This window comes from Meishania litoralis (assembly GCF_042611095.1).
Classification (GTDB): Bacteria; Bacteroidota; Bacteroidia; order Flavobacteriales; family Flavobacteriaceae; genus Meishania; species Meishania litoralis.
Genome location: NZ_JBHFPV010000006.1, coordinates 1 through 170,506, shown reverse-complemented (window position 1 = coordinate 170,506; position 170,506 = coordinate 1). Strand labels below are relative to the sequence as shown.

133 protein-coding genes and 1 pseudogene are annotated in these 170,506 nt (G+C 42.3%); 41 read left to right on the top strand and 93 right to left on the bottom strand.

The features are described from left to right. Window positions 1-233: 233 nt before the first annotated feature. From ACEZ3G_RS16410 to ACEZ3G_RS16285, 26 genes are all read right to left on the bottom strand, one after another. Complete coding sequence (locus ACEZ3G_RS16410) at window positions 234-1,352, bottom strand: tyrosine-type recombinase/integrase (protein WP_432426610.1); 1,119 nt, start codon at window positions 1,350-1,352, stop codon at window positions 234-236. Further along, window positions 1,349-2,446 carry an amidohydrolase family protein gene (locus ACEZ3G_RS16405; protein ID WP_432426609.1) on the bottom strand — a complete coding sequence of 366 codons (1,098 nt, stop codon included), beginning with the start codon at window positions 2,444-2,446 and terminating at the stop codon, window positions 1,349-1,351. The genes ACEZ3G_RS16410 and ACEZ3G_RS16405 overlap by 4 nt, the downstream gene beginning before the upstream one ends. Before the next feature lie 73 nt (window positions 2,447-2,519). Further along, a complete protein-coding gene (locus ACEZ3G_RS16400; RefSeq protein ID WP_432426608.1) occupies window positions 2,520-4,547 on the bottom strand; it encodes a DUF349 domain-containing protein in 2,028 nt (675 codons plus the stop codon). A 444-nt stretch (window positions 4,548-4,991) separates the two neighbouring features. Then, window positions 4,992-5,735, bottom strand: a complete 744-nt coding sequence (locus ACEZ3G_RS16395) for a shikimate dehydrogenase family protein (RefSeq protein WP_432426607.1) — start codon at window positions 5,733-5,735, stop codon at window positions 4,992-4,994. A gap of 220 nt (window positions 5,736-5,955) precedes the next feature. Beyond that, window positions 5,956-6,981, bottom strand: coding sequence for a DUF368 domain-containing protein (locus tag ACEZ3G_RS16390; protein WP_432426606.1), 1,026 nt, complete (start codon window positions 6,979-6,981; stop codon window positions 5,956-5,958). An 11-nt stretch (window positions 6,982-6,992) separates the two neighbouring features. Further along, window positions 6,993-7,907 (bottom strand): DUF368 domain-containing protein, encoded by a 915-nt coding sequence (locus ACEZ3G_RS16385; protein WP_432426605.1) that lies wholly within the window; start codon window positions 7,905-7,907, stop codon window positions 6,993-6,995. 69 nt (window positions 7,908-7,976) lie between these two features. Beyond that, a complete protein-coding gene (locus ACEZ3G_RS16380) occupies window positions 7,977-9,377 on the bottom strand; it encodes a tetratricopeptide repeat protein (protein WP_432426604.1) in 1,401 nt (466 codons plus the stop codon). A 97-nt stretch (window positions 9,378-9,474) separates the two neighbouring features. Next, window positions 9,475-10,656 (bottom strand): aspartate aminotransferase family protein, encoded by a 1,182-nt coding sequence (locus ACEZ3G_RS16375; protein ID WP_432426603.1) that lies wholly within the window; start codon window positions 10,654-10,656, stop codon window positions 9,475-9,477. Further along, on the bottom strand, window positions 10,646-12,364 hold the full coding sequence (locus tag ACEZ3G_RS16370) for an OstA-like protein (RefSeq protein WP_432426602.1): 1,719 nt from the start codon (window positions 12,362-12,364) through the stop codon (window positions 10,646-10,648). The genes ACEZ3G_RS16375 and ACEZ3G_RS16370 overlap by 11 nt, the downstream gene beginning before the upstream one ends. A gap of 165 nt (window positions 12,365-12,529) precedes the next feature. Next, window positions 12,530-13,738: a DUF2911 domain-containing protein gene (locus tag ACEZ3G_RS16365; protein WP_432426601.1), complete on the bottom strand. Its 1,209-nt coding sequence runs from the start codon at window positions 13,736-13,738 to the stop codon at window positions 12,530-12,532. 20 nt (window positions 13,739-13,758) lie between these two features. Continuing rightward, entirely contained in the window at window positions 13,759-15,144 is a 1,386-nt protein-coding gene (locus ACEZ3G_RS16360) for a DinB family protein (RefSeq protein WP_432426600.1), read from the bottom strand. Window positions 15,145-15,220: 76 nt separating this feature from the next. Continuing rightward, entirely contained in the window at window positions 15,221-15,625 is a 405-nt protein-coding gene (locus ACEZ3G_RS16355) for a nuclear transport factor 2 family protein (RefSeq protein WP_432426599.1), read from the bottom strand. Window positions 15,626-15,659: 34 nt separating this feature from the next. Next, window positions 15,660-16,262 (bottom strand): DinB family protein, encoded by a 603-nt coding sequence (locus tag ACEZ3G_RS16350; protein ID WP_432426598.1) that lies wholly within the window; start codon window positions 16,260-16,262, stop codon window positions 15,660-15,662. A gap of 50 nt (window positions 16,263-16,312) precedes the next feature. Continuing rightward, complete coding sequence (locus ACEZ3G_RS16345; protein ID WP_432426597.1) at window positions 16,313-16,759, bottom strand: ester cyclase; 447 nt, start codon at window positions 16,757-16,759, stop codon at window positions 16,313-16,315. A gap of 98 nt (window positions 16,760-16,857) precedes the next feature. Beyond that, window positions 16,858-17,700, bottom strand: coding sequence for a DUF6597 domain-containing transcriptional factor (locus tag ACEZ3G_RS16340; protein WP_432426596.1), 843 nt, complete (start codon window positions 17,698-17,700; stop codon window positions 16,858-16,860). A gap of 135 nt (window positions 17,701-17,835) precedes the next feature. Beyond that, window positions 17,836-19,602, bottom strand: a complete 1,767-nt coding sequence (locus ACEZ3G_RS16335; RefSeq protein WP_432426595.1) for an SGNH/GDSL hydrolase family protein — start codon at window positions 19,600-19,602, stop codon at window positions 17,836-17,838. A gap of 54 nt (window positions 19,603-19,656) precedes the next feature. Continuing rightward, window positions 19,657-20,496, bottom strand: a complete 840-nt coding sequence (locus ACEZ3G_RS16330; RefSeq protein WP_432426594.1) for a sugar phosphate isomerase/epimerase family protein — start codon at window positions 20,494-20,496, stop codon at window positions 19,657-19,659. A 35-nt stretch (window positions 20,497-20,531) separates the two neighbouring features. Continuing rightward, window positions 20,532-21,947, bottom strand: coding sequence for a Gfo/Idh/MocA family protein (locus ACEZ3G_RS16325; RefSeq protein WP_432426593.1), 1,416 nt, complete (start codon window positions 21,945-21,947; stop codon window positions 20,532-20,534). Between the two features lie 11 nt (window positions 21,948-21,958). Then, the gene (locus ACEZ3G_RS16320; protein WP_432426592.1) at window positions 21,959-22,768 is read right to left on the bottom strand and encodes a 3-keto-disaccharide hydrolase; all 810 of its coding nucleotides are present in this window, start codon (window positions 22,766-22,768) and stop codon (window positions 21,959-21,961) included. A 61-nt stretch (window positions 22,769-22,829) separates the two neighbouring features. Further along, window positions 22,830-24,230 carry a Gfo/Idh/MocA family protein gene (locus ACEZ3G_RS16315; protein ID WP_432426591.1) on the bottom strand — a complete coding sequence of 467 codons (1,401 nt, stop codon included), beginning with the start codon at window positions 24,228-24,230 and terminating at the stop codon, window positions 22,830-22,832. Window positions 24,231-24,244: 14 nt separating this feature from the next. Further along, window positions 24,245-26,251, bottom strand: coding sequence for a sialate O-acetylesterase (locus ACEZ3G_RS16310; protein ID WP_432426590.1), 2,007 nt, complete (start codon window positions 26,249-26,251; stop codon window positions 24,245-24,247). A 132-nt stretch (window positions 26,252-26,383) separates the two neighbouring features. After that, entirely contained in the window at window positions 26,384-27,655 is a 1,272-nt protein-coding gene (locus ACEZ3G_RS16305; RefSeq protein WP_432426589.1) for an adenylosuccinate synthase, read from the bottom strand. A gap of 28 nt (window positions 27,656-27,683) precedes the next feature. After that, window positions 27,684-28,148, bottom strand: a complete 465-nt coding sequence (locus ACEZ3G_RS16300) for a Fur family transcriptional regulator (RefSeq protein WP_432426588.1) — start codon at window positions 28,146-28,148, stop codon at window positions 27,684-27,686. A gap of 44 nt (window positions 28,149-28,192) precedes the next feature. Further along, complete coding sequence (locus tag ACEZ3G_RS16295; protein ID WP_432426587.1) at window positions 28,193-30,397, bottom strand: RelA/SpoT family protein; 2,205 nt, start codon at window positions 30,395-30,397, stop codon at window positions 28,193-28,195. Window positions 30,398-30,441: 44 nt separating this feature from the next. After that, window positions 30,442-31,668: a M48 family metallopeptidase gene (locus tag ACEZ3G_RS16290; protein ID WP_432426586.1), complete on the bottom strand. Its 1,227-nt coding sequence runs from the start codon at window positions 31,666-31,668 to the stop codon at window positions 30,442-30,444. A 30-nt stretch (window positions 31,669-31,698) separates the two neighbouring features. Next, window positions 31,699-32,526, bottom strand: coding sequence for a TrmH family RNA methyltransferase (locus tag ACEZ3G_RS16285; protein ID WP_432426585.1), 828 nt, complete (start codon window positions 32,524-32,526; stop codon window positions 31,699-31,701). 189 nt (window positions 32,527-32,715) lie between these two features. On the opposite strand from ACEZ3G_RS16285, the gene ACEZ3G_RS16280 reads away from it, so the two are divergent. From ACEZ3G_RS16280 to ACEZ3G_RS16245, 8 genes are all read left to right on the top strand, one after another. Next, window positions 32,716-32,958 carry a MoaD/ThiS family protein gene (locus tag ACEZ3G_RS16280; protein ID WP_432426584.1) on the top strand — a complete coding sequence of 81 codons (243 nt, stop codon included), beginning with the start codon at window positions 32,716-32,718 and terminating at the stop codon, window positions 32,956-32,958. Continuing rightward, window positions 32,958-33,377, top strand: coding sequence for a molybdenum cofactor biosynthesis protein MoaE (locus ACEZ3G_RS16275; protein WP_432426583.1), 420 nt, complete (start codon window positions 32,958-32,960; stop codon window positions 33,375-33,377). Before ACEZ3G_RS16280 ends, ACEZ3G_RS16275 begins: the two co-directional genes overlap by 1 nt. 21 nt (window positions 33,378-33,398) lie before the next feature. Beyond that, complete coding sequence (moaA, locus tag ACEZ3G_RS16270) at window positions 33,399-34,382, top strand: GTP 3',8-cyclase MoaA (RefSeq protein ID WP_432426582.1); 984 nt, start codon at window positions 33,399-33,401, stop codon at window positions 34,380-34,382. A gap of 136 nt (window positions 34,383-34,518) precedes the next feature. Then, the gene (moaC, locus tag ACEZ3G_RS16265; protein ID WP_432426612.1) at window positions 34,519-34,947 is read left to right on the top strand and encodes a cyclic pyranopterin monophosphate synthase MoaC; all 429 of its coding nucleotides are present in this window, start codon (window positions 34,519-34,521) and stop codon (window positions 34,945-34,947) included. After that, window positions 34,931-35,524 (top strand): NTP transferase domain-containing protein, encoded by a 594-nt coding sequence (locus ACEZ3G_RS16260; RefSeq protein WP_432426581.1) that lies wholly within the window; start codon window positions 34,931-34,933, stop codon window positions 35,522-35,524. Before moaC ends, ACEZ3G_RS16260 begins: the two co-directional genes overlap by 17 nt. Then, window positions 35,521-36,594: a molybdopterin-synthase adenylyltransferase MoeB gene (gene moeB / locus ACEZ3G_RS16255; protein WP_432426580.1), complete on the top strand. Its 1,074-nt coding sequence runs from the start codon at window positions 35,521-35,523 to the stop codon at window positions 36,592-36,594. Before ACEZ3G_RS16260 ends, moeB begins: the two co-directional genes overlap by 4 nt. Then, window positions 36,578-37,354, top strand: a complete 777-nt coding sequence (locus ACEZ3G_RS16250) for a sulfite exporter TauE/SafE family protein (protein WP_432426579.1) — start codon at window positions 36,578-36,580, stop codon at window positions 37,352-37,354. The genes moeB and ACEZ3G_RS16250 overlap by 17 nt, the downstream gene beginning before the upstream one ends. Before the next feature lie 29 nt (window positions 37,355-37,383). Then, window positions 37,384-38,571, top strand: a complete 1,188-nt coding sequence (locus ACEZ3G_RS16245; RefSeq protein ID WP_432426578.1) for a molybdopterin molybdotransferase MoeA — start codon at window positions 37,384-37,386, stop codon at window positions 38,569-38,571. A gap of 203 nt (window positions 38,572-38,774) precedes the next feature. Here ACEZ3G_RS16245 and ACEZ3G_RS16240 read toward each other — a convergent pair whose 3' ends face one another. From ACEZ3G_RS16240 to ACEZ3G_RS16230, 3 genes are all read right to left on the bottom strand, one after another. After that, a complete protein-coding gene (locus ACEZ3G_RS16240) occupies window positions 38,775-40,067 on the bottom strand; it encodes an amidohydrolase family protein (protein WP_432426577.1) in 1,293 nt (430 codons plus the stop codon). A 32-nt stretch (window positions 40,068-40,099) separates the two neighbouring features. Continuing rightward, the gene (locus tag ACEZ3G_RS16235; RefSeq protein ID WP_432426576.1) at window positions 40,100-43,054 is read right to left on the bottom strand and encodes an amidohydrolase family protein; all 2,955 of its coding nucleotides are present in this window, start codon (window positions 43,052-43,054) and stop codon (window positions 40,100-40,102) included. 125 nt (window positions 43,055-43,179) lie between these two features. Beyond that, window positions 43,180-44,247: a DUF3810 domain-containing protein gene (locus tag ACEZ3G_RS16230; protein WP_432426575.1), complete on the bottom strand. Its 1,068-nt coding sequence runs from the start codon at window positions 44,245-44,247 to the stop codon at window positions 43,180-43,182. A 61-nt stretch (window positions 44,248-44,308) separates the two neighbouring features. Here ACEZ3G_RS16230 and ACEZ3G_RS16225 point away from each other — a divergent pair, with 61 nt between their 5' ends. Beyond that, entirely contained in the window at window positions 44,309-45,769 is a 1,461-nt protein-coding gene (locus ACEZ3G_RS16225) for an aminoacyl-histidine dipeptidase (protein ID WP_432426574.1), read from the top strand. A gap of 60 nt (window positions 45,770-45,829) precedes the next feature. Here ACEZ3G_RS16225 and ACEZ3G_RS16220 read toward each other — a convergent pair whose 3' ends face one another. From ACEZ3G_RS16220 to ACEZ3G_RS16210, 3 genes are read right to left on the bottom strand one after another with little or no spacing between them, the layout of a single operon-like run. Continuing rightward, entirely contained in the window at window positions 45,830-46,987 is a 1,158-nt protein-coding gene (locus tag ACEZ3G_RS16220; RefSeq protein ID WP_432426573.1) for a peptidylprolyl isomerase, read from the bottom strand. 11 nt (window positions 46,988-46,998) lie between these two features. Further along, complete coding sequence (gene gldI, locus ACEZ3G_RS16215; RefSeq protein ID WP_432426572.1) at window positions 46,999-47,553, bottom strand: gliding motility-associated peptidyl-prolyl isomerase GldI; 555 nt, start codon at window positions 47,551-47,553, stop codon at window positions 46,999-47,001. Continuing rightward, complete coding sequence (locus ACEZ3G_RS16210) at window positions 47,550-48,566, bottom strand: DHH family phosphoesterase (protein WP_432426571.1); 1,017 nt, start codon at window positions 48,564-48,566, stop codon at window positions 47,550-47,552. Before ACEZ3G_RS16210 ends, gldI begins: the two co-directional genes overlap by 4 nt. A 63-nt stretch (window positions 48,567-48,629) precedes the next feature. On the opposite strand from ACEZ3G_RS16210, the gene ACEZ3G_RS16205 reads away from it, so the two are divergent. Together ACEZ3G_RS16205 and ACEZ3G_RS16200 are read left to right on the top strand one after the other, a co-directional pair. Continuing rightward, window positions 48,630-49,664: an alkaline phosphatase D family protein gene (locus ACEZ3G_RS16205; RefSeq protein ID WP_432426570.1), complete on the top strand. Its 1,035-nt coding sequence runs from the start codon at window positions 48,630-48,632 to the stop codon at window positions 49,662-49,664. Between the two features lie 48 nt (window positions 49,665-49,712). Further along, a complete protein-coding gene (locus ACEZ3G_RS16200; RefSeq protein WP_432426569.1) occupies window positions 49,713-50,132 on the top strand; it encodes a nucleoside-diphosphate kinase in 420 nt (139 codons plus the stop codon). An 88-nt stretch (window positions 50,133-50,220) separates the two neighbouring features. Here the strand turns inward: ACEZ3G_RS16200 and ACEZ3G_RS16195 are convergent, their stop codons facing one another. The 3 genes from ACEZ3G_RS16195 to recF are packed head-to-tail and all read right to left on the bottom strand — an operon-like array spanning window position 50,221 to window position 52,017. Continuing rightward, complete coding sequence (locus tag ACEZ3G_RS16195; RefSeq protein ID WP_432426568.1) at window positions 50,221-50,517, bottom strand: DUF721 domain-containing protein; 297 nt, start codon at window positions 50,515-50,517, stop codon at window positions 50,221-50,223. Then, on the bottom strand, window positions 50,517-50,936 hold the full coding sequence (locus tag ACEZ3G_RS16190; protein WP_432426567.1) for a hypothetical protein: 420 nt from the start codon (window positions 50,934-50,936) through the stop codon (window positions 50,517-50,519). The genes ACEZ3G_RS16195 and ACEZ3G_RS16190 overlap by 1 nt, the downstream gene beginning before the upstream one ends. A 1-nt stretch (window position 50,937) precedes the next feature. After that, window positions 50,938-52,017 (bottom strand): DNA replication/repair protein RecF, encoded by a 1,080-nt coding sequence (recF, locus tag ACEZ3G_RS16185; protein ID WP_432426566.1) that lies wholly within the window; start codon window positions 52,015-52,017, stop codon window positions 50,938-50,940. Window positions 52,018-52,142: 125 nt separating this feature from the next. Here recF and ACEZ3G_RS16180 point away from each other — a divergent pair, with 125 nt between their 5' ends. The 7 genes from ACEZ3G_RS16180 to ACEZ3G_RS16150 all read left to right on the top strand — a co-directional run bounded on the left by ACEZ3G_RS16180 (window position 52,143) and on the right by ACEZ3G_RS16150 (window position 58,339). Next, entirely contained in the window at window positions 52,143-52,910 is a 768-nt protein-coding gene (locus ACEZ3G_RS16180; RefSeq protein WP_432426565.1) for a YfgM family protein, read from the top strand. Next, a complete protein-coding gene (gene ribH, locus ACEZ3G_RS16175) occupies window positions 52,910-53,386 on the top strand; it encodes a 6,7-dimethyl-8-ribityllumazine synthase (protein ID WP_432426564.1) in 477 nt (158 codons plus the stop codon). The genes ACEZ3G_RS16180 and ribH overlap by 1 nt, the downstream gene beginning before the upstream one ends. A 133-nt stretch (window positions 53,387-53,519) precedes the next feature. Further along, window positions 53,520-53,819 (top strand): riboflavin synthase subunit beta, encoded by a 300-nt coding sequence (locus ACEZ3G_RS16170; RefSeq protein ID WP_432426563.1) that lies wholly within the window; start codon window positions 53,520-53,522, stop codon window positions 53,817-53,819. Continuing rightward, complete coding sequence (gene mutL, locus ACEZ3G_RS16165; protein WP_432426562.1) at window positions 53,819-55,666, top strand: DNA mismatch repair endonuclease MutL; 1,848 nt, start codon at window positions 53,819-53,821, stop codon at window positions 55,664-55,666. The genes ACEZ3G_RS16170 and mutL overlap by 1 nt, the downstream gene beginning before the upstream one ends. Further along, window positions 55,667-56,413 (top strand): rhomboid family intramembrane serine protease, encoded by a 747-nt coding sequence (locus ACEZ3G_RS16160; RefSeq protein WP_432426561.1) that lies wholly within the window; start codon window positions 55,667-55,669, stop codon window positions 56,411-56,413. Beyond that, complete coding sequence (locus ACEZ3G_RS16155) at window positions 56,410-57,303, top strand: rhomboid family intramembrane serine protease (RefSeq protein ID WP_432426611.1); 894 nt, start codon at window positions 56,410-56,412, stop codon at window positions 57,301-57,303. The genes ACEZ3G_RS16160 and ACEZ3G_RS16155 overlap by 4 nt, the downstream gene beginning before the upstream one ends. Window positions 57,304-57,307: 4 nt before the next feature. Beyond that, window positions 57,308-58,339, top strand: a complete 1,032-nt coding sequence (locus tag ACEZ3G_RS16150; RefSeq protein ID WP_432426560.1) for an endonuclease/exonuclease/phosphatase family protein — start codon at window positions 57,308-57,310, stop codon at window positions 58,337-58,339. Here ACEZ3G_RS16150 and ACEZ3G_RS16145 read toward each other — a convergent pair. The 9 genes from ACEZ3G_RS16145 to udk form a co-directional block, all read right to left on the bottom strand. Next, window positions 58,316-58,642, bottom strand: coding sequence for a DUF6122 family protein (locus ACEZ3G_RS16145; RefSeq protein ID WP_432426559.1), 327 nt, complete (start codon window positions 58,640-58,642; stop codon window positions 58,316-58,318). The genes ACEZ3G_RS16150 and ACEZ3G_RS16145 overlap by 24 nt on opposite strands. Then, on the bottom strand, window positions 58,635-59,267 hold the full coding sequence (locus tag ACEZ3G_RS16140) for a WbqC family protein (RefSeq protein WP_432426558.1): 633 nt from the start codon (window positions 59,265-59,267) through the stop codon (window positions 58,635-58,637). The genes ACEZ3G_RS16145 and ACEZ3G_RS16140 overlap by 8 nt, the downstream gene beginning before the upstream one ends. 47 nt (window positions 59,268-59,314) lie before the next feature. Continuing rightward, window positions 59,315-61,045, bottom strand: coding sequence for a signal peptidase I (gene lepB / locus ACEZ3G_RS16135; protein WP_432426557.1), 1,731 nt, complete (start codon window positions 61,043-61,045; stop codon window positions 59,315-59,317). Between the two features lie 153 nt (window positions 61,046-61,198). Then, entirely contained in the window at window positions 61,199-61,900 is a 702-nt protein-coding gene (gene dapB / locus ACEZ3G_RS16130) for a 4-hydroxy-tetrahydrodipicolinate reductase (protein ID WP_432426556.1), read from the bottom strand. Window positions 61,901-61,903: 3 nt separating this feature from the next. Further along, window positions 61,904-62,584 carry a DUF5683 domain-containing protein gene (locus ACEZ3G_RS16125; RefSeq protein ID WP_432426555.1) on the bottom strand — a complete coding sequence of 227 codons (681 nt, stop codon included), beginning with the start codon at window positions 62,582-62,584 and terminating at the stop codon, window positions 61,904-61,906. Next, the gene (locus ACEZ3G_RS16120; protein WP_432426554.1) at window positions 62,577-63,476 is read right to left on the bottom strand and encodes a ParB/RepB/Spo0J family partition protein; all 900 of its coding nucleotides are present in this window, start codon (window positions 63,474-63,476) and stop codon (window positions 62,577-62,579) included. The genes ACEZ3G_RS16125 and ACEZ3G_RS16120 overlap by 8 nt, the downstream gene beginning before the upstream one ends. Then, window positions 63,477-64,250, bottom strand: a complete 774-nt coding sequence (locus ACEZ3G_RS16115) for a ParA family protein (RefSeq protein ID WP_432426553.1) — start codon at window positions 64,248-64,250, stop codon at window positions 63,477-63,479. A gap of 173 nt (window positions 64,251-64,423) precedes the next feature. Next, the gene (locus ACEZ3G_RS16110; protein WP_432426552.1) at window positions 64,424-64,756 is read right to left on the bottom strand and encodes an FtsB family cell division protein; all 333 of its coding nucleotides are present in this window, start codon (window positions 64,754-64,756) and stop codon (window positions 64,424-64,426) included. Window positions 64,757-64,762: 6 nt separating this feature from the next. Continuing rightward, window positions 64,763-65,371, bottom strand: coding sequence for a uridine kinase (gene udk, locus ACEZ3G_RS16105; RefSeq protein ID WP_432426551.1), 609 nt, complete (start codon window positions 65,369-65,371; stop codon window positions 64,763-64,765). A 214-nt stretch (window positions 65,372-65,585) separates the two neighbouring features. Between udk and ACEZ3G_RS16100 the strand changes: the two genes are divergently transcribed. Beyond that, window positions 65,586-66,803: a multidrug effflux MFS transporter gene (locus ACEZ3G_RS16100; RefSeq protein ID WP_432426550.1), complete on the top strand. Its 1,218-nt coding sequence runs from the start codon at window positions 65,586-65,588 to the stop codon at window positions 66,801-66,803. Between the two features lie 101 nt (window positions 66,804-66,904). Here ACEZ3G_RS16100 and acs read toward each other — a convergent pair whose 3' ends face one another. The 8 genes from acs to nagB all read right to left on the bottom strand — a co-directional run bounded on the left by acs (window position 66,905) and on the right by nagB (window position 78,351). Beyond that, window positions 66,905-68,812: an acetate--CoA ligase gene (gene acs / locus ACEZ3G_RS16095; protein ID WP_432426549.1), complete on the bottom strand. Its 1,908-nt coding sequence runs from the start codon at window positions 68,810-68,812 to the stop codon at window positions 66,905-66,907. A 95-nt stretch (window positions 68,813-68,907) separates the two neighbouring features. Further along, window positions 68,908-70,620, bottom strand: a complete 1,713-nt coding sequence (locus ACEZ3G_RS16090; protein WP_432426548.1) for a sodium:solute symporter family protein — start codon at window positions 70,618-70,620, stop codon at window positions 68,908-68,910. A 23-nt stretch (window positions 70,621-70,643) separates the two neighbouring features. Further along, a complete protein-coding gene (locus tag ACEZ3G_RS16085) occupies window positions 70,644-70,904 on the bottom strand; it encodes a DUF4212 domain-containing protein (protein WP_432426547.1) in 261 nt (86 codons plus the stop codon). Window positions 70,905-70,956: 52 nt separating this feature from the next. Then, window positions 70,957-72,033, bottom strand: coding sequence for an anhydro-N-acetylmuramic acid kinase (locus ACEZ3G_RS16080; RefSeq protein WP_432426546.1), 1,077 nt, complete (start codon window positions 72,031-72,033; stop codon window positions 70,957-70,959). Beyond that, a complete protein-coding gene (locus ACEZ3G_RS16075; protein ID WP_432426545.1) occupies window positions 72,030-73,586 on the bottom strand; it encodes a glycoside hydrolase family 3 protein in 1,557 nt (518 codons plus the stop codon). Before ACEZ3G_RS16075 ends, ACEZ3G_RS16080 begins: the two co-directional genes overlap by 4 nt. Continuing rightward, window positions 73,576-74,850, bottom strand: coding sequence for an MFS transporter (locus tag ACEZ3G_RS16070; protein ID WP_432426544.1), 1,275 nt, complete (start codon window positions 74,848-74,850; stop codon window positions 73,576-73,578). The genes ACEZ3G_RS16075 and ACEZ3G_RS16070 overlap by 11 nt, the downstream gene beginning before the upstream one ends. A 1-nt stretch (window position 74,851) precedes the next feature. Further along, window positions 74,852-76,360 (bottom strand): glycoside hydrolase family 10 protein, encoded by a 1,509-nt coding sequence (locus tag ACEZ3G_RS16065; RefSeq protein WP_432426543.1) that lies wholly within the window; start codon window positions 76,358-76,360, stop codon window positions 74,852-74,854. A gap of 62 nt (window positions 76,361-76,422) precedes the next feature. After that, window positions 76,423-78,351, bottom strand: a complete 1,929-nt coding sequence (nagB, locus tag ACEZ3G_RS16060) for a glucosamine-6-phosphate deaminase (RefSeq protein WP_432426542.1) — start codon at window positions 78,349-78,351, stop codon at window positions 76,423-76,425. A gap of 195 nt (window positions 78,352-78,546) precedes the next feature. On the opposite strand from nagB, the gene ACEZ3G_RS16055 reads away from it, so the two are divergent. Both ACEZ3G_RS16055 and murQ read left to right on the top strand, forming a co-directional pair. Then, a complete protein-coding gene (locus ACEZ3G_RS16055; RefSeq protein ID WP_432426541.1) occupies window positions 78,547-79,296 on the top strand; it encodes a DeoR/GlpR family DNA-binding transcription regulator in 750 nt (249 codons plus the stop codon). Window positions 79,297-79,303: 7 nt separating this feature from the next. Then, the gene (gene murQ, locus ACEZ3G_RS16050; RefSeq protein ID WP_432426540.1) at window positions 79,304-80,119 is read left to right on the top strand and encodes an N-acetylmuramic acid 6-phosphate etherase; all 816 of its coding nucleotides are present in this window, start codon (window positions 79,304-79,306) and stop codon (window positions 80,117-80,119) included. Window positions 80,120-80,122: 3 nt separating this feature from the next. Here the strand turns inward: murQ and ACEZ3G_RS16045 are convergent, their stop codons facing one another. From ACEZ3G_RS16045 to ACEZ3G_RS16035, 3 genes are all read right to left on the bottom strand, one after another. Next, window positions 80,123-80,524, bottom strand: coding sequence for a c-type cytochrome (locus ACEZ3G_RS16045; protein WP_432426539.1), 402 nt, complete (start codon window positions 80,522-80,524; stop codon window positions 80,123-80,125). Between the two features lie 211 nt (window positions 80,525-80,735). Then, on the bottom strand, window positions 80,736-80,882 hold the full coding sequence (locus ACEZ3G_RS16040) for a GIY-YIG nuclease family protein (RefSeq protein WP_432426538.1): 147 nt from the start codon (window positions 80,880-80,882) through the stop codon (window positions 80,736-80,738). 40 nt (window positions 80,883-80,922) lie between these two features. Then, on the bottom strand, window positions 80,923-82,044 hold the full coding sequence (locus ACEZ3G_RS16035) for a PQQ-dependent sugar dehydrogenase (protein WP_432426537.1): 1,122 nt from the start codon (window positions 82,042-82,044) through the stop codon (window positions 80,923-80,925). Between the two features lie 138 nt (window positions 82,045-82,182). On the opposite strand from ACEZ3G_RS16035, the gene ACEZ3G_RS16030 reads away from it, so the two are divergent. The 3 genes from ACEZ3G_RS16030 to ACEZ3G_RS16020 all read left to right on the top strand — a co-directional run bounded on the left by ACEZ3G_RS16030 (window position 82,183) and on the right by ACEZ3G_RS16020 (window position 93,400). Next, window positions 82,183-90,993: a T9SS type B sorting domain-containing protein gene (locus tag ACEZ3G_RS16030; protein ID WP_432426536.1), complete on the top strand. Its 8,811-nt coding sequence runs from the start codon at window positions 82,183-82,185 to the stop codon at window positions 90,991-90,993. Between the two features lie 149 nt (window positions 90,994-91,142). After that, the gene (locus ACEZ3G_RS16025) at window positions 91,143-91,862 is read left to right on the top strand and encodes a carboxylesterase family protein (protein ID WP_432426535.1); all 720 of its coding nucleotides are present in this window, start codon (window positions 91,143-91,145) and stop codon (window positions 91,860-91,862) included. 35 nt (window positions 91,863-91,897) lie between these two features. Then, entirely contained in the window at window positions 91,898-93,400 is a 1,503-nt protein-coding gene (locus ACEZ3G_RS16020) for a sulfatase family protein (RefSeq protein WP_432426534.1), read from the top strand. 4 nt (window positions 93,401-93,404) lie between these two features. On the opposite strand, the gene ACEZ3G_RS16015 is transcribed toward ACEZ3G_RS16020, so the two are convergent. The 9 genes from ACEZ3G_RS16015 to tsaD form a co-directional block, all read right to left on the bottom strand. After that, entirely contained in the window at window positions 93,405-96,971 is a 3,567-nt protein-coding gene (locus ACEZ3G_RS16015) for a VCBS repeat-containing protein (RefSeq protein WP_432426533.1), read from the bottom strand. Window positions 96,972-97,080: 109 nt separating this feature from the next. Beyond that, a complete protein-coding gene (locus ACEZ3G_RS16010; RefSeq protein ID WP_432426532.1) occupies window positions 97,081-98,826 on the bottom strand; it encodes a RagB/SusD family nutrient uptake outer membrane protein in 1,746 nt (581 codons plus the stop codon). 68 nt (window positions 98,827-98,894) lie between these two features. Further along, complete coding sequence (locus ACEZ3G_RS16005; protein ID WP_432426531.1) at window positions 98,895-102,206, bottom strand: SusC/RagA family TonB-linked outer membrane protein; 3,312 nt, start codon at window positions 102,204-102,206, stop codon at window positions 98,895-98,897. Between the two features lie 401 nt (window positions 102,207-102,607). After that, the gene (locus ACEZ3G_RS16000; protein ID WP_432426530.1) at window positions 102,608-103,720 is read right to left on the bottom strand and encodes a THUMP-like domain-containing protein; all 1,113 of its coding nucleotides are present in this window, start codon (window positions 103,718-103,720) and stop codon (window positions 102,608-102,610) included. Between the two features lie 73 nt (window positions 103,721-103,793). Next, on the bottom strand, window positions 103,794-104,882 hold the full coding sequence (locus ACEZ3G_RS15995) for an AI-2E family transporter (protein WP_432426529.1): 1,089 nt from the start codon (window positions 104,880-104,882) through the stop codon (window positions 103,794-103,796). A 3-nt stretch (window positions 104,883-104,885) separates the two neighbouring features. Then, entirely contained in the window at window positions 104,886-105,536 is a 651-nt protein-coding gene (locus ACEZ3G_RS15990; RefSeq protein ID WP_432426528.1) for a DUF4159 domain-containing protein, read from the bottom strand. Between the two features lie 12 nt (window positions 105,537-105,548). Next, window positions 105,549-106,256 carry a 16S rRNA (uracil(1498)-N(3))-methyltransferase gene (locus ACEZ3G_RS15985; RefSeq protein WP_432426527.1) on the bottom strand — a complete coding sequence of 236 codons (708 nt, stop codon included), beginning with the start codon at window positions 106,254-106,256 and terminating at the stop codon, window positions 105,549-105,551. 102 nt (window positions 106,257-106,358) lie between these two features. Beyond that, on the bottom strand, window positions 106,359-107,099 hold the full coding sequence (locus ACEZ3G_RS15980) for a class I SAM-dependent methyltransferase (protein ID WP_432426526.1): 741 nt from the start codon (window positions 107,097-107,099) through the stop codon (window positions 106,359-106,361). 99 nt (window positions 107,100-107,198) lie between these two features. Further along, entirely contained in the window at window positions 107,199-108,224 is a 1,026-nt protein-coding gene (gene tsaD / locus ACEZ3G_RS15975; RefSeq protein WP_432426525.1) for a tRNA (adenosine(37)-N6)-threonylcarbamoyltransferase complex transferase subunit TsaD, read from the bottom strand. An 80-nt stretch (window positions 108,225-108,304) separates the two neighbouring features. On the opposite strand from tsaD, the gene ACEZ3G_RS15970 reads away from it, so the two are divergent. The 4 genes from ACEZ3G_RS15970 to ACEZ3G_RS15955 all read left to right on the top strand — a co-directional run bounded on the left by ACEZ3G_RS15970 (window position 108,305) and on the right by ACEZ3G_RS15955 (window position 115,855). Continuing rightward, window positions 108,305-112,732 (top strand): translocation/assembly module TamB domain-containing protein, encoded by a 4,428-nt coding sequence (locus ACEZ3G_RS15970; RefSeq protein ID WP_432426524.1) that lies wholly within the window; start codon window positions 108,305-108,307, stop codon window positions 112,730-112,732. Between the two features lie 170 nt (window positions 112,733-112,902). Then, window positions 112,903-113,889 carry a 6-phosphofructokinase gene (gene pfkA, locus ACEZ3G_RS15965; protein ID WP_432426523.1) on the top strand — a complete coding sequence of 329 codons (987 nt, stop codon included), beginning with the start codon at window positions 112,903-112,905 and terminating at the stop codon, window positions 113,887-113,889. Window positions 113,890-113,913: 24 nt separating this feature from the next. Beyond that, window positions 113,914-114,915, top strand: coding sequence for a type I glyceraldehyde-3-phosphate dehydrogenase (gene gap, locus ACEZ3G_RS15960; RefSeq protein ID WP_432426522.1), 1,002 nt, complete (start codon window positions 113,914-113,916; stop codon window positions 114,913-114,915). Window positions 114,916-115,003: 88 nt separating this feature from the next. Then, the gene (locus tag ACEZ3G_RS15955) at window positions 115,004-115,855 is read left to right on the top strand and encodes an N-acetylglucosamine kinase (RefSeq protein ID WP_432426521.1); all 852 of its coding nucleotides are present in this window, start codon (window positions 115,004-115,006) and stop codon (window positions 115,853-115,855) included. On the opposite strand, the gene ACEZ3G_RS15950 is transcribed toward ACEZ3G_RS15955, so the two are convergent. Beyond that, the gene (locus ACEZ3G_RS15950; RefSeq protein WP_432426520.1) at window positions 115,848-116,228 is read right to left on the bottom strand and encodes a RidA family protein; all 381 of its coding nucleotides are present in this window, start codon (window positions 116,226-116,228) and stop codon (window positions 115,848-115,850) included. The two genes, ACEZ3G_RS15955 and ACEZ3G_RS15950, sit on opposite strands and share 8 nt — an antisense overlap. A gap of 75 nt (window positions 116,229-116,303) precedes the next feature. Next, window positions 116,304-119,027 (bottom strand): putative LPS assembly protein LptD, encoded by a 2,724-nt coding sequence (locus tag ACEZ3G_RS15945; protein ID WP_432426519.1) that lies wholly within the window; start codon window positions 119,025-119,027, stop codon window positions 116,304-116,306. A 154-nt stretch (window positions 119,028-119,181) separates the two neighbouring features. On the opposite strand from ACEZ3G_RS15945, the pseudogene ACEZ3G_RS15940 reads away from it, so the two are divergent. The 9 genes and pseudogenes from ACEZ3G_RS15940 to ACEZ3G_RS15900 form a co-directional block, all read left to right on the top strand. Continuing rightward, window positions 119,182-119,955 (top strand): annotated as a pseudogene (locus ACEZ3G_RS15940) (N-acetylmuramoyl-L-alanine amidase family protein); the annotation flags it as partial. A gap of 863 nt (window positions 119,956-120,818) precedes the next feature. Next, on the top strand, window positions 120,819-121,787 hold the full coding sequence (locus ACEZ3G_RS15935) for an MlaD family protein (RefSeq protein WP_432426518.1): 969 nt from the start codon (window positions 120,819-120,821) through the stop codon (window positions 121,785-121,787). After that, entirely contained in the window at window positions 121,788-123,110 is a 1,323-nt protein-coding gene (locus ACEZ3G_RS15930) for a 4Fe-4S dicluster domain-containing protein (protein WP_432426517.1), read from the top strand. A gap of 14 nt (window positions 123,111-123,124) precedes the next feature. Continuing rightward, on the top strand, window positions 123,125-123,916 hold the full coding sequence (locus ACEZ3G_RS15925; protein ID WP_432426516.1) for a (Fe-S)-binding protein: 792 nt from the start codon (window positions 123,125-123,127) through the stop codon (window positions 123,914-123,916). A gap of 36 nt (window positions 123,917-123,952) precedes the next feature. Then, window positions 123,953-124,435 carry an ABC transporter ATPase gene (locus ACEZ3G_RS15920; RefSeq protein WP_432426515.1) on the top strand — a complete coding sequence of 161 codons (483 nt, stop codon included), beginning with the start codon at window positions 123,953-123,955 and terminating at the stop codon, window positions 124,433-124,435. A 105-nt stretch (window positions 124,436-124,540) separates the two neighbouring features. Continuing rightward, entirely contained in the window at window positions 124,541-127,447 is a 2,907-nt protein-coding gene (locus ACEZ3G_RS15915) for a glycoside hydrolase family 3 N-terminal domain-containing protein (RefSeq protein ID WP_432426514.1), read from the top strand. 94 nt (window positions 127,448-127,541) lie between these two features. After that, entirely contained in the window at window positions 127,542-128,687 is a 1,146-nt protein-coding gene (gene bshA, locus ACEZ3G_RS15910) for an N-acetyl-alpha-D-glucosaminyl L-malate synthase BshA (protein WP_432426513.1), read from the top strand. Window positions 128,688-128,694: 7 nt separating this feature from the next. Then, window positions 128,695-129,144, top strand: coding sequence for a hypothetical protein (locus ACEZ3G_RS15905; protein WP_432426512.1), 450 nt, complete (start codon window positions 128,695-128,697; stop codon window positions 129,142-129,144). A 120-nt stretch (window positions 129,145-129,264) separates the two neighbouring features. Beyond that, window positions 129,265-130,440, top strand: coding sequence for an OmpA family protein (locus tag ACEZ3G_RS15900; protein ID WP_432426511.1), 1,176 nt, complete (start codon window positions 129,265-129,267; stop codon window positions 130,438-130,440). 132 nt (window positions 130,441-130,572) lie between these two features. Here ACEZ3G_RS15900 and ACEZ3G_RS15895 read toward each other — a convergent pair whose 3' ends face one another. The 7 genes from ACEZ3G_RS15895 to ACEZ3G_RS15865 form a co-directional block, all read right to left on the bottom strand. After that, window positions 130,573-131,940: a sugar transferase gene (locus tag ACEZ3G_RS15895; RefSeq protein WP_432426510.1), complete on the bottom strand. Its 1,368-nt coding sequence runs from the start codon at window positions 131,938-131,940 to the stop codon at window positions 130,573-130,575. Between the two features lie 150 nt (window positions 131,941-132,090). Next, window positions 132,091-133,326, bottom strand: coding sequence for a glycosyltransferase family 4 protein (locus ACEZ3G_RS15890; protein WP_432426509.1), 1,236 nt, complete (start codon window positions 133,324-133,326; stop codon window positions 132,091-132,093). Continuing rightward, a complete protein-coding gene (gene lhgO, locus ACEZ3G_RS15885) occupies window positions 133,327-134,523 on the bottom strand; it encodes an L-2-hydroxyglutarate oxidase (RefSeq protein WP_432426508.1) in 1,197 nt (398 codons plus the stop codon). After that, a complete protein-coding gene (locus tag ACEZ3G_RS15880; RefSeq protein ID WP_432426507.1) occupies window positions 134,520-135,629 on the bottom strand; it encodes a DegT/DnrJ/EryC1/StrS family aminotransferase in 1,110 nt (369 codons plus the stop codon). Before ACEZ3G_RS15880 ends, lhgO begins: the two co-directional genes overlap by 4 nt. Beyond that, the gene (locus ACEZ3G_RS15875) at window positions 135,626-136,081 is read right to left on the bottom strand and encodes an acyltransferase (protein WP_432426506.1); all 456 of its coding nucleotides are present in this window, start codon (window positions 136,079-136,081) and stop codon (window positions 135,626-135,628) included. Before ACEZ3G_RS15875 ends, ACEZ3G_RS15880 begins: the two co-directional genes overlap by 4 nt. Further along, on the bottom strand, window positions 136,074-137,102 hold the full coding sequence (locus ACEZ3G_RS15870) for a Gfo/Idh/MocA family protein (RefSeq protein WP_432426505.1): 1,029 nt from the start codon (window positions 137,100-137,102) through the stop codon (window positions 136,074-136,076). Before ACEZ3G_RS15870 ends, ACEZ3G_RS15875 begins: the two co-directional genes overlap by 8 nt. A gap of 366 nt (window positions 137,103-137,468) precedes the next feature. Further along, complete coding sequence (locus ACEZ3G_RS15865) at window positions 137,469-137,657, bottom strand: hypothetical protein (RefSeq protein WP_432426504.1); 189 nt, start codon at window positions 137,655-137,657, stop codon at window positions 137,469-137,471. Between the two features lie 78 nt (window positions 137,658-137,735). Between ACEZ3G_RS15865 and ACEZ3G_RS15860 the strand changes: the two genes are divergently transcribed. Next, a complete protein-coding gene (locus ACEZ3G_RS15860) occupies window positions 137,736-138,668 on the top strand; it encodes a glycosyltransferase (protein WP_432426503.1) in 933 nt (310 codons plus the stop codon). After that, complete coding sequence (locus ACEZ3G_RS15855) at window positions 138,665-139,957, top strand: N,N-dimethylformamidase beta subunit family domain-containing protein (RefSeq protein ID WP_432426502.1); 1,293 nt, start codon at window positions 138,665-138,667, stop codon at window positions 139,955-139,957. Before ACEZ3G_RS15860 ends, ACEZ3G_RS15855 begins: the two co-directional genes overlap by 4 nt. Before the next feature lie 8 nt (window positions 139,958-139,965). Here the strand turns inward: ACEZ3G_RS15855 and ACEZ3G_RS15850 are convergent, their stop codons facing one another. The 9 genes from ACEZ3G_RS15850 to ACEZ3G_RS15810 all read right to left on the bottom strand — a co-directional run bounded on the left by ACEZ3G_RS15850 (window position 139,966) and on the right by ACEZ3G_RS15810 (window position 152,160). Beyond that, a complete protein-coding gene (locus ACEZ3G_RS15850; RefSeq protein ID WP_432426501.1) occupies window positions 139,966-141,186 on the bottom strand; it encodes an O-antigen ligase family protein in 1,221 nt (406 codons plus the stop codon). An 18-nt stretch (window positions 141,187-141,204) separates the two neighbouring features. Continuing rightward, window positions 141,205-141,798: an acyltransferase gene (locus ACEZ3G_RS15845; protein WP_432426500.1), complete on the bottom strand. Its 594-nt coding sequence runs from the start codon at window positions 141,796-141,798 to the stop codon at window positions 141,205-141,207. Between the two features lie 14 nt (window positions 141,799-141,812). Further along, window positions 141,813-143,078: a glycosyltransferase family 4 protein gene (locus ACEZ3G_RS15840; RefSeq protein WP_432426499.1), complete on the bottom strand. Its 1,266-nt coding sequence runs from the start codon at window positions 143,076-143,078 to the stop codon at window positions 141,813-141,815. Continuing rightward, window positions 143,078-144,013: a glycosyltransferase gene (locus tag ACEZ3G_RS15835; RefSeq protein WP_432426498.1), complete on the bottom strand. Its 936-nt coding sequence runs from the start codon at window positions 144,011-144,013 to the stop codon at window positions 143,078-143,080. The genes ACEZ3G_RS15840 and ACEZ3G_RS15835 overlap by 1 nt, the downstream gene beginning before the upstream one ends. A 207-nt stretch (window positions 144,014-144,220) precedes the next feature. Then, complete coding sequence (locus ACEZ3G_RS15830; protein ID WP_432426497.1) at window positions 144,221-145,657, bottom strand: lipopolysaccharide biosynthesis protein; 1,437 nt, start codon at window positions 145,655-145,657, stop codon at window positions 144,221-144,223. 63 nt (window positions 145,658-145,720) lie between these two features. Beyond that, window positions 145,721-146,818, bottom strand: a complete 1,098-nt coding sequence (locus ACEZ3G_RS15825; RefSeq protein WP_432426496.1) for a GDP-L-fucose synthase family protein — start codon at window positions 146,816-146,818, stop codon at window positions 145,721-145,723. A gap of 3 nt (window positions 146,819-146,821) precedes the next feature. Next, window positions 146,822-147,937: a GDP-mannose 4,6-dehydratase gene (gmd, locus tag ACEZ3G_RS15820; RefSeq protein ID WP_432426495.1), complete on the bottom strand. Its 1,116-nt coding sequence runs from the start codon at window positions 147,935-147,937 to the stop codon at window positions 146,822-146,824. Window positions 147,938-148,127: 190 nt separating this feature from the next. Next, the gene (locus ACEZ3G_RS15815; protein WP_432426494.1) at window positions 148,128-149,813 is read right to left on the bottom strand and encodes a N,N-dimethylformamidase beta subunit family domain-containing protein; all 1,686 of its coding nucleotides are present in this window, start codon (window positions 149,811-149,813) and stop codon (window positions 148,128-148,130) included. 124 nt (window positions 149,814-149,937) lie between these two features. After that, a complete protein-coding gene (locus ACEZ3G_RS15810; RefSeq protein ID WP_432426493.1) occupies window positions 149,938-152,160 on the bottom strand; it encodes a choice-of-anchor Q domain-containing protein in 2,223 nt (740 codons plus the stop codon). A 484-nt stretch (window positions 152,161-152,644) separates the two neighbouring features. Between ACEZ3G_RS15810 and ACEZ3G_RS15805 the strand changes: the two genes are divergently transcribed. Then, on the top strand, window positions 152,645-153,499 hold the full coding sequence (locus ACEZ3G_RS15805) for a ChbG/HpnK family deacetylase (protein WP_432426492.1): 855 nt from the start codon (window positions 152,645-152,647) through the stop codon (window positions 153,497-153,499). A 4-nt stretch (window positions 153,500-153,503) separates the two neighbouring features. On the opposite strand, the gene ACEZ3G_RS15800 is transcribed toward ACEZ3G_RS15805, so the two are convergent. The 5 genes from ACEZ3G_RS15800 to ACEZ3G_RS15780 all read right to left on the bottom strand — a co-directional run bounded on the left by ACEZ3G_RS15800 (window position 153,504) and on the right by ACEZ3G_RS15780 (window position 158,657). Continuing rightward, window positions 153,504-154,508, bottom strand: coding sequence for a peptidoglycan bridge formation glycyltransferase FemA/FemB family protein (locus ACEZ3G_RS15800; RefSeq protein ID WP_432426491.1), 1,005 nt, complete (start codon window positions 154,506-154,508; stop codon window positions 153,504-153,506). A 31-nt stretch (window positions 154,509-154,539) separates the two neighbouring features. Next, on the bottom strand, window positions 154,540-155,145 hold the full coding sequence (locus ACEZ3G_RS15795) for a sugar transferase (protein WP_432426490.1): 606 nt from the start codon (window positions 155,143-155,145) through the stop codon (window positions 154,540-154,542). 13 nt (window positions 155,146-155,158) lie between these two features. Next, window positions 155,159-156,280, bottom strand: a complete 1,122-nt coding sequence (locus ACEZ3G_RS15790; RefSeq protein WP_432426489.1) for a glycosyltransferase family 4 protein — start codon at window positions 156,278-156,280, stop codon at window positions 155,159-155,161. Between the two features lie 201 nt (window positions 156,281-156,481). Next, a complete protein-coding gene (locus ACEZ3G_RS15785; RefSeq protein ID WP_432426488.1) occupies window positions 156,482-157,702 on the bottom strand; it encodes a glycosyltransferase family 4 protein in 1,221 nt (406 codons plus the stop codon). An 85-nt stretch (window positions 157,703-157,787) separates the two neighbouring features. Next, on the bottom strand, window positions 157,788-158,657 hold the full coding sequence (locus ACEZ3G_RS15780) for a glycosyltransferase family 2 protein (RefSeq protein WP_432426487.1): 870 nt from the start codon (window positions 158,655-158,657) through the stop codon (window positions 157,788-157,790). Window positions 158,658-159,201: 544 nt separating this feature from the next. On the opposite strand from ACEZ3G_RS15780, the gene ACEZ3G_RS15775 reads away from it, so the two are divergent. Beyond that, window positions 159,202-160,086 (top strand): glycosyltransferase family 2 protein, encoded by an 885-nt coding sequence (locus ACEZ3G_RS15775; RefSeq protein WP_432426486.1) that lies wholly within the window; start codon window positions 159,202-159,204, stop codon window positions 160,084-160,086. A gap of 20 nt (window positions 160,087-160,106) precedes the next feature. On the opposite strand, the gene ACEZ3G_RS15770 is transcribed toward ACEZ3G_RS15775, so the two are convergent. The 6 genes from ACEZ3G_RS15770 to ACEZ3G_RS15745 form a co-directional block, all read right to left on the bottom strand. Next, window positions 160,107-161,579, bottom strand: a complete 1,473-nt coding sequence (locus ACEZ3G_RS15770) for an Ig-like domain-containing protein (RefSeq protein ID WP_432426485.1) — start codon at window positions 161,577-161,579, stop codon at window positions 160,107-160,109. 450 nt (window positions 161,580-162,029) lie between these two features. After that, window positions 162,030-163,313, bottom strand: coding sequence for a nucleotide sugar dehydrogenase (locus tag ACEZ3G_RS15765; RefSeq protein ID WP_432426484.1), 1,284 nt, complete (start codon window positions 163,311-163,313; stop codon window positions 162,030-162,032). A gap of 11 nt (window positions 163,314-163,324) precedes the next feature. Further along, window positions 163,325-164,653, bottom strand: coding sequence for a UDP-glucose dehydrogenase family protein (locus tag ACEZ3G_RS15760; RefSeq protein WP_432426483.1), 1,329 nt, complete (start codon window positions 164,651-164,653; stop codon window positions 163,325-163,327). Between the two features lie 8 nt (window positions 164,654-164,661). Beyond that, window positions 164,662-165,660 carry an SDR family oxidoreductase gene (locus ACEZ3G_RS15755; RefSeq protein ID WP_432426482.1) on the bottom strand — a complete coding sequence of 333 codons (999 nt, stop codon included), beginning with the start codon at window positions 165,658-165,660 and terminating at the stop codon, window positions 164,662-164,664. A gap of 122 nt (window positions 165,661-165,782) precedes the next feature. After that, complete coding sequence (locus ACEZ3G_RS15750; protein WP_432426481.1) at window positions 165,783-166,799, bottom strand: NAD-dependent epimerase; 1,017 nt, start codon at window positions 166,797-166,799, stop codon at window positions 165,783-165,785. A gap of 123 nt (window positions 166,800-166,922) precedes the next feature. Continuing rightward, the coding region (locus tag ACEZ3G_RS15745) for a LamG-like jellyroll fold domain-containing protein (protein ID WP_432426480.1) at window positions 166,923-170,506 on the bottom strand (3,584 nt) is incomplete at its 5' end.

Sequence of the window (170,506 nt, the reverse complement as noted above, 5' to 3'; positions counted from 1 at the left end):
CGAGCGAAACCGAGTGCATATCAATAAAAAATTTTAGCGCAGCGAGACAGAAATTTTTTAGATATGCCGAGGTTGAGGTATTGCCGACATCTTGTTTATATGTGGTGGGTTTTCGCCACTTTTATTCCAATATGGCTGGCTAAGAGTGTATTTCGATAAAAAAACAAATTCTTAGTAATCTTAAATATCGGGGCCATAATGGTCTTTGTCATACGTTAAAATTAAGAAATAGCCTACAATTCGTCAAAAGGATTCTTTATACGTCGCAAACTACCGGTTGAAACGTGCGTATAGATCATCGTGGTCTTTGGACTGTTATGGCCGAGCAATTCTTGAATGTATCTGAGGTCGGTACCATTTTCCAATAAATGTGTGGCAAAACTGTGGCGCAGGGTATGAAGCGTTGCAGGCTTTCGAATACCGGCCTTTCTCAGGTTTCGCTTTAAGACCTGCCGCATACTTACTGCTGAATATTGGGGCGCTCCTTGGCCGACAAAAAGATAGTCTTGCGGTTTGTAGGCGTCCATGTAGTCTCTCAAGAGCATAGCGAATTTTTTCGATAATAGACTATATCTGTCTTTTTTGCCCTTGCCGCCCTTGATATGGACCAGCCCCCTTTCAAAATCGATATCGACCACTTTCAATGCCAACGCTTCGCCTACTCTGAGACCCGCCGAGTACATTAGGCTCAAAAAGGTTTTATGCTTTAGGTTTTCTGTAACCTGCAACAGTTTTTTGATTTCCTCGAAATCAAGTACCAAAGGCAGCTTTTTCGGTTTTCGGGGTCTTTGAATGTCATAATCCTCTAGATTCTTATTGTGGAATTCAAAATATTTTTTGATGCCATTGATGCACTGGTTTTGATAGCTGATCGATTTTTTGGACCGAACAATGAAGTCGTAATTGAACCGTTCTATCGATTTCGACGAAAACATATTTAAGTTTTTCGCCAAGATATATCGAATGTAAAAAGCGGTTACTTCTGCATAGGTGTTGACCGTGTTATCGCTAAGACGCTTTTGTTGCATCCATCTTCTGAACCGCGCCAGGTCATCTTCGAATTTTGGGGGCACGTGTTTGTGCGTATTTTTTTTGTTTTTGGCGATGGTCGGGTCGGCGTCCTGGTCCGTTAGGGCACTATAATCGATGAACCAGTCTTTTTGGCGAAGATGGTTGTAGATTGTCCGTTTGTTTTCGGTACTATAGGGCAGATAAAAAACCTTTTGGGTCTGGCTCCATTTGATCTGGTCGAGCAGCCTTAAATGCTTTCTGATCTCGTCGTCATAACCAAAGTTAACGGCGATCTGGTCTTGCCCACGGTGTAAAATTTTTGACAGCTTGATCTTTTTCATGGCTGCCCCACCTTCAGAAAGTCGGCCATGTTCTGATAATAGACCTTGCGCAATATAGCTTCTGAAAGGTTGAGGCCGGCCGATCTTTGATTTCGGATCTCCACGGTATCGGTACCGCTCAAGTACTTCCATCGCAACCTATAATCTTCATCGAGTTCGGCCCGCTCTTCTTGTAGTGCCGTGGTGCTCAATGAATCTTGGGGCGTATTGTTGCCAAAATCGGTGCCGAACATGATACGGTCTTGGTACTTCTCATAAAAGGCCCTTACTTTCTTAGGGTTCTGGCTTACGAGATCCCCGAACCGTGCGGCAGGCTCCACGTACATGTTTTGAAATTTGTCGAGCCGCTCGGCGATCATATCGACATCATGCGACATGCTGCCCATATGCGCGCAGAGAATTTTAAGATCGGCATTTTTTGCGATCCAATTGTCTCGTGCCGCAATGATCGTTTCATAGGGGGGTATTTCAGGATGCTGGTACGCATGGTACTGTGGATGCTGTGTGTAATAGCCATAGTGCGGATTGTTCGGGTCGTCCAAAGGGCGCCAAGCCTGTATCGGTTCTCCGATATGGGCCATGACCGGAATGTTTTTTTCTGCCAGAAAATCCCAGATGGGCTGTAACCGCTCATCGTCTATTTGTATGTACTTGCCGCTCGCATCTTTGGTCACCATGCCGAAGTTCTTCCATACTTTGACCATCTTGGCCCCTTGTTCGATCTCTTTCGTCAAACGTGCGATTTCCTTTTCGGCAAAATCGGGGGCGTCGATACCCACGCCTATCAACGAGCTGCACAACCAGAACATTCCGGGCCGGGCCTCGGCCAGCGCTACATAGTCGTCCCAACTTCTTCTTATATCGGTAGAATCTTGCAGGGCCACATCGACCAGTACCCCTTGCATGTTCCAAGCCTTGAAAAATTCGGGCAGATAATCGCGGTCATAATGAAAATGGGCATGTACGTCGATTTTCTTGATGGTCTCCATAGCGACGGAGGCCTTATCGGGTTCAAGCTCTTGTTCTTGTTTTGGTTTTTCATTACATGAAATGACAAAAGCAAAAAGGATCAAAAAACGGATTGTATTTTTCATATTTCAGGAATAGGGTTTGTTGTTTTTGATATTATTTTCGATTCATTTCCACGATTTTGGTCGACCGCCTAACTCATTCCTCCTCCGAAGTCGAAACCGCACCGTTATCGTTTTCATCTTCACCTTCTTCTTTGTTCAGTCGGTTCTCCATGATATTCAATCTCTTGAGCTTGGCCTTCCATTCCGTAAGGGCCTCTTTGTGCGCATCGATATTCTTGATCACATCTTGCACGATAGGGCTGTCTTCAGAGGCATTCGAAAAGAATTGCAGGTTGGTTTCCAACTGTCGTATCTCGTTCTTGCTTTCGTCTATTTTTCTGCGGATGAACGTTCGCTCTTTCTGGATCGCGCCCGAATCTTCTGCCTTGGCCAAGCGTTTGATCTTGTTGCCGTATTTCAACAACTCCGATTCTTGGCGGCTGACATTGAGTTTGCGCAAGAGGGCATCGATGATCTTATTGAATTTTTGGTTGATTCCCTTTTTGTTGAAGGGTACGTGGCCATAACTTTTCCATTCCGTTATAAAGGCCTTTAACGTTTCGAGGTCGTTTTCACGATCGTCGGATATCTTAAAGTCTTTCAACCTTTCGATGCAGTCGTTCTTTTTTTCAAGGTTTTCGACCTCTTCTTTATGGGCGTCGTTTTTAAGCGCGTGCAAGCGGTCAAAGTAGTGGTTGCAGGCCGCCTTGAACTCATTCCATATTTTATCCGAGAATTTGCGCGGCACATGGCCTATTTTTTTCCATTCGCTCTGGATCCTTTTCATCTCTTGGGTGGTGGTGTCCCAATCTTCACTGTCCTTCAGCGAGTTCGCCAAGTGCAAAAGCGACCGTTTTTTGTCGAGGTTTTTCTGTTGCTCCCCTTTCATGTTCTTGTAAAAGGCATTCTTCGACCGATTGAAGCCGCGAACCGCCTCCTTGAACGCGGCCCAGGTCTGTTCGTTTACCTTTTGGGGTACCTTGCCGGCTTTGAAAAAGGCATCGCGGTGGGCTTCTATCTGCTTTATTTGTTGTTGCAATGCCCTGTGGTTATTGGCAATGTTCGCCGTTAACTTAGCGATATCTGCAATGATTTCATGTTTCTTTTCAAGGTTCGCTTCATAGGTCTTTTCAAGGGCCTTGTAATGGTTTTGTCGCCGTTGGTGCAATACTTTTGTGGCATTGCTGAAACGTTCCCAGATGGCCTCGCGGTGTTCTTGGCCTACGGGGCCTAGGTCTTCTTTCCAGACCTTATGAAGGGTCTGCAGCTCGCGAAAGGCCTTGTTGAGGTCGGGTTCTTCGGCCAACGCCTCGGCGCGTTCGGCGATCTTGGTCTTTTCTTCAAGATTGTTTTTGAAGTCGAGGTCGCGAAGCTCACGGTTCAGGTGCAGAAAATCATAGAAAATCTCGACATGGTGGTGATAGGTTCTCCAGACGTCGTTATAGTGCGTGCGCGGAACGGGCCCCGCATTGCGCCACCGCTCCTGCACATCCTTGAAGCTTTTGTAGGTCGTATTGATATCTTCTTCAACGTTGACCAGTCCCTTTAGTTCTTCGATGATAGCCTGGCGCTCCGTTAGATTTTCCTTGTGGCTTTTCTCAAGGTTCTTGTAATATTGGTTGCGCCGTTCACGGTAATCCTTATAAAGTTCGTTGAACTGCCTTTTCGTTACCGAGTTGTACCTAAAATCGATTTCATTGCCGCCGTTGTTGACAAAATCTTCTTTTTTTTGCTCGATGAACTCTTGAAACTTTAGGTTGAATTCGTGCTTGATGCCATCGACATGCCTTTTGATGGCCTGCACTTTTTCCGTCCGCAAAAGGCGTTGAAATTCGCCCACCAAATTTTCCATCGACATCGAGTGGTAATCCAAGAGCGGAATGTGGTGCCGCTGTTGGTTGTCAGAATCCTCGGCGTCTTCGGCGTTCTCTTCGTCGATTTCGCCCACGGCATCGGGTTCGCCCTGATCGTTAGTGTCCGAATCGGTTACGGGCGTATCTTTCTTCTCTTCTTCGTTCGGTACTTCAGAGGTTTTCTCCGATTCTTGCTTTGTTTCGGCAGTTTCTGAATGTTGTGTTCCTTCCACCGTTTCCGGCAGCTTTTGTTCTTTCTCTTCCAGCATTATATCAAAATTTATTCACTATCGGCCAAAGCCTATTGTAAGATAGTAACATCGGTGCGAACGGCAAAAATAATGTCGTTTCTTTTTATTTGGGCGCAACCCCGCTGGGGCGCGGTCGGGCTTTTCGCTACAATGCGTCGCCATGGGTATGGCACCGCGATTTTCGCTGCAATCCCTTGCGCAGGGGTGCTTTGTCGTTGGGTAAGGGGTATTACATGACCACCGGAAAAGTTTTTGATCGAAGGGAGTGCCCAGATGCCCTGTGTCGGGGTACCTATGACATGTCATTCCCGCGAAGGCGGAAATCTAAATAACACAATTTCGGTTCCCGATGCGTATCGGAATGTAACCGTCGAAACCTGCCTGCCCGTAGGCAGGTACCTCTACGGCTATGCCTCGAGAATAGTTCGTTTCAAGAAATTCTTTATAGCGGGGTTTGGTTCGTTACCTGTTCCAGATCTGCCAAGCCTTTTCGGCCTGCAGCTCGAGCATTTTGAGCCCATTGAGTATCGTGGTGCCACGTAGTTCGCCCTCTTCGAGAAAACGGGTTTTTTCGGGGTTGTAGATCAGGTCGAACAAGAGATGTTGGCGGCCCAAAAAGTGATAGGGTATTGCGGGCAGGTCTTCTATGTTGGGGTAGGTGCCCAAAGGGGTACAATTGACTATTATTGGGTGTGTTTCAATGGTTTTTTGGTCGAGGCTTGCATAGGTCATCCGATCGGCACTCCCATTTCTTGACACGAAGCGATATTCGATATTCATTTCGTCGAATACAAAGGCGACCGCCTTAGAGGCCCCGCCGGTACCCAGTATCAGTGCCTTTTGGTGATGGCTTTTCAAAAAAGGTTCGATCGAGTTTTGAAAACCATAGATGTCGGTATTGTAGCCCTTGAGTCCGTTTTTAGTGAATTTAATGGTGTTCACCGCCCCAATTTTTTTGGCTTTGACACTTAGTTCATCCAAAAACGGAATGATGGCTTGCTTATAGGGAATGGTCACGTTCAGCCCTTTTAGGTCTTTGTTGTTCGCGATCAGCTCATGAAACTCTTCGATTGCCGAAAGGTCGAAATTTTCGTAAGAGTGGCCGTTCAGCCCCAGTTTTTCGAATTTACGGGCAAAATATCCTTCCGAGAAAGAATACGAAATATTCCTTCCTATCAAACCGAACCTATTTTTTTTATTTTTCATATCCAACATCCAACATCCAACATCCAACAACTATCAACCCTCAACTCTCAACCCTCAACTATCGACCCTCAACCCTCAACTCTCAACTCTCAACCCTTAACCCTTAACCCTTAACCCTCAACCCTTAACCCTTAACCCTTAACCCTCAACTCTCAACCCTCAACTATTCGACCCTTAACCCTTAACCCTTAACCCTCAACCCTTAACCCTCAACTAACAACTAGCGACCGACCCTCCTGCGCCTATTTTTGCCGTACCAGTCCAAAACCAGCAGCACCAGGATCCCGACGACGATAAAGAACAGGGCCCACCAGTTCTCCGAGCTTGCCAAGTCAGGAAAATACCGTTCATAGTTTGCGATGATTTCCTTTCCGTTGGTATCCAATAAGACGCTACCGTCTGCATGGGTTCTGAAAATGGTTCTTTTCCAAGGCCAGACCACACCCAATGAACCGGTGATGAAACCGATGATGACGGCAGTGGTGATGTGTCTGAAATGTTTCAATACATATGAGAGTATGTGCGAAAGCGTAACGAGACCTGCCGCCGAGCCTAAAGTGAATACCGCCAATATTTTTAGGGTGTGCAGTCTTTCATCATTTTCAACAAAACTAAAATCGCCCCTAAAAACCTCGCCGAACGTTTCGTAGAGGGCATTGACCGAGTCGACGAGCAAGAGCACATAATTGCCCAATAGAATGAGTATGAAAGAACCCGAAAGCCCGGGTAATGTCATGCCCGAGACACTGATCATTCCGCATAAAAAGATGAACAACAGGTTATCGTTTTCCCTGGCCGGACTCAAAAAACTGATCGATACGCCCACTACTAGGCCTATTATACCAGCTATAATGGTTTTTTTGTTCCAATGTTCGAAATCTTTCGAAATGTAGTAGATAGAACCCAAGATCATTCCAAAAAAAGCGGCCCAGACATAGAGCTCCTTTCTTTCGAGAAAATAGTCGAGCAGTTGCGAAACGCTGAAATAGCTAATAAGAATGCCCGAGATCAGCAATATCAAAAAAGTGGCGTTCACATAGCGATAAAAACTTTTAAAACGCCCGTTGAACAACAATTTTAAGGCCTTGAGGTTTATTTTTTGCAGCGAATAGATAAACTCTTCGTAGAACCCGCCGACAAAGGCCACGATGCCGCCCGAGACCCCGGGCACCTTATTGGCGGCGCCCATGCAGAGTCCTTTGATGACCAAAAAGAACTTGTCTGTTAAAGACCGGGGTTTGTGCATGCTTGCGGTACTTATTTTTTCGAGGCCGTTTTCTCAAGCATAAAAATAAGGGAAAAACCAAAAATGGCCGCTATAATGGCATACATCAATTGGTGGTCGCCTTCAAATGCGAAAGGCGATACGTTCTCATCGATGATGATTGTCTTTTTGCCGATGGTCTTTGTTTCCAAAATACGTTTCCAAGGCCATATTTTATTCAATGAACCCAAAATGAATCCGGTCAAAATCGCCAAGGTAATGTTCTTGTAATGGTCGAACATCCACTTTAAGAGCCTTGCGAAGCTCAGGATCCCGAAAATGATGCCAAGTGCCATGGTTATAAGGATCTTGAAATCTTTCTCATCAATGGCGTCGATTACCGTTTTATATGAACCGAGCAGCACCAAGATAAATGACCCCGAGATTCCGGGCAATACCATGGCGCAGATCGCCAACGCCCCCGAAAAAAAGATATAGGGTAGGCTGGCCGAATTTGTAGAGGGAGGTAGCGAGGTTATGAAATATGCAAAAATCGCACCGACCAAGAGCAAACCGATGACGGGTACGGTCCATTTTTTTATGTTCTTCGCCACAACGGCCACACTGGCCAAAACCAGCCCGAAAAAGAAAGACCATAGCGCAATCGGTTCATTTTCTAGAAGCCATTTGATCAAACGTGTGAATGAAAGAATACTGATGGCCATACCCAAGAGCAGTACCACAAGAAAATTACCGTTCAAAGCGTTCCAAAAACTTTTGAATCCTTCTTCGCGCCATACCTGTAATGTTTTTAGGTTCACATTGTTGATCGTACCAATGAATTCTTCATAAATGCCGGCAACGAACGCAATTGTTCCCCCTGATACGCCGGGCACCAGTTCGGCAATGCCCATGGCCATGCCTTTCAATAGAATGTAAAAATGTTGAAGCAGGTTTCGTCTTTCCATATCAAAATATAGTGAAACTATCGACCGTCATCGATTGCGGCGGTCAAAAAGAAATCAAAAATAAGGTTTTTATCTCGAAGCTTTTTTCGCCGATGCGATTATATCAAGAGCCCATTCAGATTGCGAAAATTGTTCGAATTTTTCCTGAAAAAGATAAAATTTATCGCTATCCTTTTTCAAGGCCTGGGTAAGCACAAGGCGTGCATTTACCCTATCGTGGTTCAAAAGATGGTATCCTGCCCTTAGATACAGTAGCTCGGCACTTTCTGGGTGAAACTCCGTTCCTCGCCCCAAAATGGCGATGGCATCTTCTAAATCGTTGTTCGATTCGGCGGCCTCTGCCCATTTCAACCAAGTATCCAATTCATTATCACCCAATTCAATGGCCTGCCCATAGGCATAATCGGCTTGGTCAAAACATTTTAAACAGGAGTTTATATGGGCGCATCTTTTCCAATAATCAGAATTTTCACCATCGATGTTCAATGCTTTGTTGATATAGTAAAGGGCTTTCTTATAGTTCTTTTTTTGAATATAGAAATTGGTGATGGCCAACCAGCCCTTGTCGAGCAAGGGATCCTCATGAACGGTCTGGTAATAATAATATTTGGCCATGTCGTCATTGCCCAGTTTTTCATAACATTTGCCGATTCGAAGGTAGGCGTGTGAGGTAGGGTCCTCGATCTTAATGGTAGTCTCGTAGTTTTCTATGGCCTCTTCATACCTGCCCATTTTTTCAAGCACCTTGCCTTTTTCAAAATAGGCCCCGATAAACGAATCGTCGGATATTATGGCAAAGTCATAGGCCGTAAGTGCCTCGCTGAACATTTTTTTTGAGAAATACTGTTTGCCCAACTGGTGCCATGCGACCTCGCAATACGGATTGCCGTCGAGATAATCGTTCAGATATTGTATGGCACCTTCATGATCCTCCAAAAATTCGAAACAATAAATGACATTGTACAGCGACGAATAATCGTGCTGGTCATGGCTGACACAGCGCATAAAGTTTTCTTTGGCCTTTTTGAAATCGTCCATGAAAAGGTATTCCATGCCCAGCAACGAATAGATATCAAAACTGTCCTCGGCAAGATCCAATGCTTTTTGGAGTAGATTTACCGCGGCCTCATGGTTGTCTTTTTTAGAAAGTATGTTGGCCCTTTGAATATAGATTTCCTCGTTTGAACCATCCAACAGCTGAAGTTCGTCCAACATCAGTTCGGCAACGTCCAAATTGTTCTCGAAGACCAAAACCTCGACATTCAACAACTTTAGTTCAATGGAAACAGGATGCTGCTGCAATCCTATCTTAATCGCTTTCTTGGCCAAAGCTATCTTTCCGTGATTCAAATAGTGGTGAATAATGTCCTCAAAATCCTCAGCGTCAAAGAAGTAGACGTCATCGGTTTTCAACATACTTTCAAACTTGGCTATGGGTTGGCTCGGTCTTTCGCTAGATTCTAACGCCATAGGAACGTTTTGGTTAAACTATGGATTTAAAAGTACTTCTTTGAAGTAACCTAATCTTCAGGATTTGGGCTTTATTATTAACAAATTAGTTAACAAATTATTGTTCGAGCTCCATAAAAACCGATAGTATAATGGCGCATCCTTTTTCGATTTCATCGAGAGAAATGGTCAAAGGCGGGGTAATTCTAACGGCCCGGGGCTCAAAGAGCAACCAGAACAGGATCAGGCCCTTTTTAGCGCAGGCCAATATCACTTGATCGGCAATATCCTTATTTTCAAAAAGCAGGGCCAGCATCAATCCCTTACCGCGTATTTCCTTTATGAGCGGATGACGTAACAATTCGCGGAACATCATTTCTTTTTTGGCGGCTTCTTCAATCAGGTTCGATTCGGTAATTTCCCGTAGGGTCGCCAAACAGGCCGAAGCGATTACGGCATTGCCCCCAAAAGTGGTTATATGCCCTAATTTCGGACGTTCTTGAAGTGTGGCCATCATTTCATGCGACGCCGTAAAGGCACCGACAGGTAGCCCTGCAGCCATACCTTTTCCCATCACAAGGATGTCGGGCGTACAGTCATAATGCTCGAACGCAAAAAGTTTGCCGGTTCGTCCGAAACCGGGTTGAATTTCGTCAAGGATCAATAGGGCACCCTTAGCGGTACAGCGTCGGCGCACCTTTTCAAGATATCCGTCGGTCGGTTCAATGAACCCGGCGCCACCCTGAATGGTCTCCAAGACAACGGCGGCCGTTCTCTCGGTAATTTTCTCAAGGTCGTCCTCCGTATTATAGTCGATAAAGGTTACATCGGGAATCAATGGCCGAAAAGCACTTTTTCTTTCCTCGAGGCCCATAAGGCTCAAACTGCCCATCGTATTGCCGTGATAGGCATGTTTTGCCGCAATGATTTCTGAACGCCCCGTAAACCTTCGGGCCAATTTCATAGCCCCCTCGATAGCTTCGGTACCTGAATTGACCAGATAAGTGGTCTGCAGCGAAGAGGGTAGTAACGAGGCCAATAATTTGGTGTAGGCGACGGCAGGTCGTTGAATATATTCCCCATAGACCATAACGTGCATGTACTTTTCGCTTTGCTCTTGTATTGCCGCGATGATCTTTGGGTGGCAATGACCGAGGCTACAGGCCGATACACCGGCCACAAAATCGAGATGGGCCTTGCCATCGGTGTCGTAAATATAGCTGCCATTGGCATGGGAAACCTGCAAGGCAAGCGGATTCGGAGTGGTTTGTGCCTGATATCTCAGAAAATCATTTTTCATCGGATTGTGGCGACTTGGTTTTTTGTGTTGTAGCCTCTTCGGTCGGGTCACGGGCCTTATCGTTCGCCGGTTCGATTCCGTTTACGGGATCCCCCGGGTTTTTGGACTTTTCATCTTCTTCGGCGTCGATGTCGATAGGATTTTCAATACCACGAATGATCACCAATTCGATATTGTTGTCATCTTCATCGAAGATATCATCCTTGGTCATCAGGCGTTCATCACCGCGCCATATAAACCCATTCAGTTTTCGGCTTTCCTCGGGTAATTCGCTTTCCGGGAATATGTCCCCATCAGGATTCGTAATAAATGTAAGGTCTTCAACATCATTGTTGGCGAACGTAATACGGATAGCGCTGCAGATAGTCTTATCGATGCCGATTAGTTCTTGGTCATCATTGTACATATAATAGATGACTTCGGTATTCTTTACCAAATCGACGATCTTCAATTCATTGTCGATGAATTTTCCGTACAGGTCTACGCCCTTGGCCTGATTGTACCCTGTTTTTCCGATGCTGTCGAGCGAGACCACAAAAGCATTCTCAAGTACTTTCAGTGAATCTAGTTTTTCGGTCTTGACATCACTGAGAATATGAATGCTGTCACCGGTCATCTGGTTTTCACCGTTCCACAAGACGGGGTTTCGTACCAATTGTGTCAAACCCGTCCGTTGTTCAAAATGGATGGAATCACATTTGCCGCTCATGTCGGTCTTGAACATTTTGGCATTACGAAAGGCTCTTAAAATACGTTGGTCGGATTTTCCGGTAACCATTAATGTATCACCGTGCATATAAAGCGAATCTTGCTCGACAAGCGATATGGAAACCGCCCTTTTTGTCGCAAAAACGGAATCTTTCGCCTTGTGCACCTCGGCATAGTGTGCACGAATAACCCCTTTGTTAATGGTATCGGTGACCTTAATATTGTTCGTGGCCGAGGCAAATTCGGTGGCTTTGTCAAAATATACGCTGTCTCCCTCGATGATACGGTTGTTGTAATCGATACGCGTATTCTTGATTCCGTAGCCACTTTCGATCTTGGTATCGTAAAACCCCCGTTCGCAATATATTTTATAGGTTTCGCCGGTAATGGTCGATGGCCCGTACATATAGGCATTTTTTGAAGTGGTGTAATAATCTAGCTGTTCAGAATCCAAAATGTATTGCGGATTGTCGATATGAACACTGTCCAAGAACTGGAATTTTTTCAATTCCATAAAATAGCGGCCGATCTCACTGGTCAAGGTGTTGGCCGAATCGACCACTGTGCCAAAGTCTTGGTAATAGGCCTGTTGGTTTTCACGGTCCCAGCGTAAGGTGTCGGTTTGCAAGGTCATACTGGTGTTCGTCAAAACCACATTTTCATAAGCCTTGGCCAGTTTTATATTGCCATCGTAATTGACCTTGCCACTGGTCATGGTCACAGAATCGCCTTGTTGAACGCGAACATTGCCAATGGCCCTCAGGCGATTTTCTTTTTGAAAATGAATGGCGATATCGCACCAGAGGTCGGCGCCTTCGTGTTCGAATTGAACCTGTTTGTCGTCTTTACTGAAAATAAAGGCCCCGGGAAACCGCTCCTCGTCCTTGGTGAAATTGGCGCCGTGCACGATATTGATCTGTTTGACTTCGGTAGAATCTTCTTGAGCCCAGCCAAAGAAAAATCCGGTAATAAAAAAGAATATGAGAATACGTCGCAACAAGCCCGGTTATTTTGCCCAAAAATATAACTTTTTGATGCAGCCGCTCAAAAGATTAAGAGGGTTTTGGCAAATTTGTCCGCAAAAACCGTGATTAAAAAAATAGAACAATGGTCTGGTCGTATATTCAATAGAAACTTTGGCAAAGATAATCGGCGCAGGTAATTCCTAATTATTTAGGGTAAAACTTATTTCGGAAATGGTATTTTCCCATGAAAGCCTTAGCATCCCTTTCTTGCCCATTTCTATAACTTCGATAGTAAACTTGTCGGATTTTTTTGACGTTTTGCTCAATTTCATGGATACCCTCGCCACGTCAAATTCTGGAAGATGTACACTTCCCCATGCATCGAGGTTTGAATTAAGAATCAGGGTAAAGGTATCTTCAGTGGGCAAACTGTAAACGTTGTATTTTCCTGCCTTGACTTTTTGGTCTCCAAATACAATGTCCTTATCAAATGATATGGTGGTCGCCGCCCCGGCCCCTGTTCGCCATATTTCTCCATAGGGTATGATATTCCCGAATATTTTTCTACCCCGTATAGAGGGTCGGCCATAGTCGATTTCGATGGCTGCTCCCGCAATGGTTGCCGAGATTGTTTCATAAGGGGAGGGATCGCCGATGGTAGGCCTGTCTTTAAATCTGTCGGTGTAGTGCTCAATATCAACTGGATCGACTCGGTGAATGTTAAGATTCCAAACCGATCCGATGCCATCGATGTTTTCGATTCTACCGTCATCGTTTAAATAAAGTTCAATTGATTCGGAGATATTGCTCCAAAAACGGATATGTTTTTTGTTGATTCGCTCTAACTGCAGGTCGTACAATCCAACATAGGCATTGATGAATTTCAAACCTCCTATTTTTTCTTTGTCTTGTTCAAGGAACCAACTGACCAACCATTCGAATTGCGCAATAATTGGTATCCAGTCCCCATTGAAATGATAGCCATCTGTTTGATGTACGATTCTGGTAAGACCCGAATCATTTTCTTTGCTACCTTTTTGCAGACTTTTGAAATCCAATAGTCCATCATTTAGCTTTGCGTAAAACCGATAGGGAAGAAACCCTGTTTTTGAATCGATGGACAACGAAGTGTTCGCTACATCGTTGTATAGAAAGTTCAGTTCGCGAATGGAGCCATTTACGGTATCATATTTAATATCAAAATGACGTACATAATTTTCAGGGAAACCGTGCACCGCTTTACCGTAGATTTGATTTTTGTACAATGTAAAGGTTTCAATCCCTATGGTGTCTTTATTGCCCCATTCCATGATATAACTGGCCGTGTAGGGTTCTTTATTTTGCCCGACCAGAAGGTCGCAACATAAGATTAATGCCAATAAGAAATAGGCGTTTCCAAAAGTTCTCATATGAAGACTTAGACTATTGGTTATTTACCCTTTAGGGTATTGTTTTTAGGAAAATCGGTATGTGCTTTGATGCGCTCGATTTGTCGAAGATGTCTGTCAGTATGGCCATAGTGTACAACCAGAAAGCCATGCACGCTTCGAAAGCCTTTGGGTTCATTTTTTCTGGGCATGAAATGCGCTTTCAAATCTTTGTCCGTAGTACTTACTAGTTCTTCCAACAGACCTCTTCCATAAACGAAATAATCCAGATTGTCCTTGCCCCTAATATAGCCTGATGGTTCGGCATGTCTTGGAGCTGTATGAGGCTGTTTCTCGGCCATCCATTCCAAATAGACTTTGTCTCCTAATATTTGATTGGCAAGTTCAGGTCTTGGGTCGGTATTCTGCAATGTCGCGCGACCTTCTTGTAGGTACAATCGTTCGTAAATACCCATATGTTCCACTACTTGGGCAATGTTCCATGAGTCCTTGTCCGGTTTAAAATGCCATTGTTCGTTCGTAAGGTTTTCGGTAGCGGCGATCATTTCGTTTTTGGTACGCTGCAATTCGCTTATAAGTGTTTTTCGGTCGTCGGCCGTCCACATTTTTATTTTGTATTCAATCGGTTCAAGTCTTTCAAATTGCTCATCGATAAGATAGTTGTCATAAGTATCTGAGTTTAGATAGCCTTTTTGATGGTATTGATTTTCTGAAACATTCCAATCAAAACGTGGTTGACTATCAACCATGCTTTGGTCTTCCCATGACCAACAACGTACTGTTTCTTGATATTTCCCTTCGCTATCAAATGAATAGGTGCCAAAAGTAATGCCATCGACTACTTTTTTATCCCTGTCGAAAAAGGTGCCTATGAAAAAATTCGGGCTTATGATTTTGATAACACGGCCATATTTCTCCCTAATCTTCTCAATAGTGAATATTTCCTTTCCATAGGTTGCTTCCACCAAATCCCAAACCCCTTGGGGAGACTTTTGATTTTTATAGACCCAGTTCAGTTTGTCAAGACGCTCATGAACCGCATAATATGGGTATTTGAACTTATCGGTATTTAAATGACCTTCTTGTATTAGTTTGCCGTCTTGTACCTTCATTTTGAATATCTGATGATTGCCAACTGCCGATGGGTCCCAGGTAAAATATTCAACGGTTTCCACATAGTTGCCATCTTTCCATTCATAGGTTCCCCCTCCTGTGCCAGCAAATTTTTGTGTTTTTGGCCAATAGAAAATTGATGCCCAACGTGTTTTTGTAATGAATTTCACCATTTCGCAGTCGGCAAACTGTTTCGTGTTCTCGTTCCAAGAACTGGCAACGACCCGCCAAACACCGGTAATGTCTTTCGTCTGTTCTGTTTGGCCCCAAGTCAAAATTGGACATAGCAGGGCCATTAAAATGAGTTTTTTCATTTTTTGTGGTTTTGTAGTTTAGTAGTGAAATGTGTTGAAGGCCTACTTGGCTTTCGGTTGTTGTGAGGTGTTCTCTTTAAGACCGCCAACCAGGGCTCGTAATATCCCTTGGATCAAAGAAATTCTTTTGGTCGGTTATTTTTCCATCTTTGTCGACGCTAAACCGGTCAACGATTCGAAGCGTACAGGCAGGATCCTTGATATGGCATAAGAACTCTGCGGTCACTTTTGACAGATTTTCATTGGTGTAGGTTTCCAATAGGTCGGTGCCCGCAACAAGGTCAGGCAGGGGCGCCCACCAATTTTCTTTGATAAAGTCACGACCGTTCATGGGCTGTTGCGAACCCATTGGGTGAATCGGTGCGCGTAATATAATGTCGTCATGGTATGGAATGGTATCGAAGTTTCCGGCCCCCAGTCCATTTATAACATAGTTTTTTGCCAGTTCATGTAACTGCTGCTTTCTTTCTGAATTTTTCATGTCTATAGTTCTTTATATATGGTTAATCAATGTGCTATTTTGGAAAATTGGCATCCTGCATTACTTCTTCCATTTGTTGTACATGACGTTCGGTGTGCCCTGACATGAACCAAAGTATTTGGTACCCATCTATGGTGCCAAAAGGCAACTCTCCATAGAGGTTCCTTAAATCGTCATTGGTACTTTTCATATATGCAATGTGAGCTTTTCGCTGTTTGTTGAAAGCCTTTAAACTTTGCTTATGTGATTTATATTTGCCAGTCGGTTCGAAAACCTCTGATGTTTTTACTTTATTGCCACGATCGGTAATGACGGCCATTAATTGCTCATCGCTCATCTTTACCTCGGAACGCCTCGAAGGGTCCGCCGGTTTTTCTAATGCGGCCTTCAACATTTGGTTAAAAACTTTTTCGGAGATCGTGAGATGTTCTAAACATTCACCTACTGACCAGGAGTCGGAGTTCGCCTTGAAATCAAGTTGGGCCTTGTTCAGTCCTTTAATGACGTTGGCAACGCGCTGTTGGGTTTCGAGCATGCTCTCGATTGCATTCTTTCTTTCTTCATCGGTTATGGTGCCCGGTGCATTGTCAAAGCTGGTCAAAAGCAATATCAGACCTGCGACAAAAATATTTTTCATCGTATTTAATTTTGTAATTAATAATGTCTTGTGGTTTTACTCGTCGCGTGTCAGCTTAGTTGCTTGACAAAGTTGCTATGGTTCCAGTTTATGGTCAAATCATCGATAAATCCGTCAGAATCTATCTTAAAAATAAAGATGTGGTCTTCTTCAAATGATTTGCCACGGGTTGGCAACCCGCCAAAATCTTTTTCTTGTTTCCCGCGAATGGTCACATCACATTTTACCTTGCCGTTTTCGGTTACGACTGAATTTATAGTATTGTCAATAGTAGGAAAGCTATCGATTAAGGCTGTCCAAATGGCTTTTCCGGTTTCATGTATTTTTCCTTTTCCATCCTCACCAAGAGGCAAAAAAGAGATTGTTCCTTTCTTTGAACAGTTGTCAAGCATTTTTTGCACATTTTGGTCTTGATAGGCTTTCATAAAATCGACACTTCGATTTTTCCATGAAATAGACAGGGGCTGCTCTTGAGGATTGTCTTTTAAGGCTTCCATAAATATTATTTTTTTAATGATGGAATAAAAGTAATTCGTACAAAAACCAAAAAATTGTAAAAATGCGCCAAACTTGACATTGCGTCTAAGTACTTTCATTAAATACCTTCCTGCAAACGCCTTTCCACTAACGATATGCGATCGACATAGTTGGCCAATTCAACATTTGTCTTGGCATATTTGCGTGGCGTTCTGCCGGAAAAGTATTTAAAATCCTTTATAAAATGACTTTGATCGTAATAACCGCCTTTATAAAGTACATCCATCAGGTTAATGTCACGGTTGCCGGCCATCAGCGAACAGGTATACCCAAATCGACGAATTTTCGCGTAAGTCTTGGGGCTTACCCCGACCTCTTCTAAAAATCTGCGTTCAAAGTTACGGCGACTCATAGGCACCTTATCAAGTAGCTCGGTAACATTGATTTTACCTTTGGTGTAAAAGATTTCGTTGGCGGCATCGATTATTGCCGGATCGCCGTACCCCGTTTTTTTTATAAGCTCTAACAAATAGGTTTCAAGTATTTTTATCCTTTCGGGATGGCTCTTTGCCATATTTGTCCAACTTTCAACTTCGCTGTCAGGGTTTGATTGTACCGTTGAAAAACAGATGCGCTCATCGGTAAGCTCATACATGGAAAGCTTGTAAAAATTATAGATCGCGGCGGGCTTAAAGGCAATTCCCATAACGCTGATCTTGCCATTGATGTGCAAGGTATAATTGCTCAGGGCCTGACCGGTCATGAAACAATTGGGAACTTTTCTTTTTTCATACTTATGGTTAGAGACATGGTAAGTGTCCTGAAAATTGAACACCAATGAGCATAGTCCGTTTGGTGGGCTTTCGATTCGCAATGGTTTATCTGATTCGACCTCCCACACGAAATAACACTCCACAAATTTTTCCAATAATTTGGCAGGTCTATATTTTCTATAATCCATTTTTTGGCTAGTATCCTGAAAGCGGAGGTGTTGTGATCTTACAATTTAGCAAATTGAATCATAGAATCACAATCCTAGTCCAAAAAAGCAATAGACTTCGGTATATACAGACTATTACAAATCAGATTCAGGAAATCACAGGGAGATTATTGGAAGCAGGGCAGACCTCATTTTCAAATAGCCTTTTTTATTGGGATGCAATCCATCAGAGAACAACGATTCGTCGATTTTTTCGTCGCTTTTTAGAAAGACGTCACCAACATAAGCATAGTTTATGCCCAATTCTTTGGCCAAGCGCTCGATCTTTTGATTTAAGGTTTTGACGCGTTCTTCTTGATCCCTTCTGGGTAGAATTCCCATTAAAACGATTTCGGCATCGGGTTGTCGTATTTCAACGGCTTGCATCAACAGTTTTAGACCGGTTGTGATTTCTTCATCGGTATTCAAATGCAGATTGTTGGTACCGATCATGACCAAGACCTGCTCCGCTTTAAAGCCGTCCAATTCACCGTGATATACACGCCAGAGCACATTTTCGATGCGGTCCCAGCCATAGGCATAATTGCGAGCGCCCAAGGGAGTCAGGTATTTTTCCCAAGTGGTTTCTTCACGGACCAGTTTCGATCTTGGCAGCCCTCCCCAGAAGTGCACGATCGAGTTGGCCAAGATCACTTTTTTAGGGGGATTGTTTTTGTTCATTTCCAAAATCTCGTTGTGCCGCTTTTCCCAATCGTAATTATTCGGTTCGCGATATTGCGTTACGGGTAGGGTGGTGGAGGTGTTTCCCGTGGGTTCGTTCAAAATTTCACGAAGTTTTGTTTCATAAGCTTCGGCATAATGGATCATTCCAAGATCGTTCGGATGCGTACCGTCGACTGTATCATCGATCCGTAAGCCAAGTTCTTCATATGACAGGTAATGTAAACCTGTAATACCTTCACTTTGTAATTTTTTATATGTTGCCCTTTGAATGCGGTTGACGCGTGAAAACGCGTCTTTTCTTTCATCACGAATAAAGCCGTCGGTATAACCGGCATGGTCGACCAATAAAATTGGGGTCTCGGGCCGTTCTTTTCGTAGCTGTCTGACCGAATACACGATTCTTTTTTCCAATTCGGCATCATCGTAGGTTTCCTCGCGCCACAGATTGGGCAGGCAATCAAGTATATAGATCTTCGCATCGATTTCGTCCACTAGGTCGATCAGCTCTTTCTCCAAACGTCCGTTGCCCGAAAAGGCAAGGTTGATCAACGGGCGATCCATTTTACGGCTCAGTATGTTCGTCCATGCCATGCCCGGCCGACTTGCACAGGCCCCGTGGGCAATCGAAGTGCCATAGACGACAATGGGTTTTTCCTTTCGAACGGGCAAAGGTTCAAAATGGGCACTCTCGGGAATTCCGATTTCCATCCATTCCACAGTATTGTAAAGTGGCAGGTTCAGGCGGTATTCCCTTCCCAGATCATGGTACTTGTCATTGGAGCGCAAGCCATTAAATTTGAAGGTAATGGTGTCTGAAAAAGTACGTCCGCCATTGCACCACAACCATTCCCCATCACTGTCCTTGGCGTAAAGGTCGACTCCGCTGACCCCGGTGGCCGGCATGTGATCCATCGCTTTTCGAAGTCCCACACCATATCGAACAATGATTTCCTCGGCATTTGATCTGAACCTGATTTTCAGACCTGAAGCATGCTTTGAAAGATTCCAGACAGGTTCGCGAACGTTTTCTTTTGCCCTTTTCGGCAATCGGTCATAGAAATCTTCAACTTCGGCGGGCCATACTTGTCCTTCCAATACATTAAATGCACTTTCCTGAGGATTCCACCATTTTACGGCCACTTCTTGGGAACACCCCTTTATGACAATAAGACAACATATAAGGAGTAACTTTTGCTTCATTTGCAGACGGTTTATATTTCGGGGAAAGTTCTAGACATACGCTTTTATATAGAATTAGAGCATACTTAAAATTCCCCTTACGTAACCAATCGATTCCGAAAGTCCTGAAATGGCCTGATTCCCATCTTTTTCATATTCAATGCCCAAAATACCGGAGTACTTTATTTCTTTCAAGGCTCTCATAATATTGGCAATATCCATTTTGCCGCGTCCGATCTCAACATTCTTTCCTTCGGGAATCTGCTCGTCGATATCCTTGATATGTACATCGTACAATCGGTCTTTATACTTTTTGATCTCGGCTGCCGGATCAAGGTTCAGGCGAAAGGTATGCCCGGTGTCGATACAAAGGCCTATGCGTTCATCAAGATCTGCGATTTTATCATACACACTTTTGGGGGACGGAAAAATATCGTCCTCCGGGCCATGGTTGTGGATCGCCAATTTGATATTGGTTTCCTTTACCTTTTTTTCGATGGCTGGCAACAATTCATGGTTCGGGGCACCGATGATCATTTTCAGACCTGCCGTTTTTGCATAGTTGAAATATGTTTCTACATCGTCCGCACTTTTGAAGTAGATGACGCCGCCCCCATACAGGTTAAGGCCCCTCGCCTTGACCTTATCACGGATATACCGCAGTTCTTCATCGGTCGATTCATAAGGTAGATGAAAACTTTTGAAGGCAACATCCTTGATATCCAGTCGCTGTACGATCTCAATAAGTTCGTCAAGACTATATTTTCGAAGGGTGTACGAGGCAAGGCCGACTGTCAGTTGGTGGTCGTTCAATTTCTTTTCTGGCAATTCTTTTGTACTTGAAAAAGATGAAGTGCCCAAGCCAACGGTCGCCAGACCGACAGTTTTGATAAAACCTTTTCTAGATAAATTCATAATACCAAATTTTCCCGTACACGAAACGGACCTGCTCAAAACTCGCGATAGCTTCCTTCCAGATATTGGTTGGCTTCTTCTTCTGAGAACCTGGCCGAAGAACTGTCCCAATGCAAGGTCTGGTTCGGAAAACGCCCGGCAATTACGCCCAACAAAATGGTTTCGGTCAGCCTCGATGCATACGAAAAAGGCGCGGTCGTTTCGCCATTGCCCAGACAGGCGTCAACGAACTGATGGTAGTGTTTGGGCCCTTCCGATTCATAGTTGCGAACAGGTTCGCCGATACCCATAGCCTCGATTTCTTTGGAGATATCAACATATTCACCGTCCACTATTTTTGAGGGCAATTGCATGAAATGCGGTAGTAATAGGCGCCCGTTTTCACCCACAAACATGGCCCCCTGTTCGGGCAACTCACCTTTGGCGGCCGTTTTGGCATCCAAAGACATTTTATCCTCCATGCTTTGTTCACCCTTTTTATCGTTCTTCGACGAACTGGCTCCTGGTAGTATGAGGTCTTCATGGTCTTCAGGGGCACCGGGACCGTCGTACCAAATCCACTTCAAGGTATCTGCCGTATATTCGGTGGCCGGAAACTCATAGGTCACAATATTCTTTTCAGGATAACCAAACCCACTTGGTGCACGGCATTCGTTTCTAATGGTCTTCGGCACATCAAGATTCAGCGCATTATATGGCGTATCGAAGATATGGACCCCCATATCACCCAATGTTCCGCAGCCATAATCCATCAATTTTCGCCAGTTACCCGGGTGATAAACACCTTCTTTATAAGCTGTTTTTGCCGATGTGCCTAGCCAGAGATTCCAATCTAAGCTTTCAGGTACGGGGTCACTGCCCTCAGGCTTCGGGCCATCATACCCCCAATTCTTGGGAGACCATGCATGTACGGTATGTACTTTTCCGATAATTCCCGATTGAATAAGAAGGGTAGCTAGTTTGTAATCGTAAAAGGAATGAACTTGAATGCCCATTTGCGTGACCAAGTTTTTTTTGGATGCCAATTTTTTCATGGCCCTGGCTTCGGAGACATAATGTGTCAATGGTTTTTGACAGTAGACCGGTTTGTTCATGTTCATGGCCATCATCGATGCCGGTGCGTGGGTATGATCGGGTGTCGATACGATAACTGCATCAATTTCATTGGCCAATTCTTTTAGCATGACCCTGTAATCTGAATATGTTTTTGCGTTTGGATGCAGTTTTTTTGCGGCAGCAAGATTCTTGGCATCAACATCGCAAAGTGCCGTAACGTCAACTAGTTTATGGGAAGATATTGCCTGTAGATCGGCCGCGCCCATATTGCCCACACCGATGTGTGCAGTTCGCAGGCGTCCATGGGGTCCGGTTTTACCCATTACCAAAGACGGTGCGAGGGCAACCCCTACGGCACCAAGACTACTTTTTTTGAGAAAATCCCTTTTATTCATTTTATAATATTTTATAGTTTTTTGATTTTTATATTTCTGAACCAGATGGGACTTGCATGATCTTGCAAACCGATGAATCCGGATTCGTATTTACCGTAGTCTTCAGAATTTTTCCACTTATCGGAGTTTTTCTTTTCTTGCCAATCGTCATCCCATGGAACAAAGGAAAAGAGCATTTCACCATTGAGCCAATGTTCGACTTTTTCAGGGGTGAAAACGATTTTCGACGAGTTCCATTCACCGATAGGGTGCAACGTTTTATTTGCCGGTGCCGGATGCATTGCGTAATCGGCGCCGGTTTGCTGTAGCGGCTTCAATTCTTCGGGTTTTTCGGTGTACCCCAGACTTTTATTGTATTCGGTCAAGCTCTTCTCATGCATTTTCGCATAATTCTCGTCGTCGATCAATTGGTATTCTGGCGAAACCTCTGGTGGACCGTTATAGCCCTCCTTTAAATGATAGAAAATGCCGCTATTGCCACCCTCTGGTAATTTCCATTCAAGGTATAATTCAAAATTATCGAACTCTTCGGCGGCATAGATGATGTCCTTTCCACCTTCGTAGGCCTCTTCACTATCCAGTTTTTCAAGTCCTAAATCAGTCTTGAATGTCAGTACGCTGTCTTCGATCACCCAACCTGGGGGCATCGTTTTTCCGTTATAACCGCGCCAGCCTTCAAGACTTGAGCCGTCAAAAAGATAGATCCAGTCATCTGCTTTGACTTCGGTGTCGGCCACGGGTTCTGATTTTTCAGTTTTTTTTTCGGTCTTGCAGGATAGTACGGCTATGGAAAACACAGCCAATAAAATTGATTTTTGCATTGAAATTGTTTTTGGTCGCTCCTGCAAAAAACAGGAATCGTACGATTTATTCGAATAGGTTTTAACTAATAATTTTCAAAGGTTCTGTGCTGGTCCAATTACCACGGGTGAAATCTGGGAAAGCCTGTGGCATGCCGCCATTGGCCACCGAAGCTTCGCTCAATGGACTGACCGCACTCCAAAAGGCACCTTCATATACATTTTGGTCGAGTGGGAGCCCCTTTTGCAGACATTCGACGATACGGTACATCATAATACCGTCCATGCCACCATGACCACTTCCTTTAGCGGCTTGGTTCAACCTTTTGTAGAGCGGATGATCATACTTCTCATATATTGCCGCCAATTGTTCTCCTTGGGCCCATTGATGATGGTTTTCGGTCGCACCTTCAACACCGCCTTCTAGGGCTATACGCGTCGGGAAACCTGCCAGGATTCCTTTTGTGCCTTGAATCAAATTGTGGCGCGAATAAGGGCGCGGACTGGTCTCGTCCCATTGGATCATGATGGTACGCCCCAAATGTGTCTTAACGATCGAAGTGTTTAAATCTCCACCCTTGAAGTCGAGCTTGTTCCAATTGTGGTCTGCGGGATAATTCTTTTCGGCATATGATTTTCGGCCCCGCGCGGGAGTGGAATAAGATACCAAGGTGCCAAAATTGTCCTCGGTACGTGCCAAGTTCATATATTGTGCAACAGGCCCCAAACCGTGTGTGGGGTAGAGATTTCCGTTGCGATGGGCATAATGCGGCGTACGCCACGACCCTGTAAACCGATCTTGTTCCTCCATCTGAAAACGCAGTTCATGGATATAGGCAGCCTCGGCATGCAAAGGTTCGCCGATCACTCCTTGTCGGCACATGTTCAGGTACATCAGTTCTTCTCTGGCATAATTGACATTTTCCATCATCATACAATGCTTTCCGGTCGCTTCAGAGGTGTCCACAATATCCCACGTCTCATCGATCGTCAATGCCATCGGAACTTCCGTAAAGGCATGTGCGCCTTTTTTCATGGACTCGATTACCATGGGGGCGTGATTGGCCCAATTGGTGATGACAAATACGACATCGGGTTTTACCTCGTCCAACATGGTACGCCATTTGTTCTCGCCGCCGTAATAGAGCTTGATATTTTGATGCTGTTTTCCATTGCCTATTTTCTTGGCTTCATCGCCCCACTTTTTGGCAAGGTCTTCATAGAGGTCGCAAATTGCGACAACTTCGGTACCCGGTAGACCGGCAAAGAATTTCAAATGTGAAGGCCCCCTATTTCCGACCCCGATAAAGGCCGCTCTCACGGTTTCGAGTTTAGGCGCGGCAAATCCGCCCATGTATTTGTGCATAAAGGGGCGTTCTGAATATTCGACCGTGGTTTGAGACATCAAAGGCCCCATTGATAAGGCTGCGCCCGCAAGCGATGTCTTGCGAATAAAATTTCTTCTGTTCAAGTTGTTACTCATTGGTATCGTATTAATTATTCTTCAGTTGTAAAAGAGGATGCCGGTAGGCCTTCCGTATTAAACAGGGAACCTGCAATATAATCTTTCCAGCCATACCGTACATATTTCGGAGCGTTTACCGATGGTGACGAGACTTCTACCTTGTCTCCCTCAATCTTTGCTACGGCAGGATGAAATATTCTATCTTCTCCAGCGATTTCGAATCCTGATGGATTTGGGTTTTGAGCCACTAATCCGCTTTCTGCATATTCGAATGCCAATGCTATTTTATTTCCTGAAATGGTTTGGGATTTGTAGAGTGGGCCAGAAGCGACAATATCCTTACCGTAATCATTTACCAAGGCCAGTCGCGCCAGCCGATCTCCCACATCTTGTTTATTGCCTGGGTGAATGTTGTTCGATACACCGATATCCATAGTGACGGCCATGCCCGTTTTTGGGGTTTTAAGGCTTTTTCTCTGGGCATCTCGAAGGGCAGGTGATAGTCCATTGCCATATTCGAAAGGCGCAATTTGAACAAAGTAGAACGAAAAATCACCGTTCCAACGCTCGCGCCAGTCTTGGATCATGCCTGGGAAGAGCTTTAAGTATTGATCATGGCGACCTACGTTACTTTCTCCTTGATACCATATGGCCCCTTTGACCGAATACGGGATCAAAGGCTTGATCATACCATTGTACAAGGTCGATGGGGTGTGGGCATCCAATTTGAACGACTCCAGACCTTTGGGAGGATTTTCAAGGGCACCTTGGTTCTTATGTAGCAACAAAAAGTCGGATACTTGTATGCCCGCTATTTGTTGATAGCTCCATCCTTCAAGAATATCGACTGCCGTATCGGTATCGTTTTTGGTCAATGTGACATCACCAATAAAGCCACCACCGCCCCCGGTATCGATAACGCGAACTGCCAAGGTGTTTTCTCCTTCTTTCAATAAGCCTTTGCGTATGGCATAATTTCTAGGGGTATTATGGCCGAAGGTGCTACCGATTTTCTCACCGTTCACATAGGTAATGTCAGAATCGTCTATACCACCCGTTACCTTGAAAGTATAATTCGAGGTCTGATCTTCGATCATCACTTTTTTTCGAAACCAATAGACCCCATCTTTATTAATGACCTTAAGATTTTCCACTACGACAGGTAAGGCCGTGGTGTTCCATTTTGAATCATCGAAGTCACTATTTGCGTAAGCGGCGTCATCAAGGTTTAGATTTTGCCATTCCTCTTCTGATACAGGAATTTTTTTAGTCGGGAATTTTGAATACCAATCCTCGAAAACTTTAATATTTTCCGGTTTTATCGCTTCGAGCTCTTTTTCGAATTCCCCAAGGGAAATTATTTTTTCCTTGCTCATCCACGATTCCACGGGTGTGCCGCCCCAATTGCTTGTAATAATTCCAACCGGCACATCCAATTCCTGATGCAATTTTCGGGCAAAGAAATAGGCCGTTGCACTGAAATCGGAAGCCGTCTCAGGATTCAAAGGCTTCCATTGACCTTCGAATTCTTTTTCAGGAAGCGGGGCGATCGTTCTTGGAACGTCGATATAGCGTATTTGAGGAAAATTAGCATTGGCGATTTCTTCTTCTGAATCGTCGATGGGGTCGTTCGGTAGAAAGCCTTTTAAGGGCATCTCCATATTCGATTGCCCAGAGGCCAACCAGACTTCGCCGATAAGAATATCTTTCAATGTAATGGTACTGTCTTTTGCAGTGATCGTCACGGTAAAAGGTCCACCGGCCCTTGGCGTTTTCAATCGGGCGGTCCATTGGCCCATACCATCGGTTGAAACCGAGGTTTTTTCCCCCCAGCTTGCAACAATAGATAGTTCTTGGGCCGGGGTATATTTTCCCCAAAATGCAACATCGTCGTTTTGCTGTAAGACCATATGGTCCGAGAAAAGGGAATTGAGCGATAAATCTATTTTATCTTCCTCTTTCTGGGAATGCTCACATGCGAATAAAGCCGAAACAAGGATCATAAAAAGAAACCCTTTCAAGGTGTAGATTCTTAGCATCCCGTAATTTAATGAAATTGTGGGATATCATAGGTACTTTTTTATCCGAACTACATCGACCTGTAGCTGAACAACAATTTTGATCCGATCGTGAAAAATCGTAACATCGAAAGGGTAGTAAACAACTTTGAACTACCTATGTATCGTCTGCGTGCGGTCAGGGCCCACCGAGACTATCTTAATGGGAACTTCCAAGGCGGTCTCGAGAAAATCGATGTAGGCATTCAGATTTTTGGGCAGTTCGTCGGCCGAGGTCATTTTTGTAAGGTCTTGTTTCCAACCTTCCATTTCGGTATAGATTGGAGTTACGTTCTCTACCTCGATATTATAGGGTAGATGCGATATTGTTTCACCTTTGTAATTATAGGCCGTGCATACCTTGATTTTTTTGAATCCGCTGAGTACGTCTCCCTTCATCATCATGAGTACGGTGACCCCATTGATTTGAACTGCATATTTTAGGGCCACGAGATCCAGCCAGCCACATCGCCTTGGGCGGCCCGTCGTGGCGCCAAATTCATTGCCCACACGGCCCATGGTTTCTCCGTCTTCGTCAAAAAGCTCTGTCGGAAAAGGACCGCTGCCGACCCTTGTCGTATAGGCTTTGAAAATGCCCTTCACATCGCCGATCTGATTTGGCGCAACACCGAGACCCGTGCAGGCGCCCGCTGCCGTGGTATTGCTTGAAGTTACAAACGGGTAGGTGCCGAAATCGATATCGAGCAATGAACCTTGTGCACCTTCGGCCAATATTTTCTTGCCTTTCTTTTGGGCCTGGTACAAATACTCTTCGCTGTCGATAAAGGTCAATTTCTTCAACTCTTCGACCGCTTCGCAAAAATCGGACTCAAGATCTTTTAGGTCGTATTGAATATCAACATCGTAGAAATCGATCATGGCCTCGTGCTTATTGGCGAGCGCACGATATTTGTCTTTCCAGTCATCAAGTTCCAGATCACCAATGCGCATACCGTTGCGGCCGGTCTTATCCATATAGGTAGGGCCGATGCCCTTTAAAGTAGAACCGATCTTGGCTTTTCCTTTTGAAGCTTCCGAAGCGGCGTCCAATAGTCTGTGCGTGGGTAGAATGAGATGGGCTTTTCTTGAAATCAGCAATTTCGATTTGATATCGATATCGAACTTCTTTAGATTGTCCAATTCTTTTTTGAAAATTACAGGGTCTATAACCACACCGTTACCGACCACATTGATGGCATTTTTATGGAAAATACCGGATGGAATGGTATGCAGTACATGTTTTATGCCGTCAAATTCCAAAGTATGCCCTGCGTTCGGCCCACCCTGAAAACGAGCGATGATGTCGTAATCTTTAGTCAGTACGTCGACTATTTTTCCTTTTCCTTCATCTCCCCATTGCAGGCCTAACAATAAATCTACCGCCATGTATTCTTTCTTGGTTAGTTTGTTGTTTTTACTCTGTTCCCGGCATTTTTTCGGCCGATTTGTTCTTGGTGCCGTAGAAATAAAGTGAATGGTTGTTTATTTTGATGTCGAACACTTCTTCTATGGTTTTTTTTATCGATTGGATCCGGGGGTCGCAGAACTCCATTACTTCGCCCGTATCGGTCAAGATGACATGATCGTGCTGCCGATCGAAATACGATTTTTCGTATTGCGCCTGGTTCTTGCCAAATTGATGTTTTCTAACAAGTTTGCAGTCTAGCAAAAGCTCGATGGTATTGTATAGGGTAGCACGGCTGACCCTATATTTTTTGTTCTTCATATTGATATAAAGCGACTCTATATCAAAATGCTCGTCACTATTGTATATTTCTTGAAGTATGGCGTAACGTTCCGGTGTTTTTCGATGTCCGTTCTCTTCTAAAAAGGCCGTGAAAACACTTTTTACAATCTCTTGATCCTTATTGGAAGCCATAATTTTTCAGCAGCAATAATAAGCTACAAATGTACATTTAAATTTTAAACCCGCGTGACTTTGTCAATGCCGTTTATCTGCTTCAGATTAGTAATCAATTTCTTGAGGATACCGTTGTTTTTGACGACCACTGTAATTCGGCCAGTGAAGGTGCCTCCGTCGGTGCTGAAATTGAGATTGCGCATGTTTACGTGCATGTTGTTGGATATAACCTCGGTAATCTCGCTGACAAGGCCCAAATTGTCTATGCCTGTCAAATGAATTTCAGATTTGAACTCTTCTTGGGTCGAATCTATCCATTTGGCGCTGATAATGCGGTAGGCATAATTTGACTGCAAAGAAATGGCATTTGGGCAGTTTTTTTTATGGACTTTAATGCCATCATTTACACTTATAAAACCGAATACCTCATCACCCGGTATGGGGTTGCAGCATTGTGATAGTTTATAGTCCAGTTTTTCCTCTTCCTTTCCAAAGACGAGCATATCGTATTTTGAAGTAATCTCGTCTTTGTCAATATCTTCGGGTACGGGAGTACGGCGTATCTTATTTTTGAAGAAGCTAATGAATGCGTTACTGTAAGAAGATGCAAAATCCTTGATCCTTTGATTGTCTATCGAGCCGATACCGACTCGATAGAAAAGATCTAAACTGGTCTTCAATTTAAAATAGACGACCATTTTGTTGACAACATCTTCGTTAAGGGTGATCTTTTGCGATTTTAGCTTTCTTCGCAGCACTTCTTTGCCTTCTTCGGCCACACTTTTTTTCTCTTCGCGCAACGACGACTTTATTTTGGCCCTTGCCCTTGCCGTGGTCGCATAATCGAGCCAATTCTGATTCGGTTTGGCCTGTTCGGAAGTAATGATTTCCACTTGGTCCCCACTGTTCAATGTTGTGTTCAAGGGCACCAATTTACCATTGACCTTGGCCCCGCGGGTACGCATGCCGACCTCGGTATGGATGTTAAATGCGAAGTCTAGGGGTGTGGCCCCTTTTGGCAATGATTTTAGATCGCCCTGCGGTGTAAAGACGAAAATTTCTTTGGAGTAGAGATTCAATTTGAATTCTTCAACAAAATCAACGGCGTTGGTATTCGCGTTTTCCAGTGCTTCCTGTAGGCGGTTCAGCCAAACGTCGATTCCCTGCTCTTTTTGGTCCCCATGTTTGTACTTGAAATGTGCCGCATAGCCTTTTTCGGCTATTTCGTGCATGCGCTCGCTGCGGATCTGTACTTCCACCCATTTTCCTTCTGGGCCCATTACGGTTATATGCAACGCTTCATAACCTGTTGATTTTGGAGAAGATATCCAGTCACGCAATCTTACTGGGTTCGGAGTGAAGTGGTCGGTTACAATGGAATATATTTTCCAGGCCAAAAACTTCTCGTTCTCTCTTTCTGATGCGTAAATAATACGAATGGCGAACTTGTCGTAGATTTCATCAAAAGTCACGTTTTGCGCCTTCATTTTTCTGCGCATCGAATAAATGGACTTCATACGACCTTTAATGATGTACTTGAGCCCCTCCTTATCCAAAGATTTTTCGATAATGCCCGTAAAGGCATCGATATAGGCCTGTTGTTCTTCTTTAGAGCCTTCGATTTTCTTCTTAATGTCATCATAGACGTTCGGCTCGGTATATTTAAGGCTGAGGTCCTCCAATTCGGTCTTGATATTATAAAGACCGATCCTATGGGCCAGGGGAGCATAGATATATAAGGTTTCGGATGCCATCTGTACCTGTTTATGTTCGGGCATCGAATCCAATGTGAGCATATTGTGATAACGGTCGGCAATCTTGATAATGATCACCCTCACATCATCATGAAGGGTCAATAACATTTTTCTGAAATTCTCCGCCTGTTGCGAGATATTCATATCTTTTTTCAGGTGGGCGATTTTGGTAAGTCCATCAACGATCCGTGCGACCGTTTCACCGAACATACGATCGATATCGTCCAAAGTATATTCTGAGTCTTCTACTACATCGTGCAATAGGGCAGAAGCAATGGAGACGGCGTCGAGTCCGATTTCGAAAGCCACGATCTTTGCCACTGCAATAGGATGAAAGATATAGGCCTCCCCTGATTTTCGGCGTTGGTCCTTATGCGCGTCAACGGCAATTTCAAAAGCGGAACGTATCAGTTTTTTATCATCATCTGATAAAGTCTGATAGCTAATACGCAACAGTTCTTTGTACTGTTTTGCTATTTCCTTGTTTTCTTTTTCTATTACAGCTTGGGTCATGGAATATTAAAAATACGCTGATCTTTTCTACCAAGCAACAAAAATTATGCCCTAAGATTCTTGATCCTATCGATTAGTGTCGGGTGTGAATAATGCATGAATACATAGGCAGGGTGGGGGGTGAGGTTGCTCAGGTTATTACTGGAAAGTTTTTTTAACGAACTAATAAGAGGTGATGGGGCAAATGTATTTTTTGCATAGTCATCGGCCTCATACTCGAATTTGCGTGAGAAATAGTTCATAATTAGCCCGGTAACTTCTGAAATGGGGCTGTACAGTATTCCGAAGCCGATCAGGGCGGCATGAAAACTAGGGCGTGTAACCCCTATGGCCTTGGAAATTTCAGGATTGTTGATAAAAAGGGAGAGAATGAACAAAGTCAATCCGGTCAATAATATAGTTGTGGCAAGGTTGATAATTATATGTCTTCGTTTATAATGCCCGACCTCATGTGCAAGAACCGCTACGATCTCATCTTCATCGAGATCCTTGACAAGTGTATCGTATAAGGTAATACGTTTTTCTTTTCCAAATCCTGAAAAGTAGGCATTTGCTTTTGTCGATCGTTTTGAACCGTCGATTACGAATATGTTCTTGAGCTCAAAACCGACTTTTTTGGCATAGTCTTCAATCTTGGTCTTAAGACTGCCAGGTTCCAAAGGTGACTGTTTGTTGAACAAAGGCACGATCAAGCGACTATAAAAAAGATTCATGAAAAGTGTAAAAAATGCGACAATGGCCCAAGCATAGACCCAGAAATAGTTGCCGGCCCATTGATAAAACCAGATGATGGCCGCCAAAATTCCGCCCCCAAGTATTCCCGACACCAGCCATCCTTTCAATTTGTCCATAAAGAAGAGGCCGGATGTTGTTTTGTTGAACCCGAATTTTTCCTCGATGACGAAAGTCGAATAGTATGAAAAGGGGGTAGTAACTATATCACTTCCGATCATTATGATTCCGAAGAAAAATAACGCCATTAAAATAGGGTTGTCGGTAATATCTCTAACGATACCATCTACCCATTCGAACCCGCCGAAAATCAAGAATGCCAAGGTCAGCAATAATGAAAATGTAGCGCTTACGAGCCCAAATCGGTAACGGATCCTCTTGTATTCCTGTGATTTTTGATATTCGGCAATATCAAAGACATCGTTCAATTCTTCCGGTACCGGATCATTATAGTGCCGGGCATTGAGAACATCCAAACAAGTCTCGACTATAAATTGAAAAACTAAAATCGCAATGATAATATAAAAAAGGAAACTCATCTAGGTTCGGTTTGTATCGACAAGGTAATGCTAAATTGCGTTCGGAGTTGAAAAATCCCGTTGTCTCTTTGCCTCAAAGATAAGTATTGCGGCGGAAACCGATACGTTCATCGAATCGATTTCGCCTTGCATGGGTATTACGATATTCTGGTCGGAATTCTCAAGCCAATCGTATGTTAGGCCCGTCGATTCGGTGCCAACAACTATTGCACTTCCCTTGGTATAATCGATATTGGTGTAATTTTTTGAAGCAGTCAAGGCCGCACAGAAAATAGAAATATCATGTTCTTTCAAATAGGATATGATATCGGATGTAGAACCCATAGCAATACTATTAGTAAAAATACAGCCGACGCTCGAACGAATGATATTCGGATTATAAATATCGCCTTTGGCATTGGCGATAAACACCGCATCTAGATTTGCGGCATCTGCCGTACGTAGCAATGCGCCGATATTTCCCGGTTTTTCAGGGGCTTCCGCTACCAAGATTAAGGGGTTGCGGTTTTTTAAGGCCAGATTTGTCAACGAATGGTCTTTTGTTTTTGATACGGCAATTAACCCTTCGGTAGTCGCACGGTAGGCGAGTTTTTGATAGACTTTCGGCGATAGTTCGATCAACGTCGTTCCATCGTTCAAAATTCGTTTCATTTCAAGTATGTCTTTTGCAGGCATAATCTCTGGACAATACAGAAGGGTAACGACCTCGTAACCGCCTTTTAGCGCGAGTTGTAATTCACGTCTGCCTTCGAGAACGAACAAACCTTTCTTTCTGCGCTCCCGTGATTTTTCCTTTAAAACAAGAATCTCCCTGACCAAGGTGTTCTGAAGGCTGGTTATTTGTTTTATTTCACTCATAACGAAAGAATTTTCCCTTTGGCAAATGTAATTCTTTAATGGCTATGGGGCCTACCTGTCGGATCAATGAGCAAAGTGGGATGTCGAAAACCTATAGGTTTGGTATAAGACCTGATAAATGCCAAAGTGTTCACAAAGCCGTAGGGAATCCTGTTTTTTTGAGTAAATTGTGCTTTTGAAAGTTTAATTATGGAATTATTGTTGTTTGGCATTGCGAAAGACATTGTTGGCAGATCTTCGATAGACTTGCCTTCGAAGGGTGTTCAGCCCAGATCGGTCGCGGAATTGAAGGAGTTGTTGATCGCCGACTATCCCGATTTTTCTAAGCTGTCCTCTTTTGCCGTAGCGGTGAACAGTGAATACGCGGGCGACGATGTTACTTTGGGGCAAGACGATGAAATAGCGATTATTCCACCTGTAAGCGGAGGTTGATGGAAGAACCTATTTTAGAGATAGTTGAAGAATTGGATGTCTCGGGAGTTTATAAAGAACTTTCGCATCCGGCAAGCGGCGGTATCTGTGTTTTTATCGGCGCCGTTCGCGAATTCACGAACAATGAGGAGGTCGTTGCATTGGAGTTTGAGACTTACAAGGCTATGGCCTTGAAAGAAATGCGAAAGACTGTGACACAGGCCTCTGAAAAATGGCCTGTGAACAAAGTTGTCGTCCGCCATGTCGTAGGGACCAAAAAAGTGGAAGACCCTGTGGTCGTAGTGGGGGTTTCATCCGCGCATCGTGATGCATGTTTTCCGGCCTGTCGATATATCATCGATACCCTGAAGCAAACTGTCCCCATTTGGAAAAAGGAAATTTTCAGGAACAAAGAAGTATGGGTGTCCGCGCATCCCTGAATAAAATGCGGTAAAAAGAATATGTTGGTAGACAACCATAATCGAAAAATCAATTACCTGCGTTTGGCGGTGACCGACCGGTGCAACCTGCGCTGCAATTATTGCATGCCTTCGGAAGGAATCGATTTTGTAAAGAACGACAAATTGCTAACCATCGAGGAACTTTCGACGCTAAGCGAGATTTTGGTCGGCCAGGGTATTGATAAGATCAGGATTACGGGCGGGGAACCTTTTGTTCGTAAAGATTTGATGGTGTTATTGCGCAATCTTTCAAAAATGAGAGGATTGCAGGATATTTCGGTTACGACGAACGCCACTTTGATCGGACCGCATATTGACGAACTAAAGACTTTGGGCATCAGAAATGTGAATATTAGTCTGGACGCCATTAACAAGGCTACCTTTGAGCGCATTACCAGACGCGATCAATATGAGGTTGTACATGACAATTTGATGCGGCTGATCACCGAAGGATTTAATGTGCGTACCAATTTCGTAGTGTTGTCGGGCCAAAACACCGATGACATTTTGCCCATGCTCGAATTGACCAAGAATTTTGATGTTTCCGTTCGTTTTTTAGAGGAAATGCCTTTTAACGGTGGGTCAAGGAATTTCGATTCCATAGAGTGGGATTTCAAAAAGATTTTGGCATTTATTAGGAAGAACCACCCCGATTACTATAAATTGGAATCGCCAACGACCTCTACATCAATCAATTATAAGATTCCGGGGTATGTAGGTAGTTTTGGAGTCATTCCATCCTTTAGTAGAACATTTTGCGGGTCATGCAATCGATTGCGCATTTCGGCCGTTGGCGATGTGATTACCTGTTTGTATGCCAAACCCTGCATGAACCTTCGTAGTGTCATGAGATCCGCCAATACCACAGAAAATGTGCAGAAACTAATTTTGGACGCGGTAGGTAGTCGTGCCAAGACCGGTTTTGAGGCACAACAAAAATATGAGGGTGTTTTCAGCAATTCAATGACGTCGATAGGAGGTTGAATGAAGTAGGAAATACGAAATTAAAAGTTCAAAGTGTTGATATGAACTAGGTCAAAGTACCTTTCAGAGCGTTTAAAGGGAATAAAAATTGTCGCAGAATAAGCTATCACATATAGACATTGAAGGCAAGGCCAATATGGTCGATGTTTCAGAAAAGGAAACGACCAAGCGTATGGCAATAGCTACCGGAAAAGTATTCTTTCCGAAAGAAGTTTTCTCCACATTGGCCGAAAAGGACTTTTTAGGGGCTAAAGGAAGCATTGTTCAAACCGCAATCATTGCAGGGATCCAAGGAGTGAAAAAAACTTCGGAACTCATTCCGCTTTGCCACCAACTGAATCTTTCAAAAGTACAGATCGACATAACTCCATCAGATAATACGCTTGAAATAAAGTGTAAAGTAAGTTGCACCGAAAGAACCGGGGTCGAAATGGAGGCTTTGACAGGGGTTTCGATAAGCGCATTGACAATTTACGATATGTGCAAGGCACTGTCGCACGATATCAAAATAGGCGAAATTCAATTGGAATATAAAACGGGAGGGAAGCATGAATACAGCCGCTAAGCTATACGGATTGGTGTTGTCAGGAGGCAAGAGTACCCGAATGGGAAGTGACAAAGGCCTGATAGCATATCACGGTATTCCGCAACGTGAGTATCTGTACCAATTATTGGGAGAAGTTTGCGAACGTACCTATATCAGTCTGCGGAAAGAGCAAGAGGCCCAAGTACCTTTTGGTTACGCCACACTTACCGACAAAGATAGGTTTAGAGGGCCTTTTAACGGAATACTGTCCGCTCACGAACGCCACCCTGAGGCGGCTTGGCTAGTACTGGCCTGTGATCTGCCGTTGATCGATTTGCCGTCTTTAGAACAATTGGTTCAGGAACGTGACTCAGGCAAATTCGCTACTGCATTTGCCAATAAAGAGAACCCGTTGCCCGAACCCCTCTGTGCGATTTGGGAGCCCGAAGGCCTTAAGACTGCGGTGGCCTATCTCGAGGCTGGCAATGGCACTTGCCCGAGAAAGTTTTTGATAAATAATGAAACGAAATTGGTCTTTCCCAATAATGAGAACGTCATCCTCAATGCCAATTCGCAAGAGGATTATCAAGAAGCGCTGTCAAAACTGACTACATGAATTCCGAACGATACAACAGACAGGTTATTTTAAAGGACTTTGGCCCCGAAGCACAGCAAAAATTGGCCGATGCCAAAGTATTGGTGGTCGGAGCGGGAGGACTTGGCATACCTGTTTTGACTTACTTGAACGCGACTGGTGTCGGAACTTTGGGCATTGTTGACAATGATACCGTGGCTATATCGAACCTGCACAGGCAGGTTTTATATGGTGAGAACGATGTCGGGCAAGCCAAAGTTCAGGTCATCGTAAAAAAATTACAACGGCAAAATTCGACTACCAACTTGATTCCGCACACGGATTTCTTGAATAGGGAAAATGCACTTCAGATTATAGCAGAATATGATTTAGTCGTCGATGCCACAGATAATTTCCCCTCTCGTTATTTGATCAATGATGCCTGTGTCGTTCAGGGCAAACCTTTTGTATATGGGGCTTTGCACGGCTATGAAGGGCAGGTGAGCGTATTCAATTTCGAAGCAGGGCCGACCTACCGCTGTCTTTACCCAGATATGCCGAAAGAAGATGAGGTTCCGAATTGCAATGAACATGGGGTATTGGGGATCATACCAGGAATCATTGGAAATTTTCAGGCCCTTGAAACCATAAAAATCATTACGGGAATCGGAGAGCCCCTATCCGGAAGATTGTTGTTATACGATGGACTCTCGCAGCGCATTCAAAAGATAAAATTCAATAAAGTAGAAGCCAACCTGAAAATTTCAGAACTGGCCAATAGTTATGAATTTGCTTGTGATGAAAAAATGCACTCGATCGAAGCAATAGGTTTGATGCCCTTGTTGTCAGATAATGAAATTGAGTTAATCGATGTGCGTACAGATGAAGAATATAGTCTTGCCAATCTCAAAATGGCCAAGCACATTCCATTGTCAGAATTGAAAGAACGCCAAGAAGAAATCGATTTGAGCAAACCTGTTTATCTGCTCTGTCAATCAGGTATCAGAAGCAGAAAGGCACTAGCCCTCTTACAGGAATGGTATCCACAAAAAACTTTCGTAAACGTAAATGGCGGAATGAGTAAATTGCACACTTATGCTGATCTCGGGTGAGCACCTTGTTCTTTTGTGCCTCGGTTTTTTTGTGGTGGCGACGTTATATTCTTCCGTAGGGTTCGGAGGTGGATCCAGTTATTTGGCTTTGTTGGCCATTTTTTTTGTCTCCTTCTTTCCGATTCGATCTATTGCCTTGATCTGCAATTTGGTCGTGGTATCGGGCAGTACTTTTTTGTATTTCAAACACGGACATGCCAAACTAAAGGATTTTTTACCTTTCGTAATCAGTAGTGTTCCCTTGGCCTACTTAGGGGCTACATTTCGGTTGAGCGAAAAAGTATTCTTCATTATATTGGGGTGTTCGCTGATCGTTTCGTCATTGGCGTTGGCTTACCAGACTTTTTCGGCGAATGTTGGTTCGGAACGAACGAAAACATATCCCAAGGGGTTCAGTTTTTTGATTGGTGGTGCAATAGGATTGTTGTCGGGGCTCGTTGGTATTGGCGGTGGTATTTTCCTTGCACCGATTCTAAATCATTTACAGTGGGGAAGGGCTTTGAAAATTGCCGCCTTGGCCAGTTTTTTCATTTTGGTCAATTCGATTTCCGGATTGATAGGATTGATATCCGCAGGAACTTTAGAGCTTCCTTTGAAGGAAACCCTGATTTTGGCGGCTTGTGTCTTCTTTGGTGGACAATTGGGTATTCGTTTGAGCCTAAAAAGATTATCCCCCAATGGCATTAAGCGCGTGACCGCCCTTTTGGTATTCATTGTTGGGATCCGTGTTTTATTGATCAATGGGCTGGGGGTTTGGTAAAGGTACTTGTACAAAAAATATGAAAATCAATGATTTTATTTCAGGAAGCTTATAAAAAAGTACTCGACAACACTTTCGATTTTGGCGATGAGCAAGTTGCTATTCTTGAAAGTATGGGCCGGGTACTTGCCGAAAATATTCTTGCCGATCGTGATTTTCCGCCTTTCGACCGCGCTACAAAAGATGGCATTGCCATCAATTATTTCGCTATCGAAGACGGATGTACCCGATTTAAGATCGAGGGAGTGGCCGCCGCCGGAACTCCCCAACAAAGATTAAGTAATGTCAATAATTGTCTGGAAATAATGACAGGGGCCGTAGTGCCCGAAAATGCCGATTCTGTAATCATGTACGAGCATCTGACAATTCAAGAGGGATGGGCCACCGTGACCAAACTGCCAAACAAGGGACAAGACATTCATTATCAGGGCAGTGATAGTCCCAAGGGAGCTGTTCTATTGGAACCCGGCAAACAAATTTCGGCAGGAGCCATCAATGTATTGGCTTCCGTAGGAAAATCAGAGGTTTTGGTCAAAAAACTGCCCAAAGTGACGGTAATTTCAACAGGTAATGAGCTTGTCGAGGTTCATGAAAGACCATTGCCGCATCAAATACGAAAGTCGAATTCACTTTCCTTGAAAGCTGCTTTACAAAAGCAAGGAATTAACGCCGCCCTGATACATTTGACCGATGAGAAAGAAATGATTTCGAAGGCCATTCGAAAAGTAATGGAAACATCCGATGTATTGATGCTCAGTGGTGGTGTTTCCAAAGGGAAATTTGATTTTGTTCCCGAAGTATTGGAAGAATTGGGTGTCGAAAAAGTTTTTCATCGTGTGGCCCAACGCCCTGGCAAACCCTTTTGGTTCGGTTTGCATCAAGAAAGCCGAACAACGATTTTTTCGTTTCCCGGTAATCCCGTTTCGACTTTTGCGAATTACCATATTTATTTCCTCCCATGGTTGTACAAAGCATTGCGTGTCGATTATCCAGAGAGAAAGGTGGTTCTTGCTGAGCCTATCCAAAATAAAACCGACCTAACACTTTTCAAACAAGTTAGGACGTTCTGGAAAAACGGAAGTCTTCATGCCCATTTGATTGTCGAGAACGGCTCCGGCGATTTGACCAGTTTGGCCAACTTGAACGGATTTATCCGTTTGGAGCCTCGAGATGGAATTTACGATAAGGGTGAGTTGGTGCCATTTATCAAAACTTGAGTTTTGAATTCAAAGAAACTTACAACTTGTTGAAATCCAGATACCGACAGGAATTACCATAGCTTCGCCCCAGAAATAATTTCGGACCATTGCCGATTGTTCCAAGTTGTATAGAAATCCCTTGGGTTTTTTGATTCTGTGCTAATAATGATAAAGAATGAAAGGTATTAAGAATGGTTTTTCCTCAGCTTTTATCGCACTTATTATTCCCCTTCATATTTTCCCATATAGCGCTTCCACAGTTCGGTCTGATGTGTTTCAAGGGAAACATCCCTACCATCGATAAACGCATGGGTCAGTTGATTGCCGCGCATATCGAGGGCATCGCCTTCAGAAACGAACAGGGTTGCGCTCTTGCCTACGTCAAGTGATCCGTACGAATCGTCGATTCCTAGAATTTGGGCAGCGTTCGAGGTAATCATCTGCAGGGCTTTTTCAGGATCCAATCCTTGCCCGGCCACCTGACCAACATAAAAAGGTAGATTACGGGCCTGAAAAATTTCGCTCCTTGTTTGAAGGGCAACCAGCAATCCGGCATCGGCCAATAGTTTGGGAAGTTTATAGGGAAAATCATAGTCATCATCATCAAAAGCAGGAAGGTTATGGGGGGCACGCACGACCACGGCCACGTTGTTTTGTTTTAGAAAGTCGGTCACTTTGTGGGCATGATACCCGCCAACAATGACAACAGTCTTGACCCCATTGTTTTTGGCATGGCTTACGGCGTCGACAATTTCCTTTTCACTATCGGCATGTACGTATAATTTCTTCGATCCATCAAATAGGCCATGCATTGCCGCGTAGGCTTGGTTTTTTTTGCCGTTTAAATCTTTGCCATGGGCCAATGAATTCTTGATAAAAGAAGTCACTTCATCGATTTGTTTTTTGTAGTCTTTGTTCGGTTGGTAACCTCGAGGCTCGCCAGCCCACCAACGCCCTCTTCGAAAGGCACTTGGCCAATTAAGGTGAATGCCATCATCGACCTTGATGGCGGCGTCTTCCCAATTCCAGGCGTCGAATTGCATTACAGATGAACTGCCCGAAATACGCCCCCCGTTCGGGGTAATCTGCCCCAACAAGACGCCATTGGGCCGCATGCTTTCTACAACTTTCGATTCGGCATTATAGGCGATCTGACTGCGAATATGAGGTAGAAAATCGCCTATTTCATCTTGATCGTCACTGGCTCTCACGGCATCGACCTCCACAAGGCCCAATGCAGATGACATGGCAATGAATCCGGGATAGACATGTTTTCCCTTGCCTTTGATGATTTTGCCCTTGCGAGCGATTTTGGCATTGGCGCTACCAACAAAGGTCAATTTGCCGTTCTCGAACATGATAAGGGAATTTTCGATGACCTGGCCATTGCCCAAATGGGCCGTTGCACCATCAATGGAAATAGCCTCTTTTTGAACAGGACCCGGAGTTTGCTGTGCCCGGCCGGTAACTGCCAGTAATACCAGAAGAATTATCAGATTGGTTGCTTTTTTCATTTTTTTCGTGATTAGCTTTTAATAACCGACCATTACATGGTCTCGCATGTCATTTGTTGTTTTTTGCTCTGTTTTGGCGTGCGCGTTTTGGCACCCCCTTCCTTTTCCCTGAGCATCATACCGATCAACTTGTTACGTTCTTGCTTGATGGCTTCACGTTGCAGTTCGTCGTTTTTGAGATCAAAGTAGACCACACCATCGATCATCGTCTTTTCGGCCTTGGTGTAGATAGATAATGGGTGGCCCGACCACAGCACTAAATCGGCGTCTTTACCTTCTTTGATGCTGCCTACGCGATTGTCGATGTGCAATAGCTTTGCAGGATTTATCGTAATCATTTTCCAAGCTTCCAGTTCGTCCATACCACCATACTTGACGGTTTTTGCCGCTTCTTGGTTCAGACGCCGTGACATCTCACCATCATCGCTGTTGATCGCCACGGTCACTCCTTGGCTGTGCATAATGGCGGCATTGTAGGGTATGGCGTCGTTCACTTCGAACTTATAGGCCCACCAGTCGCTGAAAGTAGAACCTCCGACGCCGTGTTCGGCCATTTTATCGGCTACTTTGTACCCCTCTAGGATATGCGTGAAGGTGTTGACCTTGAAATCGAATTTCTCCGCGACTTTCATCAACATATTGATTTCGCTCTGCACATAAGAATGGCAACTGATAAACCGTTCTCCATTAAGGATTTCGGCCAAAGTCTCCATCTCTTCGTCATACCGATAGGGCTTTCCACTTTTCTTATTGGCATCATATTCCTTTGCCCTTTGAAAATAGTTCACGAACAATTGTTCGACGCCCATTCTCGTCTGCGGAAAACGGGCAAAACTCTGCCAGTTACTTTGCTTTACATTTTCGCCGAGTGCGAATTTTATGAACTTGGGCGAATTGTCGTATACCATTTCGTCGGCACTTTCGCCCCACTTTAATTTTAAAATTGCCGAACGCCCCCCAATAGGGTTGGCAGAACCGTGAAGCAATTGAATGGTGGTCACTCCGCCGGCAAGGTCATGGTAGATACCCATATCTTCAGGGTCGACGACATCTTCCATTTTTACCTCGGCCGAAGAGTTGTGCCCACCTTCATTGATGGCAAGGGCCGCTATATGGCTATGTTCATCGATAATGCCCGAAGTTAGATGTTTGCCCGTGGCATCAACGATCTTTGCCCTTCCGGCATTCAAGTTGTTGCCGATTTTGGCAATTTTTCCGTCTTTGACGAGAACATCCGTATTTTCAAGAATGCCCGTTGCTTCACTTGTCCATACAGTGGCATTTTTAAAGAGAATGTCCTCCGCTTTAGGTTTCGTCTTGTAACCATAACCGACCATGGGATAACTAACCTGCACTAATTCGGGTGTTTTCTTTTCGCCGTCGTCTTCCTGCTCTTTTTCCGAAAAAGCCTCCATTTTTTTGGCGCTGAAGGTCGCTTCATCGCCATTGGGCAAGACCAATTTGCCATTGAGGTCTTGCGAGTCCATTTCGGCGAGCGCTGTCAAACGATAGTTTTTCTCACCTTCATGCGTGGCAAAAGAAAGGTTCAGCCAATTGTCTTCGAAGCTCAATTTGGAACCAAGCTTTACGGTATCTTGCGTTACCTCGACCTTGGGTTTATTGATTTCACCGGTTATGGATATCTTATAGGTACTACCCGCCGCCTCAAGATGGTATTTTCCCCTTATATCCTTTAGATCCATCGAAGTGATGGTGTTTTTTGTTCCTTGGACCCAATTTTCATAGAGTGTCGTACCCTTGTCAAAAATATTTCCTGAGGCAATCAAGAAGTTTGCATAGGCACCGGTATGCAGTGACCCAATCTTGTTCGATTGGCCCAGGATTTGGGCAGGAACAGTGGTCAATGCTTCCAAGGCCTTGGTTTCAGAAAGTCCGTATTCGATTGCTTTTAGCACTTTTTCCTTAAGATTGGCAGGCGACTTTAAATCATGCAAGGTGAACGAGAATGACACGCCATTATCTGCCAATACCTTCGGATTGGTCGGTGCGAGGTTCCAATGGCGCATGTCTTTCAACGAAACGTATTCAGCATGATATGGATTTGAAACATCAAATGCATCCGGAAAATTTAAGGGAAGTATCAGTTTGGCGCCCGTTTTTTTGATGTCTTCCACATTTTGGTATTCGTCACCACCGCCTAAAATGGCGTATTGAATTCCGAATGCATCGCCGATCTTATCGGCGCGAACCACATTGCCCTTGTCTTTGGCCTCGAAAATCTGGGCTAGCGACCGGTTACTGTTCAAGGCCTCAAGAGATCGATCTTTGGTATCGATGTTTCCTTTCGCATACCATTCTGCGTCATGGTACATTTGACGCAATAGTGCCATGGCTCCCATCAATGATCCGGGATAAGATTGTCTTTTCGCCACACTTTTTGAGAACGATAGGTATTGGCCCGATTTATCATCGATTATGCGATCCCCATCGTTTCCTTCTTCGTTCAAGGTGACCAAAACCCCCGTGCCGCGGACGATTCCGTCTTGAATATGCGTGTTTACCGTACCGAACCCGGCTTCGCGCAATTCCTTGGCTTTTTTATCGTCAAACTTGAATTTTGAGATGGCATTGTTTTCGGGCATAACATGGTCGTTCCAATAAAAACCCTCGCGCTCGGGTGCATACTGCGGCGAACGCCCGCTTCCCGGTGCTTGCTTTGGTTTCTCTAACCCAAAATCGGAATAGATGTCGATAAAGGATGGATAAACATGTTTTCCATTTAAATCGATAGTAATGGTATTCTTTGGCAGCGTGACCGTTCTGCCAACTTCGACCACCTTTCCATCTTGGATCAAAAGGGTGCCGTTATCGACAATTTGGGTGGGAGTGACATAAATTTTTGCATTGGTGAATGCCGTATAGTTGTTATTTCTTGATTTGACACCGTCGTTTTTCGGAAAGTATTCTTGGGCAAGTAAAGAACATCCGCACCAAAAAACGGCGAGGAAGAGTAGTCTCATTTTCATAGGGTCTTACATTAGTTGATTAGCCACTCTAAAAATAAGGCAAGTACGACGAAATCAGGTCGTGTTTTCTATTTTTTTATACCAAAGGCAAAAACCATTTCAAGTTTCTGGGCTTCCTTTTATAACTAAAGCGGATTTTTCTTGTAATAGTTGACAAATAGCGAAACCACATAGTTGTAGCTCATGATGCCGTCGGCCTGATTATTGGCCTTGAGAAAAGTACTGTACGCCGATTTGAAAATAGGTTCTAGGGGGTTCTCATAAGATGCCCAGAAGTCGTTCGCCTCTTTGTAGTTGTTCTGGGTACCGATATTGAGTTTGTCGTACAGCTCGTTGAAAAGTTTGTCATCGATACGTTGAACTTCGCCCAGGCAATAGGCCAGTGCATAGGCATAGGCCACATATTTGAAATAAATATCGTCATTGTTCACGGTAACCAGGTAGCCGATAAAATTGGTCTCGTTTTCGGCAGAATATCCCAGTTGATGGCCGACTTCATGCCCTGCGACCACCGGAAACCTGAACGGAAGCAATTTGGCATTGACCTGGGCTTCTGCCGTAAAAGGATTTAGATAACCGCCATAGCCCATATAGGTAAGGGGTAGACTGAACATCGATTTTTTCAAACTGGGCCGCGAATAATCCAAAAAAGGTATCTGTTCGGCCAATGTTCCATAACCTTCGAAAGTCTTCTGAAAAATTTCTTTTTTCGAATAGGGCACTTTTACGGCTTGACTGCTATCGGAAGTTATTTGAAATTGAATTTGATTCGTTTTCACTATCAAGTTTTCGGTGAACGAAACCAGTTCTTCTTTCGTATAGGTTGGGCCAAGATCGAATTTCTGATAAATAGGTTGTCGGTAATAGTTCATTCCCCATAGTAAATGAAAAGTAAAATAGGCTACAGAAATTACCATACCTATATTGATGAGAAAGGCAAGGGGCCTTTTGCGAACAGCCCTTCTGTAATTTATTAGATATCGAACGGCCAATACCACCAATATAAAATAGGCGATGTCACCGAACGAGAAGGGAATCCACCCGAAAAGAGATCTGAAAAATTTTGAAATGATAGGGTATAACCCATTACTATAATACTTTTCAACGAAATCGGGATGACTGCCCATCCATTTGACGAGAAGTACCTGGGGAAGTATTGAAAGGGCGATGGCAATTCTTAACCTATTCTTCATTCGTTCAAAAATAGCGTTTTACTTTTTCTATCCTTACTTTTGAAATCCTAAAAAAATGATAATGGACAAGGATATCGGCCAATTGCGACCCAAAGCCGTTTGGAAGAATTTTGCCAACCTGAACAAGGTGCCAAGGCCTTCGAAGAAAGAAGAAAGGGTCATAACATTTATGATGGATTTTGGTAGGTCTTTGAACCTTGAAACCATTAAGGACAAGGTAGGAAACGTAGTAATTTGCAAGCCTGCCACTAAGGGAATGGAAGGGCGAAAGACCACGGTATTGCAATCACATCTCGATATGGTGCACCAAAAGAATTCTGATACCGATTTCGATTTTGAAACCCAAGGCATTCAGATGCGTGTCGAAGGTGATTGGGTCAAAGCCGAGGGTACTACCTTGGGGGCCGATAACGGTCTTGGGGTAGCCGCGATCATGGCCTTGTTGGAGAGCGATGACATACCCCATCCGGCCATAGAGGCTTTGTTCACCATTGACGAGGAAACAGGAATGACAGGGGCGATGGGACTGCAGGGTGATGTCTTAAAAGGTGAAATATTGCTCAACCTTGATACCGAGGAAGATGACGAGGTCGATATCGGTTGTGCTGGAGGGTTGGATATAACTGCTGTTAAACCATACAATGAAAAACCTGTTCCTAGGGGCATAAAGGCATATTGGGTGAATGTCAAGGGCCTTCACGGAGGGCATAGCGGTATTGATATTCACCGTGGTTTTGGCAATGCGAATAAGATCATGAACCGTCTGCTCTATCTTGCATCGAACGAATTCAATGCTCGAATAGCGGAAATTGACGGAGGTAGTCTTCGAAATGCCATTCCCCGCGAAAGTGTTGCACATATTGTTGTCGACAAGTCCCGGACAACTGAATTTGAAGAACAACTGAGTATTTGGGCGAACGTGGTTAAGGAAGAATTGTCGGTAACGGAACCTGATCTGGAAATTCAATTGACGCAAGCACCCGTTCCGAAAAAGGTTATCGGTTTGGGCACACAGGAAAAACTCTTAAAATCGCTTTATGCCGCCCACAATGGAGTGTACGCAATGAGTGCCTCGATTACTGATCTTGTGGAAACATCGAACAACATAGCACGGGTTCTGGTCAAGGACGGAACTATTACAGTTGGATGCCTAACGCGTTCTTCGGTAGATTCTGCAAAGCTGGATTTGGCCCATTCGCTGCGTTCGATATTCGAACTTGCAGGTATGGATGTTACATTTTCAGGAAATTACCCGGGTTGGAACCCCGATCCGAATTCGCCCATATTGGAAGTTTTAAAAGCGAAGTACAAAAGTCTTTTTCATGAATCACCTAAAGTGGTGGCCTGTCATGCAGGTTTGGAATGTGGGATTTTGGGACAGAACTATCCTAAAATGGACATGATCAGTTTCGGACCCACTATTAAAGGGGCGCATTCACCTGATGAACGCGTAAGTATTTCATCGGTACAAAAATTCTGGAAATTTCTTTTGGCCGTTCTTGAAGATATTCCCGAAAAATAAAAAGGCTGAACCCCTGATTTGTTAATTTAGGTTTCAGCCTCTTTGGAATAGTGTCTTTGGTTACTGCGCGATTCCGACTATCTCAAGATCAAAAATAGTGTCCGAGTTCGGGGGAATGGGTCCCGCACCCTGTGCGCCCCATCCCAAATGTGGGGGCAAGAACAACCGGAACTTGTCGCCTACCTTCATGGTAAGCAGGGCTTCCTTAAAGCCGGCAACCAATCTGGAATCAGGTGAGTAGTCCATGACCGAGGCCTCGTATGCGCCTTGCATCTTACTTTGCTCGTTGAACTTTCCGAATTTTTGGGCAACTTCTTCGTAGTTACTATCGAACAAGGTGCCATCGGGCAAATAGCCTGCGTAGAATACGTTTACTTTTTGTCCGACTTTCGGTTTTTCACCTTCCCCTTCGGTGATCTTAAGAATTTTGAGACCAGAGGGTAGTTCTTCGGCCTTCTCTTTATCAGAGTTCAATTCGGCAACGAATTCGGCTTTTAGTTTTTCTTCGGCGTCCAGCTTGGCTTGTTCCTCGGCAAAATAATCCGTCATTATTTGAATGGCGTCGAACTTTTTAGCTTCTTTTCCATTTCTGATGATACTGATCGTTTCCATGGTTATTGCTTCAAGTGGTTTGTTCTGGTCATTCACTTGGACGTTCGCAATCGAATCAACGACCGCCAAGCCTTCAACAACCTCACCAAAAACCGTATGGCAACCAACCCTTGGGTTTTCACAGGGTTTGAGAAAACCATTTTCATCATAACCATCGAGCCATGGTGTGGCCTTGTGGGTAATAAAGAATTGACTTCCGTTCGTTGTAAGACCGCCAGAGTTGGCCATTGATAATATTCCAGATTTGTCGTGTCGTAACGAGTCTATTAATTCACTTTTAAATTTATAGCCAGGACCACCCATGCCGGTACCCATAGGATCGCCACCCTGTATCATGAAGTCTTTCATCACCCTATGAAAGGTAAGGCCGTCGTAGAATTTTTTACCCTTGTGTTCTTCACTTACAAAGGGACTTGTGCCCTCGGCCAACGAAACAAAATTGGCTACCGTAATCGGAGTCTTGTCGTGTTCTAGCCGCACGATGATTTCGCCTTTGTTCGTTTTTATATCTGCGAACAGGCCATCGCCAAGATCGGCTCGCTGACTTGATTTGCACGCCGACAGGCCCAAGGCCACGGCTGTAAATAACAAATAAACTTTTCTCATTATCTTAAAATTTAATTTTGAATAATTTCTTCTTGTTTTTCGATTTCTAGAATTGTAATTGTTGACCTTATGGGCAAATTGACGCCAATACGATCACCGTCGCCTTGATAACCAAAAGCTAAGGAAGATGGATATAAAAATGTGGCGGTCTCACCTTCTTTCAATATTTTGACACTATGACGAATACCCTGAAAAAGTTCCTGCTTGTCAACTTTATATTTTATTACGCCGATTTCTTCCTGCGAATAGATCGTATCGTTGTCGAAGCCCATGATGTTATAGGTCATCGTCACCAAATCATCCGGTTGTGGGGTATAGTCAGAACTTTCATTGGTCTTGTGGTAAAAATACCATGACCCGCTTGCACTCGGTTCATAAAGGTGCAACGAATCTTTTGCAATGTAATCTTTGATCAATTTTTCTTCGGCGGCCAAAAGTTTTTTGTTACGCTCGATATCGCCCCCAAAATAGGTGCTCGATTTTACTTTGACAGGTCTTCGCGGTTCAGGCCCTCCACAATTTACGATCAGGCAAAAAATCAATAATGCTTTAAAAAAGTGTCTCATGATGCCCGCAATTCTTTATACGTTTTTAGCAATGACTCAAATTTTTGGGTTGTTTCGGCCAATGACAGTTCGCTTTTCCCTCCTGATGCGTTATCGTGCCCTCCGCCATCAAAATGTTTTCTGGCAAAATCATTAACCGAAAAATCGCCCACCGAACGCAAAGATATTTTAATGATTCCTTCTTCTTTGTTCTCAATAAAAATCGCCGCGAAGATAATACCTTCCAAAGTAAGGCCATAGTTCACGAAACCTTCGGTATCTCCCTTTTGAAACTGGTGATTATCCAACTCTTCTTGGCTCAGGGTGATGTAGGCTGTTTTATGATCGTTGATTATGACCATATTTTTAAGTGCGCAGCCCAAAAGATGCAATCTGCCAGGGGAGTTTGTATCATAAACATTGTGGTGCACTGCGGTATTATTGGCTCCCTTATCGATCAGGTCGGCAACGACCCGATGTGTTCTGCTGGTCGTCGATGCGAATTTGAAAGAACCGGTATCGGTCATTATTCCGGTGTAAATACAATTGGCGATTTCGGCGGTAATTTTATCCGTATTGCCCAAGAATTCGATGAAATTATAGACCATTTCACAAGTTGAACTCATATGAACATCGGAATACGTTACCTTGGCGTAGTCATCGGGGGCTTGATGATGATCGATCATAATGAACGTAGCGTTTGAGTGCTCCAAAAAAGATTGCATTTGGCCAATTCGCCCCAAATGATTGAAATCTAGTGTAATGATCAATGTTGCATTTTCGATTTTATCCCTTGCCTGGGTATTTTCTTTTTCGAAATTCAGAATTCTATCGTTACCAGGCATCCATTTGAGGAATTTGGGATAATCGTTCGGGGAAATGACCGTAGCTTCTTGACCCATGTCGTTAAGAAAATGCCATAATGCCAAAGTAGAACCGATGGCGTCGCCATCAGGATTTTTATGGGGAACGATCACAATTTTTTGCGGTACCGACAGTAGTTTCTTGACGGTTTGAATATCCTCAAAATTCATGAGGGCAAAGATACGATTTAAAAAACTTTAAAGGCTATTTTTGTCGTGGCCTAACAATATGGGATGAAGAGAATAATGTTTATAGCGGCACTTTCCATTTTTATGCTCGCATGCCAATTGCAGCGTAATGTCGGCGAGGTAGTAAATGAGACCAAAAACGACAATTTTGTCATTGCCTTTGGTTCTTGCAATAAAACCGATATCGAAAATCGTTTATGGGATGATGTTTTGGCTGCCGAACCCAACATATGGATATGGGGCGGAGATAATATTTATGCAGATACTGAAGATATGCAACTACTGCGGAAAATGTATGTCGGTCAAAACCAAGTTCCCGCCTATGCCGCGTTGCGCGGAAAAATACCAATTATCGGTACATGGGACGACCATGACTATGGATTGAACGATGGGGGCGTTGAGTTCGGTGCGAAAGACGAAAGTCAGCAAGAATTTCTTGATTTCATGGGTGTTTCTAAAGAAAGTCCGAGAAGATTTCGGAAAGGAGTGTATGCCTCGCATGATTACAAAACCAAAAAAGGAACGATAAAGGTATTGGTTTTGGATACCCGTTATTTTAGAACGGCCCTGACCCCTGACAATGAAACCAAAAAGCGTACAAAGCCGAACTTATATGGAGAAGGAACTGTATTAGGTGAAGAACAATGGCAATGGCTAGAGAACCAATTGACCGGCTCGAAAGCCGATTTCAACATAATTGTCAGTAGTATTCAGGTATTGTCGAACGAGCATGGTTTCGAGTGCTGGGGCAATTTTCCCCATGAAGTCGATAGGCTTAAGCAAGTGATAGCCTACTCACGGGCAAATGGGGTCATTGTTCTTTCCGGGGATCGTCATATCTCTGAATTTTCCAGAACCACCATAAAAAATTTACCATACCCACTTATCGATTTTACCAGTAGCGGATTAACGCACGCGTACAAAGACTTCAGCGGAGAACCCAATCCGTTTCGGGTAGGAGAGGTGGTCTTTACCGAAAGCTTTGGGTTGCTTCATTTTGATTTTGAATCGAAGGAAGTACAATTTCAAATTGTCGGTGATAACGGTAGAATCTTGCAACAAATCCAACAATCGTATTAATTGTTGCCGATTCTCAAATAAACCGTACTTTTGCGCAAAATTTTTAACATGCGAACAGACAGAACGTTTACGATGATCAAGCCCGACGCGGTTGAAAATGGCCATATTGGGGCCATATTGGAAAAAATTACCTCCGCCGGTTTTAAGATCGTTGCCATGAAATATACCCAATTGAGCAGGAGGGATGCCCAAGAGTTTTACGCAATCCACAAAGAACGCCCATTTTTTGGTGAACTGGTCGATTTCATGACCCGCGGCCCGATCGTCTCGGCTATTTTGGAAAAAGATAATGCCGTTGAAGATTTCCGCGCCCTTATCGGGGCCACCAACCCTGCCGAAGCGGCTGAAGGTACGATCAGAAAACTATATGCCAAAGATATTGGCGAGAATGCGGTACACGGTTCAGATAGTGATGCCAATGCCGCTATCGAGGGTGCCTTTCATTTTTCAGGAAGGGAGATCTACTAGACTGATCGACCCATGCGATGATAAAAAAACGGCCCGGTAAATTCAAAATTTGCCGGGCCGTTTTGCTGGGTCTAGCCAAGAATACGGTCTATCTGAGTACCAATTTTTTTATCAGTTCCTTGCCGAGCTCTTCATTGAGCATCTGAACGATCTTCGTTTTTCCATGGCCGAGTTCTTCACGGAGTACCGAAGATGAAAGTGATACGAAAAGCGTTTCATTGCGCAGTTCGATGGCGGTAGTATAATTGTTTACCCCGTTTCCCATCAATTTGGCCCAGGCTTCACGCGCATTTACTTTGTCAATGCCTTTTTCGAGCTTATTGGTCTTTATGAATTCTTTTAGGCCTTCGCTCAAGGGTATTCCTGAATTTCTACGTTTGGCCATTATCTTTTTACGTTTATAAGTTCGAATCTACGATATTGATAGCGCATACCCTCTTCATTTTGAACGGAAAAGCTATTTTCATTGAGTTCAACGATTTCTTCGATCCATTCGCTCATAGCATTTTTATAATGGATAGCAAGCCCGTTTTTCGTTTCGATTATTGCGAAGGGTTCGGCATCATCAGAGGTTTCGAAAGTTCCATTTAGTTTGGGCTGCACTTTTTTACGGAAACCGGCTTCCCCATCAAGCACGAAATAATCGATGTTCGTATTTACATTATATGTTTTCTTGTTGCCATCAGGAAAGGTAACCTGTACTATTTCCCAATAACCGGCCAGCATATCCATGTCTTTCTTATGGATCTCTTTTTTACATCCGGTGATTAGCAAAAACAGTCCTAGATAAACAAATATCCGCATACTACAATTTAAAGATTTTATAGGATTGGTGAATTTTTTTGACCACATTTTCGGTTCGTTCAGCATGGGTATCGCTGATGAACAACTGTCCGAAGTTTTCGTTATCGACTAGGGCTATGATGTGGCCTACCCTGTCTTCGTCCAACTTATCGAAAATGTCGTCGAGGAGTAGGATCGGGGTGGTCTTCGACAATTCTTTGATAAAATGGAATTGTGCGAACTTCAGCGCGATCAAGAAAGATTTTTGTTGACCCTGGCTCCCGAATTTTTTAATAGGATGGCCTGCTATTTCAAAACTAAGGTCGTCTTTGTGGATACCGGTACCGGTATACTGCAATGCCCTATCTTTTTCGAGATTGGTTTCCAATAACTTATAGAGGTTTTCCGAAGACAGTTTGCTCTCATAGGTCAGGGTAACCTCTTCGTTGCCTCCCGATATTATCCGGTATTGCTCTTTGAAAATTTCAATAAAAGGTTTCATGAACGCCACCCTTTTTTCGTAAATCGGTGTACCGTACCGGGCAAGTTGTTCATTGTACACCGCCAATGTTTCCATATTAAAAGTGTGGTTGGCCGCAAAAAACTTCAGCAGCGCATTGCGCTGAGATAAAATCTTGTTGTATTTGATCAGGGTTTGCAGGTAGCTTTTATCGGATTGTGAAATAACACCATCGATAAACTTTCGTCGCGTCTCACTACCCTCGATGATAAGATCGCGATCGGCAGGTGAAATGATCACCAAGGGCAGAAAACCGATATGGTCTGAAAGTCTGTCGTAGGTTTTTCCATTGCGTTTTATGACTTTTTGCATGCCCTTTTTGAGGCTGCATATTATCTTTTCGCTTCGTTCGTTCTTTGTAAAATCACCTTCGACGACAAAAAAATCGGTACCATGTTTTATGTTCTGGGTAGCAACCGGATTAAAATAACTCTTGCCAAAAGAAAGGTGGTAAATAGCATCGAGCACATTGGTTTTTCCCACTCCGTTCGAACCTACGAAGCAATTGATCTTTGTGTCAAAATCGAAAGTTTGGGAACCAAAATTTTTGTAGTTTATTAAGGCCAAGTGGTTTAAAAACATTCCAAAAGCTCAAATTTAAATGTGGTCGAAAGCCAAAATGGCCGCAAAATATCCAAAAATAACGAATAATTATCCCTCACGATTTCAATAAAAACTTTATTTTTGCGCGATCAATAAAAACAGCAATGGCTACGTATAAAAAAAGAGGTCACAAACCCAAGAGCAAAGCGGAACAACAGCAATTTGATGAGCATGAAAGCACCACAGCGGAAGTTTTTAGCACATTGGATGAGAGCGCTTCGAGAACCGAGGCATGGGTCGCCAACAACCAAAATTATATCTTGGGCGTGATAGGGGTAATCGCGGTCGGTGTATTGGGATATTTGGCCTATGTTCAATTCGTTCAAAAGCCAAAAGATGCCGAAGCAACGAACGAATTGCTTTATCCCCAACAGTATTTTGAGCAGGCATTGGCCAACACTGCGGCCAAGGATTCTTTGTACAATCTTGCCTTGGAAGGAGCAGAGGGCAAATATGGGTTTTTGGATATTATTGATGAATACCCGGGTACTAAGGCATCTAATTTGGCCAGCTATTCGGCCGGAATGGCTTACTTGAACATGAACAAATACCAGGAAGCGATCGACCATTTAGAGGATTTTTCTTCCGACGATGATATATTGGGTCCCTTGGCGAAAGGGGGAATCGGCGATGCCTTTATGCAGTTGGGACAACCTGAAGATGCTTTGGGTTATTATGAAAGTGCCATTGCACTTAGTACCAATGATTATACCACCCCTAAATTTTTGTACAAAGCAGGGGTAACCGCTTTGGAACTGGGACAAAGGGATAAGGCCCTGAAGCATTTTCAAAAAATCAAGGATGGATTTTCTTCTTCAGATGAGGCCCGTTCGATAGATGCTTTTATCGGAATGGCCGAAAACACGAACTAATGGCCACGGCGAACACAAATTTATCGGCCTACGATAAGGCAACGATCCCAAACGCGAGGAATTTTCGGTTTGGGATCGTTGTTTCTGAATGGAACCAAGAAATAACCGAGGCTTTGTACAATGGGGCTCATGAGACCCTTTTGGATTGTGGGGCGGTTGATGAAAACATACTTCGTTGGAACGTCCCCGGAAGTTTCGAGCTTACATTTGGATCCAAAAAAATGGCAGAAACGCATGACGTTGATGCCATAATCGCCATTGGAAGCGTGATACAGGGTGAAACAAAACATTTCGACTTCGTTTGCAATGCCGCTGCCCAAGGCATTAAAGACCTCAATATTCATTTGAGTATTCCGGTTATCTTTTGTGTATTGACCGATAATACGATCCAACAGGCCAAGGATCGTAGCGGGGGCAAACATGGCAATAAGGGTGCCGAGGCGGCCATTGCTGCGATAAAAATGGCCTCGCTCTGAAAATAGGTGCCCTGGGTTCAAATTCCTGAACCGTTCTCATTTCGCACTTCTAACTTCGTACTCCTGATACCTGTTAACAAATTTTGGCTTTCCTGACACGGCATATTTTTTGATTTTGAGTAACTTTGAATCAATGGGTATGCTGAATAAATTTACGAGGCTTAGAGGCAATAAAAAATACAATTATCAACCCCGCTATTTTGATGATAAGGGTGAGGGCAATCCATACAAGCTAGAACATAAGTTTGATAAATTCCGCAGTACGGTAGATGCACCTAGAGGGTTAAAAGGTAAGTTTGGCAATGCCATGTCAGATATGCGCCGAGAAGGCGACCGCAACCTTAAACTTCGCATGGTGGTTATACTCGCTGTCCTGATTGTCATTTTTCTATACATCATAGATTTTGATCTATCCATCTTCTTCGGTAAATAATGGCAGACATCATTAAACTTTTGCCAGATCATGTTGCCAATCAGATTGCGGCTGGTGAGGTCGTACAGCGCCCTGCATCGGTGGTCAAAGAGTTGCTTGAAAATGCTATCGACGCCAAAAGTTCGACAATCAAGTTGATAATCAAAGAAGGCGGAAAAAACCTCATTCAAGTTATCGACAATGGTGTCGGTATGAGCGAAACTGACGCACGTTTGAGTTTTGAACGTCATGCAACATCAAAAATACGTCAGGCCGAAGACCTTTTCAAACTGCACACCAAAGGTTTCAGGGGCGAGGCGTTGGCATCGATAGCCGCCATTGCACATGTAGATATGCATACCAGACCTGAAGACAAAGAACTGGGTACGCATTTAAAGATAGAGGGGAGCAAGACCATCTTTCAAGAAGTTGCGGTAACACCCAAAGGAACTTCGATTTCGGTAAAGAATTTGTTTTTTAATATTCCTGCGAGACGAAATTTTTTGAAGTCTACACCGGTCGAGCTTAGACACATAATCGATGAATTTCATCGGGTGGCCTTGGCCCACCCTAATATATCCTTCCATTTGTACAATAATGGAAATGAACTTTTCAATTTGCCGCAGAGCAATCATAGGCAACGTATCGTTCATGTTTTTGGCAATAAGACCAATGTAAAATTGGTTCCTGTTGAAGAAGATACGCAAGTGGTCAAAATCTCGGGTTTTATCGCTAAACCTGAATTTGCAAAGAAAACTAGGGGTGAACAGTTTTTTTTCGTGAACGATCGCTTTATCAAAAGTCCATATCTGCACCATGCCGTGGTCGCGGCATTTGAAGGTTTGATCAAATCTGACACGCACCCCGGTTACTTTCTCTACCTAACGGTAGCCCCTTCATCTATCGACATCAACATTCATCCAACCAAGACCGAGGTGAAATTCGATGATGAACATACACTTTATGCCATTTTAAGGTCGACGGTAAAACATAGCTTAGGGCAGTTCAATATGATGCCGTCACTTGATTTCGAATCGGATCAGAACCTCGAAACCCCTTATTCGTATAAAGATAAGAGCGCAATCGTACCGAAGGTAACCGTAGATGCACGATTCAATCCTTTCAAAGATGAAAATAGGCCGGGTACTGCTTTTAAACAATTCCGCAAGGAAAAGGCCCAAAGTTGGGAAAGCATGTATGTTGGCCTAGAAACCAAGGTCGAAGATGATACGTTCAGTAGTGTTCATTTTGAATCGGATGCCAATACCGGTTCTATATTCGAAGGGCAACATGGAAGTTTGGAAGCGGTCGCAACGACCTTTCAATTGCGAAGAAAGTATATCGTTACCACTATAAAATCGGGTATGGTAGTTATTGACCAAAGCAGGGCGCACCAACGTATTCTATATGAAAAATTCTTGCGCAACGGTACCGTGAAAGACACGGTCAGCCAACAACTATTGTTTCCCTTATCACTGACCTTCTCGAAAAATGACATGACCTTTCTTAAGGAAATGAAGGATAGCCTTGGTACACTTGGCTTTATGTTCGGCTCCATGAACGACGATTCGCTTCAAGTAACCGGCTTACCGGTTTTGGTACCTGAAAGCGAGGTGGATATGGTTTTGGACCAGTTGATCAGCGATCATCAGATGGGGGTCGATGGCAACAGTTTTTCGCAGATCGATATTATATCGAAAACCTTGGCAAAATCATTATCGGTGAAGACGGGAGAGTTATTGGACAATGATTCGCAATTGGCCCTGGTCAATGACCTGTTTGCGTGTAAGGAGCCAAATATCAGCCCTTTTAACAAACCGATATACGTAACGATAACAGAAAATGATATTGACAAAAAATTTATTTAGATGGGAAGACTGACGGAGGCCATTAAACATTTGCTGATTATCAACACACTATTTTTTGTCGCCACTTCACTTTATGGAGACCAAATGTACGAGTGGTTCGCTTTGCATTTTCCAAAGAATGACAATTTTCAACTTTGGCAGATTGTAACGCATATGTTTATGCACGGTAACTTGATGCATATTGGGTTCAATATGTTCGCGCTCTGGATGTTCGGGACACCGGTGGAGCAGAGCTTGGGTAAAAATCGCTTTTTGTTTTTATATTTTTCGGCAGGACTTGGAGCGGTACTTTTTCAATTGGGGTATTATTATTTCAATTTCTTACCTCCGTTTTCTGAATTGATCGACTCAGGATTGAGCAATGATCAAATCTTGCAAATGTTGGCGACGAATCAAACCGTCGGCGACCTATCAAATGCCCAACTTATGAATTTAAGGGAGGTTTTTCCAATTTACAACGCCTCAATGGTGGGTGCCTCAGGGTGTATCATGGGAGTAATGGCCGCCTTCGGAATGATGAATCCGGATGCAAAATTGATGATGATTTTCCTGCCCATACCTATAAAGGCAAAGTATTTCATTCCGGGAATTATCTTATTGGACCTAGTTTCGGCCATTTCGGGCCAATCGTTCTTTAGCCCTAGCAATACAGCTTATATGGCGCATGTCGGGGGTGCGGTAATCGGTTTTGTTGTTATGTGGTACTGGAAAAAAAACAGTTTTAACAATAGAAGATGGGATCGATGACCAGCGGAAACCTTAGATATCAATTTGCCCGTTTGAGCATAGCCGAAAAACTCATCGCTATTAACGTGCTTGTTTTTATCATCAATGCACTGGTGCCTTTTCTTTTCGGACTTTCGAAAACGGCCATTGACCAATGGTTTCACTTGCCCAAGGACTTTCTTGATTTTGTTGGCCAACCCTGGTCTTTGGTGACTTATTCTTTTTTCCATGGTGGTTTGGGACATATCTTTTGGAACATGCTTTTGCTCTATTTTGCAGGAAGGATATTTTTGAACCTTTTCGGCCCCAAGCGTTTTACCAATGTCTATTTTTTGGGTGTTATTTTTGGGGGATTGATTTTTCTTTTGAGTTATAATGTATTTCCAGGTCTGTTGGGAAATAATACGGCGCTCATTGGGGCGTCCGCAGGGGTCACGGCTATTCTTATTTTTGTTTGCGCCTATATTCCCAATCAAGAGGTAAGGGTCATATTTTTCAATGTCAAGTTGTGGCAGGTCGGTGTTTTTGTGGTTTTGATAGACCTTGTTCAGATACCTATGGGCAACGCTGGTGGCCACTTGGCCCACTTGGGTGGGGCCGCTTTGGGCTATTTTTATGCGCGACAATTGCTTGATGGTAGAGATATAGGGGAGGGCTTTTCTAAATTTTTGGACAGTATCTCCAATCTTTTCAAAAAAAGGGATAGGTCTTCACGAGAGCGTGTAAAGAAAGCTCCGATGCATACCGTGCACCGTAAGCAAAAAGTCGATGTGAATTCAAAATTGGATTATAATAAAGCGGGCCACCAAAGAAAAATAGATTCAATATTGGACAAAATAAGCAAGTCTGGCTATGAGAGCCTTTCGAAGGCCGAAAAGGATTTTTTGTTCAAGGCCGGTAAAGAGGATTGATTTCATGAAGAAGCTATCGGTATTCAATAAAATCGTTCTTACGGTCAATATTATAGTGGCATCGCTCCTTTTTTTGGCTTGTTTCACACCATATATTTCGGTAAAGAGTTTTCCAGTACTTTCCTTTTTAGGTCTTGCAGTACCGATATTCGTGGCAATCAATATCCTTTTCTTTTTGTATTGGCTGATTAGTGGAAGGCGATTGTGGCTATTGTCCTTTGCAGCTTTGGTGGTTGGCTATCTGGCACTGGGCAATTTCATTAAATTGACCTATGGAGACGAAGTGGTCTTTTCCGAGGATGACTTAAAGATTATGAGCTTCAATGTTCGGGGGTTCAATAAGAATAGGAATATCGAAAGTGAAACGATTTTTGAGGATATTAAGACATTCATAGACAAAGAAGAGCCAGATATAATCTGTTTTCAGGAGGTAGGTTATCTAAGAAGAAAGGAATATGTCGATTATCCATTCATGCATTTGGAGTATATTGGTAATCCAGGAAAGGTTTTATTGGGGATTTTTTCGAAGTATCCTATTCTAAAGTCCGAACTTATAAATTTTAAATGGACAAGAAATAATGCGGCCTATGCCGATATATTGTATGAAAATGACACGATAAGAGTCTATAATTTACACTTGCAGTCATTAGGGATAACCCCCGGTAGGGGAGTTATAAGAAATAGCTCTTCTGAAAAATTATGTAAACAACTATCGACACATTTTCAAAAACAAGAAGAACAGGCAAAGTTTGTCGTTGAACATGGTAATGGGGTGAACTATAAAAAAATCATATGTGGGGACTTTAACAACTCACAATTTTCGCGAACCTACAATATCTTGTCCAAGAACAAAATCGATGCTTTTAAAGCCAAGGGCACAGGTTATGGGCGAACTTTTAGTTTCCATGGCCTGCCTGTTCGTATCGATTTTATTTTGGCAGACCCTGAATTTGAAATCACTGCCCATAAGACTTATGACGTTGAATATTCAGATCATTTTCCGATAATGGCGTCATTCAAAATGACTGGCGAGTAGCCAGCAATCGGTAAGGTCGGCGACAATATGAATAATGAGCGCTATGCCAAGTAATCTTGTTTTTTTGAACAAAAGCAAGATAGTGTAAATCGCAATGGCCCAATAACTGTGCAAAGGGTGGAAATCAATACTGCAGCGCTGTGAATCGAAAATCGGATTGGCCAACAGGTGATCTAAGTCGATGAGGATACCTGACATAAAGATCAAAACGACAATCAATCTTTTCTCCTTTGAAAAGAATAAGAATCCTATGAGAATGGGAACCAATAAATGGATCCCGTAATGGATTAGAAACCTAGACATCCAAAAATTTTAGGTCTTGTTGTTTCAAATAAGTCAGTGCATTGGTGCCCTCGTTGAATAAAAGATCCAAAATGCTGGCATTCTGCACAAACCCATGGCGATCACCGAAAACCTGCGAATAAGGCCGTTGCTTTGGTCTAGTTTCGTTTTTCGCATTCACCAAAAACCTTAAATCTTTATAAATATCATATTGCGGAACAAACGATTCCGTTTTCAACTGCGGTGTTTCAATTTGCAGGCAATCGCAAATAGTTGCGATTGTTTTCAAGTTGAAATCCAAAAGAAAATTTGGATTGCTTTCGAAAAGTGGAGCAATATCGTCTTCGTAATATTCGAAAAAAGGAGAGGTTCGATAGGCTGTCTGTAAGGTACGCCAATGGGTACGTTGCCAAGTATAGCGGTTATCGACCCTTACATCTTTGTACTTTTGACGGCCTTGATCGCCACCGACATGTCTTATGGGAATATTGAGCAAATGTTTTCCGCGATCATTGCAGATATAGGTACGGTTGCGATAGGTCTGCTTTTGATAATTGTCCTCGACCTCCCAAATGATTTCTTTTTGAACGACTACCGCAAAAGTGCCGATACTTGGAAAGTAGGTAGGGTGAATTAAGGTTCTCAAAATTATAGTTCAGATTCAAAAATCAAATATATTCTATCTCCAAAACGCTACGTATTCGAACCACCTCTTTTCCTTCTCTTCCAAAAGTAATCCCCGACAAAATAAAGTGCTAGCGCAATTAGAAAATATTTGAAATATGATACGGGTTCTCCGCTGCCGTGCACTGTCGTAAAAATACGGTCCCATCGGGGTTTCCATTTCCACGGCGGGTTCACGTTCAGTCCTTTGGCATCCTTAAAATTGTCAAAACTCAACCAAATGAATATGGGGGTTCCCACTATGTGGTTTTCCGGAACATAGCCCCAAGCCCGACTGTCTTCCGAATGGTCGCGATTGTCGCCCATCATCCAATAATAGTCTTGTTTGAAGGTATAACTGTCAACGACTTCACCGTTTACGGTAACCTGATTTCCCTTTACGCCGACAGTGTTGCCTTCATACTCGCGGATAATCTTTTTGTACAATGGCAGCACCTTCAGATTCAAAGGTACGGTAGCTCCTGCCTTTGGGATATAAATTGGCCCCAACTGATCATAATTCCAAGGGTAATCCGGATTTTGCGGAAAAAGGTTGATGCCTCTCTTGCCAACTGGTTCAACTACTCGTATTACGGAATCTATTTCGTTACTGTTTTTAAGTTGGCTTACCATTTCATTCGTTAAGGTGGCCTGTCTGGCACGGCCGGTCTCCTCAGTCAGGGCGATACCATATTTTCTAACGACTTCTATCGGTATTCCCATATTCTTGGTAATCAATTCAAACTTGCCATCTGCCCGTTTGTTGAATCCTAGAATATATTGGTTGATGACATTGGCCTGCTCTTGATTGAGACCGCCAACGATGAAAGTACGGTTAAATTCCTCAACACCTACCTGTTGCAATAATTTGGTCGACACTCCTTTGTTCGAATATACCATATAGTCATATTGGGGCTTTGCCCTGTCGGGAAGCTCCAATTGTCTACCGTTGATAAAAACATATCCGTCCCGTACTTCTAACGAATCACCAGGAAGTCCTACGCACCGTTTTACATAATTCGATTTTTTGTCGATAGGCTTTTTCACGCCCTCTTCCCGTTTGAAAAAAATACGTACTGTATCAGCGGGCCAACTAAAAACCACGATTTCGTTACGCTTGATCTTCTTGAATCCGGGCAGTCGAAAATAGGGTATTTGGGGCTTGTTGAGGTACGAACGTGTTCCCAGTATCGGCAACGTGTCATGCACCATGGGGGCCGCGACCGCCGTCATGGGCGTACGTGCGCCATAATGGAATTTGCTAACGAACAAAAGATCTCCGATCCTAAGGGTTCTCTCCAAAGACCCTGTTGGTATGACATAGGGTTGAATGAAATAGGTGTGTACCAAGGTGGCCGCGACTATGGCAAAAACAATCGAACTTACCCATTCACCGGCCACCGACCTAGGGTGGAGGCTTCGATTTTCTACATATTTAACGTCGAGCATATAATTGACGTAATAGATGTAGAAACCCAAGGTCAAGATGACCAACCACGTTTCCAAAAGACTATGCCTGCCAAAACTGCGAATGGTCTCTACCCATATCACAGGGAACATCAGCAAATTGATTATGGGAATAAACAATAAGATTACCCACCACTTGGGCCGGTTTATAATCTGCATCAAGACAATGGCGTTGTATATAGGCACGGCTGCTTCCCATGCTTTTCTACCGGCCTTGATATATAATTTCCAAGTACCCAAAAAATGGATTACCTGTATGATCAAAATAAAAAGTATCCAACCTGTTGTGTCCATATTGGCTTATGGTTTGTCGTTTTTTTTCTATCCTTCGATATGGTGAATCAAGGTTTCAAACGATGTTGATCCGCTATTTGTATTGTCCGTAAATGGATTTACTTTAAAAACCTTTCGCAATTAAATGTTTTTATACGTCATATATTGTGTGTGTTAACCAAGGTTTAACACATCCTTCATAGTGAATACGCCCTTTTTTCCGACTATCCACTCGGCCGCGGTAACCGCTCCCAAGGCAAATCCTTGCCTATTGTGGGCCGTGTGTTTTATTTCAATACTATCCACTGCGCTGTTGTATGCCACAGTATGGGTTCCGGGTACCGATTCGATTCTTTTGGATGTAATTCCGATTTCCTTGCCATCGCCCTGGCCTAATTTCCAAGTATCATAATTTGAATTCTTTATGATTCCCTCGGCCAACGTAATGGCGGTACCGCTTGGGGCATCCAATTTTTGGGTGTGGTGTATTTCTTCCATTGCCACATCGTACTGGTCAAGGTTTTTCATCATCTTGGCAAGATAGGCGTTCAGTTCAAAAAATATGTTCACACCAAGGCTAAAATTAGAGGCATAAATAAACGCTCCTTCTTTTTCGCGACAAAGTGTAACGGCTTTGTCAAAATCCTTTAACCATCCCGTTGTCCCCGAGATTACCGGAATTCCATGTTCGAAACAATTGCTGATATTTGCGAACGCTGCGTCGGGCATACTAAAATCAATGGCGACATCCATATTCGAAAAATCGATTTTTGGGGTATCGACATCAATACGGGCTACGATGTCATGACCTCTTTCCGAAGCGATCTTTTCTATCATTTTTCCCATTTTTCCGTATCCGAACAATGCTATTCTCATATTCTAAAATTTGATGACGAAGGCCATTCCGTAAGTGGGATTATTACTTATCGGGTCGAGGTCAAGATAGGGTTTCATGTCAAAACTCAGGTCATCATCGACATTGAACTGCTTGAGATGCGCATCGACGTTGGCATCTACGATATTCAGCGCATACATTGCAATTGTAATCAAAAGTGATAGATCACGATCTCGTTGGTAGCGTTCCTGTCCGTCTTCGAGTGCGGTCGTCGATAGATCGGGCTCTGCGGGGATAATACCGTCATCGGGATTTCTTCTATCCCAAAATTCATCATCAGTGAAACCGGCCTGTCGCCTTTTGAACGCGGTACGAAACCGATCATATAGATCATCATTGTACAGATAGGCATAAACACCCGTTCCGATGACCGCGTAGACGATCGGAACTTTCCAATAGCGTTTGTTGTAGACTTGACCGAGCCCGGGAAGTACGGCGGAATAAAATGCCGCCTTGCTAGGGGCCAACGGGTTGATCGCTTTGCGTTCTACAAATATAGAGTCTTGAACCACGACACCTTTTTCCCGCAGGTCGGTCCGTAGCGAATCGACTTCCTGGTTTTCGATTGTTTTTTCGGGTTCCTGAACATCTTCTTTCTTGTCTTGAGCATTCAATGCCATGGCAAAAAAGAGAATGACGGAGAATATGGATAGGCGCTTACCCACCTATGATCATTTTTTTGATACGTTGAAATTCTTCAGGGGAATTGAACGGAATGGCAATTTTTCCTTTTCCATTTTCGGAAGCATTAACGGCAACCTTCACATCGAGATGCTCTTTCAACTCCTTCATCCCTATTTTGACGAACTCAGGGGTAGACTTGACCTTGTCATTTTTTATGGCGGCGCCCTTATTTTGATATAGGCGAACGGCCTGCTCGGTGTCACGAACGGAAAGATTGTCACCGACTATTTTCTCATAGAGTTTGATCTGGTCTTCCTTTGAATCTACATTGACCAAGGCACGGCCATGGCCCATGCTCACAAAACCATCTCGAATTCCGGTCTGAATGATCGGATCCAATTTCAACAGACGCATATAGTTGGCTATCGTTGAGCGCTTTTTGCCCACACGGTCGCTCAGTTTTTCTTGGGTAAGCTCTATTTCGTCGATCAAGCGTTGATACGATAGCGCAATTTCTATTGGATCAAGGTCTTGGCGTTGTATGTTTTCCACCAAGGCCATTTCCAACGATTCTTGATCATTGGCTATGCGAATGTAGGAGGGAATCGTTTTAAGTGCGACCAACTTAGAGGCCCTGTACCTTCTTTCCCCCGATACCAATTGATATTTGTTGAAATCGAGCTTGCGTACCGTTATGGGTTGAATGACCCCCAATTCCCGGATCGAGGTCGCCAATTCTTGAAGTGCCTCGTCATTGAAATTGGAGCGCGGTTGAAACGGATTAACTTCGATAGAATCGATATCGAGTTCTACAATATTACCGACTACCTTATCGGCATTTTTGTCTGAAGCTGTCTTAATATCGTTTTCGGGATCTTTTAGGAGTGCTGAAAGTCCCCTTCCCAGAGCTTGTTTTCGTACTGCCTTCGCCATCTATACTGCCTGTTTGTTTTTCTGCACCACTTCATTGGCCATGTTCAGATAATTGGCCGCCCCTTTGCTGCTCGCGTCATATTTGATTATTGTCTCGCCGTAACTGGGAGCTTCGCTCAGACGCACGTTTCGCTGTATGATCGTATCGAAGACCATATCGCCGAAATGTTTACGCACTTCTTGAACGACCTGGTTCGAAAGACGTAACCTCGAATCGTACATAGTGAGCAACATGCCTTCGATGTCTAGATCAGGGTTGTGTATTTTTTGTACGCTTTTTATGGTGTTCAATAGTTTGCCAAGGCCTTCCAGGGCAAAATACTCACATTGTATGGGTATGATGACCGAATCTGCCGCCGTAAGGGCATTCAAAGTCAATAATCCCAGCGAAGGGGCGCAATCGATAAGGATATAATCATAGGCATCCCTTAATTCGGCGATGGCCTTTTTCAACATATATTCCCGCTCGTCTTTATCGACCAATTCGATTTCTATGGCGACCAGATCAATATGTGAGGGAATCAAATCTACGTTCGGCGAATCTGTCTTTAAAATCGTTTCAGTTGCATTTTTTGAATGTTCGACCAATTGGTAAGTACCAACTTCGATGCTTTCGACATCGATTCCCAAACCTGATGTAGCATTGGCCTGTGGGTCGGCATCTATCAATAGAACCTTTTTTTCCAACACACCTAGAGCAGCTGCCAAGTTTACCGTAGTTGTGGTTTTTCCTACTCCGCCCTTTTGATTTGCTATAGCAATGATCTTGCCCATTCCTGTCGTAAGTTAAGGGGTAAAAATACGATTATTTGTGATGCAAGGGAAACCATTTTGTTAACACAAGGTGAATAACTTAAGGTTATGGCGTTAAATAAAGTTAAAGTTGACGGTCACTACGTAAGTTCGTTCTAGCGTTAATTTTTGAATAGCACTTAATTTATTCAACATCAATCTTTATTTTCAAGATCTAGACTATCCTCGTATTCGATCAGGTATATTTCTTCGTTCTTCTTTTTGAGGTAATATTCCTCACGACCGAATTTTTCCAATTCTTTTTCATCCGATAGTTTCTCGATTATTTTCTTGTCCTTGGCGATTTCATTGCGCAGAAATTCCTGCTGTTTTTCCAAGGTCTTGATTTGCTTTCTAAGTTCTAGGTGAATAAGCAGTGAATTGGTGTCGAAAAAGACCATCCATATGACAAAAGCGGTCAATACCAACATGTAAACATTGGTCACAAGGCCGAACCACTTTTTCTTCTTTAAATCGTTCAACGCCATATTCGCTCAAGTCAATTTATCGGTGATAATGGTACGTACGATATCAACAGCTACGGTATTATATTTATTGTTCGGAATGATGACATCGGCATACTCTTTTGTAGGCTCTATGAACTGTTCGTGCATGGGTTTGATATTCTTTTGATAACTTTCAAGGGTTTCGTTCAAGTCCCAACCGCGCTCGTTTATGTCCCTCCTAAGCCTGCGGATAAGCCGCTCATCAGAATCTGCATGCACGAAGATTTTTATATCGAACATATCACGGATCCTGGCATTTGCCAAGATCAGAATACCTTCGACGATCATCACTTTGGCCGGATGGGTGGGAATCGTTTTTTCGGTTCGGTTACATTCTAAAAACGAATAAACGGGCTGTTCTATGGATTGCCCCTTGCGCAAAATGCCCAGATGTTCTTCCAATAATTTAAAATCGATCGATTGTGGGTGGTCAAAATTGGTCTTTCTGCGTTCTTCCAAAGAAAGGTGAGAGAGATCGTTGTAATAAGAATCTTGTGAAATGACGATGACCTCGCCAATCGGGAGTTCATCGATGATCTGGTTTACCACGGTTGTTTTTCCGCAGCCTGTACCTCCCGCAATTCCTATAATCAGCATCCTCCAAAGTTTTATCAAAAATACATATTTACCAAAAGAAATAAGACCGCTTGCCCAATAGAGTCAAGATTTATTTTCTAATGTTTGAAATCACAATTTACGATTTAGCCTTGATTCTTGAGTCTTGTTTCTTAAAGTGTCGCGAAGATCTAGAGGTTACAATTTATCCATCTATTTCGTTTCGGTTACCGATCGCTATAACTACTTTTGCCGGATGCAGAACGAAAACGCGAAGCCCAATTTTGAATTCGTTGCCTTAATGGCGGCTTTAATGTCGATCGTGGCATTGGCCATCGATGCCATTTTACCGGCGATTTCGCATATCGGAATTTCGATAAACAGCCTTGATCCGACCGATAATCAATTATTGATTACCATGATTTTTTTGGGCCTCGGTGTCGGCCAACTTTTTTTTGGCCCCTTGTCTGACAGCTTCGGGCGCAAGCCTATTGTCTACTCAGGTTTCATTCTCTTTACCCTAGCGAGTGTAATATGTTTGCTTGCACCTTCGCTCGAGGTCATGATTATCGGCCGCGTTTTGCAAGGTATTGGCCTCTCTGCGCCCCGAACGATGGCGATTTCGATTATCCGCGACACCTATAAAGGTGATTATATGGCACGTGTGATGTCTTTCGTCACTGCATTTTTCATCTTGATACCTGTGGTGGCTCCTGCTATCGGGAAATGGATCATGGATGGCTTTGGATGGGAAGGAATTTTTTACATGCAGTTGTTTTTCGCACTTTTGGTCGGTATTTGGTTTTGGAAAAGGCAGGAAGAAACGCTCAAGGCGGAATATAAGATTCCGTTTTCGGGAAGTGTTTTTGTCAGCGGACTGATCGAATTTTTGAAATATAGGGAAACAATCGCCTTTACCTTTATTTCCGGATTTGTTACCGGTGCTTTTTTGGTCTATCTGAGTGCCTCACAGCACGTGTTTGAAGATCAATACGGATTGCCGGAGCAGTTTCCCTACATTTTTGCGGGCCTGGCGATTTCAATCGGCCTTTCGACTTTTTTGAACGGCACATTGGTACTACGGTTCGGAATGCGAAAATTGTCTTTTATGGCTCTTTCTGCCTTTTGCTTGATCGCCCTGCTTTATGTGGTTCTCTTTTGGGGAAAACCAAACCCGAGCGTACCGGTCTTGGTCTCGTTTTTGTCCGTTCAATTTTTTTGTTTGGGATTTCTATGGGGCAACTTTCGTTCGATAGCCATGGAGCCTATCGGACATATTGCGGGCATAGGGGCGGCCATCAACGGTTTTGTCTCTACCGTACTTGCCGTACCCATCGCCAATTACATCGGAAGCTTTGTTCAAGATACGGTATGGCCCTTGTTCGTTGGGCTTGCCATCTGCGGCCTGATCTCGTTACTGATATTCATGGCATTTAGCAAGCGCCCTTTGTTGGCCAGAAGAGTATTGCGATGAGGTTGTGCAAATAACAACCATGGTCGCGACTTTTTTTCAACGATTCAATGACAAAGGCATCACGCTCAAACAAAATACCAATTCGACTAGACCAATGTTTTCTAGAGCGCATTGTCCATAATTTCCTTGACGACTTCAGGATTCAGCAGTGTACTGGTGTCTCCTAGATTTGATGTGTCCTTCGAGGCTATTTTTCTCAAAATACGGCGCATAATCTTTCCACTTCGTGTTTTAGGAAGTCCGGGTACAAATTGTATTTTATCGAGCTTTGCGATGGGGCCGATCTGCTCGGTTATCTGCTGGTTGATTTCCTTGCGCAGATTTTCGCGATCTCGACTTTCACCTGTTTCCTTTAAGATAACATAGCCGTACAAAGCATTTCCTTTAACATCATGCGGAAAGCCTACAATGGCACTCTCGGCTACCGCTGGATGTTCGTTGATGGAATCCTCTATTGGTGCCGTACCCAAATTATGCCCTGAGACTATTATGACATCATCGACTCGGCCCGTTATTCTATAATAACCCACGGCATCCCTTAGCGCACCGTCGCCGGTAAAATACATATCCTTGTAGGCCGAGAAATAGGTGTCTCGATAACGGTCATGGTCGCCCCAGATCGTACGGGCAATCGATGGCCATGGGAATTTGATGCACAATCGGCCCGAGACTTGATTGCCTTTTATCTCTTTGCCTTCATCGTCCATTAAAGCGGGTTGCACCCCAATAAATGGCAAAGTCGCGTAGGTAGGGGTCGTCGGCGTCACATACGGAATGGGCGTAATCATCATTCCACCGGTTTCGGTCTGCCACCAGGTATCAATTATCGGACTATGTTTTTTGCCGATATTGTTGTTGTACCAATGCCAAGCTTCCTCATTGATTGGTTCACCTACCGAACCAAGTACTTTTAAGCTCGACAGATCGTATTTTTCCACGAAATCCAGATTTTCCTTGGCTAGGGCACGGATGGCCGTCGGGGCGGTATAGAACTGGTTCACCTTATGTTTTTCGACAACTTCCCAAAAACGCCCATAATCAGGGTAAGAGGGCACGCCTTCGAACATTATCGTGGTGGCCCCATTGGCCAAAGGTCCGTAAACGATATATGAATGCCCGGTAATCCACCCGATGTCGGCGGTACACCAATAGACGTCGTTTTCTCGGTATTGAAAGGCATTTTTAAAGGTATATGCGGTGTACACCATATAGCCTGCCGTGGTGTGGACCATACCTTTGGGCTTTCCGGTCGATCCAGAGGTATATAGAATGAATAAAGGGTCTTCGGCATCCATTATTTCGGCAACACAATCGGCATAGGCGTCATTCAATAAAGGTTGTACCCATTGATCCCTGCCTTCCTTCATTTCGATGTCACTGTTGGTGCGCTTTACGACCAAAACGCTTTCCACACCCGGACAGTCTTCCAAGGCCTTATCGACGATACCCTTTAAATCGATGGATTTTCCGCCACGGTACGAACCATCAGAGGTCAGGACCAATTTACAATCGGAATCATTGATCCGGGTGGCAAGCGCATTTGCCGAGAATCCGGCGAACACTACCGAATGTATCGCTCCGATTCGGGCACAGGCCAATAACGAAATTGCCAGTTCGGGAATCATGGGGAGGTAAATACAAACACGGTCCCCTTTTTTGATACCCTGTTCTTTCAGCACATTGGCCATTCGGCACACGCGTTCGTGCAATTGACGATACGTAATATGCTGTGCTTCTTCATTCGGGTCATTGGGCTCGAAAAGAATAGCGGTCTTTTCGCCCCGGGTAGGCAAGTGCCGGTCAATGCAGTTCTCTGTAATATTGAGTTTCGCCCCTTCGAACCATTTGATCTCGGGTTTTGAGAAATCCCAACTTAACACATTATCCCATTTTTTTCGCCATACGAAATGTTCTTCGGCGATTTCTTCCCAAAAGCCTTCAGGGTTTCGAACCGACTTGCGATAAACTTGATAGTACTCTTCTAAATGTTTAATGTGATAATTACTCATGAAACTATGTTGCTTGAAGTTGGGTTAATTCCTAAGTACGCGTACTTTATTGCAGTTTTAAATTTAGTGAAAATCATTGTATTGGGAAACAATGGTCAATGGTCCGAAGCTTCTCCCGCTCCGCTGGGAATACGTATGTCCTCGACTATTTCTTGAACTTCTTCCGGTGGCGGGGGGGTAAACTGCATAATCACGATAGATACAATAAAATTGATCAACATGGCCACACTTCCGAAGCCTTCCGGAGATATGCCGAACCACCAATCTTTTTCTAAACCGGCTACGGCCTCCTTGCCACCATCGAAAATACCGAATTTGAACTTGAGCATATAGAACAGCATCAATGAAATACCTACGACCATACCCGCAATCGCACCTTCTTTATTCATTTTTTTATAAAAGATGCCTAAAACAATAGCGGGAAAGAACGATGCGGCAGCCAACCCGAAGGCCAAGGCTACTACGGCGGCGACAAAGCCAGGGGGATTGATGCCGAAATATCCTGCGATGATTACCGCAACCGTTGCGGCACCTCTAGCCGCCCATAGTTCCCCTTTATCCGAGATATTCGGAATAAACACTTTTTTGATCAAATCATGTGATACCGAAGAAGAAATGACCAATAGTAGTCCGGCTGCGGTCGAGAGTGCCGCGGCCAGTCCACCCGCGGCAACCAGGGCGATGACCCATGCCGGAAGATCTGCGATTTCGGGATTGGCCAATACCATAATGTCCCTATCGACAATAAGTTCGTTTTTTGCCGTATCGGCAACGTACTGGATCTTGCCATCGCCATTTTTATCATTAAACGTCAACAAACCTGTTGTTTCCCAGTTCTTGAACCAATCGGGCATCGAAGCGTATTCTTGATCGCTTACCGTATTGATCATATTGGTCCGTGCAAAGACCGCAACTGCAGGGGCGGTGGTATAGAGTATGGCGATAAGCAATAAGGCGAGACCGGCCGATTTTCGGGCATCCTTGACCCTTTTGACCGTAAAGAACCGTACAATGACATGGGGCAGGCCTGCCGTACCTACCATGAGTGCCAATGTAATCATGAATACATCGGTCATCGACTTCTTTCCATCGGTATATTCGGCAAAGCCCAGTTCGGTGGAGAGTCCGTTAAGTTTATCCAAAAGGTATACTCCCGAACCGTCGTTCAACTGAGATCCCATGCCCAATTGCGGAATCGGGTTTCCGGTCATTTGAATGGAAATAAAAATAGCCGGTACCATAAAGGCGAAGATCAATACGCAATATTGGGCGACCTGGGTATAGGTAATACCTTTCATTCCACCTAGTACGGCATAAAAAAGCACGATGACCATCCCGATGATAACACCGGTATCGATATCGACCTCCAAGAACCTTGAGAATACTACACCTACCCCTCGCATCTGACCGGCTACATAGGTAAACGAAACGATCAAAGCACAAATCACCGCGACGATCCGGGCCGTTTTCGAATAGTAGCGATCCCCGATAAAATCGGGTACCGTAAATTTTCCGAATTTACGAAGATAGGGGGCAAGTAGAAGTGCCAAAAGCACATAACCGCCAGTCCATCCCATTAAATAAACGGAACCGTCATACCCTGCAAAGGCAATGATTCCTGCCATTGAGATAAACGATGCGGCTGACATCCAATCGGCGGCGGTCGCCATACCGTTCGCCAAAGGAGACACCCCACCACCGGCCACATAAAATTCTTTGGTAGAGGCGGCCCGTGACCAAATGGCGATTCCGATATAAATGGCGAAGGTGATTCCGACTAAAAGGTACGTCCAAGCTTGTACGGTCATTGGTTTTGGTTTGTTGGGTTGGTTTATTCGTTGTATCCGTATTTATTGTCAAGTTTGTTCATCAAACGAACATAGACGAAGATCAAAATGACAAATACGTAGATCGAACCTTGTTGGGCGAACCAGAACCCGAGTTCAAACCCACCGATCTTGATTTCGTTCAGGGCATCTTTGAACAATATTCCGGCACCATAGGAAACTGCAAACCAAATAGTCAAAAGAATGAACAGGTAACGAACGTTTTCTTTCCAGTAAGCACTGGCTTTTTTTTGTTTTTCCGACATTTCTTGGTTTTAAGAACTTGAATGTACTAATATAACAATTTGGTTCAAATTTTTAACTCGGCATATAGATCACACCACTCGAGGAATCGCTTTTTGCCCCGGTGACAGAACTTAGCACATTGGTCTTGTTTTCTAATCGGAGTACGCCCATCAATGCAAAAACGGTTGCCTCTTTGAACTCGATCAACTGCTTCTCGGTTACGGCCACTACTACGTTATCGCCTAGTTTTACTTTTAAAGTTTCGATCAGGAAATCATTCAAAGCACCACCCCCTGTTACGAACAACGTATTTTTTGGCTTTTTGCAATGTGATTTGATTTGGAAGGCCACTTGATCGCAGATATGGTAAATGCCCGTACACAATAAATTTTCCATGGAATCTTTTGTGCTTTCGATTATTGGAACCACTTCTTCGACAAACCATTCGTAACCGATAGATTTCGGTATGGGCAGCTTATAGTATTCAAGCGCGTTCAATTTCTCAAGCATTTCGGAATTTATGTTTCCGCTTCGGGCCAATTGGCCGCCTTCATCATAATCCAATCCGTTTTTTCGGGTAATATGGTTCAGGATCATATTGGCCAACCCGATATCGTAGGCGATTCGTTTTTCGTTTTGTTCAAAGGAAACGTTACTGATCCCGCCGAGGTTCAGGCAGAAATCATAGTTGCCGAAAAACAACCGATCCCCTATGGGAACAAGGGGGGCCCCTTGTCCGCCCAATGCCACGTCGTTCGTTCGAAAATCACAAATAACTTTTTGTCCGCTTGCATTCGCCAAGTGCTGGCCGGAACCAATTTGAAAAGTCAGTCCGTTTTTAGGTTGGTGGTGGGTCGTATGACCGTGGCTGGCGATGGCATCTATGGTGAGCTCGTTCTCTTCGATGAAAATTTTTGATTGTTCGCCCAGCCATGTGCCATAGGTATTGTGAAAAATCAAGAGTTCATCTGCGGGAAGGAAAATGGAATTTTTTAATTTTTCCTGCATTTCTATGGTATACGAAATGCTTTTGGTCTTTTTGATGTCGAACCCCCAAGATCCTTTCTCGTGCCAAATATGGCAATAGGCGAGATCCAACCCGTCTAAAGAGGTGCCCGACATTAAGCCGATGATTTTGTACTTTTTCATTGGATGGTTACTGGTAATTTTCCTTTGGCCGCAATACTTCCCAAAAAATGTTGTGCCGCTACCTCTTGAAATTCCTTGAAGTCTTGATACGCAATGACGACTGCCTTGGCGTTTTTAATATTGAAATGTTTCAAGGCATACGGATTCCCAAATAAATAAAGCACTACATTTTTGGTATTCAAGACCGTGTTTATCGCACTGATTTCGGAATCGGAAAACCCAAAATTATCCGTTGGCTTCACCTGTGGTGGGAAAAGCGCAAGGAGAATATTGTCCGGTTTCCGAACATCGTTCGAAACAACTTGAAAAAATGGGTTATCAGGCTTTCCGCCGAATTGCAGTTTGGTGAAACCTTCCGTTCTAAAACCACGGATTATTTCCTTGCTTCCTTTAAACAAGGTCAAACTATTTTCCGCTAATTTTTGGTTTAATTCATGTGGTTCCTCCAATTTAAGAGCGGTTTTCGACGGTGTTGGAAACGCATCATTTGTAATTGCTTTTTCCTTCAATTTCCAAACTCTTTCAAAACTTTCTTCTATCTGCTCTAAGGAAGCATTTTTCAGAATAGTTTCAATGCCTTCCGATATATGTTCCGCAAAACAGAGTATATCGTTTCCGGCATCGAAGGCAAGCCATTCCAATTCTCCTTTGGTCGGATAATTTTTTGAGACAGCGTACATGTTCAGGGCATCGGAAATGACCACACCGCCAAATCTCATTTCGTCGCGTAAAACATCTTTGATGATAACTTTTGAAATGCTTGAAGGCGTATATTTTCCATTGGCCAAGGCCGGAACGGACAAATGCCCGACCATGACGGAATCGACCCCTTCGTCAATCAGCTTTTGAAAGGGATTGAGTTCATTTTCCGTCAATTCTTGTTTCGATTTATCGATAAGCGGAAGCGCTAAATGCGAATCGGTAGCCGTATCGCCGTGCCCCGGAAAATGTTTAATACTTGATAATATACCTTCGCTTTGCATGCCCTTGACAAATGCAGTCGCCTTTTCGATAACATTGTTCTTGTCTTCGCCGAAAGAGCGGTAGCCGATTACCGGATTATCAGGATTATTATTGATATCGACCACGGGAGATAGGTTGAAATGAATGCCCGCCGTTTTACAATCCTTGGCGATATTCTTGCCGACTTCGAAAATCAGGCCGGTATTATTTTGTATTGCCCCAAGAGTTATCGCATAGGGGTATTGCGGGGTATTTTCGATACGCATGGCCAGACCCCATTCCGCATCGATGGCAATCAATAAAGGGTATTTGGCGACCGATTGATAACGCTGAATGCGTGTTCTAAGCGTGGTGAAACTGTCCTTGTTATAGACCACCTCTTTTTTGCCTTCGTAATTGGTCGCGGCGCTTGCACGTGAATGAAAAAAGCATATTCCGCCGATAGCTTTTTCAATGATCAAGTTTTCAAGTTGCTTTATTTCTTCCTCTGTATCGTTGATGAAAGCCGCTGGCATAAAAAGCTGTCCGACTTTTTCATTTAGGGGCAGCTGCTCTTTAGCCTTTAGGTAGCTGATAGGTCTATTGTTCATGAGTTTTTTTTGACATGCCGAAATCGGCGGGGTATTTAATATATCTCAATAAAAAGAATGCCGGTAATGCCGCCAATACAACCCAAATAAAGAACCCGTTGTAGCCCAACCATTCTTGCATAAAGCCACTTATCAAACCAGGTAGCATCATTCCTAGGGCCATAAAACCTGTGGCGATTGCATAGTGCGATGTTTTTGACTTTCCTTCGGCAACGTAGATCAAATAGACCATAAAACCTGCAATGCCGAAGCCGTAGCCGAACTGTTCTACAATGACGGTTCCCGTTACGGCCCATGCCGCGGTAGTCTTCGTTATGGCCAACAATGCATAAAGCGCATTGGGGGCGTTCAGAGCGATGAGCATGGGCAACATCCATTTTTTTAGTCCGTGTTTGGAAATCAAAATGCCTCCCAAAATACCTCCAATGGTCAAAAAGATGACCCCGATGGTTCCATAAATCGTACCGACTTCTGAAGTGGTATACCCCAATCCGCCAACCGAGGTAGGGTCTAATAGGAACGGGGAGGCCATTTTCACCAATTGTGATTCGCCAAGGCGAAAGAAAAGTATGAATGCGATTGCCAGGCCCATTCCGGGTTTTTTAAAGAATGATCGAAAGACTTCAAAAAAACCTTTTGGTTTTTGGAGCGTAATGCCCTCAGCACCTTCAAATTTTGGCGTAACGAAAAAGTTGCTGACCGTGAGAAGCAACATTAGTATTCCGGCACATATCATGGTGTATGACCACGCTTTCGTATTGTCGCCAAAATGGTTTTCCAAAAACCCTGCTAAAATCACCAATAGGCCTTGTCCGGTAACGTTGGCGAGCTTGTAGAAAACACTGCGCATACCGACGAAAAATGATTGCCTGTCTTCCGTGAGGCCGATCATATAGTAGCCGTCTATGGCAATATCGTTGGTGGCCGAGGCGAAGGCGACCATCCAGAAGCAGGCCAAGGTGGTGACGAAAAAAATGTTCGTAGGGAGCGTAAAGCCTATGGCCAAAAGTGCCGCTGAGGCCAGTAATTGCATCCATAAAAACCAGTTGCGTTTGGTGCTCTTAAGATCCACAAACGGGCTCCATAGCGGTTTTATGACCCATGGAATATACAACCAGCTAGTATAAAGGCCGATATCTGCGTTGCTGATGCCCAATTTCTTGTACATGATGACCGACACCGTCACGACTAGGGCGTAGGGCAATCCTTGGGCAAAATAGAGTGTCGGAACCCAGGCCCACGCCCATTTGTTTTTCTTGATCATATCAATCGGTTTGATTTAAAAGTATGATTTTAGGCTCACTTTTTAGACCAAATCTGTCGATAAGAACGATTGCAACACGTTTTTTTCTGCCTACCAATGCCTTATCGACACTAATTTGATTTTTATCATTTATAGGTACCCGCGCCAATAAGCTTTTTATAGGATAGTGTTCTTTGGCTTTTTTTCCTGTTGGATGGATCAAAGCGTACCGATGACCGTCTAAATCGGAAAAATTCAACTCGATACGATTATCTCGAATGGTTGCCGATTTAAAATCGGGGTCGCGTTTTACCCCCTTCATTGCATATGAAGAAATAGGGGGAAGGGCAGGTTGTCTGTAATATTTCCGTTTGATGTATTTGACAATGTCGCCATTATTATCCATCAAGCTTTTGGCACTGAAAAAAACGTTGCCTTGAACTTCTTGGGTATTGCGGGAAAGGATCAATTGATTGGGAAGTTCTTTTTTGTCGTCCCAGGCTTTGTCACTATTGTTTCTGATTTTATAGGGGCCGTTGCCGATGTAAAGATTCGTGTTTACCGTATTATTGGCCCACCAATCCACTATTTTTCGATGTGAGGCGACGGGAAGATCCATACTCCAGTAAACTTGCGGTACAAGATAATCGAGCCATCCTTTTTCCATCCAAAGCATGGGGTCGGCATAGAGGTTTTCATAAGTGGTCTGTCCCGCTTGGGTATCGGAACCTCTGGGGTCGGTGGATCTGTTTTTCCAAACGCCGAACGGACTCACCCCGAACTGCACCCAGGGTTTTCTTGATTTAATGGTCTCGAAACTATTCTTTATCAATGAATCCATATTGCTTCGCCGCCAATCTTCAAGTGACTGATCAGACCGGCCATAGTATGAATAGGTCAACGAATCTTGAAAAACTTCGCCTTTAATGGTATACGGATAGAAATAATCATCAAAATGAACGGCATCGATGTCATAACCCGCAACAATTTCGTCTATAATGGAGATCATTCGTTTTCGTACTTCCGGCAATCCCGGATTATAATAGTATTTTTTGCCGTACTTCAGCATCCATTCCGGGTGCAGGTTAAAATCATGTGTTGGATCTAGTACTTCGGTTTTCAGGTCGAAAGTGGCCCGATAGGGGTTGAGCCAGGCATGAAATTCCATTCCGCGTTTATGGGCTTCATCGATCATCCATTTTAAGATACTTTCCTCGGTATCGGGTGCTTTGCCTTCTTCCCCGGTCAAAAATCTTGACCATGGGGCGAAATCGGAACCGTAAAAAGCGTCACCTGCCGTTCGGATCTGGACAATGGCAGCATTGAAATTCAAATCTTTGTAAAAATCGAGTATTTTAAGGTAATCGGCCTTTTGTTTTTCGATCGCGTCATTTCCGTTTTTGGGCCAGTCGATATTGACGACGGTCGCCACCCAAAAACCACGAAATTCTCTTTCGGGTTGCGGAATCGAGTCGAAAACACTACAAGATACAAGCGTTAGACTTAAGAGTAAAAAAAGCTTTTTGGGCATATTACATTAAAAAAGGCCTATTCGAGAATAAAAATAGGCCTTTAAAAATTGTGTTCTTGATATTAATCGAATTTATACCTTACAAATGCCTCCATCGCTGCATAGTCCGATAGGCCAAGCGCACGGTAGCGTTGAGCCGTATTTTTGTTGCGCTCTTCGGCCCTCATCCAGAATTCCCTTGAATCTTCACCTTGGAACATAACACCATCTTTTTGTGATTGATGACAAAAGATGGCATTCCTTTTTTTGAGCACTTGATCAGGGTTCATGGGTACCGCCATCTCGATTTCATTGATATCCCATTCATGCCAAGCACCGCGATACAACCATAGCCAGCAATCTTCCATGAAAGGTTCTGACTGTAGGCGCTTCATTGATTCGAAAACGGCATCCAAACACACTTTATGCGTTCCATGGGGGTCGGCAAGGTCTCCCGCAGCAAAGATTTGATGGGGTTTCACCTCTTTTATAATGTTCATCATTATTTTGATGTCATCTTCCGACAAGTTATTCTTCTTTATAGTGCCTGTCTCATAAAAAGGTAAATCTAGAAAATGCACGTTCGAGTCATCGAGCCCTAAATACCTTGTAGCGGCATAAGATTCGCCTCTTCTGATATTACCTTTTAATTTTCTTACCTCGATGGAATCGGAACTACTTTCCTTTTTTGCTTTTAAGGAATCTATTATGATCTGCGCTTCTATTGAAGGGTGTATGTCTTTTGAAATTTCTGCGTACCTAAGGGCATCCTTGTCTGAAACTGCAATGTTACCAGAGGTTTGATAGGCAATATGAACATCATGACCCTGTTCTACGAGCCTGTCAAAAGTGCCGCCCATTGAAATTACGTCATCGTCGGGGTGGGGACTAAAAATAATGACCCTCTTTTTCGCAGGCAATGCCCTTTCGGGGCGATTTGTGTCGTCAGCATTGGGTTTGCCGCCTGGCCAACCTGTAATCGTATGCTGTAACCTGTTGAACATTTTGATGTTTAGGTCATATGAGTCCTCAAGACTTAGTAGGCCCGACATTCCGTTGTCGTTATAATCTTTGTCGGTAAGGCTCAATATCGATTTTCCGGTCACGCCGCAGAGCCAAACCATCGCCTTGGCGGTCAAATTTTCGTTCCATTCCAAGGATTCATCGACCAACCATGGGGTTTTGTTACGGGTCAATTCGCTCCCTGCCCCGTCATCTAATACAAAGGTGCAGTTCTTATGCCCCTGAAGATAGGTCGCCGGCACCTGCGAGGAAATCTCTCCCTCGACGGTTTTTTTGATGATATCGGCTTTGTTCTGCCCCCAGCCGAGCAATACGACCCGCTTGGCGTTCATCACCGTTGAAATCCCCATGGTAATAGCTTTTCTTGGCACGTTGTCGATACCAAGAAAGGCCGGGGCCGCATCGACGCGTGTTATGTGGTCCAATGTAATTACCCTGGTTCCTGAGTTGCGGTGAGAGCCGGGCTCATTGAAACCGATATGGCCCGTTCGGCCGATGCCCAAAAGTTGAAAATCAAGTCCGCCGAACTTTTTTATGGCTTCTTCATAGCCAAGGCAGTACTCACGAACATATTCGTTGGATAAAGTACCATCAGGTATATGAATGTTTTCCGATGGAATATCGATATGGTTGAACAAATGCTCATGCATAAAATGCCAATAGCTCTGACGATTGTCTTTCTCCATAGGTAAGTATTCGTCAAGGTTAAAGGTCACAACATTGTTGAAGCTGAGCCCTTCTTCCTTGTGCATCCTTACCAATTCCTCATAAACACGAATTGGAGAGGAACCGGTAGCCAAGCCGAGTATGCAGTTTTTGCCTGCCCCTTGTTTTTTACGAATCAAAGCGGCAATCTCTTGGGCCACTATGATCGATGCTTCGTTTGAATCTGAAAAGATTACATTATGGATTTTTTCGAAGCGGGTCTCTTCAAATTGCCCCGCCGGCTTGTAGCTAATGTCCCTCATTTCTCTTTCGGTTGTTTTCATTTATGTGCAAGTAGTTGTTTCGACAAAATTAAAATCATGCAAATGTAGGCAACATTTTTTGATTATTGCTGTTTTTTGCGCTTTATTTTGCCGCTTTTTGCTTTTTTTATAATTTTACAGGATAAAAACAGTATAAAACGGCAATTTGGAAATATTCCCTATCTTTGCTTTTTATTAAGGAATATGGTTTAACTCATGTTGAAAGAAGAAAGACAACAGACCATTTTAAGTGAAGTCGAACTGCATAACAGAGTCTTGCTGACCGATATTGCAGAAACATTGGATGTGTCTATAGATACGATTCGTAGGGATGTTAAGGAGCTTGATGCCGACAATAAGCTGCGAAAAGTGCATGGTGGGGCTATTTCGCTCGGTTTTACCGCCAATAGCACTAGAAATAACAATATTTACAAGTTAGAGGAAAAAAGTAGGATAGCAGGGAAAGCCGTCACCTTGCTTAAGAACGGTTCGGTCATTTTTATTGATGGAGGCACAACATGTTTGGAGTTGGCCCGATCGATTCCCCTGAATCTTGGTCTGACATGTTTTACGCATAGCATACCAGTTGCAATGGAGCTGTTAAATAAACCTAATGTAACCGTTATTTTGGTCGGCGGACAGGTTTCGAAGGAGTCTCAAATTGCTTATGGGGCAAATGCCATACATAATCTTTCGGAGATCAAAGTGGATTATAGCTTTATTGGTACGGGATATGTTGATTCGCATTATGGGCTTACCGAGTTTGATTGGGACATCGTTCAGGTAAAAAAAGCCGTCATAAAATGTTCGAAGAAAACGGTACTTTTGTCAATCTCTGAAAAATTGAACTCCCAGCACCGGTACAAGACCTGTGATATCAATGCCATAAACACAATGATTACGGAATTGGAACCGGAAGACGATTTGCTCAGATCTTTTAAAAACCACGACATTCGAATTTTGTAACTAATATATGGACTACACAAAAATAACGGAAACCCCATCAAACCACGATAATTTGGAGCGCATGGAAACTTCAACGATTCTCCATAAAATGAACGGTGAAGACCAAAAAGTTGCCCATGCAGTTGCATTGGCGATCCCACAGATTACACGATTGGTTGATGCTTTGGCCGAACGATTTATAAAAGGAGGCCGCTTATTCTATATCGGCGCAGGTACAAGTGGTAGATTGGGTATTTTGGATGCTTCCGAAATTCCGCCGACCTACGGCCTTCCCCATGAAAGAGTGGTTGGGCTGATCGCCGGCGGCGATGTGGCCATTCGCAAATCTGTGGAACATGCCGAGGACGATGAAGCTCAGGCTTGGAAGGACTTGATCGAACATGAAATTACCGATTTGGATGTGGTTGTCGGAATTGCCGCATCAGGTACGACTCCCTATGTTTTGGGCGGGGTCGCCAAGGCCAAGAAAAATGGCTTGCTCACCGCTGGAATCACAAACAACCCAGGTTCCCCTTTGGCAAAGGCGGTCGATATACCTATCGAAATAAATGTAGGTCCAGAATTCGTTACGGGAAGTACACGTATGAAAAGCGGCACTTCCCAAAAATTGGCGCTCAACATGATTTCTACCGCTCTGATGATAAAAATCGGGCGCGTAAAGGGCAATAAGATGGTAAATATGCAATTGAGCAACAATAAGTTGGTCGATAGGGGGGTACGCTATGTTTCAGAAGGATTAGGTATTGAATACGTCGAAGCCGAAGAATTGCTTAAAAAGCATGGTTCGGTCAAAAAAGCACTTGACGCCGGGGCGGGTAATTAGCCCTTAATTCAGAATACTCTCAACTTCTTCAAGTGTGACTATTTTATCCGTACTATTACCCCAAGAGTTAAGAATGTAGTTCATTACATCGACAACCTCTTCATCTTCCAGTCCGGGATCTGGCATTGCACTGTTGTAAGTGACCCCATTGACAACGATTTCGATTTGCTGGCCGAATTTGACGCCCCTTATACTGGCTTCGCGGTGGTTCATCAAATAGTCCGAATTTGCCAAAGGGGGAAAGGTGTGCGGTACTCCTTCTCCCTTTTCCAAATGGCAGGTCACACAAAAATCGGTGTAGATTTCACTACCGCGTTTCATGCTTTCTTCAAGTGCCGGGTCTTGGGAGAAAAAGAGGGTCAGACCTAATACGGTCAAAAGATATGTTAGAAGTAATATTTTCATTTGTTTAGTTTTTGTCCGGTCGAGCGCAGTCGAGACCTCCCTCCCCGGTAGTTGGTTTAATTTTAGAATGCCTATAATTTCTACACAGCTAAAATTCGAAGCAAATCAACCTCTCCATTTGCAAGCGCTAATTTTTTCTTCCCACTCCATTTCTTAATCTTCTTCTAGAAATAAATAGCTTGATGCACATTATTGAACTCTTGATGGAAAATTAATTTAACAGGTCTTCATTGAAGGTAAAACAGGATTTGTCTCGTTCTAGTTGGTGTTCACTATATCGTCTTGAAAGATTATTTGTAAAACCCGTATGGGTTAGACCTTCGGAACATAAGAGTATATAAACGTAATAGAATTTCATTCCATTACATAGGAGGTCTCGACTGCGCTCGACCGGACATCTAGTTTTTAGGCACTAGTTTATAAATCCCCTTTCCTTCAATAGCTACATATATGAATCCGTCAGGGCCTTGTCGTACATCACGAACCCGTCCTAAGTTGTCCAATAATTTTTCACGTTTGACCACTTTGTTTCCGTCGAGTACCAGGCGTTCTAAATATTGAAATGCCAACGAACCTACCAAAAGACTCCCTTGGTAGCCATCATACCTGTCAGATGTTATAAAGGCCATACCGCTTGGAGCAATGCTGGGCACCCAATAGTGAATCGGTTGCTCCATACCCTCCATTTCGGTTTTGTCGGTAATGGGCGTACCACTATAATTGATACCGTAGGTAATCACGGGCCATCCGTAGTTGGCCCCTTTTTCAATGATGTTGATTTCATCACCCCCTCTTGGCCCATGTTCATTGTCCCAAATTGCTCCTGTTTCCGGATGTTTGGCCAAACCTTGCGGATTTCGGTGTCCATAACTATAAATAGCGGTTTTGGCACCTTCGGTTCCGACAAATGGATTGTCTTGTGGTATGCTTCCATCATCATTGAGTCTATAAATTTTACCGCCATCACGCGTAATATCCTGCGGATTTTCATCGCGAGCTCCTCTTTCGCCAATGGAAAAATAAAGATAACCGTCATCGCCGAATACAATACGCGACCCAAAATGCTGTCCTTTTGTAGTGTTTGGTGAACCTTTGTACAATAATTCATTGTCAACCAGCTCATTACCTTTTAATTTAGCACGCATCAAAGCTGTATGCCCGCCTTTTTCTTCACCTTCTGACGAAGCATAGGTAATATAGAGCCATCCGTTGCTCGTATAATCGGGATGCGGCACGATATCCAGCAATCCACCCTGTCCCCTTTGGTATACTTGTGGAACATTCGATATTTTTTTGCGAATACCATCTTTAAAATGAATCAATTCACCTGATTTTTCGGTTACTAGAATGGCACCATCGGGCAAGAACGCCATACCCCATGGAATCTGTAGCCCATCGATTAAAAGTTCAGCGGAAAAAGGAATATTCTTGGGTATATCTACTTGGTTTTCAGATTCCTGTCCGCAAGAAAAATTGAGCGTTACAACGAATAATAGAAAGAGGATGATACTTTTTTTCATAATTTGACGTTAGAAGTAAATATAATTAAGGTAACAAGTACGTGCTTAAAGATAAATAGAAAATTATAAGTTAAACTATTACCCCAAAGAATATACTGATCCCCAAATCTACATATTCTTGCAAATTCGACTTAACCTATGCTCCCAAAACAACCGAGGCATCTATTGTATGCCGTGCTATTGATAGCTTTATCAATAGTCTGCAGTTCTGCCATAGCGAATATTCGAGTTTACGATTTTCTTGCGGAAATAACAGAGGTGCTTGACAGGAAAATCGAAAATAACGACAAGTCGACTTCTACGAGTACTTATGATAAGGCTGATAATACCGCATCGAACAAAAGCCTAAATACAAAAATGGGCGCTAGTGCCCCGATGTTTTCCACAATCATACAGAACTATGACGACCTGACTACTTGTGCCAACGATGGCCGAACAATAGCACGTTTCATACTTTGTGGCGATTCTGACAACAGAACAATAACGGTAGCAGGAAATACTTCATATACCTTGTACCAACTTACTGGCAGTACACCAGACACGAATTTAGCCTGTCCCGATCTCAATTTGTCGAATTATACCGCAATCTATACCGGAACCAATTATAATCTTTTGGCCACAAGTGTTCCTGCATCTACGGGAGCCGAATATTATCTGGAAGCGGGTGGTACAAGATATTATTTTGAAGTAATTAAAAGTACGATAACCCAGACCCATACCAAACAGGATTATGTCTGTAACAATCCAGGTCGAATCGAGATAACCGGCCTACCTAACAGCTACCAATTTCAGATTCAAAAAGATGGCGGAGGTTTCGGGCCTTATCAATCTTCTTCGATTTTTAACAATCTTGACCCCGGTATTTATGTGGTACGGGCCCGATTGAACATTTCGGGTCAAGTGTGTGAGTACCTCTACAATCCCATTGAGATCGAGCAAATCGATATTCAGATTGATGTAACATTTACGAATCCTGTTTGTAGTGGGGAAACGGGGAGCATCACCGCAACGGTCAACGCCGCGGTACCCGGTCCGTACGAGTTTACTTTGCTTGATGAGTTTGGTGCCGAGGTAGCATTTACGGCTCCCATTTCAAACAACACTTTTACTTTTGCCGATGTTAGCGAAGGCACTTATGCGATAAAGGTCGAAACACCACAATGCTTTGAGGATATCCCCAATGGCATTCCTGCGCCAATCCAATATAATGATACGGGCGGGAATCCAATAACGGTAGGTACCGGATTGTCCCCTATCACTATTACCACGACCACCAACGGCATGAGTTTCGGGTGTTCTACCATTCCAAGTGTGGACATCGACGTAACCCCTTCGGGCGGATCTGGAACGTACAGCTATACGGTCAGCGACGGTGGGAATTCGGGAGGAACATTCTCTGGAACAAGTAGTTATACGGTAACTTCACCAGGCACATATACCTTCTATATAACAGATGATCAAGGTTGTACTGCCGAAAAGTCGGAATATGTGGCTCAGCTAGACCCACCTGATGTTATTGCCGGCCCCATAGTGGGTACTTGTACCAATGGGGGAGGAAAAGTTGATTTTACCATCATTGACCCAATGGGTTTCAATCTTGAATTTCGGGCCACGAACAATGCGGGAGATCCTTTTACGACTTCACCAACGATACCCGTACCGGATGGAACGTACAATATTGTAGAAGTTCAGTATTCTCAAGGAGCGTTTTCCTGTGTTTTGGCATTACCACCCGTCACGGTCACTTCAACGGGAGGGCTTAATGGAAGCGCAAGCTACGCCAACGACTATACATGTCCGGCCGGGGGAACCATTAATTTCACGCCGACCAGTGGTGGCTCAGGATCAGGCTATGAATACAGCGTGTTAACTGGAGTTTGGCAGTCGGGCACCAGCTTTACGGGTCTTGCGCCCGGAACATATATTCCACAGGTTAGGGATGATGCAGGGTGCGTACAAGATTTGGCCCCGATAACAATACCAGACCCGGTTCCTCCGACTTCAATTGATTTTGTGCAGGATCAACTCGATTGCGCCACAGGTACAAGTAGGGTGACCGTAAATATTACCCCTGGCGGATATCCTGTTACGCAATTTGAGATCGTTGCCTCGAATCCGGTTACTGCTTTACCGCCTCCGAACGCAACAGGAATTTTTCCTGGACTTGCTTTGGACACTTCGTATCAGTTTGAAATTACCAACGACCAAGGCTGTGTATATCCTGCTAGTTTTACGACGGGTGGCGTTAGTACGATTCGCGCACAAGTTAAATCGGGAGGAGATAGAAAGGTCTGTCCAGGGGCTTCCGATGGTTCCGGGGCATTCTTGATCGATGGTTTTGCGACCGATTATGATTATACCATAACCTTTACACCTCTGGTCGGTGCCCCCGCAACACATTCATCGGGCTCGGGTGTCAATAACTTTGAAATAGCGATTTCAGGGCTTGCCGCGGGAAATTATGAAATTGCCGTGACGGACAACGATACTAATTGTATTTCCACGGCATCTTTTGACGTGGTCGAACCCGCTACTCCTTTGAACGTCACCGCCAACGTTACCGATATGAGCTGTCAGAACGGCAATATCGGAAGAATACAAGCGAATGGAAGTGGCGGCTTTGGAGGTTATAAATATCAACTGGAATGGCCTTCGGGAACCATTCAAGGGCCTAAAACCGGAACCGTTTTTGGAGGTCTTACAGAACCTGGGGACTACTATCTTACGATTATCGACTCCGAAAACTGTAGCTATCAGACGACGGCCATAACACTGACCGAAAAAATAGCACCTACCATTTCACTTGGAACGGTCGATTATTGCTATTCGGCGACCAACAATGCTGAAATCACGGTGAATTCGGTTGCCGGTACGGCGGCTTTGGCTACCCATCAGTTCAGGATTAATGGAGGGCCGCTACAGGCAGGACCGGCCGGAACTTATACATTTAGCAACCTTGTGCCGGGCAACTATAATATTGAAGTTGTAGATGGTGATAATTGTTCGGCGTCATTGACTACGGTAACCATACCACCCCAGCTACAGGTTACGTTGGATGTTAACAGTGAAATTCCCTGCGGTGGGGATGGGGAGATGGAAATTACGGTTACCGGAGGTGATATTTCCAATTTGGCCGCCACATCCTATACCATTGAATATGAATCCGCAACACCACCGGCCCCTTTTACTCCGGTTCCTGGACACAATGCCGTTCCATTGCCATCAGGTACTTTTCAATATACCGTACCTTTCGGAAATGATGGTAGCTATAGGGTTTCGGTAACCGATAGTAATGGTTGTACGACCATTTCCGAGCCCATTAGATTTGTAGAGCCCACGAATATCGCGGCGACACACCAGATTACGGGGCCCAGCTGTGGGGATCCGAATAGCGGTTTTGTAGAGATTATCCCCACGGTCTCATCGGGGGTTCCGCCTTTTGAGGTCGTATTCGCTCCTGCGGGTACTTTGGTCGCAGACCCCAACACCCCGGATCCGACGCTTACCTATTCGTTTTCACCGCAAACCATTTATTCGGGATTGGCGGCCGGAAATTATGAGTATGTGGTAAAAGATTCAAGAAATTGTATTACCGCTGTGGTGCCGGTAACGGTATCGGCAGATCCAATCCCGGCAGTTGATGCGGACATCACTCCCATAGACGCGACTTGTACTGCAGGGGATTTGTCTGGTGGAGTGACTATCAACCCCATGTTATCTCCTGGTGTGCCAGATTATACGATTATTGTAGAGGACAACTTTGGTAATCCGTTTGTAACCCTCAATAATGTTACGCCCGGGGATTTGCCCTTAAATATTACGGATCCGGCTTTGATTCCCGGAAATTATCAGGTCATTGTTCTCGATTCTAGGGGATGTATCGATATAGAGCCTTTGGTAATCAATAGTTTGGGATTGGACATAGTTCCTGATTTTTCTACCGTTCCCGCTATATGTACCCCTGGTGGATTTACAGTCTGCGTCGATATTGTAAATGGTACAGGTCCGTTTTTGATCAGGGTCAACGAAGATCCCGCAAGTCCATGGAACAATATTGCAGACCAACCTTCGAATCCGCCAAGAAGACATTGTTTAGGTGCCGTACAGTTCGGTGTTTCTTACAATGTTGAAGTATTGGATACCGCAACGGGTTGTACCTATAACGAGATAATAACCGTACCTGATGGGTCTGGACCCGATGTGACCTTGACCATTGATAACGCCAATTGTTATAATGGTGATGTAGGATTGGAATATGACATTACCTCAGGTACCGGCCCCTATGATATTATAATAACGAATTTTGATACAGGTGCGATAGTACATAACGTAACAGGGACCACCGTTACAAATACGACCATTCCTGTTCCGGCCGGACATTATGGTATATCGGTCATGGACACCGCTACCGATTGTTCTGATGGCGCGGAGACCGAGGCGATTCTCATTACGCCCCGAGTTGACATAATTGACAACCAAAATGCGAATTGTAATGAATTAGGGCAGTTGACGGTTAGGGGTAGTGGGGGTACACCATATCCTACCGGTAGTCCTTATTTATATGCCTTTGTGCCAGCTGGTACTCCAGTCGATGATGATGGTACTTTGACACCGGCGGATCCGTCGGATGACTTTACCGACGCCTCGACGGTTGCGCTGCCCGGCTCTTTGATAGGGATCGATTATGACATTTGGGTAAAAGATTTCAATGACTGTGCCTATAGAATTTCGGCTACGGTCATTCAATTAGATCCTGACCTACCGGCACCGTCAATAAGTGTAAACAACCAATGTGATGTTACCCCGCCAGTGGGAGGTTTTACGATTACGGTAGAAATGCCAGGCACTATCGATACGCCTTCTTTCACTTTAAATGGGGTGACACAGACACCACCATATACGCCGGGTGTACCGACCCAGGCCGTATTTAACGTAGGGAGTGTTGGTAGTTATCCGGTATATGTAATCGACGCGAACGGTTGCGATGTGGATGATGTTGCCGAAGTATATCAAGTTTTATCTGCCTCTGGGGATTTCAGCACCGAACCCAATTGTGAAAATTCCGATGGCGTGGTTACTATTAATGCCAATGGTGGTAGCGGTGATTTCTCCTATGTACTTTCCGGAAATGACTTTTTGGGGAATCCTATTTCCATAAATCTTCCGAATCAGGGTGCTACGGTCGATTTTACCAATATCCCTCCAGGGGATTATCAGGTTGTTGTTACCGATAATCAGGTGACAAACGGTGTGAGTAATTGTACTTTCCTGATAGATGATATTTTTAGGGAAACACCGACGCAGCCTGTCATAGACGATACCGGTGAAACCGACATAAGTTGTTTTGCAGCGGGTGATGGTAGTATTTCGGCTTCGCTACAGTCTGGAAGCGATATTGATGGCATCCAAGAATATAACCTTTACTCGAGCACTTTGGGTGCAATGCCCCCGACACTTGATGTAACGGGTCGTATCGCTACGAATATTTCAGGTTCATTCCTTAATCTGGCCCCGGGTACTTATGTCGTTGAGGTGGTGACCGACAGAAATTGTTTTGACCGAGAAGAAGTGACCATTGTTGAACCACCGACCTTCGAAATCGATGCGGTGGCCGGTACTTTGACGTGTAACCCGAATTCTAATCAATTTAGTACGACTACCGTTAGTGCGGTTATCGTAAACCCCAATATTGGTAACGGTGCACCGTATGGTTATAAGATCAACCCTACCGACAGTTATCAGTCCAGTCCCGATTTCTTGATCGTGGACAATGGCTCGGACCAAACGATTACAATATATGCCATTGACTCCAATGGTTGTGAGTTCAGCGATTCGGTTACCGTTTTGGCTCCTAACAATGTTACTGCAACCATTACGCAGGTTTCTGCAATGGACTGTGAAAATCCCGAACGAATCCGTATCGAGGTAACAGGCAGTACAAACTTTATTGTAGAAGATCAAGGTTCGTCGGTTGCAACGGTTTCGAGTCAAACGGTCAATGGACCAACTTTTATCGAGTTCGATTTACCACATGTTTCAGGGGAATATAGACTGCAGATCAATGACGTAGGAGGTTGTACCTATCCGATCGAACCCTATACGGTGATTGAGCCGGTGGTGCCGACCGTTAGTATAAGCGAAGCTGAACCTGTGGGTTGTTTTGGCGATACCGATGGCGCCCTTACTATAAATGTTGCCAATTTTGACCCGACGGGTGCTTATGAATATTGGGTCTATGACGCGAGTGACCCCGGTTTTTCCGGAGGTGCTTTTGGAACTCCTGTTGCCGGAAATTCAAATGGAACCATAGATATGGTAGCCGATGGAAACCCCGCCATAATCGCAGGTCTTCCAGGGGGTAACTTCCGTGTAGTCATTCGCGAAGTCGGTAAAACGGTCGTTGCATGTAACGTCTTTAGTAACGTTGCGACCATTCGAACTCCGAACGAGCAATTACAGATAGATACTTTTACCATTATTGCTCCTCCAGGGTGTAGTGATGATTTGGGAGAGTTGACCGTGACTGCCATTGGTGGTTGGGGTAGTTCACCGTATGAGTTTATGTTGGAATATGAAAACCCGACAGCAAGCGGATTTAGCCCTCATCCGGTTTATGGAGATTTCATTACCAATGGAAACAATGACAGGTTTACAGATTTGGCCAGCGGTAATTACCGTGTTACGGTTCGGGATATTGAAGGATGTACCAATACAATGGAGCGCTTTCTTGATGCCACTCCCCCTATTCAAGCCGACGCAATTATCACTCGCGAGTTGGAATGTCCGACAGGAAACGATGCCATTATCGTGGCGGTCGAACCCGGTACGACCACACCCGGGGCGATCGGAGGTGTTACAGGTGCCGGTTATCAGTATCGTTTGGTTAAACTTGACCCGAACAACCTCGACCCAACCAATCCGGCCAATATAATTTCGAGTACAGGTCTGCAAAGCAATCCTGATTTTGTCGGTAACGCAGGAACTGGTGTAATTTCGGGAGGATGGTATGCTATCGAAGTGGTTTCGACCCTGAACTGTCAAATGTTTACCGCTCCGGTCGAAGTTATTCCACCGCCACCGATAAGTCCCAAATTAATTCAGACTTCGGTTCCTGCCTGCGGCAATATTGCGACTATGAAGATTAAGGTGAACAACCCGCAAGGAGGCACTTATGAGTACAGTGTTTATGGTTCGGGTGGTCCATGGTTGCCCATTAATGAAATAGATCCTATGGACGGAAATCCTGTTATCACCGGAATTCCAGGAACTATAGGGTCATCATATCGCTACGACGTTCGAAAAGTTGGGTCTTTGAGTTCTTGCTTGGCACGTAGCACCAACGGCATAACCATTACCGACGCGGATCCGTTGTCTTTGGATCCCGCTTCGCCGACCTTCGACATTTCCTGTGCCTATGAGGTAGACGGAAGGATCGAGGCCGTTGCCAATGGCGGTACTGGCATTTATGAATTCCGTATTTATGATACTGATCCGGGAAATGATGCTTTTGTGGCGGAATCTCTTCCCACCTACAATGGTTTGCCAATGCAAGATTTCGGAACCTTCGAAAACTTGGAAGAAGGATCGTATTGGATTTCGGTTATCAGCCGACAAAATTGTGGGGTAGTACAGGGACCTTTCGTTATCGATGCTCCAGAACCTGTAGCCTTGTCCTACGCTTCCACACCGGTAACATGTCCGACAAATGTTGATGGTACCATTACCATGAATGTAACGACCCCAGGGGCAGGTTTGGTAAAATTTGCGATTGAACCGAATCTGAGTGAATTTTTTACGGATCCCGATAACCCTGAGACGTATACTTTTACCGATCTTGAAGGTAATAGAACCTATACGGTATTGGCCCAAGATGCCCAAGGTTGTCCGCAGACCTTTGATATTTATGTGGGTACACCGACTGAGCTTCAAATTACCGATATTCAAACAACACCTGAGACATGTTTAGGTTTTGAGGATGGTACGGCGCAATTGACCGTAACCGGGGGTACGCCTTTCATCGATGGCACGACTTCGGTACAATATTACGAGACCAAAATAGTCGGTCCAGGTTCTGACGGAAGCGAGGTTTTCGTACGCAACGATAATCTGTTCTTTCCAGATTTGGTCGGGGGAAATAGCTATATCGTATTTGTACGTGATGCCAATGGTTGTGAAACCTTTGTCGATTTCCCGATAGCAATAGGTGTTGATCTTGCCGCCGAGCCATTGATTCAGTATGGCTGCGATGGAATTTTTCCAAATAGTACGGTAACCATTGAAATGTTGGACACAAGTCTTTTACCGGACCTTCTTTTTGCCTTGGATCCCATAGACCCTACGGATGCCGTTACGGCAATGGCCGATGCCCAATATACTTGGGGTGATTTGCCCGCAGGCGACCATACGGTTTATATCTATCATCTTAATGGATGTACCAATTCGGTAACGTTTACCATAGAAAGTTACGATCCATTGACCTTGACGGCAGAGAAAACCGGTCCGAATGAAGTTACCGCCCTAGCTGAGGGAGGTTACGGTGGTTACGAGTATTTCTTCCAAGGAGAATCTACCGGTAGCGAAACGGTTTATACCACGAATGAAAGTGGGAATGTAACCGTACAGGTTGTCGATGCCAATGGCTGTGTGGCGGTAGTCACGATTCCGTTCGAGTTTACCGGAATGCTTGAAATACCAAATTTCTTTTCGCCGAACGGTGATGGGGAAAACGACCTGTGGTACCCTGAAAACAGGGAATTTTTCCCAGATATAGAAGTCAAGATCTATGACCGTTATGGGAGGATGGTCTATAGGTTGGACAATGTCAAAAAATGGAACGGCACCTATGAAGGTAATGATGAGCCGCTGCCGACCGGTGATTACTGGTACGTTGTCAACGCCAATGATAAGAGCGAACAACGCTATGTTGGCCATTTCACGCTTTACCGTTAGCATTCTGTCAATAACGTAGAAGAACGGGCGGCCTTTTATGGGCCGCCCGTTCTTTTATTGAATGGCACAATGGCAACCTTTTTGTGTTTTTGGCAAATTCATTGGTAAGGTTTCTATCGGTTTTCATTATCTTGAACTATTAATAGGATATGAAAAACCGACTTGTTTATATTGTTTTTTTGTTTCTTTTTCAGAATTGCGCTTCTCAGGCAACGCCGAACCTTATTGATGATGAATACAAGGCGGTAACCACCGAGGTTTTTAATTATTATTTGTACTTTCCTGATGATTATGAGGTCCGAAATGATGAAGATTTTCCATTGTTACTGTTTCTTCATGGGGGTGGTGAGTCGGGCGATAGCCTCGTTACGATCAAAAAAAATGGACCGCCAAAACTGATTGCCCAAGGGAAAAAGTTTCCGTTTTTGATTTTGGCACCCCAAAATCCGCATAAAAAGAAATGGTGGAATACCGAGGCTTTGATCCAACTACTAGATACCATAGTTGATAATAATAGAGTGGACAGAAAAAGAATTTATCTTACAGGATTAAGTAGGGGAGGAGGCGCTGCCTGGGAGCTCGCAGTGCAATATCCCAAAAAGTTTGCAGCTCTGGCCGTGGTCTGCGGAATGGCCCCTGTACCTTATGCTTCTTGGATCGATAAAGATTTGCCGATATGGGTCTTTCACGGGGAGGAGGATGAATCGATTCCGGTTTCAGAATCGGAGAACATGGTAGCACGTCTCAAATCAATGGGTTATAATGTACTTTTTACAAAATATCCGGGTATAGGGCACAACTCATGGGAGCGAGCCTATAATACCGATGAACTGTACGACTGGTTTGTCAAACAACGAAAAGCGGAATAAAAATAGTCGACCATACTTGCTTAAAACTTGAAATTATGAACGCATTTAAAATTTTTACCATTATCGGAATATCCTTCTTTATGGTGGGCGGCATAAACGCAAACTCAGGATTAAATGAAGAAACCGGGCCAGCGGTCCAGAAAAAAAAGCCCCGTAACGTTATTTTCATACTTACCGATGACCATAGATACGATTACATGGGTTTTACAGGAAAAGTGCCTTGGTTGGAAACACCCAATATGGATAAATTGGCAAGTGAAGGAGCTTATCTACCGAATGCCTTTGTGACCACTTCGTTGTGCTCGCCAAGCCGTGCTTCGATTTTGACCGGCCAATTTTCGCATTCGCACACGATCGTAGACAATCAGGCGCCCGATCCAGGTAACTTGACATACTTTCCAGAGTATTTACAAAAGGCAGGGTATCAGACAGGTTTTTTTGGTAAGTGGCATATGGGCGACCATGGTGACGAGCCACAACCTGGATTTACCCATTGGGAAAGTTTTCCTGGCCAGGGAGTATATTACAATCCCACGCTGAACATCAATGGTAAGCGCATCGCCTATAAAGATTCTACATATATCACGGATCTATTGACCGAACATGCAGTGGATTGGATGAAAAACAGGGACAAGAAGAAGCCTTTTTTTCTTTATTTATCGCATAAAGCAGTACATGCCGGGTTTCAACCCGCTAGGCGTCATAAAGGAAGATACAAGGGAAAAAGAATAGCGTTGCCGGCGACCTATGATCAAACCAAAACTGGGAAATATCGCGAACTCAAATGGCCGCAATGGGTCGCCGACCAACGTATCAGCTGGCATGGGGTAGATTATATGTACCATGAAAACAGGGATATTCACGAAATGGTAGTCGATTACTGTGAGACCCTTTTAGGGGTCGATGAAAGCGTGGGTACGGTAATGGAATATCTTAAAGAAGAAGGTCTCGATGAATCGACATTGGTCATTTATATGGGTGACAATGGCTTCAGTTGGGGCGAACATGGCCTGATAGATAAACGTCATTTTTATGAAGAATCCGTTAAAGTTCCTTTGTTGGTCCGTTGCCCAGAATTGTTCGAAGGCGGGAAAACACCCAAACAGATGGTACAGAATATCGATATCGGCCCAACGGTACTTGCCGAAGCAGGGGTGAAGCAACCTGAACATATGCCAGGGGTTTCATTTATTCCTATTTTGACGGGAGATGCCACTGCGCCTTCGCGAAAAGAAGTGTTCTACGAGTATTTTTGGGAATATGACTTTCCGATGACCCCAACGGTATTCGGTATGCGGACCGACAAGTACAAGTACATGAAATATCAGGGTATTTGGGATAGAAATGAACTTTATGACCTTGAAAATGACCCCGAGGAAATGTACAACCTTATTGCAGACCCCGATAAGCAAGATGTTGCCAAATCGATGTCAGCTGCAATTTACGATTGGCTCGAAAGAACGAACGGAATGAACATTCCGTTAAAACGAACGGTCAAATACCGTTATGGGGACTTTAAGCATAAGAACGAACATTAAAAGATTAAAAAGTAATTGTTCGCGTTTGTTTTCCGAAATTGTCATAGAAACTAATTTCTTTGGCATCTCCTATGATTTTCAACCTCCGACTTGATTGGGAATGGAATGTACTTCCCCAATAAAATTCGTGGATGCTATTGCTGCCATTCGCATACACTATCTTGGCCTTTACTTCATTTGGCTTTGGCTCGACTATATTCTTCCAATTTTTTTGTCGCTGCTTATAAACCTTAATACTGTCATTGTTCTGGGTAGCAATAATTAATGACTCTTGATCTGAAGTTATAAGATTCACCAATCCCTTGGCGTTACCGGGAACAAAAAAATTACTTTTTTCAAGTGAAATCTCCTTAAAATTGCCCTGCCCGTCATTTTTAAGGGCGACACCTATCAAAGCGTCAGCCGGGCCTTGTTGCACTTCCATGCCGAAATCGTTGCCTACCAAAAGAAGATCCATGAAACTATCTTCGTTGATATGTGCTGGTAATACTCCAAAAACGGGCGCAACCTGAGCTTCTATGGGCAAGGCGTGTAATTTGAATTTACCCTCTCCTAGGTTCTCTACCCATGAGGTTTGCATATGATTCATTGAATAGGTCAGCGCATCGTTTAGAAGCCCATCGGAAAACATTTCGGGCAATGTCGATTCGCCAAAATCCCCGAACGAATTGAATTTTTTCCTGATCCCAACATATTGCTTGGTTACATCTTGCCACGGGTGGTATAGGTATTCTTTTCGAACACCGACACTATCCCTTAAATAATAAGACAGTAAAGGATCGACCGTTCCATTTTGGTCAAGGTCCTTGGCATATATTCTAAGAGGTTCTTCAGGGGTGCCCTTAAAATTAATGTTACTGCCATAGTTCCCGGCCACATAATCGGTGTCTCCATCATTGTCAAGGTCAGCTGCAGCGAGGCTGTTCCACCAACCTGTTTGATTTGAAAGTCCACTGTATTCAGTGACTTCAATCAATTTTCCATTAACATTTTTAAAAAACCTCAGGGGCATCCATTCGGCGGCCAGTATAAGATCGGGCCAAAAATCATTGTTGAAATCGGTCCATAGGGCGTCACTTATTAATCCTGGGAACATCAATTCGTCGGACACCTCCTCTGTTACATCAACAAACTTTGGGTTACCTGGCTTGCTGTCATTTCTGAGGATAAAGGAACGATCTGCCTTAGGGTATGAAAAGGGAAGTACCCGACTGCCGACAAAAAGGTCCAAGTCACCGTCACGATCAAAATCGGCCGCTTTTATTGCCGAGGAATTCGATCTGTTGTCAGGAAGTGCATTTTCAGTCTTTTTAAAATTTCCATGGCCATCGTTGATCAGCAATACGTCGCGATAATACTCATGACCTGAAGGATATTGTGCACAGCCTCGAGCAATATATAGATCTAGGTCTTGGTCGCCATCAACATCGAACAATAAAGTTCCTGCATCTTCCTCCAATCTTTGCTCATCGTTTTTATAGTTCGCTTCCTGTTGCACAAAAGTCCCATCCTCTTTTTGCGTAAACCACATTTCAGGATAACTGCGACTTCCACTTATAAACATATCTTCCAAGCCATCAGCATTGATATCACCTACGGCTATTGAAGGTCCGTATTGCGAAAATTTGTGAGGTATCGTCGTTTGAAAGTTAAAATCGATAAAATCGATATCACGTGCCAAATACATCAGATTACGTTGGTTGGCTACCTCCTCAAAAAGACCATCGTTTGGTAAATCGACATTTTTTAAAGGAAAAGAAGTATTTTCAGAATAACTGACGTTCAATAAGGTATCGATAGTAATCTTAGTCAACTTTTGGGTCGCTCCTCCAGGCCAAGTGATTTTTAGGCTATCGATTTTTTTCTCGTTGCCTATGCCAAAATGAATGATACTTTCGGGTTTGGATAGATATCCGCGGCCTGACAGAAGTGATTGCCTCTGCTTTTTACCGTTAACATAAATTTCAGCAACTGATCCAATTGCCTCTTTATTCCCTGTTTTCCCTTTCAGCTTAACCCTTAAATAATGATTGCCTTCATCGATTTGAGAGGTTTTGTTTTCGAGCAACAAGGCATTGTCATTAATGTTGTTGACAATAATATCAAGGTCTCCGTCCATATCAAGGTCGCCATAGGCCGCTCCATTCGAAAAAGTTCTGAAATTCAGCCCCCAATCTTTCGTAACGTCTGTAAAGGTCAAATCGCCATTGTTCTTGTACATGAAATTCGGAATCTTGATTTCCGGAATGGCGGCAATCAGTACTTCTTTGGAGACCAATCGGCTGGCAGTGGCCCTAAAGTCACCAAAATCACGATCGGTCACATCTTTTGGAAAACCATTGGTAATGTATAGGTCTTGCCAACCATCATTATCGTAATCGGCAAAGAGGGGCGCCCAGCTCCAATCTGTTTCTTGTATACCGGCGTACATACCCAATTCAGCATAGATCGGTACTTTGGTCTCTGGGTTGATGCCTTTGTTCATCTGTAACGTGTTGCGGGTATATTGCTGTTCGTATTCGTATTTCTTTGTGAAGATCTCTTTTTGATAATTGCTAGGCCCTTGAAACAATTTTTTTCTTTTGTTATAGTACGGTTGCATTTCTGTCGTATATAGATCAAGCTTACCATCGTTATCGACATCGGCAATATCACTACCCATTGAAGAAAAACTAAAGTGCTTAAAAAGATCACCTGCTTTATTGGTAAATGTGCCGTCTTGATTGTTCATGTAGACAAGGTCATTACTTAAAAAATCATTCGCGACATAGATGTCCATCCAACCATCATTATTAAAATCGTTTATTAAAGTACTATGGCTATAACCGTGATATCGGATGCCCGCCGAATCGGAAACATTGACAAATACAGGTCTCTTTAAACTATCGTTCCAATCGTTTCTATACAAACGGTCTTTACTTTGCGATGTGCCATCGTCATTCAAAGGACTGAACTCATTGGGATTAATGCCTTCAATTCGGTTGACCCCGATAAAAAGATCAAGGTCGCCATCGTTGTCAAAGTCGAAAAACTGGGCGTGGGAAGAATACGTGTCATCTGCTATATTATATTCCTCCGCCATTTCTTTAAAAAAAGGAATTCCAGATTCATCGTTTCCTTGATTTATATAAAGTAGGTTCTTCCTTTTTAGAGAATCCTTATAGAAAGTGTTGCAAACATAGATGTCAAGTTTTCCGTCCAAATTCAAATCGACCAACGAAATTCCTGAAGACCAAAAAAGGGAGTCTGTTTTTTCTATTTCGGCCTCTTTCGAAATGTCTTTGAATTTTAACCCTCCAAGATTAATAAAGAGCTTGTTGTCAACCTGATTTCCTGCAAAAAAAATGTCGTCGAGCCCATCGCCGTTAAGATCACCTAGAGCTACACCAGCACCATTATAGACGAATTCATTGTCTATTATATTAATGGAATCGTTCTCGGTAAGGGCATTATTGAATTTGAGCCCTGATAGATCGGAATCAACGGCCACGAACCTTGTGGTCGGAGTATTGTCCTTGCAAGAAGCAAGGATGACCGTAAAGAACAAAGCGTAAAGAATACTATATTTCATCTTAATCGACGATAAAATTATTGGGTATGCAAAGATGCATGAAGAGAAGTAAAGAAACAAAAAACCCCAACTTTAAAGTCAGGGTTTTTGAAATCAAAATAAATTAAATCTAATAGTTAGGATTCTGAACTAAAACATCAGGACCTTGAATATCGATTTGAGATTGTGGTATCGGGTAGACCTCGTTTTTACCGCCGGTAAAACTAGCTCCCCCAAACTTGGTGACCAACAAGGTAGATTCATAAGCTAAATAGTCATTCAACTCTTCAGCTGCAACACCCCATCGAACCAAATCAAAGAAACGGTGACCTTCACCAGAAAGTTCCAGTTTTCGCTCGAAACGAACGGCTTCCCGCGCAGACTCTTGGGTAGCGAATTGAGAAGCGGGATACTCGGTAATCACATAGTTAGCCGCTGGTGTGGCCCCTCCGTCATTGGAAACCCAGTATGCTGGGTCTGCAGCTCTCGCCCTTACCATATTGGTATATGTTCTTGCCTGCTCCAAAGAACCAGCCTCGATTTCAGCTTCTGCGGCCATTAGCAACACATCGGCGTATCGAATAATCGTGTAGTTCATTGTGGCGTAACCTCTTGTCCATGAACTACCATCGGTAAATGAATTCTCCTGAGATTTATAATACACATACTTTTTCGGAGAATACGGCCCGGCATAAGGCTGACTACGGATCCAAGCTTTACCTGGGTGAGGAATCCAATCAAGATACTGAATTCCCCTACGCCCAATAGACCAATCGATACGTGGGTCTAACTCACCTGCATCTGGAGTAAAAGGCTCATCTGATTCAACGTTGTAATCATTCGCCAAGGCATTACCGGCATCGTTGTATGATTTGTCCAACAAGGGCAATCCTCCCGAAGTACGGAACGAGTTCGCCAATTCAAAGCTTGGCTGAAAGAACCCACAACAGTTGCCGGGGCCGTCTGGGCCAGTATTATAGGGGTAGTTCAAATCATCAAAGTAATTGGCGTTTGCTGTACTACCTGTATTGTTGGCCGATTCAACGTCCATAACAACTTCGGCATGGTTATCGTTCTCTGCGTTATAGATTTGTGCATAATCATCCAACAGTGCATATTTCAAACCGTTAGACGTAACACCATTGGCGATAACATCATCGAACCAAGTCTTGGCCTCGGCAAATTTACCTTGATACAATTTGGCCTTGCCCATATAAGCGGCGGCGGCCCACTTGTTGACTCGACCGGCACCGTTCTCAGCGGGTAGGTTATCATAGGCAAACTGAAAATCGGCCTCGATTTGTGCCCAAGCATCTCCATTATTCGGTACAAGGACTACCTCAGGAGCGGCAAGGGTTTCATCAAAAACCGGAATGTTGCCGAAATGCTTTTTCAGATCAAAATAGAAATGACCTCTCAACATTCGGGCCTCTCCTGCGATGCGAGAAGCCACAGCGGGTTGAATTTCCGTAGAATTGGCCAGAGTGGCCAAAACGGCGTTGGCCCTACTAACTCCTTCATAACGTCCGCGCCATAAAAAATTAATGTCACCACTGGTAGGATCTATTTCATATCGTTGTACCGGGTTGATGGCCGAATAGTCGCCTGCATCGGTACCTTTATTGGCTTCACCACCCATAACTGAACCTGTAACCCAGTGGTTGGGTCCTTCAAATCGGTTTCCAAAAACCCCGTTCAAGGCGGCATAAGTTCCAATTAGCAAGCCTTCGATACCGGGTTGGGTACTTACCTGGGCGTCGGCCAAGGAATCGGTTGGAGCCACCTCTAGGAACTCATCGCTACACGAAACCCCTAATAACAGGAGCCCTGAGAGGATGGCAGATGACCATTTTTTTAACTTTTTTGTTGTTTTCATAGTTTTATTTTTCTATAAATATATTAAATATTTTGTTTTCAAATATCACGGTTTGTTCACAGCGACATTTAGATTCCGATTTCCAAGCTGATAACATAACTTGGTGTCACAGGGAAGTTACCCACATCGATACCAAAGTTCGTGTCAGGACCAGCAACCTGAGGGTCAAGACCGCTGTAGTTGGTAATGGTCCAGATGTTATTGGCGGCAAGCCCCAAGTTCAGTTTGCTGAGCCCGAACCTATCGGTCAATTCATTGCTGAAGTTGTAACCGACCCGCAATTGAACCAATCGCACATAAGAACCGTCTTCAACATACCATGAATTCGATGCACCACTTGTACTTAGGTTGGATGCACTTTCCCAAATAGGGGCACCAGCATTGTTCCCTAATTCTGGAGTCCAAGAATTGAACGCGGCAACACCTTTTGCCGAACCTTCGAACGTTCCAAAGAAATCTCTAAACCATTTAGATTGGTTAAAAATATCGTTGCCAAAAGAGCCATACCAGTAGCTCTGGAACTCAAAATTCTTATAACGTAGAATGATGTCCAAACCTCCTGTATAATCAGGTACCGCACTACCGATAACGGTACGGTCATCAGGGGTAATCGCCCCATCACCATCGACATCTTCATATCTAAACCGCCCAATTCCCTTACCATCTTGCGCGGGTGAGCTATCAACTTCGGCCTGACTGTTGAAATAACCGATAACATTGTACCCAAAGAAGGTCGAAATCGACTGACCCACAGAGTTTCTGATAGGGAAAATGCCACGATAACCAATATTGTCACCAAAGAAATCGATTCCTGGTGCCAAGGCCGTAATTTCGTTCTTAAGAATCGAGTTGGTACTATGGATTTCAAACGAAAGGTCTTCGGTTATGTTACCTCGACCAACAATTTCGAAATCGACACCTGAATTGCTCATTCCACCTATGTTTACGGATGGAGCGGACGCATAATTTCCGGAAACACCTGCTAAAGGTACTTGGTATAAAAGTTCTTTGGTGTCCTTTTTCCACCAGTCCAAAATGAATTCCAATTTATCGTTCAAGAAGGAAGCATCAAAACCGATATTGGTGGTAACCGAGGTTTCCCATTTTGCATCGGGGTTGCCGATACGACTTTGGGCAAAACCTTCGTTTGCACCACTGTTTTGACCATCTATCGGATAAAAGGTATTTCCTCTATCGGAAGCGAACAACGAATATTGGTTGTTAGGAGCTACGTTCGAATCACTACCCATTTCACCCCAGCCACCACGAATCTTTAAATCGGTGATAAAATCCTGGTTCTGCATGAAAGGTTCAGCGATTACACGCCATGCAGCCGAAACAGCGGGGAAGGTTCCGTATCTGTTATTTCCACCAAATCTAGAAGACCCATCACGACGGATAACACCGGTGAGGTAGTACTTTTCGTCAAAGTTATAATCTAGCTTTCCAAAGGTCGAGAAATAAGTAGAACCTTTAAATTGATTACTATTTACATTTGGACTTTGTACAACGCTTAGGCTTTGAAAATCCAAATCGGTCGAGAATGGGTTGATACCATTACCTGATATATTTCTACCCCTACCGTCGTTTAGCGCCTCGATACCACCGAATAATTTTACCCTATGTTTGCCAAATAGCTTATCGTAGCTGAACGTGTTGGTGAACGTCCAAGAAAATCCATAACCACTACCTTCGCTGAAAGAGTTACTGGCCTCAGGTTCTGAATCTCCCAAATAACGATAATTGTAATTCACAAAATGGTAATTACCATATGAGCCACCAATACTAGATCTTAGGGTTAATGCATCCCATGGTTTCACCAAGAGATAGACATTTCCAAATCCACCTATGCTATAGCTTTTGTCATCTCCATTATTGAGTACCAATCTTCTGACCGGATTTCGAGGGTTGTTGAACCCTGCCGCCCGAGTACTGGCGTAGCTGCCAAATTCATCATACACCGGCAAAATTGTGGGCATACGATAAGCAGACAATACTTCTGATTCGTCATCTGCTACCTCGACACCACCATTACCCCCGAAAATACCTCTTGTTGACCTGTAGGTGACCTGAAAGTTTTCGCCAACGCTAAGCCATGGGGTGATATCCCACTCAGAATTGAAACGAGCCGTATAACGGGCGAATTCTTGAGACAAAACGATACCATCTTGGTTTTGCGCCGAAATACCCATATAGTAACGACCATTTTCATTACCCCCGTCAAAGCCAAGTGTAACCCTGTTTTGAGGGGCTATTCGTGTAATTTCCTTGTACCAGTTGGTACCCGCTAAATTGGGGCGGATCAAGAATACGTTATCAGGATCAGCCGCATAGTTGGCTTGTATTTGGGCCAAATCGATAGCTCCCGCACTGACCCCGTTCTGCCCATCTGCATGTAAATAGTCAGGGAAGGTCGGAGTTGCGTTGCTGCCGTACTGCGGATGTGAATATTGTACCGCTGTACCGTTCGCGGCAGCATTGTTCTCGTAAGCTATATGCGTGTATCTGGCCATATCCTGAGGGTTCAACATTTCTGGAGAACCGCCAACATTGGGATCTGCAACACCACTATTGATATTCAAGGTCATCGTCGTCTTTCTTTTGCTTCTAGAACCTTGCTTTGTGGTATAAACGATTACACCGTTTGCAGCCCTTGCACCGTAAATGGAGGCGGCAGCGGCATCTTTAAGTACGGTCGCTGTCTGCACGTCCTCTGGGTTGATGAAATCGACATTTCGGGTCGGTACCCCGTCAACCACATAAAGTGGAGCGTTGTTTCCAAAAGAGTTGAAACCACGTACCCTAATCTGGCTGGTCGTACCAGGCTGACCATTGGTAAGTACGGTTACACCTGCAACCCTACCCTGTAATTGCTGTTCAATGTTGCCTGAAGGTACGGCGGCCAAATCTTCAGCTGCTACCACCGATACGGCAGCCGTGGTCTCACGTTTTGTTTCAACCTGATAACCTGTAACAACAACTTCTTCCAAAGCCGCGGCATCTTCGATAAGTGTAACATTGACTGTTGATTGCCCGCCAACAGAAACCTCTTGGGTTTGAAAGCCCAAATAACTAAAAACTAAAACGGCATCACTATCTACATTTAAGGTATAGTTGCCGTCAAAATCGGTCTGAGTACCATCGGTGGTGCCCTTAACTACGACGTTGGCCCCTGGCAAAGGCGCCCCTGTTTCATCGGTAACGGTACCCGAAACCGTTGATTGTGGCTGAATGCCCGACTCAACGCCATCAAAATTAGTTTCAAAATTCGCCAAGGTCAACTGCGAGCCCAGACAAACCATCATCGAGAAAAGCCCCAGCTTGAGCAACGAGTGCTTCCCCCAAGACTTTAACGAATTGTAATCATGTTTTTGATTCATAATCCTTGTTGTTTGTTAGTTTAAATTAATCTTGAATTAGTTCCAGTTTTTCTTACATCTAAAGGGTGTTCAAAGCACCCTAAATGTTAATAAAAAACCAAATTTGACATAATGATAACAAAAATATATGAATCATGGGGATATAAGCACCTATATTTTGTCAAATATTGGTACTCAATTTAAACGCTAGATTCTGTGCTGATGTCTTGAAAAGCTTCAATCTATGGCCAAGAGGACATCTAGCAAAGGAGCGATTCGCTTTGATGTTGGTTTTGAAATTTAACAAAATCGGAAGCGTTCATTGTAATTTCCGCACAACAATGCCGTATGGGTAATTTAAATTATTGTAGGATTTCTTTTTGATAATTCAGGGCCGTAACTAAGCTCGATACTGCAAAAATTTATACTTTACTGCATTTAAGCGTGCTCCATTTCCCGTTTGCGGTCTTACAAAAAAACAAATATGTGTCCCCGCCATCCTTGATTTTGTACTTTGCCCTTAAACGTGCGACCGTTTCGGGGAAGTTTCTTACACTTATATTGGCCTTTTTGACCTTCATACTTTTGATCGACTTCGAACTGTATGGAATAAATCTTTCAATTTTGAATATACGCCCGGGAAATTCGATTAATCGGTCAGCGGTGTAAAGATGTGTATGTCGATGTAGTTTGAATATATTATAGGTACTTGTCAAAGACTTAAACGCACCAGATTTCATTATTGCAGCGTTTGGTTCGTACAAAAAGGCCAGAGGCATCGAAAGTTTCGATTCGCTTGATTTTTCAGTGGATTGTAAGAATGCAAACTGTTGAACTTTTGATTCTTGAAAGTTGATGGTCTTTATCAATGGCTCTTTGCGAAAATCTTTTTCAATGACCCACAGAAGCTCCTTTACTTCATTCTTAACAGCCACTATATGTATTTCCCTAACAAACCCAAGCTGGTCGTTTCCGATTTTAAGATCTAGTAAGGGTGAGGTTTTTAGTAGAATTTTATTCGATTTTCGCAGGAGCAATTCCAAATTAGACGGAATATTGGGCGAGTAATCCTCAAGATTGACCACTTTTCCCTTTGTGAGGTTTCTTCGTGAGGGGTCGGCATAAATCCAATCCCATTTTTCATCGCTTTGTTCAAGGTAATCCAGACCATCCGTTGAAATCGTTTGAACGTTCGTAGCGCCCAAAACCTTAAAATTATGTCGAGCTATTTCTGAAAGTTCTGGATCGAGTTCGCAATGGACGACCGAGTCGACTTTTTGACTAAAAAAATAGCTATCGACGCCAAAGCCTCCCGTCAGGTCGCAAAGTGATTTTCCATTTACGATTTCCGATTTATATCTTGCGGTAACCTCAGAAGACGTTTGTTCGATACTCAATGGTTTTGGAAAGTAAATTTTTTCTTTGTTAAACCATATGGGGAGTTTTTTTTCACACTTTTTTTTTGATTGGAGCTGCTCGGCGATCTCTTTGTTGGTCACATGGCCGAAAAGTGGTTTTTTTAGTAGTACCGACACAATGTCAGTATTCAAATTTTCATTTATAAAATCTTGAACACCAGTATTTAAAATTGAATTGTTCAAACTTAAACTATAAGTTTTTGGTCAGGGATTTTACCGTCTTGTTTTCTGCTAAAAATTCCTTTAAAATCACTTTTATGGCGGTATATCCGGGTACTGCAACGATCATACCGACCACTCCGAAAAGTAACCCTGCAATGATGATGATCAGAAAGATTTCCAACGGATGTGATTTAACGCTGTTCGAAAATATGAAGGGTTGGGAAAAGAAATTATCGACCAACTGACCGACCATCAATCCTATTAGAACATAGCCGGTCTTCGGAAGTATGACCGTGCTAAAATCCGCTCCCAAATTACTGGTCATTGTGAGCACGACCATTAGTCCGCCGCCGATAATCGGGCCGACATAGGGAATAATGTTGAAAAGGGCACATAAAAATGCGATTACAATTGCGTTTTCAATGCCTACAATAAACAATACAATTGTATATATTACAAATAATATCAATATTTGAAGAAGAAGACCCACAAAATACCTTGATAGAAGATTGTTGATCTTTTCAATCGACTTTACCGTTCTGTTTTCGTTGCGATCTGGTACAAAGGCCAAAATACCGCTTTGGAAAAGTTTCCGGTCTTTCAAAAAGAAGAATGAAATAAAGAGGACTGAAAAAAGACCAATACTTAGGTCGCCCAAGGTTCCCAAGAGCGAGTTAAGAAAGTTGGGGATAAACCGAAAGTCCAAATTTGAAAAAATCTTTGATTCTTTGATACTTTGTTCAATGTCATTCGGACTTAGTCCCAAAAAACCGGTTATTTCGCGATATAAATTTTCTACCTTATACTGTAGGTCATCGATATCGAGCAAAGAAAGATTTCTGCCCTGTTCGGTGATTACCGGTACAAATAGAGCTATGATCCCCACAAAAACCCCGACCATGAGCGATATGGTAAGTACTACGGCCAATGTGTTCGGAAACTTCAGCTTTCTTCTTAAAAAAAGTACTATAGGCCTGCCGATTAATGCCACCACGGCCGCAATGGTCAAATAGGCCAAAACGGATCGGATCTTATAAAAAAAGAAGAGCAGTAACGCTATTCCCACAACGATACCTAATGCCCGTAATATACCTCTTGAAATGGTCTTCTCTGTCATTGATTAATTCTTGAAAACATAAGAAATGATGTTAGCACCCATTTTAAGGGCCTTTTCACGCACCTCTACGGGGTCGTTATGTACCATTGGGTCTTCCCAGCCATCTCCTAAGTCTGCTTCAAAAGTAAATAAAAGAACCAATCGATTTTGATGAAAAATACCCAATGCCTGCGGGCGTTTTCCATCGTGTTCATGTATTTTGGGCAGACCTTGGGCAAAATTATATTCCTGTCTAAAAATGGGGTGATCTGCCCCCAATTCCACTAGTTCTGTATTTGGAAAGACCTTGCCAAGTTCTTTACGTAGGTAAGGTTCCATGCCATAATTATCGTCAATATGCAAGAATCCACCAGCCATTAAGTAGGTACGCAGGTTTTGCGCCTCTTCATCGGAGAACACGACATTGCCATGCCCCGTCATATGTAAAAACGGATATTGAAATATGTCAATGGCACCAACTTCAACAGTACCCGGCTTATCGCTGAGTTTGGTCCCGATATTGTCATTGCAAAAGCGTATCAGGTTGGGAAGGGCTGTCGGGTTGGAGTACCAATCGCCACCTCCATTATATTTTAAGATTGCAATTTCTTGAGAAATAGTAGGCGTTGCCATGTGCAATAGCAACCAGCACGCAATGAATTTGAAACATTTCATAAGGCCAACATTTTATCTGCTGTTTATCATTGATACTATCGTGCAGGCAACAAGAGCAGCTGTTTCAGTACGTAACCTGTTTTCTCCCAAAGAAATAGGCTTAAAACCCTTCGAGTAGGCCTTTTCGATTTCGGCGCGGGAAAAATCCCCTTCGGGTCCAATTAGTATTGTGATATCGGTATCTGGCGCAACCCGTCTTTTAAGTTCCGATTTCTCACCCTCCTCACAATGGGCTATAAAAAGAAGACCGGTAGGCTCGTTCTCCAAAAAAGTATCATATGAAACCGGTGGGTTTACCTTTGGCAAATAGGTCTGCAGGGATTGCTTCATTGCAGCTTGCACCACTTTTTGCATGCGTTCATATTTAACCACCTTGCGTTCAGATCTTTCACATATAACAGGGGTAATCTCGTTAACTCCTATTTCTGTAGCCTTCTCTAAAAACCATTCAAACCGATCCATGTTTTTGGTCGGTGCCACGGCCATGTGGAACCAATACATATTACGGTGTTTTTTTTGGGTATCGGTTATTTGCGCCTTACATTTTTTCGGATGGGCGATTAAGATTCGGGCCTCATAGAGATACCCTTTGCCATTGGTGATATAAAGACTGTCACCCTCTTTTTTTCGTAGCACTTTGACAATATGATTGCTCTCCACGGTGTCAAAAACGAACTGGGCTACGCTATTGTCCAAAGTTGGGTTGTAAAAAAGTTGCATGTCGTTCAAAAATAGGAATTAATTCTTCCTCGAAGCTATAGAAATGTAACTTTAAAGAGATCACTACTTCTACTTGACCCTGCTGGCAGCCTTTAACTTGGGCTATTTTCGGCAAGCAATATAAAGTGCTCCTTTGTTGCCTCCTTTGGCAATTTTATGACCGTTTTCGACTTCCAGAATTTCAAAGCCAATCTTTTCTAACTTTTGAAGTATGTCTTTTCGCCTTACCCAATAAACGCTTGGCTGGTTTTTGCCGAAAAGCTTCCAGTTGAACTGAGTATCGTTCAACTTCAGCCAGGGCAAATGATATTTTGATACTTTCTCGCCCCGAATTTTGCGCAAGGTGTTCGCAATAGTGCTTAGCAACGGGTTGTAAAACCTGGATTCATAATCTAGAAAGGTGAAGAGTGTGATGCTCCCTTTTTTTGCAATTCGATAGGTTTCTTCCAATGACCTATTAAAGAGTTCCGACGGAACGAAGCAAAGTACTTGTTGAATATAGACCAAATAGTCAAAGGTTTCATTTTCGAATACGTGAAGGTCAGAGGCATCGCCGGTCATAAACTTAACGCTCGATCCCTTCTCGTTCGACCGCCTTTGCGCGAATTCCATCATTTCAGGAACGATATCGAAGCCGATGACATCGGTAAACCCCAGCTGTTCTATAAAAAAAGTCAGTCTGCCCCCGCCAGCGCCCGCTTCCACCACAGATCCAGAAGAATCGGTAAGATATTTACGCAGCATTAACTTCTCTTCGGGCCACACATCTTCGCGGTAGATGGTGCTGTCCATCATGTGTTCGGCGTAGAAATCCTTATTCAAATTGACAATCTTATCCTTCATTCGAACCTTGGTCTTTTTTGTCAAAATATTGATTGAAATTGAAGCTAGTGCACTGTAAGTAACGAAGATTAAATTGAATTAGTCTTTCCATACATTGAATTAAATGGAGTATCGGGCCTTTGCCAAAATGGAAGGCTCCGCGAAAACCCCGTCTTTATATTTCAGATACCCTACGATACCTATCATTGCGGCATTGTCGGTGCAATATTCGAACTTTGGGATAAAGGTATTCCATCCATAATCTTTTTCGCTGGATTTCAGTGCCCGTCTGATTCCCGAATTTGCGGAAACCCCGCCACCTATGGCGATTGTTTTTATCCCTGTTTGTTTCGCCGCTTTTTTCAATTTGCCTATCAATATCTCAACAATGGTAAATTGAATAGAGGCACATATATCGTTAAGGTTTTCCGTTATGAAGTTGGGATTGTTTTTAACCTCTTTTTGTATAAAATAAAGAATGCTGGTCTTCAATCCGCTAAAGCTAAAGTTCAGGCCATCGACCTTGGGTTTCGGAAACTTGAATTTTCTTGGGTCACCGAGTTGCGCGTACTTATCGACCAATGGACCTCCTGGATATGGAAGCCCCAACAATTTGGCGCTCTTATCGAACGCTTCTCCAACGGCATCGTCTAGCGTCTCTCCCAAAATCTCCATATTGAAATAATCTTTTACCAGTACGATCTGTGTATGGCCTCCGCTGATGGTCATGGCCAGAAATGGAAATTGGGGAATCTCGGCATTTTCCTCATTGATAAAATGGGCCAAAATATGTGCTTGCATATGATTGACCTCGATCAAAGGAATATTCAAACCGAGCGCCAAGGATTTGGAAAAAGAAGTGCCTACCAGTAACGATCCCATTAGCCCTGGCCCTCTTGTAAATGCTATGGCGGATAATTGTTTTTTGTCGATATTTGCCCTTGTCAATGCTCGGTGAACGACAGGAACGATATTTTGTTGGTGTGCCCGCGAGGCAAGTTCGGGCACAACACCCCCATATTCCTCGTGTATTTTTTGAGTTGCGACAACGTTGCTGAGCACTTTGTCATTGCATAGTATAGCGGCCGAAGTGTCATCACATGATGATTCTATGGCAAGTATGTAAATAGGTTCTGAATCTATCATGTTTGGAACAAAAATTGGAGTACAAAGGTAAAACATAAAGCCCTATCAAAAAACTCAGAAAAATACTGGTCAGAACGCTTTTGGTGTTTTTGTTGCTCTGTGTTTTGGGTACATTGATTCTTTCGCTCCCCGTCGTTCAAACAAGATTTGCCAAGTATGCCACAAATCGAATCAATGCAGAGTTCGGTACGAACATCAATATCGACAGGTTAAGGGTTTCCCTTATTTCTTGGGACACCGATATAGGGGGTATTTATGTTGCCGACTACCATCAAGACACACTTTTTCATATCGATCGGTTGACGACCTCTATTTTGAACCTAAAAAATTTGAAGGAAGGAAAATTGGAGTTCGGAACGATAGAAATCGAAAGACTATTGTTTAATCTAAAAGATTATGAAGATAGTTTAAGTACCAACCTTGAAGTTTTCATCGATAAATTGGATGATGGCAAGCCTAGGGAACCGGGCACCCCCCCCTTCTTTTTTTCTTCATCCGACATTGAAATTACGAACAGCGTTTTCAGGTACACTGATGAAAATTTGACCAATCCTAAAATTTTGGATTTTAACGAACTTTCCATATCAGCGGCAGATTTTCAAATAGTTGGTCCTGATGTAAATGTCGATATTGAGGAAATGGCGTTCAAAAGTCAGCGAGATATCGAGGTTCAACACTTGACCACCCGTTTCAAGTATACCAAAGAACAAATGCGCTTCGATTCTTTGGGTGTCAAAACCCGAGAATCTGATTTAAAGGGAAGTTTGGTTTTTGATTACGACCGTGAAGATTTCAGGGATTTTTTGAACAAGGTCAAAGTAACCGCTTATTTTGAAGAATCAACGGTCGCCCTTGATGAGGTAAATTTACTTTACGATGAATTTGGAAAGGGCAAGAAAGTGGCTTTTTCAACGCAAACAGAAGGCGTTTTGAACGATCTGAGTACCAACGACCTTTTTTTGCTTTCAGATAACACGGGTATTCGGGGCGATTTCAATTTCAAGAACCTCTTTTCAAAAAAAGATCCATTTGTAATGGAGGCCCAAATGAAGAACGTGACCTCAAGTTATTATGAGTTGCGTTCGCTGATGCCCAATATTCTGGGAAAAGCCTTACCAACGACGTTTCAGAAATTGGGCCAATTCACCATAAGGGGCGATGCTGTCGTTTCTGAAACCTCGGTCGATGCAAGGGCAAATTTGAATACCGCACTTGGCAATAGTTATTTTGACCTGAACATTTCGAATTTCAATCATATTGATGATGCGGAATACAAAGGTTTTCTATCCTTGATAGACTTTGATTTGGGCAGTTTGGTAGAGAACAGAAGATTAGGAAGGACAACCTTGGATTTTAACGTTGAAGGTAAGGGATTTGTTCAAAAAAGCCTGAACACAGAGGTAATCGGTGAAGTCTATTCCGTGAATTTCAATAATTATGAATATAAAGATGTCAAAGTATCAGGAATACTCAAGGAACAACTGTTCGATGGTACTTTGGTCAGTAATGATGAAAATCTGAAATTCACGTTTAAGGGGTTGGCAGATTTTGCACGAGACCGTAACGATTTCAATTTTATAGCATCGGTCGATTATGCGGACCTTAAAAGATTGAACTTTGTAAATGATAGTGTTTCTATCTTTAAGGGGAATGTCAACATGGACATATCGGGAAATACCCTTGACAATTTGGCCGGTGATATAAAGTTCACGAAAACCGTTTTTGAGAACAAGAACGACACCTATTACTTCGAAGATTTTCAGGTGTCGTCAACGTTCGAAAATGATTCGATTCGAACCATAGATATTAATTCTCCTGATATTATTACCGGTTACATGAAGGGTAATTTCAAGGTTAAAGAATTGGGCAAGCTCGTCCAGAATTCACTGGGCAGTATTTATACGAACTACAGACCGTTTGAAATTTCCGAAGGTCAGACACTTGCTTTTAATTTTAAGATTTATAACAAGATTGTCGATGTATTTTTTCCAGAAGTAAAGTTTGACCCCAATACATTCATCAGAGGTAACATCATCGCCGATGAAGGTGATTTCAAATTAAATTTTAGGTCACCCAGTATAGAGGCATTTGGCAATTCGGCCGATAGTATCGAGCTACGGATCGATAACAAAAACCCGCTTTATAACACCTTCGTTTCGGTTGGTGATATGAAGACCAAATACTATGACGTAAAGGATTTTCAATTGATAAACACAACCTTGAAGGATACGTTATTCTTTAGAACGGAATTCAAAGGCGGTAGTACGCTTAACGACAGCTATAACATCAATTTTTATCACACTTTTAATTCCGAGAACAAGTCGGTGATTGGACTTAAGAAATCGGACGTAAGTTTTAAGGGAAATACATGGGTGCTCAATAAAGACGGCAATAATCTTAACAAAGTGATCGTAAACCGAACCCTCGACAGCATTAAGATCGAGGAAATTGTCATGAACAACAACGTTCAAGAACAGATTCGTTTGAACGGGCAGTTGGCCGATTCCACTTTTAAAGACCTTCAATTACAGTTTAAGATAGTTTCGTTGAATAAGATTACGCCGGCAATCGATAGTTTGAAATTGCAGGGAGAAGTCAACGGAACCCTTAATATTTTCCAAAAAGACGGTGTATATCTTCCCTCCTCGAATTTGGCTGTCGAAGATTTTTCCATAAACGATATGCGAATGGGTGATTTGACGATCGGTATTGCTGGAAATCGCGACCTAACAGAGTTTATCGTGAATGCCCAGATTACCGAAGGAGGAAAAGAAAAATTCGGGGTTGCCGGCAAAATATTAAACCATGGAGAAGAGCCTGAGGCCGATCTTTTGGCAAATTTCGCTGATTTTGACCTAGAACCGTTCAGTCCCTTGGGTGAAGGGGTAATATCAAATATTCGTGGAGACCTCAACGGAAACGCAAGGTTACGGGGCAATATAAAAAACCCAGATTTTAGCGGTATTCTGACACTTGACAACGCAGGTCTGGGTGTGCCGTATCTTAATGTAGACTATAGTTTTGCGCCAAATTCAAGGGTCAATCTAAGAAATCAATCCTTTGAGTTTGTCAATATTGATTTCACCGATGTCGTTTATAACACCAAAGCAAATTTAGACGGCACGATTACCCATTCTTTTTTTGAAGATTGGACCTTGAACTTGAATATTGACACGAATGCGAACCGATTATTGATTTTGAACACTGAGTTTGATGAAGAAGAATTATACTACGGCACCGGCTTCCTAAGAGGAAAGGGAAGAATATTTGGCTCGACCAAGGCATTGAATATCGTGGTCGATGGTGAAACTGCGCGCGGCACTTCGTTAAAAATTCCGTTAAGCGATGTGGCTACGGTGGGGGACTATTCTTTTATAAATTTCATTGAAAAAAATGATGTCAAGACCATTGAAGAACAGCGTACACTTGACGATGTAGAAGGTCTTGAACTTGAGTTCAACCTTGATATTACGCCAGAAGCAGAGGTGCAGATCGTAACCGATAGAAAAACGGGAAGTAATTTAAAAGGCACGGGCATCGGTTTGATGAACATGCGGATCAACACCAGGGATCGATTTGAAATGAACGGCGAATTTGCCGTGGTAACGGGAGAGTTCAATTATAAGTTCGGCAATATCATCAATAAAACATTCACCGTAGAGCCGGGAGGGAGTATTTTTTGGTTAGGTGACCCCTTGAAAGCCCAATTGAACATGAAGGCTGTGTATTCTTTGAACGCGAACCCAGCTCCTTTGCTTGAAAATACAGGGTACAACAGAAGAATTGCCACAGATGTCGTCATTAACTTGACCAATGAACTTGAAAACCCCGATATTCAATTTGATATTGAGTTTCCCGGTACGAACTCCATCGTACAGACCGAACTTGAGTATCGACTTCAAGACCCCGAAATTGTTGAAAAAAATGCGATTTTCTTATTGGCGCAAGGTTCATTCGTAAATGATCAAAACGGTTTAAATGCGCAAGCGGTAACGGGTAATTTGATCCAATCGGCATCTAGTATATTGAACCAGGTCTTGGGCGGTAACAATGATAAGTTCAATCTAGGTATCTCTTATGAGCAGGGAAGTAATTACTTGGCCGATTTCGAGACCGATGACAGGCTTGGAGTGACGGTTTCAACACAGATAAGCGACCGAATTCTATTGAATGGAAAGGTAGGTGTCCCCGTTGGAGGGGCAAGCGAAACTGTGATAGCCGGTGACTTTGAGGTTCAGGTCTTGTTAAATGAAGAAGGTACCCTTAGTATGAAGTTCTTTAGTAGGGAAAGTGAGATTCAAGAATATTTGGCCGACCGACAGGGCTCTACCCAAGGGGCAGGACTTTCCTACGATGTCGACTTCAATAGCTTTAAGGAATTATGGAACAAGGTTTTCGGCAAAAAGAATGTAGAAAAAGACGAATTGTCCTTGCCGCAAAGTGACCCATCTTCCGTTATGCACAATGACAGTCTCTACCGTTTTCGTGAAAAGACCAAGGGACTTTAGTTTTTTGGAACGAAAAACGATCATTTTGTTATGATTTTTTGCACTTCCTCTTAAAATGGCCAACGAAATCGTTTGAGCCTGTACATTGTTGACGTCATGATGTCAATATATGTTTTCTACAGTTCAATTATTCGATTAAGTTTGTTAATTTTGCTAGCTTAAAATTTTCGATGGCCTCAAAGATTAAGAAAATTGGAGTTTTTACATCAGGTGGTGACTCACCTGGCATGAATGCCGCAATACGCTCGGTAGTTCGAACCTGCGCTTATTTGAAGGTAGATTGCGTTGGTATATTCAGAGGGTATCAAGGCATGATAGAGGGTGATTTCAAGCCAATGGATGCCAGAAGTGTGAACAATATCATCAATAAAGGCGGTACTATTTTAAAATCTGCCCGCTGTGATGATTTTAGAACCCCGGAAGGAAGAAAAATAGCGTATGAACAGCTCAAGGCCGAAGGAATAGATGCCTTTGTAGTGATCGGGGGCGATGGTAGTTTCACCGGAGCGATGATTTTCAATAAGGAATATGATTTTCCTGTCATAGGAATTCCTGGTACTATCGATAACGATATTTTCGGCACTTCTTTTACTTTGGGTTTCGATACGGCACTGAACACCGTTGTCGATTGTATCGATAAAATACGGGATACTGCCAGTTCCCACAATAGACTTTTCTTTGTTGAGGTCATGGGCCGAGATGTAGGCCATATCGCCTTGAACGCAGGTGTTGGCGCGGGAGCCGAGGAAATACTAATACCCGAAGAGAATAGGGGTCTCGACCGTCTTCTTGAGTCGTTGAAAAGAAGCAAGCAGTCAGGAAAATCTTCAAGTATCGTTATTGTGGCCGAAGGCGACAAAACGGGCAAAAATGTATTCGAACTTAAGGAATATGTAGAAGAACATCTGCCCATCTATGATGTACGGGTCTCCGTGCTGGGCCACATGCAACGCGGCGGTGCCCCCTCTTGCTACGATAGGGTATTGGCCAGTAGAATGGGGGTCAAGGCCGTTGAAGCATTATTGGAAGGCAGAACGAATCTCATGGTCGGTGTTCGTGACAATAAACTTATTTTGACACCTATCGAGAAGGCGATCAAGGGTACCTCTAAATTGGATAAAGAGCTCATTAGAGTCTCTGAAATAATGACTACATAATTTTTTTAATTTAAAAATATAACAATGGCAAACTTGAAAATAGGTATTAACGGATTTGGAAGAATAGGAAGACTGGTTTTTAGAACGTCCGTCAAAAGGGATGACATAGATGTGGTGGCCATTAATGACCTGCTCGATGTTGAACATCTGGCTTATCTGCTAAAATATGATTCGGTTCACGGTAAGTTCGACGGAACGATCGAGGTGGAAGACGGTAATCTGATCGTAAACGGGAAGACGGTTCGAATAACGGCCGAGCGAGACCCTAAAAACATCAAATGGGATGCTGTCGGAGCTGAAATCGTTGCAGAATGTACCGGAATTTTCACCACCTTGGAAACTGCACAATACCATATCGACGGGGGTGCCAAAAAAGTAGTGATATCGGCCCCTTCGAAAGATGCGCCGATGTTCGTGATGGGCGTTAACCATAAGAATGTAAAAAGTTCTGACACCATTGTTTCGAATGCTTCATGTACCACAAATTGTTTGGCGCCAATGGCGAAGGTTTTGCATGATAATTTTGGTATTGAAGAAGCATTGATGACAACGGTGCACGCCACAACGGCGACTCAGATGACCGTTGATGGGCCTAGCAAGAAAGATTGGCGAGGTGGTCGAAGTGCATTGCTCAATATCATTCCCGCTTCTACGGGTGCTGCCAAAGCGGTCACAAAGGTTATTCCCGAATTGGAAGGAAAACTTACGGGAATGGCCTTCAGGGTACCTACCGCTGATGTATCGGTCGTCGATTTGACCGTTCGTTTGAAAAAGGAAACGTCTTACGAAGAAATTAAAAAAGCCTTTAAATCAGCTTCTGAAGGAGAATTAAAGGGGATTCTGGGCTATACGGAAGAGGCCGTGGTATCGCAAGACTTTGTCAGCGACCCCCGCACAAGTATTTTCGATGCAGGAGCAGGAATCGAACTCAACCCTCAGTTTTTCAAGTTGATCAACTGGTATGACAATGAGTCCGGTTTTTCGAACAAGATGGTCGATTTGATCCAACACGTGGCAAGCGTATAAAATTCAAAATGCAATAATAGTTCTTCTCAAGGCCTGTCATGTATCCTTTATGGTGGTGGCATAGGAAAAACTTTTTAAGTATGGGCTTATGATATTGATCGTTGATAGCGGGGCTACCAAAGCGGATTGGATTGCTTTGGACAATAAAGGAAATCAATTGTTCTTGACACAAACCCTCGGCCTTAGTCCCGAGGTATTGACCAAAGAGGTCATTGAAGACCGGTTGGCCAATAATTTCGAACTTTCCAAGAATAGGGATAAAGTCACCCAGCTTTTTTTCTATGGTGCGGGATGTGGTACGGAGCGTATGCGCAAGTTCCTGAAAAAAATATTTAAGGATTTTTTTCCGAAGGCAAAGGCGATCGTTAGGGAAGATACCTATGCTGCAATTTATTCGACGACCAAAGTCGGCCATCAAGGCATCGTGTGTATTTTGGGCACTGGCTCCAATTGTAGTTATTATGACGGACATCAACTTTTTCAAAAGGTAATCTCACTGGGATACATACCCATGGATGACGGAAGCGGGAACTTTTTTGGAAGAAAATTGATCAGGGACTATTATTACCATAAAATGCCACAAGATTTGGCGATCAAGTTCGCGAAAGAGTACAATCTTGACCCCGACGTTATTAAGGAGAATTTATACAAGCAGCCTAACCCGAATACCTATTTGGCGACTTTCGCGCGATTTTTAATAGAGAACAAGAATCATCCGTATTGCAAAGGTGTAATAGATAAGGGGCTTCAACAGTTCATCAATAACCATGTAATGCAATTTGAATTGGCGACCAAGGTGCCAATTCATTTTGTTGGTAGTATTGCGTATTTTTTACGGGAAGAATTGGCGGCCGTGCTTGAGCGCAATGATCTTGTTGCCGGAGTTATCCGCCAGCGCCCGATCGACGGTCTAGTCGAATTTCACAGAGAAACTATCTGATAGCGATCATCGAGATTTCGACGTTCACGAACTTGGGTAGGTTCGAAACCTCGACAGTTTCACGAGCTGGTGCGGTGTCGGCATCAAAATATGTGGCATAAACTTCATTGACTTGTGAAAACTGGTTCATATCGTTCAGAAATATTGATGTTTTGACCACATTTTCAAAGGTCATCCCCGCTTCGGTCAAGATGGCTTTTAGGTTTTCCATAGACTGCTGGGTTTCCTTCTTAATGTCATTTTCCACAAGATCACCTGTTTTTGGGTCGATGGGTATCTGACCTGAAATATAGAGGGTGTTCCCAAACAAAACAGCCTGATTGTAAGGGCCGATAGGGGCAGGGGCGTTTGGCGTATTGATTATTTTCTTCATTTTCGATTGTTTAAGGTTGTCTTTTTTTATAGAACCCGCTTGTGCTTCGTTATTTCCAATTGGGATGGTATTATTTTATCTTCTGGCCGGTTGACTCCTATTTTCCCATTTAAGATCTTTAAGGATCGAGCTTTTGATCCCTATAAAGAAGTACCAGCGCTCGTACCGCCCGAAGGGCGACCAAGTGAATCTCATGTTAAAACTTTTAAGATCGCGTTCAAAGCGAAGTTGGGTCAGGGTAAAGCCCTTGTTCTTGAAATCATAACCTGAAGACCCGCCCACCTTCCATCTGGGGGATAGTTCAATATCGCCGGAAAACATGAGCGAGTGGCTGCTAAATTCATTTTGGCGGGCCGTATTCGAATAACTTGCCGAATAGGCGAGGCGAAAATTCCACGGTATTTTGGTGCCCCACGCCGGATTTTCGACATCATCGGAATTTCTGGAGCGATCTTCGTTACTTCGGGTGTCATAAAAATCATCGGCCTTGCCAAAAAGATCATCGTCCCGACCCCCGCTTTGCGCCACATAGTCGAATTCACCGGATTCTTCCTCTTCCTCTTCCTTCTTTTTTCCGAAAGTCTTGCTATCTATCGAATACCCTACATTGAAGTTGGCCCTTGTGAGCCGCAACCAACTTCCCCCATTATCGATATTGAAGGTATTTATGCGCCGGCCGTTGTTGTCTATGGCATAGGGGTCTAGACCGGCGGAAAAATTTATCGACATTTTTTTATTGAGTATGCTCGTGCCTCCGTTAACACTTAATGGGCTTATTTTTAAAGAGTCGGCCTCGAAATTATAGCCCGTAGAAATATTGAAGTTGTTGAGAATCGATATTTTTTTCGCTTCGGTTGCCGTAGAATCTTTGTCCCTAACCTTGGCTTCAAGGGTATTTGCCAAAGAAAAGCCTATACTATTTGATTTGCCCAAACTAGGCTGTCCGTTAAGTGTTCCCTCAAATCTGCTGTATTGAACGACATTGCCGTTGGCGTCGAGATATTCATCATAGAATTGTTCGAATGAAGGGGTATAACCATAGCTCAGGCTTGGCCTCATTACATGTCTGAGGGCTTGTATTTTTTTATCTTCCCCAAAATTAAACGTACCGTATACTGTCGTTCCAATACTTGCGCTGAAACCATACTTATTGAATCGATCGAAGCCTTTGATGGTATCCCTTACGACCTCACCGTTCTCGCCGGCGGTGGCATCAAATCTCTTTTTGTAGGTTTCGAGTGTCCATATATCTTCATAGTTGCCCCCTACGCTTACACTAAAGAACTTTGCGACCTTAAAATTCGTGGTCAAGGGTATTCGATGTCTTGCGCCTATTCTTGCCCCATCGAACATGCGGCCGGTCAAAAAGTCTTCGTCATTGGTTTTCAGCCGGTTTTGGGCGTTTACATCATATTGAAAGTTGATATTCTGGATAATACCTTTCTTGATTCCGTCTTTTTTAGCAAAGGGATAAATTCGTTCTAAACTTGCCTGAAAGGTGGGCAAGGTCATATCTATATTGTCTTCAGGGGCATTGGCACTTGTATTCTGGCTGTGGGTCATCGTTAGGCTCATATTCACCGAAGGATAGGCCGGAAAGGTTTTTGAGTACGAGATAGACGAACTTAGGGTGTTGTTTTGGGTATTCGGTAGGTTTTGCTGCAACAATGAATTTTGATAATACGAACTGCTTCCGAGGTTGACGGAGGCAGAAAAACGCGAATTCGGACTGGCCTTTGTATCTTGTGAATGCGACATTTGAAGATTCCAAATGGTACTTCGGCTATAGTCACTGAATCCCTTTTGACTAGCTACCAGGTTTTCATACCTGAAATTTACATTGCCACGGTATCTGTAGCGTTTGACATAGACCGATTGGGTACGAAAGCCATAACTTCCATTGGTATAGAAATCTCCGGTAAGGGTAAGGTCGGCATAGTCACCGATAGGTATATAATATCCGCCTTGTTGCAAAAAATAACCACGATCGGGATCGTTACCGAACGTAGGCATAATCAGTCCTGCGGTTCTTCCCACCGAAAGCGGAAAATAGGCAAATGGCAGTCCGATCGGTGTAGGTACGTCTGCAATGTAAAGATTACTCAGCCCGGCGATCACCTTCTTTTTTGGCACAAATTTGGCCTTTCTCACCCTAATATAATAGTCGGGGTTTATCGTATCGGTCGAGGTAGTCAACTTGCCTTCGCTTAGAAAGTAGACCGAATCATTTTCCTTTTTTGTGATTTCGGCATATACTTTCATGTTGTCACCGCCCAAAGACCCTAGACCTGCCTGCTGCTCGGTTCGAGAATTCCAAATCAACGCTTTTTGGGTATCGAAATTGAAGCGTATCGAATCAGGGATCACTTCGTTGTCGCCCTGCTTGAAAAAGGGAAGTTGTGAATAATTGCCAAGAGAGTCCTTGAGGCGACCGGCATATACTTCGTTCTTTATATAATCGAGAATGATTATACCCGCCTTTAGCTCTGTATCTTGATAGTATATTTCGGCTTCGTTATACAGGTATATCTTTTGGTCTTTTTGGCTCAATTTCACATAATCTTTTGCTTTGTACTTTATCTTTCCCAAAAGCAACGATGGTTTTCTTTTTACTGAATCCGATATGATGGAATCGGCTTGAACCGTATCGATTACGCTCGCCGGGAACAATGGGGCCGTAATGGAATCTTTTTGGACTTTTATAGGGAGGGAGATGATTTTGTCTTCTTGTGCAGACGTCGAAAGTACACTAAAAGCAAGCAGAAATAGGAAAAGTAAAAGATGTTTGTTTGATTGCAAAGCTAGATATCCTATTTTTGTGAAGGTTTGGCTTTCTTGTCGATACTGATACTTATCGCTATTTAGGCAGTCAAACTTACATATATTTTTTGTTCCCGTAATAGGGTATTACAATAAATTTAACCTTGGTGAGCTTCCCCAAAAAAATGCCATAATGAAGAGGAAACCTTCTTTTTTCATGTCAATTTTAGTAGTAATCCATTTTCTTTTGCATACCCCAAGTAGCTATGCCTATCAAGAAAATGATGATAAATTCGTGGTCGTTTTAGATGCCGGTCATGGCGGGCATGATCCGGGGAATCTGGGCAACGGATACCTCGAAAAGAACATCGCATTGAACATCGTACTAAGGGTCGGCTCGATCCTTGAACAAAATTCGGACATAAAAGTAATCTACACCCGTAATGACGATACTTTTGTTGACCTATATGTAAGGGGAGAGATAGCGAACAAGGCCAATGCGGATCTTTTCGTGTCGGTACATTGCGATTCCCATACCTCGGATGCCTATGGGGCGGGTACCTTTGTTTTGGGCCTTCATGCCAACAAACAGAATTTTGAAATTGCCAAAAAAGAGAACTCGGTCATCTATCTTGAGGATAATTACGAGACAAGGTATGCCGATTATGATATCAACTCGCCGGAGTCGGTCATTGGCCTGACCATTATGCAGGAGGAGTTTCTCGATCAAAGTATAGCCCTGGCAAAGAATATACAGGAGAATTTCGCAGGAAAACTCAAAAGAAAGGATAGGGAGGTGAAGCAGGCCGGATTTATTGTATTGCACCAGACCTTTATGCCCAGTGTGCTTATCGAGACCGGTTTTTTGACCAACAAGTCCGAAGGGGCATATCTGAATTCTAGTAAGGGCCAATCGGAAATGGGCACTGCAATTGCCGATGCGATTTTAAGATATCGTTCGGGTATCAGGTCGAATGCTCCCCTTGTTGCTTCGAATACACCTGAACCAACTGCACAGCCTGAAGGTGAAAGCACCTTAAAAACCGTTGAAAACGACCAAAAAGAAGCGAAAGCATTGGCGGCCGAAAAGGCAAAAGCAGATCAGGCCGAAAAGGATCGGATCGCCATTGAAGCGAAAAAGAAAGAATTGGAGGTACTGGCGCAAAAGAGAAAGGACGAAGAGGCTGCTAGAAAGGCAAAGGAGGCAGAGCTTGAAAAAGAACGTCTTGAGGCAGCGGCTCAAAAAGCAAAAGATGAATTGGCCGAAAAAGAGCGCCTGGCCGAAGAAGCTAAAAAGGCCCAGGATGCCCAGGATGCCCAAGCAGAAAAGGATAGGTTGGCAGAAGAGATAAAAAAGAAGGAGTTGGCCGCGCTTGCACAAAAACGAAAAGATGAAGAAGCCGCAAAAAAAGCTAACGAAATAGAAGCTGAAAAAGAATCCGTCGCGGAAAAACCCAAGGCCAGTCCCATAGATGCTGATTCAACCAATGAAAAAAAACCGGATGAAGTCTTGCAGGTTGTTTATAAGGTACAGCTTTTGGCCAGCTCACAGGTAATTCCACTTGAACCGGCTAACTTCAATGGTCTTGACACGCTCTCAAAAGAGCCGGTCAAAAATCTATTTCGCTATATGTACGGCAATGCCACAACTTATGAAGAAGCAAAAGCTCTCAAGTCCAAGGCCGATACGAAGGGCTATCCGACTTCTTACATCGTGGCCTACAAAGACGGTAAGCGCATTACGTTGAACGAGGCGCTTAAATACGTAAACGAATAATTATTCCATTTCAATATTATTCATAATTTTGTTAGTAACTGAAAATCGATCTATTGAAACTATCTAAGGAAGTTAAGACCGGAATTATCGTAGTCGGGGGTATTCTTTTGTTTATTTTGGGGTTTAGCTACCTCAAATCGACGCCCCTCTTCGACGACAGCAAGACGCTATATGCGGTTTACGAAAATGTGGGCGGGCTTCAGGCAGGAACACAGGTCTCTATAAATGGATTATCCGTCGGAACGGTCAATAATATAAAATTCAAGGATCAATCCGGCAATCTTTTGGTAACCTTTACCGTAAACAACGATTTTGAATTTTCTAAAAACAGTAAGGCCGAACTTTTCGATACGGGCATCATAGGGGGCAAGGGTATTCAGATCATGCCAGTTTTTGACGGTGCCCCGGTTGCAAAATCGGGGGACACTTTGACCACAAGTACGAGACCGGGGATCACCGAATTGGTGCAATCGAGCCTTAATCCCTTGAAAAATAAAGTCGAGGGGGCAGTGACTAATGCCGATTCTTTGATGATGAACGTAAACCAAGTGTTGGATGCCACCACCAAAAGAGATCTGCGGGAAAGCATTTCCGGTTTAAGCCAGTTGATGAAGAGCCTGCAGGGAAGTGCAGCGTTGCTTAACGACCTTTTGAAGAACAATGAAGGCAAATTGGATAGTTCATTGACAAACTTTAGGGAACTTACGAACAATTTTGCCAAACTTTCCGATTCGCTCAATAATGCAGGTTTGGGAAGAACATTGGCAAGTCTTGAGTCAACGGTCGCCAATTTGGACAATATTATGGCACGTATCGATCAAGGCGATGGCACATTGGGCAAACTTATGAAAGATGAAGAACTTTACAAGAACCTTAACAGTGCCTCAAGGGAATTGGATCTGTTGTTACAAGATTTTCGATTAAATCCGAAACGTTACGTCAACGTGTCCGTATTCGGCAAAAAACAGAAAGACTATACCGTTCCGGAAGATGATCCGGCAGAGAAAATAGAGGACAACTAAATGCAGTACATCCCCAATATCTTATTTGCCCTTGTATTTATCGGCGCGATTGCGTTCTTCGTAAAAAACGTTAAACGTCTGGCCCGCAACATTAAATTGGGTAAATCTATCGACGTTGCCGATAACAGACCAAAGCGTTGGAACAATATGCTTCGTATTGCTTTCGGGCAGACTAAAATGGTCGTTCGGCCTATACCCGGTTTATTACACACCATTGTATATGTAGGCTTTATTATTATCAACATCGAAGTTCTTGAAATTGTTATCGATGGACTTTTTGGAACCCATCGCGTATTCGCACCTTTGGGAAACTTGTATGATATTCTGATCGCTTCTTTTGAAGTATTGGCCTTCTTGGTAATCTTTGCCGTAGCGGTTTTTTGGATCCGAAGAAACATCATCAAGCTGAAACGTTTTGTAAAGCCCGAAATGAAAGGTTGGCCAAAGAAAGATGGCAATCTTATCCTTTATATAGAAATGGTCTTAATGCTGCTCTTTCTGACCATGAATGCCGCCGATTTTAAATTACAGCAGTTAGGGGCAGAACATTATGTTCAGGCAGGGTCGTTTCCCATAAGCGGCCACATTGCATTTTTTTTGGATGGAATGGGCATTCCAACGTTGATTACGATAGAGCGAACGGCTTGGTGGCTTCATATTTTGGGAATATTGTTTTTTTTGAACTACCTCTATTATTCGAAACACTTACATATTTTATTGGCGTTTCCGAACACTTATTTTGGAAAATTGGGTCCGAAGGGAAGCTTCAAGAATAATGATGCCGTGACGAAAGAAGTAAAATTGATGATGGACCCTTCTGCCGATCCTTTTGCCGCACCGCCCGAAGATGCTCCTGTCCCAGAAAAGTTCGGGGCTTCAGATGTGAAGGACCTTTCTTGGTTACAGCTTTTGAACGCCTATACCTGCACGGAGTGCGGACGATGTACCAGCGAATGTCCGGCGAATTTGACAGGAAAGAAGCTTTCGCCCAGAAAAATAATGATGGATACGCGAGATAGGCTCGAAGAAGTAGGTAAGAACATTGAGGCCAACAAGAGTCAATTTGTCGATGATGGAAAACAGCTTCTCGACGATTACATAACGCGGGAAGAACTTTGGGCCTGCACCTCGTGCAATGCCTGTGTGGAGGCCTGTCCCGTTAGTATCGACCCCCTTTCTATCATTATGGATATGAGACAGTTTCTTGTCATGGAACAATCGGCCGCACCGAGCGAACTGAACAATATGATGGGCAACATCGAAAACAATGGTGCACCTTGGCCCTTCAATCAAATGGACCGACTTAATTGGAGTCAAGAATAAAAAGGTAAGACGCTATGGAAAATATACTGAAAGTACCGACTATGGCTGAACTTTTCGCCAAGGGAGAACAACCAGAGGTATTGTTTTGGGTGGGCTGTGCAGGTAGTTTTGATGACCGGGCCAAAAAGATTACCAAGGCTTTTGTCAAAATTTTGAACAAAGCCAATGTCTCCTTTGCCGTTCTTGGCACTGAGGAAAGTTGTACCGGCGACCCGGCCAAAAGGGCAGGCAACGAATTCTTGTTTCAAATGCAGGCGGTCACGAATATTGAAGTTCTTAATGCCTATGGGATAAAAAAAGTGGTTACCGCCTGTCCGCATTGCTTTAACACCATAAAAAATGAATACCCAGGTCTCGGCGGAAACTATGAGGTAGTTCACCATACCCAGTTCTTGAAACAATTGTTGGAAGAGGGAAGAATTTCAATGCAAGGCGGAAAATTGAAAGGAAAAAAGATAACGTACCACGATCCATGTTATTTGGGCCGTGCGAACGATGTTTATGAGGCACCGAGAGATTTGATAAAAAAACTGGATGCCGAACTGGTGGAAATGAAAAATTGCAGAAAGAAGGGACTTTGCTGTGGAGCGGGGGGTGCACAGATGTTCAAAGAGCCTGAAAAAGGGCACAAAGACATCAACATCGAGCGCACCGAACAGGCACTTGAAACAGAACCCGAAATCATTGCCGCGGCCTGCCCATTTTGCAACACGATGATGACCGATGGTGTGAAGAATAAAGAAAAGGAGACGGCCGTTCAAGTGATGGATATCGCCGAACTCATAGCGAATGCAGAAGATCTTTGACAATGGCTTTCACGAGGCCGCCCCAAATAATAGAATATGCTAGTAGATTTTAATGCGCTTCCTGATGAATCCCGGGTGTGGATATATCAGGCCAGCAGGAGTTTTACTGAAACCGAACTGCAAGAGGTCGAACAATCTTTGGGCCAATTTATAGACGCATGGACGGCACACGGCAGTGACCTTAAGGCGGGCTTTGAGATTCGGTACAGACGCTTTATTATATTGGCACTTGACCAATCCTTAACTTCGGCTTCCGGATGTTCTATCGATGCTTCGGTACATTTCATTCAAGGTTTGGAGAAGAAGTATGGTTTGCAACTGCTCGATAAAATGAATGTGTCCTATAAACAGGGTGATTTCATCGCTTATAAGCCCTTGGCCGATTTTAAGAAAATGGCAAGTCAAAAAGCCGTGTCAAAAAACACGGTAGTCTTTAACAATCTCGTGGCGAACAAACTTGAATATCTTGAGAATTGGGAGGTTCCTGCTTCCGAAAGTTGGCATGCCCGATTTATGTGACCTGTTTCTGGTACGATAATTGAAAATTTGATGGTATCGCTTTAAAAACCCGATAAAGTGCAATAATCGATACGGTTTTAAGTTATTTCCATAGACCAATTTTATATGCGTTTTTTTACTGTTTTTGTTTTGTTTTTTTTGATGGTCGCCCAGGCCCAAAAAGACCCTTTAGTGGCTAGTGATAGCCTTCTTCAACAGAATTGGGTAGATGCGCGGTATAATGCCATGTCTTTAGAGGAAAGGGTGGGGCAACTTTTTATGGTCAGTATCGGCTCTAACGAAAATAAGAATAGTACAGATAGAATTAAGCACCTTATTGAAGAACATCAGATTGGCGGGGTTATTTTTTTGCCGGGCGGTCCGGTGGCCCAGGCCAAATTGACCAACGAATATCAAAAAGCTTCTAAAACACCATTGTTGATAGGTATGGATGCCGAATGGGGCGTGGCCATGCGGCTTGACTCTACCTATGCGTTTCCATGGAACATGACCTTGGGTGCCATTACCGATGATTCCATTGTCGAGAACGTCGGTTACCGAATAGGCCTGCATGCCAAACGATTGGGCATCCATATTAATTTTGCACCTGTTCTTGACATTAATATCAACCCCGAGAATCCTATCATCGGAAACCGGTCTTTTGGGGAGGATCGCGAGAATGTTGCCCGAAAGGGCATCGCCATGGTGAAGGGTATGGAAAGGGCCGGGGTACTGACCAGTGGAAAACATTTTCCGGGGCATGGAGATACCGCTACCGATTCGCACCATTCCCTACCGGTTCTCGATTTTACAAAAAAAAGATTGGATAGTATCGAACTCTACCCTTTCAAAAAAGCTATCGAAGCTGGTCTGAGCAGCGTAATGGTGGCCCATTTGGGCATCCCTAGCCTTGAACTCAAGAAAGACCTTCCATCATCTTTGTCCGAACAAATCATAACGGGACTTTTAAAGGAAGAAATGAACTTCAAAGGTCTTGTCTTTACCGATGCGCTTAACATGAAAGGTGCTGCCCACCATGGTAAGAACGGCGAGGTAGAATTGGAAGCTTTTTTGGCCGGAAATGACATTCTCTTGATGCCGACCGAACTTGAAAAAGCGAAGGACAAGCTATTAAAGGCCTATAATAAAGGAAGAATTACCGAAGAACGTTTGGCCGGTTCGGTAAAAAAGATCTTGAAGGCCAAGTACAAGGTCGGTCTACATAAAAATCGATTCGTTGATCTTGACAACTTAAACGAAGACCTCAATACTGTCGAGGACGATTTGGCGTATGAGGAAGCCATTGAAAACGCCATAACAGTTATCAAAAACGACTATTACCTAATGGGGGTAAAGAAGCTGGAAAATAAAAAGATAGCCTACGTCAAGTTCGGTGATGCCCCCAATGAACCGTTTATTTCCGAAATGCGAAAATATACCGATGTGGACCAAGTAAACGGTAAGGACATTGCAACGCTCAAAGCGAAATTAAAGGATTATAACCTTGTCATTATAGGCCTTCATAAAAGCAATGAAAGCCCATGGAAGCCCTATGAATTTTCGAAAAATGAGCTGTTCTGGCTAAAGGAAATTGCCAAAGAGCGAAGTTCGAACCTCATTTTATCTGTTTTTACAAAGCCCTATTCGCTTTTGCAGATCGATTCGTTCAATAACATTGATGGGGTAGTGGTAGGTTATCAGAATAGTGAATTCGCCCAAAGGAAAACGGCGCAATTGATATTTGGTGCCATTCCGGCCAAAGGGGTTCTTCCGGTCAGTGCAAATAAAGAATTTCCGGCGGGAACCACTATTAAGCTGGAATCCTTAAAACGTCTTGGGTATAGTATTCCCGAACGTGTGGGAATGAGCGGAACCAAATTGGCCGAAGTTGACAAATTGGTACATGACGGGCTTGATTCCCTGATGTATCCAGGCGCACAGGTATTGATCGCCAGAAAGGGCAAGGTGGTTTACAACAAAAGTTTTGGAAAACCTACGTACGAGTCAGAATCGGATATAGGTCTTGAATATATCTACGATTTGGCGTCCTTGACGAAGATATTGGCGACATTGCCAATAATAATGAAGATGGAAGAAGAGGGAAAGATTGCACTGAACGATACGTTTCAAGAACTGGTGCCCGAATATGCAAATACCGAACTGAAGAATGTTACTGTTCTAAAGGCCCTTTCACATTATGGGAGACTTCCTTCATGGATAGCATTTTATGTCAGTACCTTGGATAAACAAAGAAAACCTTCAAGGGAATTTTATCGGACCGCCCCTTCCGACGGCTTTTCGATCAAGGTGATCGACAACCTTTTTTTGACCGATGCCTATAAGGATTCGATATATGATAGAATAGGTCGTCAAGAGCTAAAATCCAATCGCTATCGTTACAGCGATGTGCCCTATTATGTAATGAAAAAATACATTGAAGATACCTATAAGCAATCTTTGGATCGATTGGCCAGTGACTTTATATTTGGCCCGCTCGGGGCGACGCATACCTCATATAATCCATTGGAAAGATTCCCGAAGAATATGATTGTTCCGTCCGAAATAGATAAATATTATCGCTATCAAACGGTTCAAGGCTATGTTCATGATATGGGTGCAGCAATGCAGGGTGGGGTCGGTGGTCATGCCGGATTGTTCAGCAATGCCAATGATGTGGCGAAAATTATGCAAATGTACCTTCAGAACGGCTATTACGGCGGACATAAATTTTTTGAGTCGCGGACAGTAAAGAAATTCAATACCTGCTACTTCTGTAATAGAAGGGTCAGAAGAGGTGTTGGGTTTGACAAACCCGATCCCAACGGTGGAGGTCCGGCGTGTGAATGCGTATCGCGAAAGAGCTTTGGACATAGTGGTTTTACGGGCACATATACGTGGGCAGATCCGGAAGAAGAATTGGTCTATGTATTTCTTTCGAACAGAACATACCCTACCGCATCGAATACCTTATTGGTGAAAACCGGACTCAGAACCAGAATACAGCACGCCATTTACAAGGCGATAATAAATTGATACAAGCTTCACATTAACTAATTCTTAACGTATTTAAGGGTAAATACGCAAGGCTTATCCCGACTTAGCCGTCGTATTTCACTAAATTTGAAGCATGAAGATAGCTATAGTATGTTACCCTACTTTCGGAGGTAGCGGTGTAGTGGCCACCGAACTTGGCATTGCCCTGGCCAATAGGGGGCACGAAGTCCATTTTGTGACATATCGCCAGCCGGTACGTTTAGAGTTATTGAGTAACAGGATTCATTTTCATGAAGTGCACGTTCCCGAATATCCTCTTTTTCATTATCAGCCCTATGAGCTTGCCTTGTCGAGTAAATTGGTCGACACCATAAAGTTATATGGAATTGAGCTGCTACATGTACATTATGCCATTCCTCACGCCTATGCGGGGTATATGGCCAAAATGATGTTGGCGGAAGAAGGTATACATATTCCTATGATAACCACGTTGCACGGTACTGATATCACCCTAGTGGGCAATCATCCCTTTTATAAACCTGCCGTAACCTTTAGCATCAATCAATCAGATGTAGTTACCGCAGTTTCGAAAAATCTGAAGCAGCGCACGCTGGAGTTTTTTGATATTAAAAAGGAAATTCAAGTTATTCCCAATTTTATAGATAAAACGAAATATAGTCCATCTTTTACTGATTGTCAACGTTCGTTGATGGCGAACGAAAACGAAAGGATAATTACGCATATCAGTAACTTTAGAAGGGTCAAGCGGATACCTGATGTAATCCATATTTTTAACAATATTCAGAAGAAAATTCCCGCTAAGTTGATTATGGTCGGGGAAGGCCCTGAAAAAGAAGGTGCCGAATTGTTGTGTGAACAACTCGGATTAATGGACAAAGTACTCTTTCTAGGTAACAGCAACGAAATAGATCGAATATTATGCTTTTCGGACTTGTTTTTGCTTCCCTCGGAAACGGAGAGTTTCGGCCTGGCGGCACTAGAGGCCATGGTCAACAAAGTTCCTGTAGTCTCAAGCAATACTGGAGGAATCCCCGAGGTGAACATACAAGGTGTTACCGGGTTTTTGAGCGATGTCGGAAATGTTGAGGAAATGTCGGAGAATGCCATACGCATATTAAGTGATGATGTCGTTTTGGAAGAATTCAAGGAGAATGCCGTACACGTCGCGCACAAGTTCGATATATTGAAGGTATTGCCACTATATGAGAGCGTCTACGAAAAGGCCTATAATAGAAGTCGTAAAAAATCATTCAGCTAGATAGGGCATGAGGTATACATTGATTCTGATAATAGTAATTATGGCTTCCTGTAGCGGGCAAAAAGTAGTATCGGATCAAAATACGGACGATGGTCCATTGACCATGGTGCTGCAGGATAACTATAGCGGTGCTGAGACTGAAGAGTTATTGCTGATCAAGGATCAGCAGTCTTTAAGAAAGTTCTTTGCGAAGGTCAATAGAACCCGTAAACCTGGCCTACCAGTTCCAGAGATCGATTTTTCAAAGGATATGGTAATCGTTTATTGTGGAGGGACTGTAAATAAAGAAGGGGTGCCAAGTCTTTCTTTGATCGAGGAGACAAAAACCCATTTGGCATTCAAAGCAAGTCGTGAGATTGCCCAAGACAAATCAAATACCACAGCTATTATTAGTCCTTTCTACGTATATAAGATGCCTTTTACCGATAAACAAATCGACCTCATCCCCTGGAAATAAGGCACATTTCAAGTTTATTTTACCATCCAACGAAAAAAAAAGCCGTTTAAAGTACTTGCTTGCCTCAAGTAGGTATCGGTCATAATTTTATGGAATTAATAAGCCCTAAAATCTTGACCTATGAAGAACTATACGTTATTGGCGTTTGCCTTTGTGATTATTGTAGTTAATTCCACTTTTTCTCAAGAAGATCTACAACTTACCTCTAAGGATAGTATTGTAAAAAGCTCATGGATTCTTGGACTGGGTTTCAATGCAGTCGATGACTCGGGAGATGTGTTCAATGATTTATTCGCGATCGACTCACAATGGAATATGGTGCCATATCCATCAAGACTTAGTATTGGACGCTATTTCAAAAACGGACTGGGCCTCGAGGCCATCGGAACGATAAATAAATATAAAGAGGGTAATTTAATCGATGGTACTATTATTAATGAAGATATCAACTATTTTGGATTGGATGCCCGGCTAACTTACGATCTGAACAAAATAATAGGTGAAACCTCTTGGTTCGACCCCTACATCGGAGTGGGTTTTGGATACACCGATGCCAATAAGAAGGGTAGAAGTACCTATAATGCCATTGTGGGCTTTAGAACTTGGTTTTCTGATAGATGGGGCATTGATCTAAGTTCTTCGGGAAAATGGGGATTGGGAGAAGGTGTTACAAATCATATCCAGCATGCTGCAGGTGTTGTCTACCAATTTGGTATCGAAAAGGAACTTTCGAAAAAAGGAGAGGAAAAATTGGCCATGATGGAGGCGCTGGAAAAAGAAAAGCAACGAGTTCAAGATTCGATAGCGACCGTGGATAGGGCACGTGAAGAAGCCATCTTGGCCGAACGCTTGGCAAAAGAAAAAGAAAGTGCAAGACTAGCCGCTCTTGAAAAGGCCAAGATTGATGAGGAGATGGCCAAGCGAAGAGCGATCGAAGAAAAAATAAACGCGCTCGGATACGTTTACTTTAAGTTCAACTCGTCATATTTGACACCAAGATCTGAAACTGTACTTGATGGTCTTTCGGTTATTTTGGACGAAAATCCAAGTCTTCAGTTGGAAATCGCTTCTCATGCTGATTCTCGTGGCACTGCCGAATACAATGAATGGCTTTCTGAAAGACGTGTCAATAGGACTAAGACCTACCTCGTTGGCAAAGGCATTGATCCTACACGATTGACAACCAAGGCTTTTGGAGAAAAACATCTATTGAACGAATGTAGCGATGGGGTCAAATGTAGCGAGGATAAGCACAGGGTAAATCGGAGGTCGGAGTTTACCGTAAGTAAGATTTAGCAATAAATTATTTCCACCAGCTGTACTATTGAGTTTTTGAAAACGCCTTGTTGGCAAGAAAATTACACCCATAAATGGCATAATAGAATAAGTCTCGGCACTTTACTTAAGGACATCCATTCAATTACTGGCTCAAACGCCTCTAGAAAATAGAATGGTAGTGAAGGTTTTAAAGATTATTCTAAGATCAAGTGCAATAGATCGGGTCTTAATATAGTACAAGTCGTATTCAAGCTTTTTAATGGAGTCACTTAAGTTTTCGCCATATTTATATTTAACCTGTGCCCAGCCGGTAATCCCAGGCTTTATTAGATGTCGAATGTTATAATATGGGGTTATTTCATTTAGCCTATCAACAAAAACTTTTCTTTCAGGTCTTGGGCCAATAAAACGCATGTCTCCTTTGATAACCGAAATTATCTGAGGAAGTTCATCTATTCTAAACATTCTCAAAACCTTGCCGAAAGGAGTGATTCTGGCATCATTTTTTGTTGCCATTTTAGCCCCGCTTTTCTCAGCATCGACAACCATCGATCGGAATTTGTATATGTCGAACTCCTTACCGTATATACCAACTCTTTTTTGGTTATAAAACAACGGGCCTGGGTTAAAAATCATATTCAATAAGAATACAAATGGTGTGACTATTATGAAAATGAAACCAACCAGAAAGGATAGTACAAAGTTCACGGTAAAATTAAAAATCTTTGAAAGGTACCTGACCCTTGTATGTTGAATCTGTAAGATTTCAGCACAGCTTTCGTTGGCATTATGGGTAATTATAGGCAATGCCTCGTAGATATTTTCATAAAAAGATGTAAACGTAACTACTTCTTTGCCTTGAACCAAAGCCTCTAACATCGATTTTTCAACGAATTTCGGCAATGGCTTTGATGTGTTTACATCAATCACCCAAGAATCGACATGAACTTCACTTAGCCCCGCACTTTCGTTATTTGAGTTGCTGATATCGAGTACATCAACAACTTCGTAAAAAGTATGTATACCCAATCCATTTATTATTTCGACGTATTTTTCCCAGTCTCCTCCTAATTGACTGTCATAAATGTACAATACCCTTTTGGTCGTCGATATGAACTTGAAAATATAAGTGAATAAACGTCTCCAAGCTAGAATTGCCAAAGGAGTAGAAAAAAGGAAGATAAGTAGATTGACTCTCCAAAAACTATAATCGAATAAGATTACAGCACCTAAAATTTCAGTAAAAATGAAAAGGATGGTAACAATCAACCCCTTCATGATAATATTTATCGTATATCTGGAATCATTGGCCAAATAGTAAAAATTAAGAACGTAAGCCATGAAAAAGTATGAGAATATGCCGAGACTTACAATCATCACCATAGAAGTTATTGGAATCTCAGGGTCGTCAATAACCTGGTATAAAAAGAAGTATAGGGCTATGCCAACTATAACAAGATCTCCAAGAACAAGAATTATTTTTCTCTCAGGAATATTAAGTTTGGATCGGCCGGTCATAATCTAGGGGGGCGAATTACTTAGCTCTGTTAAAATTAAGTAAAATGATTAATTGTTCGAGTTTCGGGTTAATATTTCGGCATTCTTATCAAGAACGGACAAATGGTCATAATGTTTGGCTGACCATCAAAAAATAGCTTATTTCGGTAATTATAAAAGTTTTTCAATACATTTTTGAAATTCTACGCTTATCTGCTTATAGGTACAATTTTCCATTAGATATTTGTGGCCTCTATTGCCATATTCCCTTCGAGCAGTAATATCGAGATTCAAAAAATAATCAATACGTTCTAAAAGTTCTTCTTCATTTTCCGGTTGTACAACATAACCTGCTTTAGCATAGGTCACAGGATTTTCTTTGGAGTTCAATGCCTGTATTATAGGCTTTCCAGCATAGAAATAATCGAATGTTTTCAATTGTGAGGTACCAAATTTATATATGGTGGATTCTTTGGTGCCTTTTCCCATAAAAAGTAAATCCATACGACTTAGAAATTCAGTCACATATTTTTTAGGTATTCTATCATGTAAGTGTATGTTGTCATAGTTCTTAGAGAGTTCTATTATGCGATCTTTTTCTGGTCCCCAACCTAAAATATACAACTGAACCCTTCTATCATTATGATTGCCAACAACCTCTATTATCGTGTCCAAAGGATTTGCGGTCACTAGGGTTCCGGCATAAGCAATATTGAAGTTGGATTTGGAAATATCAATATCCAATACATCGGCAAGATTCAGTTTTACCGTTCTCTCAGGTATCTCAAAACCGTTTGTAATCCACTTAAAATTGAAATTTGCGTGACCCAGGACTTCCCTGATGTGCAAGTCGGCCTTGGGAATAACTGATATAATAAGATCTGCCTTCTTATACGAGAGCTTTTCTAAATACGACAAAAAACGTATAAAAATATTTTTCTCGCCATAATTACCCAATTCGATTACTGATAGGGGCCATAAATCTCTTACTTCGAAAATAAATTTGGCCTTGGGGTAAAAAAGCCATTTCATTAAAACTATGTTCAATATTGGTAGAATAGGTAATGAAGATAGTACGATCACATCTGGGGCCTGGATCTTTTTCTTGGAGATGAACGGAACTATCAATAGCCCTAAGCTGAACCAAACCCAACTCATTATTCTACCTATTCCGTTACCACTGTATACATTGCCCTTAAGAATCAGGGTCTTTATTTCAGTGTTAACAAGCTTGAATAAACCTTTAATTTTGTTGTGGCGGTAGGGCGCATGTGCGAAAGATGAAGTAATAAGCGTTGTTCTGTATCCATTCTTTGCTAAATTCTTGGCAATATAATAATGACGGTACCCATCACCTTCTATGTCGGGGCTTGAAATATATTGATTGATAAACCAAATATTTTTCATTTATAACAATTCAATTATTTTGTTAGTGATAACTTTTCCAATATACAATGATGAGGTCGCTGCCGGAGAGGGCGCATTAACGACATGAACTGCGTTTTGTGTATATTTTATCATGAAGTCATCAACTAACTGCCCATTTTTATGACAAAGTTGTGCCCTTACCCCAGAAGGTCCTGCTTCTAAATCTTCTTTGGTAATTTCAGGCACCAACTTTTGAAGTGCCTTTGTAAAGGCCCCCTTGGAGCAAGAACGATACATTTCATAGACACCGACATTCCAGTACTTCAAGGCTATTTTGACAAAACCTGGGTAGGAAAGACTTTCGAATAGCTCGCCGATATCAATATCACTTTTGGAGTAACCTTCTCGTTTAAAAGCTAGTACGGCATTAGGTCCGGCATCAATTCTACCATTTATTCTTCGCGTAAAATGTACCCCTAAAAAAGGGAAATCTGGGTCGGGTACTGGATAGATTAAATTTTTGACCAAATAGGATTTCTCCTTTTTCAATAAATAATATTCACCCCTAAATGGTATTATCTTTGCTTCAAGGTCAACGCCGTTCATCTTTGCTATTTTATCGGAATAGAGGCCGGCACAATTGACTAAATGACTAGTGTTGATTTCAGTATCATCGCATTGTATTTTATATCCTGTAATAGAGGTTTTTATGTCGTTGACCTTTTTTCCGAGTAAAAAGTCAACATTATATTCGAGCAAAATGTTGTATAATCTCTTAGCGACCGAAGAATAGTCAACGATACCAGCTTGTGGCACCCATATTCCCTTTATGCCCGAAACATTGGGTTCGATTTCGGTCAATTCTTCCTTTTGTAAAAGTTTAAGGCCGTCTAATCCATTTTCCTTTCCTCGTGCATAAATGTTTTGTAGTTTTAGTTCCTCCTTTTTGTTAGTGGCGACGATTACCTTACCGCAGATATCATGTTTTATTCCTTCTTTGATGCAAAAATCAACCATTAAATCGTAGCCAAGCTTACAATTAATAGCCTTTTTACTTCCGGGCTTGTAGTATATACCGGAGTGTATGACTCCGCTGTTGCGACCCGTTTGATGCATGGCCACCTCACTTTCTTTCTCAACAATGGCCAGCGAAATACCGGGGCGCTCCTTTATGAGATTATAACCCACTGCAAGACCAACAATGCCGGCTCCTATTACGGTAACATCGTAGGTCATGGATTATTAAAAAAGGATTTTATGGCATGTACAACTTTCTCTGCATCATTAAGGGTCAAATGTTCACCGATTGGTAGGCTAAGAAGTTTGGTGTCTAATTGACAGGCAATAAAATCTCTATGGCCATGACCCAAATATTCGTAAGCCTTTAACTTAGGTAGCGCAATGGGATAATGAATACCTGTTTGGATTCCTTGCTGTTCAAGAAATTTTTGCAGCACATCACGTCGTTCTGACCGAATAACAAACAGATGGTAGACTTGTCTAGCCCAAGTTTCTCTTTTGGGTAGTACGATCTCATCTAAATCTTTCAGGTTCTCCATATAGTAGTCAGCAATTTCTATTCGCCTTTTGGTCCATTCCTCCAGACTTTTGAGCTTAACATTCAAAATTGCGGCCTGCAAATTGTCGAGTCTACTGTTTCTGCCCTCGAAAACATGGTTATACTTATCGATTCGTCCGTGATTGGAAATCATTTTTGCCTTAACCGCCAAATCGCTATCGTTGGTTACTATAGCCCCTGCATCTCCATAAGCCCCCAAATTTTTACCTGGATAAAAACTAAAGGCTCCAATATCGCCCAGTGCGCCTATTCTCTTCCCTTTAAATTCGGCCCCATGTGCTTGAGCGCAATCTTCTATGATTTTTAGACTATGTTCATTGGCTATTTTAAGCAATGCCTCCATGTCGCATGGGTGACCATAAAGATGAACTGCAACAATAGCCTTTGTATTTTGGGTAATCTTTGCTTTCAAACTTGGAATTGAAATCGTATAGTTGTCAGGATTGCAATCACAAAACACAACTTTGTGGCCCAATCTGGTCACCGCTTCTGAACTGGCAATAAAACTATTGGCAGGAACAATGATTTCTGAGCCTTTAGGCAATTCCAAGGCCTCAATGGCAATTTCAATCGCATCGGTTCCATTGGCCACGCCTATGCAGTGTTCTGCATTTTGGAAGTCAGCAAAATCATTGAGAAAACGTGTGGATTCTTCACCACCTATAAAGGCTGAATTCGAAATAACATCATTTATTGCGGAATCGATATCTTCCTTCAGCATTTCATACTGATATTTCAGGTCAAGGAATTTTATTATTTTCATTTTTTTAATCTTCTTGCTGGATTTCCGGCGTATACGCCGCTTATTTCAATATTTTTGGTAACTACCGCACCTGCGCCGATTACCACATCGTCACATATTTTCACTGGAAGTATTGTCGCATTTGAGCCTATGGAGACCCTGTTGCCAATACGTGTTCGCTTCCAAAGGGTCTTATCTCCCTGGGCAGGCCCGCCTTTGGAAAACAGGTCGTTTATGAACATCACACCATGGCCGATAAAACAGTTGTCACCAATGGTTACCAACTCGCATATAAAACTGTGTGACTGAACTTTGGTTCGCTTTCCTATAATGACATCCTTTTGAATTTCAACGAAGGGCCCGATGAAGCAGTTATCGCCGATACTACAACCATATATGTTAACTGGTTCAACAATTGTAACATTATTACCAAAAGAACAATCCTTGATACCTACCTTAAGCTTCTTATACACTTTTGTTGCGGTTATCTATTTGTTGATAAATCTTATCAATGATTTCGACTGTTTTCATTCCTTCAAAGGCATTTGCCGAGATTACTCCATCCTTGGTCAAAACCTCGACTACATTTTCATAAACTCGGTCATGGTTCGACATAGACCCTTGATACTGACCATAATTATTAGCTGTGTTACCCGCAGGCAGATTTTTTACTTCGGTTCCTTCGATATTCTGATACTCCAGCTCATTTAAGTATTGCCCTCCAATTTTTACCGTTCCCTTCTCACCGAATATCGTAAGTGAACCTTCCATGTTTTTTTCATAACTGTTGACCGTGTAGTTTATACTTCCGATCGCACCATTATAAAACTCTAGGGCCACGACACCATTATCATCGAATTCGGTGATACCTTGATGATTGAAGTTTCCACCGTAGGCACGCACGTTTTTTACATCTCCTATAAGCCAATATAATAAGTCGATGAAATGACTAAATTGCGTATAAAGGGTCCCACCATCTAATTTCATGGTTCCCTTCCAGGAATTCATGTAATAATCGGGGTTTCTATTCCAAAAGCAATTTAGCTGTACTGAAAATATTTTGCCCAACTTATTTTCGGCAAGTAGTTTTTTAACAGCTTCTACAGGAGGATTGAATCTGTTCTGCTTAACGATCATCAAGCGTTTGTTGGCACTTTCGGCGACCTTGATCATTTCACCGCAGTCATAGACATTTATGGCCATGGGTTTTTCGCATAGAACATGGAAACCTGCTTTTAATGCCTTTATGGAATGGTCAGCATGTAGGCCGTTTGGGGTACATATGGCTACCATATCGGCATCAGGGGTATCCCTAAGCATATCTTCAAGGGTATAATATGCCTTTGCATTATAGTTCTTTGCGAGCTCATCTGCCTTTTCCTTAATGATGTCACACACTGCTATTAGGTTGCCATTATTTGCCGCGTGTCCCGCATGGCGAGAGCCTATTCTACCGCATCCAACGATAGCGTATCGTAAATTTTGTTTCTTCAAATGGTTAATGTTTATGGTTTCAATGTCCAAATTTGTTAACCTACTAACGGTCTATATGAATCAATTAGTATTGAACGAGGACTAAATTAGCTAATTTGTTCTTCTTCAATCAACAACTAAGTTTAACTTTTAGTTTTTTAAACGAATTTAGTAATAAAGTAAGGGTTGGTATTATCAACGGCAAGCTAGGTTTTAAACTTGAATTCTAACGATTTGTTCATAATTATTTGTTGGAGACCAATATAGGTTAGCTATTGTTTATATGTTAATGGAGCCAAAAAAATTGTGGCTTTTCGACCAACTCAATTTGCTTATAAATCGTAATATTGAACGAATTTTTTCGTTTTTCTTTCGACCAACAAAAATTCAACCGATAATTTTCTTCATCAAATTATGAGATGCCTCCATATATGCAATGACTTGATTGGGAGTAAGGTCCATGAGAACCTGTATTCCAAGTTGGCCGAAAAAGGTCTCGAACAATCTATATTTTATTCCGTTAGACCAAACAAAATTGATGATTTCAAGAGATATTTTGAAGCTTCGAGTCTTCATGTAATTGGCTCTAGGCCAATGAAGAAATATCATCGTATACTTTTTCGAAAAAAAATAAATTTTTTGTACAATGACCTAATGGATAAAATTAATATCGGAGACTATACTTTTATGCATGCCACTACACTCTATAGTGACGGCGCCCTTGCTTTAAAAATCAATAAAATTTGGGGCATACCATATGTAGTAGGTGTTAGGGGAAGCGATGTAAATTCGTTTTCAAAATATCGTCCCGACCTTCACACGGTGGCTAAGGAAGTTTTGAAAAATGCCAGTAAAATTATATTCATAAGTTGTTCCATTGAAAGCAAGTTTTATAATCTGTCATATGTCAAACCTATAAAAGAAATCTTGGCCAAGAAGTCTTTAACCATAAGTAACGGAATTGATGATTTTTGGTTTAAAAATATAAGGGCTAGAAAAACTCTTCTACCATCGCGAATATTGTACATTGGCAATTTTACCGCCAACAAAAACGTAAAAAGGCTGATATCGGCTTTTTTACATCTACAAAAGGTGAACGGGGCATTAAGATTGGATTTGGTAGGAAAAGGCGGCGCCGATGCAAAAAAAATTACCGAGTTGGCATCTCAATACAGTGACATTATAAAATACCATGGCCCAATTTACGACAAGGAAGAATTGAAAATAGTGTATCAAAATGCCCATATTTTCGCAATGACATCCATAAGTGAAACTTTTGGTCTGGTGTATCTGGAGGCCATGTCGCAAGGCTTACCAATTGTCTGTTCACAAAACGAAGGTGTTGATCATACATTTGAGCATAAGGTAGGTGAGTTTGTAAATCCCAAATCGGTTGATTCGATCGAAAAAGGTCTACGCAAAATCTTGCATAACTATGAAATATATTTGAACGAAGAAATCGATTTTTCAAACTATGATTGGGAAAGAATTGCGGATAGATATTATGGGCTTTATAATGAAATATTGGGTGCAAACCTAAATAAGAGAAAAGCTAATCAAAACTTAAACTTAATTAACAAAGTATGAAAAACGAGAAGATGACCATAATCTATTCTGTGGCCCTTTGCTTATTAGCATCTTGTGGTCCAATCGTTGATGGGTATACGGATAAGATTTCTTATCGGGTCGGTGATTCCCTAAAACTATACTTGAACGGAAGAAGTACTAACGAAGAATTTGAGGTTGCTATCAATGATTTACAGGGCAATCCGGTCAAAACATATAATACGAAGATTTTTTCGCAAAAGATGTCGAATGATAAACCCTATACCAATGGTTTTGGATATTCCCCCACCTTGGAGATTGCCGTTCCGAATCTAAGAAGTGGGGTGTACACTTTTGGAGAAGAGATACCTTTTGTTGTGAGGCCATCAGAGCCCTTTGACATTTTGGTGTTATATTCATCAAATACAGAGAATGCGTATGCCAATAGCGGTGGAAAGAGCCTCTACGACTATAATTCTTCCTCCGACGTTGCAGCCCCGATAGTATCTTTTCAGCGACCCATTGGTCTACCAGTTCACTCAACCGAATTTTTAATATGGATAGCTAACCAAAAGCAATATAAAATCGGATACATCTGTGATCAGGATATGGATGACTACGAGAATATAGAAAATGCAAAGTTGCTGATAATACCTGGTCATTCAGAATATTGGACAAGAAAAGCGAGAATAAACTTTGACAGATTTATCGATGAGGGAAAAAATGCCTTGATTTTAAGCGGAAATACCATGTGGTGGCAAGTGCGCTATAGTTCGGATGGAAGCAAAATGATTTGCTACAAGGATTTCGAATCAGACCCAATAGGGGATATACTTCTTAAAACTATAAATTGGCCGGATACCCTTTTACATTATTCTACACTTGAGTCCATAGGGGTTGATTTCAATTATGGCGGTTATGGAAAGAAATCGGATGACGGTTGGGACGGGTTTAAAATCGTCAAACCCGAATCGCCGATTTTCAAGGGACTTGATATAAAGATGCATGATATATTATGGGTGAAGACCCATGAATATGATGGAGCGGATCTTGATTTTTCAGTCAAGCCTGGGGTTATTTTGAACAATCCGTATGGTTTTTATAAATATGATTTGATTGGATATGATCTGGCTTCGCGCAAACCTAACTCAAATGCCGCATGGGTCGTACTGCAGCGTGAACCCGGTTCTGGATTGATTCTAAATACATCAAGTACGGATTGGTGCGCAGAAGCCGGTATGGAAGGCCGGGACTCAGATACCATAAAGGCGGTTACTTTGAATATGATAGACCTACTGCTATCTGAGGCCGATCAAAAAGCTTTTAACTGAAAAAAGCCTTATCTATTTGATGTTGATTGGATTTTTTCTTTTCCCGTAACCGGCAAATCTTCTATAAAAAAGTAGTATTTGCTAATTGCTCCTTGAAAAAAACAATACACTACGAACATATAGAACGTACCTTGCATCACTGGTTCTACAAAAAAAAGGAGATTGGCGGAAATTGTAAATGCTAGGATCATGGTCCTGAACGACAAATCTCCACCTCTTTTTAATACTGCCCTTATGGTTTTCTTAATGTTCTTGTACGTAAAAAAAAGGACCGCAAAAAATGGAATTAGTCCTGTAACCTGGGCCACGTCCAACCAAAGGTTATGACTATAGCCGAATTCTTCAAAGCTCCAACCAAGAGGTTTTCTAAAAAGGTTGTATAATGATTTAGTCCAACGTTCTGTTCTCCCTCCCGCACTTGCGGTATTTTTACTATCATCCAATCGATTTCCCAAAACTGAAAGGTAATCGGCGTCAAGGTTTAGTGGCACATACAAATATACCATAATGGCAACTACACCTAACATTATTATTAGCCTAAGGTTTTTATCCCTTGATTGTCTGGGAATTATATAGATAAGTGCTATAACAGTCAAAAAAACAGCAATTACCGATTGGGTTCTACTTCCTAGTCGAAAAGTACATAATAGAGAAGCAACAAATATGGCCATCGCCACCAATTTCTGTATAAGGTTCAATTTTCCTTGTTGTACGATCAAAAGTGCAGGAATGCACATATTAAAGGTAAAAAATGACCCCATCAAGGTTGCCGATACCAAGTGACCATTCCAAAACAACGGAATTGTTCGTTCAAACTGTTTAAAACCACCCTCAATCAGATTTAGGCCGACAGACAATAGCGCAGTAAGGGAAAAAAGAAAACCGACAACAAAGAAAAATAAGTAGAGGTCTTTGACTCTTCTTGTTTTTATGACCACGTATTTTCCTAATAAGAAAAATGCGGTTGGGAAGAATACATAGAATAGGGTTCCTTGAACGCTAAAATCTGGCGTAAAGGTGTAGAATATTGCGTACACTATCGAAAAGAAAAAAAGTACGACGACATCTGCATCGATTTGAGAACTAATTAGTTCTTTTTTTGAAAGGACTAACAAGGTAACTCCATATCCTCCTAAATGGCCCATTTTAAATGGATCTATCAAGAAGAAAAGCATGAAGGCAATAATGGGCAAACCAATATCTTTAAAATACTTGAACAATGAGATCATTTGAAATACTGATTTCGGTTAAGAAGTTAATTTCTTGATGAATTTTGCAGGGTTTCCCGCCCATATTTCATTTTCAGGAATGGATTTGGTGACCACCGACCCGGCTCCGATTATACTATTGTCGCCGATAACAACTCCTTTGAGGATTATACTGTGAGCCCCAATAAAGCAAAAGTCCCCTATTTTTACAGGTCTTGTATTGCCTCTATCGGTTTCAGAATTACTTCTTAGTAAAGGGTCTAAAGAATGGAAATCAGTATCATAAATTTTCACGTTTCCACCAATCTTAACATGCTTTCCGATGTTCATTTTTTCATGGCAAATGATCGCTGTATTCGATATACCTGCGAAATCATCGATTTCGAGCAAGGCACCCTTAGCAACAGAAATGGTCATTCTAGTATCCCCTCCGATCGGATTTGAATATTTTCCTGAATTAAAGGCTACATTATCACCAAGTTTTAGTTTACCGCCTCCGGTTATAAATATTCTTCCATTAATTTTAGGAAAAGAGACGAATTCAACTTTTTTATGGTTCATAATAAATCTATTGTACCATAAATCCAATGTATTGGTTGCATAAATTACTATTTTCTTTACTAAGGTTAGCATGACTCTAATTTAATCTATTGTTCTAAAATAGCCGTATAAATCGACTGAAGTTGCTCTAAGTTTGCTGCTCTATTATGCCTTTTTTCGGCTTCATTAATACCCCCTTTCGAAAGTTTTAGGGCCAATTTTTCGTCGATAAATATTCTACTAATGTGCTTTGCTAGTTGTTCGATTTCACTAAATCTATATAATAGACCTGTTTCACCATTTTCAATCATACTGGGTATGCCGCCAACATAAGAAGCTATGCAGGGTACGCCAAGAATCTGTGCCTCACCTAATGAATTAGGGCTGTTTTCGATACTGGAAGGGCAGATAAAAACATTGCAATCAAGGTATTCTTTAATCATTTGTTTTTCATCAAGATAACCAAGAAACTCGATATTGTCTTGTATGCGAAATTTTCGCACCAAGTTTTGAACATATTTTCCATAACCGTCGCGCCTTAATTTTTCTTTAAGACCACCCGAATTTTTTAATATGTCATTACCGGCGATCCGTATTTTTAATTCAGGAAAATCGTTTTTGATAAGGAAACATGCTTCGACGACTTTATGGAAACCTTTTAGAGGGTAACCCGCTTGGCTCAAGAAAATGGAAAAATCAACCTTCGTTTTTATGTTCCATTTCCCAGAGCTGTAAAAGGCATCGCGTAACGACTCGTTGCAAAAATGATATTTTAGTTTTGGATTAATTGTCTTTACATGGTCATGGTCCCACTGTGTTCTTCCAATAACATTTTTGGTCAAAGAGAGATATCGATGTTCGATTTCTTTACCTCTTACTTGGTAATGTTTTTGTGCTTTTGAGATGGAGTTTCGCTTTATAATATCTTTAAAGGTGATGTTTTTAAAAATCTCCCATTTTGAAATTCCAGCAGCGTAATATCTCGCTATGATATGTGTCAAACCTTGAATTGAGATCACACAAGGAATGGAAGGATGATTTTTTATTAAAACCAAACCAGGGGCATATTCGGTACCATGAATATGAATTAAATCAGGTTTTTCACGGTCGACTATCCGCCGCCATTGAACCTCTAACGTTGGGTCGTATTCCGTAATAGGTTTCTTACCGTTTATTAGATAATAGGTTATGGAGCCAACTTTGCCATAGTACCCCGAAACATTTGTCTTGGCGGTAGCTATGGTAAGCGTAACATTTTTTTGTGCCAAGGCCTTTGACAAGCCATACATCCAACCGCCTACCACTGGCTTATCTAAGCCTATTTCAACAGCTAGATCCGGAAAAATAGTATTGACTACCCAGAGTACTTTCATCACCGTAAAGCTAGAGTTTCTTTTATGGTCTTAATCTGAGAGGCCGCATTATATTTTTCCTCGATAATCCTGTAGGCGTTTAATCTTGATTTCTCCCTTTCTTTTTGGCTTAGATTTGTCCATTCTGAAAGTTTCAAACACAGATTTTCTACATTTCCTTCTTCAAAGAAGCTACCTGTAACACCTTCTTCAATTGCTTCAAATTCCGGTCCATGACTTATGAAATCATTACTTGTGATTACGGGTGTTCCATAAGTTAGGGAATGAATGGCAGTCAAACCAATTAAGCCAGGTGAAACACATGCATCGCTATTGTATAAAAGAGGTCCGATTTCTTCTTCATCATAACATGGGCCATAGAACCAGACTTGAGAGTTAAGGCCATATTTTTCAACCAGTTTAGGAATATCATTGTTTTCAACATCTTTGCCAACGATAACCAAATTATAGAACTTTTTTTGAGCATTTGAATTTTTTAATGCCTCAATTAAAAGGTCTACTTTTTTTGATTTTTGTATTCTTCCGATATAAAGTATGACTGGCAAGTCATTTCCGAAATGATCCATAAAAATTTGGGAGGGTTTCAGGGTTTGACGTACGGCGAGCTGCTTTTCGTAATCCAGAGAATTATAGACCAATACTAATTTGTCTGGCGAAAAGCCAGCTTGAATCATGTTCTCCTTGCCCTGATTTCCATATAGAAATACTTTATGACACAATTTGTAGAAGTTTTTTTCCATGAACATCCTGACCCGGGTATTATTTCCTTTGATGCCATGTGTCCATGAATAGACCTTTTTTCCCTGAATGATTGCGAAAAGAGCAAGTATCCAGTTCGCCAAATAACCAGAAGAGCTACTTAAAATATAATGTTTATACGGCTTGAAGGCGAGTTTCCAAATACCTTTTTGCCAAATAAAGCCTGTACCGGGCACTTTCTTATTCTTGACGGTTTTCTTGTAACCCCTTAGACTAGTATAGTCCATTAACTTAATTGGGGACTCGACCTTATCACCGAAATAAAAATCGCATTTCAGCTCTTGGTCCATTAGCTTGTAAATAGATGCTCGATAATGTGGCCCAATATTGAAAATGCAGCAAACGGTACTCTTCATTGTCTAATTATGTTTTCTAAATATTGGTTATTTTTTTTTGAGCCCTTTAGCTTTTGTCAAAAGCATTTGCAATTCTTGTACTTTGAATAAACGAATAAAAGTGAAATAAATTGGTATTGCAATAACAGGAGCTAGGCACAATTTTGCAAGATTATTTTCTATCCGGCCTATTATCAGAAAAACACATAACGACATGATCAAACCTGAAAAAATAATAGGAAGCATATCTTTGATCTGATTAAGTGATCCATATTTCATGATTTTACCAGGATAATACGTGTTGATAAAAAAATGTATTGTTGTCGATGCCAATTCGGCCAATGCAATAAACAAAATACCGTATTTCAACGCCGCTATTAATAGCACTACACGAATAGAAAGTTTGGCATATTGTTGTCTAAGGGCCAAATCTGTCCTTCCTATTACATAAAGAAGATTTACGTTTATCCCAGAAATAATGGTTATGGCCCTTGCTATGCAGAAAATTTGCATAATCGGCACGGCCGGCAACCATTTATCGGTCATCAATATCAGAATAAGTGGTTCGGCTACAGTGGCCAAAAAAATAAATATAGGTACTGTTATCAATGCCGTAGCTCGAATAATACTTCTGGTGTGTTTAACCAAGGTTTCGATTTGATCCTGCAAGCTTGCCAGCCCAGGTAAAAGTACTCTTTCTAAAACGGCATTCATAATGCCGAAGATGAAATCGGTTATTCTGGTGCCGCTAGTATAGTAGCCCAAATTTCCTGGCGATGTAACTTTTGGAATAACCAACTCATATAACTTGTTCACCGAGGTGTTCAAGATCGATGAAATCAATAGGTTCGAACCGTATGAAAAGAGTTCTTTAAGTGAGCCCTTGGAAAAAACCCAGTTGGGCTTCCATTTAAGACCAAACCATATCAAGATTGCCGTAAGCACCGATTTTATAAGGGTTTGAGCCACAAGTGCCCATACCCCAAAGCCGACGTAGGCCATATAGATGGCAATTGCACCTGATATTATTGAAGAGAGAAAATTTACTTTGGTAATAACCTTAAAGTCAAGCTCGATTGTATACAGCGTAACCGGTACCGTAAAAAGTGCATTGACTATTAGCGAAATGGCCAGTACGCGGAGCAAAAGAACAAGCTCTTCTATTTGATAAAAATTAGCAATTAAAGGGGCGACCAACCAAAGTAATGCATAACATACCAGACTAATGACGATGTTAAAGATGAATACAGTGGAAATATCGTCGTTGGTGCGATTCTGCTTTTGAATTAGGGCCTTGGTAAAACCACTATCGATAAAAACTTGGGAAATTGTAATAAAAACAAGTAGTATGGCTATAATATCAAATTCAGGCGGACTAAGAATTCTCAAAAGGACGATCCCGATGACGAATTGGACAGCCTGAATAGAAATACGCTCTATTGCGCTCCAAGCCATTCCTTTGAACATTTTGTCACCGAGTCCCATGCACAGAGTTTAAAATATTTGACCTATGATAAAGGAATAGAGTCAACAATGTTATACCTAAACCTAATGCCCATACGACTTCGAATACCATTCATATTGTTTTTTTATACCCACTTCAAGTGATATTTTATGTTGCCACCCCAGTTGATTGAGCTTGGTTACATCGGTTAATTTTTTTAGGGTGCCATCAGGTTTACTTGTGTTGAATTCAAATTTACCTTTGAAGCCTATTTGATTTCTTATTAGTTCCGATAGGTCGGCAATTGAAATATCGATTCCGGTACCAATATTGATATGTGTGTTTCTAATCTCTTTGGATGTTGGGCGGTATACATCCGAAAAATCCCTGTGCTCCATTAAAAATACACAGGCGTCCGCCATGTCTTCAGACCACAAAAATTCTCGCATTGGCTTGCCGGTCCCCCATATTTCTACGGCAATCGTACCATCAACTGTTTTTTTAATTCCGTATTTCTCAAATACTTTCAATATTTCATTTTTGGTCGATTTCCCGTCTATTCCTTCAATTGGCAAATTATCAAGGTCTTTGGATATAATATTCCATTCATCATTTTCCAAGGCCTTACCCAAATGTATTTTTCGTATTAATGCCGGTAGCACATGTGAACGCTCTAAATCAAAGTTGTCGTTTGGACCATACAGGTTGGTCGGCATGACCGAAATAAAGTTCGTCCCATACTGTATATTATAACTCTCACAAAGTTTTATTCCTGCAATTTTGGCAATTGCATAAGGCTCATTGGTATATTCAAGAGTATCGGTCAACAGATAATCCTCCTTCATCGGTTGAGGGCAATTTTTTGGATATATGCAAGTGCTGCCCAAAAACATTAATTTTTTTACCCCATTTAAATAACTTTGATGAACTACATTATTCTGTATCATCAGGTTTTCATAAATGAATTCGCCTCGATACACATTGTTTGCAATAATGCCCCCAACCTTGGCCGCTGCCAGAAAGACGTATTCGGGTTTTTCGTCTTCAAAAAAAGAAGCTACTTGTTTGGTATTGGTCAGGTCAAGATCGGCATGCTTACGTGTCAATAGGTTGTTATATCCTTTTTCTTTAAGGGTCTTTACAATTGCACTACCGACCAAACCTCGATGGCCCGCTACATAGATTTTAGAATCTTTGTTCATTCTTTATTCGAAATAGTTTAGCGTTCTATACCCACCAGTTTGCAAAAATTTATCCTTTTGCATAAGCTTTATATCGCTTTGCATCATATCTTTGATAAGGTCTTTAAGTTCGTACTCCGGAATCCACCCAAGTTTGTTATTCGCCTTTGAGGCATCTCCAATCAATAGGTCCACTTCGGTGGGTCTAAAATATTTCGGGTCGACGGCAAGTACCTCTTTGCCTAATTCGATTTGGTAGTCGGGATTCTTACACGATTTAACGACTGCTATTTCGTCGACTCCCTCACCTATGAACTCTAGTTCAATGCCGACTTCCTGGAAACTCATTCTTACAAATTCCCTAACTGGGGTTGTTTTTCCTGTGGCTATTACCCAGTCTTCGGCTTCATCGGCCTGCAAGATCATCCACATCATTCGAACATAATCTTTGGCATGTCCCCAATCTCTCTGGGCATCGAGATTTCCAAGATAAAGCTTGTCTTGTAGCCCCAAGGCGATCCTTGAAGTGGCACGTGTAATCTTTCTTGTAACAAAAGTTTCGCCTCTAATGGGTGATTCGTGGTTGAACAATATTCCATTACAGGCATACATGCCATATGCTTCGCGATAATTCACAGTAATCCAATAGGCGTACATTTTGGCCACTGCATAGGGACTTCTTGGATAGAAGGGCGTGGTTTCAGTTTGTGGAACTTCTTGAACTTTACCATATAGTTCTGAGGTAGATGCCTGATATATTCTGGTTTTTTTTGTCAAGCCCAATAGTCGTACGGCATCCAGAATTCGCAATGTGCCCAACCCGTCCGCATTTGCAGTATATTCGGGTACTTCAAAAGAAACATGTACGTGGCTCATGGCGGCCAGGTTATATATCTCATCTGGCTGTATTTCTTGAATCAAGCGAATCAGATTCGTACTATCGGTCATATCACCATAGTGAAGAATGAAGTTTCTGTTTTCAACATGAGGGTCTTGATATAAATGATCAATTCGGTCCGTGTTAAAAAGAGAAGATCTTCTCTTAAGGCCGTGCACTTCATAACCTTTTTTCAATAAAAATTCACTCAGGTATGCGCCATCTTGACCGGTGACACCTGTAATCAATGCAACTTTTCTCATTAAATTCTATTTAAAATATACTTTCGCGGAAGTAAAATTGGTTATTTCTGAAATTGTAACGATAAATATCCGGTTTAAGTCTATTTGCCCATAATAAATTAGAAAAAATAAGGGTAAAAATGGATGAAAATGATTTTAAAAAACCGGACATACGGATGAGATATTCGGCAAATATTTTTAAATTAAAACGTCACGATAAAAAATCCGATAGAATATTTCGGGTTATCGTTTCGGCGTCGTCATGCTTACGAGAGGTCCTTAGTTTGGGGACATTATAGTCGTCTAGACCCCAGCACCACTGCATCGATCCCGTCGAAAAAACTTTGGCACCGTTCTCAGCTGTATATAATGTCATATTTGAGCTTCCCTTTGTCGATAAGGATCGATTCTGGGATTTTACTCGTCGGTGGACATAAATTATGCACAAAAGTATCATTAAAAAAAGAAATAGCATGAATATGATAATTGCAGATGCCCCCAATTCTTTATCCATTAAATAACCAATTGAACAAAGAATAACAGCACCAAGTATATATGGTATATTCCTCACAAACTTACTGTTTCCTGTAAGTTTGTTCATTTTCCTGAGAATCTTTTGACGAATTTGTTTTATGATATATATATAGTTATTCTCTAAAAGATTTTTCCCTGGAGAGGTTGTCAAAATTTCAATATTCTTGGGCGAGTGGTCGGTGACGGTGTCGATTTCATATCCTAGCAATCCTTTGATTTTATCGCCATTTTTCAAATGGGTCCCTTTGAAAATCCAATGGGCTTCGTTTGAAACAATTATGTCGCCATCAACCGGATCCATAAAATGTTGTACACCGATTAACTTGGATTCAGGGTTGTCAACTGGAGAATCTCTAAAATTTACGGTGCAAAACTTGTCAGAAACAGGGTCGGATAAATCTTTATAACAGACCAATGTGCGGTCATGATCTTTAGTTATTGCGCTTGGTTCAAATCGAATCTGCCAAAACATGGTATTTGATGAAAAAAAAGCGAGATTAACACCAAGGCCAAGGGCTTTTTCGATATTTACCCTCATTTCATGAGACCAATATTCATCATGGCCGTGCGACATTAAAACCCTGGTCCGTTTCAATGCCGTAGGATTTCTGTGAGTGTCGCAGTTGGTTATGTAGCCAAGGTCGTAACCATTCTTCTCCAACCATCTGACCATATTGTAGTCCCAAGAAGCACTGCTAATGGGAAAAAAATGTGTGGTTACCGGCTGAATATTTGTAAAAAATTCTCCAGCACCCATGCCGAAAGCGGCATTTTTATTGTTGCTGCACGCATATGGACGATTAAAGGATACCTTTTTGGCATGTTCCCCAGATACTGTGCCCCAATCAGTATTTGAACCACTTCCCCAATTATAAAGTGATTTTCCTCCCCAAAAGTTATAGGCTTGATAGGTAGTTACAGGAAGTTGGAAAACAATGTCATGAAAGGTTTTGTCGTTTCTGACAACAAAGAGTATATAGCTTTGTTTGCCTTTGTCATTTTCCTCTAATTTTGCTACATAGACACCCGAGGTCCATTCTGAATCAGTTTCTAAAGTATACGGACTTTTCCAATCACATTCGAGCAGTCCAAAATTAGGGTCGGGTAGAGGTATGGGTTGCTTTGTGCCTTTCAGGTCCACAATAGTCTTAATTTGGCGTGCGCCAAGTCCATTATACCATCCCATCCTATAAATTGAAATGGAAAAAAAATCGGATTCGGTATTTACAAAAAGTAATATGGATTCACCCTGATCAATACTTGTTTTGGAAGCATAACCTTCAATTTCCCTTTTTGTGGCCGGATTGCTAATTTGCCAATCAAGAGTTCCTGTCAAATCGTTTTCAAGCTGAATTTTGTTCAAGATATTTTGTAATTAATAAATAATCACAAAAATAAGCATTAAGAAGAAAAAAGCTTTGTCATCGATTGATCGAAATCAGTAAGAAACCATATTATTCGTTTAGATGGAAGTATGGAATATACAATCAATATTCGTAGGCCCCTATATCAAACCCATTTCCACTTGGCCTTGATTTTCCATTGAAAGATGTAGAAAAAGATGTTGATTGCCCTGCATCTATGAGGTCACTGTCGGAGTTCAAAGAAAAATCCCCGTCATTCGGGTTGGCAAATCTGGGATTACTGGTAGAAATGTTCGAGAAGCCTGAACCACTGGGTGTAGGGTGAACATTATTGTAAAAATTGCAGTTGGCCACGGTCATATCAAGACTTCCGCCGGAGTGTTGCAACCATGTTCCGACGGTATTGGTGTTGTTTGCAAAAATGTTGTTGATTAACTTCATGTTGCTAACGTTCATTTCTATATGCAATGGTAGTCTCTGGCCATAAAAGATATTATTCGCAATTGTATTATTTTCACAATTTGATCCAGATCGACTGCCCGTGCCAACGGTCAAAGGTCTTGCGCCACCTACGAAAATATTATTAATAATAGTATTGTCATGACCGTTATTTACTCGGCCAACCGAGCTGTCAGGAACAGCATCGTCATATTGACTGATAAATACTAAACCTGTATAATCTACTTCAACATAGTTGCCGTCAAATGTATTGTGGTGCGCACCGGAAGAAATTTTGATATGGCCTGATTCGTCTCCTTCCACCTTATTGTTTTTGAAAGTGTTGTCAAAAGATGTTGCAAAAACGACTTGCATAGGCAACCGGTATATAAAATTATTTCGCCAAAGATTATTACTCCCTCCCTTGTTATTAAGTCCATGGCCTCTATGATATCCTGTATGGTAGCGATAGGCTCGATTATTCTCTATGGTGTTATCGGCAGTAAGATTGTTAAAACTGTTTTGTTTGGTAGTGAACTGATAGTCGGTTTGTAGATTATAGTCATCATTTCTGAAATCGCAGTAGGCGATGCGGTTATGGGTACCCCCATCCCAAATGGAGAAAGCTTCTGCACCGACGTCCTCACCATAACAGTTCACAATTTGATTGTGGTCACCGCCCCTTATTATTACACCAAAGCCATTATAGACATTGTTGCCGGGGGTGCCCATATCGGTAAAAACACAATTATTGAGTGTATTGTGATTGCCGGTTATATCAAAAGCATAGTGGCCTCTAGATCCCGGGGAGCTATTAGTACCTGTAACCGCTATGTTGTGTAATTCTACATAATTCGATTCGAGTAAAAACACCCGGTCATAGTTACCCTCTACAATTGGGAAATTAGACGAATTAAGGTTGTCTCCATAATCAAAAGAGCTATATGGTTCGGATACGATATCTCCTGGTGACGAATTATATCCTACAAAAACTATTGGGTTATTACTGCTGCCATTGTTTTTGAATTTCAGAATAGAAGATTCATGATAGTAGCCTTTCTTAATAAATACTGTCTGGCCAGGTTGGGCATTTTGAACGGCATATGATAATGACCAAGGCCTTGATTCGCTTCTACCATCATTTCCGGAGCTACCATTGGTTGCGACAAATCTAGAATTAGCGTCAACCGTTACCGTGAATTCACCGTTATCATTGATGATAACCGTTCCAGTTTCGGTACTAGTGCTACCATCTTCTTCTTGAACTTGCGTAGTATAAGTGAAACTATCACTTTCTCCTGGGGCCGTATCTTCTTCTGATTCGGAGGGCTCTGAAACCTCAGGCTCCGAAACAGGCGGTTGTTGCTCTACAATGGCTTCCTCTTCTATAGGAGCTTCCTCTTGGACAGGAGCTTCCTCTTCGATAGCGGTTTCTTCCTGAACTGGTTCTTCTGTTATCGATTCTTCGACAGGGGTTTCCTCCTCGACAGCGGTTTCTTCTTGTACAGGTTCTTCGGTTATCGATTCTTCGACCTGAACATTAGATTCTTCCTCTGTTTCGGTAGATTCTAAGGACTCATTATCTAACGCACTGTGCGAAGTGTAAGTTATTGTGTAGTCTTCATTGATTATGACGGTTCCATTTTTAGGTGTGGAAGTTTCCGTGATGATCACATTTTCAGGATTTAGAAAGAGATCATTTTCTAGCACATCTAAAACGACCGTTGAATTGGACGGCACTTCAAATCGATCGGTAACTACATGAGTTTCTATTAAGACTTCGCTTTCTTTGGTATCGTTCAAAACACCATCGATTAGCAAATCAGAATCTTTGGAACAAGAATTGAAAAAAAGAATTAGCGTGGAAAAGGCCATTGAAACAACAGCTCTTACGTGGGGTAGTTTCATCTGTGGGCCTAATCGTTTGTTTTGGTTATTGGTATTTCTCTACTTGGTTCGCAGAACACCTGATAAATACAATTTGTTAATTGAGTTAATAATTGCCGCAAAAGAATTAAATAGAACGATAAAAAACTTTTATATTCGACGAAATACACTATTTTTTAACATTTAATTAACTTTTGTTGTAAGTTAGTTTTAATTTTGACTTAAGCAACGATTTTTTCTTCACCTTCAACGAGTATTTTTAGAATATGTTGTAATCCCTATTTGGTAATAAAATTGCTTTTTGGCCTTTACAGGTCTATTAAGCAGGGCAACCCATTTTAAAATTACTAACCAAATTGGCGTTAATTCTGTTTTCAGAATCCTACCCTGTTCATGGATAAACATAGCAAGGTCTTTTTCATAGATTATTTTTGGTATTATATCGACTTAAATTCTTTCTGCAAAAGGTACGATCTACTTTTAGTGAAGCTCCCCCTAGGCAAACATGTTTCCTTTAACATTTGTTAAATATTTTAATTACAGTACTGTGATTTTAATTAATAGTGATGATTTTGGAGCTTCCAAAGAAATAAATCTTGCTACATATAGGGCGTTTAAAGAGAATTTGATTAGTTCCACAACGACTTTGATGAACTTCAAGATAGGTTTGGAGGATGCAGTATCTTATGTGAAATCGAATAAAATAGATAGAGACTCCGTTGGTATTCACTTAAACCTTTCTTTCGGTCGACCTTTGACGGAAAAAATGGGTTTGAACAAAACATTATGTGATGATGGCTTTTTTAGATCCAAGCATAACCTACCAAACTTTTTTTTGAACAGCTATGATGAAGAATGCATACTTTTAGAGCTTGAAACCCAGCTAAAGCTTTTCATAGAATGCTTTGGATTTTTGCCAAGTCATATTGATTCTCATCAACATGTTCATACAAAATGGCCCGTTTTAAAATGTGTTATAAGGTTGGCAAAAAAATATAATATTGGGTCGGTTCGAATTTCGAGGAATATAGAAGCTGCCGATGGTCTTAAAAAAGCAGTCTATAAGAAAATAATCAATAGCTATATAAAAATCAATGGATTTGCATCAGTGGATAAATTCGGTGACATTGACCAGGCCATTAAGTATGGAATAGATCCAAGGAAAAATTATGAATTAATGGTTCATGCAAATCTGGCCAATGGCAAATTGGAAGTATTGGACATTGACGGTAAAGAGCTTAGGTCTAAATTATTTCATTTATTTAACAAAGAAAATTGGCTGTTGGTCAATTATCTTATTATGAAAAATGCCCCCCAAATCGTATCGGCCGAAGTAGAGTTTGAAACAGTAGTGGGGTAGTCGGCTATTTTCGATATAACGGAAAAAAGCTTTCGTTGTCTACGCCGATCTTATTCTTCGACAGCTCATTATATACCTCATTGTTCACTATATATTTCCAAACTTTGAAATCTCTATAGTCGTTTGAGAAGGAAGATTTGAAATCGAACAAGGAGTCTTCTCGACCACCAAGGCCTCCTCCCAAATTGAAGTAGTCATAGCCATCATTTGTGGCAAGAACTCGCATTTCATCCAAAAAGACGTTGGCGGGTGCCAGATGCAAATATGAGGTTCTTGACCCTGACAGATGAAATTGAACATAACTGTTGGTCTTAACAAACATTGAAGCAGCAATGGCAACATCATCTTCATTATGGAATACCATTAATATCTCCGTTTCGAAATCATCACATTTCATAAAATCGAAAAAGTAATTCCTTGAAAAATAATAGTCTTTTGAGGCAGAAAGACGATCCATGTTTTCATAATAGATGTCTATAAAGGTATCAATGTCCTCGTCGGTTTTAGCCTTTCGTATCGTGCAAAGCTTACGACATTTGTTGGTCCTGTTCTTGGTACTTTTACTATATTGGGTTCGTTGCTGGGCCAAATCCGATGTGAGATCAATATTGACAACTTTACCTATTGTAGGGGTTTGCCCGAGTCCCTTTAGCACATCTTCCTGTCCCTTGATAAAAGGGTGCAATCTTGAAAAAATACTGACTATATTTTTTTCTTTTAGAAATCTATTGAAAGCTAACGCAAAGTCGTGATTATTTTTAATATTATCGCATACCGGCCCTGCATAGCCGTAAACCGAGGTAAGGTCAAAGAATTCCGTGCCAGGGATAGACCTCATTAAAAAGGGAATGGCCAGGACTTGTCCATTGTTTTCAAAAAGAACCAAAATAGGCTTTTCATCATCCTTTTTTGAAATAACATGGTAATCATATGTATGATAAAAATCATAGCTGTCAAACCTTTTTAAGGTTGTTTTCCATGTTTTTTCTTCCTGAATTATTGATATCATCAAATGTGCTTTGTTAGGATAATAAATATAATCAATCGGTTCCCGTAAACATTTCCATGGTTATATTATCGCTGGCCGAAATACCTTCTGACCTGAAAACCTTCAAAACGGTTTTCCATATAATTTTGAGGTCAATGATAAAACTTTGATTTTCGACATACCATAAATCATAATCGAACTTTTGTTTCCAACTAATGGCATTTCGACCATTTACTTGGGCCCATCCGGTAATGCCAGGTTTGACCAAATGTCTTTTTGCCTGTCTTTCATTATAGAGGGGGAGGTATGAGACCAAAAGTGGTCTCGGTCCAACTATTGACATATCGCCTTTAAGTACATTGATAAGTTGAGGAATCTCATCTAGAGAGCTATTCCTAATCAATCTACCAATCTTGGTCATTCTTTCGTGATCTGATAACAGATTACCGTCAGAATCTTTTTTTTCGTTCATCGTCTTGAACTTCAATATTTTAAAAATCTTCTCGTTTTTTCCAGGCCTTTTCTGAACAAAAAATGGTTGACCATTGTTGACGAAGTATAAAATTAAGGTAATACTAAGGAAAATGGGAGCGAGTAAAATGAGACCTGTCAACGCAGCGAATAAATCAATGATGGGTTTAATGCCGTTTTTATACATTATCTTATCAGCTTTAATAATTCATGATTTTTTCATAAACCTTTAAGGTTTTCTCGGTCATTACAGGAATTGTAAACTTGGAAATCGCTTTGATTCGCGCTTGTTCGCCAAGTTTTTTGATCATTACTTTATCATTGGCCAATAGCTCGATGGCATTGGTAAACTCCATAGCATTTTCGTTCTCAAAAAGTAACCCCGTTCTGCCATGATCAATTTGTTCATATGCCCCCTCGGTATTGCTTCTAACAGGACAACAACCACTCATCATTGCTTCAATTGTAACCAATGGAAAAGATTCCATACGTGAAGGAAGTACAAAAACATCGAAAACATCGTAAAACGGTTTGGGATCCTCAAAGGGGACCAAAGTCATTAAATGGTCTATCCCTGCCTCAGCAATCATACTTTTTAACCATGATTGTTCTTCGCTGCCCGCAACTCCTCCCAAAAATATCACATGGATTTTATTTTTAGTCGCTTCGTTAAGCGACTTTAGCGATTTTACCAAGATATCACTTCCTTTTCTGCGCGAAATACTCCCAACATAACCGACTATGATTTTACCCTCATCAATTTGAAACCTTTTTTTAAGCGCTTTCTTTTCTTGATCGGGTACCGGTTTCCCAAATCTGTCGGACACCCCATGGTGAATGAGAGTGATATTGGCATCTGCAATTCCGAACACTTTTTTGCTGAACTCGTACGATTCATTGCTGATAGCTATCAAATGGTTCGGGTTTTTGAATTTGAAGTTTCGCTTCAAATAAAGAATATGGATCGTTGTGGTAAACTTTTTGCCCATCAACCAAGGTATGAAGGTCATATATGGTGATTGGCAGTGGATTATTTGCGGGTTGAATTTCTTCAACATGCTAATTATTCTTGCCACCGATGTAATGGATTGCACGGCCCTTCTGATAAAAGGCCCTCTAGGCGTTTCGAACTCCATGATAGTGAGACCTAATCTTTTGAATTCCTGATAGAAATCATCAACCCTTTGGGAGGCGTTTTCTACTTTTCCGCCCGTAATCAAACCGACTTCATGTCCTTTTTCGACCAAACCACTTGCCAGATCCAATGTATGTGTAGTGACCCCGGTCTGTTCTATCCTACTAAGCAAAAGGACAATCTTCATATACTTTATATCGGAGAACTATTTTATTAGGTTAATCGTGGTGACGTAACAAAGTAAAGATGTTTAATCGTATTTGTGAAATGCTTGTGGACGAATGTCACATTATTTTGGATGAAACGGCTGACCTCTCTCATTAACACCTTTAATGAATTTGAGTATTCACTGAAGTTGGGATCCGCATGTATCACATTTTAAGTCAAATCAATTGGAAGTACTTTTTTTGAGCTGCGGTATTTGGGCATCGATCATATCGGCGAATTCCTCGCATAAAATTGACTTATCATATTTTGTTTCGGCCAATAGCCTGGCATTCTTACCCATTTTCTTTACCAATTCCGGGTTGTTCTTTAAAAACAAGATTTTATCAGCTAGATTTTTTGGGTTTTCAGGTTCGACAAAAATTCCGCATTCGTACTTCTCGACCAGATCTTTTGTCCAACCTGGGGAATTGACAATAATCGGTTTACCTGCAGATAGGGAATCAAACAATTTATTGGGCGAGTTTGTGGCAAGTATTGGAAGGTTGGAAAAAGTTACCAGAGAGACATCACAGAAATTCACGATTTCTGATAATCTAGACATGGCAATATTGCCATAAAAGTTTAGATTGGATAATCCTTCCTCCTCTTTGCTTTTCTTGAGTACGCTTTCCATTGCTCCATGTCCCATGAATAGAAACTCGATATCTTTTCGCTCTTTGAGGAGCCTACCGGCATTTAGAATTAATTCCATATCATTAGAAGCGCCCATGGCACCGAAATAAGCCACTTTGAAAGAACACTCACTTAACCCCAACTCGGCCATTAGGTCCAAATTTTTCTCTCTAGGCCAAAATGAATCGATTTTGGACATATTGGGAATCATGGAGACTTTTTCCTTATCTATTTTTTTTTCGACTACGCCCTCGTACATTCCGGGGGACAATGCCACTATATGGAGCGCGTTCTTATAGATGGTCTTTTCGAACCATTCAGCAATAAAAATCAAAGCCTTGTTCTTGAGCCCACCCATTTGTACGGGTACTTCCGGCCAAAGATCCCGAACTTCGAAAACAAAGGGTATTCTTTTAATTTTCTTAAGCACTAAAGCAGGAAAACCAACTGTAAGTGGGGTAGAAGTTGCCACGACAAGATCAACGTTTTTTTCCCGCCAGGCGACCTCCAAAGATTTTAGCATAAACCGCAAGAAAGATATCAGGCGCATCATAAACCCCATTGCGTTATGATAAGGTACATTGATGTACACGATGTTTATGTCGTCGATAGTTTCTCGCTCAACACTGGACTTCATGGTCCTCTCGGTCGTTGTCAACATGGTCACCTCATGCCCATTTTTGATGAGTTCCTGACTGATCCAATATGACCTTGTTCCACCGGGTTCATAGGGCGTTCTAAAATATTGATGTATGTACAGAATTTTCAATTGAATCTTATTGTATGGCTATTCAGATAGTAATTGGTAGGCTTAAGATTTGAGCCCCAGCTTTTTTATCCTGCAAATATAATTGTTAACGATTTTTAAAATAGTTTAAATATATTCTTGGAAAATAGAGTTTTAACCACCCGAAAAAGGCAACCAAAATATATCTGAAAGGGAAAAATTTCTTCATATACTTTAAGTAGGAATCAAAAGCCAAGCCCGTGGGTTTATAGAGATATGCCTTTCTTTCAACAAAGCTCATTTCGGCAAAGCCGTCGTAGGTGTCTTTATGATCGTTCTCGCAATGACCACAATATTCAGGGGCCACCAAGACAGGAATATTTTTTCGACTTGCAGTGAGTGAATAGTCATAGTCGGCCATTCCGTGACTATATCCTTCGCTCAATATCCCAATTGAGTTAACGACCGACCTCGTTGCTACCATGATATTTGCATTGGCCAAATCACATTTTTGCACCTGTCCGTTGGCAGGAAGTCTTTTTTGGGTATACAAAAATTTATTTAGAATTATTGAACCACTATAAGTCAATTGATTCTTATACTTATCCTCTGTGGCGCCAATATAAATTCCGGCCTTGCCATATTTTTCAAGGGAGTGATTATGGGTGAAAATGATTTGATCGAAAATATTCGGGTAAAGTTCAACGTCATCATTTAGCAAAAAATAGGCATCATAATCTTTTTTCAGCGCTTCTTTCCAAGAGTGTCTCATACCTTCGGCCCAAAAAAGATTGCCATCACCCTGAAGTAGATGTACTTTAGGGAATAATTTTTTTATCGCCTCGCTTGTACCATCTGAGGAGCCGTCATCTGTGACATAGACATCGAGCGTGAAAGTAGGGAAGTCTTTTTCATAAGTGCTATATAGGGTCTTGAGCGCATTGAGTGTCTTGTCTTTTCTGTTATGACATGTGAGGAGAGCCGCAATACTTTTCATTCTTATTCTAATTATTTATAGTAAAACAGGTATTGTTGACATTTATTGTTTGTACGAAGTAATGGTTGCTTCAACAAAGATTTACTTAAACCCTGAGGAGATATACAGAAAACGGTAAAATACTTTTCTAAAACGAAATCTATGGTAGTAACTGCTCGACAAAATTGGGTTCAGTCCTAAAATGGACAAAAGATTATAGCAAATTAATTTGATGTTGTTGTCTCCAATTTATTCTTAGATGCCATAAAATTTGCTTTGTCTTAATATTGTGCTTGGGTGTTGATAACTTTAGAATAACTATGTATTTAAGGAATTGAAATAAACAATAGACCATCGGATTATGTACTACTTTCGCAATTTAAATTGTATGAAGTTTTTTTTTACTTTAAGTCCACATATGTATGTCTCCTTATATTGTGGAGGAATTGAACAAAAATTATTTTATGGCATTTTTCGGGTAGTTCCTCCATCAACTTTATAAAGATTTTATGAATGGCAAATCTAGTCAAACAAATAATTTATTAGTTCCTCAACAATTATATTAATGGATATTTCTATTATAATACCTACTTATAGACCTGGAACCTACCTTTATAAATGTCTAGATTCTATAAGATGCCAACAGGAAAATTCTTTTAATTTTGAAGTTTTGATTATTCTCAATGGTCCATTGGATGACTATATAAGTAAAATAGAAAATTATTTAGCTCAACATAGTTGTCAAAATTTTAAGTTGTTAACGACAACAGCCGTTGGAGTGTCATCTGCTAGAAATAAAGGGCTTGATATTGCTGTTGGAGATTTCATTTTTTTTATGGATGATGATGATATTTTGAGTGAAAACTATTTTCGTCAATTATTGAATTCAGCTTCATCTAAAAGATTATCGTGCAGCATTATTCGAAATTTTAAAGAAGACATTCAATCCTCTGAGAAAAATTATACTGGACAATTGTTTACTTCTGATTCTACAATGGTTTATCACGATAAGTTTCGATACAGAAGACTGTTCTCAACCTGCACGGCCAAACTAATACCAAGTAGATCGATAGCTTCAAGACGATTTAATGAAAATTTTAAGCTTGGGGAAGATGCTTTGTTCATGGCCCATATTTCCAATGCAATCGAAGAACTGATACTTTGTTCCGAAGTGTGTTATTATCGTCGTATTAGAAAAAATTCGGCTACCATGCAAAAGAATTCTGTTATTTACGAATTGAAAAATGCTAGAGACCTGTTATTCGCCTATTCTAAAATATACTTAAGTTCACCTATAGAGTATTCTTTTACTTTCCTTGTCTTTAGGGGACTTGCAGTGTTAAAGGGGTTGAAGTTTAGATTAACACATTTAGTTCAATTGGTGATTAGTATAAGTAATGAACTGACTATCCAGTCGATGGAAACAAACCAAAAAACCATCGAATTCTAATGCAAAAGCTTCAAGAAAATCTAGTTTTCGGGATAATAGGCTCTGCCATCTGCCAATATTTTTGCATTTAAGGCAGCAATGCCAACGGGTTGTATTCCTACATAGCCCAAACTGGTTCTATTTGAGTAGTGGGCCTCTATCTTGTTCTGTATTTCTTGGCTATATCTTCCAAGTGTAAGCCATTCGTGCAACCATGAATAATGTGTATTGTAACCGCCGGAGCCGTTTACGAACTCTCTTCCCTGAGTGAGTTCATTCGGGCAGATCACATCTTCAAAAGTTGAGATCAAGGCGTTAATGTCTTGTTGGTTCCAATACATGTCCGTTTCATAGGCTGCCACCCAAAAGCTTATGATGGCACCTGCATGTGAGGTATCTTGATTGTTACTGCCATTCCAATTTGAACTCCAGTCGTACGCCGATGGCACGTTAGAATTTTGCCTCAGTTGATTTCTCAAATTAGAGGGGTGGCCGACCATAGTGCCGAATGAAATATTATCGAAGACTTCCTTATATTTCTGTTTTCCTGTTATGGTGTATAATTCCATACCGATTCTTGCCCAATGGGAGGCCATATGGGTATTGACCCTATAAAAATGCCATGCTTCTCCTTCATATCTTTCCCATATATTTTTTTCGGAAAAAGCTAAAAGACGTTCGTAAGCAGCTTGATAGTCTTGATTTGACCTTAGGTTGGGCGATTGGTGCATGATTCTAGTCAGTGTGGCTACGATTCTCCAATAAAAGCTGTCCCAAAGTGGAACTGCTTCTCCAGAGGCCGAAGGCCACCCCAGATATTGCCCCATAGGAACGGCGTCGTTCATTGTTTCATCGACTAGGCCAATAACCGTGTCAAGATATGAGTTATCGCCGGTAGCCTGCCACATATTGACTATTCCATCAATGTAATAGGCAAAATAGTAATACTCTTGATTTTTGTTTCCACTTTTGGAAAACTCGTTTATTTCTGCAGCGTATGTGCCCCAACCATTATCAAATTTGTCTTTCCAGTATAGCACACTGCTAGGTATAGGACCATTCTCGATAACAGAATTCTCTTCTGTTACTTCAACGGTTACCGTGGCTTCTTCCGTTACCGTGGTACCTTCTTCCGTCTCTACATCGACCGTATAGGTGAAAGTATCGACTTCTGAACTGCTGGATTCTTGTTGTTCTTCGGCCGGAATATATTGTAGGGTCTTTTCCTCAATAATTACAACCTCACCATTTTCGGGTTGCGTAATCTCCACAATTTTAACACTTTCTAGATTGGAAAGGTTGTCATTTTCCAATACATCGAGAATTGTACTCTCACCAGGAGCAACATTAAAGATGTCATCAACAACGTATTCTTTGACAACTAAATTTTCTTTGTGTGGATCGATTATTGATTCAGCTTCCAAAAGGTCGGAATCCTTGCTACATGAAAAGCTCAAAAAAATGATAAAAAGGCATATCGAAGAACGGGGGATTCTCGCTGTGGGGTTATGCATAAGTAGGTTGCTTTATAAAAAATTAAACGATTTCTAGGTTATTTGCAATACTATTTAAAATAAAAATTTAATCAATCAAAAGTTTGAAAAACTCGATGAAATACATCAGATTATTTTAAAAACAAAACTAATACGTTGAATGAGATGTCATTAGACGTTGAACAGTCTGTTTTTTCGATGAAATGCACTTTTTGTTAACATTTGAACTTTTTTTATTCCTTTATACAATAAGATGTTGAAAATTTCACCAAACTATTGATGTATAAACTTCAGTTCGTTAAAATTGTTGTAAAAAGCATGATATTATAGATGAAATGCGTTTTTGGCAACATAAGACATCGACGAAGTGCAAAAAAAAGTGGGCCATATGGCCCACTTTTTGTCGGGAAAATCACTAGCTAAGTCTATAGAATAAAATATTTTTAGCGGATGGTTTGCAATTAATTTAAGCTATAGCCTGCCATCGACCTCTGTTTTTAAAATTCCTTTGACGTCATAAAGTATGCCTTCAGTGCTGAGAAGTTCACGAAAATTCAAACTTAGAAATTCTTTATGCGCGACCGTGAGGACAATGGCATCGAATTTTTTATTCGTTGGGATTGTCTTGAAAGTTGATAGATTGTATTCATGGCTAACCTCTTCAGGAGATGCCCATGGATCATGGATGATGATATTGGTGCCGTAACTACTAAGGTTCGAAATAACATCAACGGTCTTGGTGTTTCTTACATCAGGGCAATTCTCCTTAAAAGTAATGCCTAGAACAAGAATATTCGCACCCTTGATTCTTATATCTTTTTGTACCATTAACTTGATCACCTCGGAAGCTACATATTTACCCATGCCATCGTTCATTCGCCTACCCGCCAAGATAATCTCGGGGTGATAGCCGTACTCTTGCGCCTTTTGTGCCAAATAATAGGGGTCAACACCGATGCAGTGCCCGCCCACCAGTCCTGGTTTAAAAGGTAGAAAATTCCACTTTGTACCGGCTGCCGTAAGTACGTCATGAGTATCTATGCCCATAAGGTTGAAAATTTTTGCCAATTCATTAACAAAGGCAATATTGATATCCCTTTGGGAGTTCTCAATGACTTTTGCGGCCTCTGCCACCTTAATGGAGGGAGCTAAGTGGGTGCCAGCGGTTATTACCGATTTATAAAGCTCGTTAACGTTTACACCCACTTCAGGTGTAGATCCTGAGGTCACTTTTAAAATTTTTTCAACTGTATGTTCCTTATCACCTGGATTTATTCGTTCAGGAGAGTATCCTACAAAGAAATCCTCATTGAATTTTAGGCCACTTGCCTTTTCAAGGACTGGTACACATTCATCTTCCGTGACACCAGGATATACAGTTGATTCGTATATCACGGTATCTCCCTTTTTCAAAACTCTGCCTACTGTTTCACTCGATTTGTAGAGTGGCGTGAGTATGGGTCGATTTGTACTGTCTACAGGCGTAGGAACGGTAACAACATAATAGGTGCAATCTTTGAGGTCGTCTAAATTGTTAGAACAAAATAGACCGGTCTCCATGTTTGGACCTGGAACAAGGACACCTTGTAAGATTTCATCCGAAACTTCCAAAGTTGAATCGGTACCCGACTGAAGCTCTTGAATCCGACTTTCATTGATATCAAAACCGATTACCGGATATTTAGTTGCAAATAGCCTTGCCAATGGAAGGCCTACATAACCGAGGCCAATAACACCAATCTTAATTCTTGACATATTTTTCAAATTTATTTTTTACCAATTTGGAAGTATTCGAAACCCATATTTTCTAGTAGTGTATCATTGTATTGATTTCTTCCATCAAAAATAATGGGATGCTTCAATTGATTTTTTAATTCATCAAAATCAGGAGACCTAAACTCTTTCCATTCCGTTAATAATATCATGGCATCTGCTTCTCGAAGAGTTTCATATTTCGAATTGAAATAAGATACCTCTTCAACTCCCTTTAGATAAAAATGTTGGGCTTCATCCATGGCTTTCGGGTCATAAGCATTTATTTTCGCCCCACGTTTTACAAGTTCTTTTATCACATAAATTGAAGGTGCTTCCCGCATATCGTCAGTTTCGGGTTTAAAGGACAATCCCCAAACAGCAAAACGCTTGTTCGACAAATCTTCGCCAAATCGAGTCACAACTTTTTTTGATATTACAAACTTTTGTCTGTCATTAACCTCTTCAACCGAACTGATCAAATCCGCTTTATAGCCGTGCTCTTCTGCAGTTCTTTTCAATGCCTTTACGTCTTTTGGAAAGCAGGAGCCTCCATAGCCACTGCCTGGATAAATAAAACTATAACCAATTCTACTGTCAGAACCGATTCCGATTCGTACCTTATTAACATCGGCCCCTACCAATTCACAGATATTGGCTATCTCATTCATAAATGAAATCTTGGTGGCCAACATTGCATTCGCAACATATTTGGTCATTTCTGCCGATCTAACGTCCATAGTGATCAATCGATCCATGCTACGGCTAAAAAATGGGGCATATAATCTTCTCATTTTTTCGGTGGCCTTCTCGTCATCTGATCCGATTACGACCCTATCAGGTCTCATGAAATCTTTGATGGCATCACCTTCCTTTAAGAATTCTGGATTTGATACGACCGTAAAATCGATCGTTACCCCTCTTTTTTTCAGTTCTGAATTAATGGTGGATTTAACCTTATCCGCTGTTCCTACTGGAACGGTAGATTTATCGACTATTATCAAAGAATGTGTCATGTTTTGGCCTATCTCCTTGGCCACTTGAAGTACATATTGTAAGTCTGCGGAGCCATCTTCTCCCATAGGCGTTCCAACCGCAATAAATGCCACGTCACATTTATCGAGATTTACCGCAAGGTCTGTGCTGAATTTCAATGTTTTGTTTTCGAAATTTCGCTTGACCATTGCTTCTAGACCCGGTTCGTAAATGGGGATTATCCCTTGTCTAAGTTTATCGATTTTTTTAGCATCCACATCGATGCATGTAACATTGTTGCCTATTTCAGCGAAGCAAGTTCCGCTGACCAGTCCGACGTAACCTGTTCCAATAACGGTCAAATTCATTCTTATACTTATTTTAAATTATTCCAGTACCAAATCACCGCCTCTTTAAGACCTGATTTAATATTGAATTTTGGATTATACCCTAGCAGGGTCTTTGCTTTTTCTATCGATGCCAATGAATGCGGTACGTCACCCTTTCGTGGCGGTCCGTATATAGGATTGATATCATTAATTTTCGAATCAAAAGAGGAAAGGTTTTCCTTCAAAAGCGAGACCAGTTCGTTTAAGTCCGTTCTTTCCCCGTAAGCAACGTTATAAACCGTATTGACCGCTTCTTTATTTCTCATGATCAATGCGCGAATGTTCATTTGTATAACATTGTCTATGTAAGTAAAATCTCTTGAAAATGTACCATCTCCATTGATAACAGGTGATTCATACTTCATCAATTGCATTACAAACTTCGGTATGACTGCGGCGTACGCTCCGTCAGGGTCTTGTTTTCTCCCAAAAACATTAAAGTATCTTAGGCCTATGGTTTCAAGACCATAGGTTTTACTAAAAATGTCGGCATAAAGCTCGTTTACATACTTCGTAATGGCATATGGCGATAATGGTCGTCCTATTATATTCTCGACTTTAGGCATATTAGTAGAATCTCCATAGGTCGATGAACTTGCGGCATAAACAAAGCGCTTAATTCCATTATCCCTCGATGCTACAAGCATATTTAGAAAACCGGATACATTGACATCGTTACTTGTAATAGGGTCATTGATTGAACGGGGTACGGAACCTAGGGCAGCTTGATGTAACACAAAATCGGCCTTTGAACAAGCTTTATTACAATCTTCAAGATTCCTGATATCTCCTTCGATCAAACTGAACCTTTTACTGGGTAACAACTGCTCAATATTCTCTCTTTTCCCTGTAGAAAAATTGTCCAAACAAACAACTTTATTTCCGTTTAATAGAATTGCCTCACAAAGATTTGACCCAATAAAACCGGCCCCTCCGGTCACAAGAATTGTGAATCTTTCATCAAGGTTCAATGATGTGATATCCATGGTTTTAAATTTTGAAAGTGCAAAGATGTGGAAAAGAAACCATTTGCCCCGTTATATTATTTTAAGTAAAGGATTAATCCGATGAATCAACCCAGTTACAACCCATAACGATAAAAATGGACTTAGATTATATTATAATATTCTTTATACCATTTCACGAAGGATTTAATACCTTTTTCAACAGGAGTGGAGGGCCGATAATCGAAGTCATTGATGAGATTATCTACATCTGCCCAAGTCTTTTCAACATCACCCGGTTGAATCGGCAGGAGATTTTTTTTAGATTTTTTTCCAAGATTTTTTTCCAAGGTCTCTATGAAATCCATCAGTTTTATCGAACTATTGTTGCCGATGTTATATACTTTGTAGGGGCCATGTTTAAATTCAATCTTCTCGATAACCCTTTCAAGACCCTCAACAATGTCATCGATATAAGTGAAATCACGTTCCATTTTGCCATGATTGTATATGTTAATGGGTTGGGAATTGATAATCGCATCGGTAAATAGAAACATTGCCATATCTGGTCTTCCCCAAGGACCGTAAACCGTAAAAAATCGGAGCCCCGTAGTTCTCATACCATACAGATGGCTGTAAGTATGTGCCATGAGCTCGTTACTCTTTTTGGTGGCGGCATATAGGCTTATCGGGGTGTTAACAACATCTGTTTCTTTAAAAGGAATTTTATTGGTCAGCCCATATACGCTAGAACTACTTGCATAAACAAGATGATTAATATTATAGTTTCTGCAACATTCAAGGATATTTGCGAACCCCACAATATTACTATCAATGTAGGTTTGAGGGTTTTCTAAACTGTAACGAACACCTGCTTGAGCGGCCAAATTACAAACAATTTGAAATTTTTCTTTTTCAAAAAGAGTTGGCAAGTTGTTCCTATCTTCAAGTGATAGGCGAATGAACTTAAAATTGGGTAGATCTTTACTTTGGGAAATATTTTTGAAAAAACTAGCTTCATCTCTAGTAATACCGAGCTCCTTGAGTCGGGCATATTTCAAATCTATATCATAATAATCATTTATATTGTCAAGACCGATTACGTCATGGCCATTGGCAATCATTTTTTTTGCAAGATGAAAACCGATAAATCCGGCCACACCAGTTATCAATATTTTCATTTACCCTTTTTTATTATAAATATCACTCGACTTTCGAAATTAGGTAAGGTACTTGAAAAATTTTCAAAAAAGACCCGGCCATATTTTGCCGGGTCTGTGAGTATCATGCCCAATTAACCTTATCTATCTCAGTTTGATTACCTTTTTGAGGGTGTTTTCATCATTATTGGTCCTCGATATTTCAATGATGTACGTTCCGGAACTTAAAATCGAAATATCAAATTCAACCTCCGCTCCATGGTTTTCCGGAACAATGTTCTGAAGAACTAATTTTCCATATATATCATAAAAACTTATATAAATAGTTTCTCCTAGGAAATCACTCAACACCGCCCTTACCTTACCATCACTTACCGGGTTAGGATAGATTACCACGTCTTCTATCTGCTTATCCGATTCTGGATTTTCTTCCACGCTTATGATTAGTTGTGCGGTACAGCCAGTATCCGAAACAAAGGTATAGGTGCCTGCCTGTGCCGAAGTAATGTTTCCGAGATTTAATAGGCCTGTGTTAATCGAAGAGTCCGGCAATGTAATGGTATAGGCTACTTCACTTTGAACCAATCCCAATACCAAGGGCGTACCTTCTTGTACATTGATTTCCAACTCACCGTCTTCTGCAATACCATTTATCGTATACTGCGGGGTAAAAGTACTTGGATCACAAGAGCTATCGGTAACGACAATGGTTAAGGAAGCATTACAGCCTGCATCAGATTGAAACGTATATTCACCGGCCATCGCCAATGTAATATTGCCCAAATCAAGAGCGCCGTTAGATACTGTGTCATCGGGAGCAGTAATGGTGTATGTAATTCCCGTTTCAACAATTCCCAGTGAAATGGGGGTTCCTTGTTCTATGGTAATACTGTTATCTCCGCTACCAGCCGTTCCGTCGACAGTATATTCAGGGGTGAATCCCCCTGTAGGACATGTTGTGGTTACTACGATATCAAGCGTCGCTGAGCACCCGCTATCTGAGTTGTAAATATAACTACCCTCGTCTGAAGCGGCAATATTGCCTAGGTCTAGAAGACCATTGGTAATGGTGGCATCAGGAGCCGTAATGGTATAGGTTACATCAGTTTGTATTAATGAAAGAACCACAGGTTCACCTTCTTCGACTGTAATGGATACATCGCCGCTTCCCATAATTCCATCAACAGTGTATTCAGGAGTAAAATTACCAGGGGCACATGGATCAATCACAATGATATCCAGAGTCTTCGTACAACCCTCTACGGAGGTAAACAAATATTGACCGGCATCAGCAAGTGTTATCTGGCCTAAATCCAAGTCTCCATTCGATATAGGACCTGAGGGAGGGGTTATCGTAAACGCCACATTATCCTCAACTGTACCTAAGATTACCATTGCTCCTACATTAACTGTAATGGCCTCTTCTCCACTACCCGATATACTATCGATTAAATATTCAGGTGTAAAGGGCCCGCTCGGACAAAGAACATTCAAGGTAAGTGTCGTAGAGCAGCCGTTAGCGCTTGTTATCACATAATCACCACTGTTGGCCGGCGTAACATTGCCTAGGTCATAGTCGAACTGATCGTTATAAACTTCGTTGCCTTCATATTCGATGGTAAAGACAATGCCATTCGGGAGCATGCTAATCTCGAATGCGTCGCCCGAAGCCACGTCTACCGTAATAGGTTGATTGTCCGGGGCAGAAAAATAGTCTCCGTTAAGACGCCACTCGGCTTTTAAGGTATTTCCATCGCACACTACATCTGAAACGTTCAGCGTCAATGTTGTTACACAACCATATTCTGTAGTAATCGTATATACTCCACTGTCCGTTAATTCTACATTCCCTAAATCATAATCCAATTCTCCATTGTAGACCTCATTACCTTCAAAACTTATCGTAAACTCTGTTCCATTAGGAATCAAACTAATTTCGAAAGTGTCACCAGTAATAACATCAACTGTCACCGGTTGCTCATCTGGAGCTTCAAAGTAAGTGCCATTAAGCCTCCACTCCGCCTTTATTGTAGATGCATCGCATACAGGATCCGCAACATTCAGAGTAAGCGTTGTGATACAACCTTGAACCGTTTCGAGCACATAGTCACCACTATCGGATGGATCAACAACACCTAACACGAAATCCGTATTGCCATTATACACGATTACGGAATTGTATGTTACCGTGAAGTCGATTCCATTAGGAAGCAAGCTTATTCTCACATCGTCTCCGGTAAAGGCATCTACCACAACCGGGTTGGTGTCAGGAGCAGATTGGTATGAACCGGTTTCTCCACCCTCAAGGGACCATTCGGCCTTGATTTCGCTACAGTCAAAACCATTGACGGATAGACTTACGATTACCGAACACCCTTCTTCAGATGTCAAAACATAGTTTCCCCCATCTGATGTATCAACGGCTGGAATAATATAATCCGTCAAGTTTGTCGAATATGATTGATTTACCACGGTTCCATTTGGCAGGGTTACACTAAATCCTATTCTTGTTGAAGTTCCAGGGAACTCGTTAGGAAGAATGCTCAGTCTGACCTCGTCTCCGACGGTAGCGGTAATTGAAACATTTTCACCTGGATTTCCATTCTCATAGTTGCCATCAGCTATCCTCCATTCCGCCGAAATAGGTTCATCGCCCGGATCGCAGCCTTGCACTACATTTAAGCTGACCACTGCGGGGCATCCCCCAGCAGTTGTAAGGGTCAGCTGATTATTCGCGCCGATATCTACGGCCTGGTCGATTATGTAGCCATTGGTCTGCGTAAAATCCACTCCTGATTCGAAGGTAGGGCTTTCGTTGTCATTCTGGGCCGTTGTGACATAGTATGTCCCTGAGGTTTGAGCTCTAATGGCTACTTGGGCTCCTATCGGCGCATTGATGACATTGCCAGTGACCCATGGTGCACCATCAATGCTATATTCAGCTGTAATCGTGCCTGGGGGGCATGCTGGCACACCTTGTGCCACACCCGCATCATACAAGGCTTTGATTGCAGTTCCGTCCAAAGCGGTATTATATATTTTCAGTTCATCTATCTTTCCTTTGATTTCATCGGTGACACCACTTTCATTATAATTGTTGCTTATGAGGACGATATTGGTTGCGGGGTCACGGGTCTCATAGAATCCAGACGAGACGAAAGAGGAGAAATTTGGCGTTGAGGAATCGAATGCGATGTCGCCGGTAACGGCCTGTGTGCATACCTCGACGCCGTTGGCGAAGAGCCTTGCCGTCGCGCCGTCATAGGTGGCCGCTATGTGGACCCACTGTCCCGCTGGCGAATAGCCGGAATAGCAGTCGCCCCCACCGGAGTTGGTGGCGAATTCCCATTTATAAAGGCTGTTGTGGAAACCGAAGAACATGGCCGGGTAATCGTGGGTCATGATGCCCACATTATTATCTAGGTCATCACGGTTCACCCAGGCCATAACGGTTATCGATTGTGATGTGGCACCTATGCTGGCCGAATAGGGTACTTCCACTATAGTGTTGCTCTGGAAGGTTTCTCCGTCCATCTGTACGGCCCCCCCGAAGAGTCCTTGCGATGTCCAATTGGTGGCGCTGGGGGTCTTGGTCGCCCCGTTGTCGTCCACGAACAGGACCGTGCCGTCGTTGCCGTTGCCCGAGACGTCGGCGGCCACCGACCCCGATGTCTCGTCAAAGGGGAGGTGCATGACCAGGTTCGGGTTGTTCTGCAGCGGGATGGCGG

Bases quoted from the DNA above. Each gene is read 5' to 3' on its own strand.
- ACEZ3G_RS15985 (WP_432426527.1), bottom strand. From the start codon at position 106,256: ATGCAACTTTTTTACAACCCAACTTTGGACAATAGCGTAGCCCAGTTC.
- ACEZ3G_RS16180 (WP_432426565.1), top strand. From the start codon at position 52,143: ATGGCTACGTATAAAAAAAGAGGTCACAAACCCAAGAGCAAAGCGGAA.
- ACEZ3G_RS16195 (WP_432426568.1), bottom strand. From the start codon at position 50,517: ATGGCCAAACGTAGAAATTCAGGAATACCCTTGAGCGAAGGCCTAAAA.
- ACEZ3G_RS16025 (WP_432426535.1), top strand. From the start codon at position 91,143: ATGAAAAACCGACTTGTTTATATTGTTTTTTTGTTTCTTTTTCAGAAT.
- ACEZ3G_RS15795 (WP_432426490.1), bottom strand. From the start codon at position 155,145: ATGTATAAAAACGGCATTAAACCCATCATTGATTTATTCGCTGCGTTG.
- ACEZ3G_RS16295 (WP_432426587.1), bottom strand. From the start codon at position 30,397: ATGACCCAAGCTGTAATAGAAAAAGAAAACAAGGAAATAGCAAAACAG.
- murQ (WP_432426540.1), top strand. From the start codon at position 79,304: ATGGACTACACAAAAATAACGGAAACCCCATCAAACCACGATAATTTG.
- ACEZ3G_RS16040 (WP_432426538.1), bottom strand. From the start codon at position 80,882: ATGAAATTCTATTACGTTTATATACTCTTATGTTCCGAAGGTCTAACC.
- ACEZ3G_RS15915 (WP_432426514.1), top strand. From the start codon at position 124,541: ATGCGTTTTTTTACTGTTTTTGTTTTGTTTTTTTTGATGGTCGCCCAG.
- ACEZ3G_RS16400 (WP_432426608.1), bottom strand. From the start codon at position 4,547: ATGCTGGAAGAGAAAGAACAAAAGCTGCCGGAAACGGTGGAAGGAACA.
- ACEZ3G_RS16325 (WP_432426593.1), bottom strand. From the start codon at position 21,947: ATGAATAAAAGGGATTTTCTCAAAAAAAGTAGTCTTGGTGCCGTAGGG.
- ACEZ3G_RS15990 (WP_432426528.1), bottom strand. From the start codon at position 105,536: ATGAAATGTTTCAAATTCATTGCGTGCTGGTTGCTATTGCACATGGCA.
- ACEZ3G_RS16110 (WP_432426552.1), bottom strand. From the start codon at position 64,756: ATGGCGTTGAACGATTTAAAGAAGAAAAAGTGGTTCGGCCTTGTGACC.
- ACEZ3G_RS15855 (WP_432426502.1), top strand. From the start codon at position 138,665: ATGAAAAACGAGAAGATGACCATAATCTATTCTGTGGCCCTTTGCTTA.
- moaA (WP_432426582.1), top strand. From the start codon at position 33,399: ATGTTGGTAGACAACCATAATCGAAAAATCAATTACCTGCGTTTGGCG.
- ACEZ3G_RS16090 (WP_432426548.1), bottom strand. From the start codon at position 70,620: ATGACCGTACAAGCTTGGACGTACCTTTTAGTCGGAATCACCTTCGCC.
- ACEZ3G_RS16245 (WP_432426578.1), top strand. From the start codon at position 37,384: ATGATTTTATTTCAGGAAGCTTATAAAAAAGTACTCGACAACACTTTC.
- ACEZ3G_RS15850 (WP_432426501.1), bottom strand. From the start codon at position 141,186: ATGATCTCATTGTTCAAGTATTTTAAAGATATTGGTTTGCCCATTATT.
- ACEZ3G_RS15890 (WP_432426509.1), bottom strand. From the start codon at position 133,326: ATGAAAAATATTTGGTTTATCAATCAATATATTTCAAGCCCCGACATA.
- dapB (WP_432426556.1), bottom strand. From the start codon at position 61,900: ATGAGAATAGCATTGTTCGGATACGGAAAAATGGGAAAAATGATAGAA.
- ACEZ3G_RS16395 (WP_432426607.1), bottom strand. From the start codon at position 5,735: ATGAAAAATAAAAAAAATAGGTTCGGTTTGATAGGAAGGAATATTTCG.
- ACEZ3G_RS15895 (WP_432426510.1), bottom strand. From the start codon at position 131,940: ATGACCGGCCGATCCAAACTTAATATTCCTGAGAGAAAAATAATTCTT.
- ACEZ3G_RS16315 (WP_432426591.1), bottom strand. From the start codon at position 24,230: ATGAGTAACAACTTGAACAGAAGAAATTTTATTCGCAAGACATCGCTT.
- ACEZ3G_RS16205 (WP_432426570.1), top strand. From the start codon at position 48,630: ATGAAGAGAATAATGTTTATAGCGGCACTTTCCATTTTTATGCTCGCA.
- tsaD (WP_432426525.1), bottom strand. From the start codon at position 108,224: ATGATAGATTCAGAACCTATTTACATACTTGCCATAGAATCATCATGT.
- ACEZ3G_RS15920 (WP_432426515.1), top strand. From the start codon at position 123,953: ATGCTAGTAGATTTTAATGCGCTTCCTGATGAATCCCGGGTGTGGATA.
- ACEZ3G_RS16230 (WP_432426575.1), bottom strand. From the start codon at position 44,247: ATGAAGAATAGGTTAAGAATTGCCATCGCCCTTTCAATACTTCCCCAG.
- ACEZ3G_RS15845 (WP_432426500.1), bottom strand. From the start codon at position 141,798: ATGCTAACCTTAGTAAAGAAAATAGTAATTTATGCAACCAATACATTG.
- mutL (WP_432426562.1), top strand. From the start codon at position 53,819: ATGGCAGACATCATTAAACTTTTGCCAGATCATGTTGCCAATCAGATT.
- ACEZ3G_RS16010 (WP_432426532.1), bottom strand. From the start codon at position 98,826: ATGAAAACAACAAAAAAGTTAAAAAAATGGTCATCTGCCATCCTCTCA.
- ACEZ3G_RS16080 (WP_432426546.1), bottom strand. From the start codon at position 72,033: ATGAAAAAGTACAAAATCATCGGCTTAATGTCGGGCACCTCTTTAGAC.
- gap (WP_432426522.1), top strand. From the start codon at position 113,914: ATGGCAAACTTGAAAATAGGTATTAACGGATTTGGAAGAATAGGAAGA.
- ACEZ3G_RS15925 (WP_432426516.1), top strand. From the start codon at position 123,125: ATGGAAAATATACTGAAAGTACCGACTATGGCTGAACTTTTCGCCAAG.
- ACEZ3G_RS16330 (WP_432426594.1), bottom strand. From the start codon at position 20,496: ATGAATTTATCTAGAAAAGGTTTTATCAAAACTGTCGGTCTGGCGACC.
- ACEZ3G_RS15825 (WP_432426496.1), bottom strand. From the start codon at position 146,818: ATGAACAAAGATTCTAAAATCTATGTAGCGGGCCATCGAGGTTTGGTC.
- ribH (WP_432426564.1), top strand. From the start codon at position 52,910: ATGGCCACGGCGAACACAAATTTATCGGCCTACGATAAGGCAACGATC.
- ACEZ3G_RS16225 (WP_432426574.1), top strand. From the start codon at position 44,309: ATGGACAAGGATATCGGCCAATTGCGACCCAAAGCCGTTTGGAAGAAT.
- ACEZ3G_RS16005 (WP_432426531.1), bottom strand. From the start codon at position 102,206: ATGAATCAAAAACATGATTACAATTCGTTAAAGTCTTGGGGGAAGCAC.
- ACEZ3G_RS16320 (WP_432426592.1), bottom strand. From the start codon at position 22,768: ATGCAAAAATCAATTTTATTGGCTGTGTTTTCCATAGCCGTACTATCC.
- ACEZ3G_RS16340 (WP_432426596.1), bottom strand. From the start codon at position 17,700: ATGGATTATAGAAAATATAGACCTGCCAAATTATTGGAAAAATTTGTG.
- recF (WP_432426566.1), bottom strand. From the start codon at position 52,017: ATGTTTTTAAACCACTTGGCCTTAATAAACTACAAAAATTTTGGTTCC.
- ACEZ3G_RS16240 (WP_432426577.1), bottom strand. From the start codon at position 40,067: ATGAAAAAAGCAACCAATCTGATAATTCTTCTGGTATTACTGGCAGTT.
- ACEZ3G_RS16150 (WP_432426560.1), top strand. From the start codon at position 57,308: ATGAAGAAGCTATCGGTATTCAATAAAATCGTTCTTACGGTCAATATT.
- ACEZ3G_RS16360 (WP_432426600.1), bottom strand. From the start codon at position 15,144: ATGAAAAAACTCATTTTAATGGCCCTGCTATGTCCAATTTTGACTTGG.
- ACEZ3G_RS16100 (WP_432426550.1), top strand. From the start codon at position 65,586: ATGCAGAACGAAAACGCGAAGCCCAATTTTGAATTCGTTGCCTTAATG.
- ACEZ3G_RS15775 (WP_432426486.1), top strand. From the start codon at position 159,202: ATGGATATTTCTATTATAATACCTACTTATAGACCTGGAACCTACCTT.
- ACEZ3G_RS16385 (WP_432426605.1), bottom strand. From the start codon at position 7,907: ATGGAAAGACGAAACCTGCTTCAACATTTTTACATTCTATTGAAAGGC.
- ACEZ3G_RS16355 (WP_432426599.1), bottom strand. From the start codon at position 15,625: ATGAAAAATTCAGAAAGAAAGCAGCAGTTACATGAACTGGCAAAAAAC.
- ACEZ3G_RS15810 (WP_432426493.1), bottom strand. From the start codon at position 152,160: ATGAAACTACCCCACGTAAGAGCTGTTGTTTCAATGGCCTTTTCCACG.
- ACEZ3G_RS16380 (WP_432426604.1), bottom strand. From the start codon at position 9,377: ATGGCGTTAGAATCTAGCGAAAGACCGAGCCAACCCATAGCCAAGTTT.
- ACEZ3G_RS15980 (WP_432426526.1), bottom strand. From the start codon at position 107,099: ATGAAGGATAAGATTGTCAATTTGAATAAGGATTTCTACGCCGAACAC.
- ACEZ3G_RS16305 (WP_432426589.1), bottom strand. From the start codon at position 27,655: ATGGCGGTAGATTTATTGTTAGGCCTGCAATGGGGAGATGAAGGAAAA.
- ACEZ3G_RS15860 (WP_432426503.1), top strand. From the start codon at position 137,736: ATGGATAAAATTAATATCGGAGACTATACTTTTATGCATGCCACTACA.
- ACEZ3G_RS15840 (WP_432426499.1), bottom strand. From the start codon at position 143,078: ATGAAAGTACTCTGGGTAGTCAATACTATTTTTCCGGATCTAGCTGTT.
- moeB (WP_432426580.1), top strand. From the start codon at position 35,521: ATGAATTCCGAACGATACAACAGACAGGTTATTTTAAAGGACTTTGGC.
- ACEZ3G_RS16160 (WP_432426561.1), top strand. From the start codon at position 55,667: ATGGGAAGACTGACGGAGGCCATTAAACATTTGCTGATTATCAACACA.
- ACEZ3G_RS16390 (WP_432426606.1), bottom strand. From the start codon at position 6,981: ATGCACAAACCCCGGTCTTTAACAGACAAGTTCTTTTTGGTCATCAAA.
- ACEZ3G_RS16120 (WP_432426554.1), bottom strand. From the start codon at position 63,476: ATGGCGAAGGCAGTACGAAAACAAGCTCTGGGAAGGGGACTTTCAGCA.
- ACEZ3G_RS15750 (WP_432426481.1), bottom strand. From the start codon at position 166,799: ATGAAAATATTGATAACTGGTGTGGCCGGATTTATCGGTTTTCATCTT.
- ACEZ3G_RS15805 (WP_432426492.1), top strand. From the start codon at position 152,645: ATGTTTCCTTTAACATTTGTTAAATATTTTAATTACAGTACTGTGATT.
- ACEZ3G_RS15930 (WP_432426517.1), top strand. From the start codon at position 121,788: ATGCAGTACATCCCCAATATCTTATTTGCCCTTGTATTTATCGGCGCG.
- lhgO (WP_432426508.1), bottom strand. From the start codon at position 134,523: ATGACCTACGATGTTACCGTAATAGGAGCCGGCATTGTTGGTCTTGCA.
- ACEZ3G_RS15955 (WP_432426521.1), top strand. From the start codon at position 115,004: ATGATATTGATCGTTGATAGCGGGGCTACCAAAGCGGATTGGATTGCT.
- moaC (WP_432426612.1), top strand. From the start codon at position 34,519: ATGGTCGATGTTTCAGAAAAGGAAACGACCAAGCGTATGGCAATAGCT.
- ACEZ3G_RS16405 (WP_432426609.1), bottom strand. From the start codon at position 2,446: ATGAAAAATACAATCCGTTTTTTGATCCTTTTTGCTTTTGTCATTTCA.
- ACEZ3G_RS15950 (WP_432426520.1), bottom strand. From the start codon at position 116,228: ATGAAGAAAATAATCAATACGCCAAACGCCCCTGCCCCTATCGGCCCT.
- ACEZ3G_RS16055 (WP_432426541.1), top strand. From the start codon at position 78,547: ATGTTGAAAGAAGAAAGACAACAGACCATTTTAAGTGAAGTCGAACTG.
- ACEZ3G_RS15830 (WP_432426497.1), bottom strand. From the start codon at position 145,657: ATGGGACTCGGTGACAAAATGTTCAAAGGAATGGCTTGGAGCGCAATA.
- lepB (WP_432426557.1), bottom strand. From the start codon at position 61,045: ATGGACACAACAGGTTGGATACTTTTTATTTTGATCATACAGGTAATC.
- ACEZ3G_RS16015 (WP_432426533.1), bottom strand. From the start codon at position 96,971: ATGAAATATAGTATTCTTTACGCTTTGTTCTTTACGGTCATCCTTGCT.
- ACEZ3G_RS15880 (WP_432426507.1), bottom strand. From the start codon at position 135,629: ATGAAAATAATAAAATTCCTTGACCTGAAATATCAGTATGAAATGCTG.
- ACEZ3G_RS16035 (WP_432426537.1), bottom strand. From the start codon at position 82,044: ATGAAAAAAAGTATCATCCTCTTTCTATTATTCGTTGTAACGCTCAAT.
- gmd (WP_432426495.1), bottom strand. From the start codon at position 147,937: ATGAGAAAAGTTGCATTGATTACAGGTGTCACCGGTCAAGATGGCGCA.
- ACEZ3G_RS15760 (WP_432426483.1), bottom strand. From the start codon at position 164,653: ATGAATTTGACCGTTATTGGAACAGGTTACGTCGGACTGGTCAGCGGA.
- ACEZ3G_RS16290 (WP_432426586.1), bottom strand. From the start codon at position 31,668: ATGAGTTTCCTTTTTTATATTATCATTGCGATTTTAGTTTTTCAATTT.
- nagB (WP_432426542.1), bottom strand. From the start codon at position 78,351: ATGAAAACAACCGAAAGAGAAATGAGGGACATTAGCTACAAGCCGGCG.
- ACEZ3G_RS15900 (WP_432426511.1), top strand. From the start codon at position 129,265: ATGAAGAACTATACGTTATTGGCGTTTGCCTTTGTGATTATTGTAGTT.
- ACEZ3G_RS16375 (WP_432426603.1), bottom strand. From the start codon at position 10,656: ATGAAAAATGATTTTCTGAGATATCAGGCACAAACCACTCCGAATCCG.
- ACEZ3G_RS15905 (WP_432426512.1), top strand. From the start codon at position 128,695: ATGAGGTATACATTGATTCTGATAATAGTAATTATGGCTTCCTGTAGC.
- ACEZ3G_RS16235 (WP_432426576.1), bottom strand. From the start codon at position 43,054: ATGAAAATGAGACTACTCTTCCTCGCCGTTTTTTGGTGCGGATGTTCT.
- ACEZ3G_RS15755 (WP_432426482.1), bottom strand. From the start codon at position 165,660: ATGGATATCACATCATTGAACCTTGATGAAAGATTCACAATTCTTGTG.
- ACEZ3G_RS16070 (WP_432426544.1), bottom strand. From the start codon at position 74,850: ATGATCAAGAAAAACAAATGGGCGTGGGCCTGGGTTCCGACACTCTAT.
- ACEZ3G_RS16300 (WP_432426588.1), bottom strand. From the start codon at position 28,148: ATGGCTTCCAATAAGGATCAAGAGATTGTAAAAAGTGTTTTCACGGCC.
- udk (WP_432426551.1), bottom strand. From the start codon at position 65,371: ATGCTGATTATAGGAATTGCGGGAGGTACAGGCTGCGGAAAAACAACC.
- ACEZ3G_RS16350 (WP_432426598.1), bottom strand. From the start codon at position 16,262: ATGAAAAATATTTTTGTCGCAGGTCTGATATTGCTTTTGACCAGCTTT.
- ACEZ3G_RS15995 (WP_432426529.1), bottom strand. From the start codon at position 104,882: ATGACAGAGAAGACCATTTCAAGAGGTATATTACGGGCATTAGGTATC.
- ACEZ3G_RS16220 (WP_432426573.1), bottom strand. From the start codon at position 46,987: ATGAGAAAAGTTTATTTGTTATTTACAGCCGTGGCCTTGGGCCTGTCG.
- bshA (WP_432426513.1), top strand. From the start codon at position 127,542: ATGAAGATAGCTATAGTATGTTACCCTACTTTCGGAGGTAGCGGTGTA.
- ACEZ3G_RS16275 (WP_432426583.1), top strand. From the start codon at position 32,958: ATGGAAGAACCTATTTTAGAGATAGTTGAAGAATTGGATGTCTCGGGA.
- ACEZ3G_RS16250 (WP_432426579.1), top strand. From the start codon at position 36,578: ATGCTGATCTCGGGTGAGCACCTTGTTCTTTTGTGCCTCGGTTTTTTT.
- ACEZ3G_RS16030 (WP_432426536.1), top strand. From the start codon at position 82,183: ATGCTCCCAAAACAACCGAGGCATCTATTGTATGCCGTGCTATTGATA.
- ACEZ3G_RS15765 (WP_432426484.1), bottom strand. From the start codon at position 163,313: ATGTCAAGAATTAAGATTGGTGTTATTGGCCTCGGTTATGTAGGCCTT.
- ACEZ3G_RS15865 (WP_432426504.1), bottom strand. From the start codon at position 137,657: ATGAAGACTCGAAGCTTCAAAATATCTCTTGAAATCATCAATTTTGTT.
- ACEZ3G_RS15790 (WP_432426489.1), bottom strand. From the start codon at position 156,280: ATGAAGATTGTCCTTTTGCTTAGTAGGATAGAACAGACCGGGGTCACT.
- gldI (WP_432426572.1), bottom strand. From the start codon at position 47,553: ATGAGACACTTTTTTAAAGCATTATTGATTTTTTGCCTGATCGTAAAT.
- acs (WP_432426549.1), bottom strand. From the start codon at position 68,812: ATGAGTAATTATCACATTAAACATTTAGAAGAGTACTATCAAGTTTAT.
- ACEZ3G_RS16335 (WP_432426595.1), bottom strand. From the start codon at position 19,602: ATGAAGCAAAAGTTACTCCTTATATGTTGTCTTATTGTCATAAAGGGG.
- ACEZ3G_RS16085 (WP_432426547.1), bottom strand. From the start codon at position 70,904: ATGTCGGAAAAACAAAAAAAAGCCAGTGCTTACTGGAAAGAAAACGTT.
- ACEZ3G_RS16310 (WP_432426590.1), bottom strand. From the start codon at position 26,251: ATGCTAAGAATCTACACCTTGAAAGGGTTTCTTTTTATGATCCTTGTT.
- ACEZ3G_RS16170 (WP_432426563.1), top strand. From the start codon at position 53,520: ATGGGTATGCTGAATAAATTTACGAGGCTTAGAGGCAATAAAAAATAC.
- ACEZ3G_RS16190 (WP_432426567.1), bottom strand. From the start codon at position 50,936: ATGCGGATATTTGTTTATCTAGGACTGTTTTTGCTAATCACCGGATGT.
- ACEZ3G_RS16075 (WP_432426545.1), bottom strand. From the start codon at position 73,586: ATGAACAATAGACCTATCAGCTACCTAAAGGCTAAAGAGCAGCTGCCC.
- ACEZ3G_RS15770 (WP_432426485.1), bottom strand. From the start codon at position 161,579: ATGCATAACCCCACAGCGAGAATCCCCCGTTCTTCGATATGCCTTTTT.
- ACEZ3G_RS16145 (WP_432426559.1), bottom strand. From the start codon at position 58,642: ATGTCTAGGTTTCTAATCCATTACGGGATCCATTTATTGGTTCCCATT.
- ACEZ3G_RS15780 (WP_432426487.1), bottom strand. From the start codon at position 158,657: ATGAAAAGTATTGCGGCTCTCCTCACATGTCATAACAGAAAAGACAAG.
- ACEZ3G_RS16260 (WP_432426581.1), top strand. From the start codon at position 34,931: ATGAATACAGCCGCTAAGCTATACGGATTGGTGTTGTCAGGAGGCAAG.
- ACEZ3G_RS16020 (WP_432426534.1), top strand. From the start codon at position 91,898: ATGAACGCATTTAAAATTTTTACCATTATCGGAATATCCTTCTTTATG.
- ACEZ3G_RS16065 (WP_432426543.1), bottom strand. From the start codon at position 76,360: ATGCCCAAAAAGCTTTTTTTACTCTTAAGTCTAACGCTTGTATCTTGT.
- ACEZ3G_RS16115 (WP_432426553.1), bottom strand. From the start codon at position 64,250: ATGGGCAAGATCATTGCTATAGCAAATCAAAAGGGCGGAGTAGGAAAA.
- ACEZ3G_RS16155 (WP_432426611.1), top strand. From the start codon at position 56,410: ATGACCAGCGGAAACCTTAGATATCAATTTGCCCGTTTGAGCATAGCC.
- ACEZ3G_RS16410 (WP_432426610.1), bottom strand. From the start codon at position 1,352: ATGAAAAAGATCAAGCTGTCAAAAATTTTACACCGTGGGCAAGACCAG.
- ACEZ3G_RS16285 (WP_432426585.1), bottom strand. From the start codon at position 32,526: ATGAGTGAAATAAAACAAATAACCAGCCTTCAGAACACCTTGGTCAGG.
- ACEZ3G_RS15800 (WP_432426491.1), bottom strand. From the start codon at position 154,508: ATGATATCAATAATTCAGGAAGAAAAAACATGGAAAACAACCTTAAAA.
- ACEZ3G_RS16345 (WP_432426597.1), bottom strand. From the start codon at position 16,759: ATGGAAGCCTTAAAAGACAATCCTCAAGAGCAGCCCCTGTCTATTTCA.
- pfkA (WP_432426523.1), top strand. From the start codon at position 112,903: ATGGCCTCAAAGATTAAGAAAATTGGAGTTTTTACATCAGGTGGTGAC.
- ACEZ3G_RS16200 (WP_432426569.1), top strand. From the start codon at position 49,713: ATGCGAACAGACAGAACGTTTACGATGATCAAGCCCGACGCGGTTGAA.
- ACEZ3G_RS16210 (WP_432426571.1), bottom strand. From the start codon at position 48,566: ATGAATTTTGAGGATATTCAAACCGTCAAGAAACTACTGTCGGTACCG.
- ACEZ3G_RS16365 (WP_432426601.1), bottom strand. From the start codon at position 13,738: ATGAGAACTTTTGGAAACGCCTATTTCTTATTGGCATTAATCTTATGT.
- ACEZ3G_RS16280 (WP_432426584.1), top strand. From the start codon at position 32,716: ATGGAATTATTGTTGTTTGGCATTGCGAAAGACATTGTTGGCAGATCT.
- ACEZ3G_RS16045 (WP_432426539.1), bottom strand. From the start codon at position 80,524: ATGAAAATATTACTTCTAACATATCTTTTGACCGTATTAGGTCTGACC.